This window comes from Paenibacillus paludis, assembly GCF_042610515.1.
Taxonomy (GTDB): Bacteria; Bacillota; Bacilli; order Paenibacillales; family Paenibacillaceae; genus Paenibacillus_AQ.
On sequence record NZ_JBGJZP010000005.1, the window covers coordinates 230,687 to 442,863 of the forward strand.

The following is a 212,177-nucleotide window of genomic DNA, read 5'->3' on the forward strand; positions in this document are numbered from 1 at the left end:
CCGGGGTGCAGTAACCTGGAGCATTGTAGCGCTGTCCGCGGCCGGGGCGGTTCTCGGCATCGGCTGCGGGGTATTCCTCCTCCCCGGCATATTAAGAGGGCTGCTCTCCTCCTATGGTATTGTCAAGCTGCCGCTCCTAATGCAGTGGGCTGGCATCTCCTTCCTCGCTTTGCTTAGTATAACCGTGGCCGGTCTCGGCTGCTGGATCGCCTCCAGCGTTATCCGCAGCACTTCACCACGGGTTCTGGTCACGGAATAACAGCAGCTATTTGAATAACCCATTGAACCGCCCTTTTGCGGACCGCTGGGTTTAGTAGATAAACAGCAAACAGACAGCAAGCCAGCTCAGATGTCGAGCTGGCTTGCTGTCTGAAAGGAGGTATTCGGGTGCATCAGAAGGAGATACTGTCCCCGGGAAGCAGAGAATACAGTCCCGTAAACCCTTCTTCCTCCAGGATGGAAAGCACCTGATCCGTCTGCTTCTTAGGGGCATGAACCAGCACTGTGCGGTGGCTTGGAACAGCCCGCAGCATCCGGCGGATGTCAGGAAGGCCTTGATGCACCTTGTAGCGGATCAGTGAAACCATGCAGCTGCCGCTGCCTTGCTGCCCAAGCAGGTTGCGGCCAAAGCTGCCTTCAGGCAAATGGCCTGTAAAAATCACATGGCTGCCGGGAACATCAAGCAGCTGCCGGTAATACCACTGGGCTGTAGGCGACTGGAGCAGTGCGTCGTTCGTGAAGATTATCTTATTCTTCCGCTGCCGCAGTGCCTCCTTCCGCTCGGAAGGACTGGAGACTGCTTCCAAGTTCCTGCTGTTCAGGAGCTGTTCAATGCAGCCGGAAGCCTCATCTCTCAGCCAAGCTGAACGGGTTCGCAACGCTCGGAGCGGAGCCAGCAGAGCTTCTTCCACCACAAGCTGCGCTTGTGGAAACCGCTCAGCAGCCCAGATGAGCAGCTCCTGGCCCCGGCCTTGCAGCGGCATCGGCAGCAGCACACAGCCGCCGCCTTCTAAAGTATCCCGGATCGCAGTCTCCAGCTGCAGCAATTTCACATGCTGCTCTTCGGGATCCGCTCCGTAGGCGGCGTCGATGATGGCCAGATCGGCGTCTCCTTGCTCCCTGCCTGCCTCAGGCCCGGACAAGAACAGCGCCTGTGGCCGGTCCACTGCCAGCAGCTGCGACTCCTCGGTGTAATCACCGGAGAAGTAGACCGTCTTCCCCTCCCACTCCAGGGCAAGCCATACCGCACCAGCCAGATGTCCGGTTCGTCCCCACTGCACACGCAGGCCGGGTGCAACGTTGAGCCAGCTGCGGGGTCCGGCCTGCTCGTCCAGAAACATAAATTCCATCGCCTGCTTGTCTTCATCTCCATAAGGCAGCCTGGCTGACTCAGCGGCCGCATACCGGCTCCACGCCTCGAAATAGCCGGGCAGCTGCCTGACGGTATCGCGTGTTGTCCATACTTTCCCCTTATAGCCATATTTATAAAGCAGCGGAAGGGCCATCGAATGGTCCTCATGGGCATGGGATAGAAAGACCGCTTGAAGCTGCGGAATAACCGCGGCATCCAGCAGCGGATACTCTCCTTTCCCTTCCTTCTTCACACCACAATCGAGCAAAATACAGGCTTCCTTACCCTGTAAAAGGTAGGAGGAGCGCCCATGCTCCCCGGCGCCCCCCCATATGGTCAGCTTGGTCATAGTTGTCTCCGCTTTCTGTCTGGACTTAAGTATTGAATTACAAGCAGCAATGCAGTTGTAACGCCTACGGAGATTACGGCCATTGCCATGCCCATCGCCACTGCACCTTGTTCAAACTGGGCAAAGATATAAGTCGCCGACGTCTGCATCGACGGCGGCAGAATCAGCAGCGAGGCCACCAATTCACGGCCGGAGATGGTGAAGGTCATCATCCAGCCAGCCGCCATTCCGGGAAGAATGAGCGGCAGCAGGATACGGCGGAACACGTAAGTCTTGCTTCCGCCAAATACCTGCCCCGCCTGCATCAGGGAGGAATCAATCTGCCCGTAGCTGGCTTTGACATACTGCACGGTGTAGGGAAGGAACAGCACGACATAGGTCAGCACGACCATCCCATAGGTGTTATAGAGCGGGACCGGCATCCAGCGGGCATTCCACAGGAGGATCAGCCCAACGACAAGGACAATGCCCGGAACGGTGTTCGGCAGCAGGCTGAACAGATCGGTCCATTTTTGCCGCCATGCTGTGCCCTTGCCAATGATCAGCGCGAGCCATGTACCAAGAATTACTGCGATGCTCGAAGCAACAATCGCCAGGCTGAAGCTGTTGATCAGTGCCTGCAGGCCTGGTGAGCCTGGAGAGAGCAGCTCAGCATAATGACTTAACGTCAGGTTCCCCCACGACAGCCCCTCTCCGCGCAGCTTCAATAATGATGCGGTAATAATGGAGAAATACGGGACTCCGACGGAAGCGAGCAGCAGCAGCACAATATACCCCCAGCTGAAGAAGCCCAAGGCTCCCTTTGCGGCGTAATGCTTGCTGCGTATCCCTTTCCCGCCCACCAGGCGGTAAGAATAGCGGCTGCTGATGATCGTCTGGATATACCAGAGGATCAGGCAGACTCCGAGCAGCAGGCTGGCCAGTGAAGTCGCTTTGCCGAAATCAATCGGCCAGCTGGAAATATATTTGTGAATTTCCGAGGTCAGAACATAAAACCCGATTTTGCGCCCGAAGGTCGCAGGTGTCCCAAATTCAGCAATCGTCTTAACAAAGATCAGCAGCACACCAAGCCCGTAACTCGATAACAGCAAGGGCACAATAACTCTTCTAACCTTGTAAAAGAATGGAGCGCCGTGAACCGAAGCCGCTTCCTCCAAACCGCCCCCGATCTGCAGCAGTGCATTGCGCAGCAGCAGATAGAGGAAAGGAAACAGATGCAGGCTCATAATCAGCACCATCCCCCCATAGCTGAAGAAATAAGGGGTCAGCGCTGCAGAAGACGGAAGAACCTGCTCCATATAGCCACCAGTTTGCATAAATAACATCCACCCCATGGAACCGATGTAAGGCGGCGTCATGAACGGAATCAGCAGGACAACATCCAGCCAGGCGTGGCGCCCGATGTCACTCTTGGCCATAATCCAGGCCAGCGGCAAGGCGAACACTGTAGTCAAGGCGACTACGCTTGCTCCAAGACCCAGAGAATTCAGCAGCACCTTCATTAGCCCGCTGTTTCCGGTAATGGTCCTGAGCGGCGCGGTGATATCGAGTTTTTGACCAGAATAAATGCTGGTCCAGAAGATCAGAAGCAGCGGCAGCAGCACCAGAATGGTCAGTATACACAAAGCAAGGCTGCTGCTCACCCACTTAAATGAGCGTAAAGCGTTAATTTTCATTCCGCTTATTTGAACAAATCCGTAAATGTTGTGGACACTTCATCGCCATGTTCGTTCATCCAATCCCAATTCACGTCAAAGGTTTTGATTTCATCCAGATTGGCGCGGTTCTCCGCCTTCACATCGCTTCTTCCCGGCAGCAGGTACGCCTTGGCTACGAGTGCCTGGGCTTCATCAGAAAGCAGATAATCAATAAATGCTTTGGCGTTGTCCACATTTGCACTCGTCTTAATAATGGCCGCCGGACGCGGGCTGATCACTGTGCCTTCAGCCGGATACACGATATCCACCGGCTCTCCATCCGCTTTGGCTTTGTAGGCCATATAATCTACCCCTGCGGCAACCACGGATTTGGCACCGGTAATTACCGGATCCAGTGCTTCCTGATTCGCCCCTGCCATCGCCACCCCATTTGCTTTATATTGCTTGAACAGATCCCAGCCGCTGTCTCCCTGAGCACTCAGGTAACCGGTCATGAAATCCAGTGCCGAGCCGGAGAGCGAAGGATCGGGGATGTTGACCACGCCCTTCCATTCCGGCTGGCCCAGGTCAGCCCAGGAAGCCGGCGGTGTGGTTACTTTCTTGGTGTTATAGACAATTCCCAGTGCGGACGCACTGTAGCTGAAGTAATTCCCTTCCGCATCCGACCAGTCACTGACAAGTTTGCCGGCATTCACCGCTTCTTGATAAGGAAGCAATAATCCGTCGTTTTTCATGCCCTGCATGGAAGGCAGGGAGGCAAGAACCACCACATCGACCACCGGGTTGGATTTCTCCGCCTCCATCCGAGCAAGAATCTTGCCTGTGGTGCCCTGGAACATTTCCACTTTGACTCCGGTCTTCGCTTCGAACCCTTCTTTGATTTTATTCGCCAGTCCCTCAGGTCCAGCGCTGTATACCACAAGACTGCCGCTAAGCGTATTCTCTGCCGGTGGTGAGGCTTGTTCAGTAGCAGAAGGAGTATTATTGTTTTTGGTCTTGCTGTCGTTCGCTTTAGCGTTAGCCTCAGGTGTATTGGAGGAACCGCAGCCAGCCAGGCTGATGCTTAGTACGGCAGTCAAAAGAACGGAACCTAGTTTGCTTTTTTTAATGAAATTCAAGGGAAGACCTCCTAATAATAATTGTGATTAGTTCAGATGGTGAATGTGCTCCTGTGAGGCGTAGACCTGAATGCTCTCACCCACCGTTAAGCGGTGTGAATGATAGGCCGTCCAGGTGCCCATTCCCTGCATCTCCAGAATGACCTCATAGCGGTCACCCATATAGCTGACATGCCGGATAATTCCGGTAAATGCCTGAGAGGTTCCCTCCCTGTCGATCCAGCGTAGTTGCTCCGGACGAAGCATTTGCTTCCCGGGGACAATCCAGTTTGACCTGCCGATAAAGCGGGCAACAAAAGGCTCTGCCGGCTTCTTGTAAATTTCCTCGGGGGCACCGGTCTGTAGGATGCTTCCGCCATGCATGACAACCACCTCATCCGACATGGACATCGCTTCGGTCTGGTCATGTGTCACGTACAATGCCGTGATGCCCATGTCCTTCACCAGGGAGAGCAGCTCCAGCCGCATCTCATCCCGGAGGACGGCATCCAGCGCACTGAGTGGTTCATCGAACAGCACCAGCCGGGGCCGGGTCACCACCGCTCTGGCAAAAGCGACCCGCTGCTGCTGCCCGCCGGACAGCTGATGGGGAAACCGCAGCTCCAGTCCTTCCAGCCTTACGCTGCGCAGCGCTTCCTGCACCCGGCTGCGCAGCTCCTTCTTCTGCCGCGATGCCCGCAGCCCAAACGCTACATTCTCAAAGACACTCAGATGCGGCCAAAGCGCAAAATCCTGAAAGACCATTCCGAAATTCCGGCGGTGAATCGGCTGGCTGATCTTCCGGCTGCTGGAGAAAATAAGTTCCCCGTCAGCCACAATTTCTCCGGCATCCGGTGTTTCCAGTCCTGCTAGCAGACGAAGCAGGGTGGTTTTACCGCAGCCCGAAGGCCCAAGCAACGTGGTAAAGCTTCCTGCCGCAATGGTCAGATCGGCAGGCTTCAGGGCATGCACGTCACCGAATTTCTTTTCCAGTCCGCTAATGATAAGCTGCTTCATTCTCATGTACCTGCCTGTTCTTAACTTATAAAGAGATAATGACTGCACTAAAGTAGGATTGCTATGAACATGTCCTTAGTTTATAGGCAAACAATTCCCGCAATATTTGCCGGGTGTAACGCCGATATTAACTTTTTCACCGATTTATTTTAACATTCATAGAATTTTTCTATGTTATCGTTTAGCTAGCAGACGAGGGAGTGAATAGAAATGAACCTGAATTTGATTAAGCTGCAGATCGTAGAACTGCTCCATAAACACAGGAAAATCACGACAGTAGCCGAAGAACTGGGACTGAAGCAGCCTACAGTGACTTATCATTTGAAGAATTTGGAGCAGCAGCTCGGGGAGAAGCTTTTTGAGTCGAGAATGGATAAAATGATCCTGACGGAAAGCGGCAAGGCGTTTCTTCATTATGCCGTCAAAATCAATGCCCTGGCCGCAGAGGCCGAGCGGGTAGTGAAGGAGTTCAGTAATGCAGGCCGCGGCACGCTCAAAATCGGCGCAAGTTATGTGCCGGCCACGTATATTCTCCCCCAAATCCTGGGCCAGTTCGGAGAGCAGCATCCGGGAACAACGATTTCGTTATCGGTTAAGCCCTCCCCTGTAATTAAAGAGATGCTGGTGAACCATGAAATTGATCTGGGCATATTGTCCACGGAATCCTTTTATGTGCCGACTCTGCACAGCCAGTCCTTATGCGAAGATGAGCTTGTACTGGTGTTCGCCCCCACGCATGAATTTGCGGCTCAGACCAGGCTTAGTCCGTCCGAGATCGCGTCGGCCCATTTTATTCTGCATGATATGGAATCGAGCACACGCCAGTTGACCAACAAATGGTTTGAACGATCCGGCGTAACGCCAAGAGCCCATATCCTGCTCGATTCACTGGAGGCGATCAAGCAATCGCTTATGGGCGGCAGACATGTGTCTTTTATTTCGCGGCTTGCCGTGGAGGATGAGGTGGCGAGGGGAAAATTAATGATGCGGACTATTCCGGATTACAATTTTCAGCGGCATATCTTCTATTCCTATAATCGCGACCGCCACTATTCCCCGCTGATCGGCTTGTTCATCGACCTGATCCGCACGATCCGCATCTGAAGGCGAGACAAGCACATAGCGCCACGAACATCGTAATTGGAGATAGAGTTATTGAGGGCAGAGTGATTGGGGGCAGAGTGATTGGGGCAGAGTGTTGGGGGCAGAGTGTTGGGGGCAGAGTGTTGGGGGCAGAGGTTGAGTGCGGAGGAAATGTTGCGGACCGAGGCGCCCTTATTCACATGAATCCGCCTCATTAAGCCACCTTGCGGACTGGAATGCAGCTATTTGCACAAATCACCTCTATAAACATGATGCTGAAGCATAATAACGGCTATACGGTCCGCGAACCCGCTGAAATGAACAGATACGCATAAATAAGAGCTATACAGTCCGCAGCCTACGCGGGGGATTGCCTTGAGCGGGATTGGCCTGTGCTGGATTGGCTTGGGCGGAGCTTATCCTGCTATGCCAGTTGGTTTACGCTGGGGATTGGCTTGCTCGCGGCTTGACCTGCTCAGAGGCTTGGTTTGGGCGGGATTGGCCTGCCCAGGGGTTGGTTTACGCAGGGGATTTAACTTGCGCGCGGCTTGACCTGCTCAGGGGCTTGGCCTGCTCAGAAATCCCACTGCACAAAGGATTGCCCCCTCCCGCGCCACGGCCTTCACCAGCTGGAAAATGCGTGCTTATCCGGGGACGCGGGCAACAAAAAAACGGCATTTCTGCCGTTTTGGAATAACTGTTCAAGGTTCAGCTTACTTACGAAGCTTTCTTGCCGTATGCATACACCTTATTCCCCCATACATATATCGTTCCGTCCTTGCCAATGATGATTGGAGACCGTGCGTCTGTGTTAATGGGCAAACTCCAGTTGATCTTTTTAGTCTTCATATTGATGGAGCTAATGTAAGCGCCACCGTATAGACTATCATAGCCGCTAAATACAATATTCTGGCTGCTGTCAAGGGTGAGGCCAGGTACGGAATAAGGATAAAAGCGGTAAACCTTGCCTTTGACAGTCGGCTGAAAACTCCAGAGCAGCTTGCCGGCAGGACTGTACACATGCTGTGCAAAAACAATATGCCCATCCGTGCTGATGGAAGCCGGAATCTGGTTGCCGATATGGCCCGCTTCTACGCTGATGGTCTTGGTGATCTTCCCGGCGGTATTGATAATATACAAGTTGTTGTCCCCGCCATAGGGTTCACCGCTCACATAGAAATTGTTGTTGTAATAGACAGGAGCATACGGACTAATGCCTTTATACTTTGTGCTGGACAACAATTCCCCCTGCTTGCTGATCTTTAAAAATTGGGCATCCGTGAATTCGGCGATCATCGCTCTTGAACTATAAGGTCTCATGAATCCCTTGGATATCGACAAGTATACGTTGTCCTTCACAATTAGAGGAGCAGAGAAATTTACAGGGACCGTCTCCGTGTCCGAAACCATTGTGTTGTTGAACTTGGTTTCACCACTCGCATTCATGCCGATCAGCTTCACATGTTCCGTATATCTCTTCGATCCGCTTGCTTGAGTAAAGTACGATAGCGCAAGCGCCACATAGCCGTCATCGCCTACGGTGATATTGCCGAGTCTCATTACATATTCGTATGTATTTTCCCAAAGCAGCTCTCCGGCGATAGTGTATTTGGATACAATCGCCGTTCTGTCGTTCAGCCTAGAAGAATCCGTCAGCTCCCGGCCGTCGAGCGAGCTTGATACGATCAGAAACTTATCGTTGGACAGGTTGAGTGCATTCGCCTCTACGCCCTTTATTTCCTTGGACCAGAGGATCTCGCCGCTTGCCCGGAGTGACGTTAATTTCACTACCCGCACTCCTTCGGACAGAACATACAAAATACCTGCTGAATCAATAACCACCTGCTTAATTTCTCCTGTGAACGGAACCGCCCACTTCAACTCCGGCTTGGCTAACGGTGCAGCATAACTGGATTGCCGGGGCCCATTATCACTCGGATAGACGGAATTCGCAGCTGCCCCCACCCCGGGAATCAAGCTACCCATTATAAACATGAACAATATTGAACACAAAACAGCCTTCTTCAATCCCATTTCCCCCATAACACATTAGATCTCTATGCGAAACATACTTCATCTGCCAAACTCTGGTTGCATAGGAAGTTGTAATAATAGGCTCAGTATACCAAATTGTAACAGGGTTGCCAGCCTTCCTGCAGAAATCCCCCCGGAGTACATCGTCACAGCCATGCGCTCCGGAAGCTGGTTAGAAAGTTTCCTGTCAGTGATCAGCGGCTGGATACTACACTAGCTTCTATTCGAATATAGCTATGATCCCTTCTGCCACTGGCTTCCACAGGCGCGGGTACTCCTGATTAATCAGTCCCCTCACTTGCTCAGCCTGAATGCTGCTGAAATGATCCTGTTCGACCAAGATCGTATACGCCCCCTTGGCCACGTCGCCGATCGCAATATGCCCGCTTGCATAACCCCCGATGGCGATCCGCGAGGCAACCGCACAGCCGCCGAGCGAGAACATTCCGATGGACAGCCCGCCGATGGCGAAGATTCCAGCGGCAAGCCCTCCTATAGCGATAATTCCTGCGGCCAGTCCGCCTATGGCCAACAACAAGCCAAGAGCCAGCCCGGCAATACTGATCATCCCCCCTGCAAGTGCGCCGAAGCATAGGCCGCCAAGCGAGAGGATTCCGACTGACAAACCGCCAACGGCAATATTCCCAATAGCCAGAACTCCCTTGGCGACATAAATTCCGCGTCCGACATTAATATGCACCAGCGGAATCCCTAACAACGTTCGTTTGCTCTTGTATTCATAATGATACTTTGCAGTTACATCAGCGTGGAAGTTCCCAGCATCGAGTGGCGGGACTGTTTCCTGATTACCTGAAACTTCCTTAACCATATGGTCCATACTTACACCAAAGAACTCGCTTAAGGCAATCATCTTATCCATTTCCGGATACGACTGACCCGATTCCCACTTAGATACGGCTTGCCGCGACACACCGATGACCTCCGCCAAATTTTCTTGGGACATCCCCCTTTGTTTTCTGTAGCCTTGTAATTTATCCGCAAAATCCATCATCATCACCTCAAGCTTATCGTATTAAACCGGCATGTTCCTGACTACCAAGCGACGTTAACAATCTGTCAACCACAGGTTGCATATGTTCGGAAACACGGTTTTTAAAGCATTTGACGGATTCCTTGAGCTACGGCATCGGGTCGTTCGATATGAATATTATGTCCGCTGTCTTCCACAACGACCAGTTCGCCCTGGTCAGACAACTGGGACATTTCTTCAGCTACATCCAATAAACAACTTGTTATTTTATCGGCTATCCCTGACGGAAGTTTCTCTAAATGCTCCACTTTGCCACTTTTCAGCACAAGTAAGGGCAATCCTGCAGGAAGACTTTTATTCCGGACGGCATCATAGCCAAGCTGTAAATTTTTGAATTCCTGATATACTGCCAACCCTGTCGCTCTCTGCGGCGTCATTAGTCTCATCCGTTCCGCTATAGGCTCAGGGAAATGCTTCAACAGAGCTTCAAAATCCTTCAGCTTGTTCCGCTGCAGTAGCCATTTCAGAATACCTGCTCTAGTCAACCAATACAGCATCCGAAACATCAAAATTCCCGACTTTTGGCCCTTCACATGTTCTCTTGGGAACCGGTCTGTCAGCTCATCTTCGTGACTCGCATCAGCAAGCACGATGCCAGCCAGATTTTCCTGATAGCGCTCCGCATAAAGACGCGCATTTACACCACCATAGGAATGGCCCACATAGATAAAAGGTTGTCGAACGCCTGCTGCCTGAAGCAGCTCGTGCAAGTCTTCAACAGCTTCCTCATTGTTTCTAGGAACGGATCCCTTCTCACTCCAACCATACCCCGCCCGATCGTAAACAACAGTCTGTGCAAATGGCGCTACTTTCTCCTCAACTAGTGACCATGTATCCGAATAAGATCCGTAGCCGCAGCCATGATCGAAAACAACGGTCTTACCTCCTGGTAACCCACTTATTCTGATATGCATCTGTTTGCCTTTAACCCGAATTAACTTTCCTGGTGGTGGGATCAACTTCGTCTTCAACATCAGCACTCCTTTGCTGAACCGATGATAACATGGATGCATATGGATTTCCGTGACAAAAAAATAGATTTGCACCTTATCACCAAAAACCGCCAAACACTTAAACGTGCTTGGCGGAATATCGGTGTGTACAGCTCTGCTGTCCGTTTGGAAATCACTCTACTGCGCTTGTGCTGGAAAATAATCTGTTGCAGCCGTTCCAGCTCCTCCGTCCCATACAAACGGTACCCCGCTTTACTGATCTCACACGGCATCAGCAAGCCGATTTTGTGATAGTGATGCAGAGTTTTGACGGTTACCTTGGATAGTGCGGCTGTCTCCTTTACGCTATAAAGCAACTGAACCCGCTCCTTTCAAAACTTAGTTTAGGGCCTCCTCTAAGAGGAGAGTCAATACCACCCGTCCAAATTAATTCAAGGTCTCCGAACATTATTTTTTTTGTTTTTCTGAGGCTCCAGCGTATATAATATAGTGCATATGGTAGAGAAAGGATGTTGATGATTTCATGAAATTTACAGAATACCCTTATGAACGCCCCGACGCAAACAAGTTCAAACTGGAGTTCACAGCGCTGTTAAAAGGTCTCGAAGCGGATAACTGGGAGGAACAAAAGGCCGCAATCCTTGCGCTGAACAAACTCCGCAGTTCTTTTGAAACCATGACAAGCCTCGTCTACATCCGGCATTCCATCAACACTGAGGATGAATTCTACAAGGCAGAACAGGATTACGTAGATGAGATCAGCCCCATTGTCCAGGAATACATAACTGAATACTACAAAGCGCTCGTAAACTCCAAATTCAGAGCTGAAATTGAGAAGGAATGGAGCCCGCAGCTGCTCCAGCTGGCTGAAATTTCGCTCCGGATTTTCAGTCCGGAAATTATTGAGGATCTGCAGCTGGAGAACAAGCTCTCCACCGAATACTCTCAGGTGATCGCTTCCGCCAAGATCCAGTTCGATGGGGAAGAACGCACCTTGTCCCAATTGACACCGTTTGAAACGGCAACAGACCGCGATACGCGCAAACGTGCTTATCTGGCCAAAAATGAATTTATGGCCGCACATGAGGCCGAATTCGACCGTATTTACGACGAGCTCGTTAAGGTTCGTACCCGCATAGCCAAGAAGCTGGGTTACGCCAGCTTTGTAGAACTCGGTTATGACCGGATGATGCGTACCGACTATAACGCCGGGATGGTCGCCAATTTCCGTAAGCAGGTGCTGGAGCATATCGTTCCCGTCTCCCTGAAGCTGAAGCAGCGCCAATCCGAACGTCTGGGTCTGGATGCCCTGAAGTATTACGATGAAGGCTTTAACTTCAATACAGGCAATGCTGAACCCAAAGGCGATCCCGAGTGGATTGTGGCCAACGGTGCAAAGATGTACAAAGAGCTTTCTCCGGAAACGGATGAATTTTTCACTTTTATGAAGAACAACGAGCTCATGGATCTGACAAGCAAAAAAGGCAAACAATTCGGCGGATACTGTACCTATCTGAGCCAGTATCAGGCCCCGTTCATTTTCTCCAATTTCAACGGAACGGCAGGAGATATTGATGTGCTGACCCATGAAGTGGGCCATGCCTTCCAGGTCTATTCAAGCCGTAATATGCTGTTGCCTGAATATGAGTTCCCGACTTCGGAAGCGGCGGAAATTCACTCAATGAGCATGGAGTTTTTTGCCTGGCCGTGGATGGACCTGTTCTTTGAGCAGGATGCCGACAAATACCGCTTCAACCATCTGGCATCCGGATTGGAGTTCATTCCCTATGGTGTTTCTGTGGATGAATTCCAGCATTTTGTCTATGAGAATCCAGAGGCCACACCGCTTGAGCGCAAGCAGGCTTGGCGGGCAATTGAGAAGAAATATTTGCCGCACCGCGATTATGACGGCAACGCTTATCTGGAACAAGGCGGGTTCTGGCATAAGCAAGGGCATATCTTCCGCTCACCGTTCTATTATATCGACTATACGCTGGCCCAGCTCTGCGCTTTCCAGTTCTGGAAACGTTCAAATGAAGATTTCAAATCTGCCTGGAGCGATTATTTGCGCCTCTGTGAGGCCGGGGGAAGCCAATCTTTTGTCCAGCTGGCCCAGCTTGCCGGTCTGATCTCACCATTCGAGGATGGTTGTGTCAGCTCCGTCATCGGAGAGATTGAAGGCTGGTTAAATTCCATCGACGATAAAGCACTGTAACCGATAAGCTGCAACACAAAAAGCAATTCCTGCCGGGTTGGAGGAGTTGCTTTTTTCGTATAAGCCTCTCCAACTTGACGGACTGCCATAAAATAGTAAGAATAGAATGACTGCGGAGTTTCGCTTCCCCCTGCTTCAATATTCCATAAATATAACTCGCGAGGTGAAAGCCATGATGGTCGGGCCGGATAAAAACAAGCTGTACCCCAATGAGAATATTAAAACTGTATGCTATATCCGCAATCTGCCAGCCAGGGCAAATGTGGAAATCGGTGACTATACCTACTACAGTGACAATAACGACAGCCCGGAGCATTTCTATGAACACATTCTGCACCATTATGAATTTTTGGGCGACAAACTGATCATTGGCAAATTCTGCGCCATTGCAGAAGGTGTTACGTTCATTATGAACGGTGCCAATCACCGCATGGATGGATTAACAAGCTATCCCTTTAATATTTTTGGCGGCGGCTGGGAAAAGGTGACACCTACGCTGGACCAGCTGCCTTTTAAAGGAAATACCGTAATTGGCAATGATGTCTGGATTGGCCAGCAGGTTACAATTATGCCGGGGATCACGATTGGGGACGGCGCCATCATCGCTTCCAATTCAACCGTAACAAAAAATGTAGAACCTTATTCCATTGTCGGCGGTAATCCCGCCCGTTTAATTCGAAAACGCTTCAGTGATAAGCTGATCGGGCTGCTGTCCAAAGTGCAGTGGTGGAACTGGGATGAGCACAAGCTGTTTCAACATCTAGAGCTGCTGGTATCGGGCTGTGACGAAGAAGAACTTCAAAGGTTGCTACAGGAAGGTTAAATGGGAAAAGGGGGATCAGCATGCACAAGGAGTCGGTTTCGCTGGATTCTTATGAAGAAATGGCAGAATACTATCTCAACTTTGTGGACAAAAAACCTTATAATGCTTACTATGAACGGCCAGCTACCTTATCCCTGCTGCCGGATGTGGAGGGCAAATGCGTAGTGGATGCAGGATGCGCGGCTGGCTGGTATAGTGATTGGCTGCTTGGCAAAGGTGCTTCCGTTACCGCGCTCGATTTCAGCCCCAAAATGATCGAAATGACCCGGAGAAGAGTTGGCGACCGGGCCAAACTTGTCTGTGCGGACCTGAATGAGCCCCTTGATTTTATCGGGGATGACTCCACTGACCTGGTGATTTCCTCGTTGGCATTGCATTATCTGAAAGACTGGACACTCGTTATGCGTGAATTCCATAGAATCCTGAAACCGGGCGGGTTCCTCGTTTTTTCCGTTCATCATCCGTTTATGGATTTTACCGTATTTCAACGGGAGAATTACTTCCTGACTGAATTGCTGGAAGATGATTGGGATGTCAATCACGTCAAAGTGAAGGTTCAGTTCTACAGACGGCCTCTTAATGCGATTATGTCCGCTGTACTTCACGCTGGCTTTATACTCGAAGAGCTGCTGGAGCCTATGCCGGCGGAAGAATTCAAACAAGCGCTGCCTCAGTCATATGAGAAGCTGCTGCGCAAACCGCAATTTTTATTTATCCGGGCAAGAAAAGCCTCCGAACACTGATGCCATTATTGTTTGTGAAAGGTTGGGGATTAACCACCTGTGGTTGTCCCCCCCTCAACTCCACTTCTACACTTTCCGTTTTGCGATTGCCCGGTAATTGTCGGTCACGGCGACAGGTATACTTCCTTTAAGATAAAAGCGGTCTCCCACTTTCCACGTGTGGCTGCCCTTGTTTTCTCTGCGCATATAAACATAGTTATACGGGGATGTGGCATAGGTACGATACCCTTTGGCGCTGCATCTGCGTAAAAAAGCAACATCTTCCCCCAGCGAACGATCCGAAAAACGCACCTGCCTCGTCACTTGTCTGCTGAACAGCAGCGTTCCCCCCTGCACAAAATCCGCAGCTTTATTCTTTTCTCTGGGCGATCTGATGATGAGCCGTTTGGTGCCTGACAGATACACAAGACAAGCATGTTTTCCTACGATATCACTTTTGGTACGCTTGAGCGCATTCATCTGTTCCTTCAAATAGTACTGGGAGTAGTAATCATCATCATCAAACTTGGCGATAAACGGGAAACGGGCTTTGGCAATCCCACAGTTTAGACATTGTCCGAGCGAAGTTTTTTCGGGTACCTTATACACCGAGATATTGGGATAGGCGCGTATTTTACTTTGATACTGCTTCAGATTCATGCTGTTTCTGTTAAGTATAATGATTAATTCTTTCGTTTTGTATTGCTGACTTCTAAAGCTGCCTAACAGATTATCAAAAAATTGCGGGCGGTTGGTGCACACGATGATTGAAACGCCGTATGGATCAGCTGCTTTTCCCAAGGCCGTTCTCCCCTCTCCTGTCGTCCATTCAACATATGAGCAGGAACAAGCTGCGGTTCGGGCTTATGGTTTGTGATTTTATTCGCTACACTAAAATGATTATAATGATATACCAATATATGTAATATGAATTCATTGATTCACAACATATATTAAACAAATGGATGGGAGACTCTGGATAATGTTACCTATGGCAGAGTTAGAAGATAAACGGCCTTACCCGATCAATCTGTTGATTGCTCTGCTCACAGTCGCTTACCTTGCTTATGCGTTTCTTACTTCCAATAATTACGGTAATCTCACCGTCTCGCTGGAACATGATTTCTCCAATATCCTCTATCATAATAAAGATACGACAACGCTCTATTTATATTATTATGACGATGGACTGGAAAAGCCGGTGATCGTGTATTCCCTATTCATTATCGTGACATCGCTCTTATTGCTAGTCAGTTTCCTGATCCGCAGAACGCTCAGCACCTTTCTGCTCTTATGCTTTTATGTATTCAGCTTCTTCCTGATGGCCTATCCTTATTACCATCTAAGAATGACTGGAGATTATATGTTCTTAACAAGCCTGCACTTTTTATTCCTGACCAGCTACGTGAATGAATACAGCTTGTATTACTTCATACCGTACTATGCAGTCTTAATTGGACTGACCTTATATTTTATAGTCAGCCAATTGCCTCTGCGGCAACTACGCTCTTCTCGGTCCCGCTAAAGGCTCTGAAGTATGTACTGTAAAATACAAAAGCAACCCCGCCTGGTGGCAGGGTTGCTTTTGTATGGTTTCATGCTTTTCACATTTTAGTCCAATCCATGCTCTTTACGGATATTGTACATGCCTGTAATCAGCAGCTCGGACGGATCACGGTTCAGCTGCAAATGGGTTAGCAAGAAATGTAGCGGAATCGCGCAAACGTTAGGGCCATCAGTAATGGCCGGGAATCCGGCTTCCAGGACCGGGCCATGCTCCGGGTTCAAGGCAAGCCCCGCGTGAATTTGCTCAGGAGCAAATTCTTCACGAATAGCTTCGATGCATTGCGGAACCAACACGTTGTCGATGACTGCTTTTGCTTCTTCCTCGTTTGCAGGCGGTTTGGGAAGATCCTTGCCTCCTGGAGTCTTCATCAGCTCGTGGAAGAAAGAAGCCATCCAGATCGCAGGATCATTACCCGACTGAAATCTTGCGATCAGCTCGCGAAGGAAAAACCCGCAGAAATAGTCATTGTTCGACGCATCCTTAACACGGTATACAAACACCGCACCGTAAGCCTCTAGCTGCGACACTTGTCCTTCCACTTCATTAAAGCTCATTTTCAAAGCTACGAGGCCGTTATGATGAACAGCGTTCAGAAGCTCGGACCAATTCTCGGCAGACATATTCTCCTGATTGCCTTCTACTTCCTCGTTTGTTGGTTCATTCGTTGTCTCATTATTCATTGTCCAATTCACCCCACTTCCTATCATACCATTCAGCAGCTTGGGAGACTATCTGTACCGATTAAGAGCAGGCGTGTTTTCAAAATTGTCACTTATAAGCGTCCCAGTCCTCCTGCTGCTAAAGGTCCTGTTTATTCTGTTATTTTCTTCAGTTTCGAAGGGTTGTTGATCTTATACTTTACAGGATGCTGGGTGAGCTTCTTGGCAACCACCTTTGCTTCAAAAGAAACTTTATCCCCGACCGCAAGTTCAAGTTTCTTCAATGTGGCGCTGTGGCTGGACCAAACTTCCCCGAGCTCCAGCTCGTGGCCTTCTATAGCTACCTCATCATAAATAATGACTTCATCATCATTATCTGAAAAGTGGTTGGGCACGGTGGTAAACTCTTTGACTGTAGCGGACATTTGCAATTTCTCTTCAGGCAGTTCAAGCGCTGCTTTCTTTTTCGTTTTCTCCTGTTTCTTCAAGGGTTCTTGTGGCTTTTCCTCAGTCTTCACACCGGCAGCCGGCGGAAGTGGTGTTGGTTCGATTGCCGCTGGTTCAATTACGGTTTCTTCACTTACCGCTTCATTGCCAGCTTCACCCGCTCCCTCTGTCACCTCGACTTCAGCACCTGCTGCTGATTTTTGTCCAAAACCGGAGGTCTGCATCTCCTTTAAATAAGCAGGGTGAATGCAGTGCTGCTGCTTATTCTCAAACTGTATCACTACAGTCATACTATCGACGTACCCCACAATCTCACAAGGCAGCGTGATGCCGTTTCTCTTGTACTGATAGGTCTTCACCCGTGTTGCTGTACTCGACAAGAGATTCCATTCCTTGCATTTGTTTATCAATTCATCTTCACTGTCAAATTCCTGCAGCTCTATAGGTCCAATTGCGAACGAATAGGTCATCTAAATTCTCACCTCTCCAATCATTGTAACTTATTATCCCACATTTCCAGGGTCAGCTCAAAACGGATGGCTCGGCGATAGCCGATTCCCCCGCAACACAGGTATCAGAAAACGATAATTAGTTCATTGACGGGTGGTAAAATATAACTTATTATCACCGGGTAAACTGGCATCAGCTTTCTTCAAACTGTTACCCGTTTAATATAAATCCCTTAAAGGAGAGAATGTATGCTAAATCCACAATTATATCTGAATGGTGATTGCTGCAAAGCTATCGAACTTTATCAAAAGGCTTTTAACGCCACTACAGATTCCATCATGTATGATCCCGACAAGGAGCCCCAGAAATTTGTCATTCACGCGGAAATGCATATTCTCGGCCAACGGGTTATGTTCAGCGACTACGGCGGCAACAAAGAACATTCATCCGATTCTATCTTAGAGCTGGTCGCTACCTTTGATAACGAAACAGTTCTGCGGGAGGCCTATCAGATCATGAAGGATGAAAGTACCACAATTACGCCCATAGGTCCGGTATTTTTTAGTCCATGTATGGTCCAATTTGTGGACAAATTTGGCGTTCGATGGTGTTTTATGGTGTAAGCTCCAAAACTCTCTCTATTCTTCCTTGATAATAACATTAAAGTTGACGATAAGAATAAGGTACTATAAATTAAAAAGAGAGGAAAATTAACCCTCATTTAAAGTACATAGTTAAAATAAACCAAGCAATGAATTAGGAGGATTTAATATTTATGCACATTTCAAAAAAAGCATTCGTTTCTACTATTCTGGCAAGCGGATTGTTGTTCGGGGCTGTCGGTGCCTACGCTGCTGACGGGATTTCTTTAGTCAAAGCTTACCTGAACAGCACAATTAAGTTTACTGTAGATGGAGCTTCCTGGACTCCTAAAGATGCCAGTGGAAACAAAATCTCTCCTCTGGTCTACAACGGATCTACTTATCTTCCCGCCAAAGCCGTCGGTGAAGCGCTGAATGCGGAAGTCCTCTGGAACAGCGGCAGCAACACCGTTGTCATTTCAACTACTGGTGGCGCCAATGCCGGTATCCCTTATAATGATGCTGCTCCTAGCACACCATCAGCGAGTGCTCCAGCAGCCAGTGCTCCGGCAGCTAGCGCCCCGGCAGCCAGTGCACCTGCAACTCAGACGGCCAGCACACCGGCTGGTTTGATTACACTGCCTGCGAATCATGATCTCAATGCCTCAGGTGACAAATACAAATCCGTAGGATTGGCATTTATCCAATCCTACGGCAAGGCCGTTAGCTCAGGTTCAACTGCCGATTACGATGCCCTGGTGGATAAATATGTGATTGATGATTTAAATGACTATGACATGGGCTACAAAAAAAGAGCGAAGGAAAACTTCGCCAAAACTGTCCAAGCCTTTGTTAAAGTCAATGAAAAAGATATTCTTACGAAATATGCGGCTATTCTAAAAAATGCAACTGTCGACGGTGTAACGTTAGATAAGACATACTCTGATAAAGGGGCTACTTATACTACTTTGGTCTATGAAGTTGACTTGCCCGGATTCTTCATCTCTAGTTTCAGTGTCTATATGGAATTTGAACTAGACAAGAAGACCAACACGTTGTACCTCAAAGCCGTCAATATGTAATTTGCATTATAATCCATTGAGCGGGGACACCCTCTAGCAAATAATTGGAGACACTATGGTTGATCCGATTTATTTCTAGAGGGGGTTCCCGCCTTTTTATTGGGTTCTGGCAACACGAAACCCGAGATCGTCAATGGAAAATGTAGGGTGACTGCGGCGGCGGCAGGTTGCTCCACAACCTCTGGCTTCTTCCGCCCAGCTCCCACCACGGAACACCCTGTAGGAACCGTATATTTTCGCATCATATTGATCCCAGCACCACTCCCACACATTTCCCAACATATCATGGAGCCCCCATGCATTCGGCTTTTTCCCGCCTACCTCACGGACCCTCCCTTCTGAATTCCCTTCATACCAGGCAACCTCATCAAGCTCACCGTATTGATACCCGGAAGTTCCTGCTTTACACGCATACTGCCATTCCGCTTCTGTAGGCAGACGGTACCCATTTACTCCCCAGTTACAGACAACACTCTCGCCGTCATTACTAACTGAGTAACATTCTTTTAGACCTGCTTGCTGAGACAGCAAATTACAAAAGAGGATCGCATCATGCCAGGAGACATTCACTACCGGAGTCTGAAGATCGTCAATAGGTCCAGATGCACCCGGCAATATCGAAACATATAGCTCTTTCGTAACAGGAACCGGCGCAAGCCAAAATGATTTCAGCTCTACAGCCCATGAGGTCTTTATCCGATCATCCCTTAATGTAATTTCTCCTGCAGGAATTTCCACCATAGGAAAACCGGTATGACTGTGCTGCGCTTTTGACAACTGAGTCCCTCTCCCTCCCGGTCTATTTTTACTTCAGCATGCTTAACTTTACAATCGCTTGTTGTTCGGTTGGCATGAATAAGAAGTCATTCCCACGGTTACATTCATAGATGAAATCTTTAAGGCTTTGACTGGTATATATAGAAAAATCACCAACCAGCGCAAGCTTCACTTGATAATTAATGAACTTCTGCAGGACCTCGCCAGCCAGGCGTGTTTTCAAGTCGAAAAAGCTGTCGCTTACATTGGATTGGTTCAGAACAATACGGTCACAGTCCGTTTCATATCGTATGGTAGCTATAAAATCCAGCGCTGACTGTACATCCCCAATTAATACCTCGCTGCTGCTCACAACAGCAATATCTACGCCACCTGCTTCTACCTTCGCTACATTCATAATTGTCCTCCTAATATTGCATATTCAATGCTTGGTGAACCTTCTGACATAATCCTCGCAAATGTACCGGTTGTCTTCGCTGCGGCTTGGCGGTATGTCCGCTACTCTGAAGAAGCTTAGTCCTACTACCATAGCCAGCAGCCCATAGGCAGCGCTTTGCGCATCCTCTACAGTCATTTGTCCCGCCTTGTTGCCGTAATCAAAGATCTTAGCGATGCCATGGACATCAGCCAGATAACTGCTGGACACAACTTCCTGTAAATTACGGTCCAAGACAGCTTTCGAAAAAAACTGAATAAACAGCCTGCCTTGAGCTGAATACGGAATATGCATCTTTTCAATTCCATCCAGCTGCGATACATTAATCTGCTCTCCCGTGTCATTACGGGCTGGCGGTAAGATATGCTTCAGTGTAACGTCGAGCATATCCCCGGCTGTCATGGTGTTTGCAATTTCCGCTTCAATCTTTAGGCCATAATAGGCCAAAAACGACTTAAACGCTTCGATCGTCAGGTTATCCTTGTTCTTAAAATAATAGGTGACCACTCCCTTTGAGCAGTTTGCAAGCTCGGCAACCTTATCCAGAGTCATGCCATCCATTCCGTAAATGCTGATACAGGTTAACGTGGCGTTGATAACCTCAGCCCGGCGAGTGGGTTCCATTCCTAGTTTGGGCATATGTTCTCCTTGCTCGTTTTATTTATACTGAACAGTCGGAATAAAAAAATTGTACTTAATAATTTAGTATTTTGTCAAACCCTGGGGTATCAAGAGTAAAATATTCAGCTGGACAAATAGAAAGAGACCGCAATCTCAAGGAATGCGGTCTCTTTCCTAAGCCTGCGGTCATTGATCGATTATTTTTTTATCGCATGGAGATAATGAAATGTCTCAAAAGCAGACAAATAGTCTGTCCTGTGACTGAAGAAACGGTCATTGATCTCAGGCGGTGATAGATGCTCGTAGATTAGTAAGCCTGCGCTCTCCAGCAGCTTCTCGATTTCCGAATACGTGAAGCCTGATTTCATCGGTTCTCCACCGGCTGAAGCCATTTTCACCATATTATCAACTCTATTAGACATCCCTTTTTCCTCAAACAGTCTGTCGTCTGCATAATCAAGGACTATTGAGCTGCCTGACGGGATGTTAGCAAATAAATGATGGATCAAGGTCGAAATTTCCTCTTTAGTCAAATAATAAGAAACTCCCAAGAGGCTAAAGAACGTTTTTGTGCTGTCAAACCCCGCCTCTATCAGATGCTGATAAGAAAACTGTTTGGTAAAGTCCATAGGAACAAAATGAAGATTTCTCGGGATTGTTAAATTAGCCTCATCCAACCTGTTCTTCTTCAATTCCTGTGTAGCCGGATGATCAACCTCGAAAATTTCCACGCTGTTCTCCAGTTCCGGATGCCTGAAACAAAAAGTATCTAGCCCGGCTCCAAGGATAACATACTGCTTTAGTCCGAGCATCGCTTCATTCAGGAATACTTGTTCACAATACGCAGCCCGTGCCAAGGGTGTTGGAGAAAGCTGGACTTGTGTAATCCACTTTAAAATTTCATCCGGGTCCTCTTGATATTTTTGAGCAATTTCTTGGTTAAAAAAGGATATGCCTTGGATCATATTCTCGCTGATGTCTGTAAATTCTTTTGCCGTAATTAAATCTTTGGCAATAAAATCATCGAAAATTTTGGGTGTGTCATATTTACTATGATAGGCTCGACCAAATGCTGAGATTAAGGAAGTTAAACTGGACTCATTTGTCTTCATACAATCATCCTCCGCATAAACAAAAATAAGACTCCCCCTGGCCAGGAGAATCTTATTATAAACGTTAAATTCATATATGTAAATTATAGCATAAATAAAATATTTTGTCAATGATAAATCTGATCAACATCACTTCAGCCGATGGTATTGTGCAATTAATTTCTCATCAGACTCTACCGTTGCTCATTTCCCTTCTCTCAAGTTTTAAGTTCAATCTATCTAGCAAATTTGATTATTGATAAAGATCATCACTAAATACGGCAACAATGCCCATGTATAACTCCGTAAGTATAGTACTATCTGGATCCTTGTTATGAGCAGCTTGACTTACACCTGTTGTGTAAAGGTAGAACAATTGATACGCCAAAGGTTTAGATATTTCATGTCTTCCTTTAGTGAATTTTCTTAGTGCCTCTAAAAAACCCAGTAGTTCTCTTATACTTTCTTCCGGAAATTCCCTATTCGTTCTTATATACAGAAGAATATTTAATATGAGAGTTGATATTTCCTTTTCTAATTGAATTTCATCACTCATAGAATCCACCCCACTTTCCAGTCATTTCAGCTGAGCACTCTTCCTTCATTGGTTCATACATATTATCTAGCATAGAATATATTAATAATCCCTTATTCGATTATGTGCTTATGTTTATACTGATTACTTGCCCTATATCTCCAATAATACCCTTTTCAAAACACTTTGCAGGAACTGGAATCAGGTCACCTTCGTTCAACGCGGATTTGATCATTCTTTGGTTTGCCAAGTCATAAACAGTCACAAGAACACCGTTCAGGAAAACCGCGGATCTCATGCCGTCATCACTCCAATGAATTTCAATATCCTTACTATCTAATTGGAGATGGCCAGAATAACTGAATAAAACATCATTACACTGCTGTACCAAAGTAATCTCATTCTCAATTGAAGACAATACAGTTCTCACTTCGGAGCGGGTGTCTTCGACCTCGATAGCCCATTTCTCACCAGGAGACATCTCCATCTTAAGTATTCGTCCAGGTAAAACCGATGTATTCAAATCCATCCTCATATTTGACATCATAATGTTCATCAAAGTTTCCATGACGTTTATAGCTCTGTCGTTTACAAATATCTCATTGTTCTCTATCCTGATCCTTTTAGAACCGGTTACTTGTACATCTCCACTCAAGCAGTAACCTTTTGGCCCAAAGACCTTTTGAACCAAATAAACCAGCCATTCCACAATATTAACCGTTTGTTTACTGGAGTTCCACATGATTTGCTTACGATCTTTGGTTGGTATCCAATGCAACCAGAGGTCCGGTTGGCAACTGGGCGGAGTGTTATAATCAACAATGGATGGATCTACGCTCTGTCCAGACTCTGGAAAATCTAAGGGATTATAATAAAATTCACCGTCAACCCCCATATCTTTATCTGGAACCATACTAGAAAGTATCTTGACATCTCTTTTCATTCTTCTTGTTTTCGCAAGGCCTTCCACTAAATGATAGGTCTCTTCATCCAGTTGTCGGTCAAAGTTTATAGCTATCTTCACCATACTTCCCCTCCCAATCAAACAGAACAGCACCCTGAATTCATTTGTGGCTATAAAAAAAATTCAATGTACTGAAACATTTCGTCCTACGCCTACTGCTTTGTTTTGAATTTGGTGCAATAGACTGCTAAGGCTCTATTCACAGTCAAGGGATTCTGACTAAAGATTCATTGGATAAATTCTTGTTCTCACTTAATATAATTCGACACATGATCAATTTTCCCATTTTTCTAATAAAAACCAGTCTCCATCTTGGTCCAATATAAGTTCTCCCTTATCAGTGTAATAAGTAATATTGCCATCACCATAATAAAAGTTCTCATATTGATTATCTTCATATAGGCTTATTTCCTTAAGGGTTTTAGGGTTTAAATCTGTGCTCATGGTACTTTCTTCTATCCAATCAATATCAGATAAAAAGCTTTCATCAGAACTTTTGCTCAGCTTGTAGAAAATAGGCTTTTCTTCAGCTTCATCACCAAATTTAATTGAAATTGAAGTGAAAATAATCTCTGTTCCGATTAACTTTTTGATATCTTGCGCATCATTTTTCGAACCACCCACTCCATATGCATAAATACGGTCAATTTTCCACTTTCCCATTAATTTTTCTATTAGTTCAGAATTGGATTTATCGGGAATAACAGAAGAAGAACTAGCGATATTTGTAGCTGGAGTTGCTATACGTGAAATATTGCCTTTCTCTGTTCCGCATGCTGTGATAAAAACTAAAATTAAAAAAGAATCCGTGTGGGCAGGGTCTCCCCAGTTCACTGCATTATCTTTCAACCCATGCCGTTCCCTCTACGACGGAGGATTCTTCGCTGTTGTTCCAAGTTCTGCACAGTTTCCTTGGCCTTCGTCTATATATGCAAGACTCGGCACCCTCTTTTCCCCTTCGCAGGGCTTTGACGACGCGGCAGGATTCACTTGATGTTGCGGCCTGGGTTGCCGCTCGCCCGGTCTCTGACCGGTATTTTTGTCGATGCGCTTTTACACACAGATCTCGCCATGTGCAAGCATCCTAGCTACAAAGGTGGCTTGGCCCCTCCTTTGGTTGGACTTTCACCAACTAGATAATGCGTGCCTCTGGGCATGCCATAAATAAAAAAAGCTTATTCAACTCATAATTCACGTTGAATAAGCTTTTAAAGGTCTAACAAGTGTTAAATAATTTATTTTGTATTGATTATGGACAAATTGGTACTAGAGTTGGAGTTTATTTCACACTAATTATCCTATAAAAACTTTAAATCTTAACATGGATTATACCTTCAATCAACTCCCTCTCTATTCCAATATTCAATCATAACACTCTAATATTTTCTTTGATTTCATCAGCAACATCGAGGATTTTTCTCCATTCAATTGAGTTTCTTACTGAATTAATATTCCATTTGTCCCCTTTTTGTAATTCTAGAACCAAACTTCTTAATGCAGCGCTCTTTTCCATTATTTCTTCTGTGATAAGTCCAGCATCGTTAAGTTTTTGCAAGCTAGCAGTGTGGAAAAATGAAATAACACCTGTATCAAATTCTTCAAAAATATTGTACCCGATTATCGTATCATCTGCACTTAGTAGATATGTCCCACACTTACTAAGTGTATCCACATACATTTCCATGAGTTCCTCTAAAGAAATGTTTTTCATAAAACACCGCCCCTCTACTTTTGAATAATTATAGCTTTATCTCCTGGTAACGGTTTATAATCAGACCCTACCACCTTGACTTTACCAGTTTGTCCACTCGAGAATCCAACGTATGACCCTCCATGTATTCCTCCTCCTGGATGATAGAAGACTGATTTATCACCGCTCGTGAACTTCCATCCAGTTCCAGCAGAACCATACGTACCTCTCGTCCATCCATTTCCTAAAGCCTTTCCTACTTCATCGGCTGATTTTCCCCATAAAGCTTTGGGATTATTTAGAATATCATTATAAGATTTCAACTCACTTACCCATACGACATTCTTGTTTCCATATTTGCTCTTATAATATTCATTCCATTCTGCTCCAGACCTTGGTATTTTTCCAGAGTCAGCTATCTCTTTGGCAGCACTATTTGCTCCCTTAACAATTATTTTAGTTCCTTCTTTAACCCCATACTTCTCCATAATTTCTTTCGCTAGGCCATGTTGCCCGTTACCTTCCATCATCAAGACTAGTGTTCCATCGTCAACATATGTGATGAATGAAAGAGTAAACCGCATGACCATCATCTGGTCTCTAGAAATACCTTTTCCTGAATTGGCAAGTTTATCAAATGCAAGTCTGTCACTATTTCGCCATGCCAGATAATAATCCCATGCTACACTGCCATTGGTGTAATACAGGACACCGTTTGACCCTATCATTCTAGTCTCAAACGCAGAGCCTCCGATTTCTTCCATGTGCCCCGTTGGATCTATAAATTTCAACGGATTATTCTTTACATACGTATACAAATTCAACGTCTGCGGATCATTAATATCCCCTTCATAAGTATCCTCACTCATAAACCGGCCAATACTAGAGTCAAAATCCCGCGCCTGCGCATGGGAGTAGCCACTGTAGTAATCATAGCCCAGGCTGGTGTAGCCGAACAAGTTGTCTGGACCGGACCAGTTCAGGTCGAATTTCTCCGGGTTTTCGGCTACGCCGAATTCGTCGTAACGGTACCGTGCTGACATGCTGCCGTCTTGGCCTTCCAGGCCAATCACGCTGCCCTGTGCATCACTCAGATAATAGAGTGTCTTCGGCGCTGCAGCCGCCGCTCCTGCACCACTGGCTCCATCAGCCGGTTCCCAATCATTACTCTCATCTCCGCTGACCAGATAACTCATGCTGATCCGTTCTTCACCGGCTCCGTAGACGTAGGACTGCTTCCAGTTCTGGCCGTCAGCTCCGGTTGCCATAAGAGGCTGTGGAATGCTCATGGTGATGTCATTGGTAAAATAAATATCAATCTGCCGCTTCTTATATTGCGGCTCCCAGCCATCCCGGTTCCAAGCAGGATTGCTTGAGAGATAGGCATCCTGAATTGCACCGTCACCGATGGTAGTCCGCATGGAGACCCGGTTCCCGTCACCGTCATACTTGTATGTGGTGATATCGCCGTATGCGTTGGTGTTCCCGATCAGCCGGTTCAATGCATCCCAGCGGTTGCTCTCCAGCACATGAGGGCCTGCAGCCTGCGCAACCTTCAGCAGCGCGTCAGGATTCAAGACTTCGTCTGCCCCGTACACCTCTTCCGTGACGCCAGATTCAAGATCTGGCACAGGGCGGTAAAAGGAAAGGCCTTGGGAGTTAATATCCTCAAGGCCTTCAAAAATTAAAGATTATTTAGGTTAAAAAAACTTAATTTCTTGTGTATGATAGATTTCCGACGACTGGTTGCTTAAACTTAGTAGGTGTTTTAATCTCTGTTTCACAAACAGGGCGCAGTCCAGTTTCCTCTCATGTGGTCTTTTATTGATAAAGGCCATCATTGAAAACTGAAGTAATCTTCATATATAATTCTGTAACAATGCTGATGTCTACATCTTTATTGTAAGATATTTGGCTAATAACAGTTGTATATAGATAAAATAATTCATATACTAGTTTTTTAGATATATCATCTCTTCCTTTAGTGAATATTTTTAAATCATCTAAATAATCAATCAACATTGAAATTTCTCCAGTTGGTATAATTCTGTCTTTCCTAATCAAAATAAGAATTTTATGAACAATCGATGATATGTCCTTCCTTAATTCAGCTTCATTTGTCATGGAATCCACCCCACAATCGCACTTATTGGAATGTATTTATAAACTGATACTTCACTATCATTCTCTGCCATTTCAGCTGCATATTCAACACCAAATGGTTCATACAGTCCCATAAATTCATATTGTGCGGACTTTTTAATTGAACTAACTTTATTTAAGTCAATCACAACAATTCCATGCTTGCCTCTATATCGCTCATTAGCTATTCTCAACTCTCTAGTTGTAGCTATCCAAGGATCAGAACCCATAGATATATCTTTTCCATCTTCTTTCTTATTTCCATCTAGTATGTGCTCAAGTAAAGACCATTCTCGATGGGGAGGGGTGTGTTTGGAAAGAATACCTCTCCCAGCTACTAGGTTACCGACATCATAGGAACTAAGCGATCTATACACTATATTTTTTGATGTATTTTTTTTTATATCCTCTGCTTCTTCTAAACTTAGAATAGAGATATTTAAACTTTCTGCAACCTTTGTATTTATATATTCTTGATCTTCACCTACTGGAGTTGCAGCAAAAAGCGCGCTTATAAAAGCACTAACAACTGAGCCAATCAGCCCTGTTTTTGAACCTTTCTTAGCCCCTTTAGCTGCCCCGCCTGTTATAACCTTAAAATCTCTAATTACTTCATCTACAGTTTTTGGTAGTGCCTCATGTCCGCTAGGATCTGTATACCTCAACGGATTATTCTCCACATACGTATATAAGTTCAACGTCTGTGGATCATTAATATCCCCTTCATACGTATCCTCATTTATAAACCGGCCAATACTAGAGTCAAAATCCCGCGCCTGCGCATGGGAGTAGCCGCTGTAGTAATCATAGCCCAGGCTGGTGTAGCCGAACAAGTTGTCTGGACCGGACCAGTTCAGGTCGAATTTCTCCGGGTTTTCGGCTACGCCGAATTCGTCGTAGCGGTAGCGTGCCGAGATGCTGCCGTCCTGGCCTTCCAGTCCGATCACGCTTCCCTGTGCATCACTCAGATAATAGAGTGTCTTCGGCGCTGCAGCCGCCGCTCCTGCACCACTGACTCCATCAGCCGGTTCCCAATCGTTGCTCTCGTCTCCGCTGACCAGATAACTCATGCTGATCCGCTCTTCACCGGCTCCGTAGACGTAGGATTGCTTCCAGTTCTGGCCGTCAGCTCCGGTTGCCATAAGAGGCTGTGGAATGCTCATGGTGATGTCATTGGTAAAATAAATGTCAATCTGCCGCTTCTTATATTGCGGCTCCCAGCCATCCCGGTTCCCGGCAGGATTGCTTGAGAGATAAGCATCCTGAATAGCACCGTCACCAATGGTGGTCCGCATGGAGACCCGGTTCCCGTCACCGTCATACTTGTATGTGGTGATATCGCCGTATGCGTTGGTGTTCCCGATCAGCCGGTTCGATGCATCCCAGCGGTTGCTCTCCAGCACCTGAGGGCCTGCTGCCTGCGCAACCTTCAGCAGTGCGTCAGGATTCAGGACTTCGTCTGCCCCGTAAACCTCTTCCGTGACGCCAGATTCAGGATCTGCTTCCGGCAGGCCGGATAATGAAGCTCCTCCATCATCGGTTGGAATCGTTCCTGCTGGACTTAAGGATGGATTTGCAATCGATGACAGCGGATCTAACAGCTCCGACAATGCATCTGTATTGGTAACTGCATCTGCATTTGCGTCTGCGGCCCCGCCTGCTTCCAGTCCTTTTACTTTCTTATCCGAATAGACACTTTCCGGCACTGTAACCTTCTGCGCATTGCCCTTCGCCGTGAACAAGCTCAAAGCCGTTTCGCTGTCGATCCCGCTCACTTCCAGCAAATTGCCGCGCTTATCGTAGGCGTAGTCCTTGTAGTCGCTGCCTTTTTCGTAATGGGTCAGCTTGTTGGCCGCATCGTAGGTGTAGCTCTCCAAGGTGGTAATTCCGGCTTCAGTTGTTTCTTTGCCCAGACGATTGCCTACGGTGTCGTAGGAGTAAACGACCTTAGAGCCATTCTGCTTCTGCACTTCAACCAGTTGGTTCAGCGCATCGTACGCATAATCCGAGATGTCTGCCGGACGCTGTGTGCCGGCCGGATTATCCTCATCGCTGCCGCCTTCCTGGCGTTCCGTGCGTATTTTGTTCCCTGCCGGATCGTAGACATAGGTCAGCTGCTCCAGAAGCGCGCCGCCCGGTGCCTGATGCTTCATCTCCAGCAGTTGTCCAACCCCGTCATAGGTATAAGTGCTTTGACCGTTGTTTGGCAGCAGCTTCTCCGTCAGGCGGCCGCCCGCATCGTACTGATAGCTGGTCGTCTGGTTCTGCGCATCCGTCACCTGCTTGATGCGGCCCAGCTTATCGTACGCATAGTTAACCACCGAGTTATCCGGATAGATCACTCTGCTGCGCTGTCCGGTTGCGGTCCATTCATAACGCAAGTTATTGCCGTCCGGATCAATGACGGACGTTGGCCGGTTAAGTGCGTCATAGGTATATCTTGTGTTTCCGGTACTGTCCGTCATCAACTCACGGCGTCCCGCGAGGTCATATTTGTAATTTACAGTAAGATCGTTACCGTACTTAATCTGCTCCACTTGATTGCCTTTATTATAGGCATATACGGTTGTATTACTGTCCGGTTCAGTAACCTTCTGCAGGTTGCCGTTCTTATCGTAAGCAAGGCTGGTCTTCTCCTGCAGCGGATTCACTGATTCAATCACCCGGTTCAGTGCATCGTAGTGATAGGAAGTCACTGCTCCCAGGGCATTGGTTTTGTCCAGCAAGTTGCCGGAGGCGTCATAGGTGTAATGGGTGGTGCTGCCCTCCGCATTCTTCACATCTGTTAACCGGCCCAGCGGATCATACGTAAAGGCAGTTTCACGCTGATTCGCATCCACGATCTTCTCTACATTGCCTTGAGCATCATAAGCATATGAGGTTTCGTACCCGAGCGCGTTGCGTACCCGTGTACTGCGTCCCAAATCATCGTATTCGTAGGTGGTCTTCTGGCCTGCCGCATCGGTGAACCCGGTCATTAGTCCGCGTGCATTGCGGGTTACGACCGTTTCCTCATTCAGCGGATTGATTGTCCCTGCATCCAGACCTCTGCTGTCGTATTTGGTCTTCCAGATGGAATGATTAGGGTCGATGACGGCGATCTGATTGCCGTTCTTGTCGTACTGGTATTCCGTTACCCCGCGTAGCGCATCTGTTACCTTCACCAGTTGTCCCAGTGCATTGTAGTCATAATAGGTGCTATTGCCCAGCGCATCCGTCTCTTTGATGGTATTGCCAGCAGCATCATAACGGTAACTCGTCTTGGCATCGAGTGGATCGGTCACACTCAGCAGTTCATTGCGTTTACTGTAGGTGTAGGAGGTGAGGTTACCCTTGGCATCCTTCCGGGTGAGCATATTTCCGTTATCGTCGTAGGTATAAGTGCTCTTCCCGCCTTCAGCATCGGTAACTTCCTTTACTTGTCCGACACTGTCGTAGCTGTAAGCCGTTGTCTCACCCGCCTTATCTTTTTGCTCTATCACGCGGCCAAGCGCATCATACGTATTGCTGGTACTATGCTCAAGTCCGTCCTTCGTGCCGTTTAACCGGTATACCTGGTAAGAGCTGACGGTCTTTGTTCCGGCTTCATCCGTTTGTTCTTCCACATTGCCATTTGCGTCAAAAGTGACCGTGCTCGTCTGGCCAAGTGCGTTGGTTATGGAAACGGCACGGTCCTTCTTGTCATATTCGACACCTTGCAGCTTGCCATCGGCATCTGCCACTTGGGTGGTGCGGTGCAGGGTATCACGTTCAATCACTGTCGTATATCCGCTCGGGTCCTTAATTTCCTGTGCGAACCCGGCAGCATCATTGATATATGCTGTGGTATGCCCTTCAGCATCGGTTACGGAGACCGGAACCCCTGCACTGTCTCTGACAATGGTGACAGTGCTGCCGAGGGCATCCGTACTTGTGACAAGATTGCCTGCGGTATCATAATCGTAGGTGGAAGGGTTGCCGAGGGCATCGATCTTCTCAACCGGACGGTTCAAGGCGTTATAACGTGTGAGGGTGGAAGTACCATTCTCATCTGTCAGCTGAGTAACATTGCCGCGCTCGTCATATGCCAATTTTTCTTTATTGCCGTTAGCGTCTGTGATCGCGGTTACCCGGTCACTGCTGTCATAGCTGTATTTAACGATCGAGCCATTCGCCGCTTGCCGCTGAACGACTTGGAAATTATTATTCCATACATAAGCAGTATCTTGATGAAGCGCATTGGTCCACGTTGTTTTATTCGCAGTAGTGGCGATGGAAGAGGCCAATCCGGCAGCACTCACCGTTCTGGCATTCCCGGAAACCACATCGCTTGCTCCGCTCTCCGAGTAGGTCAAAATGGTCTTGCCTGCTCCCACTCCCGTATGAACAACAGGAGTCTGGTTCGGAGTCATGTCTCCGCCAAGGACGAATAGACCGCCCGTCTGCACATTCAAATTATTGTTAACACTGACGTTGTCACGAACGAACAGATCGCCGCCGGACACGGTTAGATTCGCCGTCTGGTTGTTGGATACGATCCCGCCAACGACCATCTCCTGGGCGATGTTCATTTCCACCCTAGTGTTAATGGACAAGTCTCCGGCAATCAATATCCGCTGCGCATCAATGGTCAGCCCGCCGCTGTTATAGGTCAAACTGCCCGTTTGCAGGGTATCCCCCACAGTTACGGAAGAATCATTGTTGAGATGAATCGTTCCGCCGGACCACAGATTGCCGTACAAGCCTTGAACCTTCTGCACATCCAGTGCAAGCTTGGTATTGGCATTAAGTCCCTGCTTCAGAATCAGCGTACCGTACACACGCACGGTAATATCCCGGTTCGTATTCATACCATCCACGATCAGCACCACAGGCTTGTTCGGCGACCCGAATGTTACGCTTTCTTCAAGATTTAAATGACCCGAACTGACAACTGCCGGGGATGTACTGCTGGCCGCAATTGCACTTTGGATGGCAGCAATCCCGCCTGGAGCGGCAACCGCAGAAGTAATGAAGGCATCCCGTTTGTTCTCGATGGCTCCGATGCTGCCCGCCAAATAGTCAGCAATGAGCGGCTTCAGCCCGGCAACCTGCCGGTATGCAGGTGCATGAGCAAGATTATGCATCGTACCGGACAAAATCACTTCATCCGAGTCCGGAATATCCCGTCCGTTCGCAGGATTTATCCCAGTCTCGCCGCCTTCCGACACCTCTCCCCGAACTACTGGAGCTACACGCCCTTCATAGCTGGATGAACTCGTCTGCCCGTAAAAATCGGTAAAGCCAGTCACGCGTTGATGGTCATCATAGGTCACACTCATCGTTGCGGTCCCTTTGGCATCCGTAACACTAAGCACATGATGTTTGTTATCATAGGTAAGCTTAGTTGTGGCCCCATCCACATCAGTAATCGACATCAGGTCTCCAGTGGCCGGGTGATAATGAAATGACATTTGGCGGCCGGTTGGATCACTTGCAGTCATCAGTTTCCCTGCTCCGTCGTAGCTTAAGCTTAGAGAAGCCCCGGCTGTACTGACCGTTGCCAGCTTCGTACCCTGGTAAGCAAATGTGATCTTATTCCCGTTCAAATCCGTAATGGACTGTAGCAGCCCCTCTGCATTGAACCGGTAGAGATCGCCTTGAGGTGATGATAGAGTATACGCCCCTGCTGACGGAGCACTCAGCGTCCAGTCCGTGCCGCGCGGTGTCAGATACTCTCCTCCCGACAAAGGTACGTACTCAAAACGTGAGCCATCCGGGCTCATCACTTCTACCTTGCCGTCTTCTACCGCAGTCAGCTTCCATTCATAGCTGTGATGCCACCCTAATCCACTTACACCTGTATAAGGGTCACGGCTTAAATAGTTCACGCCGAATTGCAGCGGCATCAACGCCTGCAGCGAGATTGAATCACTGGAGTAGACAAAATCTCCCCGGGCCGGATCAACCGGTGCCTGTCCGGACGGGTTCACAATCCGCAGCCGATCCTGAAGTGCCGCTTCTGTAAACTGCGGCAGATCCCCGCTGTTTATAGCCCGGCTGGTTTGCGGATTGGTCAGCAGAATGGAGGTCAGGCCGCTGATTGTTCCCGCAGAGGTTGCAGACTGGTTCAATACTGCAATGTCCTGAGCCTTCTCCTGCATGGCCTGAACAGTATCCAGCTTATAATAATAGGCTGCCAGCGCCTCCCAGCTGAGTGAAAATGCAGGCATAGGCGCACGCAGCACTGCGAGCGGCTCCGAAACCCCCGAGTACTTACCTTCCTCTTTCGCTCTTGCCGTGATATGCACGGCTTTGCCCAGCGTTATCCCGATCTGTTCACTCCATTGGCCTGCGCTGTTGACAGCAATATTAGAGTACAGCCGTTTTTCCCCATTGGACGGATAATAAAGTTCCACTTCCAGCTGGGCCCCTGGTTCAGCAGTTCCTGAAACCACAGATTGTCCTGCAGCAGCAGGTTTGATCTGCAAAGCTGCCGGAGGAGGCAATTCATCGCCTCCAAGGATTTCAAAGCTGGCGATCTGCCCGTAGTACACGCCAACACCGTTATACTCGGCAGGGGAGATACAGATGTTATAGCGCCCTTCATCCAGCGGTACACCGCCGATTTTCCCGTCCCATTCATACTCATGAACGATATATTGGCCGTTCAGCTTCGTTGGATATTCACCGCTCTTAATCAGATCCCCGAGGAGCGGGGACGATCCGTCCCGCTGCGGAGTACAGAGGCTGATATTCGTTTTATGATACTCCTGACCGTTGTCGGCCGCGTTGAAGCTGAAGGAGATTTTAACCGATTTTCCCGATTCCGGGTTAAGTTCACTGGGTTCAATCCGCATATTGGTAGCTGCATAAGCCGGAGAGATGAACTTATCCAGACCTGGAAGGATGGGAATATAAGAAATGACCAACAGCAAAGCAAGCATGAGGTTAAAACGTGCCTTCATGCTGCCGCCGCGCCACTTCCTTTTGAGCGCTCCGAATTTCATGATTTGATCTCCTATCCGTTGTAAGTTAGAGTAAATTCAGCTCAGCCAGCAGCTTGTACATCACGACCGCTGCTTCTGCTCTTGTTGATGAATCTTTAGGCTTCAAAAGCTGTCCGTTACCCTGCACCAGCTTCTTGCCCACCGCCGCAGCTACAGAATCCCTTGCCCAACTGCTAACGCTGCCGTTGTCCTTATATCCGCCCAATTCGGCTTGAAGCTTGGCAGATTCAGCAGCAGAAGCCCGGCTGCCGATAGTGCTGTCTATTGCCCGCATCAGCATCACCATCATCTGTTCACGGGTCAGCGGATCATTGCCGTGAAAAAGTCCACCTTCTCCCGTTACGATTCCTGCCGCTGCAGCTGCTTCCACATAAGGGTAGGACCAGTTCGCAGCTGAAACATCACGGAAAGCCGGTGTCTCCGGCCGCTGCGGCTGCAATCCAAGAGTTGCTGCCAGCAACTTGGTGAATTCAGCCCGGGTCAGGATCCCTTTTGGCGCATAAGCGGTTCCGTTCATCCCGTTCACAATCCCCCTAGCCCCCAGCACCTCTACAGCTTGCTGCGCCCAGTGGCCTGACATATCTGTGAATTCAGCTCCGCGCAGCATTACCGCATATAGTCCGGAAGCTATAATTCTGGATTGAACAACGGCGTCTTCCGCCGCAGTCACTCCGCCAATATAGTTCCATATGCCTTTTGCCGGATCGTTGCTATAGATTCCAAGCTTCTCACGACCTGTCGTCCAAGGCGCTTCCTTCGGGTACCCTACCGTCAGCTTGGCCGGCATCAGGAACGGAGCACTCGCTTGCACCTGCCACGCAGAACCTGCCTTCAGCAGTTTTTTGCCTGTTGCGTCGAGCAGTACTTCTTTCTCCAGCTCAGCTTGGGCCAAGCTTACAGTGGTATTGTCAGGGAAGGTTCCTGCTGCAATCTCCAGCCGTGCCCAGCCATTCAGTACAGACAAAGTACCTCCCGCACTTCCGATAACCTGACTGTCCTTGGCTCCGGTCACTACAGTGGTCTTCACTTCCGGGGTTGCACCCGGACTCGGATCTGCGCCTGGATTTGGAACTGCACCTGGAGTTGAGGTTGTCCCTGGAGTTGGAGTCGTTCCTGGCGTTGGGGTTACCCCTGGACTTGGAGTGGCTCCCGGACTCGGAGGGGTTGATCCTTCTTTCAGGTCTATCGACTCTATGTAATCATCCTTCTTGCTGTAAAGCAGTTTATCCCCGGTAATGCCGATCAGCTTCGTTCCGGGCTCTATTGCTGGCAGTGATTTCACTGCATATGTAGTAAGGTTCACTTGCTGCAATGTGGCAGCACCGTCCCTTTCCTCTTGAAAAACTGCCTGTCCTTCACCTATCGACATGAAGGCATACTGGGTTCCTCCAGGCTTCATCTCGGTGAGATCCACAGGCAGAGCAGTTAGGTCCTTGATATTCAAAATCACATATTTGCTCTCGGAAGACCCATTTTTTTGCTTAAACAGCACATCGCTGCCGTTAAAAACAAACCAGTCCACATAGCTTGCTCCGCCCAAACTAACAAGTGCACGCGTAGCCCCGCTTTTCAAATGGAGCAGACTGAGCCCCCCGTCACGGGCATTCTTATACACCACATTGCCGCCGGCCAGCACCGGGAAACGTCCTTCGCCGAGGTCGGCTTCAACACCCGTAGCCAGATCATGATAGATCATGCTGCCGTAATTTTTGCGCTCGTACCAGACTACACCGACTCCATCTGTAGTCGGATTGCCATATGTGCCAGACTGTTTGTTAAGCTTTCTTCGGGTACCCGTCTCAAGATCGGCAGTGTAAATATCCCAGTTCAGTGAAGACTCCTGCTCTGTTCCTTTGTCGGCCCACACTGCAACGTTGCCGCTCACATAAGGCGCATCCTTGGCGGATGAACCCGATGTAAGAACAGTGCTGGCACCACTGGCCTGATTCATCGCGTGAACCTGCTTCACCCCGTCGGCCTCTGCTTCCAGCCATACAATCTGGTCGCCGGATACGTTATAGTCCGTTCTACCCGGATCGGTCCCGGCAGCCAAAACCTGCTTCATGCTAAGGCCTCCGCTAAACAGGCCCACAAGCATACTCACCGCCACTGCGGACACAACCGTCCGCGAAAACTTCCCTTTCCTTCTAAACCTCATTTACTTCTCTCCCCCAGCGCTATTTGTAGGCACGCCAAAAAACCAAGTGCCTTGAGCGGCCCGGCTGTCTTAACATCCTCCTTTGGATGAAGTAGACCCGTGGCTTTGCGTCTCCGACTTTCGTACGGATTTGCCTTTGTTTCAAACTCGGTTTTTCTGTCCCGTTATGGGTATGCAGGTGTGACTTTAGTTGTACAGGACTCTTTCTTTATCGGAATTTATCCCTATAAAATTAATAAGTCCTAGTTCTCCCTTACTTATATACCTTTTCCTTTTTTAGGAAATAGTCCTCGTTCTTCGGCATTTGTAAAGATTTAAAACAAATTTAGAAACAAAAAAACGGCATCTCTGCCGTTTTTTTGTGTTATAGACTCTCAGGATTCGAACCCAGGCCCTATATAAAGGATTTCACTAACTACTCCTGCTTTAAATGCTTGGCTGCGGCTGCAGGTGCAAACAGCGAGCTTGCAAGCAGAGCTACCGTTCCTTTATACACTGCGTGCGACGCTGCGACACTTCCTAAATGTCCTCCTATGTGCAGGTGAATCACTCCGTGAAGAGAGGACCAAATCGTACCTACAATAAATTCCGCATTTGAATCACCAGCAATTAGGCCTTGCTCTTGAGCGCTGACAATCACGGACAACAAGCGCCGCATAGCAGTAACAGTGCCTTTCATGCTCTGCTCATCCGGTTTGAAATCTGCAAATGCTCCCCCAAACATCAATTTATAGTAGCTGGTATAGCGCTGGCCAAATTCCCAATACACTTCTGCCAGATTAATTAAATACTGCTGCAGATCCTCTGACTGTGAAGCACTCTCAAATTCGCTCGAGAGTATTTTGCAGCCCTCCAGATATAATTGCTGGGCTAAACCTTCTTTATTAGCAAACAGACTGTAGATGATCTTGGTCGAGCAACCCATCTTCTGAGCTACTTTTCGCACGGTGACAGCTTCCGGCCCTTCTTCCTGAAGAATAAAGGCTGCTGCATCAACTACGAGTTGACGAAGACTAGCTGTGTTCTGTAAGCGGGCTTCCTGGTAGGTTGTCAGCTTTCTATTGCTTGCGTCAGCAAAATTATTAGGTTCATTCAACTTAATCGCCTTCTTTAGTTATGTTGTTATTCTCGGGAAACGCAGTTTCCAATCATATACCACGCATTCTATACAGTCGATTCCACAAAGTCAATCATACATGCACATATCTTCTTGCAAATTTTAAAAAAGAAGGTTTGACTTTCTCCAGCCAGCAGGTTACTATGATTTCAACAGGAAACACTGTTACCAACTAACAAGCTAATATTGCTTTGGGCACTACGTTTAAAGTAATTTTTTTCGCACAATCGGTAACATCGTTTCCTAACGAATACATCGTTTTAATAGGAGGAGTAATTTTATGAATATTCAAGGAAAATGGTCGCTAGTCACAGGTGCCTCTTCCGGCATTGGCGAACAATTTGCAATACAGCTGGCTAAACAAGGAAGCCATCTGGTTCTCGTAGCCAGATCTAAGAACAAACTCGATGACTTGGCAGCGGAACTCGAAAGAAGCTATAACATCAAAGTCAAAGTCATAGCTATGGATCTTACGGAAGCAAGTGCACCAAGCGAATTGTTCCAGCAATGCCAGCTGTTGAAACTTGAGATTGAGCTGCTGGTCAATAATGCCGGATTTGCCACTCATGGGAGGTTCGAGCAAATCTCAGGCCAGCGGCAGCATGAGGAGATTATGTTGAATGTTGCTGCCGTCGTAAATATGACTCATTTATTCTTGCCGGATATGCTGCGCAGAAGCTCTGGTACTGTGATCAATGTATCGTCCACCGCAGGATTTCAGCCGCTCCCCTATATGGCTGTGTATGGGGCAACCAAAGCTTTTGTCTTGTCCTTTACAGACGCATTATGGTGGGAGAATCGTGACCGTGGAGTCCAGTTCTTTGCACTTTGCCCCGGTTCTACAGATACAGCTTTCTTCACCGTCGTGGGGACAGAGGATGCTTCAGTCGGGAAGAAAGCAACTCCACAGCAGGTAGTTGAGACTGCGCTGCGCTCACTCGCGAAAAAGAAGATATACACAGTTCCAGGCTCGCAAAATTACCTCGGAGCACAGTTGTCCAGATTCGTTACCCGAAAGCAGAGTCTGCGGATTGTTGGAAACATGCTTGCCCCAAAATAGCGTATAATGAACAAAATAGAAAATCCACAAAAAGGGGATAGGATACATGATATTGAGCATGAATTGGATTACGCTCAGGGTGCGGGATCTGGAGGCATCCCTTAATTTTTATCACAGCATTCTGGGACTTCCGATTGACCGCAGATTTGAGAGCAGAGGAAGACAGATTGTTATGTTAGGCACGGAGGGGCAGCCCAAGATCGAGCTTATTCAGGGAAGCGACCCGGCTCTGAAGCCGGAATGCGGTGTGTCCATTGGGTTCGAGGTGGCGTCACTGGATGAGGCAATAGAGAGTTTCAAAAGCCAGGGTATCCCGGTAGCGCGTGGTCCGATCACGCCGAATCCACGCATATCGTTCTTTTATGTACTGGATCCGGACGGTTTCGAGGTACAGATTGCAGAGCACAGCTAAGCCTGTGTTTTCGTCTTTCCCCTATGGAGCAGAAGCAATAAAGCTGCACCCCGTCACAAGATTCATAAATTACCCGAAACGGGGCACGGCATTCGACAAATTTGCTTCAGTGTCCTGCTAGGGTGTTAGTTAACTTTGGTAAACAACCACTTCTGAGCATCAGTTCCATTGTCGGTCCATTGCTGGACCACTGCCCCATCTGCCGTAGAAGATCCGGATACGTCTATGGCCAATCCGCTCACTTTGGAAACAAGTTTGAAGTACCCGCCTCCCGCATCCACGATTCTCCACCGCTGGGCATTGGAACCATTATCGTCCCATTGCTGAAGCTGTACACCGGTGGAAGTACTTGAGTTTGGGACATCCAATACTTTTCCGCTATGCACTGCTGTAAGCTTGTAGTATCCGTCACCCGTACTCTCTACCTTGAATTTCTGGTTATTGGCAGTGTAATTGGTCCATTGCTGCATTTTAGCTCCACTTGCTGTGGAAACGTCCACTACATCCAGCGCCTTGCCGCTCGCCTTGTTTGTTAAGGTATAAATACTGCCGCTTTCGATGTTTGGCGAAGTGGACGCCTGATACACGCGTACATAATCAACCAGCATTTGTGCCGGGAATGGAGTTGAATTGTCGGGACTGCCCGGCCAATTTCCGCCCACGGCAAGATTGAGCAGTATAAAGAATGGCTTCTGGTATTCTTCCGTATTTCCAGTTCCGTTCTCAATATAGAAGGCATTATATTGGTTGCCGTCTACAAACCACTTAATATAATTTGCATCCCACTCAATGCTGTAGACATGGTACTGGGAAAAATCCAGATTGCCGGATACCTGTCCATACTCAGCATGTCCATTGGCATCCCAATGCACTGTGCCATTAACAAAGGCATTATTGTTTACACGTTCCATAATGTCGATTTCCCCGCACTGAGGCCAATGCGCCGAATCGATGTTCGTTCCAAGCATCCAAAATGCCGGCCATATCCCCTGCCCTGAGGGCAACTTGATTCTCGCTTCGATTTTTCCATAGGTAAAACTTTTTAATCCTTGTGTCTTTATCCTTGCAGAGGTGTAATTCTTTCCGCCATAGGATTCTTTTAGTGCAGTAATGACGAGATTCCCCCCGGTAACTTTCAAGTTCTGCGCACGGTTGGTGTAGTACTGCAGTTCATTGTTTCCCCCGCCATCGCCGTTAACTTCGGCAGACCAATTGCCAGTATTCAGAGAATTCCCGTCGAATTCGTCGCTCCATACCTGATTCCAGTTAGAAGCTGCATTTGAATGCCCAGCGGGTACTAAAGAAATCAAGAGTGTGAACAGAAGTAATAGAACCAGAACTTTTCCCCTTCTCAACATCATCTTTCCCTCCTCTTAAAATGAAAGTTTTAATAGGACGCAGGAAAACAGACGGTAACAGTCTACCCTTGATCAGCCCAGTAATATCACCTCACTTATTTTCTCTTATTTCAATGCACGGCGCGCGCTCCGCACATTTGAAACCCGGAATAGCCAGAGCATAAATAAGCGTTTTCCACACTGTATAGGTGCTGACACCTTTGGAGGGGGGGAGTCGAATCGGCTCAGACTATTGTTATTCCAACCGGTTTCGTATAATCGTATATAAACGCCTGTTGTCTTCGTTACAGGGGTAGTTTCACAGGAAAATATGTAAGCGCAAACATTTTGTATAAACCCATTATAAACCGGTTTCGGTTCATTAATCTACCTAAATTTTGTCCAATTTTCAAAAAAATAGTGGATATAATGTAGGAGCTCGCACAACTTAGCAGTCTTGATGCTGAGACATCTTCACAATCCGGCGATAATAAACAATAGTGAGCACAGCGAACAGAAAATAGATGAGCGTATATACCGACATGGCAATAGCTGCCGGGAAGGTGAGGTTAGATAAAGACAGCGCAGAAGCCGCTTTTACGGCGAAGATGGAATGCAAAAGCCCGATCGCAAGCGGGATCGCGAATACAAACATCTGCTTGCGGATAATGCCGCCCATGATCTCACGCTCTCCGAATCCGAGCTGCCACAGAATCGTATAGCTATCCCTCTCCTGCTCCGCCTCTGTCATCTGCTTGAAATACAGAATACTGCCCGTGGAGATCAGGAAGATCAGGCCAAGAAAACCTGCTATGAAAATGATCAGCCCGAATTTTCGGAGCGACCCTTTATAAAAGCTATCGAAATCGGGATTGCCACCCTCTTCCTTGACATATTTCGCATAGATGCCAGCTGCCGCTGCACGCTCATTCTTATCCGCAATCTGGTAGGTGTCGATGACAATGGCTTCATATGCAGGCGAAGATGGTATTTGCTCACGAATAGCCCTTATCGAGTCCAGCGGCATCACAAGCTGATGACCGTGTAAGCTGAAATTCATGGCATAGCGATCATTTCCCCGTGTTAATTGTATGTTGGCGTGAACCCCACTTGCCCCGAAATCAACAGCTTGTGGAAAAGTAACCGGAAACGGCTGCTTGCTTAGCGCCTTCTTGAGACCAGTGTACCAGACGGCCTCCCCCTGTCCTGGGACAATAATGTCTGCACCGCTTGCCTGCAATTGTTCTGCCGCGAGCAACAACAGGCTGCGTCCGTCCCCTTGCCCTTTACCGATCGTCCCAGGCAGCCGGACAGCCTCAACCGGTCGATGAGCAAACGCAATTCCGTCCTTCTCCAGCTCAACACGAAATGACTTCGCAGCCCGCTCATTATTGGCAAAGATAAAGTCGTAAGGCAGCATTGCTCTAGACTCACTCTCCGCCGAATAGTACAGCGAATAAGAGATGGCTACCATCGTCAGCGTCATCGCAGATAGAATGGTAATCAGAGTGAGCGAGTTCGCATTCCCCTTCATGCGATGCATGATCGGGGCTAGCGACAAACTGTTTTTTAGCCCAAGCTGTCCATCCTTCCCCTTTCGTATCCGGAAGAACAGCCAGCCTATCGTCACACGAAACAGCAAATAGGTCCCAAGTATGGTCGAGGCAAGAATCACAAGCACCTGCTGGAACAGATTCTGGCCGAGGGTTTGGCTGGAGAGCAGATAGCCTGTAACGATCAGTCCAATACCAAGCAGCCCCATCAAAGCGGACAGAACAGTCTTCGGCTCTCGCGGATAATCGCCCTGCTTGTCCGCCTTGAATAGATCGAGCAGCGTTGAGCGGTAAACCTTGAACAGCATTTGTACCATGGTAAGGCCGATAAGCACAGTAAATACGATGACGGTCTGCAAGGCGGCTCCACTCGAGAAAGAGAGGGTTACAACGCTTTCTATACCGATCAGTTTCATCAGAATAAGCATAAAAATCCGCGCCACAAGCGCTCCCCCAACTATTCCGATCAGGAGCGCCCCCATCCCCAGCAGCGCACTCTCCGTGATGAGCAACCTTGCTACCGCGCTGTGCGTCAGCCCCACCAGCTGATACAGCCCGATTTCCTTGCTGCGGCGTTTCAGAAAAATGCTGTTCGCGTAGATCATGAATACATCCACAATCGTGAGCACCAAAATTCCGGCCACATCAAACACCAAAGTAAATGAAATATCGCCGAATGATGCTGCCATTACCGATGAGTCATTCTGCAATGTGGCAAACACGAAATAAAGGGCTGTACTGAAAATTAGTGCAAAATAATATAAGTAGTAATTATTAATATTTTTCCGCACACCACGGATAATCAACTCAAACAGTGTCAATATGATCACCCCCGAGCACGGCCTGCACATTCAATATATCTTTGAAGAAAGCTTGCCGTGTCTTGCTGCCACGGTACAATTCGGAATACAGCATTCCGTCCTTCAAAAACACTACGCGGCTGCAATAGCTCGAGGCCACAGGATCATGAGTCACCATCATAATGGTAATATTGTGCTGCCCGTTAAGCTCCTCCAGCATTCCCAATAGAGAGGAGGCCGCCTTCGAATCCAAAGCACCAGTCGGCTCATCCGCAAATACGATGGAGGGCCGGTGGATTAATGCGCGTGCAGCTGACGTCCGTTGCCGCTGCCCCCCGGAAATTTCATTCGGATATTTATGGGCAATCTCCCCGATGCCAAGATCTGCAGCCATGGCCTGAAAATCAGCCTCCACCGCTGCTTTCTTCATCTTATCGAGGGAAAGGGGCAGCAGGATATTCTCTTTTACCGTCAACGTATCAAGTAAGTTGTAATCCTGAAAGATGAAGCCCAGCTTCCTGCGCCGAAAAGCAGACAATTCGGTGTTTTTCATAATCGAGACATCCGTATCTTCGACGAGAATTTTGCCTTCCGTCGCTTTATCAATGGTCGCCAACACTTTGATCAAAGTCGACTTCCCCGACCCGGACGGCCCCATGATTCCGACAAACTCACCTTCCACTACACGCAGGTTGATGCCCTTCAGCACCTGCTGAACATTTCCCCTGACACCAAATGATTTACGGACTTCCTGCGCATGCAGTACGGTTCTCAGCCCATTGTTTTGATTCATCTCCATAGCCTCCACTCTGATATAACCTTCATTTTAGAGAAACAGGCCATGCCCGTCGCCCGTATCAGATGACAAGCAGGAGGTTCTACGTGACAATATTATCATATTGAAGTCCGGACAGATTCGAACGCATTGATCGCGGTGAAGGTCATCTGCATGGCCGTTCCTGATTGGGGCTCCGACTCTACCGTTAACCTAATCCCGATTTTGTCGGCAACAGTTTGAGCTAAATAGAGCCCCAGTCCAGTTGCCGCATTTTGCAGTCTGCCGTTCCCTCCGGTGAAGCCTTTATCGAAAATACGCGGCAAGTCATGTGCGGCGATGCCCGGTCCTTCATCTCTAATCGTCAGTCTGACAGGCCCATCCTCAGTGGCTGTAGTAGACAGCACAATCATTCCGCCGTCCGGGCTATATTTAACCGCATTCGTCAATATTTGCCTAATAATAAAACGGCACCATTTGCGGTCCGTTCTAACTAAAGTCTCTTCGCCTTCAAACTCAACAGCTATATTTTTCTCCATACACCAGGAGCTAAGCTCACGTACTTCCAGTGCAGCAAGCCGCTGAATTCCCGTCTGTTCCAACACATAATCAGCTTCAAGTGTCGGCAAACGCGAAATGTATAATTGCTGGTCGATGAGTAAATGAATCCGCAGCCATTCCGATTCGATTTTACGCATCGCCGGATGGTCTCTGTTGGTATCGATGGTTAATTTCACTGCAGTCAGCGGCGTCTTTACCTCATGCACCCAGGCAGCGATATAATCCTGCTCCATAGATCGGGCAGAATGGCTCTTCGATATTTTATGCCAGTACCAGTGGTCCACTGCCCGTAAGAGCTGGTTCGTCGCTTCCTCCTGATACAAATAAGTTGACGGCAAGGTTTCAACCCAATCCTCATGGATCCCTTCAGCCAGTTCAACCAGCGCTCGCGGATACCTCGTTTCTTTGCGAAAACGCCACCCAAGGAAAACGATCATCGCCAGAATTAGCAGCAGGTTTAAATAGAGCATCGAATTGCCCCGGATGGAAATACCATTATCGATCCAGATCAGCAAATCTACAAATAACAATGAGAGCAGGAAGAACACAATCCAGCTTTTCCTGTCATACAGATAGCGGAGGAATAAACGTTTCCCGCTCATAACGTACACGCCATATATCCAAGCCCTTTTTTTGTTACAATTGCTTCTTCCAGTTGGAAAAGCGCCAGCTTTTGACGCAGCCGCGTTATGTTCGCTGTCAGCGTATTGTCGTTGACGAAGGTCTCATCATCCCACAGCTTGCGGATCAGATCCTGGCGTAAAATCACTTTATCCTTCTCCTTGACGAGCACCACCAGAATAAAAAATTCGTTCTTGGTCAATAACACGTCCTGCCCATCCTTGCGGATCAGGCCACGCTTCATATCAATAATGGTGCCGTTCCATTCGATAAGGTCATCAGCTTCCTCTCTGTAAGCATAGGTCCGGCGGAGAATCGCTTGTATTTGCGCGAGCAGCACGTCTATATGAAACGGCTTTTGAATATAATCGTCCGCCCCCATATTCATCGCCATCACCATATCCAGCGGATGATCGCGCGAAGATAGAAAGAGAATCGGCACTTTTGACACTGCCCGAATCTCCCGGCACCAGTGAAAACCATCATACATTGGAAGTTGTATATCTATGATGACCAGCTGGGGCTGCACTTTAATGTAGGTGCTCATCACATCATCAAATCGCTCCGGTCCCGTGACATGAAACGACCACTGCTCCAATCGTTCCTTTAAGGAAGCAAAAATGGCCTCATCATCTTCGATAATAAATATATTAAAATCCATATCGGCGAACTCCCTTCCGGCTGTTGCTCCTTCATCATACCATTCCGTGCTTCCATACAAAAAGGGGAGGCAAATGAATCGCCCCCCCACTGTAATGAACTTATTGCGGAAGCAGCATCGTGAACAGCAAAGCCGCCAGTTCCTGCTTGTTCAACGCCCGCTGAGAGCCGTAATCGAACATGCCGTTCGACTCGGTCACCTCCGGTCCATGCAGCTTCCAGATGACCGCAGAGCTGACAGCATCGGCAGCCCATTTCGACGTGCCCGGTGCAAGGACAGCCGTGGAATCCGGCACCCTAATTCCCGTAAGTAAGCGGTAGACGATAGCCGCAGCTTCTTCGCGAAGAATCGGACGGTCCGGTTCGAACAATCCGTTCCCCGTTCCATTCAGCATACCAGCCTCGACAGCGGCTTGAATATCCTTTCGGTAGGGAGAATTTTCAGTATCCTTGAATGCGGACGGGTTTGAAGATTCAGGGATACTCCATATCGCGTTAAATGTATGGATGAACGCTCCACGGGTGACCGTTTGCGTAGGCTCAAATGGCTGTGACAAATCTTCCGTTAAGAAGCCCAGTGACTTTAAGCTAAGAATGTAGCTGGCATACGGATGATCGGCCGATACATCCGGGAATTCGGCTGGATCCTCCGGTATTTTGGCCGCATAGCTGAATAAATTAGAGTATTTCATATAGAGGATACGGCCCTCGGCATCCGCCTTGAAGGCTAGAGGATTCCCCTCCTCATCAACGAACAGCAGCTCGCCGGTCTGCTTCAACTGGTGACGGCTGAACATATCGCTCACCATTAGAGTGCCATCTCCTGCCACTTCGACTTTGGTCAACAGTTTAATCCGCAAATCGGAGTACAGGCCTTCAAACTTGGCAAGGTCTTCCGCGGACTGTACCTTGAAACCCTTCGCTTCATACGGCGATTTGCCACTCGCATAATAATGATTCATAAAAGCGGTAAACAGATCATTACGCAAATCCTGATTCGTATTGTAAGAAACGAAAACACCCGTTTTACGGTCAGGCAGAATCCATAGCAGCGAACTATAGCCCAGAATGTCGCCACCTTTGGAGATCACTGTTTCACCCTTCGTTTTGGCCGGAAGCACGGGTGACTCAAAGCCATATGTCATATCCGGCAAATCCGGATGGATGGCTATCTGATAAGCCGACATCGCCTTCACCGATTCAGGTGACAGGATAACCGTGCCGTCCGCCGCACGGCCATCATTCAGAAAAGCTTTCATAAACAATGCCATATCGGAGGCGGTCGATAACATGCTGCCCTCCGGCCATTCACCCGGCGAAAAACCATACACCGGAATAGCATTGCCCTCCGCATCATAAGAAGTTACAAGCCGGCGGGTCAAATCTTTGGTCATGCTAAAGCTGCTTGAAGTCATACCGAGCGGCTTAAACAGATGTTTTTGCACATAACTCCCGAAGGATTCTCCACTTACCTTCTGCACAATGTATCCTTGCAGCCTGGAAGCAAAATTATCGTACATATAGGACGTTCCCGGCTTGCGAACAACAGGTGGGAACACATCGTAGATGCTTTCTTTTAATGAAATAGGTTTCTGGGAAGGGTCAAATAAATAGCTGGCATCCGTAGGTTCGCGTACTTCAAAACCGGTCGTATGCGTCAACAGATGCTCTATCGTTACCGGTGTATCGAAGGGATTTGTTACTTTGTAACCATCCAGGTACTTTTCAATGTTGTCCTGAAGCGAAATTTTCCCTTGATCGACAAGTTGCATAATAGCTGCGGCTGTAAATACTTTAGAAACGGAGCCGATCCGGAAGGTACCCAGGTTAGCATCAACCCGTGCCTTCGACGTTTTGTCAGCTACGCCGTAACCTTTGGAGACGAGCACCTTCCCGTCTTGAACAACAGAGACCGCAGCCGATCCGGCTTTTTGCTTGATGGCATCCTGGGCAAAAAATGCGTCAAGAAACGCCTCAACTTCCTTCGCATCACGGGGCCCGTTTTTTAAATCTCCCGGGGCAGCGCTGCTGAGTGCGGCAACTTGTTGGACCGAGGCTAAATGATCTGATGGCTCAGACGGCTGAGCATACGCGCTTGCTTCACCGGCAAGAGTCAGCATTAGTAGAGCGGCCAGCATGCCGGACGTGCGGCGGGTTTTGTTATTCTTATTCTTACTCAACGAAAATCCTCTCCTTGCTTCCCTTAAATTTGGGCTTAACCCAAGTCAGATCGAACAGGCAGTTCCAACCAACACATTAATTGTATGGTTAAGCGCAAACCCTGTCGTTCGATCCAGGTGATAAGCAGGAGGGGGTTTGTTACATTGTTGTCACTTTGGGAATCACTTTCTAGTTTTCTTGGAAAATATCCTTAGCCACCTGTATCGCAGATGCGGCGCGCGGCCACCCCGCGTAAAAAGCGAGATGAGTTATCGCTTCGATCAATTCTTCCTCGGATAGACCGTTCTCCCGGGCCAGACGGATATGAAAGGGCAACTGCTCGGTAAGTCCACCAGCGACTAACGCCGATACCGTAAGGAGACTGCGTTCCCGCAGCGATAATTGCTCTCTCCGCCATACCTCCTCGAAGAGCACTTCTTCCGAATAGCGGGCAAACGCTGGGGCAATCTCCCCAAAGGTTTCAAGGGCTTTCGATGCAATTTTACGATGCTTCATTCCAATCCCCTCCTTTCCTTCTATGGACGTTCAATCATTTGTGCGATGCCACTACCAAACGTCCAGTCCTCAAATTCCGTATCGACCAGCATGACGAAGACGTCTTCTTTCCTGATGTGGAGGGTGTTCGACAACAGTTGAGCCAACTTGCTGTAAAAACTCTTTTTTTGCTCCGTGCTTCTTCCGGATTTGAGCGTGATTTGAATAAAGAGCAGTCCATCCGTTCGCTCTATGTTCAAGTAATTCGGACTATAGTAAAACTCACTTGCTTTGTGTGCATGAAATACTTGAAAAAAATCATCCTCAGGTACGTTAAAATGCTCAACTAGAGCACTCATGATATCACGGCTAATAATGGGTAATTGCTCCGCATCGTATTTATTTTCCATGTAACTTACCCTGACGAATGGCATGTTCACTTCACTCCTTTAGCGATTTATCCTTATTGTACTCCCCATCACTTATTCTGTATAATTGAATTAAATGATATAAAAATTCAATTTTTCCGATGGAGATATAGACTATGGACTTAAAGGAACTCACTACATTTCAGACTATCCTTCAAGAAGGAAACTTCTCCAAAGCCGCTGCAAAACTGAACTACGCACAATCTACGATTACGAACCAGGTTCAGCGGCTGGAGAAGGAACTGGGCATCAAGCTTTTCAAACGAGGCTGGGATTCAGAGCTTACCGCTGCCGGGCAAATAGTTGCAACAGAGATCGACAAGCTGATTCAACATTGGAACTATGTAGCAGAACAGGCCAAAGCTTTGCAAAAAGAGGAGATCGGCACTCTAAGTATCGGAGGACTGGAATCATTAACAGAACAGGTACTGCCAAACTCGCTGAAGCGGTTCCGAGACTATAAGCCCAATGTATCCTGCCACTTCGTAATCGGGAACACAGCCTCTCTGTCCCGTTCACTGCTTCAGAATGTATTGGACTTTGCCATATGCGGAGAACCTGCCGAAGCGGTTTCGTTTCACTTTGAGCCATTGTACAACGAGCGTATCTCGTTCATCGCAGTGCACAACCATCCTCTGGTGGGGAGAGACAGAGTCCCTTTTGAAGAATTACTGGGTTATCCAATCATATCCGGGGGAACTACCTGTTTATATTATTCGCGGTTATCGAAGCAATTTTCCCGTTACACTGAAACTCCTTTTCTGTATACAGTAAGTCAAATCTCAGCCATTGCAGGGTTCGTCCGGCAAATCCCTTCCTCCATAGGAGCCGTTCTCGATTCTACGCCATTACCGCCAAATGTTGTGAGAATCCAAGTTGAACTGAAGGATTCCGCCATTCCGGTCGGCCTGCTGCAAGCACGCAATGATGAGTATATCTCCTCTTCCAAGAAGCTTTTGATGCAATATATAAAAGAAGAACTGGAGCATGATCGACGCCGAAATTAAACGCAAAAAAACACGTCAATATTTGACGTGTTTGGTGCGCTTGTCCGATAAGAGCAAGAGCTTTGGAGTCGCTTTGTATGTGCCGACCGCCCTGGTCCAAAGGATGCGGTCTATCTCTGCCCGTAATACCTTAAAGCCGCCGCCCTTAAAAGCGGCTATTGCCTAGAGAGTCGTGTTGACGCACGGCTCTCTCTGCATTGTACGTCTTTTCTATCCAAACTATACCACGATTCAAACCAAATAAAAGCCACTCCGCTACCCGAACAGCAGAAAAAACGGCATCTCTGCCGTTTCTTCTGTGATGGACTCTCAGGGACTCGAACCCTGGACCAATTGATTAAGAGTCAACTGCTCTACCAACTGAGCTAAGAGTCCAAATAGATGTCTAATTATTCGAATTCCACTAGACTGGTATCTTTCAAAAAAAGAAATCATCTTCAAAAGACGCTTTAATATCATATAACTTTATATTGCTTATGTCAAGAAAATAATTACTCGAGTTCTTTCATTATTTTAAAACTACCGGTTTTTGCGGGACAGCACATAGTAGACCGGGAGTCCGGCCAGCGTAATGCCGATACCCACAAGGGAACGCAGCGGATCACTGACAATCGTACTGGCCAGAATATAGATCCCGCCTGCCACCCCTAGGATAGGGGTAACCGGGTAGAGTGGCACACGGTAACGTCCTTTCTCCTGCGGCAGTTTTTTACGCAAGATGAACACACCAAACACACCCATTGTAAAGAAAATCCACAACACAAACACCAGCAAATCCGTCAGCGTATTAAAGGTGCCCGAGAAAATATAGATGACCGCCAGCACACTTTGAAAAATGAGCGCATTGGCTGGAGTCTGGAACTTGGGATGGATACTTCGGAGTACCCGGGAAAAAGGAATCTGATTCTTCTCCCCCATTGCCTGAGGCACCCGCGCCGCGGTCATTAAATACCCGTTCAGCGCACCAAGTACAGACACGATAATCCCCGCAGTAATGAAAGCCCCGCCGCCGCTGCCAAACAAAGCCTCGGCTGCATCAGCCCCAGGAGTCTGAGAAGAAATGATCTGATCGTAAGGCAGCGCCTTGAAAATTGCAATATTGAACAACACATAAACGGCGATCACGAACATCACACCAATGGAGATGACCTTCGGCAGGGTCTTGGCCGGATCTTTGATTTCTCCTGCCATATTGGTCACGCTGATCCAACCGTCATAGGCCCATAATGTGCCCAGAACCGCCGCCCCAAAGCCTGCACCGGTCGCAGTAGCTCCAATCCCTCCAAAGCCGGGAGCCAAATCCGAGAATAAACCTACTCCTACGATACCTGCAACCGGAATCAGCTTCCCAACAGTCGCAACCGTCTGAATAATACCGCCGAATTTGGTGGCAATGACGTTCATGAGGAGAATGAATGCCAGAATGGACACCGCCAGCAGCTTCTGCTGCCATTGATTGAGCGGCAAAAAGTAGCCGGAGTATGTGGCAAACGCTATCGCCAGCGCCGCAACAGAGGCCGGATAGGAGATTACAGCCTGCACCCAACCCAGCAAATAGCCGAATACCCCGCCGTACAGTTCACCTAGATAAGTATAGAGTCCTCCTGACTTAGGAATGGCGGCTGCGATTTCCGCCACGCTCAGCGCCGAAGCCAGCGTAATGATTCCTCCAATCCCCCAGGCCAAAATACTCATCCATGGCGTACCGGCATGATTCAGCACAATACCCGGCTTCAGAAAAATCCCCGATCCGATGATCATCCCCACCACAATGGCCAGAGCTTCAATGAATGTTACAGTTTTTGTTAGCGGCTTCGTATTCATAGTGAAATTAAAAGTCCTTCCTGTCACGAAATTATAGATCTCCCGGTTGTATTATATGTATTGGGGAACCGCAGCAGCTTCACCGGTTCATCCGGGTTTACGCGAAAATCACATATATATAGTTTACGATATAACAGCAAAAAACACATCACGAAACCGCAAGGTGTATAAGGAATTTATCGGGAATTACGTATGCTGATTCTTCTAATAACGGATACGCTAAAGGGTCTAAATATTTGCTTATTTTTTAAGTAATTCTGTGCTAATATATTCTGATGAAACGTCACCAGTCTCCACACCTATTCTGCAGAATCTGAGGGGGCTTCCTAACAATGCATGAGAAAAAGGTTTCTTGGCTAGAGCTTTTTTACGATTTGTTATTTGTAGCTGCTGTTTCCAAAGCTACCCATGTATTACTGCATGTCGAGCATAACAGTATTTCCGTTGAGCATCTGGTGAAATTCATCCTGATTTTCGTTCCGATTTGGTGGGCTTGGGTAGGGCAATCCGTATACATCAACCGATTCGGCCGTGACAGCAATGCGCAACGGCTCTTTATGATCGTGCAGCTGTTTTTTGTTTTGATCATGACCGCTAGTCTTGATGTGGACTTTGATGCGAATTATTTGCCGTTTTTTGTCGGATATATCGGTTTAAGGAGCTTAACCGCCGTCCAGTATGTGCTCTCTTCGCGGACAGAGGCTGCACATAAGCAGAAAACAGCCCGATTCTTAGGAGCCTCCTTTGGGCTGGGGATCGTTATCTCCTGCGTTTCCCTCTTTTTTGACTCCTCAGTACGGTATTTGTTTCTATATGCAGGCATTGCTGTGGACATTATTGTACCTCTGCTCGGACGAAAGATTTTGGTCAAGACGCCTATTCATACTGCGCATTTATTAGAACGATTTGCGTTGTTCACCCTGATTCTGCTTGGTGAGTCGGTAGTCAGCATGCTGTCTGTCCTGCAATCCTATAAATTCACAGGATCTTCTGTTTTATTTGCAGCCCTGGCTTTTTTATTAGTGATAGCCATCTGGTGGCAATACTTCGAGAATGTGGAGAAGCACGTAGACAAATCGAAACAAACAGCAGGACAGAGCCTCATATATGGGCATTTGTTTATTTATTTTTCACTCAGTATGATTGCCGCTTCCATACAACTTCTCTTTATAGATCAATTGGAGTACGTCTTTATGCTTTGTTTTGCCTTTGGCTCTGTGCTGATCTATTATATTTCCGTGATGTTCATACTCTATCAGTACAAATTCAATCATCTTAGACCCAGCTTCACCGTTGTTACTCTGTTAACCGGCATTCTTTGTGCCCTGTTTACCCTGGACCTATTTATAGCGGCCTCTCCACATCTTATATTAGGCGAGTTGATGTTGTTCTTCATCATATTTGCCAAAGCAACGGCTTGAAGTAGGTTATCACTAAACGGCGGTTGAGCGAAAACACAAAGCAGCGAATCTCCAATAACCGGGAGACCCGCTGCTTAGTTCGCCTTCGGATTCTCGGGACGATTTCCGCCAGCCGCTATTTATTTATGTGTCCCTTATACAGATTATCAAATAGGGACTCGGAGCAAATCTCCTCCAGTGAAAAACCGTTTTTCCCTTGCTCTCGCATGTTCTCTGCAAATTTGGCTACCGTATTCAGGGCTCTTGTGCTCTGCACAGGATAATGACCAACCGAGCTCTCAGCTGACAGCATCACGGCATCGCTCCCGTCCATTACGGCCTGAGAGACATCTGTTACCTCTGCGCGCGTCGGAACCGGATGATCGACCATGGATTGCAGCATTTGGGTGGCCGTAATTACATAGGTCTTCGACAGGCTGCACTCGCGAAGAATCGCTTTCTGAATAAAGGGGATACGTTCAAAAGGCAGCTCCACGCCAAGATCTCCGCGCGCAATCATGATTCCCTCGGAGGCCTCCATGATGGATGGAAAGTTACGCACGGCATGAATAGTTTCGATTTTAGAAATAAGGCCAGGTTGACTATATTTCCCCAGTGAAGCTACATACTCTCGAATTTCCTCCAAATGCGACGCCTCACGGATGAAGGAACACGCAATCCAATCCACATGATGCTCCAGCAGAAACTGAAGATCCCGTTTGTCTTTTTCCGTAATGGCCGGCAAGTGAAGTACCGTTCCTGGAAGATTAACGCCTTTTCGGCTGCCGATCATTCCACCGACTATAACCCTTGTAGTGATCCTAGACGGATGCTTGTCCGTCACCTCAAGCTTGACTTCCCCGTCATTGATTAAAATAGTCGCTCCTTGTAAAATATCTTCCATTACACCAGGATTATCGAGCGCTGCGCGTTCCCGGCTCCCCGGTTCATCAGACTGGTCAAGGATAAACGTTTGGCCCTCATCTAAGCGAATCGCGTCCCCTTTTACGTTCTTCAGACGGATTTTCGGTCCCTGCAAGTCACCCATTATCCGTACGGGCTGTCCCGATTCGGCAGCTGCTGCACGCAAAGCTTCGATTACCCGCTCATGCTCTTCATGGCTCCCGTGCGACATATTGAGCCGGGCAGTCGTCATCCCGCTCAGCAGCAATTCCTTGAGAACAGCAGGAGAAGAACTAGCCGGACCTATCGTGCAGATCAAATCAATACTCATGTGAACTCACCTCTCATACTTGATTGGCTTCCCTGTCTTTTCCTTTAGTTTGCATTGTTCGTTTAATCTAACTAAACTATACATGATTGAAACAGTTACCATTCACTTTATGGAAGGGAAGGGGAGACGACCATGAATACGAAACAATTGGACCGGATTCACACAGGAAAGGGCTTCATTGCAGCTTTGGATCAAAGCGGTGGAAGCACGCCTAAAGCACTGCTGCAATACGGTATTCAGGAAGACCGCTATTCCAATGAAGAAGAGATGTTTGAACGGGTTCACGAAATGAGAACACGTATTATCAAGAGCTCAGCGTTTGATTCCAAGCACATTTTGGGTGCTATTCTTTTTGAGAACACGATGGATCGCTTCATTGACGGGCAATTAACCGCCGATTATCTCTGGGAAGAGAAGGGCGTTGTGCCTTTTTTGAAAATCGATCAAGGCCTGGACGAACTTGAAAATGGGGTTCAGCTCATGAAGCCTATTCCCGGATTGGATGACCTCCTGAAGCGCGCAGTGCAGAAAAACATCTTCGGGACCAAGATGCGCTCGCTGATTAAGGAAGCAAATCCCGAAGGCATTCAAAAAGTTGTCGAACAGCAGTTCACCATCGCTAAGCAAATTGCAGGTTATGGTCTGGTGCCGATTATCGAACCGGAAGTGGATATCCACAGCGCAGATAAGGGACAAGCTGAGAAGCTTTTAAAACATGAGCTCTCCACTCAATTATCCGCCCTTGGCAAAGATGTAAAAGTCATGCTAAAACTGTCCATACCAACTGAGGACAATTTCTACAGCGATTTGATTGAAGATCCGCATGTGGTACGGGTCGTGGCTTTGTCTGGAGGCTATTCCCAAGCTGAAGCCAATGACAAGCTGGCACATAACCATGGACTGATCGCCAGCTTCTCCCGCGCTTTATCGCAAGGGCTCAGTGATCAGCTATCGGACGATGAATTCAATGCTATGCTCGCAAAATCTACAAAGGATATCTACGAAGCCTCCATTACCTGAGGGTGGCTATCGGACACAAAATAAACCCCGGGCCTTTATGCAGCCCGGGGTTCATTTATATGGCAGGGCCGTGATTTACATAGTTTGTTTCGTCGGAACTTTGGCTCGATTATGGTATGGTAGTACCAATTACATACCAAGGAGGATCCATGGATAGCATCCAGTATTTATCCCAGTTTAATCTTCTGAATAATCTGTCCACTGAGGACTTAATGGAGATGGAGGAGATGACTTCCATTACAGCAGTCCCGGCGAATACGTTGATCCAGACACCGTCGACATTTACAGAAGGGTTGTTTTTTGTCAAAAAGGGCAAGGTTCGTCTTTACCAGCTGAGCAGCACCGGCAAGCAATTTACGCTCGATATTCTGAGTGAAGGAAATGTTTTTGGCGAAATGGCCGGCATCTCGCTGGGGACAAGAGAGCTCTTTATAGACACGCTGGATGATTGCGATATTTGTCTGATGAATAAAGACCGCTTCGAAGGGTTCCTGCTGAGCCGGCCCCGTTTCATGTTGAACCTGATACAGACGTTAAGCAGCCAATTTAATGAAATGGGCAGTCTGATGTTGCAGTTGGCACTTGGGGATTTGCGGTTTAGGCTTGCGCATATTCTGCTGCGTTTGTCCCGCAGATTCGGCTGTGAAGAGCAGGACGGATTATCGAGGATCAACCTGTCCTTATCTCACCAGGAACTCGCCAATATGGTTGGAGCCACCCGTGAGGCAGTAAGCGGCGTCCTGCGGCAATGGAACAGGGACGGCCTGGTCCAGACAGGCTTTAAAACGGTCCGCATCCATCCGGAGCGACTTGAGAAGTTGATATCAGATCGTCTTTAAGCTGTAATCTGCATTACATCCTCCATGCGCTTGCTCAGGGTATTTTAAGGAAAGCAACCCATGAGGAGGTTTTTTTTGATGAACGAAACGGCTTCACTTCCCGCAGATATCCTAAATCGCAAAGGCGCCAAGAAGGCGGCGGATATTCCGCAAAATGTGCTGGAACTCTTAAATCAAGGTTTTATTGAGAGCGTTAATCTGACAGAATGGCTGGCAGTGGATCACCGGGCGTTATTGTCCATTGTGCTGAACACTTCCGGTCTTTCACATGAAGCAGAGGTAATGCTGCCAGCTTTAAATAAGCTTAAAGAAGACAAGCCGATGAAGATGATTCCGGCCATTGCAGCGCAGTGGCATCGCCTGCTGAGCGAGTTGCCTGAGACCGGGCGAGGCCAATTGTTCGCCATGCTGGCGTCACACCGCTCCGACAGCGTCCGTTGTTGGGCGGCTTATGTCGTCGGAGTCACTCCAGATATGGATATTGCCGGTATACTGCAGCATATCCGCCCGTTTGCTGCCGATTCCCATTTTGGAGTGCGTGAGATTGCCTGGATGGCCGTAAGAGCCCACATCTCAGTCAATCTGGAGGCAGCCATCACCCTCTTGGCGAAATGGGTCCGGGACGAGGACGCAAATATCCGCAGATTTGCCGTGGAGTCGACACGTCCCCAAGGCGTCTGGGCAAAACATATACAAGCCTTGAAAGAAAACCCGGCACAGGGGCTTCCGCTCCTTGAACCCCTTCGTTCCGATCCGGTCAAATATGTGCAGGACTCGGTGGCCAATTGGCTGAATGACGCCAGCAAAAGCCAGCCGGATTGGGTGCTGCAGCTATGCTCCGACTGGCTGGAGGGCTCTGACACAAAGGAAACGAAACGTATTACTGAGCGGGCGAAACGGACCCTTACGCGTAAGTAAAGCAGTGACGCAGTTTGCATTTTCTAAAAACAAATCTCTGTATATTCTAATGTTCGAAAATGAGGGATACAACATGGAACCAATATTAAATCATTCATGGATTCTAACCGAAACGGAAGCAATAATATTACAGCAAAAGTTATCCTTAAAAGTTATAAAAGAAGATCAATTTGCTGAAATTCGTTATATCGCTGGAGTAGACGTCGCATATAGTGAACAACGTGACTTGCTGATCGCCGCAGTAGTCATTTTAGAAGCAAACTCATTAAACATAGTAGAATCAGTGGTAGTTGAAGATTCTGTTCAGTTCCCTTATATCCCAGGGCTGTTCTCGTTCAGGGAACTTCCCCCTTTAGTTAAAGCATTTAAGCAGATCAAGACCTCTCCTCAGTTAGTTGTCTGTGATGGTCAGGGGATTGCCCATCCGAGGCGATTTGGTCTGGCCAGTCATTTAGGTGTTCTATTTGATATTCCTACAATTGGTTGTGGAAAAACCAGGTTATTAGGAGAGTATGATGAACCCAATTTAACAAGAGGATCTATTTCACCACTGCAAGATCAAGGTGAGGTTATCGGAAATGTTCTTAGAACACAGAATAATGTTAAGCCTATCTTCGTCTCCACTGGTCATCGTATTTCATTAGATACCGCATGTGAATGGGTTCTACATCTATCACCCGATTATCGTTTGCCAGAGACAACACGTCAGTCAGACCAACTTGTTAAAAAGGCTTTAGCAAGTATCGAATAAACTTTATTCAGGGCGGATTACCGCCCTAGATATGTTATCCTATCTTCATTTTCTAGGCCCCGGTTAACATCAACAAGTTGCTGATTCGGATAGACAGATCTACCTTCTCAGCTTCTGTTAACTGTGCACCTACATCATTTATATCGAACTGTTCCAGCTCCTTTGTGATTTCTACAAATTGTTCATTTCCCTTAATATCATATCTAATTAGCAACTCTACAAGCGTAGTTTTAACAACAATATTTTCGCTAATCGTATTCTTACATTCACGTTCAAAACGCTCCAATACTTTCTCTATCATTTCATTTTCATTTTTATTCTTTACTTCATTAACAATGATCACAAAGTAGTTCTTAACTTCTTTCTCCATTTCATGGTAGTACCATCTTGTGTAGGGGCTATAATCTACTGGAATATTATCAATTTCATCTAATACCATATCTCTGCGCTCTAATATGTCCTTATACTCATCTGGAGTTGTTTCAATTTGAAGCTTATGTAAATCTAAAGAATTTAACGCCTCAACTATTCTTTCTTTTGCTTTAATGAATATTTTTGAATGCGTTAAGCAGATTCTTCCTTCTGAAATATATACAACAGCCTTCTCCATTTCCCCTCTACTCTGTACACCAAAATATGCATCAGCTGTACAGGCAATGGCTTCAGCATCGCTCATCTTCTCGCTTTTATAATCAAAATATATTTCATAAAACGCACCAAATAATGCTTCATAATTTCGTCTCACCTATCTGTCTCCTTTATTCTCACCGTACGGATGATTAATTCGCAAGGTGTAATATCCCCCATTTTGGCAAGGATGTAACTACGGTGAATATTTGGACTTCCGGCCGCTGTTGTCCCCAAATTTCTTGATTCAACCCGCTTTATGCGGTGGAAATCCGGTGACAAAGGCGGTCGCTATCGCTCCTACAGTTCCAAAATTCCCCTCCGTTACTTTTGCCCTTTTGTGTAGTCTTTAAGTTCATTCTATAGAAGGTTAATCTAATACATACAAATTATGATTGATGCATTTTTTATGCTTTCTTTTTTACTGTATTAATAACCTCTAGTATATTAGATCTCAAATCATCAAGCATATTTTTCTCATACTGATAGTGGCCATCTATTCCTCTATGAATTATTGCATTCATTACAGGATGATATTCTTTATGTGTTGCATGAATTAAATCCTCAGCAAAATCAACTGCTTGTTTTTCACTGTATTTAAACTCGTTAATTAGTAATGCTACTATAAGAGCATGAGCCTGTGGTTGGTTTAACTCGTCCCTTTGAACAATGGCATTTAGTGCACCAAAACAAAATACTGCAATAACCTGCCTCTCAAGCTCAGATGTATCTTCAAATCTAATTCCGATGAGTTCAAATAGTTCATTTGAAAAAAGTCTTAGTTCACGTGATACGTGATTTACTTTTAATCCTTCAAATTTATGCTCACTTAAAAAGTCAGTCATTCTCTATCTCCTATCATAAAATATATTAATAAGGGTTTAGTATATGTATAACGTACCTTTGGGCCATCTTCCCGTCCATCCACATGGACAGTGCCCGAGTTTGAGAACTTCTAGCATTTCGCTAAAAAACTTTGGACAGCCTTTAAACCCGGCAAACGCACGTTCAATTCCTGCATTAAGCAATAACCAACTTAATGTATCACCGAACTCTTCTTTTATATTCCGCTCTTCAACACTATCATAAAGTTTAGCTATGGCTGTTTTATACTGTTGTGACTCTCTTACTGCAGCAACAATTGAATTGAAATTCCTAACACTATATCCTAATTTCCTCATAATAAAATCTGCAAGATTATCCCTACTCTTTGATATTACCTCCTCCCATTCATCTTTTTCGTCAAATTCCTCTGCTTTCTCCCACCCATCAACTTGTTGTACCGAACATAGTAAATCTATTTCTGCTTGTTTACCGCAATTTGTAAACCACTGAATATTCTCAAACTCGTTTAATAACTCTTGACTAACTATTATCTCTTTCATTTAGGATTAAACCCGCTTTCCATCAATATTATTAATAGTTTTCTGTCTGTGAAAGTGGTCCGCTTGGTACGCTTTGCAAAAAAAGACTTACCTCAACTCAAATTCCGAGCGGAGTAAGTCTGCCAGACTAAAATACACTTCTAACGTCCAAATTCCTTCAATAGATTTAGTGCTAAAGGATCGAAGTAATTTTTAATCTTTTCGCTCTTGAACATGTTACCTCCATAAATGCTGTGTTGTGACTGTTATCGAACGAAGCGGATCTTTGGAATCATTCTGGCTGGTAGAGAGAATTTACAAACTCACCAAAACTTGAAGATACTAGTTTAATGAATTCTGGTCTCAACTCATTGTCCTCTTCGAAATAATCCATATCACAGAAATAAACTTTCCCTTGATCCTCCTCATTAACAGAAAGACATATTAGACTATCTGCAGGGTCTATTCCAATAGGAATAAAGTTAGGAGGGATTATTGCTCCACCATTATATTTTTTATAATAGTCTTCTAGATTACACTCCGTTTCATTGCTAAGTGGCAGAAATAACATAATAGACGATGTTATTTTTTGATCTCTTGTTTCAAATCTTCTTCGAACTGTCTTACCTCCGTTACGATACATTAAAAAATTCTTATAATCATCTGGCAAGATAAGACTATACGTTTCTTCAAAAGTTATAAGTTCTTGATGTTGAATTGGTTTAAACGTTGACTCAAATTCTATGTTCACAAAACTCCACCCACTATTCTCATTCTTCACTAATTACCTTTAACTCTTTACTCTCACATAAATTATGTATAGCTTCATATATATTATCGCCGAATTTCCAAATATAATAATCATCCATAATGCCATATACTATCCCTGTTTTAGACATAAACATAGTTGCATTCTCGTCATATGCCAATCCGATTACAACTAGCTCTTCTCCTATTATTGTTTCATACCTGCTATAGTGTTTCCTTTCGATGCCTTCCCTTAAAAATTCAGGACCTACCTGAAAGCCATCTGATTCGTCACTAGGCACTGAATACTCTAGTCCACCGAAGTGTTCAAATGCCTCTTTAGCAAGATCAAATACTTCAAACCCTTTTTCTGCTAAAAAGTTTATTGTTGAGCTAATCGCTACTTTCCTTTCAGGATACCAGCCAGCATCCTTTAAAATATCAATAGTTCTTTGTGAAAAGGTCATATGTTAACCTCACTCATTTTGTTGTTTAAGCAAAGTAAGCAATAAGTCTGCCTTCGTCTGGATAATCACCATCCCACCCGCATGGAAAACCACCAGCCTTATAGATTCTAAAAACTTGTTCATAAAAATTTTCAACCTCACCGTTTATTGCACGATTGATTGCACAATTTCTCAAGTCCACTACAACAGTTTCAAAAAAATCGTGATAGGGGTGAATTATTTGACTTCTAAGACCATCCGCTATTAATCCAGTTAATTCATCCAAACCCCTAGGTTTTTGGGAAGAATCTAATTTATATAACTTCCCCTTGACTTTTCCCATTTCAAGTTGTCTTATATCAGACCAAGTATACTCATCTTCACCAAAAACTTCAGTACCGGCTAGCCTTTTCGCCTCTTCATATTGATTAATTATAACGATATTTTGGGCTCTCGCTGTTTTCGGGAAATCCATAATAGAACTAGAGAATTGAATAACTTCCTCAACTAAATTGCTGTATATTCCGTTCTTCATAACTTATCAAACCACCTTTGCCACAAGTCTATCTGTTCCCGGGTTATACCTCTTCTGGTTTTCTAAATAAACATAAAGTATCTAGGGCTTCGAAAATGTTATCTCCGAACTTGAATAAAGAATATCCATTTTTCCCGTATACCTTCCCGGATTTCGAAATAAACATTATTAAATTTCCGCGATATGCTTCTCCAACTACAACAAGCGGCTCTTTTACTCGCGCCTCGAATTCCTCAAAGTCTTCTTTTTCATAATAATCCCCAACAGCTTCTTCAGGACTAAATATAAAGGTTTCCAAACTTCCATCGGGATGCTTAAATTTATATTCGATTCCACCAAATACTCTTAGTGCAGCAATCACTGAATCGAATACTTGATACCCCATTGCTTCTAAAAACTTTACTGTCTCGCTTAAATCAACCTTATTATTTGGGTTCCAGCCTGCTTGTACCAGTATTTCTTTCACATCATATGATAAGTTATTCAAATCGCAACATCCTGATAGCCTACTTCAGTTACTTTTTCATTCAATAAACGAATTCCCACTCCATTCTCTATATCCCATGTACAATCAAAAAGTATTCCGATATCTCGGCCTTCATAAATCCCTGCATATGAAACAACAATTCCAACCAAAGTAATCATCTCAAGAAGTTGGCTGGTTGTTTCAACTAAGGGATAATACTCATTAAATTCAATATCATAACCCAGTTCATATCGTTTTTGTTGGTAATAGTCTAAAATGGGTTGCAAGAAGCTTTGCTGTAATTGCTGCCAGTTTTGCATTAATGATTGATACGCCGTATATTGATCTTCATCAAACTTGCCATCTTCTTCACCATCGATCATCAATGCAATCTCAGTTTCTTTTCCAAAAAAATGAATCGTAGTATCCTTAGCCCAAGTATAGTTATACTCAATTTCACCAAAAATCGGATCGTTTATTTTCATTTTAAAATCTCCTCTTTTTATTTGCCGCCGATGATGATTCTGTAATCCTTACCTGTAATAATAAACTCGCTATTTAATTCAATGGATACGCCCTCATATTTTTCGTTAAGTATTTCTTTAAGTTTTAACTTATCTAACCCTTCCTGAACATATAAAAATAGGTCTTTAATATTTCGATTTATAGGGTCTAGGTACATCTCGACTCTTATAATATCATTTGAATTTCTTTCAATATTGCTTATTTTGTATACTACTTTCTCAACATCCCCCTCCACCTTTGTATCATTACCGAACATTTCACCCAGTGTTGAGTAGTTTGGTTGTCCATCTATAAATATTTCCACCAACCCTACAACTAACTCCTGAAAAGAACTTTCTGAAAATTTCACTTTTAACAATTCCCACGAGTTATCCACCATCCAGCTCATATCATTGAAATCATTATCACTATCGTCCAATACCCCAATAACTACAGGCTTTCTATAAAGAAACTTCGCATTAATGCTTTCGTCATTTTTTATAAACATTAAACTCCCTCCAATTTTCTGTGCTAGTTGAACTCGCTAAGACTTTTTATGATCCCATAAATACCGATACATATAAATAGGCTCACTCCTAACTCATGATTTCAAGTTGGAATAAGCCATATCTTAATCGTCATCTGAATGAGGGGCAATCGGGTAGCCTGACGGATCAAACATATATTCAACACACGCTTTTTCATCAGAAAAAACCAGACTTACCATATCACCCCCGCCATAAGGTGAAGGGGGTACGTTCATATTAATAATCCATGAGTACCCTTCAACATGTTCAAATTTCTCATAAAAAAATATTGACTCACCTTGATTAGGATAGATTACTCCCTCTAAATCATACTCGTCATTATAGCTTTGAGCAATTTGGAGCAATTGGTCAGTGGTTAACTTAGTGTATATTTCAGGTATTTTATTTCTATCGATTCCTAATATCCAAAAAGAAATAACTTTTTGTTCATCAGAAACAACCAAAAGCTCTTCAAAATCCCTAAAGTCTAACTCAACAATCCAAGCGCCGCCCGTCAATGCAAAAAAATCTTCATAATACTGAACAGATTTATCTATGTCACTGTCAATGGTCGATGGAATATAGTGTTTGTTAAACCTCATGATGTGCTTGTTACGTTCATTGACGTACTCTTGTGCAATTTTCAACGCTTGTGATGCAGAAAGTTTTGGTCTAGACATCTATATCCCCCCTTTCAAAATTATCCTATAAATTAATGGATTACTTATTTTCACAAAATCACTCTTTAAGCATTAATTTATAATCTCTATCAATAATTACAAGCTCATTGCTAACATTAACAAGTAAATCGGAATAGTTCTCCTCGATCCTGCATTTAAGTTCATTCATATGAGGCAGTACTTGCATATGTAAATAAATCTCGGTAATTTTATGACTATCAGAATCAAGAAACATTGTCACATTAGTAATGTCGTTTTCCTTCCGGTTCACCTGATTAACAGTGTAGATAATCTTATTTTTGTCATCTACCCTCTTTTTTTCAATGCCGAACAGGCTACCTAAATTGATGTAATTGGGATTCCCTTTTCTAAATATCGAGACTAAATCAACCAACAAGCCGTCAAGAGGCTTTTCAAAGAAATCCTTTTGTAATGCTTCCCATTCATGATCCGTAAAAGTGAACCAATTAGGGCTTACCGCTGAAGTATCAATCATCCCAGGTTTTGATCGTTCGTATAAATCTCTTTTTAAACCAACTTCGTCATTATTTGAATACACCATACTTTCCTCCAACTTTATTAGCTAAGGCATCATTAACGTATTATCTTTAGCAACCCTTACAAAAATCTTTTAATAAGTATTGGTTATTTCTTTATTCAAGATCTTTTCTTATTCTTTTTTTTGAAATATATACCTATCTTTAATATACCTGCGTTGCAAGAATTCTGTGAAAGTATCTGTAATCTTATAAAAACCATCCTTCTTTTTACCTTCTGAGTAAAAGTAGACAGGTGGATTTTCCCCTTCATCTAATTTAAAGAAGCAAAACATACAACCTTGACTCATCCAAAATACAAAATCGTTTGAAGTAAGCTTTAGTGGTACATTGTTTTCTTCTAACAATTCTGCTCCCCCTTCATTTAATTCTAACAATTCATCCATAAAACATGATTCACCACGCAAAAAGGTATGATCAGTGCCGTTTCCCATTGTTTCAAGAAATTCAATATAAGCCATTGGTAATGTTTGATCGCTAATCATTTTTCTCACATTAATTAAATCTTCGTTTGTACAAGGACTCATAGGAATTTTATCAATTCTAAATTGTGAGACTAACTCATTTAAATATTTCAAAATGTTTCACCCTCATTAGAGTCATTTACTTTTTAGCTAAAATATTCTTTTACTACTGCAGTTAATCGGTCGTTTCCTAACTCAATGTTAGTCAAATAATAAAGGAAATAATCTTCCACTTCACTTTGATTGAATAAACTCAGATATTGAAATGCAAGTAGTGTAGTATTATCTATTCCATAATTTTTTACCACTTTTGTTTTTACATATTGAATCGCTTGATTAATGAATCTATTGTCTTTTGTCTTAAAGAGAACATTAAGAACGAATGTAATCTCATCCTCATTCTCTATTTCGAAAATCTCACGCACCTCAATCTCTTCTAATTCTTCTTGAAATAGCTGCTCCTTAACCAAGTTAAATATACTCAAAGCCTCTAATTCATCATTATAATAATCCTCCCAAAAAATTAGATAAGCAAATTGCTTCGGCAATAGAGCTGAGCTATTATTGGGCTTGTTCCACAATATCCAATCAGAGTTCACTTTATCGGATACAACTTCAAATAAAGAGATTGAATAAGGCACAACTTGATTCACATCATTTTCCACTCTGAAAAATTTCTCACCATTTTTACTGGTTTCCACAGAAAAAACTATATATATTTTATTCATTGATAGATTCTCTTTTTTCGCTAAATCCTCTTTAAGGCATACTCTCATTTATCTTACTCCTATAATATTCAAATCGACATCCAATTCTATTATCCGGAATAGGTCGTTTTCATTTGCTCTGAGATTTAACTTTTAAAAAACTTGAGATATTTAATATTCTTTGGACTTCCAAAACATCTACCTTCTGATTTCCTATTGGCAATGCTGAAAAATTCCTTCGCTGTTTCTAAATCACCTAGTTCGAAAGCAACTTTTCCAGAAATAAATTCCTTATCACCCGAATCTATGCGATCAAATCCAGTTAAAAATATTTTATCTGCCCACAGTTTTGCTTTCTTAAGATCATTAATAATTAAACAAGTAGCAATAACATCCTTCACCAAATGATAGCTTTCTTCACAATATATCCCCTTTGGGTCGGGTATTAAATTCCAAGCCTCTTCTAACAAAGAAATAGAATCTTCATGATTTCCATTATTAAATTGTTCATTACTTTCACTCACAAGACTTTCAAACTTTTCATTGATTGGTGATTGCAAAGTAGCCATATTAACCTCCTCAAATCATATCTTTAATCAATTCAAAATACTTATCATCTTCACTAAAATAAATTTTGTATCCTTCTAACATGTAAGCTCTTAACAGATAGTCCTTAGCTTTAGCAAGCTCCCCACACTCGAACAAACTCTCTCCTAGTCTCAGTAAAATAAATGGATTTGAAATCTCATCTGGACAGTTTAAAGCATTATAAAAATTACTTTTGGCCATTTCATAGCTATTGTTATGAAAATAAGCGTCGCCTAATGCTGTATAAATCCATGTACTTGTTTCCCAGTTGTTCTTCGGTAACGGAACCAGTTCCAGAGCGGCAGTATAACTCTCAATAGCTTTAATAATTTGTCCTTTTTCAGTTAAAGCATCTCCCTCTTTACACAATTGTAAAATTTGTATATATACTTGATCATCTAGTTCCATTAGCAGTCCCTCCAATGATTATTTATCTGTAGCAAATAATTTCTGCTTGATCTAGAGGACAATATTTTCCATTAATTGCTCGAATTCCTATAAAACAACAAAAAAACAGGTCAATCATGGTGGTATCTTACCATAATCGACCTGATCATCGTAACGCTATTGTTAAGTTATATGTGTTGTTAGTTGAATGATGAGTTCATTTGGAACTGGGCAGCCCTCATTTTATCACGGGTTATTTCACATCATGTTATCACAGAGGGTGTCTTATAACCGTACATTATACTTTAAGTCCGTAAAAATACTTATGTCCCTTCTCCCAGTTTTTCTTTGAAAGTCCTTCGACATAATTAATAAAACCTTTATAGTTGTCTGCATTTATTACTGTGTAGTAATCGCCTGGCACTTTCTCCCCAGACCAAATCGATAGTAAGGATGGAACTAACTCCATTTCAAGACGCTGTCCGGTATTAGCGGCAATCATAACTCTTTCAATTAATTTTTTTGTTAAATTACCAATAAATGCAATTTCTTGATTATAGTAATACTTTTCCGAGTTACACCTGTTAATGTACTCCAAATAATATTGACCAATCTCTTCCACGGTTGCACCATCACCTAAATGCTCTTCAAATTCAATAAAAGCATCTATCGAATCCCTTATAATGATCGACGTATCATTAATTTCATCCCAATCTTCAAGCAATGCTAATAGGTATGGAACAACTTCGAGAGAAAGCGTTGTAACTGCCGCTGACGCAAATGTATGAACCACATCTTCTGTAGCATTTTCTAAAAACAGAAGATTGTTCGAGTCTCTTAAATCTTCATGCGTACAAATTGAGCAAAAAATCCGAATGCAAAGATTTAATGCTGCTTCATCTTCAGAATGATTTAACAAGTGAATTAAGAGTGTTTTTTGCGTAAAATCTCCTAACTTGAAAAGCTCCACGAGTTGGAGTATAATACCTCGTTCCGTCTTTGAACGTAAAATGCTTTCTTTAATATCCGAAATATTGGAATTTGATATTTCACCGTACCAACTGCTATTCATAAGGTGCGTATAGTTTGCCATTTTCCACCACCCTTTTATTTTTTCCTTCATCCAGTATCCATCTGCCATTTTAACACTTTATTTTTTTTGAAAACAGCAACTTCAGTATATCTGAGAATTTACCAAAGTGTATGATTCCATTTTCATCCGAGTCAATACTTCGACATTTTTTTACCATCACCATTTTCATGGTGAAAAAACAATTAAAGCTAGGGCACTACATACTTCTCCCCTTTTTTTCAGCAGCATTTCCCCCCGATTATACTGCATAAGCCTACACTAACCTTCAGTCCGTCCAGAACGATGTAACCCTGCTACTCACGTACTCCCGGGCTTGCTGACAGTTATCATGAATTCCAACAATTAGCTCGTATAATGCGCGGGCCTGTGCTATAGACCGTACCTTCTTTTCTGCTTTCTGCACTGGTTGCTGTTTTTTCAATTCTGCTGTCACAACCTGTACACGTTTTGCCATTTGTTTCATCCTTCTTTGATTTTGGGTATGTAAAAAAGCTCATTCCTACTCATGGTTCAAGTGGGAAAGAGCTTTGGAGTGTTATTGCGGCTGTAAATAGGTCAATATAACATTCTTAGTAGCCCCTTTTCCAAGCAGTCAGGCTAACACCCGAAATGTCGTGGAAACAATCCTTTATATTTTAGGCAAAAATAAATTAGAACTTATAATACTCTACCAGATACTCACACGCTGCTCTGGCGCTACATACATCGTATCTTTTTCTGTAATTCCATAGGTATCATAAAATTCTTTAAAGCTGGCAACTGTGCGATTCACACGAATTTTGTTAGCGGAATGTGTGTCATTGCTAGAAAGATAGGCAACCACTTCCTTACTCATTGTTGTACGCCAAATCGTTGCATAGCCTTCAAAGTAAGCTTTGTAATCAGCATTTTTCGTTTGAGACAATACTTGCAAGGAGGCGGCCATACCACCAAGATCAGCAATATTTTCGCTCACAGTCAAGCTACCATTATTATATACACCAGGAATGACTTCCAGTCCGTTATAATAAGAAATCACTCGCTCCGTTTTTTCTTGGAACTTCTTATAGTCTTCAGGTGTCCACCAGTTTACAGCATTTCCATTTTCATCATAGGAAGAGCCGAGATTATCAAATGCATGGCTGATTTCATGGGCTATCACCATACCAATTGCACCTAAATTTGTTTCGTGCTTCGCATTAATATCATAAAATGGTGCTTGAAGAATACCTGCTGGGAATACAATTTCATTATTGAGTGCGTTGTAATAGGCGTTAACATTGTAAACACTCATTTGCCATTTACTTTTATCCACAGGTTGACCCAATGTTGCTACTTCTGTTTTCCATGATGCTTTGCGAATAGCTACAAAGTTATCAAATAATGTTCCACCCTCTTTAATGGATACGATGGATACGTCTTTAAATCTGTCATCCCATTTATCAGGATAACCGATCTTGTAGGTCATTTTATCTAGCTTCAGCATAGCTTTAGCTTTAGTGGTTTCAGACATCCAATCGAGCGCCTTAATACGCTCCTTGTACACCGCAATAAATTCCTTCACCATTTTTTCCACGTCTTGCTTCGCTTCAGCTGTAAAATGGCGTTTTGCAAACATTTGACCTAAGTAATCACTCATTACACTTTGTGTTAATTGAATTGCAATTTCATCTTGTGTTTTTTGACCTTGAATACCAAATAGATTAGCTTGGAAATCCAACGATGCTTGTTGCAACTCTTCACTTAATACGCTACTGGTATTAATAAGCCAAATCGCTTGCATATAGTTTTTAAAATCTTGCACATGCTCATCAGTCATTAATTGTGAAAGCTTATTGGCTTGCCCCTTGTCCATTACAATTATTTTATCCACGGAACCAAGCTGTAGCTGCTTCAAATAATTAGCCATATCCAGTGAAGGGAACAACGCATCAAAGTCTTGGATCGTATATGGATTATAATATTTATTTACATCATTCTGGTCTTGAATGTCCATCGTTGCTGCTGCTATTTGCTTCTCAAACTCATACAATGAGTTTGCCTTTTTCTCGGCAACTTCCTTGCTGTCACCAACAAGTTGGTATAACTTGCTCAAATACGAGACATACACTTTTTTTGCTTGAGCATTGTTAGAAACATAACTCGTCTTGTCTAAAATCAAGCCTACACCTGCATAATATAATGCATTAATGTCACTTTTTTTAGCATCTGCCATGATACCAAATGATAAAATAGATCCAAAGCCGAGCTCTTTCTCCATCTTCAAGCCTACATTCATTACCTCCTGGATTGTAGAAGCTTGATTCAAGGATGCAATATAAGGTGCAATTGGCTTAATTCCCAAAGCATTACGATGCTTCAAATCTTGTGCATTCGTATAAAAGTCTGCAATTTTCTGTTCTACTGATCCTTTAGCATGTGTGTCCTTCACAACTTCTTGCAGCATATCTTTAATTCGTTCTTGATTTTGTTTATCCAATTCGTTAAATGCACCGTTGGTCATTTCTCCAGCATCAATGGTAGATGCATTCAGCCACTTTTTATTTACAAACTCATAATAATCATCACGAGGGTTTGTCCCCTTTAGCGCTACCATTCTTTTAACTAGTGCAGTTAATTGTTCAAGTGTAACTTGATCCTTAGCTCCAAGTTTGCCATCCGTATAACCGTTAACGATACCTGTCGCAGCAATTTTAGTCATCTCAGCTTGTGCCCACACCGGGATGTCACTAAAGGAAGACGCTGTATTTAAGCTACGCAAATCGTTTCCTTGCGGCTTCGGTAGGTCTGAGAATGCTCTACTTAGCATAATTAATGCTTCGGTACGTGAGACATACTCACCACCTTTGGTTTTTCCTTGAGCATCCCCCTTCAAAATGTCTTCTTTCTTCAAGCCAGGGTTATAATCATCTGCAACATTTAATAAATAAGTAACAACCTCTTCTCGTGTCATTGCTGCTTTCTCATCCTTAGCCAGTGCATGTGGCGCTAGTGAAGTAAGTATCAAGGATGAAGACAACAAAAATGCTAATAATTTCTTCAAAGCTTCCCCTCCTCGGATAAAATAAAATCTAATTGGTATTATTTTCATATATCATTTTGTTATTACGTGGTGTTCGTTCTGAAGTTTCACTTTGCTATATGTCAGCATTTTGCATATATTGAGAACGCTCACAAGTACATTTACGCTTTGCCCTTAATTACGGTTCGGATTACGTATCGTTTGCACTGCATTCTTCTTCAAGGATGATATGTACATACAAAGAAAATCAAGGAATTATTGTAGAGGTATAACATGGGTTTAGTGTGTTTATGGTTGAACAAAGGATACATTCGTCACTGGGTAGCTGTAGTAACAGTTCACCTCTCCCAATATATCCCGATCTCCTCAAATGAAGTTATACTTTCACTCAATCCTTCAGTATTTTCTGCTCCAATTATTTTGATCTCATTTTTTGTCAAAGTGATGTTCTCCTGAGGATTATTTACTTTCCTTGCATATATGGACTTTAACAACTCTACTTGTTCAGAAGTCATCTCATAATAATCTCGCCAAGATTCAATTGCAGCGTCTTTCTCCATAAACTGCCTCTCTAATAAATATCCACCACATTGCACTATTCTTACGATATTATCAACTGAAGTAATGGTATCATTATCACCCCAAAATGCAGTAGTGATAGATGGTGAAGACGTACCATCTTCATCTTCTTCAAGAAGATATTCTAAAGTTTCATTCTTAGCCAACTCAAGGATATCCTTTGGTGCACCCATAAAAAAATCTAAAGCTGTAAGGATATCGGTTCGAGTATAGTTTTCATTTCGAAGTGCCCCAACAAAGTAATTAACTTTGAAAGTAATAGTTCCTCTTCCTCCCGAACCATCGACAACATTATAGTTATTATCATCCCATGAATGTTCGTATGATAATCCAGGATAGTGAGACCGATGCAAGTATACAACCGCTCCATAAATTATTTTTATTTAATTGACTATTCAATATCACAGGTTTCATTTTTTTCTCCTTCTCGGTTTAGTTGGTGGTGTTTTCTTGCTTGATTTATCAATGTCCGAAGGTAACTTATTTGATTTGTCTCGATTTTGGATCGGGTGTAACACACGGTATGGTGCGCATTGTTGTATTGTTGATTTTATCGTACAACTTGCTTTTGGGGCTGTTATTTGGTTTACACAAAATCATTATCGTTTTCTAATTGATGAAATAGTTAATAATTTATGATTATATTTTCAAATGATTTGATCGTTTTGTCGGATTTTTTGTTTTTTACATTAATTTCATAAATATGCGGTTTATAATACTTGTATTGCTTATTTTCTTTATCGTAAGGAACCTCTTTCTCAATGATTTCGACTTCTATTGCACCAATAAAGCACGAAACAACTTCAGCAAATAAAGATAATATCTCAACATGTGTGAAATTGCGTAAATTCCCCTCATATAATCTTGTTTCTCTCCATCAAAACATATAAATTGAATTGGTGTCCTTGAGGTTATTTCAACCTCTCTATCATCATCAGACAATATTTTAATAGTTACATCTGGATTTTTTTCAAATTTAGTTATAAGGTATTCCCAAAGTTCTTCATTAGAAAATTTCATGCACACTTCTGAACCATAATTCACTTTTCCTTCTTGCATTAATCAATCACCGTCTCTTTATAAATTGATTTACTGGAGGCTTTATAATGCTCCCATAGGTTTGATACAGGAACGTGATAAATAAGTTAAACATACCCTTTATGACGAATAAAGGGCTTTACATTGAACCAGTCCCGAAAGGACAGGACGAGTTGATTGAAGAAGTTCACTGTCACTCCATGATATTCAATAGCAACTTTGTCTATTGAAAGCTGAACGTTAGTCATGCGTTCCCCTACGGGAGAAACTTTTGACGGATTTGCTGCTTGTATCATAGAAATGAGGGAGTCGGTGGCTATTCTTACCACATGACCTACTTTTTAAGTAAACCGGTCATCACCATATAGGATTCTTTGTCGTAATAATTGCTATAATGTCCGTTCTGTTGCGGACTAAAATCCAAATTATTTGATTTAGCACCCCTACTAGTAATGGTCGTGGCCATCTTAGAAGATGCATTACCTTTTTATCCTCCCTATCGTGGCAGAGTGTTCTACAGTTGCGAAAGATTCTGAAAAAAACGCAAGAAAGCACAGATAACAAAAAACAGGTAAATCATGGTGGTATCTAACCATAATTGGCCTGATTATATATTGCTATTACATACATAGATTATAGATTAAAGCATTTGATGTGCGTACAACCGAAATAGTGAAATCTTTATACGGGTATTACATGAGTTATGTCTAATTGGAATCAGCCGCCGACTCATTCGCACTGAGAGCTATTTATCAAAACGGGCAATATGGGAGCGTGTAAACGAGTTCTACCCAATCCTATAGCATCACTTAATCTCGGTAAACCCATTCAACTTATGACTATTATTAAATTTAACCATCAGTCGTATAGAGATATAAAAAAATCTGAAAGAGTATCGCTGATTTTATTAAATTCATCTAACTCTAAACTTTCATCATAACAATATACTGCCGGATCGTCTTTATCATCTAAATTAAAAAACCAAAACATGTATCCTTGATGCATCATAAATACAAACTGAATATCAGTGAGCTTTTTTTTAAATTTATTTCCCTCTAAAAGTTCAATTGCCCCTTCTTTTAAATCAGAAATATACTTCATGGTAAAATCTGAACCAGCTATAAATTCAATACCATTTCCAGCTTTATTCATAAAATCCAAATAAGTTTGAGGCAGTGTCTTAGTTGGTGACAAATTTATTAATTTGGATAAATCCTCCTTAGTACAAGGTTTCATAGGATAAGAACCTTTCTCTAAGGACGTCAAGAATTTATTTATACGACTCTCTTTGAAATAAACCATATTAAATTCCTCCATTATATTTTATTCATCTAGTGTTTGCACTCGCGTAATTCTAATATTCGGAAAATCTTTTTGAAATTGATCAATAATATCATTACAACTTCGACAAATTGTTTTGTAAGAGATATTTTCAATATCACCTCTAACATTTGGAGTATCTTTATACTTTTCTCTTAGATGTTCAATACTTTTCTGCTCTGTATCATTTATCCTACCATTTTTATCAGAACCACTATATATATGTTTGTTTTGAATAATCCGCAAGAAAACGAAGATAACAAAAAAACAGGTTTATCATGGAGGTATCTGACCATAATCAACCTGTTCAATGTAGCGGAATAGCGTTATTTAGGTTATAAGATCAAGCGTTTATCTGCGTATAATCGAATTAGAGAGAGAAACCTTTATACGGTTATTACATGAATTATACGTGATATTGGTTTAATGATGGCTTTTATCTGCACTGGGTAGCCCCCATGATTATCCCTCAGAATCACTCAATGGAACAAAGGCAATAATTTTGCCATCGGGATACTTACCTTCCCACCCACATGGCCATCCACCTGATTGATATATGCGGAACATTTTTTCATAAAAATTATCGTTTTTTCCGTTTACAAGACGATTAATTGCGCACATATAGAGGTCGCCTTGTACCTCCTCGAAAATATCTAAATAACCACTAGGAAAGAAATTTTCAGAGTAGTTTTCACTTGAATCAAATAAACCCTTCAATTCACGGTCAAGTGGTCGCAAGTTTTTTTCATATACTTCACCTATAATTTCACTGTCCTCTGAGGATTTAACATACTCCCACAGTGTATCTACAATATCCAAGTCCTGGGTCCAAGCTGTTTCTTGTGCTTTTTCGAAGTCATCAATAATTGTAATATTACTATCGAATTCTTTACTTGTTTGGAATAATCGATGTGTTTGAATATAGTTAATAACTTCCTCAACTAATGATGAATACTCCCCATACTTCATCTATTTAACCACCTTTCCCATAGTTCTTCGGTTGCTCCGCCGCCTCTATTCCAAATTGGCAACCTTTTATTTTCACCAGATCTATAAAATTTGCTTAGCCCCATTGCCTTTACTTTAGATTTATAAAGCGGCAACCCTTTTTCTACAGCTTTCTTTAGTTTTTGCTGTAAATTAAATACTTGTTTCTCAAGAATCTCAACACTTTGATTTACGTCCATCTTATCTAGCTGATTTCTTACGACATCATTATATACCTTATGATAACCCTTATGTCTAGATAAGCCACTAATAAACTCACTTGGTTCTGGAAGGAATATTCCATTAGAAGCATGGTTCATATCCATTCCGACTTTCTTAATAACCGGATGGTTGTTTACTTGAGAAGGTATAATATGCTGTGCCTGATATCCAGACCACGAAGTTGAACGTGGTAAACCCATAGATTCCAACATGTTCTGGCCTAATTCGGTCGGGTCTCCTTTTGTAGTATACCCTGGCGTACCCGGTATTCTTCTACTATCACCCGTCCCCCCAGGCATTTTCTTCGCTAAATCATCTTTGCCTGCCTCCATCTCACTCCAGAACTTCTTCTGCTGGCTATTTTGTGGTAGAGGATTATCCGGTTTGCTGAATGAAACATTAGAGGGACCATCCAGTGCTTTTTGTGGACCGGACAGACGGTTTTTCAGCCGGGTCATCGTATCGGATACCTGATCCATTACTTGATCTGCGGTTTTCTTAACTTCATGTTTGACCTGCTGCTTCCATCCCGTCCACATTTCATCCAGCGCGGACACGTTCTTGTGCAACGCTTTTTTCAGCTTGGCCGAATTCGTCAGGATGGTATTCATGCCGCTCTTCAGCTTCCCGGCCAGATCGAACGTACTTACATTGCTTGCCAGCTTCTTCGCTTTAGTCAGCACTTTCCCTAGACCGGCATTCAGCGCCTCCCCCGCATTATCCGCTATTTTTCCGATCGCCCTTGCGACATCGGCTCCTTTGTCCGCCACTTTGTTTACGGCTTTGGTCGCCTTCCCCACCACGTTCGCAACCTTCATGAATTTCTCGCTCTTCATGAGTAGCTTCGCTCCGGTCGCTCCCCAGCCTGCAAAGGGAACTGAAGCACCTACCGAAAGGAGGGCACTCGTATAATCCCCGCGCAGCGCATAGATCCCCGCATTCGCCAAATCCGCGATTTCCCCAACACCCGGGATCAGGCCCGCCACATCCAGCACCGTCTGGCTTACATCCAGCACCTTACTCCAGAAGCCTTTTTTCTTCTTCTTCGGTTGCTCTTCGGGGGCGGCCTCTTCCGGCACTGCCACTTCGCTCACGAACGGGGCTTCGTATTGCGGCTCCAGGTCTTCGACCTGCACGGGCAGCTTTATGATGCCATTCATCGTCAGGCTGCTTCCCCGCAGGTCCGACATCCCGTCCAGCACCAGACTGCTGTCCCCGCTTTGCAGGAACAGAATTTCCTTCGCTTCGATCTCTATACTCTTCTCGCTGTCCAGTACCAAATCCTGCACAGTCTTTATCTGGATGCCGCTGTTACTCGTGATCGAGATGCCTCCGTCGTCCAGCGTGATGAACAGGCTACCTTCGGTCGCGATCAGCGACATCTCCGCATCAGTCATCCGCATCTCTTTCCCGAAGTTCGTTCCCCAGCTCTTGGTCGCCGGATCCGCGGTCTTCGGTGACGGACTGCTGCCCCGTCTCACCGATCCCATCGCGAACGCATCTTGTTCACGCCCGCTTCCGAAATACACCTGCACTGAATCTCCCGCTTGCGGCATGCAGTAGAACCCTCCACCGTCACTCGCGTAGACCGCTGAGTACGGCATCCAGCTCGCTTCGTGTTCCGCTTGGGTCGCATCCACGTCCAGATGCACTTTTACGGTATCCTTCGTGACCGCCAATATCTTGCCTTCCAGCGAGGCTCCTGCCAGTTCATCGTTGCGGATTTCATTCTCCCGGATCCCGCTGTGGGGACTGAGGGTATACGTATGTATGAGCATGCCCTGCATAAGCCTGCTCTCTGCCGCTGCTACCCGCAGCTCCTGTCCTTGAAATTGTACGGTATCTCCGAGTCCGAACCAGCGCCGCGTCTCTACCCGGTAAGAAGTAAAGTCTGCTTCTCTTACGTCTGCGGCTCCCACCGACCAGGACATCTTCAGCGCGTGCAGATCTCTTGTTACTGTATAATTCTGATCCTTAAGCTCATGATATCCGCCATCCGGGACACCAAAATACAGCTTCGGCGCATCCGCCGTCACCTCCGGGATCACCACCGCTCCGAACCGGGAAGCGATTCGCCGCAGGAACTGCCAATCCGTCTCGCGGTATTGTACCGTCAGCCCTCCCAGCTTCGTGCCGCTGCTTACGTAGTCGATGAGGTCAGACTTTGGGTAGGCTGATAATACCTGACGGATCACGTCCTCACATTCCATCTCGCTATGCTGAAACGAACGAATTCGCGGCTCGATGTCCAGCAGATACGAATAGGAAACGGCCTCCAGTTCCAGGATGTATACCCCCTGAACATCCCGGACACCCACCTCCTGGATGATCCCCTGAAACAGCTTGCGTATTTCTTGGCCCCGTTCACCAGTCTCGATGAGGGAGATATTCTCTCCGTTTGCGGTCATATCGATTTCCCGGTCCTGTTGTTCTTCGGGAAGAACAGCGGTCAGGAACAAGCGTGCATGTCCGCCTGCCTTCCGCTCCATATGTATGTTCTGGATGCTGTGCACGGGATAGGGCGAATGGCACTTGAGGTTCCATGTGCCTGTTGCGGCTTCCACAATGCCCATTGTCTCACTCCTCTCCTTTACATTACCGGATGGCCCCGCCGAACCCGCTCGTCGTCCCCTCCAGGCTCGATCCCCCAAGCTCCTGACCGTCATTCTCGATCACAATTCGTCCCCCATAAACACACTGGTTCACACATGTGCTGAGCAGCGCGGGGTGTCCATCCACAAGCACATCTGTTTTTCCGTCCATCCACGAAGTCGAAATCCCCGGAACACACGGCGCCTTCTTCCGCCCTTCAATATCAAGTTTCCCGATCTGGACAGCCGGGTTCAATAAGCTGGTACAATTCCCGAATGGCATAATGTGGATCATCGGGTTCTTGTCCTCCACATTCAGCTGTGCTTTTTCTTTCAGGTGTACGCCGTGGCTATAAGGGATTTTCAAGCGATTCAGCTGAGTTCCGCATGTACAGCTTAAGATTGCCCCGGCAACCACGTAGCTCGGCTCTGCCCCTCCTCCGTCCTGTTCCACAACATCCGGTCTCGTTATTCCTTTGATTTCTGCCATAGAGCTTCCCTCCTAAATTCAACTGCCTATGTTAGTTGAAGTGCCTACAATAAACGATTTCCATTTGCCTCACACCATCGGCTCCGCTGTTGTCATCTCTACCCGCTGCATACATAACCCGGTAAAGTCTCTGCGCAAAATGGCTTCCGCGAGAGCGAGGTTGATCAGGAACACATTCTCGTGCAGACGATTATCCACGGCCTGGACAATCGGCCAGACGCAGGTCTGCAAGCAGTCGGCATCCGCCTTCAGCCGGGTGAGGCGGCCGCTGCTGTCGAACTGGCTGCCTTCGTTCAGACAGGCAAGCTGCGGTGGAACCATGAACCAATAAGGGTACAGCTGCTCTCGTTCTGCATCCATTAGTCCGGCCAGCCGGAAGATCAGGCGCGGGGCAAAGGTCTGAAGCAGCTGCTTCAGAGGATCAGACCACAGCGGATAGGGCCGCTCAATGAGGTCCACAGCCACCGGCTGGTGACTGGGCTGCAGCGCAAAATGCAAATTGGCCCGCTCCAGTTCCCGTAAATCCTCCCCCTTCAGCCATTCCGGACGGATGGCTTCTTTTACACCACGCGGTTCAAGTGCCCCCCGCACACGCATGTCCTGTGAGAGCTGGAACCAGTCGTTTCTCATTGATGTTCCTCCTTCAGCCAATCCGTAATGGCTTCTTCAGTGAACGGAAGTTCCGGCATTTCCGGACGTTCGCTGAGCAAGCTGCACGCACCCGTGTCCATCTGCACTCCCATTAAGCAGGAGCCTGAGAAGTTCGTTCCACGCAGATCAGCTCCCCGGAAATCCGCATCGGTCAGATCGCACCATCCAAGGATCGCTCCGGTCAGCTTCGCCCCCGTGAATCTTGCCCCCCGCAGCTTGGCCAGAACAAATTCAGCCTCGCTTAAGTCTGCTCCGGCAAAGGATACTTCTTGGAAGCCCGGAATCTCCCAATTCCCTGGATCAGGAAGCCCGCAATCCGCCTCCACCCGATGAAATAATGCCCCCACCAGACGACAATTCTCGAAGCTTGCACCGTGCAGCCACCCCTGATTCCATTCCGTATCCGTCAAATCACAGCCTTCCCAGACTGTACCCACCAGATTGCTCTCTGCGAAGCTGCTACCGCCAAAAGCGCTCTCGCGAAAGGCAGAATAACGAAAATCCATTTCACTGTAATCTCCGCCTGCCAGATCCAGCCGCTCCAGCGCGCCGTATCCGTAAGCACCTTCGATCCGCTCAGCCAGCCATTTCCGAATCTCGGTCTCATCCGTAGGGTCGCTATCCTTGCGGTAGACAGACTCGCTGATATCGAGATACTCGCCCACACGCACTTCAACAATTCCGCATTGCTCCAGCTCACGAAATCCCTCGGTAAGCATCGCCTCCGGCATCGCCGAGCGGAGCAGTGCAATGACATATTGATGCCCATGCTGCGATTCACGCAACAGCAGCTTCTCCAGGTCGGGACGGCTGATACCTCCGGTATACGGGGAACCCGGGCGTTGTCTTTCCTCCTCCAGCAGCAGCAGGAGCTCATCCAGATAGCCGAATGCCCAAGAAGCATCATACTCACCCGCCACAGAAGCGGGATCAAACAGCCACGTCTCATCCGAAGCCTCCACCAGATAGACTCCGTGTCCTTCCTGCAGCCGGGTCCGAAGCATCGAATAGGTGAAATGCCCGATGGCTCCTTTCTCTCCTATGCTCTGCAGCTCCGCCACCTCCCGGCACAGCTTGTCAAAGTGGCGGATGAACGCCTCCTGTAGCGGCTTGCGGTTGGCCTGATACAGCTGCTCCCAATGCAGCAGCACCCGGTTACGGACCGGCCCCACAACTTCTTCCATAAACATCTCCATCACGGCAGTCTGAGCCAACAGCTTCCCCTCCTGTTATCGCTTGCTCCAGTTTCGGCTTTCCTTCATAGTGGAACTAAACCGTTGTTTATAGGATGTTATCCGCACATATTTGCTTAGTTCGTACGTACTTCAGTTCCGCTTAAAGCAGTCGTGCCGTCCATCTTCAGGCTGCTGTCCTTACAGATCAGGCTGAGCTGATCCTTGGCGGAAATGACAATGCTTTTATCCGCGCTCATCATGATATCTTCCTTAGCATTGAGCTTGATCAGCTTGCTGCTGATAATCTCGATCCCGCCGCCCTCACTAAGCCGGATGTAGATCTCTCCGTCCTTGCCGGTCACAATTACCTCATCCGGCGTCATCTTCAGCTCCTTGCCGGCCGGTGTGCGGAAGAACTTGTGGTCAGGGTTGCTCAGCTTGTTGCTCTCGCCTTCTTCGGCATTCTGCCGCACCGAGCTGGTTGCTACCCCTTCTTCCTCCTTGTTCCCCGGAAAATACACCCGAACATGATCGCCCTTCTCCGGCATGACGTACCAGCCGCTGTTGCCTTCTGCCGTGTACACAGATGAATACGGAAAGTCATGCGCTTCTCCTGCCTGCTGCTCCGAATCAATGTAGAGGTGGATTTTGAGCTTGTCCTTGTTGATCCCGATTACCTGGCCTTGCAGCGAAACTCCGATAATTTTGTCATTATAAAAAGTATTCTGGCGAAGTCCATGACGCGAGCTTAAAATATAGCGGTGACGAAGCAGGCCCTTCTTCATTTCAGTGTAAGCTTCGTATACATACAGCAGCTTGCCTTTGAATTCGATCGCATTGCCCAGATCCAGTACCCGGCCCGTCTCGACCTCATAATATATGAAATCATCCTCGCCTACCTTGGCTGACGTATTCTGCGTAGTGTAACGGAATTTGTCCATTCTTTTGCGAACCCGGTAGTTAAAATCCTGCAGCTTGCCTTTCGAGGAGGTATCGAACACGCCAAAATAGAACTTCGGCGTATCAAAGACCGATGCAGGCATCAGACCGGTACGCAGACGTGAAGCGATCCGCTTCAGAAACTGCCAGTCTGTCTCTTCATACTGGAGCGTGAACTTACCGATAGCCGCTCCATCCGTTGCCGCGTCCATAATATCAATATTGGAATAACCCTCCGCGATCTGATCCAGAAGCTGCGGGTAAGTCATGCTGTGGTTCTGGAAGGAGCGGCTTTTCTTGCGAATGTCCAGCTCATGGGTATGGGAGACCCCCTCCACTTCAAGGATGTGGACACCGCGGTTCACCGACACACTCAAATTCAGAATGAGTCCACTGAACAGCACCCATTTGCCGCCTTCTTCATTCACCTGGGTAATCTCCACCACTGTATTCGATGAGCTCAACCGGACATAGCTGTCCTTCTTCTCTTCATCCACAATCCCGGTGAATTTCACATAGGTGTGCTCATTCATTTGCTTCGTAATGGTTAACTCCTGCAGACTGACCAGTTCAAACGGGCTAACCCGCAGATTATCGTAAGATAAGGCTGGTTCACTCATGAGACTCGTCTCCTTCCTTCTGTGGAATGAACTGAATGGATTTCATCATGGCCAGTGCGACCGGCTTCCAGTCATCAAGCTCCTCGTCCGTACAGTTAAAGGTACACATCAGTGCCCGATCCTCAAGTGAAGCGAACAGAATCAGATTATACAGATTGGCATTAACCGCCGGGGTCAAAAATTCACAAGTGGCGACCGGCTTGCCGTCAATGCTGAACTCATGGTCTCCATACCATTTCGTCAGCTTCTGCGTCCGGCGCAGCATCTGGATCATGGCCTTCTTGAAATCGGACAGCTCGTCCTCCGGCAGCGGGTTCATGGTGTGATTGATGGCAATGTTAATTCTGGCATTGGAAGTCGTATATATAACACTGGGTCGATGCTCAGAAGGATATTTCCGCTTTGCCATCTCCTTACTCATGAGCTTAAATGTCTGCGGGAGCAGCATGCGCATCGCACCGTCCAGCAGCTCCGTTTCCACAAAGGTGTGCGGCTCGTCTCCAATCTGCACCACGGGTGCGGTTAAATCCGGTCCAGCCTCTTCCGGAATCACTCCGTAATTATCCGCAGGCTGTCCGCCTGTATTGCCGTTAAGCATGGACACAATCTTCTCATCCCAATGCTCCATCTTCACCCCATCCTTCCAATAGTCGATTGATGCGCAGCCGCTCTACTCCACCAGCATCCGCTGCATACCCCCGTGGGCTTGCCCCTTATGTCCCTGTCCTCCGCGCGCATTTGTGAGAATCCGGTCCAGATAGCGGTGAATCTGCAGGCTCGGATAATCCCGGTATTCCTGTCCCAGCCGGCTCGCAATATAATGCAGGATAACGCTCCGGGCGATGACACCTTCATTCATACACAGCATGCCGAACATCACATCATGCGGATCCGGCGTACCGGTACGCATAAGGCGCTGAGCATAGTCTTGAAGCACAGCCGGAGGAAGGGTGCTGGCACCGGGAGCCGCATAGGGAACCTGCAGCACCTGGAGCGTATTGTATTCGGTGGCCAGATCCGCGAAGCTCTGGTAATCCTTGCGCAATCTGGCCCCTTCCTTCAGCTTGAAGCGGGCGAGCTCCATCTCATGGGAAGCGCTCCCGGACGCCGCATCTTCCAGTGCAAGCGAGGTCTGCCCCAGAGACAGGTCATGACCTGTCTCCAGCTCTGTGAAGCGGAGCTTCAAAACAGTCTCTTGACCTGTGGCCTTATAAGCAATTTCCGCCGGCTCCGTCATCATATAGAGCCGCCTCTCATGCAGAAGTATGCCGGGGCTTACCGATAACCGTTCGGCGTGTACCTCCACCTCTGCCCCAGACACAATTCCATCTGCATAATCCCTGTAGTACAGCTCCCAAAACTGCCGGGGGAAATCACGCAGATCCTCAAGCATCCGGGTCTTTAGAATCCGTCCCTTATGAAACTCAGGGTAAGTATAGGTGAACATTTGCGGCGCTCCTTTCCCAGACTTGCCTTTTTACTTCAGTCCATCAAAAAAGTCCAGTTCCGATGATTCATTCTCATAGGCGAACAGTCTTTTGTGACCCAGCAGCAACTGCTCATCACGGCGGGCGACAGGCAGGACATGGAAACCCCAATGCGAATGATCCGCGAACACGAAGAACTTCGTCTCCCCGTTCATAATGGAATCCGTATCGTCCTGCGGAATCTTCGTACCAAATCGGGACTGGATGTCCTCATAGACCACCTGCTCGTAATTCTCCTTACGATTGACGTATACACATTTCTGCCGCAGGGTTCCGTCGCTGCCGCTCACATACAGCTCGACCTCGGCCGTCTCGAACGGCCGGGAAATGCTGCCCGGCAGACCGTCACTCCGCTCCAGACTGTTAATCAATACCTTCTGCCGGAGGTTATGGGTATACGCGCTGACCGTATAAGGAATGACCGCCGCCTCATGGGTGATTTCCGCTTGAATTGCCCCCGTCTTTCTGGCACTGAGATAGCGGATCGCTCCCCGCAGGCAAGCCAGCTTCAGATCAGGAACACGGCCTTCCGCCGGTTTCTGGCGGAATTCTATACTGCGCCCCGGCACGAACTCCTTCAGCGCTTCCCGGAAAACATCGATCCGGCAGGACTGGCCCGTCAGCTTAATCATCGAATACTGGCCGAGCCTCCCCTCCCGGTAGAACTCCTCCAGGAACTTGCGGACTACATCATAAATATCCGCCTTGATGAGCTGGGTTATCTCCTTGATGTTAAAGACCACATCCGGAAATTCAAATTCATCACGGAGTTCGCCGTTCCGCACTACGGACAGAAACCAGCGCTCCATCGTGGTAATCTGCAAATCGCTGTCCTGTCCGTCCTCAATGGCGGAGTGGAATCGGTTGCGGAGCATGCCGGTCTTGCGGAAGAATTGCTGCTTCATCTCTTCAGCAATCTCCCAGAGGAAATGAAAATTCCCGCGAACCCGCAAATATTCGTCCCGTGAACGATGCTCCCGGTGGGCGTAGGCTGTAGGAATAATCTGCTCCGCCTCCAAATACCGGCGATCGAGTTCCGCATATACACTCTGGACTCCCGCTTCATCGACCTGGCGGAACACATCGGCCCCCGGTGCTGCAATCAGGCTGTCAATATCGGTTGCGGCCCGCCGTCCGGAGTAATAATCCGCGAAGACAATCTTCATGAACTGCATAATTCTGTAAGTGATATTATTGCCGCCGAAATTGGTATCCCCATTCTCGTAGGTGGTGTGGATGTCCAGCTTGTAAGCAATCTGTCCGTCTTCCACAGTAAAGCGGCAGGAGGAAAGGTCGGTTGTGCCCCCGCCGCAATCAATTACCAGAGCTTGATACGGCACGCCCTCCATAAAGGCATTGCGTTCGATACCGTCGGCAATCGTGTTGTAGAGCACTGACATTCCTTCATCGAGGGCATGCTCGCTCTCGATTTCGTATTCGGGCAGAATCTCGCTGAACATCTCAAGGAACTGGGCCTTCATCTTCACAGGAGCGGACAGATGCAGCCGTTTGAACCTGCATTTGAACTGGTGCTCCGCCGTCAGAATTACATGTTCAAGGTAGGCACGCACAATATCCAGACGCGTCACTACAGCTGCATTGCCCTGGGCATCCACTACTTCCTCCTGTTTACTGTAATCGCTGATCCAACGCTTGATACCGCGGAAGACACTGGCCCGGCTGCTGTAGCCCCCCCTGCGCATGCTCTTCAGTGCTTCATATCCGAATTCGTACAGGATATTGCCGGGTTCTGAGCAATCTGCGATGCTGACTGCTGTCGGGAGCACTTCAATCCAGTCCGTATTCTTAAAGGTTGTATCCGGAAAGGTCACATAATTAATCTCCTCCAGGCGGACACGTCCGTTCAGCAGGTCCTGGCTGCTGGGTTCCTGAATATAACCTCTATGCAAATAAGCACCCGCCGTCGTATTGGAGGTGCCAAAATCGATGGCAAGCACGGCTTGCGTCTGTTCCAGCTCACGGATGTCGAGATGGGCTAGCGGAATTTTGGTATATTGAATGTTAACAGGCGGCAGCGGCTTGTCCGAATAATAAATCTTGTACAAATACTCCGAGTCACGCTTGCGGAAAAACAATAGACTGTACTGGCGGTTCCTGCTTCTCTCCCATCTCGCTCCACTGTCGGCGGTTAAGTAGAAGGTGCCCGGCACGGCTCCATCCTGCTCCAGATTGAAAATCCCGCACAGCTCCATACTTTCGTTCACCAGCAGCACATTGGAGTCCGTAAGCCCTCCCGCTGCAGTAACGATGTAGCGGTCCAGCCTGTCCACCTTAAGCCCTTCGTACAGAATCAGACGTGCGGGAACACTAATCCCGCCATCACTGCTTAGCGGCGAGGTCATATGGCGGTTGATCGCCTGCTGAATCCGTTCGAACCCGCCCTTATGCACACGGCCGATACACAGTACATCATCCGCTCCCAGAAATTTCAGGATAATCCGGATCAACTCTTCGCGGTCCGTCTGCGGACCCAGCCCTTCTACCATCCGTTCTTTGTAGCAAATGTTGCGAAGCTGAAAGGTCGTCATGTCCATAAGCTCTGCCCGCGTATATCGGGTGGTTCCCCGAATGCGTTCACGGCTCGCAGCGTCAGGATGCAACCTGTATGTATAACCGTTCATGTTCGTAACCTCCTAGGCGGCTGCTCCCGCAGCATCTGAATCTGCCCTCTCTTCGTGCTCCTTTAATACAAGGCAATGCAATCCTGAACCATCGTGTGATCCACGTCGATAATGCCGAAATGGCGTTTCCAGTAAATCTCCGTTTCGAAGCGTACCGGTAAAAAAAGCTCCAAAATCAGTTCCAGCTTCTCCCTTGTCTCCGGGCGCTCTTCCTCACCGATGTAGAGCAGCAATTCATCCTTATCCTCACAATTCGCATACAATGTGGAACGCGGGAACATCCGGACCAGCAGTTCCCGCAGAAGATGCACCGCTTCGCCGGTATCGAACAGCCGCAGAACATGCCCGGCGATGACTTCCTGCTCTTCCCGTCCAAACAGCTTCAGCCGCTGCCGGATCCGTTCTCCGAAGACTCCCTCCTGCATTTCCCGCAGTGTGAAGCGGATTTGATATTCCCGTTTGTTCATCCCCTGCATCAGGTCCAATTCAGCCAGGAAATGAATGATCAGATCGAATAAAGACTCACGCAGTTCGGAATCCTCAGCGTTGTTAGGATCGAACAAGTCTCTGAAAATATCGTAAAAACGATAGTACGGGTTCACCTCAACCTCCTGCTCCACAGCAACCGCATTGAGATCGGCATGGCTCAGCTCCATATAAGGTGAATACACCTTCGCCGGAACAAAGTGAATGTCGCTCCGCTTCATTCCCGCCCGCCCCGACCGAACCAGCAGATCCCAAATATAGTTCATACCCAGGCTCCTTCACAGCGGTACTCCGGAAAGACCAGTTGAACTTCAGAGACGAGGAAACTGAGCACATCGTCACTTAGATAGGATCCGGCAAGTGATCGGTCCCTGGCCACAGCGCCGAACAGAAGGCGCATCCGGTACTTATCCGTCTGTACGCGGACCTGGTCGCTGACGAAGCTGTTCAGTTCATAAGTCAGCGGAATCTCTTGTCCCGGCGGCAGAATCTTGACATCCTCCAGTTCTACCTCTCGCGAAACTTCAAATGCCCCGGTCAAACGGGCAATGCCCCCCTTGGATCGAACCGGACTGCCGGCCTGACGGACATATCTGCCGATATACCCTTCCTGTCTGCGGTTCGACAAAAGTGGATAATGCATCCGGCCAATTCCAGAATTCATCGGCCTCGTCACCTTCAGCATGGTCCAGGAATCCGATTTATCCAGCGGAGATACAACTGTAATCTCTTCCTCCGAGCGTTTAATATAACGGATATTTGCTTCCTCGCCATCTACAAGATATCCGTGTTCTGTGCCTGTTCTTCTTAGCGGCAGCACATGCTCGTAATTCACCCGGTCAGCCGCCGGAACGGGAAAGCCGCCGATCTTCATCTCCATTCTCTGAATATTCCAGATCGGCACCAGATTCATATGTTTATACGGTTCCAATTCCTCCAACTGTATGGAAATCTGCTTCACCGTCTCCTGGTTGTCCCACTCCGCACCGCAGGATATCAGGATGCAGTCCATAAATTTGTAGGCATAAGGGATGTGGACTGTTTTCCACGGCAGGCTGTTTTTACGGAATATCCGGTACAGTTCTTCAATGCGTTCGGTGTACATTGAGCTCTGCTTCAGCCGGACTGTTATCTCATACCGGCCTCCGCTGGTAATCATCTCACCCTTGAACTGGCGCTTGCTCCGGGCAAGCGAGCGAATCTGTGAGGTATCACACTGGAGGAACAGCGTACATAACTTCATTTCCTCCTGCTTCGATAGGGCAGCCGCTACTTCCGCCAGATTGATAAACTGCGGCTCTGAATCGCCAGGGACCATGGGGTACAGGAATTCATGCAGTGGATCAAGCTCTTCGCGGGGACAGAGTGACGCATACACATCATGCCGCACCTCCTCCGGCTCCAGTTCATTGAAGACGCGCTCCTCAATTTGCCGGTTCAGCGTCTCCTGATATTCCACCAGATTCAGAAATAAACCGGTCATTACATCCTTCAGCATCCGGCGCTGCTCCAGATCCTCCATCTTGTTCAGACGGTCACGAATGATATCTTTCATGGCTGCACCTCCTCTTCAGCGGATTTCTGGACCGTTTCCTCTTTCGGCAGCGCGGCATCCACGCCGCTGCCCGGTTCTGTGCTCGCTGCACCTTTTGCGGCACTTTCCTCTAAACCCTTACCAGCTTCATTATTACTTGAATTATCTGTTATACTTCCGTTGTTATCCGTACTTTCATCTGGAGTCACCAGAGGCAAATCCATACTTCCCGTAAGGTCTGCAGCTCCGGCAGCATTCGGGTCTACAGCAGGTACAGGCGGGTTCAATTTCTCTTCCAGCTTGGAGATCTTGCGCTCCATTGCCAGTACCCGTTCCAGCATATCAATACTCTGATAGACCTCTTGTGCTGCTGCGTAAGCATCCAGCGCCCCGCTGTAATCAGCGGCTTCATTGTAACGGTCGCCCTTGGCTTCCAGCTTATCGGCCTGGAGCTGACTTACTTGCCGCTCCACATCCGATTTTTTGGCTTCCGCCGTTTCCAGCTTGGTTGTAATTTCGGCAAGAGCCTCTTTATAAGCGTTCTCCGTGGCGGAGGACCGCGCCCGCAGGTACAGCGTAATGGCGCCGCTGGAGTCACCGTTCTGGAATTTGAGATCTGCTTCCCGAAGCCAGTCCTGTACCTTCTGGAAGGCGGTCATCTGTCCCAGTCTGTCTTCAATCGCCTGCCGCTTGAAGATACTGTACGGTTCCGAAAGTTCCAGCGCTTTGGTATAGCTCGCTTTGGCTTTTACAATATCCCCCTCCTTGAGGTGGGCTTCGCCGTCAACCAGCTTTTGCGCAGCCGCCATTTTGTCTGTCAGCAGCTTTTTATGAATCCGGTCCTTGAGCTTGATCGAGTTGTTGCGGCCCAAACTATAGTCGGATACTGCCTTGCCATACTCCTGCTCTGTAACATACACGTCAGCACTCTGTTCGTACTGGAGCATATCGGCAGCTAATTCGGCCTTCTTAGCCGCACTTTTGACCTTATAGAAGATCCCGGCGCCACCTACCAGAAGCACCGTTAATAGAATAATAAGAATGCGTTTGATCCACTTCTTGCGGTTCTTCGGCTCTTCCTGATAGGTCTTATTAGCGTAGATACATGCTGCCGTATAATTATCTATCCGCATCCGCTGTTTGCTGAGCATGACTTCCTCAAGCGTATCCGCCAGCATAACCGGATCATTCGCCGCCTGAACAGAATCAATCATCTCTGCGTCCTCGACAGCCTGCCACAAACCGGAGGTGCACATCACCAGCACATCGCCATCTGCCAGCGGAATCTTCCCGGAGACATAAGGCTTCAGCTTGCCCGGCATCCCGGCATATTGCAGCAGATTGCCACGCTCATCATTCGTATCGATCTTGTCCTCGGCAATTTGTCCTTCGTCTGCCATCTGCTGGGCAAGGCTGTGGTCCCGGCTTTTCAAGATCAGGCGCTCCCCGCGAAAATGATAAAGTCTCGCATTCCCGGCCGATGCCCATACCATCTTCGTATAATCCGTCACCACAATTAGTATACTGGCCTTCAGACGGACTCTTCGGCTCTCATAATGCAGCCACTCATGGGCAATCCGGATGTAATCGGTCAAACGCCGCCGGGAGAGGGTGGGTTTCTCCAAAAAGCTCTCCAGAATCGTCTGCACAATCATTTCGGCACTGTGAGCCTCTTCATCTGAATCCAATCCATCGGCAATGATATAACAGGCCTTATCCTCCAGCTCAACGCACCCGAAAAAATCCCGGTTAGTCATAAAAGAACCCGATTCGGAGACGAAACTCATTAAAAAATCGCTGTTCTCCTTCCTCATGCGTATCCCCATTTCCCGTATTGATGATTTATGCTATGTACCCGGCGGGACATCTCCTGTTCTACCAACGCCTCTCCACAATAATGACTGTAGCGTTATCCTGATGTACAAGCCTTTTCTCCTCTATCAAATCAATCATGGCCTGAGCAGCATCATAGGGTGACAGCGGCCGGGACAGTATCGTCTCCATTTCCATTTCCGTGAGCGTGTTGTATACCCCGTCGCTGCACAGCATAATCTTGTCCCCCTTATACAGCTGAAAAGGTTCTTCTGCCAGCTCCATGCTCCTGAAATTCTCGGACCCCAAATAATTGACCAGAGTCTTGCGCTGCGGATTGCCTAGCGCCTCCGACTCGGTAATCTCACCGGACAGATACTGTTCCTGCAGTGTGTTCTCCAGCGTATGCTTATGGTTAACCGGAATCAGAATACCGCCGCGGTATACGAACAACAGGCTGTCCCCTACCGCCCCCCAGTAGAGCATACTACTGCGGATCAGCGCCGCTACCAGCGTGGTCCCCCCCTGCACTCCGTGCAACTGGTTCATGATCTCTCCATTGGCGTTCATCGCCGCATCACCGAAGAATTCCGGCGGATCGGGGAAGCGCTCCAGTTCCCGAAATTCTTTAACAAAAGTATGAACGGCCGCCGTACTGGCCACCCTTCCCCCGCTTAAACCGCTGATTCCATCCGCAAGCACAGCTAGCAATCCGAAAGGCATATTGACCGTCGCAAAATAGTCATCCTGCTCTTCACGCGCACCGATCGTCTGGCCGTTCCCGATTCCGTCCCCGGAACCGGTGCCAGCCTTCGGCATCTTTTGAATACGATGCCTGAACATAATCAGTGGCCAGATCAGCAATATCCAGACAACAATCATCCAGTATGGGGTCAATGCACTATCATCCAGCAGTTGCTTCAGCGTATTCATTGCTGCTGCTCCCATTCAAAGTGAACACCGCACAGGGGAACAAAAATAAACTTGCTGCGTCCCAGCTGAATGACATCATAAGCAGCCAGCTCTACCGGGGAATATACCGCCTCGTTATTGTGATAGGCAAGTCCGGAAGCATCACCGGGCAGCAAGTAGAAATTGCGTTTCTTCGGATCATAGACAATCACCGCATGATTGCGTCTGGAGATCGTATTGTCACCCAGAATGCGCACATGCATCTCTTCCGAGCGGCCGATAAAATTCTTCTCCGCCATAATCCGGTAGTCCTGTCCCATTTGTGCCCCTTCAATACAAACCAGCCAACCCGTCACTGGTTCAATTCCGGTAGCCTCTCCCAAATACGGCATCGTTCTGTCATCTTCGGAGGGACGGGATGCCATAGCAATGGCTGCTCCCTTGCTGCCGGACGGAGCCGGGCTCTCCACGGTAAGATTACAGTAAGGACACGTGTTGCCGTGTCTTCTTGTGCTGAACATATGTCCGTTAGCGCATCTTGTCAGACTCATTCGCTCTCATACCCCCGCATGTGTTGTTCATTTCACCAGAATCCTCGTGTTGGCAATATAAATTAAGTCCCCCGCCTCAAGCAGGCTGGGTTCCTCGATTTCCAATTTAACTGCTTTGCTCTGATTGCTTTTCCGTATACCCACACCGCTGGAGGATTCAATATCCTCTATGTACCATTTGCCGGATGCTTTGTTCAGCACTGCATGCTGGGCGCTGATCAGAGAAGCATAAGGTGTATCTGACAGATCTATATCCGCTTCGCCTTGCCTTGAGCTTTTGCCGATCAGAACACTTGTCTCGCCTTCTATGTACCATTCCTTTACACTTTCACCGTCTTCACTCAGCAGCACCAGCTTTACAACCTTGCTGCCGGGTTTGACCTTGTTCTGCGCCTTGATCTTCTTGGGTCTTGTTCTGACTGCAATTATGACTGCTGACAACAAAAGGATTGCTGCCGCAACCACCTGTGCCCCCCTAACCTTTGCAACCACAAATATGTAATAGAATATTACAGCCGAGATGGCTGTTATCAATAGATCCAGCACCAGGGTCCAGATCGACCTTCCTTGTTTCACTCCCATAACCTCCGCCTTACCGGGCTACGCCCCAGAATGACTGCCGGATCACTTCTTTCGGATTCCAAAATAGCGCTCGAACAGCTCCGATGCTTCCATACTTTTTGCTGGTTCAGAGTGTTTGGGAATATTCCGGTCACTCTGCTTTTTCTGCTGGAAACCAAAAAAACGTTCGAACTGCTCTTCCATATTTCCCGGATCAAAACTGACCCGCTCCTTGCCTGCGGATGGCTTCTCCGGCGGCTCTCCGGATGCTCGGGTTGTACGCGACTGCGACTGCGACTGATAAGCCGTCCTTGACTCTTCATTACCTAGTACCTTATAGGCCTCATGAACCTGCTTAAACCGCTCGGCGGCCTGCGGATCTCCTCCGTTCGTATCGGGATGATACTTTTTGGCCAGCTTCCGGTAAGCTTGCTTCACTTCGGCGGATGATGCATTTGGGGCAATACCAAGCACTTCATAATAATCTGTCAATCGCCTCACCGCTTCCCCTTACGATTTAGAGATAAATAAACATTAAGAGGCGCATAAAGGCCCCTTAATGTTCTGAACATCAGGCAGACACAGCCAGCCCGATGTCCCAGTCCGATTACCTGATATTAGGCCGAAAATCCGCCATCGATTTTGGTAAGTTCGGTTTTGTCTTTCTTTTGTTTGATGTACAGTGTGAACTCACCTACACCTTCGGTGTCCCCGTAACGTTCTGTGTAATCCACAACGAATGCGTTAGGGAAATGGATCTTGCGCACTACTTGGTCTGCTGCAATAACTTCGAGCGTTACCTTGCGGTAGCAGTCCGCTTTTTCAGCAGGAACAATAGACCAGAGCGCCAGCTTGATGGTGTCATCTGCATTATCGCCGTCAGTAGCCGTGATAATTTTACCAGTGATGCGCAGGGTTGCTCCAACATCGGTCGATCTTGCGTTTGAATCATCCGGAGTGTCCGTGTCGTACACAACAGAACGAATATTGTCCATTCCCAGTTCGATTGTTTCTGCACCTTCAACTTTTAAAATAAAACCCATAAATAAAAAACCTCCTCTATAAATAGTGTTGAAATATGTATAAAGGCTAGCTCGGATGAACAAGCCTCTGATACCTTAATAAGTTCTTTAATATAATCTTTTATCGTTGTTATATGAATTATCAAGCCTTAACAGCGCTGGTTCCCTTGGTTATCATGACCTCAAGATTCTTCACATTGCCGTTGAAGACCAGATCTATATGGCACAGGTTGCTCTTCTCGTCGATAATATAGCTCATATCATCGCCTTCTTGAATGATCGAGTTAACCGATCCGCGTTTGCCCAACCAGCGGCTCTTCTGACTGCTCGGATTGTTGCTGAAGAACTTCACTATGTTCTCATGCTTGAAATCTCCGGTCTGGAAGCGCAGGAAACGTTCGATATAGGTACTCACCTGTGTTTTGTAAATGGAATCATATCCGTCCTCTGACATAGCCATACTTCTCGATTTATATACGGTAATCCGTTTAATATCCGTATCCTGAAGCTGTGCGTTCTCAGAGGAGAAAATAAATCCGAAGTTCTTGCGGTTAATGGAATCCTTAATTGTATTCGTGAACCCCGAGATTTCCTTGGTCATCGTTGTTACGGAGCGCAGACTGTTGTCTCCCGCTTCGATATCGAAGCGTACCCCCGGAAATTCCCGGTTTACATTCTTAAAGTTGCTTCTCAGATATTCAGGACATTGATAAGCAGCTACAATACCAGCGGCAACGTAAGCGGCTCCAATATATACGCCTTCGATCCATAACTTCAGAATGTCTTCTTTATCCTTGGACAATTCCACACCGTTCTCGGTCTGCAGCATTCTGCTGTCAATGATAACTCCGGACTTCTCCTTAGGAATCACCGTGAAATTCGGTGCACTCGGGATCGCAAATTCACTGTATTCCTTCCGTGTCAATCCTGCACATTTGTCAATGTACTTGTCGATTCCGGCAGTAGCCATACTGCTGAACGTAGTGTCCTCGCCGGACTCGAAACTGAAGAACAACTGCACCTTGTAGTCCTTGATCACTTGCAGCAGCATTGTAAGTGATTCCATGCTGTTGCCATCCTGCTTGACCACTTTGTCGTTTCCGCGAAAACGTTCTCGGCTAACTTTGACCTTGCCGGTTGTCTCTAACTCAACGGAAGGAACAATCCCGAACCAGATCGTATCGGAGAATTCATTTTTCGAGTTCACTGTATTCAAATATGTCTCCAGCCGCGGGATATTGCTGCTCTTCACGAGCATATCCAGCTTGCTGTTGGCGATCAGCATCGAAGGCTGCATGCCTTTGTTTTTAACCGCATACTGGTCGAAGAACATCTTAACACCCAGTATTTTTTCCACTAGCGGCTTAACCGTCTTAACGAAATCATCTTTGGCATTCTTGTAGAATTCCAGGTATGTATTGTAATTCTGTACTTCCAGTGCGGCATTGACTTCAGCCCGGACCGCCGGAAGCGGACAGAATGTGCGTACTACCAGGTCCTGCACATAAGTAGACGGAGATTCGGACAAAGAGCCGTAATCTTCAGCAAATACCTGTGTGAGGTCTGTATTTGTGCTTTCATCCAGAAGCATCAGGTCGGTACTGTCACTCTTGGGAGCCTCGATGATCTTCAGTTCACCGCTCTCACCGATGGTAAGCTGGCCTACTTGAATCAATTCGGAAGATGTATCTTCCTGGGCCCGGCCGAGCAGCAGCCGAGTCTTGATATCCTCGATGGCCAGTGGCAGCATAGCCATGACATTGTTATAGTTGCGGCTGGCTTCCTCAAACATAATATTCAGTTTATCGCCGACATCCAGTTTTTTTGGATCTCCGTCATCCAGCTTGTCATACTGGCCGTACATGTAGTGAATCTCTTTGCGGACCTGGCGGATATCATCCATAACCTTCTTTGGAGAGATCATGTCCAGCAAATTTTCAAATTTGAAATCAACATTCGTAATCCCTTGGCTTCTTTTCGTATCGATCAGCGTGAACAACATTCGCAGGAAGTCATTGCTCTGATCAATCTTAATCTCCGAAATGGTATCATCCGGAATGCCTTCAGGCTTCTTCAGCGTGTACATTACTTTCTGGTTCGCCGCATTAAAAAAGGAGTAAATGCTCGGTGAAAACTTGTCGAGGAACTCATCAAAATTGTGCACAAGAAGATGCTCATTAATCTCTTTGATCTTATCGTCACTCAAGCTGTCGATACCTTTTACATCCCCGACGATGGTGATCAAATCGAGCTTTTCCGGGTTGATTTCCTCAAAAAGCAAGGTTCGGTTCGTTTGATTGATAATGTCCATTCAGGCAGCATCCCATGTTAAAAAAGGCTCATGAGGATGCCTTCCCCCCTCCATTATTTTCTGTTACCCGGCATGCATTCGTGAGTCTTTGGTTACACCATTCGACTAAATACTGCCATTTGATGCGATAATTTTTGGATTCATGGGACCCATCTTAACCAGTAAAGATAATTTTTGTCAATATAAAGGCATATAGTTCCATTTAATCATTTTTATTACTAACTAGACTAAAAGGACTATTTTGTATTTTTTCCTTATTTTCCCTCAAAAGGCTACCGATGATAACCTTATCCCAGCATTATATGGAGCTGCATCAATAACTTTAGGCCTAAACAGATACAAGGGGGGATTCCGCAGCTTATGTACTTTAGATCACTCAGGAAAATTGTAGTAGTGATGATACTTATTTCAGGTTGCTTGGCAGGGAACGGCGGGACTTCCAGCTACGCATCATCCGGCAAGAACTCTACCGCTTCCGCTTCGGCAGGAGGTCTGGATGCCATGTTTGTACTGGATGTCAGCTACTCCATGAATCAGACGGACAAGGACCGGATAGCCGATGAAGTTATCCGCATGTTCATGGATATGAGCGGGGGGCAAAAAACCAGGCTGGGCTTCGTGGCCTACAACGACCGGATCACCTCTTCTGTCCCGCTCACGGATATTACGTCTTCCGGCGCACGACAGCAATTACGGAGCAAGATCGACAGCTTGAAGCGGACCGGCTACACGGATCTTGGCCTTGGACTGCGGCGCGGCGCGGAACTGCTGGAGAAATCCCGGGCAAATGGTAGACAACCCTTCCTCATCCTTCTCTCCGACGGAGAGACCGATATTGGAAACAGCTCCGGTAGACGGACTTTTGCTGATTCTGCAAATGATGTGGACAAAGTCATTAACATGGCCCAAAAATCAGGATACCCGATTTACACCGTTGGCCTTAATTATGGAGGTAAGGTTAATTCAAGTGAATTGGAGCGGATCTCAAGTGAGACGGGCGGTACCTCTTTTATTACCGGAAGTGCAGACGATTTGCCTGAAATATTTAACCAGATCTTTGCCAGTCAGATTCAATCCGTACTTACATCCGTAGCAGCCGTTACAGCAAATGGCTCCCTTCAGGAAATCACCGTGGAGATTCCCAATTCCAGCATGGCTGACGCCAATATTATCATGCTGTCGGAGCATCCGGTAACGGAGGCCCAGCTCTATTACAAATCAAGCAATGTAAGCTTCATTCAATCGGATAAATACTCGCTGATGAAAATCGTCAAGCCGGTTAAAGGCAATTTCGTGCTGAAATTCCGCGGACATGCCGGTGATCTTGTCAAAGTCAATCTGCTTGGCAATTACAATATGCGTGCCGAAGCCGCTATATCCGGCGGACAAAAGGCGCTCAAAGGACAAGCTACCGCCTTCGAGGCTGCACTATACGGAATAAACGACGGTTCTAAAGTACAGGATTCCGATATTTACAATCGGCTGAAAGCAGAACTGATCGTAACACCCAAAGAAGGCAAAGTTGAACGGATTCCACTAACCAATACGGGAAGCGGCTTTCAGGGCACCTACATATTTCCTAAATCAAATACATACCAATACCATATCCGTGTAGACGGTTCGGATTTCTACAGAGAAGGCAAAACTGCAGTTATCGAGATTAACAATCTGCCGCCGGTCGCTTTGAATAAATCCATTGATTTGTCCAAGGATGACGGAGCTGTTAAGCTTGACTTAACCAGCTACTTCGAAGATCCCAATAAGGATTCGCTTACTTATACCGTGGATACAGAACAAGGAGATCGGAGCCTGGCTCAAGCAGACATCAAAGATGGACAACTCTTATTGTCTTCGCTGCATTCAGGAAAGTCCTATCTCTCAATAACAGCCACAGATGATGAAGGCGCCAAAGTAACCGCCCGAATCCCTGTACATATCACTTCCATGGTGGAAAAGATGCTGCGTATTGGCGTACTTTCCGTACTGTTACTGATCGCTATTGGACTGCTGTACTGGTTCGTGCTGCGACCAAAGCCAGTATTTCGCGGCAGACTGGAGGGTTATTTCCTAAGTACTGCAAGCGGTACGGATATTCCTGTGACCCACTGGCCGATGACCTCGTTTCAACAGCGCAGGATGAATCTGGCTGAATTACTTAACATGATGGAGATCCGGGAACATGTTCCGGAAGCGGGAAATATCTGGTTCAAGGCCGGCAAGAATGAAACCTTGATCGTCCGGCATGATTCCCGCTGCACCGTCGTACATGGGCGAACCCCTGTGGAGCGTGGCAAGCAGGAAGTGCTTGAATACAATGATCGGCTCTATATTACGTTCGAAGATGGTCTGACGGAGATTGAGATGCGTTATAAGGCCATTAAGCCAAAAACTAATATTTATGTAGGCCAGCAGAGGGATTCGGAAGCTATATAAGCTGTGGAGAATTACCGGGGGACTTGCGAGTGCTGCTTCCAGGCAAAAGAAAAGTGACCCTCAAGTCAGGATCACTACCGGTTACCGTATGGGACAACCTTTAGAGGTTGTCCTATTTCTTTCCGGACGACAGATCCATCGCCGCCTTCCCAAGTACTGCTGTACCTTTCCACTTCCATAGAAAAGACTGAACTTGCAGTGCCCTCCTGAACTTGGCGAGTGACGGGCAACGTTGTTCCTGCCGCATAGCCAGTCCCCAATGAACGGTTCGCGACAGCCAGCGGCTGACTTCCGGATTCTTGGTCCTAACTGCAGGAATTTGTTCATCGAACAAGCGCAGCTTCACATCGGCAGGTGCTTCACCGCAGAAGCAGTAATGTAATAGCGCAGCCAGACTGAATATATCAGACATCTCATTATGAGGTGACAATTCAGAGTAAAGCTCCAAGGGAGAGTAACATGCTGATGTAAAGATTGTCTGCTTCTCCCCTTCCTTAAGCGGAAGACGGACAGCAGACCCAAAATCAATAAGCTTCGGAGTGCCATCCTCCATAATCATAATATTGGAGGGCTTGATATCCCGGTGAATAATGCCTTGAGTATGTATGTATTCCAGCGTCTCCACCAACGGCAGCAGGGTATGATTGATGAATAATGCGCGGTCAACCGCTCCACGTGCACTCAGCCACTTATCCAGAGATGTTCCCTGGCAGTATTCCATAATAATATATCCTGTCCCGTTAGCTTCCAGATGAGCAAGATACTTCAGAAGATGAGGATGCTTCAATTCAGAAAGAAGCTCCGCCTCCTGCATAAACGAATGCAGAAGCTCATCATATTTGTCCAGGCTATTCCCCAATCTAATTTCAACCGTTCGCTTATCAGCTTTTCGCCGGGCCAGCACCGCCGGATAAAACTCCTTAATTGCGACAGGTTTCCCCGTCTCCTTTTCCCTTCCCAAATAGACGAGTCCAAGCTCACTGCGAGATATTACTTTTTTGATCTGATAGACGCCATTCAGCAATGTGTTACGCGGCAAGGCAGAAGCATTTGATTTTCCGTCCACAGCCAGCCCTCTCTTTTGTTAGAATTCTATTATACTGCATTCAAATCGAGTGAATATGAATATACATTATTCGTATATGATGTTTATCGACCGCTGTTGCTCAATTTTTTAATCAGTCAGCAAAAAATCTAGAAATGTTGTCAAAAAGCTTTCTTGCAAAGCCAATCCGCTTTCGATTCAGCAATGAAACGGCTTTTCTACCGGACAAGTCACATATATATTTATACCTTTTTATACGTCATTTTTGCAATCTTTTTCTTCTTTGTAAATTTCATCCTCTATTAAGATTCTTACACAACACATCACCCGGGCAAGTTTGGTTATATACAAAATTGCCGTTGTAACATCCATACTCTGGAAATATACTTAAGTGGTATCGTGCTGAAAGCTATTACCATGCAGAGCGGCACGAATAGGCGAGTTCTTGTGAAAGCGCTTAGATAGATTAGGTATCCTTGCATGGTGCTAATAATTTCAAGGAGGCATATATGTATGCTGTTTACGCCAGGCATTACCGACTGTTCACCGGCAGAGGTAGGTTATGATACTTCGAGAATCGGGGTTTTGCACAACCACTTCCAGAACCTGATTGATCAAAATAAGATCCAGGCCGCAGCTTACTGCGTCTCAAGGTATGGGAAGACATTTATGCACGGTGCTATGGGACCGCTTTCGTTCCGGGAAGACAGGGCCGAGCCGCTTTTACCCACAACCGTTCATAATATCGCATCCATTACCAAAGCCGTTACCTCAGTAGCAATGGCCAAACTTGTTGAGGACGGTATTCTCCGGTTTGACCTTCCTGTCAGCACGTTCCTGGAGCAGTTTAACGTGGACCCTTTTAACAAAATCGATATTTACAGCCTTCTGACCCATACCTCGGGCCTGTTTCCCGACTGTGCGGGCAGCTTAGTTCCCTATCATAAATCCTATTGGCAATTAATCGGTGAATATTTCGAAAAGTATAACCCTGAGAATGGGGATCCGGACTGGATCACAGCTGCGTTGAGCTGCGGGGTCAATAAAAAAGTCGGCGAGGAATGGCAGTACTGCTCATTTGGCTTCTGCCTGCTCGGAGAAATCATCAAAAAAGTGACTGGCGTAACCGCTGAACAGTACATAGAAGAGCAAATCCTGAAGCCTCTTGGCATGAAGGATACTGTTTGGGAACTGACTCCGGAGCTAGCCGGACGCGCCATTATAAGAAACGAGAGACATGAGAAGCGGCTGAACGATCTAATTAACGGTAATCAGCCTGAAGTCTCTCCAGAGGAAAAACTGTGGGATACAGTCTCCAGCACCGGCGGAGGCCTGGCCTCTACGCCAGCCGACCTCATCCGGTTCGCCAACATGCTTCTAGGCATGGGAACACTGGGCGATACCCGTATCGTCGGCCGCAAAGCGGTTGAGAAGATCACGACCCGCACCCTGTACGGAGTTCCTGATTACTGCTGGGGTGCCGATAACAAGGACCGGAGCTATGGCATTGGACTGGATATGAGGAGAGGGCCCGCCTTCCTCTACTCTCCAACCAGCTATTTTCACGAAGGCGCTGGAGCCTGCTGCATGGCCATCGACCCTACAGAGCAGCTTGCCGCTGTATGGTTTGTGCCTTTTACCGGTGATAATTGGTACGCAGAGGGTCTATTTAATGTAACTAATATCATTTGGTCTGGACTCACCTGATGAATAGCCTGCAACGCAAATGGCTTATTTGCCGGACGGTGGCGGAGGTAACCTACAAAGAATGGAGTGCCTACCGCACTCATTCCATGGTGTCTATTATCGTCGGTCCTGTATATTTTATGGTGCAATATTATATCTGGACGGCGGTATATGGAGATCATGCTTCGCTCGGCGGTATCGGACTCCCCCAAATGATCCGCTATTTCGGCGCTACTGCGCTTATCGGTTACCTGGTCATGGATTTTGCCGATTGGAACTTATCCATGCTTGTGCGCACCGGTAAATTCCTTACCTTTCATTTGCGCCCGATTCATCACCGTTCTTTCGCTTTGTTTCAGAAGATCGGGCATCGGTCTCTCGGTTTCCTGTTTGAATTTTTACCCTGCCTTTTGATCTTCATTTTTATTTTTGGAGTTGATATGCGGCCGGCAAGCTTTCCATGGATGCTTCTGTCGGTGCTGCTTGCCTTTCTAATGATTTTTTATGTGAACTACATGATCGGCCTGACTTCATTTTGGCTTGTCCAGTCAGCTGGAATACGAAGCGCTTTTATGTTGGTGTCGGGTATTTTTTCGGGTGCGCTTATTCCGCTTGATTTTTTTCCGCACTGGCTTCAGGTGATCCAGTTCTTCCTGCCGTTTCAGTACATGGCCTACCTGCCTGCAATGGTTTTTACCGGCCATTACTCCCTTGGAGGCGTTGAGCTTTCCATTGAGCAAGCCGTGGGCATACAGGCGGCGGCCTTGTTAGTTACGTTCGGATTAAACGAGCTTGTTCGCCGTCTGGCCATGAAGCAGTTTACTGCTGTCGGCGCATGAATGCCCCCATGAAAGGACAGTTCTTTACATGAAACGGTATCTGGATATTTACAGGCAGTGCATGTATTCTGCTTTGCAGTCGGCTGTGGCCTATCGTATGAATTTTATTATCAGCAGTCTGATCACCCTGGTCGGCAACATTCTGTTTCCGCTGGTGACCCTGCTTATTTACCGGGCGGGCACCAGCTTTCCCGGTTGGAGCTTGTTTGAGGTGTTGTTGATCCAGTCTGTATTCACCATGTCCAGCGGCCTTTCGAGCCTTATTTTCGGGGGCGTTCTCTGGACCACAATGTCGCATGTCCGTGAGGGAAGCTTCGAGGTTATTCTTATGAAACCGCTGAATCCGCTGTTTTTTATTATTGCCACAACATTTTCTACCGAAAGTGTTGGCCTGTTTCTGGGCGGGGTTTCGCTATTCATATTCTCCGCTATGCATGTCGGCGCCATTCCGGTCCTTTTCTGGCTCCAATTTGCCGGGATGTTTATCGCAGGGACGGCGGTCCTGGCAGGATTATCTCTAATGATGGCCGCTATGTCCTTCAAATGGGTGGGCAACTCGAGAATTTCCGAACTTGCTGACAGTGTGCTGCACATTGGAAAATATCCGCTGCCCATATTTCCGAAGGCTGTACAAGCATTGGCCACGATGATAATTCCTGTGGGAATGGTAGGCTTCTTCCCTGCTTCCGCTCTTCTAGGACAGGTGCATGCCAGCGATTTCGCTGCTGTTCTGCCCTGCTTTTTATTTCTGGCGGCAGGAGTATGGGTTTACCGGCATATGATCAGATTGTACGAGGGGGTAGGCGGATGATGCCGGTTATTGATGTGAAGCATTTGACTAAAACGTATAAAACCTATAAGCGGGGCGCAGGTATGGGCCAGACCTTTAAGAGCTTCTTCCAGCGCGAAGAGGTCGTGGTCAACGCCGTCAACGATATCAGCTTTGCCATTGGGCAGGGGGAAATCTGCGGTATTCTGGGTCCCAATGGGGCGGGAAAATCAACGGCGATCAAAATGCTCTGCGGCGCGCTGTTTCCCACAAGCGGTGAAATTCAAGTTCTTGGTTATTCGCCTGCCCGGGACAGAAAGCGTTATGTCGGCAAAATCGGAGCCGTATTCGGTCAGAAATCTCAATTGATCTGGGATATTCCGCCTATCGACAGCTTCAATATGAACAAAGCAATCTACGGAATCGCCAATCAGGACTTTAAACACCGTCTGGAAGAGCTGACGGGGATGCTGGATATTGCGCATGTGATCGAAAAACCCACACGAGTGCTGTCCCTTGGCGAACGCATGAAATGCGAATTCGTCATGGCTATGCTGCACCGGCCGGAGGTTTTGTTTCTGGATGAGCCGACCATCGGGCTTGATGTGATCGCCAAGGTCAAAATCCGCGAATTCATTCACCAGATGAACAAGAAGCATAATATGACCTGTATTCTGACCACCCATGATCTTGAGGATGTGGAGGAGCTTGCCCACCGGGTCATTGTCATTAACCACGGGGAAAAGGTTTTTGATGAATCGCTTCAGCAGCTGAAGCTTTTTCTGGGGGATAAGAAACGGGTCAGTTTTACTTTTGCGGAGTCCGTGCACAAAACCATCTTCGACAATGCCTACACCAAAGTGGTCGAGCGCCCGTCAGACTTTCAAATTACGCTTGAAGTGGATACGGCACTTATTTCAATCAGCGATTTTATCGAAGAAATCTCCAGGAAGCGCCGGTTCTCCGACATTTCGGTCAAGGAACTGCCGATCCAGCAGGTTGTCATGAATATTTATGAGAATGCGGAAGGTGTGCCCGGCTAGCGGTTTGACTCCTACTGGATCATATTACTGTAAGGCTAGGGCGTGTATGCAAACCCAAACGAGCCATATCATAATCGAAGCCAACGTCAAAAAAGTCATAAAGGTACTGGCCAATTTGTCATAGCGAGTGGCCAATCGATGTTTTACTTTGTTGGAAAAACATTCGATCATGTGGCGTTCTTTGTAGAGATCTTTGTCCCATCTACGTTGTTTCCATCGATTCTTCTTACCCGGAATCACCGAAGTTGCAGCTTGCTTTTGCAAGAGGCGAAGAATCCGGTTTGTATACGCTCGATCGGCGAGTATCTGTTTCTTCGTTAAGTCCATCTGCCCCAGCATCTCGTAGCCGGTTACTGCGTCATGGCACTGACCTCCGGTCAACACAAAGCGCAACGGGTTGCCTAGGGCATCGACAATGGTATGGATTTTGGTCGTTAACCTTCCTCGGGATCGGCCTATGGCTTGTTGAGGCCCATCCCTTTTGCACCTGCCCAATGTTGATGAACACGCACAATTGTTACATCAATCATGATGCTTTCTAGGTCGGGTTCGGTCGAGACATGATCTAAAATTTGGTTCCAGATACCGGCGATTTGCCAGCGCCGAAACCGACTGTAGACAGTGGACCATGAGCCGTAGTGTTCCGGTAAACCTCGCCAAGGTGCACCTCCCACAGCATGGCACTCAGCATCTGACGATGATCTTTCGGGGTTCTCCCTCCTTCTGGTTTTCGTTCCGGCGGAAGTAGGCCTTTGATCTTTTCCCATTGGTCATCACGAATTTCGTTTCGTCTTATCCCATCTATTATTCACCCAATTTTTATAAAATCATAGTTTGCATACACGACCTAGAATCACATTGAATGAATAAACAGACTAAAATTAATGCTATAGCGAAAAACATAAGTTTTACATTCTTGACAACCATTCCCCTTAAATAGCTCATATCTAAGAGGAAAGGTTATAGCTACCTGATTCTTCTTTCTCGAAATTTTCGCAGGTAGTACGAGGGCCGCATGGTCCATAGCGCGATATTGTGTTATCTGATGTATCAGCCCTCTTCGATTTTCTTTCATATTATTATTTTTATTCACTTAATATCCTCGCCAACAATAATCTTCCAACCGTCATCCTTTTTAATAACAGGTAATGTGATCTCAGTAGAATCCCGATTATTTTGTTTGTATTTAATTATCGCATGATATTCTGTTTTCGTGATTTTAACCAGTTTTTCAAGACTAGTTTCTGAAATGTCATCTTGAATATTTTCATATTCATTTTTCTGATCTTGTTTACTTGGAAATCTTACATCATCAGCATATTTTATCATTTCAGAAATGGTTCCCGATTCAATAGCAGCCAAGTAACTTGTTATATTCTTTTTTATTATTTCTTCTTCATTTGGTTGGTTGGTGCATGCGATAACTATACACATCATAAATAATACTGTTAAAGATTTTAATAAATTCATCGTAAACTCCTCCTAATCATCATAATCACTTCAATTTATTTAACCATATAATAAATAATATGGATATTATCGCAAAACAAACTACCTATGCAAAAATAAAGCTCGAAAAAATAAAAGAACCAAAAATAAAAGGACCAAGAATAAGTAGTGCTAATACACCTCCCCTTTTAGAGTTTAAATTTCTAAAAAGAAGAGAAAGTCTCACAATTATATTTCGGATAAATTATTCATTGTTGCGAAGTGGGATAAAAAGCTCTATCTGGACAAAATGAGGCCGCTGAAAAACTACCATTTTTTCGAAAACACCAAAACATTAGGGGGTCAAATATGATTCCCGAAACGCGAAACTAGCCTTAGAAACGATTTTAGAGGTTCGTTTTTTTGATGATTTTTTTAAAAGAGACTTTTTCAGCGGCCTCGGACAAAATACGTTTAGCTTTCTCTCCTATACTGCTCATTCCAATGATTGTCTCTTGAATAGAGACTCCACTACATAAGTCAGGTGCGCACCTCACGTATTACAAAGCATATTTCCTTTCATTCTAAAAACGATTGAGATATGCGACACTGTTATGTATTGGTTACACACTAGTGGATCCATCCAGATCGTATACCTTTTCTCCATTAATTTCATACAGATTTTACACACACATACTCAGCATAATAAGCACCTACAAGAGAAGATGGCACCCTTACTAATTTGCAAAATGCTATTCGACTTAGTGTTGCTATAGTTGCAATATAATATTTCCGCGGAGTGTCAAGTACTATTGCAGCTTGGGTAACGATACCGTTTATCAATGTAACTATAGCTTAAATACCTAGTCTGCGTGGCTATCAAAAACAAAAAGGCCTAAAGAAATAAAAAACAGTAGAACGAAACTATAATGAATAAGTTCATTCTACTGTTTTTTATTGATTTCGCATTATAAAGAGATAAAATCATTTGAAAGGTAATAGTTCTGTAATTGCCTCACAAGATTACTCGTTCCAGGATCGGCAACCTCAGTTTCCCAGCCTTTGTCAGTGACAAAAACGTATTTCTATCTTCACAAACGGCTCTACATACAAAAAATCCTTTGTTTCACTTATGTCTGCTTGTTTAAAGAAAAGGAGTTTATTAATTCGTTGAAAGTCACTTCTTTTTTAATTAACAATATAGACATATTATAGCATGATTTTCATTTACATTATTTTATATAAAATGTAATAATATAATAGTATTTAAAATTATTGAGAGGGTGAACTTATTAATGAAAAAAATGAGTTTGTTCGGTAAAGTTACAAAGACTCTGATTGTCATTCCACTAATTGTAATTTCTGCTTTTTCAGCTACTACAAATGCATCTCAAATTAGTGATCAGGATCTAGCAAAACAATCAGTAAGTAATTACTTTAATGCCATTCAAGATGGAGATATTTCTGAAGCTGTAAAATGGGTAATTGATACTAGATTTAACTCCCCTGAGGAGCAAGCAACTCAATATCAAGAACTACTAATTACAGATCCTTTTTCAAATCCTACTATTGAGAGCATTAATTCTAATTCAGATGGTTCGTATACTGCAACAATTGAACTAACTCGTAAAGATGATGGAAGTTTGAACGAAATTACTCTACCAATAGTACAGAAAGATGGAAGTTGGAAACTATTAATTGAGGGAACAGAAATAAGAGATAAAAATGTTATAACGACTTATTTAAATGAAAATAAAAGTGAATCTACTATCACGCCAATGGCTTCAGTGAATATTGGAAATTACGAAGACTGGTTAAGCAAATCCGATGAAACGTATAGTAATGGATTTAACATGCATTCATCAAGTATTGGTGTAACTGTATGGCAATATAACCCTGGATCTACGGATCCAGTATATGTTACATATTTAATTGTTATAAAAGGGTATTTAGCCGATTTAGTCCTTGGAGAAACGATTCATGGTCCTGTTTACAGACCAACAACCGGATCGGCCGATTATATAGTAATTAATAACTCAAAAACAGGTAATGCACAAAACGGAGTAAACTTAAAGATTATAAATCCTAGTGCAGCTTCAGGAGTATATGTCAAAGGTTATATATATGAAAACCAGTAATTACTAATAAAAAAGCAGAGAAAGTTTTATAAAGCAATTTGTTATAATCCCCTCTTGGTAGACAGTAAAAAAAAGGGTTCCTGTAAAATGAACTCATTACTGTTGACCGGAGGCTTTTTTATGTCACCTAAGAAAGGACAAGCCTTTACACGGTATAGCGCGAAGAAAAAAGGCGGATCGTCTACGATTGGAGGTGAACTGGAGCTATCCCGTGATTATGAGGTCGGAATATAAAACGATACCAAAATCTTAAATTGGGTGCATAAATTCCAGAAGGGAGAGGTTTCGAAGTCTACAGAGGAAAATGGAATAAGAAACACTACAGTATAGAAGAAGAAGTAGCCTATTTGAAAAGCGCGCTGGTTGAATACCTAAAAAACTCAATCCTAATTTGCACCAGATGGGAATTTGGATACAAATACTCAGTGCTAATCCATTCAAGAAATGAGTGGTCAGTATCTGGCGGTTTTACTGTGACGTATCGAAAAGCTTCAACGAACAATCTACTATAAATGGAGAAAACCGGCTTGTTACGGGAAATGCGTCGGCTTGCCTTTGGTTATAAAGGGAATGTGAACGGCTCTGCGCAAAGAAGAGCTTGCAATGAACAATAAAAAGGTAGGGATTAAATCGGTCATCTGAAAGAAGCGTACTTCGCCGGGAGCAAACCTTCCGCGGTCTTTAGCGAAACTTAACGGGTAGCCATTCTCGGCGGAAAAACTGTTACAACAATACTTGTATTGAATCGTATTTTCCTCTCAGTTGAAGACAGAGAAACTGTATTTGGAGAATCCTAAAGATCTAAGGTATATTAAATAAAGGTAAATGAAAGCATGGTCTACTACAATCAAGAACATTTCAAAAGCAAACTCGGCGACCTGTCTCCGGTTTAATACCAAAAGCAAGTCGCCGCTTAGATGGCTTTTTTTTCTGCCTACTTGACGGGGTTATGACCAATTCATATTAACTTTTTTATTAATTATTACAGGTTTTCATATATATAACCTTTTACAAATACCCCCTGTGTATAACTGGGATTAATAACCTTTAAGTATACCCCATTTTCTGCTTTACCTGAATTTGCGTTATGAACTACTATATAATCGGCAGATCCGGTTGTTGGTTTATAAGTAGGACCATGAATCGTTTCGCCAAGGACATCGTAACTAATCCACCCATTTTTCACAATTTGGTATGTAACGATTACTTCCTCCGAAAACCCAGGGTCTTGCCATACAGTTACACCAATATTTAATGAATGCATGTCAAATTTATTACTTAACGTAGAACCAGCTCCATTTAGCCATACACCCCCATAATTTCCAATATTCACTGAAGCCATTGGCATGATAGTAGATTCACTTTTATTTCCATTTAAGTAAGTAGTTATAACATTTTCATTTCTTGTTTCTGTTCCTTCAATTAATAGTTTCCAACTTCCATCTTTCTGTACTATTGGTAGAGTAATTTCATTCAAACTTCCATCTTCTTTACGAGTTAGTTCAATTGTTGCAGTAAACGTACCGTCTGAATTAGAATTGATGCTCTCAATAGTACGAACTGAAAAAGGATCTGAAGTTAAAAATTCTTGATATTCAGTTGCTTGTTCTTCAGGGGAACTAAATCTAGTATCAATTACCCATTTTACAGCTTCAGAAATATCTCCATCTTGAATGGCATTAAAGTAATTACTTACTGATTGTTTTGCTAGATCCTGATCACTAATTTGAGATGCATTTGTAGTAGCTGAAAAAGCGGAAATTACAATTAGTGGAATGACAATTAGAGTCTTTGTAACTTTACCAAACAAACTCATTTTTTTCATAAATAAGCTCACCCTCTCAATAATTTTAAATACTATTATATTATTACATTTTCTATAAAATAATGTAAATGAAAATCATCTTATAATATGTTTATATTGTTAAATAAAAAATTCTATTGGCGGAATTACTCTTTTTGGATCTTGAAAGATTGTCAATCTAAGTGTGCAGGAAATTAACAAAGATATATAAGTAGTCTCCCCCCATAGCCCACCATGTAGTATGGATACTACTCCAAATGATCTAGCCAATCGTGCGACATGAAGTATCTAACGACTGTTAGCGTAGTTCTACTAAATCTTACGTTCTCCGTAGTTATTTGGACTGCTTGAAAGCTGGTTCTAGCTAATAGTAGTAGGCATACACGTAAGACGAATTCTACACGAATTGGTTCAACTACAGTTACTGGATATAGCAAGCGGCGGAAAGCAGCGCAATCGTACGTTCCTACTGAGATTGTAACTAGGTAACTGCTGGGTGGCTGACTAATTAGGGAGTTGGGTAAGGGAGTCGAGTGAATCTCTGCGGACCGGGGAGCCTTTATTTCCACCAAAAACACTGTTTTGTCTACCTTCCGGACTCAGATGCAGCTAATTGCTGACCTTCCGCGTAAAACATGCCTGATGGAGGGGAATAAGTGCAGCACGGTCCGCTAGCATTGCTAAATGTGCCAATTAGAGAAAATAAGGGCTGTGGGGTCCGAAGTTCATCAGAAGGAATTCAGGGACTCGATAGCCTATCGCAGAAGCTGGTGTTTGGTGTTTAGCGTTGGATCAGGCGGGTGCGAAGGGTGAACTTCGTAGGTGGTAAATCATATCTGGCCTTCCTTTAGCAAATACTGCACAGCACTTTGGAGTTCTGCCTGCACCTTCTTATATTCTATGGCTTGCCAGGTTCTAAGCAGTGGCACAAAACGGGCATTGCCTGTCCCTTTGATCTTCTCAATCAATAAAAGGATCATTCCGCGATTGCGATCCTTAAGCGTTTCTACATAAGAATAGTCATGCCCGTCCAGCAACGAGCCAAGCTTGAGCAGCAACTCCTCAGCATATGTTTCACGTTCTATAGCCCACCCTTTTTCCGAAAAAACTATCAACGGCAATCTGTCGCTATATTCGATTTCCAGATACCCTTTGCGTTGTAAATAATAAAGGGGGAAATCCGCTCTCCCAAGATTCCCCATATTCTGCTATGCTAATATAATTACAAAGAACGAAGAAGCAGGAGGCGCAAGTAGAATAATGGATGCATTTCAATATGAGCTTACTTCAGAGACTGCTATCAATCTGAAATATGAATATGGAGGCGAATACTTCACGTTCAGCCTGTACCGGGATGACAGGGGATGGGTTCTTCACCCTTTTGATGGTATGCTGCTGGGGAATCAGGCGATGTGCGCTCTTGTCGTACAAGAGTTGTTCAAGCACAAGCCTTTTCAGGTAATGCTGGCGAAAGAAAGTATTCTCTTTTCTGATATACGTTCTACCGTTAACCTCGAGAATGTTAACACTCCGATTGCCGCACGCAATGAGCGGGAGTCACACGATAGCCCGGCCGATGACATGATGGAATTTGTTGAGCAGCACACGGTTGAAGAGGTCATTGATTACGAGTGTGGGCTTATCGGGAGCCGCATTTCGTTTTATAAGGAAATCCTGCAGCGTATGTTCATGGACAATCTGGGTCCTTCGGATCCGGAGTTCCAAAAGGTACAGGATATTGTACGTATTTACGAACATTCCTTGGAGAAGCTATCCAGTCTGAACGGTCCGAATCTCGACGCTGGAAGACGTGGCAGATTCTAACCTGTTTCAGGTATTGATCCAGCTCTACTAATCTTTTGAAAGGCTGATTCTAATGACATTTGATCTGATTAAGGGACAAAAATGCAATTTAACGAAAGACAAGCCTCTACTTACCCGTATTATAGTAGGAATGGGCTGGAATAATACCAGATCTGAGGTTGAGGTTGAGGTTGAGGTTGATTTTTCTGCTTTTTTACTTACGCCGGCCCAGACTGTCTCTAAAAATGAGGATCTTATTTTTTATGGCAACCCTTCTACTTCGAACCAATCTGTAGCTGTATTGATGTCCGATAAAAGAGCCTACGCGGGCTTAACCGACAACACCCAAATCGCTGTTGAGCTCCGGCAAATTCCTACGGACTACGAACGGATTGCATTTGCGCTAACGATTTATGAGGGTGAAAAGCGGCAGCAAAACTTCTCGCTACTGGACGATGCATATTTACGGATTATCAACGCCGCTGATGGAACGGAGCTTATCCGCTACAGGCTAGGTAAAGCTTTTTCTGTAGAGACCGCCATTGTCGCCGGAGAAATCTATAGATACAATAATGAATGGAAATTCAGCGCTGTGGGTTCCGGATATGCAGGAGGTTTAGCTGCCTTATGCGAAAGTTATGGAATACAGGTTAATAACATAGTGCCGTCAGTTCTACCCTCTAGCCCAGTAATTCAATCGCAGCAGTCACCCTTTTCTCTCCCAGAGCTGCGGTCACGGCCTAAGGCGGGCAATTTGCCTCCCTCTTCACCAGCATCCCCTCCAGCCCCTCCTTTAGATCTCAATACTATCTTGCTTAAGAAACGCGGTGAGATGATCAATCTCCAGAAAGGGACTGAATCCCTGGGCGAGATACTGATCAATCTCAACTGGTATCAAAAAAAAGCATCGGGCTGGTTCGGAAGTAAAGGCATCGATCTTGACCTTGGTTGTCTGTTTGAATTAAAAAATGGCATTAAAGGCTCTGTCCAAGCACTTGGTGAATCCTTCGGAAGCTTGAACAGACCGCCTTATATCTCCCTAGACGGGGATGACCGCACCGGATCCATTGCCACGGGCGAGAATCTGCGGATTAATGGCCATTATCTTTCCGAAATCAACAGAATTGTTATCTTTGCTTTCATCTATGAGGGAATCACGAACTGGTCGGAGGCTGACGCTGTTGTAACCATCAAGCAGCAGAGCGGACCGGAGATCGAGGTCCGGCTGGATGAGCATAACAACAATAAGGGTATGTGTGCCATCGCCATGATTCGTAATCAGAATGATGATACATTCAGTGTGGAGAGACTCATAGAATATTTCGGCGGGCACCAGGAATTGGATCAGCATTATAACTGGAATCTGAGATGGGAAGCCGGTAGCAAATAGCGCTCTCCCCAGATGTAATGAGTAAGAGACTTTTTCCTGAAACGCACCCATTTAGCTTAATGGATAATAGCCAGTTCTGTATTTTGTTCATATGAGACAACTTGCTTGTCTGTTCCTCTTGCGTAAATCATTCCTTCCGTTTATCGGAAGGAATGAACGTTAACGGACGACTATGATTGGAGTCTAGTAAGAAATACGAGTACTACTTGTTGATGCTTCACTCGTCTATTCCCTTCATAAGTTCAATGAAGATCAATTCCTTTTCCTCTTAAAAGCTATACAGCCCTTTATCCTCCGCTTTCCGTATCCAAACCTGCATGTATCCTGATTCCCTGTTGTCCCAGGCATAATAAGGGATGAATTGACAAGGTCTACCTTCCCCATCCTTGCCTTTCAGAACGGTAACGCCGCCGAGCAGTTCCGGTTGATGATCCACCAGCAACGTCTCATGGGCAGAAAATGAATACTCATCATAGGAAAGCCGGGAGTTATCCAACTGCTCCAGGCAATACACGATAGGACCTCGCTGAATGGCAATCCGGCCTTGATTCTCCAGCACCTCCGGTCTCGCCTGAATAATTTCTACTGGCATATCCAGTTCAAGTTCAATCGTATCGTTCTGTGACCAAGCTCGATGAATAGCGATATAACCCTGCTCAGTCAATGCCTCGACTCCCGGCAAGGATTTACCTCCAACCTTAACCTTATAACCCCTGCACCAGCCAGGTATCCGCAAATAAATGCTGAAAAAATCACTTTTATCCGCTTCCACCGCAAGCTCAATTTTACCGTTCCAAGGATATTGAGTGGTTTGCTTGAGCTTAACGCCCAGCCCGCTCTTCATTACGATCTCTGCTTCACCATTCATATATTGATTGACTGCAATGCCCTGACCGGTCTGAGCATATGAATATTGACCAATGGACGGGAGGAACCGTGCCAAATTCGTCGGACAGCATGAGGTGTCAAACCAAGGCACCCGGTGGTGATCGCCCTTCGAAGCCAGTGGATTAACATAGAAAAACTTGTCTCCGGTCAACGATATTCCTGCCAAAGCGCCATTGTACATTTCCCGCTCCACCACATCCGCATATTTGGCATCTCCAAACAACAGATTCATGCGATGGTTCCAGAAAACCATGGCGATAGCAGCACAAGTCTCACAATAAGCGGATTCATTCGGCAAATCATAATCATGTGTAAATCCTTCATTATGGCGAGATGGACCGATCCCCCCAGTCACATACATATTGCGCTCTACCGTATGTGACCATACCCTATGCAGGGCATCAACAAAATCAGGATCCCCCGACACGTGAACCACGTCCGCCATAGCGGTATATAAATACATCGCCCGAACAGCATGACCAGTCACCCGCCGGGTGTCTCTGACCGGAACATCGTCTTGGCAATACGCAGGTCCCCACTCCTTGGTGTCCCATATTTCCCCAACTCCATGTCCATGTCCACGTTCCTCAAGCAACCATAAGGAGAGCTTCCAATATCGTTGTTCCTGGGTAACACGGTAGAGCTTCACAAGAGCAAGCTCAATTTCCTCATGGCCTTCCACCCAATGGCGTTTACCTGGACCAAACAGATCGTCATAATGATCCGCCAATTTGCAAGCGACATCAAGAAGCTTACGCTTGCCGGTTGCCTCAAAATAAGCAACCGCTGCCTCGATTAAATGCCCTCCATTGTACATCTCATGCTTCTCCATATCCGTCCATTTGGACTCGGGTGCTTCAAGCGTATAATAAGTGCTCAAATAACCGTCCGATTCCTGGGCTGAGGCTATAAGGTCAATAATCCGGTCCGCTTGCGCTTCCAGCTCCGGGTCCAGCTCCGACATAAGCGAATAGGCAATGCCTTCGATGACCTTATAGACATCGGAATCATTGAAATAAATGCCTTCAAAAGTCCCTTCTATTAATCCTCCTGCTTTGGCAAAATTCGATATACGCCCTGTCTCCTCACATTTCGTGAGGCAGGCAGGCAGCGTAACCTTTTTCAACACCTCCAGACGCGGACGCCAGAAAACATCCTCAATGATTACATTCGTGAACGGTACACCCTGCCAATTACTTAGCTGTGTTTTAATTTTTGTCATTATGAGGTATCCTCACTTTCCTGTCATTACCCCTTCAGCCCTGATAATGTAATCCCCTCAAGGAAATATCGTTGTCCGATTAGAAATACGATTACACAAGGTAAGACAACTGCTGCTGAAGCCGCCATAAGCAAATCCCACTGCGCAGTGTACGAACCTTGAAACATTTGCAGCCCAAGCGCCAAGGTAAAGAGACGATCACTTTTTAAATAAATCAGGGGGCCCATGAAATCATTCCAGGAAGCCAGGAAGCTGAACAGTGCAACTACGATAACCGCCGAACGGCTTAGTGGAAGTATAATTCTCATGTATATTTGTAAATAGGTAGCTCCATCCACGAATGCCGCTTCATCAAAGTCCCGTGGAATCGTCAAGTAAAACTGGCGCAATAAAAAAATGTTGAAAATTCCCCCACCGAAATAAGCAGGCACGATTAATGGATAATACGTATCGTAGAAACCAAACATTTTCCAGCCTAGAAAGCTTGGAATGATTGTTACGGCAGCAGGCAGCATCATACTGGTCATTAGAATAGCGAATACTGTGTCCCTGCCCTTCCACACGATCCGTGAAAATCCGAATGCTGCAATGCTGCTCGTTAAGACTGTACCTACAAGAACACTAGCTACAATAATAAGCGTGTTGGTGAAAAAAGTATCGAACGGCAGCACAGTAAGGGCTTTATGGAAATTCTCCCAGTGAAACGGCCTCGGAATCCATTCCGGCGGCATCGTAAAAATTTGCGATAAATCCATGAGCGAGCTGCGGATTAACCAGACGAACGGTACGATAAACAAAAGGGAGATGACTATAAGCGCTGCATAACCAGATCCAAGGGAAAGCTTTGATTGTCTCAAGTACGCTCTCCTCCTTCGTAATGCACCCATGATTTCGAGGTTTTGAATACAATAAACGTAAAGAACATGATGACGATGAACAGGATCCAGGCCAGAGCGGAGGCATACCCCATTTCGGTATCTCTAAAGCCTGTACGCCAGAGGTAAAATACATAGAACAAGCTTTGGTTATTCGGTCCACCTTCAGTTAAAATATAAGCTTCATTAAACACCTGGAAGGATCCGATAATGGTCATGATGGTATTAAAAAATATCGTCGGTGTAACCATTGGAATCGTAATATGGCGCAGCTTGCTGTACCAGCCTCCACCATCCACATCAATCGCTTCGTAATACTGTTTGGAAATACCTGATAGGCCTGCCAGAAAAATAATCACCGTACTTCCAATCCCCCATAATGTTGTAAGTACAACAGACGGGATAACACTATTCTCCGCATATAACCAGTTACTGGTTGGTAAATGAAGCCAACTGAGCACGGAATTGATCAGTCCCAGGTCGGGATTCAGCAGCCACATCCAGATCATCGCCGATGCCACAGCTGGCACAATACTCGGAAGATAGATAATCGTCCGAAATATGGCTCTGCCTCGAACGTTCATATTCAGCAGCAAGGCAATACAGAAAGAAAGAATAATAACGGCTGGCACCCGAAGAATAACGAAATAGAAAGTAACCCCTAACGATTTGAAGAACAGCTCATCTTCACCTGAGAACATTCTCGAATAATTCTGAAAGCCAATAAAGGAAGTTTGCTCCTTAAATACGTTATAGTCCGTCAAACTAAGCACCAGACTTGCAATCATGGGACCAAGTGTAAAAATAATAAACCCGAGTATAGCCGGAGACGTAAATAATAGTCCGTAAAACAGTCCCTTTCGCATAGCTGCCTCCAATCTTCTATAATCAGAACGCCGTCCCTTCGATTATTGTGCGATATCCCGGCGCCCTTGAACTTGTTCTTGTGCTTTCGGCGCTATGGAATCCATAGCTTCTTGCGCGGTCTGTTGACCAAGCCATACTTTATCCAAGGCCGGATTCACGATATCCATTATTTTATTGAAATTTTTCACATAACCCGTTGGTGTCTGATGACTTTTCGTCAAAAGCACATCTATAATAGCTTCTTTATAAGCAGAAGGTCTTGCATCCAGGTTCTCCGTCCATTTAGCCAACAATGCCGGGTCCGTATACCAATCCTTGTAGGATGGCATCCATGTGCCTGCAGTGATCATATCAATAGAAGACTCTGGATCAAGCAACGCCTTCAACAACTCCCAAGCTTCCTGCGGATGTTTGGTTGACTTAAAGATAGAGAACATTCCCGCAACAACGGTAGTTACTGGCTCTTTCAGGACTGGCAATACCCCTACATTAAAGTTAAACTTCGATTGCGCCAAGGCTGCGCTTGCCCATTGCCCATCTATAGCCATCGCTACCTTTTTGGTTTGAAGCGCTACATTCGTCGCCGGTATATTTTTGGCTTGCACGGGTGATGGCGAAACATGGTGTACATTCATTAAATCAGACACCTTCTGCAACGCCTCGACAGCTTCCGGCTGGTTAAGCGCAAACGTCTTCCCATCCTCCGAGATAAAATCTCCGCCGTTGGAGTATATAAAATTGCTGTAGACTCCCCACCAAGTGGAAGCATTAACGCCATATTGCTTTATATTTTTCGGATCAAAATCAGCATCCTTTGCCGTTCTGCCCTTCGAATCAACAGTCAGTTGTTTAGCAACATCTACAAATTCATCCCATGTCCATGCTTCCGAGGCTTTAGCAGGCGGAGGTGAAATCCCCGCTTCCTTAAAGATATCTTCGTTATAAAAAAGACCAAAGGATTCCGGACCTGGGCCTATGCCGATCACATTACCAGGCTCAAGAGAATACATAATATTGGGTACCAGTTTGTCTATGCTGATATCCGGGTCTGAGTCCATAAATTCCTGAAGGTTATAGAATTTACCCTGTTCTGCTAATGGAAAGGCAATGGTACCAGACTCCATCATGGCAATATCAGGCACATCATTCCCTGCTACCATTGTTGTCAGCTTCGTATCATAATCTGTCGCAATATGCTGAAGATCAACTTTGACATTTGGAAATTTCGCTTCAAATTTCTTAATCGCTACCTTGTAAGCAGCTACTTCATCGGGCGAACCCCATTCCGAAATGCGCAGCGTAACGGGATCTTTTGATGCGGCATCGCTGGATGCTCCATCACCGGATGCTGAGGGTGACGTGTTATTTTTGCTGCCGGTACCGGATTTCGAGCAGGCAGATAAAATGGTAACCAGCATCAACAACAGAGCCATCAGCACAAATAGCGGTTTCTTTTGTCGTGTCATATCTTGAACCCCTCTCAATTTCAATCCCACTTGGTTCATAGCTGCAGTCTATGATGCTTAAATTATAAGGTCTATAATAGCGCTTACATAACCCGAACCTTTTTGGATTGGTGGATTATTATTAGGTATTCAGTGGTAAGGTGATCACTATCATGGTGCCTCTCCCCGGCAAGGAGTTAATGGCCACACCATAGCTGTCACCATAAGTCATTTGAATACGTGCAATGGTATTCTTAATGCCTATCGAAGTGGATTCCTTGTATAAAATCTCATCGATAGTGTCATTACTCATGCCTCTACCATTATCTTCAATGGCATAATAGCGTTTTCCGCTGTCGATCCAGCCACGAATGCAGATCATTCCACCTGCTTCTATCTGATCGAAGCCATGCATGACAGCGTTTTCAACAAAAGGTTGAAATAGAAGTCTGGGCATTTTGTACTCGTAAAGCTTCGGTTCAATCTCATAATGTACAGTGAACTTGTCCTCGAAGCGAACGGACATAATATAGAAGTAGTTGTTCATCCACTTGATTTCCTCCGACAAATGAACAGCTCTCCAGTCTTTCCGTGAAGTATAATGCAGCATATTGGATAAATTGACCAGCATTTTGCTTAATTCCTTCTGATTGTTTTCAATAGCCGTCCAGTTCATTACGTTGAGCGTATTATACAGAAAGTGAGGATTCATTTGCATACTCAGCGCTAGAATCTCGGCTTCCTGTTCTTTTAATTTAATTTCGTAATTTTCTATAACCAATAGCCGAATCCGGTCGTTCATCTTATTAAAGCGCTGAAGAAGTATGCCAAACTCATCATTTGTTCCAACATCAACTTGCTTTTGAAAATCCCCTCCACCTACGGATCTCATGGCAGCCAGCAGCTTCTTAATGGGCTTGGTAATCCTGCCTGCGATAAAAAAAGCACAAATGAGCGCCACAAGCCCCATAATAGCGGCGAGGAGGATAATAGATGTCTCGATGCTTTGCAACAAACTGCCAACCAGTGAGGACTCCGGCATCCATACAATGGATATCCATCCCGTGACTTCCGAACGATCGAAGCAGACGATTACGGCTTTGCCCTCCAGTGTCATACTTCGCGCACCGCTGCTTTCCTGCTGCAGTTCCTCTACCCATGAGTCCGAGAAGGTTTGTGTGATTTTCCCTGGTTCACTGCTTGCAACGACTTTTTGATCCTCATCCAGCACCAGAAAATCCGAGCCTTCGGGGATACTTTCGTCATATAGAGATTTCAAAGCTTCCGCTTTAAAGCTTATTGCTAAAATGGGTCGTTCCACCTGAGCATCCATCTTCTCGAGTGTCGTATTGTTCAGCAGAGAGAAATCAAGCAGTCTGGTCGCAGAAAATAAATGGCGGAAATCCAGATTGCCGGACTCTAAGTAGGGCTGATTAAACATATCAACAAAATCATATGTAGGGTACCATACCAATTTCCCGCCTGCCTGCTGTGCCTTGCGGTATATATCCGATTGTGTAGGATCTCCTTGCGGCAGCAACTGGCCGAAAGTAAAATAGGAAGTCCACAACTGGTAAGCATACACATCCTCATTGTTGGAAAAATATTTACTTAGTACGGCGGTTAACTGACGGTCTGCTTCAAACAGCTCTACTTCGTTCTGGGGATCCATTTGGTTAAAAATTTTGAATAAATCCTTATCTATGAACATTGCTTGGCTATTCTGATCAATGATCTGCAGCTTAGTGTCCATAATCTCATTATTTTTTCTGACAATCTCATATACATTTTTTTGCGCTTGCTCCGTCACGACCTGCAGGCTGGTTCGATAGAAAAGAGACCCCAAAATGAGGAGTGGAATTCCGATCAGAAAGATATAGCTGACAAACAATCGGGATCGAAATGTCATCTTCATTCCTCATTTCTCCTCTGTAGAAGTGAAGTGTGTTTAAACGCTTCGGGTGAGATTCCATTGTATTTCTTAAACACCCTGCAGAAATATTTGGTATCCTGATAACCACACTCTGCGGAGATTTCATATATTCTGAGCTTGTTCGCGGACAGCAGCAATCTAGCCCGCCTCATTCTGGCTTCCGCCACATGATCGGAGAATGTTTTTCCCGTACGGTTTTTAATCAATGTACTAAAATAGGAAGTATTAAAAGAAAAGTGTGCGGCTGCTCGTTCAAGAGACAAATCTTCCTTCAGATTTTCCTGAATCCAACTCAAGCAGCTCGTAACGATAATTTCGTTTTTATCCAGCCGTACCTGTTGTAATGCATAATGAACCTTCTGTAGAGTAGCCTCTACAAGCGCAATCAATTCTGTATAAGATCCACAAGCTTGAATTTCTATAATCATCGTTTTTGCTAGAAAATCCCCAAGCTGGCGGTCAACGATATTCCCCATCCTGCTTTTAACCTTCATAAGCAGAAGCGAGGCATTTTCTTTTAAAATAATCGGCTCCGTATGCCCATCATCTGATAGCGCTCTGAGCGCTCCAATGCACATTTCTATAGCTATGTCCGCATCATTTCCCTGGAGAGCTTCAAAGAGTTTCTCCACGTCAAGTATCATTAGATACTGAGACAGACGCAGCTCATCCTGAAACAGAATCCCTTTCCAGCAGTCATGAAAGTTAAACTTATTTACGGTTTGGGCTGCCCTGTAAGCTTGCGGTGCTTGTTCCAATAATGATTTACATTCCAGCCCTATTCCGTGGGTAAGCTGACCCGAATTCTCCCATTCTGAGGATAGAGCGGAAGCGATGGCACGAATCTCATTTCTTTTCTCCGGGGTAAGGGTGGCTTTACGGATAATTGTGACGGCTTGGAATCCATCCTCCAGAAGTACATTCAAAGGAATCGTAACAGCTTCCCCCATTGCCATCCATCCTTGCTCCAGGCTTCGCAGGAAGTTGGCGCTTTCAATATTGTCATGGCGGCCCGGGCGGATTCTGAGCTCTGAGAAAATAACCACGCCGCCACCCTGCAGCCAATCATACGTATCCAGTTCATCCCGCTCGAGAGTCGTTAAGCTACCGTTTAGCCAGGTTAAATATAAGCGGTTTCTATAAGCTGAGGAAGTATGGTGAAGGCGTAACTTCAACGCCTCTGCTTCCAGGTTCAACATCGATTCTGTGAGCAGCTCCTGCTCTATACGCCGCAATACATCTTCTACCTTCTCTGCCTCTACAGGTTTTAATAGATAGTCATATGCACCAAGGCGAACGGCATTCTGGGCATACTCAAACAGATTATAAGCTGACACCATCACAACCTTCGTTTGAAGTTCTTCTTCTTTGAGCTGCTGCAAAAATGTAAGCCCGTCCATATTGGGCATACGGATATCCGTCAGCACAACATCCGGACGCTCCAATCTGACAAGTTCTAACGCGCTGGACCCGTCTTTTGCAACCAGGACTCGAACGTTAGGACGCAGATTGTTGATTAAATTCGCCATTCCTCGAAGGTGTCTGGGTTCATCATCAGCCACCACTATTTTCATCCCATTCAGCCCCCTGTTCAATTTGGTGAAAGTTTCATTTATTGTAACGGAAAAAAGCGCCTTCATGTAATAAGGCGCCAAAATTCCGTTCAGGCTTATTGCAAGCCATTCCCATATTTAAAACTTAAGGTTTTTAGAGTACAAGATCAGTCGCAACTACGGTGAATATTTGGACTTCCGGCCGCTGTTGTCGTAAGAATTTCTTGATCTTAACCGCTATTGGCGGTAGAAATCCGAAGACAAAGGCGGACACTACCGCTCCTCCAGTTCCAAAATCCCCTCCGTTGCTCCTTGCTTTTATCTCAAGTTTTTAAGTTCAATCTATTTAATTGCCTTCATTGATCGCCCTGATGACTTCCAACTATAACGTTCTGTCAACACCTCTTGACGCCAACTTCTCCTTTAATCGAAGTAAACGGCTTTCCCTGTGCGCGCGGATTCATAAAGTGCCTCCAAAATCAAGGAAACTACATATGCCTGCTCAGGTCTTACGACCGGTTCCTTATCCTGATCAACCGCTTCAATCCACTTTCTCATCTCCAGGTCAGGCGCACTTTCCTGTGTGCCATCATAGAATGCTACTCCACCTGCGTTCAGCTCAATCTCATTTTTATATAAGCGGCCATGCTGTTCTCCGTTAATCCGCAGGCCTTCTTTCATATCCGCGCCGGCTTCCGTTCCGCTCAAGCTGCATTTTGCCTCATCAACCTCCAGCGAGTTCAGGGCCCAGCTGGATTCCAGCATGATCGTTGCACCATTCTCCATAACAATCATTCCAAACGCCGAATCCTCCACTTTAAATTTGGCGGGATCCCAGGGTCCCCAGGCATTTGCAGCATTCTCCCGCTGGGACAGCTCATGATATTTGGTTCCCAAGACGACCTTGGGCTGGTAATTGTCCATCATCCATAAGGTCAGATCAAGTGCATGCGTTCCTATATCGATGAGCGGTCCTCCACCCTGCTTCTCCTCATCAAGAAAAACGCCCCAGGTAGGTACTGCTCTTCTTCTGATGGCATGCGCCTTGGCGTAATAAATATGGCCTAATTCTCCTGCTTCGCAGAGCTTTTTCAGAAATAGACTATCCTCTCTAAAGCGGTTGTTATACCCAACCGTTAGTTTTTTTCCTGTTCGCTTGGCTGCATCGACCATTCTTTTGGCCTCTGCTGCAGTCTTGGCCATCGGCTTCTCACACATGACATGCTTGCCGGCTTCCAGCGCAGCGACAGAGATTTCCGCATGAGACTCATTGGGAGTAAGCACATGAATAATATCAAGTGTGCCATCTTTAAGTAATGTTTGATAATTAGTGTAGACTTTTGCGTCTTTGCTTCCATATTGTTGTGCTGCTGCTTCAGCCCGCTCCTGAACGATATCGCAAAACGCAACCATTTCAATATTGTTCAGCTTGCTTAAACTTGGCAGGTGCTTCCCGTTCGCGATTCCACCACACCCGATTATGCCTAACCGATACACTTTACTCATATCTATCATCCTCACTTTATCGTATGTTTCCCGTTTCTATAGGTCGCGGGAGTTATTCCTAACCGCTTGCGAAAAACATTATGCAAATAGTTGGCATTCGTAAAACCTTCAGACTGAGCAATCTGTTCAATCGGCTGGTTGCCCTCCGACAGCTTGCGGCAGACACCTTCCAAACGGATATTCTCAAGAATCTGGGAGAAGGATTGATCAGGATTGACCTTATTAAAAATCCGCTGCAGCTGTCTGGAGCTGATTTTTAGCTTTTCTGCAACATTGTCCAGCGTGACAGCCCCGGAATAATTAGCCCTGATATACTGAATGGCGTATTCATATCTGTAAGTCAGCATATCCCGCACCGGCGCTTCCGCTCTAATCCCTTCCGGATCATATGCTCTTGCTGTTTTTAACAAAATACTGATTACAAACTGTTTGATGGCTGTATAATATCCGGTGAACTTATCCTCACAAGCTTCATAGGCTTCCAGAAAGCAATTCATGGCATGATGCCGGTCATGAATTGGAATGAGGGGGAGTTTCCGCAGTTTGTCGATACATTCTTCCGCTTCTGCTACCTCCCACGGATCCACTTCTGCTCTGCTTTTCTGTCTAATATCAATATGGAGGCAAAGTTCGTCCATGGCTTCTTCCTGGTCAGCCTCCTGGTAATGCATCACACCCGGACCCGTTAAATAAAGCATACCCTGCGATAATGGGTACTCCTGTTCAGCGAGAATTACTTTCCCTTTACCTTTAGGAATAAAGTGAAACTCAAACTCTGCATGATTATGGAAATCTATGATTTTTCCGGCCGGGAATGAGGTTAAATGGAACCTGAGTACAACAATCTCATAATGTCCCCATTGAACTGTAATATCGAGTCTCTCCAGCAAATCTGACTTTTGAGACATCGTATGGTAGATCATGACCTTGCGTCTGCTAACGGGATGACCCGTCCTTCTTTTGCCGAGCGATTTGCAGCTTCCATTAATCTGGTCAGTTCTATGGCAGTCTGAACATTATTATCAGCAAAAGTATCACTCTGTATATGATTGACCCATTGATGAAAGGCACTGTCGTGATTATCTTTTATTGGAATCTCCGTCCAGCTATTCGCGGTACCCTCAGGTTTATTTGTCTTAAGAAGTAATTTATCCTCCGGCGTTCCGAAGAGCAGAGTTCCTTCTGTTCCGTGAACCTCGATGGTAAACGGCGAATGGCTGTTCACAAATCCGGCCTCTACCACACCGATCGCCCCCGAAGTAGTAAACAGGGTTGCTACTGCATTGTCCTCCACGTCTTTCCCTGTGATATATCCAAAATTGGCACTTACACCGGTCACATCCCGACCTAAAAATAGGCGGGTTAAATACATAGGATGGCATCCCAAGTCGATCAAAGCACCCCCTGAGCATTGTTCCTTACTATAAAAGTGCTCAGGCAGCCAGCCGGCAATGGCCCCATTGTGGGATAAGCGAACTCTGACATACGTTATCTCCCCCAGTAGCCCCCCGCTAATCAACTCCAAAATGGACAAAGTGTATCCGTCGTTCAATCGCGGCAAGGATACGGTAATTTTCACTTGATTCCGATTCACCTCGGTAATAATATCATCAACTTCCTGCACTGTTGGAGCGATAACCTTCTCGGTAAAGATATGTTTGCCTGCTTTGGCGGCGGCCACTATTACATCCTTATGAATGTTTGTCGGCGCATCCACGATGACAGCGTTAACATCTTCCTGAGCCAACATATCATCGAGAGACTCGAAGTAAGGAACCTTCAACGTTGCAGCCGCTTCTTGTCCTCTTATCGCGTCTTCGTCCCATACTGCAGCGATAAACGTATCCTCATGCGCCTGCGCTTGCTTAACATAGTCCCAAGCATGTACATGCCAAAAGCTGACTAGACCAATGCCAATGCTCATTTGCTATAACCTCCAACATATAGTATTCTGACATCCCACTATAAGGTAACATATCTGAGTCGCTTTTTTTAATAGGAAAACACGACAAATTATATATAATATTACGACATACGTTCACTAACTTAAACACAGCAAGCGCACAAAAACGCCCCCAGACATTTCTGCCTAGGAACGGTTTTTGTATCTTTGCCAGACTTTCCAATTTAATGATTTGTTAGATCGGTCCCTCTGGAGGCGATGACTTTCTTGTACCAATAGAAGCTTTTTTTGCGTATGCGTTCCAGGGAGCCGTTACCTTCATCGTCCTGATCGACGTAGATATAGCCGTAGCGTTTTCGCATCTCTGACGTGGAAGCTGAAATCAGATCAATGCAGCCCCAGCTCGTGTAGCCCAATAGTTCTACACCGTCGGCAATGGCCTCGGCCATCTGCTCGATATGCTGAGCCAGATATTCGATGCGGTAATCGTCCTTGATTGTACCGTCCGCTTCAATAACATCTGCAGCACCGAGACCGTTCTCGACAACAAAAAGCGGGATCTGGTAACGGTCATGCATCTCTTTAAGGACAACCCGCAGACCGGTCGGATCAATCTGCCAGCCCCAATCTGAGGTCTTCAGGAACGGATTCACCAGACCCGACGACAGATTACCCTCTGTCCGCTCTGTGATACTCTCGTCCGTACTGACCGTTGAGGACATGTAGTAGCTAAAAGACAGGAAATCAACCAGGTTCTCCTTCAGAACAGCTTCGTCCCCCGGCTCCATCTCAATGCTTACTTTATAATCAGCCAGATGCCGTTTGATGTATGACGGATAATATCCCCTGACCTGAACGTCGGAACAGAACTGGGCCATTTGGTTCTCTCCCTGTGCCTTCAGCACATCCCCGGGATGGCAGGAATACGGATAGATCAGTTTGCGGGCCAGCATGCAGCCTACCTGCAACTCCGGATTAATCTCCCTTGCACGCTTGATAGACAGAGCACTGGCAATGAACTGGTGATGCAGCGCCTGAAACGCAGCCTGCTTCTCATTCTCTTTACCTTCGGTCAGCACACCTCCCCCCAGAAACGGAAAGCGGATTACTGCGTTGATTTCGTTAAAGGTCAGCCAGTACTTCACCTTGTTTTTATAGCGCAGGAAGACCGTGTCCGCATAACGGACGAACAGTTCGACCAGTTCGCGTGACTCCCACCCGTTGTAACGGGTAACAAGCTCCACTGGCATCTCGTAGTGCGAGAGCGTAACCAGTGGCTCAATGCCATATCTGTTCAACTCATCAAAAACATCATCATAGAAGCGTAATCCAGCTTCATTCGGCTCTTTCTCATCCCCGTTTGGAAATATACGGGGCCAGGAGATCGACATCCGGAACACTTTAAAACCCATTTCTGCGAATAAGGCAATGTCTTCTTTGTAACGGTGATAGAAATCGATCCCTCTGCGTTTGGGGTAATTCCCCTCCTGCGTATCCGAGATGGCGGCAGCAAGCTCCGCTCTGGAGATGCTGAGAGCATGCTCAAGAGCTTTGCGCTGTCCCGGCGGAACATATTTGACCACATCTGCAGTAGACAGCCCTTTGCCGTCCTCGCAATACGCACCTTCAACCTGGTTGGCTGCAACCGCTCCGCCCCACAGGAAATTCTCCGGAAACTGGTTAGGCATCGGATAAGCCTCCCTTATTCATTTAGTTTACTGCGGCCGCCGTCTTAGACTCAGCCTGCTGCTCCAGCTCGTAGGCTTCGAAATCGGCTTTTTTGAAGAATGGATAATAAATTGCAAAGCTTACCCCGATCATTACCAGTTGGAACGCGGATACGCGCCAGCCTCCGTTCATCCAGCCATTAACCAGCACCGGAATACCAAGCGGCACTTGAATACCGTGCAGAACCGGCAGAATTCCGATCGAAGTCAGAAGAATAGCCAATCCGCTGCTCACCAGTGGTGTTAGAATAAACGGAATCATGAAACGCACGTTAAGCACCAGCGGCATCCCGAAGATGACCGGCTCGTTAACTCCAATAATACTTGGAATAATTGCAAGCTTGCCCAGCGTTCTATACCGGGTAGACTTGGCGAACAGCATGGCAATAATCAGGCCAAGCGTTGCACCCGCACCACCAATCAGCACATAGACCGGGAAGAACGGGGAACCGATAATATGAGTGCCTTCTACACCTCTTTGGTAAGCATCCAGATTTTCAAGTCCAAGCGCTACCCAGATCGGTCCTACTACGGAGTAAACCACCAATGTGCCGTGAACACCGAAGAACCACAGCAAATGGATTAAGAAAATACAGATCAGCATCGCCCACCACGTACCACCGAGACTCGTTAGCGGCAATTGGATAATGGAAAAGACAAATTCATGCATATTTCCATATTTCGTCGCTCCGAAAATCGCTGTCAGGATCAGCATCACGAAAACAATAATGAAACCCGGAGTCAATGCGGCAAAGGATTTCTCAACAGTAGGCGGAACACCCTTTGGCATCTTGATATAGATTTTTTTCTCCAGCAGGTAAGTATACAGTTTGCCGACAATGAGGGCTACGATAATGGCTACGAACAGCCCCTTGGCTCCCAGCCAGGAGTAGCCGAAGGCTTTGGTGGCGCCATCGTCCAGGAGCCCCTTTGGAGTAACCAGCAGAAAGCTCATCAGCGCGAGAATTCCTGCCGAGAATCCCTGTTGTTTAAGCTGTACCGCAAAATTGTAAGCGATGGAGAACACCGCATACAAAGCGATTAAATCGGTTGTTATCGTAGCCGGAATCGCAGTGTACGTCTTCAGGCCGGAACTTTCCAGGAAGTTCTGGTAAGGCTCCAGCTTCAAAGCATTAATCAGGGAAAATATCGCACCCAGGATCAATATCGGCATCAAAGCCATCAGCCCGTTGGAAATAGCACTGATATAATTATTTTTCTGAATCTTGGTACTGACTTTCTGGATTTTGACCCTCCATTCTGCCCCGCTTGACATGAACTAAGCCCCCTTCTCCATAAGTTCAATTGCTGTTTCCAGTACTTTATCCCCATCCATCATGCCATAAGCCATCATCTCAATTGTCGTTACCGGGATACTAGGATATTCGGCAGCCAAATCCCCTTCGGCATGGCCCATTTGCGGCCCAAGCATAATAATGTCAAACGGTGCCTGATCAGCAATATCGCTCTCCGCCACAGCATCAATGATAACCTCTATTCCCTTGGCGCGTGCTGCATCCTTCATGCGCTCCACCAGCATACTTGTCGAGAAGCCTCCTGCACAGGCGAGAAGAATCTTTTTCATCTTCAGTTCACCAAACCTTTCAATTGTTGTTCCAGCGCTTTGCGCTCCTTAACTTCTTCAATCAGTTCCACGGCCAGCTCACGAACCGTAAGAGCATTCATCAAGTGGTCCTGTGCATGAATCATCAGCAGCGTGATTTCTGTTTTTTCGCCCCGGCCTTCCGCTTGGATCAGACCCGTTTGGACTTTATGCGCTTTGGTAAGACTCAGTTTCGCGTTCTTGATCATTTCTTCTGCTTCGTCAAGGTTCCCTGCGCGTGCTGTGCGAACCGCTTTGAGGCTGAGGCTCCGGGCTTCCCCGCTGCTCGCTATAATCTGCATAATTGTTTGTTCGTAATCCATGGTTTCTTCACTCCTGATATTTATAGTAGGTTCTCTATCTCCATCATAAATTGCTCATAGCTATTAACGGCCAGCAGCCGGTTCCTGCTATCTTCTTTCTCCATCAGTACCAGCAGCAGCTTGCTGATTTCTTTGTGCAGGAACAACTGCCCCGGGCGCAAATTAATCAAAAAGATTAGCTGTACCGGCTTTCCGTCATGCAAGAGCTGTTTTTTCAGCACAGTTACATTGATGCAGTCGCGGATGGCGCTCATCCGCATTGGATGTGGACCGGCAATGCCGTTTTTATAAATGGTTGTAAATTTATTCTCCCGAAACAGTACCTGCTCAGGGAAATCCTCAGCGGCATAATGAAAGTCTGTAATCTCACGGCAGCGCTGCTGCAGCAGTTCTTTGTAATCATCCGGCCCGTCCGTATGGAAAAGCTCCTTGCGGAATAAGTCCTTGAAATCCATCAGCTTATGGGACGGCTGTGTATGGCCCATCTGCAGCGACAAAATCTCCTTGATCCTCTGAATCTCCTGGTCATCCAGCAGCTGTTTAATATGAATGACCAGTTTCTCATTCATTTCTGTATCAATCGGCACCGTGGTCAGAATCAGATCAACCGGTCTGCTGCTGATTTCCTTAAGCTCGGTAATGGAAGCTGTGATAACGGACGCCTTGGGAAATACTGCCTCAAGCTTCAGGCGAATGAGTTGTGCGCTGCCTCCACCCGTCGAACAAATAACAGCAATACGTTTGAACTGCTCCAGATTGCGCTGCTGCATCCGTTCAAGATGTGCAGCGAAATGAAGGGCGACATACCCTGCTTCGTCCCGGGACATCTTGAACCCGTATTGCTCTTCAATAATCTCAGCGAACCGGAAAGAGATCACGAACACATTGGCATACTGGCTGTAAACATCCTCTACGAGCGGATTTCCCAACTGAAGATTATAGTAAAGACGGTTCAGTAGCGGGAACATATGCAGAAGCAGCGCTTCCTGCAGGGAATGGTCTTTATTGAAGCCGGTGAGGAACTCCCCATCCAGCCGCTGCAAAATCTCGTTAATACCTTGACGCAGCTGCGATTTGGTCTCGTCTGACATTCGCTCCATAATCGTTTTGCCCGAAATATGCAGCGCCAGATAATCCACTTCAACCAGAGGTAGCATTATCTCATAGTTGGACTCGATCCATTTGGCAATTCTCTCTGCTATATCGTGATACAGCGGCTCCGGCTTGCCCAGCATCGCTTGTCCGGGTACGATATAATTATGCTTTGAGACCCGGTATAGGAGAATAAACAGATGGGTGACAATATTATTCAGGAATACATCCGAAATTTTCAGTTCCTTATCCTTCAGCACCTGCAGAAGATAGGCCGTGAGCCTCTCCCTATCAAATTCCCGCCCATAAGCATGGAAATCCTCGGTTTGCTGGAGGGTCTGGCTGGATTGCAGGATAAAATAGGAGAACGCCTTGCGGAAATCCTTCTCGTCTCCCTCAATTTTCATTCCGTAATGGGCACGGCGGGCCAGGCTTAAACGAAACGCGCCCAATCTCTGCTCCACTTCCTTCAAATCAGAAATAATGGTGGAGCGGCTGACACCTATCTCCTCTGCCATCTTATCAATTGACCGATAGCTGTCGCTCTGCAGGAGGTAGAACAGCAGGTATTGCTGCCGTGACTGCTTATTGTCCAGATCCACCTGATCGCTCTGGAGCAGTCCCTTCTCCCGGTAAATCTGGAATAATTCCGGCTCCTTGATCTCAAGCTGATAGCCTTGACCACGAATCATTCGGATCTGAAACCCGTGCGCTTCTCCGGTCTTGTCGAGCGAACGGATAATATCACGGACCGTCCGTTCGGACAACCCGACCTCCGCAATTAATTCGCCCATCTTAACCGGAACCTTTCTGCTTAATAAAATATTGACGATCGTATATTCCCTCATCGGTCTCCCTCGTTTGTGATACTAGTATCGGTGTGAAGCAACTCAGCTGGTTATGGCTCCATCTTACTTGAAAACGTTATCTTAAGAACAGTTTGTATTCTGCAATTTGGAACGGCAGAATTTAAAGGGTATCCCTTCAAGAGATTATAGAGTGTATTTATCCCTCTACTGTATTACTCTCACTTGCTTATAAGATGCCCCTGAGAAGTGCTTTTATAAACCGCCTTTTTTTTCGAGAGACAGCCTCATATTGTCCAATGGGGTCTGTTGTAATAAGTTCGGGTGGGGGTGATTGTTCGGGTTAAGGTGCCTGGCGCTGCCAGCGATACGCTCTGGCGTAATGGTCAGGGGCACTACCCAGATCTGCTTCATATTTACCGGAATAGTAAACCAGCTCACTCTAATCCTCTCTGCAAATACTATAGTCAGCATGTTCGTAATGAAAATGCTTGTTCGGATTGATCGTTTTTCCCTTTAGCAAAAAATCTAATGACAATAAATATCTAGATAATTCATACCCGATGGAAGGAGCGCTTCGCTCTATTTTATTAATCTTATCTAAAAAAACAAAAGATCCGTTGCCAAATTTGGTACGGATCTTTTATTACTATTTGGACATCCTTTTATTTGAACCGCTGGGCTTGCCTTGAAGGCATAATGGTTAGTTCCGGAATGCTGACGTGCTCAGGCTGCTCCAATGCATAAAGCGCCGCCTCTGCAACATCATCGGGATGTAACGGCAGAACTTTCGAAGCAAACGCGCGTATTTCATCCTCGGAATATCCGGCCACTTGAGAAAATTCCGTTGCCACCGCCCCGGGCTGAATCGTCGTAACGCGAATCCCCTGATCGATTGTCTCCAAACGTAATGCAGACGCTATGGCGTTAACGCCATATTTGGTAGCGCTGTATGGACCTCCTCCGGCAATCACTTCCTTGCCGGCAATGGAGGAGATGATGATGACATCTCCCTTACCCTGACCCAGCATTGGCGGAAGCCCGTAGTGCAGCGTCAACATTAGACCGTGTACATTCGTCTTGTACAGCTCCTCCCATCTTTCCAGATCCACTTCTACCAATGGACTTCGATACCCGAATCCGGCATTGGCAACTATAATATCGAGACGGCCCCAGCGGTTAATCGTTTCATTGACCACATGCTGTACTTCTTCAGCCTTTTGAATATCAGCAGGTACCGCCATAACCTCGTACAATCCCTCTTTATGCAATTCCTGAACCAGCTCATCCAATCGATCCTGCCGACGTGCCACTACAGTCACATGGGCGCCGCGTTTTACCAGTTTCCTGGCGATCGATGCCCCGATTCCGCTGCTGGCGCCTGTCACCAAGGCCACTTTACCGGTCAGACTCTCCTTCTCATTCCAAGATAGCTCCAAATCATCCAGATTCATTTTGCACCCTCCCAGACTCCAACCTTATTTTGTTAAAAGCACGCGATGAACGCCCTTGCTGCCTCCAGGTGCCGTTCCTATATATAAATATCCGTTATGGCTTGCAGCCGTAGTTACGCCATACACTTTGCCTTCCGGATCATGCCAGCTTCCGATAAGTTCTCCCTGCGGACTGAACTCCGCAGCAAGCCCATGCTTCACCGGTGCGCTTGCGCCGTTAAGCAGCGACTGCGGCACTTTGGCCATGGTACTGGCCAACCAAGGTTTGCTATGCATCTGATCTACAAAAGAAAGGCGAGTCGTGAAGATACCGACCCAGAAATGACCTTGGTCATCACGCGTAATGTTGTCTGGAAAGCCTGCGAGATTGTCTGCGAAAATATCAGATGTACCCTCCTTCGGTCCTTTGAGCCAGTATCTGGTCAACTGATAATGATACGATTCTGCCACAAGCACAAAATCTTCATCCGCAGACAAGGCAACCCCGTTTGCAAAATAGAGGCCTTCTAACAGAACGGTCGTCTTCTTGGTCATTGGATCGTACTTCAGCAAACGTCCATGCGGCTTGTTCTCGGCCATTTCCTTGAAGGTCACTCTACCATAATTAGAAGTATCGGAGAAATAAATGGAGCCGTCCTTGGCAATATCAAGCTCATTAGCTAAATAGATCGGCTTGCCGTCCACTTGATCGGCCAATACCTCTATGCTCCCGGATGGGTTTATAGACAGCAGTCCCCTCTGGACATCCGTAACGATCAAATCGCCTTTGGCATCGAATATAAGTCCATTAGGCGTTCCTTGGGTGTCTGCAAACAGTTGTGCTTTTTGCGGATTGCCCTCTGCATCGAAAGGAACCCTGTAAATTTTCCCGTCTGAATCTCCTGTATATAGCTGGCCTTCTTTATCGAATGTAATGAATTCCGGGAATTGAGGGGCATCAGTAACTAGCTGAGCCGAGCTGAGTTTGTTGTTCTGTTGCCACGGACCCGCTTCCTCAAAAGAGGGAGCCGTCGGTGCGGACCATTTTGCCGGTTTGACCGGTGAAGGATAAAGTAAGAAAACGAGTAATCCTACAACGAGCACCGCAAGCAGTGATAGAACCCATCTAGATATCCTAGCACGCAGTGAGCGTTTAGGACGATTCACGCTTTCAGTAGATTTAACGGAGTTAACTGGTTTATTGGGCATTAGAGCGCCTCCTGTATCATTTTTGAGAGATTTTAGATTTGGACTACGATTTTACCAAAATATTGCTTTCCTTCAGCCAAGAGCGCGATAGCTTCTCCAATTCGTTCTAGAGGGAATACGCGGTCGATGACGGGATGTAAACGATGATGGGCAATCGCCCGATTCATCTTTTCAAAGTGATCCCGGTTGCCGACTTGACTGCCGCGAACCGTTGCGGCTTTGTGCAAGATGCTGGAGACATCGTATTCCGGAATGGTCAAGCCCGATAAGAACCCGACCATACTCACGGTCCCTCCAGTGCGAAGTGCATTTATGGATTTCCCCATCGTTGCCGCTCCTCCAACATCCAGAACATGGTCGACGCCGCCAGTCAGCTCTAACGCTGCCTTATCCCAATCAGGAACCTCCGAATAGTTGATCGTTTGCCATGCGCCAAGAGCTTTTGCTCGTTCCAGCTTGTCGTTGCTGCTCGACGTGATGATGACTCGTGCTCCGGCCATAAGCGAGAATTGAAGCCCGAAGATGGAGACACCGCCTGTTCCTTGCAGCAGCACAGTATCACCCGCTTGCAAACCACCGTATTCGATTAGCATGCTCCATGCGGTTAATGCCGCGATCGGCAGGGTGGAGGCCTCCTCATAAGTGAGGTGATCGGGAATAGGGACGACTCCGTCTTCATGCAGAACGACATACTCGGCCGCTACTCCGTTCAACGGACCTCCCAGACTTTCTTCTAACACCCCTGGTCTTGGGTTGCCGCCAATGAAGCGCTGTTGAAAATTACCTGCTACTCGTTGTCCGACCTGAAATCTAGTTACGCCTTGTCCAATGGCTACAATTTCTCCCGCTCCGTCTGATAATGGAATGAAGGGGAATTTAACTTCGATCGGCATTAATCCGCCGAGGACCACTAGATCCCGATAATTGAGAGAAGCTGCCCTCATGCGGATCAGCACCTCCTTAGGGCCTGGCGTTGGTTTGTCGATTTCCGTCATGGTTAATTCCTCAAAGCCGAAGCCGTTTGTCAGTTGTATAGCTTTCATCGTATTGTCCTCCCTGGAAGATCAGATTGATTACCCGGATTCTTAATTCTTATCCCCTTATTTGTCATAGTGGTGCTCTCCTTTTTGATACTATGTTATACTATGGAAACACTGTTACCAAAACTCAGAACTATTTTTCGATTTTTTTGAAAGTTAAGTAAAGCGCATTTATGGTAACAGTGTTTCCTGTAGGTATCATTGTATCCACTCAATTTCAGAAAGTCAATATGATTTTTGAGCCTCCATCGTTTATTGACAAGTGAAGGAAGGACAACTGTAAACAATTCCTGGTAACGAAAGTTGAAAACCTACCGAGAAGCTCGCATGCAAAATACTGAAAATCTCCGTAGGAGGACACTGGGAGATGTGCAAGCAGCCTATGTGATGGAGGAGTCGAGTGAATCGTTACGGACCGGGGAGCCTTTATTTCTCCAAGAAACGCTGTTTCGTCTATCTTACGGACTCAGATGCAGTTATTAGCTGATGTTCATATGAAATATTGCCTGATGGAGGGGGATAAGCGCAGTATGGTCCGTTAGCTCTGCAATATATGCTGATTAGCGAAAATAAAGTCTGTGGAGTCCGCAAGGAATTCAGGGTAGCAGTGGTTAGTCTGAAGTTGGATTTCGGAGTTAGCGGGCAGCCAGCCAATCGTAACTGGTGGTCGACCTTGGCATACAGTGTTGGGAGTGGCAGTCAGCATTAGCATTTGACGTTTGGGGATTTGGACTAGGCAGTTGGCGTTTACCTTTAACAACTGGGGTTCACAGGTTGAGCTCCGGATTGGATGCACGAGCGGGCTGTTGCCGTTGGCATTTGCAGCTCAGAAACCCCCACTCTCTCTTATTCCTCCAACTCCCATAAACAGCAAAAAAACGGCATTTCTGCCGTTTCTTCTGTGATGGACTCTCAGGGGCTCGAACCCTGGACAAATAGATTAAGAGTCTACTGCTCTACCAACTGAGCTAAGAGTCCATATGAAATTTGGTGGAGCCAAGGGGGATCGAACCCCTGACCTCATCGCTGCCAGCGATGCGCTCTCCCAGCTGAGCTATGGCCCCATGTGGCTGATTTAGAACTACAACTATGTATTCTAAAATCCGGACTGAGCTGTTAGCTCCCATCGCTTCGTCATGTTTAAGTTCCGTAGGCGACTTCTATATAATATAAAAAATCGCCTTCGGTGTCAACACTTTTTCAAAAAAAGTTTTTCGGGGTGTGCAAATTGCTTCTACAACCCCTCAAACTCCTCGGTGTTTTTAGAGAGCAGTCCCTTTAGTTCCTTCATAAACATGTTGATATCCTTGAACTGGCGGTACACGGAGGCGAAGCGGACGTAAGCGACCTCATCGACAGGGTAGAGCTGCTCCATGACCAGCTCGCCGATCTGACGGCTCTCCACTTCGGCTAAGGCGATGCCGCGCAGCGACTTCTCCACCTCGGAGACAATGGACTCCAGGCGCTCTACGGAGACGGGACGTTTCTCGCAGGCACGGATAAGGCCGCGCAGGATTTTGTCGCGGCTGAATTCTTCGCGGCTGCCGTCTTTTTTGATCACTATCAGCGGAGTTTCTTCAATCATCTCAAAGGTGGTAAACCGCTTGCTGCAGCGCTCACATTCCCGCCTGCGCCGGATGGACTTATTCTCGTTGGCCGGACGCGAGTCAAGCACTTTCGTATTCGTGTGATCGCAGTAAGGGCATTTCATAAGCCTTAAGTCACTTCCTTTTGCTTTAATGGTCGCTTTCCGGTCCGGCAATACGCCGGCTGCCGGTAAGCTGATTTTATTTCCAGAAAACACCGTTTATTTGATGTTATGAATATGCCATGTCCGGCACATAATACAGTTACCAACCGATAGGAGGTGAACAGCAATGAGCCAAAACAACAGCTCCAATAACCTGGTAGCTCCAAATTCACGCGGTGCCTTGGAACAACTGAAATATGAAGTTGCCCAAGAACTAGGTATCACGCTCTCCCCAGATGGATACCAAGGCAATAAAACTTCTTACGAAAACGGTTCGATCGGTGGTTACATCACTAAACGTCTTGTAACCCTGGCTGAGCAATCACTGGCAGGTCAATACAAATAACCTGTCCCCATAAGCTTGCCTAAAGAAGTATTAAACGGCCCACAAGGCTGTTTAATGCTTCTTTTTTCGTATAAATACAGTCTTCTCCCTTAGAACTCGCTGTAAATCTCCGTGTACTGGTCGTAGTAATAAATGACTCGCTGCACATAATGCCGGGTCTCGCCAAACGGGATATCCTTCACGGATGCCGCTGTACCGTCCCAATCGCCCTTTTCCAGCCAGCTCTTCACTTTCCCGGGGCCTGCGTTATAGGCCGCGATCACAGCCGTGCGGTTGCCATCAAACTGGCGGGAAAGCGATGACAAATACCAGGTTCCAAGCTCAATGTTAGCCGATGGCTCCCTCTTCAATTGCTGCAGCGAGACATCCGGAAGCTTGGCCTTTTCAAGCGCCCACTTCGCCGTATCCGGCATCAGCTGCATGAGTCCCAGTGCGCCTTTTTTGGACTCCCGGCCGGTCTTATAGTTCGTTTCCACCCGGATGATGGCTGCCACAAGGAACGGGTCCATATCGTAGGTAATACTGTGCTCACGAATTTCTGCTTTATAATAAATCGGATAAAACCAGGACATCCAGTTGGTACTCAAGAACAGGATTGCAGTGAATCCAACGAATAACAGGAGCAGCACTCTTTTTTTACGCAGCCATTTCATCATAGACCCAGCCTGTCCCACAATACGGCAACCTGCTGCTCAGTTTGGGCATGAGTACCGCTGTTGTCGATGATGTAGTCCGCTCTGCTGCGCTTCAGTTCAATATCCAGCTGGGCATCCAGTCTTCTTTGGGCCTGCTCCAGAGACAGCCCGTTGCGCTCCATCAGCCGGTCCAACTGGACCTCCCGTGGAACATAGACGACCACAATTTGCCCGAAAAGGTTGTCCAGCTCCGATTCATACAGCAGAGGGATATCTACAATAATCAACCGCTGCGGGTCTTCTTGTTCCATTGTGTTCATACGGTCTTTGATTTCCTGGCGAATCGCCGGATGCGTCAACTGATTCAGCGCCTGCCGGGCTTCCGGATCATGAAAAACGATCTCCCCCAGCTTGGTGCGGTTCAGTGTTCCATCCGGCAGCAGGATTCCTTCTCCAAAATGCAGCACAGCTGCAGCCAGCACCGGATGTCCCGGGAGCATGACTTCTCTGGCGATGGCATCAGCGTCCACGAGTCTTGCTCCCTTTTCCACAAACAGTGCGGACACGGTGCTTTTTCCGGAAGCAATACCTCCGGTTAAGCCCATAATCATGTACTCACCTCATAATAGCTTCATTATTCCCATTGCAATTAACATTAACGCAGGCAGTACGGCAGCATGCTTCATCCAGTAACGTCCAGACAGCTTAAGACCTGTTCTCATGCCCAGCAGCAGAAAGGTTCCGCTGAACAGGGCGATCATAAGTGAGGTGGATACCGGACTGAATCCCAGCAGTGCAGCCCCAAGACCCGCTCCGAAAGCATCCAGCGACAGTGCTATTCCGAGCAGCATCGCTTCCATGGAGGAAATGCTCCCGGAGGCGTCCATATCGGCCGAAGACGGCGTACGGAGAATCTGGATGACCACCCCGAGATGGCGGAGCTCCAGTGAAAAGACTGCCGCCTTCTGCGCGTCTTTTTCGATCTCACTCACAGAATCCGCAGTCGTATCTGCAAGGTCAGCAGTTGCAGCCTCCCCCTTGGAAGCCACTCCCGACAGCAGTACGGTTCCTGTCTCCCGTCCTCCCGGACTGTGCTCCTTCTCCTTCTGAATCAGCATCTGGACGAGGGACCAGCAGCCCATCAAGACCAGAATAATCGCGCCGATGCTTGAAGCGGCCTGCGGTGAAATCACCTTCGCCAGCAGTACACCGACCTGCATAGAGACACAAATGACTATCCCCGAGCAAAGCGAGATAATCATAATGGAGAGCAGCGGTATTTTCATTTTGCGGAGTCCATATGTAATGCCTACACCAAAACCGTCCAAGCTCAGGGCAAAAGCCAGCAGCAGCAATGAAAACAAGGGGCTGAGCACCCGCAATCCCTCCCGTGAAGAACCGGCAGCCCGTGCGGAACGTTCCGCGGGCTCCGTTCGCTTTATTGAGCATTCTTCACACAGTATATGGGCGGGACAAACTGTCGGTGCCTTACTTTTGCAGCAGCATGAACAGCAGAGGTGTATAATGCCTGTAAATCATCTCTTACTCTAGTGCGATGCCCTACTTAACTGCCGCAGCCAAAGGCTGGCAGCTTGGGCAAATATGAGTGCCCCGGCCGCCTACAACACTCTTCTCGATGAGAGTACCGCAGGTGGCGCAGGGCTGGTCCTTACGTCCGTAAATGAGCAATTGCTGCTGGTAGCTGCCGCTTTCTCCCTGGCCGTTGACATACGACTTCACAGAGGAGCCTCCGGCATTCACCGCCTCAGTCAGCGTTGCCACAATCGCATGATGCAGCTTGTTCAACTGCTCTTCCGTAAGCGCCTTCGCGCTCACCTCAGGGTGAATTCCGGCGCGATGCAACGCCTCATCTACATAAATATTGCCGATGCCGACCACATATTCCTGATTCAGCAGCAGCGGTTTGATTTTGGTGTTTTTACCGGAGACAATTTCCTTGAATCTCTCCACTGTAAAGGAAGGATCAAGCGGTTCCTGCCCCAGCTTGCTCAGCGGCTTAAGGAGAAGATCCTCGCCCGGCTGGAACAAATGCATGGTACCAAACTGACGCACATCCGTATACCGCAGCTCGGTGCCGTCGGTGAAATGGAAGATGACATGCGTATGCTTGTCCAGCGGCTCATCTCCCTGGAAAAGACCGTACCGGCCCTCCATCCGCAGATGGGAGACCATTACCAAACCGTCAAATACAAAACGCAGAAATTTGCCTCTGCGCTCCACATGAACCACGCTATGGCCTGCCAGCATATGGGCAAAAGCCTGAGTATCGTCCGGACGCTGGATAATCCGCGGCAGCCGGACGGTGACATTCTCTATCTGCTTGCCTTTAATTAATTCATTAAGTGTTCTCTTGACTGTTTCTACTTCCGGCAATTCCGGCATAATGGCTCACCTCTCCTCCATTATACCGGAATTGCCGGGCCTGCGGGGAGTCTATTTCGCCTCATACCAGTTACTTCCATAACTTACCTCTGCCTTCAGCGGCACAGAGAGCTTGAGCGCGCCGGCCATAACCTTGGGCAGCAGTTCCTTTATCAGCTCAAGCTCATCTTCCGGCACCTCGAAAACAAGCTCATCGTGCACCTGCAGCAGCATGCGGCTCTTCAGCCCGCGCTCATACAGCGCCTTGTCCATATGGACCATAGCCAGCTTGATAATGTCTGCAGCCGTCCCTTGAATTGGGGTATTCATCGCCGTACGTTCGGCAAATGAGCGCAGATTAAAGTTCTTCGCATTGATCTCCGGCAGATAGCGGCGGCGTTCCAGCAGCGTGGTTACATAACCTTGCTTGCGGGCATCAAGCACGATATCGTCCATGTAGCGGCGTACACCCTCATATACTTCAAAGTACTGCTCAATAAAATGTGATGCTTCCTTGCGGGAAATCCCCAGGTTCTGCGACAGTCCGTAATCACTGATGCCGTACACAATGCCGAAGTTAACCGCCTTGGCGGACCGGCGCATGTTGCTGTCGACCTGGTCGGCCGTGACTCCGAACACATCCATCGCTGTCTTGGTATGAATATCCATATCATGCAGAAAAGCTTCCTTCATCCGCTCATCACCGGAAATATGTGCCAGCACGCGGAGTTCGATCTGCGAGTAATCAGCCGCCAGAATTGACCAGCCCGGTTCGGACGGTACAAAGACCTTGCGGATCTTGCGGCCTTCCTCCAGCCGGATCGGAATGTTCTGCAGGTTCGGAAATTGGCTGCTAAGCCTTCCTGTTGCGGCAATGGTCTGCCGGTAGAAGGTATGCACCTTACCGGTCACCTCGGAGACTTCCTTGAGCAGCCCCTCTACATAGGTGGACTGGAGCTTGGCGATCGAGCGGTATTGCAGGATCAGACGCACCACATCATGATAAGGGGCCAGTTTCTCCAGCACCTCGGCATCGGTGGAATAGCCTGTTTTGGTCTTCTTGACGACAGGCAGACCCAGCTTCACAAACAGGATTTCCCCGAGCTGCTTAGGCGAATTCAGGTTGAACTCGGTTCCGCATATCTCGTAGATTTCAGCAACCAGCTTGGAAATCTGGGCTTCGAATTCTTTCCCCAGCTCTTTAAGATCTTCTTTATTGACGGCAATCCCCTGTTTTTCCATATCGGCAAGAATGCGCGACAGCGGCATTTCGAGATCTTCGAACAGTCCGGTCATTGCCGTCTCGGTCAGCTCCTGCTGCTGCTTCTCGACGATACCAAGCACGGTAGCGCTTTTGCGCGCCACATGATTGCCGAGGATTTCAAGCTCCGGTATTTTATATTTGGCGCCTTTGCCGAACACCTCTTCATCCGGAGATAAGCGGGGCAGGCCATATTTGGCGGTAAGATCATTCAAGTTCTGATTCGCTTCTGTCGGATCCAGCAGATAAGCAGCAAGCTGCACATCATTGGCTGCTCCGGCAAAAGGAATCCCCTGCCAATGCAGCGCCAGATCGGCGCGGTGCAGATCATAACCGCTCTTCGGTGCCTTGCTGTCTCCCAGCCAGGCCCGCAGCGGAGCTGCGGCATGGCTCTGCAGCAGTGCAAACGGCACGAAGTAATGCCGCTCCGGCGAAGACAAGCCAAGGCCAATCACTTCTGCACGGTGCGGGTTCTCACCGTTTGATTCCACATGCAGCGCGGAAATGCCCGGGAGAGCGGAGATCAAGTCCTCCAGCTCACTTTCACCGACGATGGTAATATCCAGGACGGCAGCTTCAACCGCTTCTACAGCTCCATCACTGCTGGGCGAATAAGCGCTCAGCGACAGGCGCTCAAGCAGGGATTTGAATTCCAGCTTGGCGAGTGCCGGGCCGGCAGTATCCCCCTTAATTCCGGTGAATTCCATATCCTCCCAGGCATGCTCCAGCGGAACCTCGCGGTAAATCGTCGCCAGCTTCTTGCTCATCACGGCACTGTCCGCATGTTCCTCTAGCTTCTCTTTCATCTTGCCCTTCAGCTCGCCGGTTCCGGCCAGCACGCCTTCGACCGAACCGAACTGGTGCAGCAGCTTAAGTGCGGTCTTCTCGCCTACGCCAGGCACTCCGGGAATGTTATCACTGGCATCACCCATCAGCCCCTTAAGGTCGATGATCTGCTCTGGCGTCAGATCGTATTTCTCGCGAATTTGCTGCGGTCCGTACAGCTCGACTTCTGTAACGCCCTTACGGACCAGTGCCACCGTTGTATACTCCGAGGCCAGCTGCAGCATGTCCTTGTCCCCGGACACGATCATTACCTGGCGTCCGGCTTCATCAGCCTCACGCGAGATGCTGCCGATAATATCGTCAGCTTCGTAACCGGAAATCTCAAACTGCGGCACCCCCATATCACGCAGCAGGTCCTTCAGCATCGGAAACTGCTCGGAGAGCTCTGGCGGTGTCTTTTGACGGCCGCCCTTATAATCCTCATACCCTTCATGCCGGAATGTAATCTTCCCGGCATCGAATGCAACGATCAGATGACTCGGCTTATGCTCCTCTATTAAACGCAGCAGCATCGTCGTAAATCCGTATACCGCATTTGTCTGCTGCCCCGCCGTATTCGTCAGCGGCGGCATGGCGAAAAATGCGCGATAAATGATGTTATTTCCATCGATTAGTATCAACTTGTCCACTATAGCACCTCGCCTTTATCTTGCTTACTCCCTACATAGTAACATATGCCCCGCTCAAAAAAGAACCAAGACATCCGAAATGAACTGCGGATTCTACCGGTAAAGCAAGTTCCCGCCCGCTAAATAGAGAAAGCGCCCGAAGTTTATGTATTTAATGTAGGATTTCCATTATTACCCTTGCAAAAACCTCTTAACTTCCAAATAAAAATGAAAAAAAGCAGCAAGCCTCCAGTACAGGAGTTTGCTGCTTAGTAGGTACACGCGAAATTCATCCGGGGCTGCTGCACAAGGTCAGCCAGCACCGGCTCAATCGTGCCTTCGTTATTGATTCAGATCCGGGCGTTTGCCTGTTACGAGATAAACCACACTTTCGCCGATGTTGGTCGCGTGATCGGCAATCCGCTCGATATAGCGGCCAACCAGCGTCAACAGCATCGCCTGATTCAGCGATTCCGGCTTTTCGACCATATAAGTGTACAGTTCATTAATCGTTGCACTGTACAAATGATCGACCTGGTCGTCATCCTCGGCCATCTTGTACGCCAGATCGGTGTTCTCATCCAGATAGGATTGAATCGCCTCGTCGATCATGACGGCCACAATTTCAGCCATCCGCGGAATATCCACCAGCGGTTTGATCAATTGCTGGCCCTGAATGCGCAGCGTAACCTTCGCAACATCCAGTGCCAAATCGCCCATACGCTCCAGATCGCTGGATATTTTGAACGCAACAATAATTCGGCGCAGGTCCTTGGCTACGGGCTGCTGGGTGATAATCAGCCGCGAACCGATTTCCATTATTCTGTCTTCCATGGCATTCAGCCGTAAATCGGCTTTGACGATTTCTTGTGCACGTACGGTGTCAAGAGTCTGCAAAGCTACGATTGCACCTTCCAGAGCATCCGTTACATGCTCGCCCATCTGCTGCAGCAGGCTGCGTAGTTCTTCCAGATCTTTATCGAATTCTTTTCTGCGAATCATAATAAAAGCGATCCTCCTCAAAAACGTATGGTCAGCTTGTCATTTCCAGTAACGGGTCCCTGCGGGGGGTTAGCCGAAGCGGCCGGATATATAGTCTTCTGTGCGGGAGTCCTTTGGATTGGAGAACAACAGTTCCGTATCCGCAGCCTCTACAATTACACCGTTCAGGAAAAACACGGTTTTGCCCGATACCCGGGCCGCCTGATGCATATTATGTGTGACCATAACAATGGTGTACTTATCGCGCAGCTCCTGTACCAGTTCCTCAATCTTTAGTGTGGATACCGGGTCAAGCGCGGAGGTTGCCTCATCCATCAGCAGAATATCCGGTTGTACCGCAAGCGCTCTGGCAATGCAAAGACGCTGCTGCTGTCCACCGGACAGGCTAAGTGCAGATTTTTTCAGAAAATCCTTAACTTCCTCCCAAAGCGCGGATTGCCGCAGACTTTGTTCTACGAGTTCATCCAGCTCCGCTTTGGCGCGGACGCCATGCAGACGGGGGCCGTAGGCCACGTTGTCGTAGATCGACTTGGGAAATGGATTGGGCTGCTGGAATACCATGCCGACCTGCTTGCGCAGGCTCTCCACCTCAACCTCGTCGCTGTAAATATTTTTGCCGCTGATGTTCACTTTACCTTCAATACGTGTTCCGGGAATCATGTCGTTCATACGGTTTAGTGTGCGCAGTAATGTGGATTTACCACAGCCGGAGGGACCGATAAAAGCTGTCACCTGTTTCTCCGGAATCTGCAGATCCACAGCCTTCAGTGCATGAAAAGACTCATAGTAGAGATCAAGTTTCTCTATGTCAATGATGGATTTCATTAGTTTTTGCGTCTCCTTCTCATCATCTTCGTTCCCCATGATAAGCTTTCAGTGTAAATAGAGTTGAAGAGAATTGTTAACGCAGTGTAAAATCGGTAACAATCGTCCCGTTTTCACGAAATGCCGATGATCTTATTATTTCATTTCTTTGTATATTTTAAAAAAAGAACACCGTCATTTCAAATGACAGGCGCTCTTTTCTTGCTAACTACCAGTTTGTAACCTACACCGCGAATCGAATCAATATGGACTGATTCCGGATCAAGCTCCAGTTTCTTGCGCAGTGAGCTGACGTGGACATCCACCGTCCGCTGTCCGCCGATATAATCAAAGCCCCATACGGCATTCATCAAATCGTCGCGCGTCAGCACCACACCCGGCTTGCGCGCCAGATACAGCAGCACTTCAAATTCCTTCGGCCGCAGATTAATGCTGACTCCGCCCAGAGAAACCTCATACCGTTCAGGGTAAATTTCCAGCTGTCCCAGAATAATCGTCGATGCCGATACTACAGCTTCCGGCTGGACTTCTTCGGCAAGTCCGGAGATCCGCCGGAGTACTGCGCTGACCCGGGCAAGCAATTCCGATACACCAAAAGGTTTGGTTATATAATCATCAGCACCGGATTTCAGGCCGCGAACTACATCCTCTTCGGCATTTTTGGCAGTCAGCACGATAACAGGCGTACGGATGCCTTGTCCGCGTAGTTTATCAAGAATATCAATCCCGTTCATTCCCGGAAGCATGAGGTCCAGTACGATCAGGTCAAAAGGTTCTCTAGTCGCACGGTCATATCCTGCCGTTCCATGATCCTCCACCGTCACTTCATAACCTTCCTGCGTCAAATTATAGGACAGCAGCCGTGCCAGCGTCGGTTCGTCTTCAATGACAAGCAATCGTTGTGCCATAGGTTCCCCCGTCTTCATATGTTTTTAAATTTACAAATCACTTCGCAAGCCCATCATATCACCGGAATGTTAACCCGGTGTAAAATCTCAAAGACTTCTGAATTTTTAAAAAGAATTCAATTCCATAGTAAACCTTGAAGGGCCCACTGGCAAATTTGAAAACGCACTGCCGGGAGCATGTCCAGCTGTAAACGGGCCTCCTCCTATTCTGCCTGCTCCTGCAGCAGCGGCAATTCCAGAATAAACGAGCTGCCGATGCCGAGATCACTCTCCACCGTAATCGAACCGCGATGCAGCTCCACCAGATGCTTCACGATTGACAATCCGAGGCCGGTTCCGCCGGAGCTTCTCGATCTTGCCTTATCCACCCGGTAAAAGCGTTCAAAAATCCGCGGCAAATCCTTGCGGGGAATGCCCATGCCGGTATCGCTGACGGTAAAGACAACCGTTTCCGTGCCGTCCGCCTTATGGCCGTTGACGACGGTTACTTTCACACTTCCCCCATCATGCGTGTAATTGATTGCATTGGAGAGCAGATTCATAAAGATCTGGCGCAGCTTATCTTCATCACCCTCCACGAACAGCTCGTTCGGCACATTTGCACTGAGGCTGATTTTTTTCTTTTCTGCCACTTTGCTGAGCGTCCCCAGTACGGAATCAAAAAATTCAATTAAATGGACAGGAGAGCATTCGAGCTGTACGCGCTTTGATTCGATTTTGGACAATTCCAGAATATCTCCGATCAACCGGTTCAACCGTTCATTCTCATCATAAATAATCTGCAGGAAAGAACGTGCCGTCTTCTCATCCGTAACGCCGCCTCCAAGCAGGGTCTCGGCAAACCCTTTTACCGCAGCCACCGGTGTCTTCAGCTCATGTGAGACGTTGGCCACGAACTCACTGCGCATTTTCTCCAGACGGCGAATTTCCGTCACCTCCTGCAGCAGGAACAGCATGCCCCGGTAAGAGCCATCCTGCATCATCGGCACACCGTCAAGCCGGACGATCCGCTCGGCCGGGTTATAAATGCTCCGTTCCTCGTGGATTGCCTCCTTACGGGTAACTCCCTCGTCAATCAATCGGGTAAGCTCATAATGATGCTTAATTTCCTTGTAGGAATAGCCGGCCATTTCACTGTTCTTCACGTCCAGCAGACGTTCCGATGCCCGGTTCAGCAGCGCAATCTCGCCCTCCGCATTGATCATCACAATGCCGCCGGTCATATTGTCCAGCACGCTCTGCAGCAAATCCTCGTTATCACGGATCGTCTTCAGCTGGGTCTGCAGGCTGTCGGCCATGGCATTGATTGCTGTAGCAAGCTGACCGATCTCATCCTTGCGCTTCATCGGCACTCGGGCATCATAATCCAGGTCGGTTATACGCCGGGCCACTCGCGTAATCTGCTCCAGCGGAGAGGTCATGCTTGAAGCCACCTTGTAGCTCACCAGGGTTGCCGCAATAAACAGCAGAACCAGCCCCCCGGCCATAATCAGCCAAGCCCGGCTGAGTCCTTCCGTCACCGCGTTTAGCTCCATGGAGAGCCGGATATAACCGTCGAACCCCCGATCCGAGACTACAGCTCCGGCTACATACAGCATTTGCCGGTCGAGGGTATCACTGTAACGGATCGCCCGTCCGATTCCTTCCTTGGCGGCCAGCACTTCCTCCTCACGGGTGGAGTGATTGTCCATTTGCAGCGGATCCTTCTCCGAATCGCCGATGACCTTGCCGTCCTTGGTAATGAAGGTGATCCGGGAATTGGTCAGCTTAGAGATATGCTTGGCCTGCTCCGTATAGAAATTCAATGCGCCGGAGCTGTTCATATCGGCAAACTGAAGTGTTCCGGAGAGCAGCTTTATTTCCCGGGACATGTTTTCCTCCAGGGCCGCAATATGGGAGTCCTTAAACAATTGGGCCATGGTAAGTCCGGCGCCGATCATGGAAATCCCGATCATAGTCATCAGTATAAAAGTAAGCCGGATACGAAACGGTTTCATCTAAAAATCCTCTTCCTTGTCATTATGTCATTGAGAACATCCTACCTCCATTTTGGCTAAAATACCAGTTCTCCAGGCAATTATCAACACAGTGTAAAAATAGGACAGCATGTGCTGCCAGCAGAGACGTAAAACATTAAGGCTCCACCCGATTTATGGTATTATCATTACAAAACCTGTTAAATTCGAGAGGGAAATCTAATGAAAGTAACGATTTCAGATGTTGCAAAAGCCGCCAATGTCGCCAAGTCGACTGTCTCCAAGGTACTGAACGATTCTCCGAAAATTTCGCAGGACACCAAACGCAGAGTCCGTGAAATTATGAAGCAAATGAACTATACCCCGAGCAGCATCGCCACCGGACTTGCCAGGCAGAGCAGTAATACCGTGGGGCTGCTGGTTGACATGTCCAAAGGAAGCGAATTTCTGAATCAATTCTTCTATAACATTATAGGTGGAATAGAGAGCGTGATCGGTCCGCTGAAATATGAGCTGACCCTCTGCAATGTGCAGCATAATGATGAAGAGGGAGATTTCCTGAACAGACTGGTCTACAATCAGCGCGTCGACGGAATTATCGCCAACAATTCAGTGCTGACGGAAGAACTGTCCGCGCAGCTCGATCAGCTTGGATTTCCCTACATCTCCATTGGCGAAAGTAACGATCCGGCCAGCTGGGTCGATTTCGATAATGAAGCCGGCGGCAGAATGCTGACACGCCACCTGCTGGAGCAGGGTTACTCCCTGCCCGCTTTCATTGGCGGAGAGCCGCATGAGCGAATCTTCACTTCCCGCTTAAACGGCTATCTTAAGGCTTTGAACCAGGCAGGCAGGTCCGCCCCGGAAAGATTCATTGTGAATGGGCAAGCCGACGAGCATGAAGGCTACCGTGCCGCCATGCAGCTTCTGCAGGGTAGTGACCGGCCCGACTGCATCGTATGTATGACTAATTATGTTGCCTTCGGCGTGCTAAGAGCCGCCCGCGAGCTGGACATTGAAATCCCCGCACAGCTCGGTGTGGCTGCTTTTGATGAATACCCTTTCTCCCGATATACCACACCTCCCCTGACCTCATTGAATATAGATACCTTCAAGCTTGGGGTAACCTCCGGCCAATGGCTGATGGATCTTATCCAGAGCAAAAATACGGGATCACGGCAGCTTCTGCTGGAACCGGAGCTTATTGCCCGGGAATCCACGTTAAGACATATTGTCCGGAATTAGCTTAGCCATAATCTGTTCTTCGCTAAAGTTTGTGGAACTTAAAACAAGGAGCGGCCTCCCGGGGAGCCGCTCCTTGTTTATAAACATCCATTTGGAAACCGATTAGTGTGGCAGAGATTTAATTGCAGCTGTTATTGATCCTTCCAGCGCTGCACGGTCAGCGTGACTGTCTGTGCTCCGCCTGCCGGTGTCAGTGTCCGGTTGGCGATGTCCGTACCGCCTGAGGCGGTTTCTACGGCCGCCCAGCTTCCACGGGTCAGCTTATACTGCACAGCAGTTCCTGCAGGCAGGCTGAGTGTAATCGAATATACGCCGTCGCTTCCCTTGGTCAGCTGGTAAGCAGGGTCCGCTGCGTTCCAGCTGTTAAAGGAGCCGGTCAGATACACCGGTCCGCTTGCAGGCGTAGTACCCGGAACACTGACCCGGAACGTCACGCTGTCGGCCTGCGGTTCTCCAGCCGACAGGCTGCCGTTCACCAGACTCGAGCTCCCCGCGCCAAAGTGATAATTGTTGCCGCCGTTGCTGTCCCATGTGCCGCTGCCATTATTAAAGGCAGCGGTCAGACCGGCCGCATTGCCCAGCGGAATCTCTAGTACTTTATAACCCGCATAGGAGGAAGACTCCATCTGCACGCCTGGCGTAGTCGTCCAGGTCGTTGAACCGTCCAGCTTGTAATGGATATAGGAATTGCTGAAAGCTGCATTCTTGTAATAGATCGTCGCCGTATTGCCCACAGGTGTCGCTGTTGGCGTCACCGTTGCTGTTGGCGTTGCTGTAGCAGTCGGCGTTGGTGTTGGCGTCACCGTCGGTGTGGCTGTCGGTGTTGGAGTCGGTGTCACCGTCGGTGTGGCTGTCGGTGTTGGAGTCGGTGTCACCGTCGGTGTAGCTGTCGGCGTCACGGGTCCGCCGGATTGGATATTTCCGGTCGGTGTATAGGTCCAGGTGCCGGTGCCGAAGAAATAATTGCTGCCGCCGTTGCTGTCCCATGTGCCGCTTCCGTTGTTGAAGACGGCCTCAAGCTGGGTGGCAGCACCGATATTGACCGTTATTTTATTGTAGCCTGCCACTTCTGCTGCCGGTATGGCTACGCCAGGTGCCGTCGTCCAGGTCCCTCCGGCCGGACGGTAATGGATATACGGTGTGGTATAGCCCTGCTTATAGTAGATCGTCACATTGTTCCCCGCAGGTGTAACAACTAGAGCGGCTAAGCTGAATCCCGACAGATTGGATGCGGCATCAAAAGCTTTTATTGTATAAGAATAGCTGGTATTACCCGCTAACCCGTTATCCGTATAAGATGGGGTAGAAGTAGTCCCAACCTTGACGCCATTGCGGTAAACCTCATATCCGGTTACACCAACGTTGTCCGTGGACGCTGTCCAGCTTACCAGTACACTGGATGCATTTTGCACAGTCGCTGTCACATTGGTTGGCACAGACGGAGGTTCGTTTTCTGAAACAGGCTGTGTTTTGGAGTAGACTTTGGCTGTATTTGCGCCCACAGTTACTGTGATTTGCTTGCCCGTTACTCCTCCCGCTTGCACTGTCACTTTGTCAGACGTATTGAACTGGTTCAGCAGAACCGTTCCAGCAGTCAGTGTGCTTTCAGCGCGCAGCGGGATAGTGATGGTCTGCGAACCGTTCGAGGCATTGCTGAATACAGAGATGACCTCCTGGCCGACATTGGCTCCAGTGTCAATGCGGCGCGAGAACGCATACAGGTTCTGGGCAGACCACATTTCACGCTGGGTGCCGGTGCGCAGGGCCGGGTTATTTTTGCGGATTTCATTCAGCTTGGCGATATGCTTGAAGGTGCTCGCGTCTTCATTAAAATAGTTCTGAATCACATTGCCGCTTGCATCCCGTTTCACCATCGACCAGCGGTTCCAGGTATCGGCGATTCCGCCGGTCATAATCTGGCCGTTGCCGTTGCCCTTATTCTGCTCTGTACCCTGGAAGACCACCGGGGTTCCGCGAACAGTGAAAATAAAGGACAATGCATTTTGCAGCTTCTCGACGTTTCCTCCGGCTTCCGTCAGGAAACGGTTGCGGTCATGATTATCTATAAAGGTGACCATATGGTTAGCATTTCCATTGTAAAGGGAATCGAGCGCCAGCGTACTTTTGATATTAGACTCGAAAGACTGACCGTAGGCGAAGCTGTTCAGCACGGAGAAAAATAACGGGAAGTCGAGCATTCCCCATTCCTTGTTATTACCCACCCAGCGGGAGACAAATTCGGCATTGCCGTCAAAGTTCTCGCCGAAGGTATTGACGTTCAGCAGATTCTGCAGCTCTCCAATGTCCGTAGGTTTCATCAGCTTGGCTGCATCGACACGGGCGCCGTCTGCCCCTGTATAATCAAACCAGCCCTTGATGGAATTGAACACAGCCTGCTTGGCAGCCGGAACATCGAAATCAATATCATCCAGCCCGCCGAGATCATGATTCTCCAGGTAGTCCTGAGCCCACTGATCATATCTTCCGTCGGCCAGCGACCAGTTGATATCCCCGTTATGATGATACCAGGACGTATTATTAAAAGGGGCTGCTGGCTGCAATGCCGGGATATCGTAATAGGCCTGACTGCCGAGCATATAGTCCCCAATATGATTCGGCACAACATCAATAATCACTTTTATTCCCAGAGCATGGGCGCTGTCCACCAGCTCCTTAAGTTTTTCTTTTGTCCCGAAATACGGGTTGGCAGCATTGGGGTTTTTCACGTTGTATCCATGGTAGGCCGTGTTTTTCCCTGTGCCGTTGTTCTCGCGGTTCGTCATTTGTGGTTCAGCGACCGGAGAAATCCAGATTGCCGTATACCCCATGTTATGAATATAGGGAAGCTTGTCGATAACCCCCTGCCAGTCGCCGCCCTTCATGTAACGGAAATCTTCTTCTGAGTTCTCCCCGTAACGGATTGCTGCGCCGGTGGCATTATTGGATGTATCCCCATCATTAAAGCGGTCAACCATAATCTGATAAATCGTATCATTTTCGGTAACGGTGCCTATGCTGGCGGCTTCAACCTGCGACGGCGGGACCACAAATAAATTCATCGTGATCGAAAGAACAATGGACGTGATTAGAACGGGAATAAGCCATGGTTTACGTTTCATTCTCATCTCCCTCTCATAAAAGCGTTTACAAAACCTGTGTTAGACTGTAAATGCAATTCCATCACTTGCCTCACTGCATTGCAATTCGGGAAACCGGTTTCCTCCTAGAAGAAATTACCATGCAAACGTATGCGTTGTCAAGAAATTTAAATTTCTTCGTTTTTTCTCCTTAATTCTTCTGAACATCGGCAAAAAAAGAAGCCTCGCTCCAGAGTGAAAATGAAGGTTGGCTTCTGTTATTTGGTCTTTATCTTCCTGATGACTTATTTGAACACAGGTTCGCGGAACTGGGCCAGCTTGGCTGCAGAATCCTTCTCCACATCAGCATGCAGGCTGTTGCCGTGCGAATCCATCGTTACGATTGCCGCAAAGCCGTCTACCTGCAAATGCCACATCGCCTCAGGGATTCCGAATTCCATAAAGTCGACTGCATTGACCTTCTTGATACATTCGGCATAATATTGCGCGGCTCCGCCGATAGCGTTGAGATATACGCCGCCATGCTCCTGCAGAGCCTTCAACGTTTTGGGGCCCATTCCGCCTTTGCCGATCACGGCGCGGATGCCGAATTTCTTAATAATATCCCCTTGGTACGGTTCTTCGCGAATGCTTGTAGTCGGCCCTGCCGCTTTTACATGCCAGCCTTCCTCATCCTTCAGCATGACCGGACCGCAGTGATAAATGACTGCACCGTTCAGATCAACCGGCGTTTCGTGGTCCATCAGGTATTTATGCAGCGCATCGCGGCCGGTGTGCATTTCCCCGGACAGGATTACCACATCGCCCACCCGCAGGCTGCGGATGTCCTCCTCGCTGATCGGCGTCGTCAGCCGGACCTCGCGCGATCCGCCTGCCGTTGCAGGTTGCCCTGCTCCTTCAGCAGCTTCAGCGGCCGACAAAACAGCCGGAGCCCCTGGAATCGTGGCATCCTCGGGAACCACACCGGAACCGGCAGCACCTGCGGCATGCACAGCTACCGGCTCGGGCGAAGGTACTCCAGCATCATCAACGGAAATCCCCGTGCCGCTCTCATACAGCCATTCCCTGATCTTGCCGGTCGCAGGATCAACCAACACGCCCTGGCGGCGGAAGGCCCAGCAATTATAGGCCACCGAGACGAAGAAGCTGGCCGGAAGCCGGTTCATCACTCCCACCTTGCAGCCCAGCAGCGTGACTTCGCCGCCGAAACCCATCGTGCCGATGCCCAGCTTGTTGGCATTCTCCATAATATAATCTTCCAGCTTGCCCAGATCCTCTACCGGGTTGATATCCTCCACCTTACGGAACAGCTGCTTCTTGGCCAGCTCATAGCCTGTCGTGCGGTCTCCGCCGATGCCCACACCGATGAAGCCCGCGCTGCAGCCCTGTCCCTGTGCCTGATAGACGGCATGGAGAATACATTTGCGGATGCCGTCGAGGTCACGGCCAGCTTTGCCCAGTCCTTCCAGCTCTGCCGGAAGGCTGTATTGGATATTTTTGTTCTCGCAGCCGCCGCCCTTCAGGATGAGCCGGACATCTACGCCCTCTTCATCCCATTGTTCGAAATGGATTACCGGTGTCCCGGCGCCCAGATTGTCTCCGCTGTTTTCGCCGGTAAGCGAATCTACCGAATTGGGACGCAGCTTGCCGTTTTGGGTCGCCCGGACTATGGCGCTGTGTATATCTTTTTTCATTTCTATCTGATTAACGCCTACAGGTGTATGAATAATAAACGTCGGCATCCCCGTATCCTGACAGATCGGCGATACCTGAAGCTCAGCCATTCCGATATTCTGTGCAATCGTGGTCAAAGCAAGTCCCGAGCGGGTCGCCCTGTCTTCCAGCGCGCGCCCCTTCGCTACCGCCCTGCGCACATCGCCCGGTAAATTTGTGGAGGTCTCTACGATCAGATTATAAATGCTGTCTTCAAAATGCTGCATCTTCATTCAGGACTCCTCTCCATCAGTTCCAGGTTGTCTAAACTCTGTTACAATTAGTTATTATAATATCATATTAATCGGCTCATGAAAGGGGTTACTTAAAAATTGAACTACCATTTTTCAGCCTATTTGTATCGCCTTCAATATATTCAGCGCTGGAGCCTGATGCGCAGCACCGCCCCGGAGAACGTGGCGCAGCATTCATTCCAGGTAGCTTTGCTGGCCCATATGCTGTGCTCGGTCGGCAACGCTCATTTCGGGCGGTCGCTAAATGCCGACCGGGCTGCGGTGATGGCGTTGTTCCACGACGCCTCCGAGGTATTCACCGGCGATATCGCTACGCCGGTGAAACATAACAACCCGCGGCTGCTGTCCAGCTTCCGCGACATGGAGCGGGCCGCCGCCGAACGTCTGGCGGCGATGATTCCGCCGGAGCTAAGCGCGGTCTACACGCCGCTCCTGCAGCCGCAGGACAGCCCGCCCGGCTCAGAGGATGCCGGGCTGCTGCGCTATGTCAAAGCAGCGGATGTGCTGGACGCCTACCTGAAATGCGTCTGGGAGGTCGCTGCAGGCAACCGCGAGTTCGCCGCTGCCAAAGAGCAGACCGCGACAAAGCTGCGCATACTGGAACTGCCGGAGATGGATTATTTCCTGGCCCATATGGCTCCAGGGTTTGAAATGTCGCTGGACGAGCTGTCCGCTGGCATGAGCAGTGAGCCCGGGGCAGATTCGGCAGATTGAATGCAGCAATTTGATCGCTTCGAATTTATTAACGCAGGGAGTCCACCTGATGGTGTGGTGTAATCTTTGGTGAATGGAGCGGCTCTGTCAGGATATCCCAGTCCTTGAATACCGGCTGCAGCCCCTTGGCATACAACATTTCTGTAATTTCATGCACTTTGCGGCCATCCGATATTTCAAACTGCGGGGTTCCGCCTTCAAGGGTATGCCCGCCTACCTCGGTGGATACTCCTGCGGACATTTTAGTGATGCCGAGATGGACCAGATGATCGCGCAAAGCTGCCGGTTCCCGCGTGGACAATGAAATGCCCGCACGGGGCAGAAACAGGCGGTAAGCCAGTATGATCTGCACCAGCGCACGGTCGGTTACATCACTTGCCGGATTGAATTCTCCGAGATAAGGGCGAAAACGGGGAATCGACAAGCCGATCTCGCACTCCGGGTACTTGTCCTGCAAGTATCTCGCATGCAGGGCCGTTGCCAGAGCCTCCTGGCGCCAATCATACATCCCCAGCAGGGCACCAATATTCACGGATCGAAACCCGGCGCGGCAGCCGCGTTCGGGCGCATCCAGACGGTTGCGGTAGACTCTCTTCGGACCCTTCACATGCAGCTTTCGATAGGTCTCCTGATGGTACACCTCCTGATACAAGGTAAGACCGTCTACCCCTGCCACCCTCAGATCATTGTATTCTTCCGTAGAGAGCGGATTAACCTCAATGCTGACTGAAGAAAAATAGTCACGGAGCACCTTCACGCACTCCCTCACATAAGCGGCCGGACTTTCACTCCGGGATTCGCCGGTCAAAATCAGAATGTGGCGCAGGCCTGTGGCGGCGATGGTTTCTGCTTCTTGCCTGACCTCCTCCAGTGTCAGTTTTTTGCGCGTAAAGTCATAAATCGAGCTAAAGCTGCAATAAGTGCAATGATTCACGCAAAAATCGGCCAAATACATCGGCGTAAACAGCTGCATCACATGCCCGAAGTGCGTACGTGTCAATCTTTGCGCTTTCTGCGCCATTTCCTCCAGGTAAGGCTCCGCCGCCGGAGACAGCAGTGCCATCAGCCCGTCTTCGTCCAGATGTTCCAATCGTAGCGCCCGCTTCACATCCACCGCAGTATACTGCTTCCATAAAGTCTCGTAAGGAAGCTGCTCTAACCGAATCACCGTATCAAAAAAGCTCATGCTCTTCCTCCCTTCCTTCTCTCCATTGGCTAGAACAAAAAGCCGGTCAGCGGCGAAGTGGCCGTTGCCGCCTCCTCCACCGGCCCCAGTCCGGCCAGATAAGCCTTGCGCCCTGCGGTTACCGCCTCACGGAATGCCTCCGCCATCAGAAGCGGATCACGCGCAGTAGCAATTGCCGTGTTCAGCAGCACGGCGGATGCGCCCATTTCCATTGCCTCAGCAGCCTCGGATGGTCTGCCAATACCGGCGTCAACAATCACCGGAAGATCCACTTCTGCGATCAGAATCCGCAGCAGCTCCTTGGTCTGCAGGCCGCGGTTCGAGCCGATGGGCGCACCCAGCGGCATAACAGCGGCAGCTCCGGCTGCCTTGAGCCGGATAGCTGCGGAAAGATCGGGACTCATATACGGAAGTACAACGAAACCCTCTGCAGCCAATATTTCCGTGGCTTTAACTGTCTCCATATTATCAGGCAGCAAATATTTCTGATCATTAATGACCTCGATCTTCACCCAATTGCCCAGCCCTGCCGCCCTGGCCAGTCTGGCAATACGCACCGCTTCTTCGGCTGTACGCGCGCCGGAGGTATTGGGCAGCAGCGTCATATGGGAGGGGATATGCGCAACAATGTTGTCGTTGCTCTCCGGATCAACCCGGCGCAGAGCCACCGTAATGACCTGAGAACCCGAACGTGCAATCACTTCGGGAATGAGGGTATTGCGGCTGTATTTCCCGGTTCCGATAAACAGCCTGCTGGATAAAGGGATTCCGCCGATAACGAAAGGATCTTGCATAAAATCGCCTCCTGAGATAGTGGCCCGCTAAAATGCGGAGCCTCTGTTGCTGATACGCCGAGTTTTGATCATACCTGTTATGTCTTACGTCTTATGTCTTACGTCTTACCTTTAACTCTTGCTTCTTACGTCTTACCTCTTACCTCTTACGTCTTACGTCTTGCCTTTAACTCTTGCTTCTTACGTCTTACGTCTTACGTCTTACGTCTTACTTCCTACCACTTGCCACTTACCTCATACCACTTACCTCTTGCTTCTTGCATCCGGCAACACGCACTGGCTCTTTAGCCACCGCCGACAAAGTGGACCAGCTCTACGCGGTCACCTTCGCTCAGCAGCGTATTTCCGTAAACGTCCTTGCCGACGATCTCACCGTTCAGCTCCACGATAACCAGTCTCCCGGTCCACTCGGACCGGCATAGCAGATCAGCTACAGTCCGGCAGCCCTCTTCATAGGCCCCGCCTTTTCCATTCACGATCAAATTCATGCTTGCTCACCTCCTTTAACTGGTGCAGGAGCATTATTCATGGCTTCAGACTTAAGGTACGGCCTGAACTGCTGATCTGTAGGCTGTAGCGGCGGCCACAGGATCTCCTGCACTGCATATTCCGGACATTACGGCAATTCCGGCAGCACCCGTTGCCAGAACCTTTCCGGCATTGCCCGGCTCAATTCCGCCTATGGCGATCAGCGGAATGCTGCTGCAGCGGACAGCCTCAGCCAGCTGCTGCAATCCGCGTTCCCGCTGCCCCGGCTTGCAGGCCGAGGGAAACACATGCCCGAACAGGCAGAAGTCCGCTCCCTGCCGGCCGGATTCAGCCGCCTCCTCCGGGGAATGCACCGACCTTCCCAATCGCAGGTCCGGTGCTACGCTGCGCGCTACGGCAGGCGGCAGGCTGTGCCAAGCCAACTGGACCCCGCCCGCCCCTGCGGCCAGAGCAACGTCTATCCGGTCGTTGATCACCAGCTTGGCAGGCGGAACCCCCGCTATGATCAGCTGCTCCGTCAGAGCTATGAGCTCCCGCGCAGACATTGCCTTTTCCCGGAGATGGATATAATCCACTATGAATTGCACAGCCGCAGCCAGCTGAACAAACTGCGCCGGATTCTGCCTTCCATCCGAGATCAAATGTATCTCTTTCAACACGTTCACCTTCTCCTGTTCTTTTGCATTACCGGCAAACACAAAAAAGACCGCCCCCGTAAAGGAGGCAGTCTGGAATATATACAGGAATACCGGGCCATTCAGCCCCACTGCAGTTATTCGTTCTCCACTTCCCTACGCTGGTATAAACCAGATCAGGTTCAAAGGGTCCGAACGGGTATGTTCGTCTCAGCCTTGCGGCACCCCTAGTGACAAATTCATATTCAATTACGCTTAACGTTTCATATACTAACATATTATTCCTTGAAGAGCCATCCTTTAAAAGAGGCCTGCATCAAAAAGAGCGGAACCCAAGGGTCCGCTCCAGACTCTAATTATTCATAGCAGTGAAATCAGCAACCGCGTTTAGCCGTTTACGACCTCGCCGCCATTCACATGCATTACCTGTCCGCTTACATAAGATGAATCATCGGAAGCCAGATACACATAGGCCGGAGCGAGTTCCTCCGGTTGTCCCGGGCGTTTCATTGGCTGCGTGCCGCCGAATTCACTGACTTTCTTCGCGTCAAAGGTCGACGGAATAAGCGGTGTCCAAATCGGTCCCGGCGCTACGGCATTTACCCGGATGCCTTTGTCCGCCAGATTCATCGACAGCGAACGGGTAAAGCTGAGAATCGCACCTTTGGTGGACGAATAGTCCAGCAGCTGCGGGCTGCCCCGGTATGCTGTGATCGAAGTTGTGTTGATAATCGTGGACCCTTTTTTCAGGTGGGGCATGGCTGCCTTGGTCAAATAGAACATCGAAAAAATATTCGTGCGGAACGTCCGCTCCAGCTGCTCAGAGGTAATATCCTCAATCTTCTCCTGCGGATGCTGCTCGGCCGCATTATTAATCAGGATATCCAGCTTGCCGAGTCCTTCCACCGTCTTATTGATCAGATCCTGGCAGAACGCCTCCACGCCGATATCGCCGGCAATCAGAACGCACTTCCGCCCCTCTTGCTCCACCTGACGTTTAGTCTCTTCGGCATCGGAATGCTCATTGAGGTAGGAAATAACGACATCCGCACCCTCCTTGGCAAAATGAACGGCAACCGCCCGGCCAATACCGCTGTCTCCTCCTGTAATCAGAGCCGCCTTGCCCAGCAGCTTGCCCGCCGCCTTATAGGCTGAGGTCTCGAATTCCGGCAGCGGATTCATTTCACTTTCAATTCCGGGCTGGCGGTCCTGCACCTGCGGAGGTAATGTTTTTTTGGTTTGCGTGTTGTCTGGCATGATCCATTCTCCTTTCGCTGTGTACCTGTTGGTTACTCATCGTTTTAGGGTTGGCTCAGGGTGCCTGGTTTATGCACCTGCAGATCATCTCTTCATTTGCTTTACGTTATGTTACTTACCACACCTTGGGCGCGGTCAAACTAAAATGTCAGTCGTTTTTGCCGGGGAAGACGATATACTTTAGAGAGAAAGCACTAATCCAGCAATGGAGTTGCAGATTTATGCAGACTCTGCGCAGAGGGGAGAGCACGCAATATGGTCAAACACACACGCAGCATCATCGTTGCTGTCAAAGGAGTTATTGTACATGGAGGCCGGATTCTGCTTGTTCGGCGTGCGGCAAGAGATTCTGTCGGAGCGGGCACCTGGGAATGTGCGGGCGGAAAAATAGAATTCGGAGAAGACCTGGAGGCGGCTCTGGAAAGGGAGATTTATGAGGAGACCGGACTTGCGGTTACTGTCGGCAATCTGCTGTATGCAACCTCGTTTCTAACCGATCCGGCAAGGCAGCTTGTCATTATCACCTATTTGTGCCGGAGCACAGACCATGCGGTACATCTGTCCGTAGAGCATTCGGATTATAAATGGTGTACCCGGCTCGAGCTTCAACGCCTGCTTCCGGCGGGAATCCTTGCTGAATTTGAGAAAAGCCATGTTTTCTCCCTGAACGAACTGCTGTAAAGCGTTGTCTGCTACAATCTGTGGCGGCGGCATGGCGGGGTGGTACCCGATAGACTTGTCCCGAAGTAATGTCTGCACCCAAAAGCCCGCTCTCCATGCCATTCCGGAGGCGGGCTTTCTGTAGTCTTTCTATGAAGGAAGTCTTAAATAATACTGTTGTACACCATGAAAAACACCATCAGCACCAGCGCCACCATGAGCAGCAGGCTTAAGGTACGGATTTTGCCTGTCTCTGCGGATACGTCACGGTTCTCGCGCATGCCGGCTGCGGCAAGACGCAATGGTTTGCTGATGATGCCGCCGAGTGCAAACATCGCAAGCAGCAGAACAACAACCACGATCATCCATGGCACCGAATATTCACCTTTCGTCATCATATAGCCGCCAGTCAGCAGTTGGATGACCAGACCGTACTGGGCGAAGCGGTTGAAGCCGCCGATTGCACTAAGCGTTCCTTCTCTCGCAGGGACGCTCAGCTTCTGGACACGCCCGAGAACAAACGGCAGCACCAGATAAAAGCCCAGCGCCAATGTACCGATCATATGTAGAAAAAACAAAAAGTGACCCATAACATACCTCCTCTAATGTTTTCAGTGATTTTAGTTACACTTCAATTATACCTAACCAACAAATAGAAGAAAAGAAAACCCCCATTTTAATTTCTAAAATGAGGGCTCCCGCAGGCTGATGCTCAGATCGTAACTAACGAAGTAACGGCACGTACCGAATCTGCCGACCTATCCAAAGCCGTTTTCTCCTCTGCCGTAAGCTCCAGTTCATATACCTTCTCAATACCGTCCGCACCCAGCAGCGCCGGAATGCCCATGAACAGCCCATCATAGCCGTATTCACCTTCAAGCAGAGCGATTACCGGGATAATCCGCTTCTTGTCCTTCAGGATCGCTTCAGTCATCTGGACCAAGGAAGCCGCTGGCGCATAATAAGCGCTGCCGTTGCCGAGCAGGCTGACAATCTCGCCGCCGCCGACTCGTGTACGCTGTACAATCTCGGCAATACGCTCTGCGGAAATCAGCGTATCAATCGGAATGCCGCCCACGCTGGAGTAGCGTACGAGCGGTACCATATCATCGCCATGTCCACCCAGCACAAAGCCGCGTACATCTTCAACCGAAACGTTAAGCTCTTGGGCGATAAAAGTACAGTAGCGGGCCGTATCCAGCACGCCGGATTGTCCGATTACCCGGTTTTTGGGGAAGCCCAGTGCATTGTAAGCCACATAAGTCATCGCATCTACCGGATTGCTCAATATAATTACGATGGATTCCGGAGCGACACGTTTCACATTTTCGCAGACCGATTTCACAATTCCTGCATTGGTATTCACCAGATCATCGCGGCTCATGCCCGGCTTGCGGGCGATGCCTGCCGTAATAATCACGATATCCGAATCCGCTGCATCCTCATAGCTTGAGGTTCCCGTAATCTGGCTGTCGAACTTCTGCACAGGGCCGGCTTCCAGCATGTCCAGCGCCTTGCCTTTGGTCGGGTTCTCGAGCTGCGGAATATCCAGCAGCACCACGTTGCCGAGTTCCTTCTGGGCAAGCATAAGCGCCGTGGTAGCGCCGGTGAAGCCGGCACCCACGACTGTAATTTTATAACGTTTGATGGCCAAGAGATATCCTCCTACAAGACTACAGATTATTGATAATTTCGTCAGCAAACGCGGAGCATTTCAGCTCTGTTGCGCCTTCCATTTGACGGGCAAAATCATAAGTCACCGTTTTGTTGTTGATCGCGGTACTCATTCCTTTGTAGATAAGGTCAGCCGCTTCCTGCCAGCCCAAATGCTCCAGCAGCATTACTCCGGAAAGAATGACCGAACCCGGGTTCACAACGTCCTTATCAGCATATTTCGGAGCCGTACCATGTGTTGCTTCAAAGATAGCATGCCCTGTTAAATAGTTGATGTTCGCTCCCGGAGCGATGCCGATGCCGCCGATTTGAGCAGCAAGCGCGTCGGACAAGTAGTCGCCGTTCAAGTTCAGCGTAGCAATCACATCGAAATCGGTCGGACGGGTCAATACCTGCTGCAGAGCGATGTCGGCAATGGCATCCTTGATGATGATTTTGCCGGCAGCTTCCGCTTCCTTCTGGGCAGCGTTGGCCGCAGCTTCACCATCACGTTCCTTGATGACATCATATTGGTTCCAGGTAAATACTTGGTCGCCGAACTCCTGCTCAGCCACTTCGTAACCCCAGTTCTTAAACGCACCTTCGGTAAATTTCATGATATTGCCCTTATGCACAAGCGTTACGCTCTTCCGTCCATGCTTGATCGCATATTCAACTGCAGCGCGCACGAGGCGCTTCGAGCCTTCGGAAGACACTGGCTTGATGCCGATACCGGATGTTTCCGGGAAGCGGATTTTGTTCACACCCATTTCCTTCTGCAGGAATTCAATCACTTTCTTGACAGCCTCGGAGCCTTCCTGGTACTCGATACCCGCATAAATGTCTTCTGTATTCTCACGGAAAATAACCATGTCCACCAGCTCCGGATGTTTCACCGGTGAAGGCACGCCATCGAAATAACGCACTGGACGCAAACATACATACAGGTCCAGTTCCTGGCGCAACGCCACATTCAAAGAACGGATTCCGCCGCCGATTGGAGTGGTAAGCGGGCCTTTAATAGCTACAATATATTCACGAATGGCTTCCAGCGTATCATTAGGCAGCCATTCACCATATGTATTGAAGGCCTTTTCGCCGGCAAATACTTCATACCAGGCAATTTTTTTTGTACCGCCGTAAGCTTTGGCAACAGCCTCATCAAGCACCCGTTTGGAAGCTTTCCAAATGTCGCGGCCAGTGCCGTCACCCTCAATAAAAGGAATAATCGGATGATTCGGAACCACCAGTTTGCCGTCTTCAATCGTGATTTGTTCGCCTTCTGTCGGCAGATCGTATTTTTCTAGTTTCAACATTTGTGGGGAATCCTCCTAAAAAGTTTAGTTTAGTTTGGTTAGTCACTTGCGTACATTCATTCTACTAGAGGGGTGGAGCGGCCCGCAAGGGCCGCCTTTATCTCTCGTCAACGGGAACGTATTTCTGTTCGGACATCCCAGTGTATTCAGCACGCGGGCGGATGATGCGGTTGTCTACATATTGCTCCAGAATATGCGCTGTCCATCCCGAAGCGCGGCTGATGGCAAAAATCGGCGTGAACAACTCCCGCTCAATGCCAAGCTGTGTGTATACCGAAGCCGAGTAGAAATCCACGTTTGGCTTCAGTCCCTTCTGCCCGGTGATCAGCTCCTCAATCTTGACGGACATATCGTAGAGTGTAGTGTCATTCTTCATGGTGCCCAGCTCGTGGGACATCTTCATCAGATGTTTGGCACGCGGATCCCCATTCTTATAGACACGGTGTCCGAAGCCCATAATTTTCTCACGGCGCTCCAGCTTCCCGCGAATATAGGGCTCCACTGCATCCAGACTGCCGATCTCCTCCAGCATCTTCATTACGGCCTCATTCGCTCCGCCATGCAGCGGACCCTTAAGGGCACCAATCGCAGACGTCACACCGGAATATATATCGGAGAGAGTAGCCACAGTCACACGGCCGGCAAATGTGGAGGCATTCAGCTCATGGTCTGCATGCAGCACCAGTGCAGCATCCAGCGCCTTGACGGATACGACATCCGGCTGTTTGCCCCATAGCATATAGAGAAAATTCTCTGCGATGGACAAGCCTTCTTTGGGTGCAATGGGCTCCAGACCTTTGCGGATACGTGCCAGCGCAGCCACTATGGTCGGAATCTGCGCCTGAAGCTTCACTGCTTTGATTTCATTCGCTTCACGGCTCATGTCATCCGCCGCTTCATCATAGAGCGCGAGACTTGATACGGCGGAGCGCAGGGCAGCCATCGTGTTCGCTTCTTTGGGATACAGCTTCATTTGTGCAATGACCTGCTCCGGAATCGGTGCAAATGCGCTGAGATCACGTCGCAGAGCCTGCAGCTCAGGCGTAGTAGGCAGATTGCCAAACCACAGCAAATAAGCGGTTTCTTCAAAGGTGGCATTCTCCGCAAGATCGTCAATATCAAATCCGCGGTAAGTGAGGACGCCATCCACAATCGAGCTGATTGAGGAAGTCGTGGCGACGATGCCTTCCAGGCCTTTAGTAGCTGTCATAGTATATCTCTCCTTTGCGAACAAGGGTATAAAAGCCATTTCTAACATCGTGAAAACATTTACATTTTAAAGGTTTAAAAACATAAAAAGAAGGCGATAAGACATCCTTAAAGATTGCAACCAACTTTCAGTGTAGAACCTTTAATAATCATACCGGATTTTGACGGTTATGTGAACAACGTGGAAGCTTTGACACGCATCAAATGATTTTATCGGAGAGATAGAAAAAAACTTCCGATCTTCCTGTTTCATGATTGCGCTTTCAGGTTATAGAGTCTGCCCTGTTTTTGTGCTTTATGACTTTTGATAGTCTGTAAAATCAATCTATGAATATACATAAGACGAGCAGTTATTTTCTTGCGGGAGCAGCAATAGTGGAGGGATGAACGATGGACACGCTTGTGTTAAAAAGAGTGCTGCGCGGCCTTTGGGTCGTTCTCGCCGCTGCAGGGCTGCTGTTCGCCATCTATGTATTGCTTCCGCTGCTCTATCCGCTCCTCTTGGCCTGGCTGCTCGCCTATATCATTCATCCGCTGGTGGTGATCCTTAAAGGCTTTAAGCTTCCGGGCTGGCTCGCCGTCTCGCTCTCGCTGCTGTTCTATATCGGAGGTACGGCCCTTGTACTGACTGCGCTGATTACCCGGCTGGTGAAAGAGCTGATTGTGCTGCTGCAGACCTTAGATCTCCATACCGACCAATGGCGCGAGCTGCTGCTGTCACTGGGCCGCAATGCCAGCATTCAGAATATTATTAACCAAATCAACCAGTTTTACCACGACAACCCGGACTATCATGCCACTATCGACAGCAACATCAGCCGGACTACCGAAACCGTGGGCCACGCCATGACCCAGTTGATCACCGGTTTTTTCAATATGATTCTGAAGCTGATTTCCGCGCTGCCAAGCATGGGAACCATCCTGATTGTGATCGTGCTAGCCGCCTTTTTCCTCAGCACCGGCTGGGATCGCCATAATGCAAAATTGACTTCATTGCTGCCGGCGCCTCTGCTTAGACCGGTCTCTGAGATTTGGAGTGATTTGCGCAAAGCGCTGTCCGGCTATCTGCGGGCCCAGTTAGTGCTGATTTCCGTTACCGGGGTTATCGTCATTATCGGGCTCCTGCTGCTGGGTGTAGACTCCGCCTTTGCCATCGGTCTGACGGTCGGCATCGTTGATTTGGTCCCTTACCTTGGCGTCGGTGTTGTATTGCTCCCTTGGGCGCTGTACTCCTACATGACCGGCAACCTGGCTCTGGCCATCGGATTGCTGGTACTCTACGGGATCATTCTTGTGACCCGCCAGGTGCTTGAGCCCAAGGTGCTCGCCAGCAGCATCGGGCTGGACCCGCTTACCCTGCTTGTTGGCATGTTCGCCGGCCTGCAGCTGTTCGGCATGCTCGGTCTTCTACTGGGTCCTGTTATTCTGGTCATCCTTGACGCCTTCCACCGTGCCGGTGTGTTCCGGGCGCTGCACAGCTATATTGTGAGCGGACGTCTGCATTAGTCCAACTAGGTGTATGGAATACAGCAGGAACCGTAAAACAGTCCCTTATAACGAAACAGAGCGGAAGCCATCCAAGTAGACGGCTTCCGCTCTGTTTCGTTTCCTAGGTTCATGCTATTCGTCTGGTACACAAAGCAGCGCATAGACAGGTTTCTGTTACCTGCGGTAAAAGGTGAAGCTGCCATTTTTCATTTTCTTCTCAATCCATCTAAGCAGAAAAACCCGGTACAGCGGCCGGGTCAGCGGAAACACCAAAGAAAAGCCGATTATATCCGTTACAAAGCCCGGCAGAATCAGCAGCAGACCGCCGAAAAAAATACACAAGCCGTCCAGCATCGTCCGTCCGGGCACTTTGCCTTCCTGCATTTGTATTTTGCTGTCCTGCAGTACCTTTTTGCCTTCGAACCGCATCATGAGCAGTCCTATCACTGAAGTAGCCAGAATGAGCAGCAGCGTTTTGGGCGCTCCAAGATAACCAGCGACATAGATGAACCCGAATAATTCCACGGCCGGGATAATAAACAAGGCAGCCCACAGCCATTTGTTCCCGATCATACTGCTCCTCCTTCTTCTTCCCTGAGCGCCCCGGTTATCGCTTGATACAGCTCCGGCAGCGCCCGATCCAGTCTTACCGGCTTCCAGTCCTTGTTCAGCCAGACATGACTGGTAGAACCGCTAACCAGAAGTTCTCCCGGAAGAGTCTGGGCTGTAGTCAGCGCTGAAAGCTCTCCGTGTTCCGCAGAACCTTCGCCGCCACTTTCCCCATCTTCCTCAATCCGGCGCACCTCATATTCATACACAACTCTCAAAGCTGAAAAAACCTTAAGCCGCGCATAGACGGCGATAAGATCATCATATCGCGCCGGACTTTTAAATTGCAAATCTGCCGCAGTCACAGGAAGAAGCACTCCCATGTTCTCCAGTGAACGGTAGGCGAAGCCGAGCTCGCGGAACATCTCGGTGCGCCCGCTCTCGAACCAGCTTAAATAATTGGCGTGGTACACCACACCCATTTGATCGGTTTCCTGGTAACGCACGCGGAAAGCAGTGCTGTGCCAGCGGCTGGAAAGCACCCGATTACGTGATTCCATAACATATGCTCCTTTCTGTATTAACTTGCGGAAGCGGCAGCTAGACGCCAACTCCGCCCGAGGACATCGTCTTCGGAACGCTGCTCCTTGAGCTTCTGGCTACATAGAAGAGCAGTACCGCCCCGACGGCAGAACTTATCATGCAAGACACATTCATCAGCCCGACACCGCCCTGACTAAGCAGAAATCCATTCAGCAAATTGCCCAGAATTCCCGCAAAACCGGAAAATACGATATTGAAGACACTTTGGCCTGTTGCCTGCATTTCGGATGAGGTAATCTGCGACACATATTCAACAGCAGCAATATAAAAGAGCCCGAATGACAGACCGTGCAGCACCTGCACGCCGATCATCACCGAAGGATGGGGAAAGGCTACCTGAATCCCCCAGCGCAGCACATAGATCAGTGCACCCAGCAGCAGCGTACGCTCGCGTCCCAGCTTACGGATGACTTTCGAGGCATACAGCATGGAGGGCACGTTGGTCACAGAGGCTAGGAAAAGCGCAATTCCGGCATACCCGGTGGAGCCGCCGACAGATTGGAAGGCCACTACAAAATAAGTGCCGAAAGCCGTCATCGTCTGGTTCACCAAAAAGCTGCCGCCCAGAAAAGCCAGGAAGATGCGGTTGCCGAGCAGTTTTTTGACCCCTTGAGCCAGCGATTGGCTCATCATATGATTCTCTTCCGCCTGTCTGGGCAGGGTCAGGGCAAAAATGACGGCAACTGAATTTAAGAGCAGGAACGGGAGCCATATCGTAGAGACTGAAAATCTCTCAACATACTGGCCACCGGCATAGGCCCCTACAGCCGCTCCTATGCTCATCATCAGCCGGATGCTGCCGTAGGTGGATCCGGCTCTGTTCGCCGCTGCAATGGCGTAAGAATCGGCGATAGGGGCCTGTGTGGACGAGAAGATCGTGGACACCGTGTATACCAGCAGAAGAACAATGAAATATTCCGAACGGTAGAATACGGCCAGCACCGCCGGCACAGCCACACTTAGAATAAGTACAAGACGCGCCTGGTTATACCTATCGGAGATAAGACCCCATACAGGCTGAATACATATGGCAATAAGTGTTCCTACCGCCATCATCATACCAATTTGGCTGACATCCATTCCGTTATACTTCAGCAACAGCGTCAGATAGGAACCAAACGAGCCGCCGGCAAGTCCCAGGAAGAGATAAAAGCCGCGCAGCTTCAGTAGTTTTTCCATTTGTGCTATATTTCCTCTCCAATCCTTTTTAACAGAATACCCAACCTTTGCAAGACTTCGCCGCATTAGATAGAGCAGAACCTAATAGAGGCGGTGAACAAGTGAGCACAGTTTATAAATTAAAGCGCGGTCGGCCTTGTCTCACGGACAAAACCAACAAGGGAAGAGCTCAAAGCACGGGCTTCGGCTGGACCTCCAGCAACTGGAGCGGATATGCCATCACAGGCAAAAAAGGAGCCTTCCGGAGGATCTCCGGCGAGTGGGTTGTCCCCTATGTCAAGCCCACTTCCAAAGCCAGCTATTCCTCGGCCTGGATTGGAATCGACGGCTTCAAAAACAGCAATCTGATTCAGACCGGCACCGCACATGAATCTATAAATGGAGTCGTCCGCTACTATCCCTGGTGGGAAATACTGCCGGCAATGGAGACGGTTATTCCTCTCCCGGTCTCTCCCGGAGACCGCATGCGGGCAACCATCGCAAAGATCAGCCGCGGCAAATGGCGCATAACCCTGCGGAATCTCAGCAAGAACTGGATTTTCCGCACTATACAGCATTACACAGGCCCGCAGTCCTCCGCTGAATGGATCATGGAAGCCCCCCAAGTCGGCGGAACTATAGGCGCGCTTGCCCGGGTAACACCCACAAGGTTCAGCCGCTGCACGATCAACGGCAAAAGCCCTAAGCTCACTCCAGCCGATGGAGGTATTATGGTACAGAACAAAACCGCAGTTGCCGTCCCTTCAAGCCCCAACTCCGCCGGAGATACTTTTGTAGTTAAACGTGTTTATCATAAGGGCTCGCCTCTCGTTAACACAAGAAACCCCATTCTCATACGTTCCTAGTGTTTATTTTGCCCGAAACTCTCAATCCAATATATACATTTGACCCTCGTATATCAAGCAAAAAAAGCAATGGTGGAATTCACCATTGCTTTTTATGAATAGAACAATCTGCGTTATAGAAGACTCCTAAGCTTAGTCAGCTGGAATGGTGTCTACTTTCACCAGGTTTGTGGAACCGGAACGTCCCAGTGGGATACCCGCTGTAATTACAACAAGATCGCCTGCTTTAACCAGACCGGAATCTTTACCGCCTTTAAGGGCAGTTTGCAGCAATTCGTCTGTCGACGTAGCTTCTTTACCGAATACAGGAGTTACGCCCCATACGAGAGCCAATTGACGCATAGTTCTTTCTTGAGTAGTCACGGCAATAATTTGCGATTTAGGACGGTATTTGGAAACCACGCGTGCAGTGTGGCCAGTTACAGTCGAAGAAATGATAGCTTTAGCGTTCAGGTCCAGAGCGGAAATCGCTACGGATTGGCTGATGGCTTCAGTAACCGTTGTTTCTTGAGCAATTTGTTGCTTCATGAAGATTTCACGGTGGTTCAGGGCAGACTCAGCTTTCTCAGCAATGCGGGACATTGTGAGAACGGACTCTACCGGATATTTCCCGGCAGCAGTTTCACCGGACAGCATGATTGCATCTGTTCCGTCGAAGATAGCGTTCGCTACGTCACTTGCTTCAGCGCGGGTAGGACGCGGGTTGCGCTGCATGGAATCCAGCATTTGGGTAGCTGTGATTACCGGTTTGCCGGCGATGTTACATTTTTCGATCATCAGCTTTTGAGCCAAAGGCACATCTTCAGCAGGGATTTCCACACCAAGGTCGCCGCGGGCAACCATCAGGCCGTCGGAAGCTGCCAAAATTTCATCAAGGTTGTCAACACCTTGTTGGTTTTCGATTTTGGAGATGATTTGAATATGGGAAGCATTGTGCTTCTCAAGCAGTGCACGGATTTCCAGAACGTCGCTAGCTTTGCGAACGAAGGAAGCGGCGATAAAATCGATGTCCTGTCCGATCCCAAAAACGATATCGTTGGTGTCTTTTTCCGTAATACCCGGCAGGGAGATGGCAACTCCTGGTACGTTAACGCCCTTCTTGCTCTTGATCGTACCGCCGTTAACAATACGGGTCTTGATTTCTGTGCCTTGAATGTCGACAACGGTAAGTCCGATAAGGCCGTCATCGATCAGGATGGTCGAGCCTACTTGAACATCATTAGGCAGGTCGCTGTAAGTGATGGAGATACGGTTTTGGTCGCCAAGGATCTCTTCCGTAGTCAATGTCAGATACTCGTCCTGAACCAGTTCAATCGGTTCTACTTCCAGCTTGCCTGTGCGAATCTCCGGTCCTTTGGTGTCGAGCAGGATGGCAACAGTTTTGCCCAGTTCTTTAGATGCCTGACGGATCGTCTTGATCCGGTTGCCGTGCTCTTCAAAATCGCCGTGGGAGAAGTTCAGACGGGCCACATTCATACCAGCCAAGATCAATTTTTTGATATTCTCCAACGATTCACTAGCAGGACCGATCGTACATACAATTTTACTTTTCCGCATTAGGTTTTCCTCCGTTTTTTCGTTCTCTCTGTCTCACTTTTTCCAACTACAAAATCTACTATAAGGCTTTCTGTTTGTATAGGAACTTTATCACATGTACCTTTTACTGCGCCCTAATGAATATTACTGCAACTTGGACACAAAATCAATGTTATAGCCTTCTTTTACTGTAAATTTAAGTCGAATACATGAAGTTTCAGGGCAAAATAAAAATAACCCTGCGAATGCCGCAGGATTATTTCAATGGTAATAAATGTTTATTCAGGCCAGTCCATATTTTGGACCTGCTGATAGGACTATATGTCTGAAAGTGCAAATGAAACAGGGAGTATTACTCCACGTTCTGCACTTCTTCTTCCGGGTTAACGGCTTCCTGCTGAGCTTCGGAAAACTCGCCGATTTTGCGGAATTTGCGGTAGCGGTCTTCTTTAAGTTCCGCAAAATCCAGGTTCGACAGCTCCTGCAAATGGCGCCATATGGCATCCTTGAGCGCAGCGGCAGTAGACTCGTAATCACGGTGTGCGCCACCCCGCGGTTCAGGAACAATTTCCTCAATCACTTCCATCTCCAGCAGATCGGCGGCGGTGATCTTCATCGCTTCTGCGGCTTGTTCCGCCTTCGAGGCATCCTTCCAGAGAATGGACGCCGCACCGTTCGGGGAGATCGCTGAATAGATGGCATGCTCCAGCATCAGAACACGGTTGCCTACAGCCATCGCCAACGCTCCGCCGCTTCCGCCTTCACCAATGATGATGCAGATGACCGGCACGCCAAGCTGAGACATCTCATACAGGCTGCTGGCAATCGCTTCGGACTGGCCTCTCTCCTCCGCCGTATTACCGGGGTAAGCCCCTTTGGTATCGACAAAGGTAACGATCGGACGGCCAAACTTCTCCGCCTGCTTCATCAGGCGTATCGCCTTGCGGAAGCCTTCGGGATGCGCGCTGCCGAAGAAACGCAGAATGTTCTCCTTCGTATCCTTGCCGCGCTGCTGGCCGATTACGGTAACCGGGACGCCGTTGAGCTTGCCGATTCCGCCTACTACAGCCAGATCGTCGCCGTACAGACGGTCGCCGTGCAGCTCAATAAAATCAGTAAAGATCAGCCCTATAAGATCAAGCGAAGTCGGACGTCCGTGATGCCGGGCCAGATGCATCTTCTGTGAAGCAGAAATATCGGTATAAATCTCTTCCTCAAGTACGCGGTAACGTTCCTCAAGCCGGGCGATCTCATCGCTGAAATCAATGCCCTTCTCTTCACCGAACTGCTTCAGTTCGGCAATCTTCTTGCGCATTTCTACCAGAGGCATTTCAAAAGGCAACTCTCCCGCCAACCTAAAAGCCCCCTTTCACGTCGTGCAAATCCAAAAGCTTGGTTAGCGTGGACCGTAATTCCTTGCGGTGTACGACCAGATCAAGCTGACCATGCTGAAGGTTGAATTCAGCAGTCTGGAAATCATCCGGAAGCTTCTGCCGAATGGTCTGCTCAATGACGATTCTTCCGGCAAAACCGAATACTGCTCCAGGCTCGGCAATAATAATATCGCCAAGACTGGCAAAGCTGGCGGATACTCCGCCCGTTGTCGGGTCCGTAATGACAGAGATATAGAGTCCCCCCGCTTCGCCAAACCGGGCCAGCGCTGCGCTTGTCTTCGCCATCTGCATCAGACTGAGGATACTCTCCTGCATCCGGGCTCCGCCCGAAGTCGAAAAGATCAGCATCGGGAGCTTCTTCTCTGTAGCTTCTTCTACAGCCCGGGTAATCTTCTCTCCTACAACCGAGCCCATACTGCCGGTGAAGAACTCAAAATTCATCACGGCAACAATCACCGGATGACCGCCAATGGTTCCCTGGCCTGTAAGCACGGCTTCAACCTGTCCAGTTTTGGACTGCTGTTGTTCCAGCTTGGAGGCATAGCCCGGAAACTGCAGCGGGTCTACGGATGCCATTTCACTGTCGAACTCGATAAAGCCTTCCGGATCAAGGATCATTGCGATCCGTTCCGACGCGTTTAGCCGCATATGATAACCGCACGAAGGGCATACTTTCAGATTCTTCTCCAGCTCCTTGCTGTACTGGATCGTTCCGCATTTGCTGCATTTGCTCATTAAGCCCTCGGGAATCTCCCGTTTGGGGCGTTCGCCTTCTACCGGTCCGCCGCTCCGCTCCAGACGTTCTGAAGGAATAGTCGCGTACTTCCGTTTTTTCTGAAATAAATCTTTGAACAAGGGTCGCACCTCTTCAGCCGTTTATTTGCGCATATAGCAGCTTGCCGCTGTCATGAATGCCATCTTGATGTCTATTCAGGGATGTAAAATTAGATTAAGGACTTCCTGCACTTCCTCCAGTTCTCCCGAAGGAACCAGAATCTCGAACTGCTGCTTGGACATATTGACCGGACGGCACTTTACCATAAATCCTTCTTCCGTAAGCTTGCTCTGAATCATATCCGCCACTCTGGCGGTTGGCGCAATATAAATTACCGTCCACATGCCCTGCAAAGCCTCCCTAATCTCAATTCCCAGCCGTATCCCGTATAATGGAATCATGATAACACAGTTTTCTTTTTTCCCGCAACAGGAGTAAGGCGCAGAAAGCAAGACCAGGGAGCATTATCCACCAAATAATGGGGGTTAATTATTCCGTACCGCTGACATGGGGATACACCTTGGCCCCTTCATGCCGGTGCGCAATTCTGGCGGATGCCGCCGCCGCAATTCCCGCGACAAGATCGTCCAGAAATACATGAATCCCCTGCTCATCATCATTCAGCTTGCCGATAATGCCGAGCTTTATTTTATCCAGATAACCGAAGCCTGTCAGCCCGATCATTCCGTATACGCCGGTGATGCCAAGCGCCAGAGTCTCGTCCGCTCCGTAGAGCGATTCATCCGCCTCCATCACCGCCTGCAGCGGCTGCGGCAGCAGGCCTTTTTCAGCCAATTCATCCAGCGCAACGCCTGTCATCAGCGTGTACTGCACCTCTCTTTTGCCCAGCACCGATTTAACGCTCGATAAACACTCTTCTTCGGTTAAATCCGGATAATACGCCGACTGCAAAATATATACGATCTCAGCGATGGACGTTAGCGTGACTCCCCTGCGCTCCAGCAGCTCTTTTGCCATTTGATAGGACATGATGTGATTCCCCTTTCCGCACGGGACAGTTCCCTGTGGTTTCCTAATGTATGCGGAAAAAGGCGGAAATGTTCTTATTTTATTCGGACTGTACCTGCTCCAAGCATCCCCTCGATCACTGCGAACAGCTCCTGGGAAGGCTCGATCCGGTAGCCGTCGCTGAGCTCGAGCAGCTTCTGGTCACGCTCGTAGAACAGCAGGGTGGCTGCAGGGCCGGGATGGGTCTGCAGCAGCGCCTGCAGGCGCGAGAGCAGCGCCGGGTTCTCGGAGTCCGGCGTGATCTTGATAAAGACACGCTGGCCGCTCCCCGCTGCGCCGGGACTCCGGCCAGCGGACTCCACAGCGTCTGCGGCTGCAGGACGCTGTCCTGCCGGTCCCGGCGCTGCGGAGCGCGGGGCTTCCTGCGGTGCCGCTGCTTGCGCGGCAGCGGGCCTTGCGGGCGCAGGCGCGGTAACGCCGCCTGCGTTGCTGCGGGCGGCGCCAGGGCCGCCTGCGCCCGCCCGGGAAGCAGACGCACCTCCGGGTGCGCCTGCCGTCTGGGTGCGGCCCGCGGCGGACGCGCGGGCGGCAGCTGCGCTGCGGCGCTGCAGCAGGCTGCGAATCGTGTCGGCGCCAAGCGGCGCGACCTCTTCGGCCAGCAGCTTGAAGCCCTCGTCCTCCTGCTGCACCTTGGCGCGCAGGGCCAAGAGCGCACCCTTCTCGATCAGGCTGCGGCTCCGCTTCCACACCTCAGGGAACAGCACGACCTCGCAGCGCTCGATCTGGTCCTCCCATTCGACAAAAGCCATCGCTTTGCCGGATTTTGTCGTAATTTCCTTGAGCGACACAACCATGCCTGCCGTTACGATCTGGCTCTCATCCTCGGCCTCGCCGAGATCCATCAGCCGCTGCATGCCCGGCTCCTCCAGCAGCTCGGCGCTGTCGTCCAGCGGATGGCCGGACAGATACAGCCCGAGCAGCTCGCGCTCCAGCTCCAGCTGCTGGCCGATGGTGAATTTCGGGATATCCGGATAGCGGATTTCCCAGTTCGGCATTTCAATCAGATCGTCGAACAGCTGGATCTGCAGCTCGTCGCGCTCCTTGCGCCATTTCAGCGCGGCATCGACTGTCTCATCCAGCATCGCAAGCAGCTGTGCCCGGTGGCCTTGCAGACGGTCGAAAGCGCCGGCCTGCAGCAGCGATTCTATCACGCGCTTGTTGCAGACCCGGAGATCAACGCGGCGGCAGAAATCCAGCAGGCTGTCGAACGGCCGCTCCTTGCGGACGGCGATGATGTTCTCCACAGCCAGCGTGCCGACATTCTTGACCGCAGCCAGACCAAAACGGATATGGCCGCTGCCTTCTCCCGGCACAGGCGTAAACAACACGCCGCTCTCGTTGACATCCGGCGGTAATACGCCGATGCCCGTGCGGCGGCATTCCAGCACATATTCGGCCACCTTGCGGTGTGTGCCCATTACTGCTGTCAGCATCGCCGACATAAACTGCACAGGATAATGTGCCTTCAGATAAGCCGTCTGGAAGGCCAGCACGCCGTAAGCTGCAGCATGGGCGCGCGGGAAGCCGTAATCGGCAAACCGCACAATCATATCATAGACAGCGTTGGCATCGGTCTCCAGATAGCCGAGCCTCAAGCTGCCCTCCACGAAGTGACTTCGCTCTTTATCCAGTGTCTCGCGTTTCTTCTTCGACACCGCGCGGCGCAGCAGATCGGCTTCACCGAGCGAGAACCCGGCCATCCGCGAGGCGATTTGCATAATCTGTTCCTGATATACGATGATCCCGTAAGTATCGGCAAGGATCGGCGTCAGGTCAGCATGCGGATACTCCACTTCGATTTCGCCGTGCTTTCCGGCAATAAACTTAGGAATAAATTCCATCGGACCCGGGCGGTACAGCGCCAGCACGGAGACTATGTCCTCGAACCCTGAAGGCTTCAGATCCTTCAGCACGCGTCTTACCCCCGCCGACTCCAATTGAAAGACGCCGGTCGTTTCACCCGCACCAAGCATCTCATAGGTTAGCGGATCGTCATCGGGAATGCTGCGGAAATCGGGTGTACTGCCGCTCATTTCCTTGATCCAGTTCGTGCAGCGTTCAATAATCGACAAAGTCCGCAGCCCCAGAAAGTCCATCTTGAGCAGTCCGACACTCTCCAGATGCTCCATGGAGTACTGGGTGAGCGCGGTGCTCTCGTTGCCGGCCTGAAGCGGCACAGCATCGGTCAGCGGACCTTTGGAGATGACGACCCCTGCGGCATGCGTGGAAGCATGGCGGGGCATGCCCTCGACCTTCATCGCCATGTCCAGCAGGCCTCTGGTCTTCGGATTGCCTTCATACAGCGCCTTAAGATCAGGGCTGCTCTCCAGCGCCCGGGCAATGCTGATGCCGAGCTGGCCGGGAATCAGCTTCGCAGCCTTGTCCACCTCGTTATAGGGCAGGTTCAGTGCCCGGCCCACGTCACGCACCGCCGCCCGCGCCGCCATCGTTCCGAAGGTGATGATCTGCGCCACATGCTCCTGGCCGTATTTATCAACGACATAAGCGATGACCTCATCGCGCCGTTCGTCGCTGAAGTCGATATCAATATCCGGCATCGTGATCCGCTCGGGATTCAGGAAACGCTCGAAGAGCAGATTGTACTTCAGCGGATCGACATCAGTAATCCGCAGACTGTACGCGGTCAGGCTGCCTGCGGAAGATCCGCGGCCCGGTCCGGTAGCGATGCCCTGCCGGTGGCAATAAGCGATGAAGTCCCAGACGATCAGAAAGTAATCGCTGAAGCCCATGCTCTCAATGACACCCAGCTCATAGTCGAGCCGGTTCTCAGCTGTTGCCTTTTGCTCCGGCGAGGCCCACAGCGGTGTATCCGCATAACGCTCCTCCAGCCCGCTGCGGCACAGCTCACGCAAGTAAGCTGCCGCATCCAGCCCTTCCGGCAGCGGGGAATATTCCGGCAGAATATGGCCCCCGAACGTCAGCTCCAGATTGCATTTCCCGGCAATGGCCTCGGTGTTGAGAATGGCTTCCGGCACATGCGGGAACAGTGCCGCCATTTGCTCGCCGCTTTTGAAAAAGAGCTGGTCTGTCCCGATCTTCAGCCGTTCCTCATCATCCACCGTCTTACCGGTGCCGATGCAGATCAGCACATCCTGTACCTCGGCATCCTCCTTGGCCAGATAGTGCACATCGTTCGTGGCGGCCAGCGGAATATCACATTCGGCGGCAAGGGCGATCAGCTTCGGGTTCACCCGCTTTTGCTCCGGAATGCCATGATCCTGCAGCTCCAGATAGAAGTCCCCGCCAAAAATCTCTTTATATCTCAGCGCCGCCCGGCGCGCTTCGTCATCCCGCCCATGCAGCAAATGCTGCGGCACCTCGCCCCCCAGGCAGGCGCTGAGGCAGATGATGCCTTCAGCATGCGCGGCCAGGGATTCCATATCGATGCGGGGCTTGTAATGCTGGCCTTCCAGATGGCCGATCGAGATCAGCTTCATCAAATTTTTGTAGCCGGTTTCATCCTTGGCGAGCAGGATCAGGTGGTAGATCGGCTGATCCTTGCGGCTGCCCCGCTCACGCCGCGAGCCGGCAGTCAAATAAGCTTCACAGCCGATGATCGGCTTGATGCCATTAGCCTTGCAAGCTTTATAGAAGGGGATTGCCCCGTACATCACGCCATGATCGGTCAGCGCCAGCGACTTCATGCCATATTCGCCGGCCCGGCGCACGAGATCGGTAATGCGCGCCGCCCCGTCCAGTAAACTGTATTCGCTGTGCACATGCAAATGCACGTAAGGGCTCATATCCCCACTTCCCTTCAGTCAATAATCAAAACATAAGATGAAACTATTTTATCATATTAAAGGGGGAACCGCCCATAGAATGGAGTAAGAGCACAAGGACAGGCTGAGCTGACGAACAGGCCTGGTCCGGAAAGGGGCCTTGTATGAACGTGTTTTTGAGCAAAGCCGTCCTAGACTTCTTTATTGCCTGCGGCATCGTACTGGGTGGAGCCATGCTGGGCGGAATCGGTGCGGTTGTCTCCCTGCAGCCGCCTACACAGACTATGCTGGATATCGCGGACCGGATTAAAATCTGGGCGCTTGCCGCCGCTGTCGGCGGAACAATCGACCCGATGCGGGTCATTGAGAGCAACATGCTGGGAGGCAACCTCTCCCCCGCCATCAAGCAAATTCTCTATCTAGTATTTGCCTTCCTGGGCGCTCATATGGGCAGCGAGCTGGTCAAATGGGTGTGCGGCAAGGGGTGATGCCGGAATGAGAATCCCCCCGTTCCACCGCTACCGCCGCTTCTCGCAGATTTCCGCCGTGTTTGTACTCGGCATGGTCGCAGGAGCTGTCGCATACAATGCTATTTTTCATATGGGGTATAATGTGCTCTGGCTGAACAATCAGGATCTTCGTGTGCAGATCGAGCAATACCGGAAGGATATCCAGACACTCAAAAAATACAACAACACCTCTACCGTCATCCGGGAGATCAAGCTGCGCACAGAGGACAGCAAGGTCAAGGACGGCGCTGAGGCTCTGGATCCCGTTACGACCAAAGAGATTATCAGCAAAATGGTCTCCGACCTTGAACCGATGCGCGGACGCAGTATGTTCGAAATCGACACGGACGGCAAGCTGGCCCGGCTGCTTCTGGACGGTAAAATATACATCGTGCGCGAAAAGGAATACGCGGTCAAAATCCGCACCATGCTCGTCATGGAGGGGGTACTGCAAATCTGGGTGGAAATTAATCCATATAAGCGCAGCTGAGGCCAATCATGCTACAATAGTGGACAGGTGATATACGGATACATCATAGGGCAAAACTATCATTTTCCACTACGTTGATAAAGGAGCTGCCTGTCCATGATTCTGCTCATCAAGTACGTGCTGTTTGTCCTGCTGGTGATTTGTATGATCGGTGCCGCCGTGTACAGCTTATCCTCGCGCAGAGCGCCAGATCCTATGGAAAAAGGCCGCAAGCGCGCTATTATGAATGTGCTGCTCGGCGCCATGCTGGTGACGCTGTCGCTGATGTCGATGTTTCTCTTCCGCGGTTCCACGGTCAATGTCATTGTGGAGGCGGTTTTCCTTGTGATCGGTGCCTTCAACATTTTCTCCGGACTGCGCAGCCACGGATACTACAGCCGGAACAGGAATGAAAATCATTTTACCCGCCATTAGTCTGGCTGCATTGCCGGCATCTTCAGCATCCTTAAGTGAACCGGTTCAATTAGAAGACAACCGCTGTATTGTATATGCGTAAAAGACTATCCCGGCGGGATAGTCTTTTTGGTAGAATATGAAGGTTCAGCCGTGGTCGATCGACTGCAGCATCAGCACCGCTTTGGCAACTATTGTGTCATTGTGGGAGATCTCAATTTCCAGCTTGCAGGTCCGGCGGCTGATCTCCAGCAGCCTCGGCAAGACGATAACCGAATGCTCAATCTGTACCGGGCGGATAAAATATGTTGACATATTGTCCAGCACGTAGTCGTTCCCGGTGATGTCCTTAGCCGCCTTGAATGCGGAAAGCGTCATCAGCGTGGATAACACACCTTCGGAGATTGTACCCAGATCCGTCGCCATTTGCGGTGTGATGAAGCCGTGGAAGAACAGCTTTCCTTCCTCGTCCCGCTCCTCGGCAAAGCCGTTCCAAATCAGGTGGTCGAAAGTCTCCCCGAGCTGCGGCTGATTGCTGACGTCACGCAGGCTCTGCAGTACCTCCCTGCGGGTCAGCGAGCCTACAAGCTTGCGGTTGCGGTCCACGATGGGCAGGAAGTCAATGCCCTCCCACATCATGATCTGCGCCGCCGAGGCCAGCGACGTCTGCAGGGCAGCTGTGACAGGGCTGCGGATCATCGCCTTCTCAATGCTGTGCTCCTCACTGAACTCCTCCACATCCCTGCGGCCGACGATGCCGATAACCCGGTTCCATTCATCTGTAACCGGGAAACGCAGTTCGCCGCTGGTCTGTGACAGCATCCGCAATTCCCCGACGGTGCTTGTAACTTTCAGGGTGTTCAGCCGCGGCTTGTTATCCACGATATCTTCAACCAGCATGATCTTTTTCTTAATCAGCCTGTCAAATATGGCCCGGTTAATCATGGAGGCCACAGTAAACGTATCATGCCTTGAAGAGATCACCGGCAGGTCCAGCTCGTCAGCAAGCGCTTTGACCTCACGGCTTGTCCCGAAGCCCCCCGTCACAAGCACGCCTGCACCCTGCTCCAGCGCAAGCGAATGCACATCATCACGGTTACCCACAATCAGCAGGCTGTCAGCGTCGATATAACGGATCATAGCATCAACCTTCATCGCGCCGATGACATATTTATGGAGATGCTTATTCAGGCCGTTCACTCCGCCGAGTACATGCCCTTCCACAATATCCACTACATCCCCGAAGGTAAGCTGATCGGAAATATTCCGCGGCTTCTTCTCAACGCGGACAGTACCGATGCGCTCCTTCGTAATGACAATGCCGAGATTCTCGGCCTCTTTCACTGCACGGTAAGCGGTACCTTCGCTGACCGCCATTTCCTTAGCCAGCTTACGGACGGAAATTTTGGTGCCAACCTTAAGGCCTTCAATGTGCTGGAGCAGCTGTTCATGTTTTGTAATGTTATCGCCTTGACCCTCCAACTGTTACACCCCCATAGCCCGATCTGTACTATTCTGTACCTATTATACACGGAGGCAACAGTGGAGTACAACAGCAACGGAAGCTTAGATTTGGCTATATCTGTGAACATAAACAACCCCTGCCCCCGCCAAAGCGGCGGATGCAGGGGTTGTCCTGACTGCGGAAGAAATTCGGGAACGGGACTACTTTTGGTGGAATTACATCATCTTTCCGCCACACGGGACTCCTCGTTCCATTTGCCCTGCCACTGCTCCAGCTTATGCTTGCGGACAGACTCCAGGCGCTTCTGTTTCTCTTCATCCACACCGATTATAAAATGCAAATGTGACGCTATCACCAGAAAGGCAAAAATGCACCAGACCACGCCGAACCCCAGCACCCAGCCAGGCCCGTTCTGAAAGGACAGCTTCGGCAGTGCATAGAGCAGCATGGCCAGTGCCGCCAGCATATACACACCATGCTTGAACTTGTTTCTTTTCTTCATTACAGACAGCTCCTTCTCTCTTAAAAGGTTGTTCCATGGAATCTATATCTCTACTCTATGAACATGCAGCCGGAATTATGAGACAAGTTGCAAAAAACTTCCGGGAAGTAATCTACACCATAGCCTGCACTGTTCTGATATGAGATGATGTTAGCATTACGGGGAGGCGATTCTACATTGAATAACGCATTTAATCATACTGAGTACATAATCCGCAAAAAAGTTTTTTCCATTATGGGCGCTAAGCTGCACATCTACAACAGTTCGGAAGAGCTTGTGCTTTATTCGCAAATGAAAGCCTTCAAACTTAAAGAGGACATCGCACTGTTTACGGACGAAAGTATGGAAAAGGAGCTGCTGCGCATTAAAGCCCGCAATGTAATCGACTTCAGCGCGACCTACGATGTGCATGACTCGGAGACCGGTGAACATATCGGGGCGCTCCGCCGCAAGGGGCTCAAATCGATCCTGAAGGATGAATGGACCATCCTGGATCAGCGGGATACCGAAATCGGGCTAATCAAAGAAAACAGCACACTTATGGCTCTCCTGCGGCGCTTCATCACCCTCATTCCGCAAAAATATAATATTGAGCTTGGGAACACTGTCATTCCCGCCTTCCGGCAAAATTTCAATCCCTTCGTCACCAAAATCATCGCCGACTTCTCCGAGGACCGCAGCGGCCAGCTGGACCGCCGTCTCGGCCTGGCTGCCGGGATTCTGCTCTGTGCGGTGGAAGGCAAGCAGGAGTAATCTTCATCGCTATAAACAACAAACAGGAGGGTGTCCTCTAGCCATCAGGCTAGGAGGCACCCTCCTGTTGTTCATACATTGCAGCCACCCCAGGCAGCAGTGTGACCGGATACAGAATTATTGACCGCCGTACATTTGCGACAGGCTGTCAGTGATGATTTTGTTCACGTCCTCGATAACGACACTTAGGCGGCGTTCCGCATCAAACAGGCGACGGATGCCCAGATTCAGGTTCAGCACCTCGAACAGCTTCTCCATCTTCTCCATTTCTTCCTGTGGAGGCATCTCCCCGCTCATCATGCGCTGCTGCAGCTCAATCTGGCTCTGCCGGAAGCTGTCGAGCATCCGTTTGCTTTCCGGATCGGCCTCAATTACCTTCATAGCGCTGGAAATATCCGAAAACTCTGTACTTTCCTTAATGGCTCTCGCCAGTTCATGCGCCTTGTCAATTACGTTCATTATAATTCCTCCTAAAAGTTTTGTGAGCATCGCTTCCTGATTCAGCTTCGTTCAAAACTCGCTTCGGAAGCATCTGCTTAAGTTTTGTAAGCATCGCTTCCTGATTCAGCTTCGTTCAAAACTCGCTTCGGTAGCATCTGCTTAAGTTTTGTAAGCATTGCTTCCTGATTCGCTTCGTTCAAACCCGGCACGGCTTTTTAAAGAATAGGTCAATCACCAAGGGTCAGATGTCTCCATATGATGAATGATATGTAACCCTTAAGATTCATATTGCCGGCATCATGCTGCCTACTGGAAGGAGATCCACGATGTCCAAATTCAAGATCCCGGTCCACACGGTCCACTCGGGCATCCTGCAGGAAAACGCTGTAATGCTTGGCGAAAAATCCATGAAAAAGCTCAAAATACCCGCACACGGAACGATCCGGCTCACGTTCGGCTCTTTCCGGCAGGAGGTCACCGTCATTCCGGTTCCCAAAGCCGACAGTCTGCGCGTAAACGAAGCGCTGGCACGGAAACTCGGACTGCGGCAACGGCTTTCACTGAACGCTTCATACAGCTCCGGCAGCCGCACCTTGCGGCTCGGACCGCTGATTGGAGTTCTGGTGAGCCGGGACCATCCGGACCGGCCCGAAAGGGTATTCGGCCCGATCACCCTGTTCTGCCGGGAGCTTACTAATGCCTGCCATGCACAAGGCGCCTATGTATATTTCTTTACCCCGGAAGGGCTGGAAACACACAGCTCCTCCATTGAGGGCTGGGTATACGACGAGGGATGGCGGAAGCTGAGTCTGCCTATTGCCGATGTGATTAACAATCGGCTTACGACTCGAAAGGTGGAGAATAAACCTAGCGTACAGCATTTTTTGGCGGATGTAAAATCCCGCTACGGAACTCATTTCTTCAATGAAAAGTTCCTTGACAAGACTGAGGTGTTCGAAGCACTGGCACAGGATGCCGCCCTGCAGCGGTATTTGCCGGAATCGCATGCCTTAACCGGCTTCGCCGTATTAAAAAAAATGTGCAGCAGCTATCCCAGTGTCTTCCTGAAGCCGGTACGCGGCAGCCTTGGAAAAGGCATTCTCCGCATTTCCAAAGATGAGGGAGGCGGCTACCGGCTGCTGTCCACGACACCGCTTGGCACGCGTAAACAAGTCTATCCGACCTTGGCGAAGTTATTTCAATCCATTGCGCCCAAGATGAAAACCACCCGCTACCAGATTCAGCAGGGGCTCCCTCTACTAGAGCTTGGACGGCGTCCGGTAGATTTCCGGGCACTCGTGCAGAAGAACGGCACCGGCAAGTGGGGTGTCACCTCAATCGTTGCCCGTACCGCCGGAAGCAACCATTTTGTCTCCAATCTGGCGCGGGGCGGCACGCTCAGCACCGTCCGCGAGGCCATCGGCAAGAGCAGCCTCTCGACCGGGACCAAAGAAAGCACACAGCTGCAGCTTCCACGGGCGGCTCTGGCGATAGCCAGGGGTGTGGAAACCTATATCCCCGCGCATTTCGGGGAGCTCGGCATTGACCTTGCCTTGGATCAGTCGGGAAAAATCTGGCTCCTGGAGGTCAACTCCAAACCGTCCAAAAACGACAACACGCCCCTCAGTGATGTGAAAATCAGACCGTCCGTCAAACAGATGATTCTATATTGCCGCTACTTGGCCGGGTTATAAGGAGGGCATTATGACAGAGACAGCAATGGGGTTCCTTGGCATCATGACGGGCCGCCGCCGCGGGAATCCTCCCATCGCGGAACCGGAGTTCTGCAGTCAGTTATGCCGGGTAGCCCCGCTGTATGATCTGCAGGTGCTTATCTTTCACCCGGAGGGAGTTGCAAGAGACGGCCAATCCATACGCGGCTATATCTGGAATGACGGACAGTGGCAGCCTACCCTGGCAGCTCCGCCCGACATTCTGTATAACCGTTGTCTATACTCAAGCCTGCAGGAAAAAAGATCCGCCGCTTCCGCCCTGGCTGCCTTATCCCGGTCACTTCCCTGGTCGCGTGGATTGCCAGATAAATGGAGCGTCTATGAAATTTTGCGGCGCAGCCGCAGAGCTTCCGCATGGCTGCCCGAGACCAGACTTTACACCGGCACCGGTGATTTGGGCACGATGCTCGCAGAAAGAGAGGATGGCGTTTTTCTGAAGCCAAGGTCCGGCACCCATGGCAAACGCACAATCCATGCGAAGCGCCTAAGCAATAACGAGGGCGGGCGCATAAGCTTAAGAGGTCGTGATGAGGCAAATGCCCCCTTTGAGAAAGGTTTCCGCACGCTGGACGAAGGTCTGAGCTGGATCCATGACTTTATCGGCCCGCGCCGCTATATTATACAACCTTACCTTCATCTGACCGGCAGCGGAGGACAGCCGTTCGACGTGCGTGTACTAATGCAGAAGAACGGCAGAGGCGTCTGGACGCTTACCGGCATGGCCGTCCGGTTGGGCAGCCGCGGTTCGCTGACCTCGAACCTCCATGGCGGGGGAACAGCGGTTCCCGCCCAGCCCTTCCTGCTTGCAGAATACGGCAAGATGGGAATCGAGCTTATGGAGGAACTTGCAGCAGCCTCGGCTTTGCTGCCGCCGCTGTTGGAGGAATCATGCGGCAGGCTGGGAGAACTCGGCCTGGACTTCGGTATCGATGAAGGCGGCAGGATCTATCTGCTTGAAGCCAATTCCAAACCAGGGCGCACGGTGTTCCGGTTGACGGGCGACCGCCGGGCTGCTAAGCTCGCCGCCGAGAACCCCCTGCGCTATGCGCGTCATCTGCTGCTGAATTCAGCAGCAAACCGCAAGCCATCTACGCGGCAGTTCCGTTACAAACGGGAGAATGATATCAATGGTTCCTAAGGAGGATTCATAAATGGGTCTCACTTTTTGCAATGTGCATTTCACCAAGCAGCCCCAAAGAGTTGTCTACGTCTCGGGTGAACTGATGAAAAGCCTGAAACTAACCGGCAAGAAAAATATCCGCCTGCGGCTCGGAAAAGATGCCATTCCGGCAACGATCAAGCCGATCAAACGTGCCGGCAAGCATCTGTTCCTCGCCACTGGAGTAAAGAGTGCAATCAAGGTCCCCAAATCAGGCGGCGTCTATCTGCGCAACCTGCAGGATGAAGTACAGCTTGGACCGCTGGTCGGTGTATTGTCCGACGGCCCCGGGTCCTCGGCGAGCCCCTTCGGGTCCCGCACCGGCTTTATTAAGCAGCTCCTGCGGGAAGGCAGCAACAGATGTTATATTTTCGCCTTCATGCCGCGTGACATCGACTGGCAGCAGGAGCAGGTGAACGGCTTCTTCCTGAATGCAAGCGGCAAATTCGAACGCAAAGTAGTACCGCTGCCGGATGTCGTATATAACCGTCTGCCCAGCCGCAGAGCTGAGGTGTCCCCCTATATCAACCAGTTGCGTGAACGGTTTGCGCGCAAGAGAATTCCGTATTTCAACTGGAGCTTCTTCAATAAATCAGATATCTACCGGCTGCTGGAAAATGACGGGGCAGCAAACCGTTATGTACCGGAAACGCACAGCAACCCAAATCCGGATAAAATGCGGGAGATGCTCGAACGGCATCACTTTGTCTACTACAAACCTTCCGCAGGCAGTCTGGGCCACGGAATCTACCGGCTCACCTACCTGCCGAAGAAAGGCTACTTCGCCCGGTACCGCAAGAGCGGTAAAAATGTGCTGCTGCGGTTTACCAACTTCGACAGCCTCATGCGCATGCTGCGCGCCCGCCATGGCCAAAGCCTGAGTAATTATGTGGTGCAGCAGGGTATCCGCCTGATCGAAATTGACTCCTGCCCCATTGACTTCCGCTTCCATATGCATAAGAACGGCAGCAATCAATGGGTGGTTGTAGGTATCGGAGCCAAAAAAGCCGGCAGAGGCAGTGTGACCACCCACTTGAAGAACGGGGGCGCCCTGCTCACACCGCAACAGGCCCTGGGCCGCGTATTCGGCGCCAGAGCGGATGAAGTGCTGCAACGGGCGAAAACAACCGCCGTTAAGCTGGCCGAGTCGCTGGAGACCCAGCACCACCATCTGCTTGGCGAAATCGGCTTTGACCTTGGAATTGACCAGGATGAAGATATCTGGATGTTCGAGGCTAACGCCAAACCGGGACGCTCGATCTTCCGCCATCCTTCCCTGCGCGCTGAGGGCAAAGCTTCCATTGAGCACATCCTGGAGCATTGCCTCTATCTCAGCAAATTCCGCAGGAGGGATGATCTGTGAACAGCCGAATCCCTGACCCGAGCAAACCCGTAATAGCTATACTAACGACCAGTGACAGAGTAAAGCAATTTCGCGGCAACCGCAATAACTTCCGCGACATCATCCGCACCGGCAGAGAAATGGGCTTTCTTGTGTACGTTGTGACTACGCGTGATTTAAAGCTGGAGGAGCGGACGGTGAACGGCTACGTCCCTTCCCCCAGCGGCAAGCTGTGGTACAGCATTCCTGTCCCGCTGCCGCAGGTCATTTATAACCGGATTTCCAATCGTGAAGAAGAAGAAAAAGCACCAGTCGCCCGCAAAATTGCCGAGTGCCTGGAGCATGATCATATCAAGCTCTACAACCCGAGGTTTTTTAATAAATGGGATTTGTTTGAATGGCTGAAGGCATCGCGCGCAACCTCGAAGCATGTGCCCAAAACTAGACGGCTGCGCAGCGCAAACACCCTTATCGCTATGCTGAGTACTCATGACAGCCTCTACCTGAAGCCGGAAAGCGGCAAAGCCGGCAAGGGGATTATGCGGCTTAAATACCGCGAGGATGTAAGCCTGCCCTATCGGCTGCAGATACAGAGCGGCAAAAAGAACGCGACCTACAAAGCGGCCTCCATGGACCGCTTGTGGGCACGGATCAGCAAGGAAAAAAAACAATCCCGTTATATTGTGCAGCAAGCCATTCAGCTCGCAACACACCACGGGCGGCCTTTCGATCTGCGGGTCCTCCTGCAGAAGAATAGCCGGGGAGGCTGGGCAGTGACCGGAATCGGTGCAAGGCTGGCCGGCGCCCGGAGCATTACAACCCATGTGCCGCGCGGGGGCAGCATTGAAGAGCCGGCAACCATGCTGGAAGGAACCTTCGGTCCAGAAAGGGCCGCAGCTATTCTCAAGAATGTCCCCACCACTGCGCTGCTGATTGCCCGCCAGATTGAACGGGCCTCCGAAATGATGCTGGGTGAGATGTCCATGGATCTTGGTGTCGATGAGGCCGGTGACCTGTGGTTCTTCGAGGCCAACTCACGGCCGATGAAATTCGACGAACCTGCCATCCGCAAGCTGTCCCTGGAGCGGATTTTTCAGTACAGCCAGCATTTGGCCCGCATGAACAAGTAGAAACCTGTAAAGGAAGTGACACGCCATGCAGATATCCTCTATCTATGACAGCAGTCCGGGCCAGTGGAATTCCAGATTGGCCGGGCTGCTGGAATTTTTGAGGGAGTACGGGGAGCAGCGGATTACGCTTCGTGCATGCAGGATGCTGGCCCGTCTGACTCCGGAGCAGCTTGCCGAGCCGGGCGTCTCCCTGCTTGTCGCCACCGTACGCGGTCAAAGCGGCCGTCAGCTGGCAGGCGTGAGCTTCGTATCCGGCTACGGCAAAGAAGCTTGTCTTGTTGCCGTCCATCCTCTATACCGGAACAGACATACCGGTACAGCCCTGCTGTCCGGGCAGCTGGAGCGGCTCGGCCGTTTGGAATGCAACGTCGCTACCGACAATACGGCAAGCCTGAAGATGTGCTTTAACAGCGGGCTTGCCGCTGTGGCATTGAAGAGCGGACCTACCGGCAAGCCCACGCTGCTGCTGCGGTCGCCCCAGAGCAGAGGCAGCGTGGAAATTTACCCACAAGAAGGTGAGCTCCTGTGCCAGAACCCGTCTTAGGCATCCTTACACTGTACCTGAACGACGCCAAACAGCTTGAAGAGAAGAGTGTATACAGGAGGATGATTATTGAAGGCAGCCGCATCGGATTGGATGTCTTTGTATTCACCCCCGCAGATGTGAATCCCGGTAAAGAGTTGATCCATGCAATGGTCTACGATCCGGGGAGCGGCAAATGGTCGCGCAAATGGCGGCCATTCCCGAATATGATCTATGACCGCTGCCGGATCCAGCGCAACGCCCGCTTTCAGCAGCTGCTCAAATTCCGCTCCCGCTATAATCATCTTACCTTTCTGAACCGGCCGCTGCGCAATAAATGGACCGTTCACCAGACCTTTTCGCAGAAAAGCCGCTTCCGCCAGCATATGCCGGAAACTTTGCTATATCAGTCTTCCGCTGATCTGCACCGGATGCTGAAATTCAGCCCTGTCGTCTACGTCAAACCGATTAACGGCACCGGTGGACGCGGCATCCTGCGGATTGAACGGCAGCGGGACGGCAAGCAACTCTACGATATCCAGGGACGCCGCCAGAACCGGCAGATTATTGCCCCCCGCAAGGTGTCGCTCACCCGTCTGGAGTCCATCGTGCGCCAATGGTGCCTCGGCGGACGCTTTCTGGTCCAGCAGGGTATCCCGCTGCGCCTGCCCAGCGGGCGCTACCACGACTACCGCATGCTAGTGCAAAAGAACGGCCAAGGCGTGTGGGAGCTGACCGGCATGGCCGGCCGGGTGGGAGCAGCCCGCAGTGTAACGTCTAACCTTCATGGCGGGGGACATGCGGTACGTGCGGAAGTCCTGCTGAAGAAATGGCTCGGCAGCGAAGAAAAAGCGTCCAAAGCCATGAAAACGGCTGAAAAACTAGGGCTTGAAGCGGCAGCCTTCCTTGAGGACAGCTTCGGCGCCCTATGCGAGCTGGCGCTGGACCTCGCTATCGACCGCGAGGGAAAGATTTACGTGCTGGAGGTCAATCCCAAGCCGGCCCGCGAAGTGTTCGCCCGCTCCGGCGACAGCGGCACCTACCGCAAAGCGCTGGTCCGCCCGCTGGAGTATGCGATGTGGGTGTATAAGAACAAGAACACGCCGAGTCCGGTGAAGACAACTGATGAGTAAATCTGTTACTCAAAACCAAACAACCGCCTCTCTGAGTGATTCAGAAGGGGCGGTTATACATTAATTTAACTGTAGTAGGCTACTGGGGGTGTTCTGTCATCAAAACTCCAATTGAACTACCAGTAGACCACTAGTTGTTTTTTGGAAATTTCAATATCCATAACGCTATAACTAGAACTAATTGTATTAGCAAGTACGAAAGAGGAAACAAAATCACCAGTTCAACAAAGCCCTCGTCAAATTTAAAATTAATGAAACCAGATCCAGTGGCCTTATTCCCTTGAATTTTATTTAGGAAAAACAGAATACTAATACTAGGAATAGTACTTATGCAAAACCAAATTAAATGATATCTAAACTTTCTTGTTACTAATGACATCATGCAAGTTACGTATAGTAGAATTATTAGAACAGAATAAACTATTAATATTTGCCTTATCCCTTCTTCCTCCCACTTTTCTACTTTTAAATCCATAATATGAATAACAAATATATGCAAAATCACAATAAATACCACCTGTGAAATTGCTCTTATCCTAGTAATAAATTTGTTTTTCAATTATCTACACCTCACAGTTATGCAGTAAGAATCTGATAGATACTCCTGCTGACGCAACCATACATAAAACACTATGATGCTTGAATTATGATTTAACTTCTTTTCTTATTTTTATGAGATAATATAAAGCCAAAATAAATTGGATTACTAAAATACTCCCAGGAAGCAGAATGAGCATTTCCACCTGATATTTTGGGAATAATTCAATAGAAACGACAACTGCATCCTCACTATCTCCATTAGTTTGTATTGCTTTGAAAAATAACAAAAGTAATATATTTGGGAGCGTAGTTAACAGAAACCATCTGACATGGTACTTTATCCTCTGAGTCCTTATAAACAAAAAGGAATTAATAAAACATAAAAATAGCGGCACAAAGTATACCTTAAATGAGAATTTTAATAATTCTGTCCCCCAGCCCTCTATCCTTATCTCAAGAAAATAAATCAAAATTAGATGTAATCCAACAACTATCAGTACATAAAGAATGGCTTGGAGTAAGGTCTTTATCAATTTCTCCATTTGTCTCCCCTTTTAGGATAAAATTACATACAGATCATCCTTTTAAAGTAATTATCGGAACAATTATCACAATCTTCAATAGACTAACAGACTTTGTAACCTTCAAATAATCCTTAAAGTTGTTGACGGGTTCATTATGTTTTTCATTGAAAAATGAGGAGATATTCGAATAAACCTTATCATTTGCACGAATGTTGTACTATTAGAGGGTAAGCTGATTTCTTGAAATACAGTAAACTCTCGGGAGGTTCGAAACTTGTCAACAATCAGTAACGGCGGGACAACAATCCCTATATTTCCTTGCAGCTCCATAGACGAACAGTTGAATTTCTACCAAGCATTAGGTTTTGAAATAACTTATCGGCAAGCCAAACCAAACCTTTACGCTTGTGTCCGTCACCGGATTGCAGAATTACATTTTTTTGTACTCAAAAAACTGGAACCCGCAAACTCTTACAGTATGTGCTATGTAAATGTTCCAGACGTGGAAGCTGTGTACAACGAATTTTGCGGGAATCTAAAAAAAGCCTATCACAAGGTCTCTTCCAAAGGTTTGCCTAGGATCACCAAGGTCAATAATCTTACAGAGGATCGGAGATTCAACCTCATCGACCCTGCCGGCAATCGATTAATAATTGGACAAAAGCATGCCTCATCCATGCCAACTGAACAAGAACCTCCGTCAAGATTTGCCACTGCCTTCGAAACCGCATACCAATTGGCCTATGCCAAAGATAAACCCGCTGACGCAGCAAAAGTGCTTGACCTTGTGTTCTCGAAAGTTGAAGAAGCAACATTAACATTACAGTACAAAGCTTTTATATTACGAGCCGATATTGCTGCCTCCATGGATGAAATCGAACTTATGAGTAGTTATATTGAAAAAGTCGACAGTTTATCTTTGACAGGTGCAGAGCTTGAAGAAGTGATGGAGGCAACCGAAAGATTAGATGAACTCAAAGCCAAACAACCGCCTATCTGAATGAGTCAGAAGGGGCAGCTGTTTTAGAAATAATAACAGGGTATTTATTCATTCTCTGTTATTTCCATTTCATCACACTCATCATTTGGATAGCAGTATGTAATACCTTTCTTATATTTCATATATATTTCTATAGCATTCGCTTTAGATCTATCATAAAATAATAAACTCACTTTTTTAAATTTTTTGCTTTTAGCCACATCCACAAAAAATCTGACCTCATCTTTTGTAATGGCTCCCTCACTTTGTTTCACTAGTACTACAACATAATATGTTTTTAATTCCTTTACTCTTTTCTCACTTGTTGTCGAATCGAATAGATATGGAATATATTTATTGTTAATATCCGCTTGGATTTTGTTTATGAATTTATCATTATTTTCTATACTCACTTTATGGAAAAAAGCTTCCACTCTTTTGAACCGAATTCCCGTATACAAGTTACATTCAATCTTAGTATAATTTAACAGGTGATTATTTCATTTACCATTGTTGAAAAATACTATGTGACATGAGAAAGGTGCTAAAAGAATGAAGCTTTTAAAAAAAGTATGCTTGATATCGTCTATACTTGTACTTCTTTGTAACTTGAGCCAAGTGTACGCTGAACCAGCCGATGTAGAGTCATTGAAAAATAACGCCAGCTATTATCAATACTCCAATGGGAGCAGCAGATTGAATTATAAAATATCCCCCTCTGAAACAACTTATTACCTATACGACTCCAACGGCAATACGACTAAAAAAATCAGTTCAAAAAAACCTCCCATGTTTACCTCTTCTGAATATAGTGGTTTTGAAGCTTATAGATTAGGTGACAGCAGCTCTAGCACCTTTTGGTCAAGTAATGGTCACCCTGTAGAAACTGGACAGGAATGGGTTGCTACGGATTTAGGTGAAAATCATATTATTAGTGGAATCAGTTTAACTCCCAGAAGCACATTAGGCTTTCCAAAAGATTTCAAAATCCAATTCAGTGATAACGCTGTAACATGGTCTGACGTCCCCCATCAGTCTTATACAAACTATGTTAATAACGGTTCTGTGCAATCGTTTAAATTTGATAGTTCAGTGGTAGCCAGATATGTTCGGGTGTATGCAACAAAGTTGGGGAAAGATGATATGGGCAACTATTACTTTCAATTATCCGAGTTCAATGCTGATCTTAGCAATATTGCAGCCTCATCTAGCTTGCAAGGTTGGTCTGTTAACAGATTAACTGATAATAATACCTCCACCCTTTGGTCTACTCCGGCGCATGGGAGTGAATCAGCTACAGAGTGGATTGCCTTCGATTTAGGCAACATGGAGACCGTAGGCAGTATTAGCTTAACTCCCCGAGGAACCTATAGTTTTCCTAAAGATTTCAAGATCCAGACCAGCAATGATGCTTTAACTTGGTCTGATGTTCCAAACCAAAGCTACACCAATTATGTAAATAACGGGAGTGTGCAAACCTTTACTTTTGAGAGCTCAGTACTGGCTAAGTATATCCGGGTCCACGCCACTAAATTAAGTAAGGATGACATGGGCTCGTACTATTTCCAGCTTGCCGAATTCAAGGCTAACATCACCAATGTGGCTGCATCATCAAGCTTAATTGACTGGCCTGCCAGCAGATTATCAGATAATAATACTGCGACTTCGTGGTCAAGTGTGGCACATAGCAATGAGTCAAACACAGAATGGGTTATTTTGAATTTAGGAAGTACAAAATCGCTTAGCGGAATTACGCTATCCCCGCGGGCAACCTTAAGCTTCCCAAAGGATTTCAGTATTCAAGCTAGCAATAACGCTATAGTGTGGACAGATATTCCAAATCAATCATATGCCAATTATGTTAATAACGGATCTGCGAAGAATTTCAATTTCACTACTCCCGTTTCAGCAAAGTTTATAAGGATTTATGCGACCAAACTTAATGTTGATGATAGGGGGAGTTATTATTTTCAACTGAATGAAATAAAGGCTACTCTCAGTAGCCTAAAACTCTAATCATAGCAAAAACCCACCTGAATCAGGTGGGTTTTTATCAAGGAGACTTTATTTAATGAAAAAGAAATGGGTTTTTTCTTCTTTCCTCATATTTAATCTCTTGTTGTTTAACTTCAATAACTTCATCTTTGCTGATTCTTACGAGCCGGCTCCGAATGAACAGATTAAAACAACTATACAAACTGAATTCAAATTAAAGTATCTTAATTCGTTGAATTCAGTGAAATCAGAATACGGCCTCGAAGGAAAAGAAAATTTTGAAAATGCACAATTGAGTTCAGGAACTGCTTACTACAAAATATCTGATGATGCAAATAGTAGTGAGTTAGTTTTTGCAGGTTATATCTTTTCAATAAAGTTGAATAATATAGATGTTGGAACAATTTATTCAAACAATGACTCAGGTTCGTGGGAGATATTCAACATTACTAGTAATATAAATAATGAGCAATCATTTTCAGCAACACAATCATCCCTTAAAGAAGGAGAAGACGTAAAACTTGTTAGTGACGTTAGATAAGGTATAGATGCTTTATACATCCATGGGCTAGCAGGGGAACGAGTAATAGATCTGAACAGCAACAACGCTACATCAGGTAGCCTCCACGCAGAGAATACAATATCCAAATCCGTTTTTGATGAAAAAATAAAAAACATTAAGGAAAAACGGGCTGCTTCTCCTACTAAAAACGGAGTCCTTGAAATGGGGGCAGGACAAGTTAATTTCACTGAACCTGAGGCTACCTCTAATAACCTTCCAGTAATTTTATTTCTTTTTGGCGTTATCTTAGTTATTCCTGTCTTATTTGTCTTAACACTTATTCTAAGGTTACATTAGGACTCAAGGTAATCTCAAAAGCACGGCCCCAAATAAAATCGGGATCATCATGAAGGAGTTCTGCACTGACATATTCCGAAAATGACCAAGTGGTTCCACAAATCTGGCGGACGTTATAAGCCGTTCCAGAACCGCCGTTAAGGAATGCACTTTTCCCGGAAAGCGAAGCCGCATGCGTCTGCATCCGCTCCCTCAGCACGTCTTGTAAATGCAAATAGTCCGCTGGACTATTGAACAAAAGCATATTTTGATCTGCAATCGTAGCGATATTTGTATACAAAGAATTGGCTCTCGAGTACTCCCGGATTTCACCAATGGCCAACGTTTTGTAATAATAGTCTTTCAAGAATCGCTTAAACAAAAGCGTACCGTGAGCGTTGACTGCTGAACTGAGTGCCTCGGCATCTTTTTCCGTAACCAAGTACGTATACCGCGCCTGGCCCATACCCAGTGCAATTCCGATCTTGTTACCTGGCGTGTTCCAGCCACTGTATCCTAAAATACTCCCGGTATGCTCGCTACCCAGCAATGCTTCGGTTACAGTGGCATTCGCTGCGCCGCCACCCACGAAATCAATGACTACAGTCGGAACGTGCTGGGTACTATTGGCAGCAATCCGGCTGACCGCAGCCGTTACCTGATTCGCAGCAGTTATCGCGATAATTTCCACGGTAGGTGAAGTACTCACAGACTTTCCGCCAACAATATCCACATGACGCAAAATATTTTGATGCACATCCATATATTCATATGGACTGGTGATGGTGGAGCCATGTGGTCCAAAGTATTGTACGGCATACCTTGGCTTTGCTCCGCTACGGTAGAGCTGATTCGCCATACGTGCCACTAGCGCCTGCCCCAATCCGTCTGCATCCGGAAGAATAATAGCCCGCTTTGGGTTTTGACCATTCGTTCCGCCAAGACAAGCATTGATGCGCCCTTCCAGAAAGTTAATCTCATTGATTTGTACCCCCTGCGTATTGGCATCATCGACACCCACCGCGAGAAAATCAATGTATCCCGCTTGGACCAGCTTCTCTAGAATGTAACGATTACTCTTGAACTTGTGCTGTCTGGTATTGTAATACTGGTCTTTATTAAAATGGGCCGTACTGCCATAAGAACCGGTTGGTGACAAGTTATATCCGGTGAGAATATCAGCAAACTGTGAAAAACTTTTCCGTGGCTGTAACATGAAATTGCGTGATTCTGTATAGGCTTCAAAGGTTAAACCTTCTGCATAAATCGTTGTGGCTAGCCTCAAAATGGTATCCAGTACATAGACCGGCTTCTTAGGATAAGATTGTTTAACTAAACGAATCACGTCGAGCAGATTCGTGACAGTCGCATCATAATCCGGGTAAGCTCCGCCTGCACTCGTCCGAAGACGGCGACTTCCGATCAAGCCCCCATAAGCTAGCATATCAGTTGAGATGATAAAGCCATCTACAGAGGCTGCATTATTAAGGATAAACTGCCGGATGTTTGCGGTATTTCCATAGGTGGGTGAAGAGGTCGCCAGTAATGTTGTTCCCGATGCTGTCTTTTGTGAATCCAGCCGGTTTCTAAGATCGCCCACACTTGGCGTGATCACATTGATCCCCGCCGATCTCCCTTGGACAATGACATCATCCAGGTTAACCGGTCTATCATCCAACGGCACATACAGTACATTTTTCATTTTTATCAAGCTCCCTCCCAAACCCATTTCGTTCTCCTTTATTTGTGCCTTACTTATAGGGTAATTTAAGCGGACGAAATACAACCAAAAAAAATATTTTGTTTGTTGTGCGTCCAGCGAGGTACTGGGGGCACCGGGGGGCAAAAAAAAGACCTTGAGGACTATTATATCCTCAAGGTCTTACACCGAAAACCTTGTACTGCAAGATATTTAAAGTCCCCATACCGCTCTCGCATCCGCTTCACCCAGTTTTCAAAATCTTTACTGGCTTCGGCCAGCGAAACGTTCTCTTTTCCATACGTAAGGGTGATGTACTTATGTCCCTTGGCAAAGTTCAGATTCATCAGGTTTTCGAATCGTTCTCGTTCTGCCAACGACAATCGTCTTGGCTGTGAGATGCTATTACATCGTGAGGAGTCGTCCAGATCCAGCAACTCAGGTTTCAAGGTCATGTTAGAATTAATTCCTTCTACTTTTACTTGGCGCGTAGTCATCGTTCGGTAGGGCTTCATGCGGCTAGGGTATATAAATTCCCCATACAGCTTTACTTTCAAGTAGTTACCTATCCATGTTGCCTGACAGTTATAAGCACACATACGCTTCTTCCTCCTTTGGTAGGGCCCCTTTTGGGGTAGCCTTTGCCATAAATAAAGCAGGGAGAGAAGAGTGTACTCCGTGTGTTTGCCATGAAGAGAGGATTAACTTATGACGGATTTGTTACGGTTAATTATGGAAATGCTTGGGGGTAGGGCATTTGTAGGAGAGTTAAATGAAATGAATACAGCGGATTGTAGTATGGCAAATACAAGCGTTAATGAAAGTACGGACGTTTTCCTTACTTACGAATGCAAACACCTCCTGCAGCGCCTTAGAGAGGGATAGTGTCCATCTAATCGCAAACGGAGGAACTTTGGTATTGCTACCCCTCGCTGCGCTCGGAGACTCCGCTTCGCTTCGTCCTTAGTTCGGTTTAAGAATCTGAAATGGATACAGACGATTTAAACCAGGGGATTTACGATTATAATGCTCATACATTCGGAAGTTCACGTTTAGAAAGGTTCGCCCATCTAGAGTGACTTCTGAGTCCGTAGCAGTCGTTCTATCGCTTAGGGACTGGGTATTTCTATACGGCTAATCTATTCTGTTAATCAAAATCCTTCATGCAGGTGTTTTTCCGAAGACTGTTTATTTAAACTCATCTGGAAGTGTTCGGAGGTGAATGAGTGAGTGATGTGGAGGTGGTCAATTAGCCGAGGGAAGTAAGTATATATTAATTAAAATAAAGATAAGACCTTAGAGCTATATTCTCTTATTCACTGCTCCCAGTCAATTAAGTAATTACTCGCGGTTTCAAAATAAAAATAAAAGACCACATGGAGTGTTCCTCACATGTGGTCTTTGAAATTATTGAATATACAAAAAATCAATTACTTTCCCTTTACCCACTTCCTTATCTGCTACTTTCATTATAAAGCCACACCCTTTCTTCACCAAATCACAAATCGAATCAAATACCATTTCGTCAACAGTAACCATGCTGATATCCACTGTATACCATTCATTCATAGTAAACATTTCTATTTTATCTGTTGGAGTTATTATACCTGAGTAACTAAATCCATTTCCAAAATCTATACTCGGCCTCATCCTCACACTAATATTAAACGGTACGTTCTCATATGAAATTGTTGCTGAAAGTAAGAGCATACTCCCCCCTTCCCTTAAAGTGCCTGGAGTACACTCCATGTGGTCAATAAATGATTAATAAAGTTGTATACAATATATAATATACTAGGTAATTCAAACAAACCAAAAGTGATCTTTTATCCTAACCATCCAAGTAACTTTATCCCAAATATTTGCTGACACCTGCCCGTACCCCTTAAGACTAAGATTAGTTCTTGGCTTCTGAATTCCAAAAACCCATCTTACCACATTATGACTATTTAGATTCATCTCATGGATATCGTCGTAATAGTCCACAATTACTTCTACACCTAATGCAGAAACAAGTAATTCATTAACCATCTTAGGAGATAATAATATCTTCGAGACTTCATCATAAATTGGCTGGGTAAGTTCATCAAGCAAATCACTGTCTAAGTAAATAATGTTCTTTGTGTCCAGGGAAAATCTTGTCTCATAGGTGTTATCTAACTTACTTAACATTACTACAAATTTAATAGAGTTAACTTCCCCGCTTATTGATATAATTCTTCCTGCCTCAAGTAGTCCTATAATTTCCACTGTGTCAGTTTCACACGCATGAATTTGCAAATCTTCGAAGTCCCAATTTTCCACAGACTCAATCTCATTAATAGTAGGATTAAGCCCTCTTCCTTGCACGACACCAAGTAGCCAATTTAAATTGATTACATTTTTGGTAAATACAATTATATTGAACTTAGCACTCACTTATATCACCTTCCACCATTAGCTTCATTAATCGCCCTAATCACTCTTGTGGAATGTGCACCCGGATAAAGACTGACAAAATCACCGTTTTCTTTGACTCTCAACAAATCGTTTCCTCTAATATAATAAAACTCATTATAATTTGCGTCAAAAACAACTCTATCGGGATTCTCGAATATGTTATTAGCATAGTCTTTGTATTGTTGATGAGTCATTCCCGGATAATCAAGCTTATGCTCTCCATATCCCCCCCCAAACTGCTTATTGTCAAAGTTAATGGATTTAAAATTCGCAATTTTGGCTGTGCTCTTAAGAATGATTTTTTCTCCCGTTTTAACTCCGTACTTCTCCATAATTCCTTTAGCCAATCCGCCCTGCCCGTTACTTTCCATCATAAGAATTATTGAGCCATCTTCTACATAAGCAAAAAATGATAAGGTCATTCTCATAACCATCATCTGGTCATTAGAAATACCTTTCCCGGAGTTAGCAAGTTTATCAAATGCTAATCTGTCACTATTCCGCCACGCAAGATAATAATCCCATGCTACAGTACCATTGTTGTTATATAGAACCCCATTTGATCCTATTGTCCGAGTTTCTAAGGCTGAACCTCCAATTTCTTGCATATGTCCCGTCGGATCAGTATAAATCAACGGATTATTACTCACATACGTATACAAATTCAAACTCAGCGGATTATCAATCTGCCCTTCAACCGTATCCTCATTTAAAAACCGCCCGATACTCGGATCATAATACCGTGCACGCAGATAGTAAAGTCCCGTTTCTGCGTCGTAAATCTCACCAGCATATTTAAAGGAGTTTTGTATCCCTTCCGTCTGGCTCGTGATATTCCCCCATTCGTCATAGCTGTAGGTGTTAACCGGTGTTCCGCTGGTATTGACGATTTGCACCACATCGCCATGACCGTTGTACAAATAGTAGTAATCCTTTGCTGCTGTCTTGTCCTTTTTCACCAATACCCGGTCTCCACGGACAAAAGAGGACTTTTGTATTACAGTGCTGCCGCTTAGTTTCTCCTCTGTGATAACTTGGCCACTAAAATCATAGTTGACCTGAGTATGGGTCGTTCCAGTGCTCTTCAAATATCGAAGGCCGTCTGCATAGTAGGTAAAGCTGGTCGTATTCCCATTTTTGGTCAATCCGGTCAAGGTGCGGATTCAGCGGATACCTGCACGTGGACGGGTATGCAGGCTACCACAAAGTGGCCAAAGTTACCTTGGTCGGGTGCTGGGCTCATGCGCGACGCAAGTTTGACGAAGCCCTGAAGGCCTTACCGATTGGAACGGCCGCGCAGCAGGGGCTCACGTTTTGCAATCAGTTGTTCGCGATTGAACGGGAATTGAAGGAAGTGACGCCGGAAGAACGAGAGAACGTCCGAATGGAGCGCATTCGCCTGATTTTGGATGCTTTTTCGACATGGCTTCGTCCGCAAAAGTCTCGTATCCTGCCGAAGAGCGCACTGGGCCAAGCGATTACCTACGGCCTGAATCAGTGGGAGAAGTTGACCGCTTTCCTGAAGGACGGACGCCTGGAAATCGACAATAACCGCAGCGAACTGGGGAGCCATTTGTGATTAGACGAAAGAACTGGCTATTTGCAAACACCCCGCGCGGAGCCAAGGCCAGTCCAGTGATCTACAGCGTGATGGAAATGGTAAAAGAGTACGGACTTACTCCGTTCCAATACTTGAAGTTTCTGTTTGAACAGCTTCCACCAGCTCCCTGATCTTAAAGATGCGGAAGTGCTAGACCCGTTCATGCCTTGGTCATCCACCTTGCCGCCGATCTGTCGGGTATTAAAGTCCTAACCTCATCCTAAAATTACAGCCCTCATCTTGATGTCAAGGTGTGGGCTATTTGACGCTTACGTTTTACCTTGCAAGAATTACATCTGCAACTTTCTGTATTCGTTTTGGTACTATTTCACTTCTCTGGGTATATCTTTAAAGAGCAACTCATTCTGATGGCCTTATTATATTGGGTTAAGTTCTAACTTTTTAATAAATCGATACTTGATGTTGATTCAATAAAAAGACAAAAAGAAACCACATGGAGTAAGACTCACATGTGAAAAAAATGAATTGTCTATTGATTTTAAGTTTCGTGTTTGTGATGATGATCATTCTTATTCATTCAAATAAGGTCTTAGCCAAATTGACTTTAATTCACCACTATTAACAATGGCAACAGTATTATTAGCAAATTCAACACCAATGTCATTTTGTGAAGTCTCTTCATTACCAATGCATATCCAACCTGTCTTTGGATCATAACTGGTGCTCCATCCTTCTTTTAGTCGTTTCGAAGTTCCAGGTTCAATTAATTCTTGAAGCCGAAGTTCACCCACAAAGTAACAGGGCTGAATTAAATCCCTTTCATTCCAAGTTGTATAAGAATTATATCCCCAAACTTGTTGGGCTAACATTGTTTCCGAATCAACCCCAAGATACAAGAAGTTCAACATTAAAGTAATATCTGCATTCCTACTCGGTTTAAAATCAAATGAATATTCCGATTTAATATAAAACAATTGTCCTGGTAGCTTTCTTCCATTGTCCGATGCTATAAACATGAATATCAAATCCTTTATTATTTAGTAGTGAAATTAAAATGAACTACTGTGTTTGTATCTAGATCAACAACTAGCTCCCATTTCCCAGTACTTCCTCGGAAAGTCCCATTAACACCCCATTTTAGTCCATTCTTTAATGATTCATCTGCTATAGGAGTTCCACCATTCATAATTTCCTGCATCAACAGTGTTGTTCCATTTGATTCAATATAAGGTCTAGATTTCTCTCCTTTCAGAGCTCCCTTTTTAATTATGTCATCAATATGTTTTTTTACAGTGTTAGTCATTTTTAAAGTTTCTGCTTTTGGTATGGATACTTTTTCCTCGACTTTAAAAACAACCTTAATCCACTGCCCAGCTTTTTGTAGTAGACTTACTCCGGCTTTTTCAGCAGCCTTTCCAACTTTCAGAGCAGCCGCTTCAGCTGCGGATATCGGAATAAAGTTTATTGCCAGATTGGCGGCATACAAGAAATGCTCGGCACTCAACGGCTGGTCATTGCTATTGATATAGTTAGTAAGCGCTCCTCCTGTATACCAGTCAACGGCTGAATAAACGCCTTCTCCTGCCTTTACCCAGGTCGACTTTGGAGGGCTATCCCCGCCGACTCCTGCTCCCCATTCTTGTCTATGTCCCGTCGGATCAGTATAAATCAACGGATTATTACTCACATACGTATACAGATTCTGACTCAGCGGATTATCAATCTGCCCCTCAACCGTATCCTCATTTAAAAACCGCCCGATACTCGGATCATAATACCGTGCACGCAGATAGTAAAGTCCCGTTTCTTCGTCGTAAATCTCACCTGCATATTTAAAGGAGTTTGGTATCCCTTCCGTCTGGCTGGTGATATTACCCCATTCGTCATAGCTGTAGGTGTTAACCGGTGTTCCGCTGGTATTGACGATTTGCACCACATCACCATGACCATTGTACAAATAGTAGTAATCCTTTGCTGCCGTCTTGTCCTTTTTCACCAATACCCGGTCTCCACGGACAAAGGAGGATTTTTGTATTACAGTGCTGCCGCTTAATTTCTCCTCTGCGATAACTTGGCCACTAAAATCATAGTTGACCTGAGTATGGGTCGTTCCAGTGCTCTTCAAATACCGAAGGCCGTCTGCATAGTAGGTAAAGCTGGTCGTATTCCCATTTTTGGTCAATCCGGTCAAGGTGTTTTGTAAATCATAGGTGTAGCTTGTATCGCTCAGATCCAGACTGGAGCTGACGCTCTCGCTTGAGGTTAGACGATTGCCACGCACATCATACGTGTACTGTGTGCTTTGACCATTCGGCCGTTTGATTGACAGTAGACGATTCAAAGCATCGTATCCGTAGCTTGTCGTTTTTGCTGCTCCATTATTGAGGACTTCAGTTACCGCTGTAATATTCCCATTATTATCATAGCTGTAGTTGTATCCCGAAAGCACGGAGCTACCCTTTGTATTCTTCATGCTCTCTACCCAACCGAGTGCTTTGTTGTACGTGTACTCTGTTTTTAAGATACTTCCATCCGTCAACGGCGGGTACGTAATTGTCTTGACTCGGCCATTTGCATAGTAGCTATACTGTACATTGTCGGATGCGGCTTTGCTTAGGGACGCGCTGCCATTGGTTTGGACGTTGACCAGGCGCTGACTGTCAAACTGGTAGTTTACATCTCATTGCCATCCGTCGGATGGCTTGTTCACGTTTTAATATATTGACTAAAGCAGGATGCCACCGACTCCATTTCTAAATAAATCATTACAAATTATACATATAATATAATATATAGGAACAAAAGTTTTTTGATGGTATACTGGATTGATAATTGTAAATTAATGTATATTTCAGCATCTTTTCACAATTTCAAAACGGAGGGCTGCTTTGCTTCAACGTTTTCATAACATACAAATTCTCAGGAAGGTTCTATCAAACAGTTAAGGCGGTGATGAGATGGGGCTTGACGATGACCAGCGCCATGCTATTGAAGAATTATTTCGAGATATGCTATATTCCTTATCGGCTTATGCAAATAATGCACTTCATAACTACTCACTAGCTGAAGATGCTGTTCAGGAGACATTCAGGATTGCCTGCACAAAAGCCTATATATTATTGTCTAGTCCAAATAGGAAGGGATGGCTATTAATTACCCTAAAGAATGTCATTAAGAACATAATTCGCAGCCGAACATATCTTAATAGCATTGTAGTTTCTTCCGTCGATTTTAATGAGAATATCATATCCGTGGGTGAAGATAGACTTGATGTTGATTTTTTGTACTCCGACTTAATCGACGTTAAAGAATATAAATTGCTTAAAAGAATTGCCTTGGACAAGTATTCAGTGCTGGAGGCGGCGCAAGAACTTGGAATATCAGTGGAGGCGTGTAAAAAACGAATTCAACGAGCAAAAAAAAGTTTAAAAAATCAGCTTAAAGATAAACTTGAATAATGCAACCTGACATAAACAAATAAACAGAGGCCAGCACTAATTGTCTGGAGAAGTGCTGACCACTGCTAAGTTTGTTTGTGGGGCAAGAAACAACTATTACATATACGGGCTATCTCGATTTTTCAAATAAGATTACCCACAAATAACTCAAATGCTTCGACTTCTTGCATAGAAGAAAAACATTATCGCGACTGCTTTAACAACTCTAGAAGGTGGGTCACTGCATTATCACTATTGTTATCGCTGTTAGGAGAAGCGGCAACTACTTCAGGACGAGTCGGTCCTTGTGAGTTAATTGCGTTCGTCTTGTCGTCGTAAGGGCGGCGTAACAACTTTAGGAGTTGGGTTACTTCATTATCCGTATCTTTATTACTATTAAGAGATGCGACAACTACTTCAGGACGAATGGATTCTTGCGAGTCAGTTGCCGCAGCCATAGCTGCACCAGTCATTAGAACACCTAACATCGTCATACAAAGAATAATAATGCCTGTCTTCTTCTGCTTTGTGTCCATAATTGAAAGAATGCGACTTTTCATATTTCTTCCTCCATAAAAATTTGTTGAAAATGCTGTTTGGAGCTTTGCCCCGTTCTTTACAACATTAATAATTGCTTCAGCATATTGCTTTCGCCGCTGTAAATCCGCTCCCTGGATAACTATTGCGTCACAGGAGATTTCACACTGTGCTGCTACGGATCTTGACATTAGATAAACTATCGGATTGAACCAATGAAGCACGGTTGCCATTAAAATCAATGCCTTATACCAAAGATCATGCCTTTTTAAATGAACCAACTCATGCTTCAGTATCATTGATAATTCATCATCAGAAAATTGTTCAGATGGCAGCAAAATCACTGGACGAAAAAAACCGACCAGCATGGGGCTTGTAATAATCTGACACTCACGTAACTCTACATTTTTTTTAATATTCATCTCTAACTTTAATCCATCTAAAATTTTTAAGCATTTGAAATGAGCTATAGGAATGCTCCAACGGCTTACCAACTTTAAAAAATATCTATATCGCCAAATATGATAAGCCGCGATACTTATAGAACCTAGAACCCAAATTACCAGAAATATCCACCATAATAAAATAGAAGCTGGAGTGTTTATAACATCTTGCACGGGCATAGTTGGATTGGCACTAATAATTGTGTGTACAGACGTTAGCGGTATATCTGAAAATTGCATAGGTTTCAACAAGAAGTCAAATTGAGGGCCAAGCGGAAACACCCACCCGACTGCAATTATAATCCAACCTATGTAACACCACTTTGCTGCATACCGTTTCGATAAAACGGGTAGTATTGCCGCATAAATAAGTGTCACTAACGACATAGTAACTGAATTCAGAAATAAAGTACTAAAAAACTCCTGCATATTATTCCTTCTTTTCTTTCAGCCACGTTGTCAGTTGGTCAAGGTCAATGTCTTTTATCTTGTTTCCGTCATATAACCTTGCTACCAGACTTGTAAAAGAATTTCCATGAAAGCGTTCGATAAAGTCGCTAGTTTCAAAATTCAGGTAGTCATTTTTTTCAATAAGCGGAAAGTAGAGGTTTTCCTTGCCGTTCTTCTCCGATCTGATAAAACCTCGTTTAGCCAACCTCAACATAAGTGAGACGACTGTCTGAGCCTTCCAACTTCTTTCACTTCCCAGTTGTTGCATAATGATACTGGTTGTTACTGGCGCCTTATTTGCCCATATCACTTTCATAATGTCAAACTCTGCATCTGGCAGTTTTTTAATTGTGCCCAACGTATCACCCTCCCAAGACATTTGTCTTACTACTTTATTTTACATTTGTCTTGAATGAACATCAATCATTTTTAGAAATTTTACAATTGATTCGTCAAACAGATTATAATGGGATGTCAAATGCTTTTCTACATGAAAAAAAACCACATGAAGCATTCGCTCACATGTGGTAAGTAGGATATCAGTATTAGAACTGTAAGAGTTGGTTTATGCCTTTTCTTAATTTGTATAATTTCGTAATCTTAGAATATATTAATTTTTTTTAAATACCCATTGATTTCTGGAAAACTGTTCTTCAATCATGTCATTATATTGTTCCTCTGTTAAAACTTTAACTCCCTGTTCCAGGAATTTTTTTAATCTGTTATCAAGTAATTCCTGAAAATCTCCTAGTCTGATTTCTGTAACCATCAATTCAATAGACTCTGGAGCTTCAACAATGCTAAGTTTGAATTTACATGAATCCATCTCTTTGTCCTTTGTCAATACAACACAATTTATAACAAAATCCATGTCCATTTTTCTCGCTTCATTTTGATCTCTTGGACGATACCATAAGCTATTAGTATGATCTTTAAATGTTTCAACTCCTTCTTTAAAGGGTTCTGTATAATAATACCCATGTTCAAAATATAAGAACTCACCGCTTTGTGGAAAACTAAAAACAAGATCCAACAAAAAATCCAACTGATCACCATCGTCTTGAAAGATATTTTCCAAATAATATACTGTCATTTTCATTCTCCTCACCAAGGGTACTCTTCATCATCACCAAATAGGTGCATTCGATTGTTTGTTACAGGATGGAAATGGTCCCGATAATAATAGTTTCCTTTTATATTTTTAAATGGTTGTCCTATGTGGAGGTTTCCAACCACATTGCCACTTCGATTATAAACCTTAACCTTGAACATATCTGTTGTCTGAGGAACTCCAAATGTATAACCATTTTGAGTCATATACGCCCTTAGATCACCCACATTTTGCCACATAGTGTTATTATTAGTCGTATCTATATATTTCAGCGATGCAGTAAAATTAGGACTATCAAATATTAGTCTTAATAATGCGTCTCTCTCACTTAATATACCCTTTTGTTGATCCAAAACTAAAGTAGAACTTAAGCCTTCCTCAGAGGTATAGTCAATAGCTAAATATCCATTACCACTATATGCAAACTCCGCAGTTCCTCCCATACAACCGTTGGAAAGATAGTTACATGCATTATTCCGTATCTCACTTGCACCAGCCGCCATTGAAGCTTTGGATTTTCCAGTATCCTTAACATATTTATTATACTGTTTAGAACTCATTTGGTCTAAGAGTTGCCAACCTCTTTGATAATCTTCGACGTCTTTCCTAGCAACAGGATTTAAAAATTTATCGTACCCATAAGATTGTTCAATCTTATGACCGCTTGGATCAGCATACCTCAACGGATTATTGTGCACATACGTATACAGATTCTGACTCAGCGGATTATCAATCTGCCCTTCAACCGTATCCTCATTTAAAAACCGTCCGATGCTCGGATCATAATACCGTGCACGCAAATAGTAAAGGCCGGTTTCAGTATCGTACACTTCTCCAGTGTACTTGAAAGAATTAGAGATTCCTTCCACTTGGCTGATAGTATTGCCCCACTCATCATAGGTGTAGTTGTTGACGACCTCTCCACTCGTATTGACAATCTGCACCACGTCACCATGACCATTATACAGGTAATAATAATCCTTCGAGGCCTTCTTATCCTTCTTCACCAATACCCGGTCGCCTCGCACAAAGTTCGCTTGTTCCACAAAGACACCGCTGACAATCTTCTCTTCCGAAACCAGACGATTCAGCGGGTCGTAACCATAGTCGGTCGTTTGCGCCGCTCCGTCTTTACGAGACTCCCTTGCGCCAGAAGGCGCTGTGTCCGGACCTCATAGGAATAGCCGATCTCCTTGGTCTTTTGACAAGCTAGTGAGATTACCTATACCTTTCCACTGGAGTGACTTCAGCCGGACGTCCAGAACGTTGTTCCTGTTTTAATGCAGCTTCGGAACCCAAGTCACAATTAAATCCAATCGGCACTGGGTAGAGCTTTAGAAAGACAAAAAACCACATGGAGTAATGACTCACATGTTGCAAAAAAGTACCTATCTAGCTGATTCAAAAGCGTTTATAACCGCTTCTCCTAATGATTCATAACTAGAATCAGTTGGTAATGTAATGTAGTTCTTTCCTTCGCTTACATAACCATTGTTTTTTCGAAGTGTTGGTTTTAATGTATATAAACTTTTATCTTGATCCATGGTAATAATCACATTCAGATGCAGTTTTCTAAATTTACTATATGGTTTTATTCCAAGTACCTCATCTACACTTCCATCAATATCTTCCGACCAATGGGGATTTCTAATACAATCCTGAAACATTTTGGCCAAAGCTTCTCCTAACTTGCCGTAATTTATTGGCGCAGTAAGTATTTCAATACGGTTTGTAGAAGAATTAAGACCTATATCGTTTGTCGCAGTTGCATTTAAAAATATATCTCCGTGTTTATTCTGATAGCTCGAAATAATGTAATAGACCAAATGAATCTTCTCCTTAATTAATAATTTTAGTAATAATTGATATACCGAGGTTCTTAGCATATTCAGTAGCATCAATTAAAGCTTGAACCTGCGATGAGTTCATTTGTACGTTAGGTATAGCTATTTGAAACATCTTGCTATCGTACATTGATTGATCCAAGACCATTTTCTTACCGTTTGGTCCTATTCCTTCAACAGAAGTTAGATCGTTCAAAGTTCGTATATCTTTTTTTAACTGACTTAGCCACGACCCTGCCTTTTGATAGCTTTTACCTATATCATAACTCTTTATACTTGTGACAATTCGATCACCAAGTTTATCCACAGCTAGCTTGTCAGCACTGGTAAATCGGGTAATGTCTCCGACTTCCGCCACGATTGCCGAAGCGGTAACATTATCAATGCCCGTAAATGTGTTCAGCTTGAAGTCTAGCTTCTGTATGATGTCCCGTATATGATTCTACACATCGCGTTGCCCTTGTTGAAAAAGAAGACCCTGGAATGTTATCCAGGGCCAAATGAATTCTAGGACTTCTTATCCCATACAAAAGGATTACTCTCTATATAATCATATTCTTTAAGCACACTAACCATCTCCTCATTGGAAACGATCCACCTCAATATATTGTGGCTATTTTCAAAGATATTTCTAAATACATTTTCATATTCAATAACTGATTCTACTCCCATTGTTGCAAGTAAGAGATTCTTTGATATTTTTTCAGAAAGCACGATTTTTGAAATGGCGTCATAAAAACTTTGATTATAACTATAAATAATTTCATTATCTAAACTTTTCATCAATTTTGTGTCTATAGATATCCTTATATCAAAAATACCATTTTCAAGTTTGTTAATCATAATTCCAAAAAAGTACGTTGCAACTATCAACCCACTTATTAAAACAATATCACCAGAATCAACTAAATCCTCAAGTGATTTAGCGCTTAGTTTTAAGGTGTGTTCTTTTAAATTTTCGAATTCCCAATTCTTTATAGTTTCAACTTTTTGAATTATGACTGATAACCCTAAAACATTCAAAGATTCAATTATATGTTCAATGTCTATAAAATCTATAGAAAATAAAACAATATTTATGTTTGCGCTCAATCTTTATCATCCCCCATTAGATATTGCTGTTTTAACTATTGTAGAGTCCGCCCCTGGGTACAAACTGACAAAATCTCCGTTTTCCTTTACTCTCAGCAAATCTTTTCCCTTAATATAATAATATTCTCCATTTTTGGCATCATGAACAACTCGATCAGCATTCCTGTAAATATTTCCCGTCATAATTTTATAGAGTCACTTTTTATCTTTTCATTCGCCCAACCATGGGTACTGACACTTTGAAATAGGGCAACAGAGAGTACCGTTGATAACACTACCACAAGACAGATTCCAACGTAATCTACTCGGCTCGTTGGAGTCCATCCTTTTATAAGTATTACGATAAATAATACAGCGAACAATAAAACTGGAATACCTCCACCCCATAAATAAGTAGTTCCTATAATATCCATACCTCGTTGAAAATACGCTGTTGAACCTAGAAGAAACCAAACAAATGACGAGGCACTAAATATTATAGAGAGTATCAGTAAAATTCGTAACCAGACTTTCATATTCTCCCGCCTTTGGGTTGTATATATCAGCTGTGGATTGCCGAATGAGCTTGGATTTAATTTCCTTTCTTCTCCGCATACCCGTGTAGTAGGGAAAAGAATCAACCCTTTTCCTTTGTTTCGAGTTAATATTCCCTCACAGGACTTGTGATAGTAATCAAAGTTTTCATTTCATTAAGCTATTAAATTTCGAAGTGATTGGATATAGCTGTTTGAGGATTTTACCAATAGCTTTTCATAATCTTGGAATTGCGTATTTTTCCACTCTTGAAAATCACTTTCGTTATTAACACCTTGTTGTCTTAAATAATATTTAATGCCCATGATAGATAAATTACAAAAAGAGATGTAATCGTTAAAACTCACTTCGCTATTCACTATTGAACTAAATCTCTTTTGTGCTTTATCAACAGCTTGATTAAGAATCCCCTTCCAAAGGTCTTTACTAAAGATCCCTCTTTCAAAGAAATGTTGTAATATCTCATAATTAAGAACTTCATACTTAGCAGTGACATTAAGTAAGGTCTTCTCAAAATCCAACAAGTCATTATTAGCAAAACCATTAAATAAATAATCAAAATGACCATATGAATCATCTATTGAAAACCACTCAACTATCTTTTCTGCGATAACAGGAATCAATTCATTAATGTGTCCTAATAAGAATGAACCTACAATTTCATGTTCATCATCATGATTTTTATACAATTGTTGAAATAAGTTTAGTAAAATCTTATAAGAACCTGGCTCGTGTTTTAGCGCATTCTGTTGAAGTGATTCTATAACATTGTTAATATCCATTTAACACCCCTCACCAGTTTTTCCTACGATAGATTTGAGTATAGTAGTGTCAACACTATCACATTTATCCGTATTGAATTCATCCACACTCACACCGAGTCTAGTAGTAGCTCATTCACCTTTTTATTACCCAATATCAGGATGGTTAGAGAAGTAATCAACCGTAGAAAAAAAACCACATGGAGCATAAGACTCACATGTGGTTATATAGAGAATTATTCTTCATATAATGTAACACTTAATCCAAGCTCACCCATAATTTCATTGCCTACTTCTACAATTATGTTTTTCTCCGGAAAAATCTCTTTAGCTCTTCTGCTCCAATAATATACAATTATTTCTCCGAACTGTTCTAATATTTTGCTGTTATCCAGTCCTTCTGTGACATTCCCGATAAAGAAGTCAGCGAAACTCCAACTATTAACCCATTGTTGTATGTCTATCTTATTATTATTAAATTGCATTTCTAGGCGTTTTACTTTTTCAATGGCGGCATCACCCTCTTCAATGAAAAAATCAGCAATAAATATATACCCATTGATTTCAATTAGGTCAGGGCATAAAACATAAGAAACAGCAAGAAAGTCTTCTATCGAACAACTATTAGCAGAGTGGTTGAAAAGACTGATTCTATTGCGAGTCTGAAACTCTTCAAAAATCTTATTATTAACAATGCTCTCGTGAATTGTAACTCTATTCATTTCCTCACCATCCGAATAAGTCTTTAATAAAATCAGGAATAGAACCATCCAATTTATATGGTTGGTAGTGTTGACCACGCTGTTATTCGATAACTGAGTGACAGTTCGGATAGAGTCCACTTTTAAGACCGGCATTCCCGTATTGACAGCATCAAAGTTTGCGGAACTTGTATTATAGTAGTTGTAATCTACTACCTTCAAAGACACTTCCTACCGCAATCACCGTTCGTTCCCCAGCTCTATTCATTTCGCTGTGTTCATGAATCGTCGTCCCGGCAGCGTTGATCTTCTGCACATCCATGGAATCCCGGAGCCGCGCTGGCCATTCCCGGTTAGACCACACATCAGCCGCTCCGAGTGCAGTCCAGCTCCGTACCGCTGTCAGTGACAACGGATAAGCCTCACTAATCACCACCATCTTCACAGCTATACTTAGGGCGAACGGTAGGAATTCCTGGGCCAAATCTTCATACACCAGGATTATTTTGGGCTTAATAATAGATGATACTTCTTGTGCTTCCTCGCACGTTCCGCACTCATGAAATCTGAAACGCGGATCACTAAGTTCAGGTTTGATGCCTAAAAGTACAATATGCAATGATGCCCTACCTCCCTATCCAATTTTCTCACAATATAATCCTACACTCTTTAGGCACGTAAACCGTTCGATGAACGTGCTAAAAATGTATGTAATTCTTCAAAACCTCTATAAAGAANGCCTAAAAGTACAATATGCAATGATGCCCTACCTCCCTATCCAATTTTCTCACAATATAATCCTACACTCTTTAGGCACGTAAACCGTTCGATGAACGTGCTAAAAATGTATGTAATTCTTCAAAACCTCTATAAAGAAAGTAAACGACTCAATCCTGGAACACCTCATGAACAACAAAAGAGCTGCGCAAATGCAGCTCTTTTGAATTTACTATAACTTTGTTAGATGTTGCTCTTATTTCCAAGATATACACCAAGTCAACATGGTCTGGTAATTCAAAAAGATTTTTAAAGTTAGCGTTTAGATTTTTGAAGTGTATTTTTAATTTTCAATAATAATTGATAGTATTCTTCTCTTTCTTGATCAGAATATACCTCTTTATCTTCCGGAAAATTCAGTTCATTATTTTTTATTAAACATAAAAATTCCTCCACAAAAGAACTAAGCATACTTGTAATAATCCAATTTTCATTCCATTCGTTCTCGTTAACTTGCGCAATTGCTTCCATTATTTCTCCATCCCCTAAATAACCAACAAGAGGGTTTATTCTTAGTCTATTCAATGCTTCTGGAATAATGTATTGAAGATGCATCGTTTGTCTAATCAACTTCGCTATGTCTCCATGATTTAAATTTTTTATTTTTTTCTTCTGAATACTGTTATACCAAACCGAAAGCGGTACATCTTCGTCAACCTCAAAATTCTCAGTAAAACCTTCTAATTTTGATATTTCATTAATTGTAAGTTCACTTATGTTTTCATTCATAATCTCTCTCTCCTATGGATTAACCGAATCCCTAATTTTCTTTACTTCATTTAGAAATTTTTGTCCTTTTTTAATTGCATCTTGAACTGCCTTTTTTGTTACTTCTGAAGTATTCTCGATAAATAGTTTGCTTCTTTGAGCATTTTTCAGTTTTTCTATCAATTTTTCAATCTTGGCTTCTGATTGCTCAACTTCCCTTATATGATTCCATGATTTACCATTTCTAGGATTTAATTTCACTTTACCATCTTCATCATATAAGAAACCATCTTTTAACTCTTTTTCGTATGCTTCAAGATGCTTTTTATTATTTACAGCTTTTAAGTTTTTTTCAATTTTGTCGATTTGATCTTTTTGTGTTTTTGATAGTTGGTTATCAATAATCTCTTTATCACTAAGCGGCTTATCACTTGTAGCCCATCGATATAGTTTATAGATACCACAAGCTGCCGCTACAACACCCGTAGCTGGACTATTCTTTCTCCTGCTACGAGAGGACTTAAGAGTGTCCCCACTCCTCCACTCATGCCTGAAACCGCACCAACAACTGCATCGTTTATTGATATTTTTCAACACATTACATGTACGTACAGGCATATTTAGAGAAATATCATACGGAAGTGATGAGCGTTAAGTTCTTTCAAGGTGTGCCGCCCGATTCATTCAGTACTGGGTGGGGATAAAAGAAAGATCTTGAGGATTGCCGCCCTCAAGGTCTTTGAAGTAACATTAGGTCATTTAAAATTAATAGTCGTTGATTTTGATTTATATCCTTCTAGTTGACTATTCTTCCATAACTCCTCTACGCCGGAACCTCCAATGTTTATACCGAAAAATTGAGGGTCTAGAAATAACTCCTGTTTATTAGTGCTACTAGTTAAAGATAACCTAAGTGCATCGCAAATAATTTCTTCATTTGTTATTTGTATATTAAACATTTCCATTTGACTAACTTTGTTATCAATCAAACTATTATCAAAAATAATGTCACTAATATTTGATTTTGTTGGTATAGCATTTTCAACCTCTACCCTAACTTTGAATGTTGGAGTTATTGAAATAGAAAGTTTGGAGTACTGCTCAATCGCTTCAATTTTTATGAGGTTAACACCAAATTCTAGAAACAAGTAACTCCTATAAGGCACAAACTCCGCAAGTTCACTTTCTGTTTCCGGGGGTAGAACTACACCGGTTACATAAAAGCTACTCAAAAAATTATTCTGGACTATACTTTTTATTTCTTCCAAATACATTGCGTTCTCCACCTTCTATTATTGAAAAATGAATTTTTTATCCAATCCTTCTCCCGACTCCAAAAGTGTGTGCCATTCACCATTTAGTTTTGTGGTCAAAGTCAAACCATTCCCACGGTAAACTTTGTAAACCTCCCCATTTGGTAGTAACGTGGCATTCCCAATGAATTTAACTTTACCATCATTAATTAAACTCCCAAGATCACTTAAAAATCTTGTAGTTGTCTCGTCATCATAGTTCTTGTATTTGGTGCCAAGGGAGTTTTCAAGGAGTTTTTTATGATCAAGATAATAACTTTTAAAATTCTTACCTGAGGTAAGAATAGTACAATAATGCACCCAAATCCCAAGATTGGATACAAAGTAAGAATGATAATCAACAACCATGAAATTGTAAACAGTTGTTTGTCGCGGCGCTATTTCAATCTTACCAATTGCTAGTTTAGTACCATCACTTGAAACAAGCAAATCTCCAACCTTTAGGTTTTGTACCCGTAAAGATTTCCTGCAAGTTCCATCCTTGCTCCTGACAATAAGAGCGGACTTCATCCTGTTGATACTTCAAGTTTGCCGCCTTACTAGGAATTGTCGTGCTATCCATCCAAGAAGTTACGACTTCTGACCTTCTCACCCTTTCTATCGAGTTAGGGTATTCTACAGTTGCAGACATATCGAAAAAAACGTGAGAAAGCGAAGATAACAAAATACAGGTCAATCATGGTGGTATCTGACCATAATGAACCTGTTCAATGTATCGCCAAAGCGTTATTTAGGTGATAAAATTCAAGCATTTCTTTGCGTACAAACAAAATAGCGAAATTTTCATACGAGCATTACATGGGTTAGATCTGTTATTGGTTGAATGATGAGTACATTCGGCACTGGCCCCCCCTCTGCCTCGGAATAAAGAAAAACGGTTATCCATTATGGATAACCGTCAATATCTTATGAGTCTATGCTGACTAGTTTCTACCTAATGCTCTATCAGCTTCTATTTGAAGTTGTATCGTTTTAGTTCCCATGTATTTCTGTGCAGTCCCTAGAATCGATCTGTCATTTCCAAGTATTTCCAACACCGTAACTGAAAAAACGTTTTTTAATTGAGTATCTTCGCAATTAGATACTTCTTCAAAATAATTAAAAATACTTTCTAATAGATTGATGTTTCTTTCCCCACTTAATAGTTTAATTATTTCAGGCATGAAGATGTCCTCAATTATGACAGTTTCTAGCACCTCACCGTGAAACGCGATTGATTTTCTATACGCATCATCAGTTGACGGTAAGAAGTCTAACATTTTTCTCAAGAATTCTTCCGTTTTTTTATTCATAACCACCAACTCCTCTATTTAAACAGTCTTATTGCTTTCTCTAAATCATCTGTTAAAGCATCAACTATATCTAAATCATTAAGACCAAGTTTCCCGAATTTCGCTAGATCATTTAACTGTTTTAACCGTTGCTGTGCTTTTAGTAGATGCGTTGAAGTACCATCGTAAAACTCTTGTGTTAGTATAGCAGCAGTTCCGCCATCTCCAACCTTTCCTCCTGGTCTATACAGTTCATTTACTATACTTCTTAAATCTCCATTTTGAACAGCAGATAACAATTTTTCTCTAGTTGAACCAGTAAATTCGGACATTTTGCCTAAAAGATTAGTAACACTATTTACACTACAATTTGTATTATGCACCCAAATCCCTAGGTCACTGACGAAATACGTATGGAACTCATCAACCGTCATGTTGTAAACCGTGACGTGCTTGTGCAACAGTTCGATGCTATCTATCTTGAGTGTATTCCCATCGCTCTGTACAAGCAAGTCTCCAACCTTGAGGTCTTTGACGAATGTCCACCCTTTGCCTTCCACATAGAATGGGTGGTTAAAGGTCGATTCAATCACTTGGTCGCCCACATGGATTTGATAAATCTCATCAGTCTCGTGGTTGAACGTAGCCGTAGCCTCTTTATAAGCTACCTCGCCTGTCTCATCATCCTTGGAAAGTACCTTATCCCCTACCTCGATTTCCTCGATAGGTTTCTCCCCTTCGTCTGTTTGGACCTTCGTTCCAGCAGTGAAGCAATTGCAAGTCTTTAGTGCACCTCTTATAAAATCGGTTCCCTTATTCGTTAATTTTGCTGTTTTACCTTGAGGAGTTAACTCTATAAATATCATTCCAGCCGATAGAAAATGCTCTAAAGACCACGGATTCTCCTGAGATATTTTATAATAGTCATTTAATTGAGACATAGTCCCCATTGACCAAAAGTCTATTGCCGAATACCACGTTGAATTTGCCTCTTTAAAAGAATTCCACTCTTTTTGCCAGAATCCAAAATCTTTACCTCCTGCTCCACCTGTGCCCCATTCTTGTCTATGTCCCGTCGGATCAGTATAAATCAACGGATTATTACTCACATACGTATACAGATTCTGACTCAGCGGATTATCAATCTGCCCTTCAACCGTATCCTCATTTAAAAACCGCCCGATACTCGGATCATAATACCGTGCACGCAGATAGTAAAGTCCCGTTT

196 protein-coding genes, 3 tRNA genes, 4 pseudogenes and 2 riboswitches (1 of these 205 cut by a window edge) are annotated in these 212,177 nt (G+C 46.8%); of the genes and pseudogenes, 45 read left to right on the plus strand and 158 right to left on the minus strand.

The window, feature by feature from the left end:
- On the plus strand, positions 1-259 hold the 3' portion of the coding sequence (locus tag ACAN56_RS11870; RefSeq protein ID WP_379142949.1) for an ABC transporter permease. It extends 2,144 nt beyond the left edge of the window; 259 of the gene's 2,403 nt are visible here — the last part of the coding sequence; its start codon lies off the left edge, out of view; it ends in the stop codon at positions 257-259.
- A 133-nt stretch (positions 260-392) separates the two neighbouring features.
- On the opposite strand, the gene ACAN56_RS11875 is transcribed toward ACAN56_RS11870, so the two are convergent.
- From ACAN56_RS11875 to ACAN56_RS11890, 4 genes are read right to left on the minus strand one after another with little or no spacing between them, the layout of a single operon-like run.
- The gene (locus ACAN56_RS11875; protein ID WP_379142951.1) at positions 393-1,700 is read right to left on the minus strand and encodes an MBL fold metallo-hydrolase; all 1,308 of its coding nucleotides are present in this window, start codon (positions 1,698-1,700) and stop codon (positions 393-395) included.
- Positions 1,697-3,376 (minus strand): ABC transporter permease, encoded by a 1,680-nt coding sequence (locus tag ACAN56_RS11880; RefSeq protein ID WP_379142953.1) that lies wholly within the window; start codon positions 3,374-3,376, stop codon positions 1,697-1,699. Before ACAN56_RS11880 ends, ACAN56_RS11875 begins: the two co-directional genes overlap by 4 nt.
- A 5-nt stretch (positions 3,377-3,381) precedes the next feature.
- On the minus strand, positions 3,382-4,476 hold the full coding sequence (locus tag ACAN56_RS11885) for an ABC transporter substrate-binding protein (protein WP_379142955.1): 1,095 nt from the start codon (positions 4,474-4,476) through the stop codon (positions 3,382-3,384).
- A 27-nt stretch (positions 4,477-4,503) separates the two neighbouring features.
- Positions 4,504-5,472 (minus strand): ABC transporter ATP-binding protein, encoded by a 969-nt coding sequence (locus ACAN56_RS11890; RefSeq protein ID WP_038589253.1) that lies wholly within the window; start codon positions 5,470-5,472, stop codon positions 4,504-4,506.
- A gap of 210 nt (positions 5,473-5,682) precedes the next feature.
- Between ACAN56_RS11890 and ACAN56_RS11895 the strand changes: the two genes are divergently transcribed.
- Positions 5,683-6,576 (plus strand): LysR family transcriptional regulator, encoded by an 894-nt coding sequence (locus ACAN56_RS11895; RefSeq protein ID WP_038589250.1) that lies wholly within the window; start codon positions 5,683-5,685, stop codon positions 6,574-6,576.
- Positions 6,577-7,272: 696 nt separating this feature from the next.
- Here the strand turns inward: ACAN56_RS11895 and ACAN56_RS11900 are convergent.
- The 4 genes and pseudogenes from ACAN56_RS11900 to ACAN56_RS11915 form a co-directional block, all read right to left on the minus strand.
- Positions 7,273-8,583, minus strand: a complete 1,311-nt coding sequence (locus ACAN56_RS11900) for a hypothetical protein (RefSeq protein ID WP_379142958.1) — start codon at positions 8,581-8,583, stop codon at positions 7,273-7,275.
- 226 nt (positions 8,584-8,809) lie between these two features.
- Positions 8,810-9,604 (minus strand): helix-turn-helix transcriptional regulator, encoded by a 795-nt coding sequence (locus tag ACAN56_RS11905; RefSeq protein WP_379142960.1) that lies wholly within the window; start codon positions 9,602-9,604, stop codon positions 8,810-8,812.
- A gap of 98 nt (positions 9,605-9,702) precedes the next feature.
- Positions 9,703-10,614, minus strand: a complete 912-nt coding sequence (locus ACAN56_RS11910; protein ID WP_379142962.1) for an alpha/beta fold hydrolase — start codon at positions 10,612-10,614, stop codon at positions 9,703-9,705.
- A gap of 173 nt (positions 10,615-10,787) precedes the next feature.
- Positions 10,788-10,949, minus strand: a pseudogene (locus tag ACAN56_RS11915) (MerR family DNA-binding transcriptional regulator); the annotation flags it as partial.
- A gap of 167 nt (positions 10,950-11,116) precedes the next feature.
- Here ACAN56_RS11915 and ACAN56_RS11920 point away from each other — a divergent pair.
- The 3 genes from ACAN56_RS11920 to ACAN56_RS11930 all read left to right on the plus strand — a co-directional run bounded on the left by ACAN56_RS11920 (position 11,117) and on the right by ACAN56_RS11930 (position 14,374).
- Positions 11,117-12,808 (plus strand): M3 family oligoendopeptidase, encoded by a 1,692-nt coding sequence (locus ACAN56_RS11920; RefSeq protein ID WP_038589234.1) that lies wholly within the window; start codon positions 11,117-11,119, stop codon positions 12,806-12,808.
- A gap of 172 nt (positions 12,809-12,980) precedes the next feature.
- Positions 12,981-13,631, plus strand: coding sequence for a Vat family streptogramin A O-acetyltransferase (locus tag ACAN56_RS11925; protein WP_379142965.1), 651 nt, complete (start codon positions 12,981-12,983; stop codon positions 13,629-13,631).
- A gap of 20 nt (positions 13,632-13,651) precedes the next feature.
- Positions 13,652-14,374: a class I SAM-dependent methyltransferase gene (locus ACAN56_RS11930; RefSeq protein WP_379142967.1), complete on the plus strand. Its 723-nt coding sequence runs from the start codon at positions 13,652-13,654 to the stop codon at positions 14,372-14,374.
- 66 nt (positions 14,375-14,440) lie between these two features.
- Here the strand turns inward: ACAN56_RS11930 and ACAN56_RS11935 are convergent, their stop codons facing one another.
- Positions 14,441-15,154 (minus strand): glycosyltransferase family 2 protein, encoded by a 714-nt coding sequence (locus tag ACAN56_RS11935; RefSeq protein WP_379142969.1) that lies wholly within the window; start codon positions 15,152-15,154, stop codon positions 14,441-14,443.
- 181 nt (positions 15,155-15,335) lie between these two features.
- Here ACAN56_RS11935 and ACAN56_RS11940 point away from each other — a divergent pair, with 181 nt between their 5' ends.
- On the plus strand, positions 15,336-15,878 hold the full coding sequence (locus tag ACAN56_RS11940) for a hypothetical protein (protein ID WP_038589224.1): 543 nt from the start codon (positions 15,336-15,338) through the stop codon (positions 15,876-15,878).
- Between the two features lie 86 nt (positions 15,879-15,964).
- On the opposite strand, the gene ACAN56_RS11945 is transcribed toward ACAN56_RS11940, so the two are convergent.
- Both ACAN56_RS11945 and ACAN56_RS11950 read right to left on the minus strand, forming a co-directional pair.
- Complete coding sequence (locus ACAN56_RS11945) at positions 15,965-16,600, minus strand: hypothetical protein (RefSeq protein WP_038589222.1); 636 nt, start codon at positions 16,598-16,600, stop codon at positions 15,965-15,967.
- 131 nt (positions 16,601-16,731) lie between these two features.
- Complete coding sequence (locus ACAN56_RS11950; RefSeq protein WP_379142972.1) at positions 16,732-17,496, minus strand: hypothetical protein; 765 nt, start codon at positions 17,494-17,496, stop codon at positions 16,732-16,734.
- A gap of 228 nt (positions 17,497-17,724) precedes the next feature.
- Between ACAN56_RS11950 and ACAN56_RS11955 the strand changes: the two genes are divergently transcribed.
- Both ACAN56_RS11955 and ACAN56_RS11960 read left to right on the plus strand, forming a co-directional pair.
- Entirely contained in the window at positions 17,725-18,099 is a 375-nt protein-coding gene (locus tag ACAN56_RS11955; protein ID WP_038589217.1) for a VOC family protein, read from the plus strand.
- A 152-nt stretch (positions 18,100-18,251) separates the two neighbouring features.
- Positions 18,252-19,139 carry a stalk domain-containing protein gene (locus tag ACAN56_RS11960; RefSeq protein ID WP_379142975.1) on the plus strand — a complete coding sequence of 296 codons (888 nt, stop codon included), beginning with the start codon at positions 18,252-18,254 and terminating at the stop codon, positions 19,137-19,139.
- Between the two features lie 96 nt (positions 19,140-19,235).
- On the opposite strand, the gene ACAN56_RS11965 is transcribed toward ACAN56_RS11960, so the two are convergent.
- From ACAN56_RS11965 to ACAN56_RS12025, 13 genes are all read right to left on the minus strand, one after another.
- A complete protein-coding gene (locus tag ACAN56_RS11965) occupies positions 19,236-19,916 on the minus strand; it encodes a formylglycine-generating enzyme family protein (RefSeq protein ID WP_489685696.1) in 681 nt (226 codons plus the stop codon).
- Between the two features lie 28 nt (positions 19,917-19,944).
- Positions 19,945-20,313, minus strand: a complete 369-nt coding sequence (locus tag ACAN56_RS11970; RefSeq protein WP_379142977.1) for a DUF4180 domain-containing protein — start codon at positions 20,311-20,313, stop codon at positions 19,945-19,947.
- Between the two features lie 24 nt (positions 20,314-20,337).
- Positions 20,338-20,991, minus strand: coding sequence for a TetR/AcrR family transcriptional regulator (locus ACAN56_RS11975; protein WP_379142979.1), 654 nt, complete (start codon positions 20,989-20,991; stop codon positions 20,338-20,340).
- A 179-nt stretch (positions 20,992-21,170) separates the two neighbouring features.
- Entirely contained in the window at positions 21,171-22,085 is a 915-nt protein-coding gene (locus ACAN56_RS11980; protein ID WP_379142981.1) for a class I SAM-dependent methyltransferase, read from the minus strand.
- A 232-nt stretch (positions 22,086-22,317) separates the two neighbouring features.
- Positions 22,318-22,620, minus strand: a complete 303-nt coding sequence (locus tag ACAN56_RS11985) for a hypothetical protein (protein ID WP_038589201.1) — start codon at positions 22,618-22,620, stop codon at positions 22,318-22,320.
- Positions 22,621-22,720: 100 nt separating this feature from the next.
- Positions 22,721-23,626, minus strand: a complete 906-nt coding sequence (locus ACAN56_RS11990) for a hypothetical protein (RefSeq protein WP_379142984.1) — start codon at positions 23,624-23,626, stop codon at positions 22,721-22,723.
- Between the two features lie 210 nt (positions 23,627-23,836).
- The gene (locus tag ACAN56_RS11995) at positions 23,837-24,412 is read right to left on the minus strand and encodes a hypothetical protein (protein WP_379142986.1); all 576 of its coding nucleotides are present in this window, start codon (positions 24,410-24,412) and stop codon (positions 23,837-23,839) included.
- A 517-nt stretch (positions 24,413-24,929) separates the two neighbouring features.
- Positions 24,930-25,274, minus strand: coding sequence for a hypothetical protein (locus ACAN56_RS12000; RefSeq protein WP_379142988.1), 345 nt, complete (start codon positions 25,272-25,274; stop codon positions 24,930-24,932).
- 14 nt (positions 25,275-25,288) lie between these two features.
- Positions 25,289-26,830, minus strand: a complete 1,542-nt coding sequence (locus ACAN56_RS12005; protein ID WP_379142990.1) for an RHS repeat domain-containing protein — start codon at positions 26,828-26,830, stop codon at positions 25,289-25,291.
- Positions 26,831-27,074: 244 nt separating this feature from the next.
- Positions 27,075-27,377: a hypothetical protein gene (locus ACAN56_RS12010; protein WP_379142992.1), complete on the minus strand. Its 303-nt coding sequence runs from the start codon at positions 27,375-27,377 to the stop codon at positions 27,075-27,077.
- Positions 27,374-34,363 carry a DUF6531 domain-containing protein gene (locus ACAN56_RS12015; RefSeq protein WP_379142994.1) on the minus strand — a complete coding sequence of 2,330 codons (6,990 nt, stop codon included), beginning with the start codon at positions 34,361-34,363 and terminating at the stop codon, positions 27,374-27,376. Before ACAN56_RS12015 ends, ACAN56_RS12010 begins: the two co-directional genes overlap by 4 nt.
- 25 nt (positions 34,364-34,388) lie before the next feature.
- Complete coding sequence (locus ACAN56_RS12020; protein WP_379142996.1) at positions 34,389-36,521, minus strand: S-layer homology domain-containing protein; 2,133 nt, start codon at positions 36,519-36,521, stop codon at positions 34,389-34,391.
- Between the two features lie 51 nt (positions 36,522-36,572).
- Positions 36,573-36,666: riboswitch (cyclic di-GMP riboswitch) on the minus strand.
- A 270-nt stretch (positions 36,667-36,936) separates the two neighbouring features.
- A complete protein-coding gene (locus ACAN56_RS12025) occupies positions 36,937-37,617 on the minus strand; it encodes a TetR/AcrR family transcriptional regulator (RefSeq protein WP_076110572.1) in 681 nt (226 codons plus the stop codon).
- Positions 37,618-37,918: 301 nt separating this feature from the next.
- Here ACAN56_RS12025 and ACAN56_RS12030 point away from each other — a divergent pair, with 301 nt between their 5' ends.
- Both ACAN56_RS12030 and ACAN56_RS12035 read left to right on the plus strand, forming a co-directional pair.
- Positions 37,919-38,698, plus strand: a complete 780-nt coding sequence (locus tag ACAN56_RS12030) for an SDR family NAD(P)-dependent oxidoreductase (protein WP_038589173.1) — start codon at positions 37,919-37,921, stop codon at positions 38,696-38,698.
- Positions 38,699-38,744: 46 nt separating this feature from the next.
- Positions 38,745-39,110, plus strand: coding sequence for a VOC family protein (locus tag ACAN56_RS12035; RefSeq protein ID WP_052091978.1), 366 nt, complete (start codon positions 38,745-38,747; stop codon positions 39,108-39,110).
- Between the two features lie 125 nt (positions 39,111-39,235).
- Here the strand turns inward: ACAN56_RS12035 and ACAN56_RS12040 are convergent, their stop codons facing one another.
- The 8 genes from ACAN56_RS12040 to ACAN56_RS12075 form a co-directional block, all read right to left on the minus strand.
- Positions 39,236-40,468, minus strand: a complete 1,233-nt coding sequence (locus ACAN56_RS12040; protein WP_379143241.1) for an RICIN domain-containing protein — start codon at positions 40,466-40,468, stop codon at positions 39,236-39,238.
- A gap of 427 nt (positions 40,469-40,895) precedes the next feature.
- Entirely contained in the window at positions 40,896-42,821 is a 1,926-nt protein-coding gene (locus ACAN56_RS12045) for an FtsX-like permease family protein (protein WP_379143000.1), read from the minus strand.
- Positions 42,808-43,593, minus strand: coding sequence for an ABC transporter ATP-binding protein (locus ACAN56_RS12050; RefSeq protein WP_038589163.1), 786 nt, complete (start codon positions 43,591-43,593; stop codon positions 42,808-42,810). Before ACAN56_RS12050 ends, ACAN56_RS12045 begins: the two co-directional genes overlap by 14 nt.
- 101 nt (positions 43,594-43,694) lie before the next feature.
- Positions 43,695-44,738, minus strand: a complete 1,044-nt coding sequence (locus ACAN56_RS12055) for a sensor histidine kinase (RefSeq protein WP_038589159.1) — start codon at positions 44,736-44,738, stop codon at positions 43,695-43,697.
- A complete protein-coding gene (locus ACAN56_RS12060) occupies positions 44,735-45,418 on the minus strand; it encodes a response regulator transcription factor (protein WP_038599269.1) in 684 nt (227 codons plus the stop codon). Before ACAN56_RS12060 ends, ACAN56_RS12055 begins: the two co-directional genes overlap by 4 nt.
- A 100-nt stretch (positions 45,419-45,518) precedes the next feature.
- The gene (locus ACAN56_RS12065) at positions 45,519-47,597 is read right to left on the minus strand and encodes a serine hydrolase domain-containing protein (RefSeq protein ID WP_379143004.1); all 2,079 of its coding nucleotides are present in this window, start codon (positions 47,595-47,597) and stop codon (positions 45,519-45,521) included.
- 169 nt (positions 47,598-47,766) lie between these two features.
- A complete protein-coding gene (locus ACAN56_RS12070) occupies positions 47,767-48,093 on the minus strand; it encodes a carboxymuconolactone decarboxylase family protein (RefSeq protein WP_379143006.1) in 327 nt (108 codons plus the stop codon).
- Between the two features lie 20 nt (positions 48,094-48,113).
- On the minus strand, positions 48,114-48,506 hold the full coding sequence (locus tag ACAN56_RS12075; protein WP_379143008.1) for a tautomerase family protein: 393 nt from the start codon (positions 48,504-48,506) through the stop codon (positions 48,114-48,116).
- A gap of 110 nt (positions 48,507-48,616) precedes the next feature.
- Between ACAN56_RS12075 and ACAN56_RS12080 the strand changes: the two genes are divergently transcribed.
- On the plus strand, positions 48,617-49,507 hold the full coding sequence (locus tag ACAN56_RS12080) for a LysR family transcriptional regulator (protein ID WP_379143010.1): 891 nt from the start codon (positions 48,617-48,619) through the stop codon (positions 49,505-49,507).
- Positions 49,508-49,809: 302 nt separating this feature from the next.
- Here the strand turns inward: ACAN56_RS12080 and ACAN56_RS12085 are convergent.
- Together ACAN56_RS12085 and ACAN56_RS12090 are read right to left on the minus strand one after the other, a co-directional pair.
- A tRNA-Lys gene (locus ACAN56_RS12085) sits at positions 49,810-49,882 on the minus strand.
- Between the two features lie 144 nt (positions 49,883-50,026).
- Entirely contained in the window at positions 50,027-51,358 is a 1,332-nt protein-coding gene (locus ACAN56_RS12090) for an APC family permease (protein WP_256718097.1), read from the minus strand.
- A 305-nt stretch (positions 51,359-51,663) separates the two neighbouring features.
- On the opposite strand from ACAN56_RS12090, the gene ACAN56_RS12095 reads away from it, so the two are divergent.
- Positions 51,664-52,752, plus strand: coding sequence for a low temperature requirement protein A (locus ACAN56_RS12095; protein ID WP_038589141.1), 1,089 nt, complete (start codon positions 51,664-51,666; stop codon positions 52,750-52,752).
- Between the two features lie 115 nt (positions 52,753-52,867).
- Here ACAN56_RS12095 and pyk (ACAN56_RS12100) read toward each other — a convergent pair whose 3' ends face one another.
- The gene (gene pyk, locus ACAN56_RS12100; RefSeq protein ID WP_379143012.1) at positions 52,868-53,965 is read right to left on the minus strand and encodes a pyruvate kinase; all 1,098 of its coding nucleotides are present in this window, start codon (positions 53,963-53,965) and stop codon (positions 52,868-52,870) included.
- A gap of 132 nt (positions 53,966-54,097) precedes the next feature.
- On the opposite strand from pyk (ACAN56_RS12100), the gene ACAN56_RS12105 reads away from it, so the two are divergent.
- From ACAN56_RS12105 to nfi, 4 genes are all read left to right on the plus strand, one after another.
- Positions 54,098-54,985 (plus strand): fructose bisphosphate aldolase, encoded by an 888-nt coding sequence (locus tag ACAN56_RS12105; RefSeq protein WP_379143014.1) that lies wholly within the window; start codon positions 54,098-54,100, stop codon positions 54,983-54,985.
- A gap of 149 nt (positions 54,986-55,134) precedes the next feature.
- Positions 55,135-55,824, plus strand: a complete 690-nt coding sequence (locus ACAN56_RS12110; RefSeq protein ID WP_379143016.1) for a Crp/Fnr family transcriptional regulator — start codon at positions 55,135-55,137, stop codon at positions 55,822-55,824.
- A 78-nt stretch (positions 55,825-55,902) separates the two neighbouring features.
- Positions 55,903-56,742 carry a DNA alkylation repair protein gene (locus ACAN56_RS12115; RefSeq protein ID WP_038589130.1) on the plus strand — a complete coding sequence of 280 codons (840 nt, stop codon included), beginning with the start codon at positions 55,903-55,905 and terminating at the stop codon, positions 56,740-56,742.
- 73 nt (positions 56,743-56,815) lie between these two features.
- Positions 56,816-57,493, plus strand: a complete 678-nt coding sequence (gene nfi / locus ACAN56_RS12120) for a deoxyribonuclease V (protein WP_379143019.1) — start codon at positions 56,816-56,818, stop codon at positions 57,491-57,493.
- A 52-nt stretch (positions 57,494-57,545) separates the two neighbouring features.
- Here nfi and ACAN56_RS12125 read toward each other — a convergent pair whose 3' ends face one another.
- The 39 genes from ACAN56_RS12125 to ACAN56_RS12315 form a co-directional block, all read right to left on the minus strand.
- Positions 57,546-58,238, minus strand: a complete 693-nt coding sequence (locus ACAN56_RS12125) for an Imm3 family immunity protein (protein ID WP_379143021.1) — start codon at positions 58,236-58,238, stop codon at positions 57,546-57,548.
- A 289-nt stretch (positions 58,239-58,527) separates the two neighbouring features.
- Positions 58,528-58,965: an Imm48 family immunity protein gene (gene imm48 / locus ACAN56_RS12130; protein ID WP_379143023.1), complete on the minus strand. Its 438-nt coding sequence runs from the start codon at positions 58,963-58,965 to the stop codon at positions 58,528-58,530.
- Positions 58,966-59,001: 36 nt separating this feature from the next.
- Positions 59,002-59,505 (minus strand): hypothetical protein, encoded by a 504-nt coding sequence (locus ACAN56_RS12135; RefSeq protein WP_341118489.1) that lies wholly within the window; start codon positions 59,503-59,505, stop codon positions 59,002-59,004.
- A 271-nt stretch (positions 59,506-59,776) separates the two neighbouring features.
- Positions 59,777-60,235 (minus strand): SMI1/KNR4 family protein, encoded by a 459-nt coding sequence (locus ACAN56_RS12140; protein WP_379143026.1) that lies wholly within the window; start codon positions 60,233-60,235, stop codon positions 59,777-59,779.
- 19 nt (positions 60,236-60,254) lie between these two features.
- On the minus strand, positions 60,255-60,698 hold the full coding sequence (locus ACAN56_RS12145; protein WP_379143028.1) for an SUKH-3 domain-containing protein: 444 nt from the start codon (positions 60,696-60,698) through the stop codon (positions 60,255-60,257).
- 25 nt (positions 60,699-60,723) lie between these two features.
- Positions 60,724-61,212 carry a hypothetical protein gene (locus ACAN56_RS12150; RefSeq protein ID WP_379143030.1) on the minus strand — a complete coding sequence of 163 codons (489 nt, stop codon included), beginning with the start codon at positions 61,210-61,212 and terminating at the stop codon, positions 60,724-60,726.
- A gap of 43 nt (positions 61,213-61,255) precedes the next feature.
- Complete coding sequence (locus ACAN56_RS12155; RefSeq protein WP_038589112.1) at positions 61,256-61,699, minus strand: SUKH-3 domain-containing protein; 444 nt, start codon at positions 61,697-61,699, stop codon at positions 61,256-61,258.
- The gene (locus ACAN56_RS12160) at positions 61,696-62,163 is read right to left on the minus strand and encodes a DUF6985 domain-containing protein (RefSeq protein WP_379143033.1); all 468 of its coding nucleotides are present in this window, start codon (positions 62,161-62,163) and stop codon (positions 61,696-61,698) included. The genes ACAN56_RS12155 and ACAN56_RS12160 overlap by 4 nt, the downstream gene beginning before the upstream one ends.
- A 17-nt stretch (positions 62,164-62,180) precedes the next feature.
- Positions 62,181-62,690: a hypothetical protein gene (locus ACAN56_RS12165; RefSeq protein ID WP_379143035.1), complete on the minus strand. Its 510-nt coding sequence runs from the start codon at positions 62,688-62,690 to the stop codon at positions 62,181-62,183.
- A gap of 123 nt (positions 62,691-62,813) precedes the next feature.
- A complete protein-coding gene (locus tag ACAN56_RS12170; RefSeq protein WP_379143037.1) occupies positions 62,814-63,389 on the minus strand; it encodes a hypothetical protein in 576 nt (191 codons plus the stop codon).
- Positions 63,390-63,447: 58 nt separating this feature from the next.
- The gene (locus ACAN56_RS12175) at positions 63,448-63,951 is read right to left on the minus strand and encodes a hypothetical protein (RefSeq protein ID WP_379143039.1); all 504 of its coding nucleotides are present in this window, start codon (positions 63,949-63,951) and stop codon (positions 63,448-63,450) included.
- A gap of 108 nt (positions 63,952-64,059) precedes the next feature.
- On the minus strand, positions 64,060-64,524 hold the full coding sequence (locus tag ACAN56_RS12180) for an SMI1/KNR4 family protein (protein ID WP_038589102.1): 465 nt from the start codon (positions 64,522-64,524) through the stop codon (positions 64,060-64,062).
- 32 nt (positions 64,525-64,556) lie between these two features.
- Positions 64,557-65,186: a hypothetical protein gene (locus ACAN56_RS12185; protein ID WP_379143041.1), complete on the minus strand. Its 630-nt coding sequence runs from the start codon at positions 65,184-65,186 to the stop codon at positions 64,557-64,559.
- Between the two features lie 77 nt (positions 65,187-65,263).
- A complete protein-coding gene (locus tag ACAN56_RS12190; RefSeq protein ID WP_038589098.1) occupies positions 65,264-65,686 on the minus strand; it encodes a hypothetical protein in 423 nt (140 codons plus the stop codon).
- A 10-nt stretch (positions 65,687-65,696) separates the two neighbouring features.
- Complete coding sequence (locus ACAN56_RS12195; protein ID WP_379143044.1) at positions 65,697-66,113, minus strand: hypothetical protein; 417 nt, start codon at positions 66,111-66,113, stop codon at positions 65,697-65,699.
- 277 nt (positions 66,114-66,390) lie between these two features.
- Positions 66,391-67,185 carry an Imm47 family immunity protein gene (gene imm47 / locus ACAN56_RS12200; RefSeq protein ID WP_038599259.1) on the minus strand — a complete coding sequence of 265 codons (795 nt, stop codon included), beginning with the start codon at positions 67,183-67,185 and terminating at the stop codon, positions 66,391-66,393.
- Between the two features lie 667 nt (positions 67,186-67,852).
- On the minus strand, positions 67,853-70,207 hold the full coding sequence (locus tag ACAN56_RS12205) for a M13-type metalloendopeptidase (protein ID WP_379143046.1): 2,355 nt from the start codon (positions 70,205-70,207) through the stop codon (positions 67,853-67,855).
- Positions 70,208-70,524: 317 nt separating this feature from the next.
- Positions 70,525-71,118 (minus strand): hypothetical protein, encoded by a 594-nt coding sequence (locus tag ACAN56_RS12210; protein WP_197073682.1) that lies wholly within the window; start codon positions 71,116-71,118, stop codon positions 70,525-70,527.
- A 421-nt stretch (positions 71,119-71,539) separates the two neighbouring features.
- Positions 71,540-71,824, minus strand: coding sequence for a hypothetical protein (locus ACAN56_RS12215; protein ID WP_038589088.1), 285 nt, complete (start codon positions 71,822-71,824; stop codon positions 71,540-71,542).
- An 837-nt stretch (positions 71,825-72,661) separates the two neighbouring features.
- A complete protein-coding gene (locus tag ACAN56_RS12220; RefSeq protein WP_038589086.1) occupies positions 72,662-73,105 on the minus strand; it encodes an SMI1/KNR4 family protein in 444 nt (147 codons plus the stop codon).
- Positions 73,106-73,126: 21 nt separating this feature from the next.
- The gene (locus tag ACAN56_RS12225) at positions 73,127-73,369 is read right to left on the minus strand and encodes a deaminase domain-containing protein (RefSeq protein ID WP_231578409.1); all 243 of its coding nucleotides are present in this window, start codon (positions 73,367-73,369) and stop codon (positions 73,127-73,129) included.
- Positions 73,370-73,585: 216 nt separating this feature from the next.
- Positions 73,586-74,092, minus strand: coding sequence for a hypothetical protein (locus ACAN56_RS12230; RefSeq protein ID WP_038589083.1), 507 nt, complete (start codon positions 74,090-74,092; stop codon positions 73,586-73,588).
- Positions 74,089-76,905 (minus strand): AHH domain-containing protein, encoded by a 2,817-nt coding sequence (locus ACAN56_RS12235; protein ID WP_379143050.1) that lies wholly within the window; start codon positions 76,903-76,905, stop codon positions 74,089-74,091. Before ACAN56_RS12235 ends, ACAN56_RS12230 begins: the two co-directional genes overlap by 4 nt.
- Positions 76,906-76,927: 22 nt before the next feature.
- Complete coding sequence (locus ACAN56_RS12240; RefSeq protein ID WP_379143052.1) at positions 76,928-77,413, minus strand: DUF4280 domain-containing protein; 486 nt, start codon at positions 77,411-77,413, stop codon at positions 76,928-76,930.
- 69 nt (positions 77,414-77,482) lie between these two features.
- Positions 77,483-78,043 (minus strand): hypothetical protein, encoded by a 561-nt coding sequence (locus ACAN56_RS12245; protein WP_379143054.1) that lies wholly within the window; start codon positions 78,041-78,043, stop codon positions 77,483-77,485.
- Positions 78,040-79,278, minus strand: a complete 1,239-nt coding sequence (locus ACAN56_RS12250; RefSeq protein ID WP_379143056.1) for a pentapeptide repeat-containing protein — start codon at positions 79,276-79,278, stop codon at positions 78,040-78,042. The genes ACAN56_RS12245 and ACAN56_RS12250 overlap by 4 nt, the downstream gene beginning before the upstream one ends.
- A gap of 95 nt (positions 79,279-79,373) precedes the next feature.
- On the minus strand, positions 79,374-80,798 hold the full coding sequence (locus tag ACAN56_RS12255; protein WP_076110610.1) for a contractile injection system protein, VgrG/Pvc8 family: 1,425 nt from the start codon (positions 80,796-80,798) through the stop codon (positions 79,374-79,376).
- A complete protein-coding gene (locus ACAN56_RS12260; protein ID WP_379143058.1) occupies positions 80,791-81,426 on the minus strand; it encodes a hypothetical protein in 636 nt (211 codons plus the stop codon). The genes ACAN56_RS12255 and ACAN56_RS12260 overlap by 8 nt, the downstream gene beginning before the upstream one ends.
- A 42-nt stretch (positions 81,427-81,468) precedes the next feature.
- Entirely contained in the window at positions 81,469-82,245 is a 777-nt protein-coding gene (locus ACAN56_RS12265) for a DNA and RNA helicase (RefSeq protein ID WP_340899413.1), read from the minus strand.
- Positions 82,246-82,275: 30 nt separating this feature from the next.
- Entirely contained in the window at positions 82,276-84,927 is a 2,652-nt protein-coding gene (locus tag ACAN56_RS12270; protein ID WP_379143061.1) for an Hsp70 family protein, read from the minus strand.
- A gap of 62 nt (positions 84,928-84,989) precedes the next feature.
- Positions 84,990-85,679, minus strand: a complete 690-nt coding sequence (locus ACAN56_RS12275) for an iron-dependent peroxidase (protein ID WP_379143063.1) — start codon at positions 85,677-85,679, stop codon at positions 84,990-84,992.
- A complete protein-coding gene (locus ACAN56_RS12280) occupies positions 85,676-86,968 on the minus strand; it encodes a normocyte-binding protein (RefSeq protein ID WP_379143065.1) in 1,293 nt (430 codons plus the stop codon). Before ACAN56_RS12280 ends, ACAN56_RS12275 begins: the two co-directional genes overlap by 4 nt.
- The gene (locus tag ACAN56_RS12285; RefSeq protein WP_156130853.1) at positions 86,965-88,761 is read right to left on the minus strand and encodes a PP2C family protein-serine/threonine phosphatase; all 1,797 of its coding nucleotides are present in this window, start codon (positions 88,759-88,761) and stop codon (positions 86,965-86,967) included. The genes ACAN56_RS12280 and ACAN56_RS12285 overlap by 4 nt, the downstream gene beginning before the upstream one ends.
- Positions 88,762-88,822: 61 nt before the next feature.
- Entirely contained in the window at positions 88,823-89,692 is an 870-nt protein-coding gene (locus ACAN56_RS12290) for a PP2C family protein-serine/threonine phosphatase (RefSeq protein WP_076110616.1), read from the minus strand.
- Positions 89,689-90,222, minus strand: coding sequence for an FHA domain-containing protein (locus ACAN56_RS12295; RefSeq protein ID WP_038589064.1), 534 nt, complete (start codon positions 90,220-90,222; stop codon positions 89,689-89,691). Before ACAN56_RS12295 ends, ACAN56_RS12290 begins: the two co-directional genes overlap by 4 nt.
- Positions 90,223-90,249: 27 nt before the next feature.
- Positions 90,250-90,804, minus strand: a complete 555-nt coding sequence (locus tag ACAN56_RS12300) for an FHA domain-containing protein (protein ID WP_379143069.1) — start codon at positions 90,802-90,804, stop codon at positions 90,250-90,252.
- A 42-nt stretch (positions 90,805-90,846) separates the two neighbouring features.
- Positions 90,847-91,284, minus strand: coding sequence for a J domain-containing protein (locus ACAN56_RS12305; protein WP_379143071.1), 438 nt, complete (start codon positions 91,282-91,284; stop codon positions 90,847-90,849).
- 116 nt (positions 91,285-91,400) lie between these two features.
- Positions 91,401-91,826: a hypothetical protein gene (locus ACAN56_RS12310; RefSeq protein WP_038589056.1), complete on the minus strand. Its 426-nt coding sequence runs from the start codon at positions 91,824-91,826 to the stop codon at positions 91,401-91,403.
- A 121-nt stretch (positions 91,827-91,947) separates the two neighbouring features.
- Positions 91,948-94,116 carry a transcriptional regulator gene (locus ACAN56_RS12315; RefSeq protein WP_076110619.1) on the minus strand — a complete coding sequence of 723 codons (2,169 nt, stop codon included), beginning with the start codon at positions 94,114-94,116 and terminating at the stop codon, positions 91,948-91,950.
- Between the two features lie 396 nt (positions 94,117-94,512).
- Between ACAN56_RS12315 and ACAN56_RS12320 the strand changes: the two genes are divergently transcribed.
- Positions 94,513-96,549, plus strand: coding sequence for a vWA domain-containing protein (locus tag ACAN56_RS12320; protein ID WP_231578474.1), 2,037 nt, complete (start codon positions 94,513-94,515; stop codon positions 96,547-96,549).
- 112 nt (positions 96,550-96,661) lie between these two features.
- On the opposite strand, the gene ACAN56_RS12325 is transcribed toward ACAN56_RS12320, so the two are convergent.
- Positions 96,662-97,615: a serine/threonine protein kinase gene (locus ACAN56_RS12325; protein WP_052091971.1), complete on the minus strand. Its 954-nt coding sequence runs from the start codon at positions 97,613-97,615 to the stop codon at positions 96,662-96,664.
- A 492-nt stretch (positions 97,616-98,107) separates the two neighbouring features.
- On the opposite strand from ACAN56_RS12325, the gene ACAN56_RS12330 reads away from it, so the two are divergent.
- Genes ACAN56_RS12330 through ACAN56_RS12345 form a run of 4 tightly spaced genes read left to right on the plus strand, consistent with a single transcriptional unit; the run spans position 98,108 to position 101,931 of the window.
- Positions 98,108-99,301 (plus strand): serine hydrolase domain-containing protein, encoded by a 1,194-nt coding sequence (locus tag ACAN56_RS12330; protein ID WP_379143074.1) that lies wholly within the window; start codon positions 98,108-98,110, stop codon positions 99,299-99,301.
- Positions 99,301-100,119: an ABC transporter permease gene (locus ACAN56_RS12335; protein ID WP_379143076.1), complete on the plus strand. Its 819-nt coding sequence runs from the start codon at positions 99,301-99,303 to the stop codon at positions 100,117-100,119. Before ACAN56_RS12330 ends, ACAN56_RS12335 begins: the two co-directional genes overlap by 1 nt.
- A 28-nt stretch (positions 100,120-100,147) precedes the next feature.
- Complete coding sequence (locus tag ACAN56_RS12340) at positions 100,148-100,930, plus strand: ABC transporter permease (protein ID WP_379143078.1); 783 nt, start codon at positions 100,148-100,150, stop codon at positions 100,928-100,930.
- Positions 100,927-101,931: an ABC transporter ATP-binding protein gene (locus tag ACAN56_RS12345; protein ID WP_038589038.1), complete on the plus strand. Its 1,005-nt coding sequence runs from the start codon at positions 100,927-100,929 to the stop codon at positions 101,929-101,931. The genes ACAN56_RS12340 and ACAN56_RS12345 overlap by 4 nt, the downstream gene beginning before the upstream one ends.
- A gap of 24 nt (positions 101,932-101,955) precedes the next feature.
- Here ACAN56_RS12345 and ACAN56_RS12350 read toward each other — a convergent pair whose 3' ends face one another.
- The 3 genes and pseudogenes from ACAN56_RS12350 to ACAN56_RS12360 all read right to left on the minus strand — a co-directional run bounded on the left by ACAN56_RS12350 (position 101,956) and on the right by ACAN56_RS12360 (position 103,401).
- Positions 101,956-102,426, minus strand: coding sequence for an IS5 family transposase (locus ACAN56_RS12350; RefSeq protein ID WP_197073680.1), 471 nt, complete (start codon positions 102,424-102,426; stop codon positions 101,956-101,958).
- Positions 102,387-102,739: pseudogene (locus tag ACAN56_RS12355) on the minus strand (transposase). The gene ACAN56_RS12350 and the pseudogene ACAN56_RS12355 overlap by 40 nt, the downstream one beginning before the upstream one ends.
- A gap of 281 nt (positions 102,740-103,020) precedes the next feature.
- The gene (locus tag ACAN56_RS12360; RefSeq protein ID WP_379143081.1) at positions 103,021-103,401 is read right to left on the minus strand and encodes a hypothetical protein; all 381 of its coding nucleotides are present in this window, start codon (positions 103,399-103,401) and stop codon (positions 103,021-103,023) included.
- A 1,253-nt stretch (positions 103,402-104,654) separates the two neighbouring features.
- Here ACAN56_RS12360 and ACAN56_RS12365 point away from each other — a divergent pair.
- Positions 104,655-105,497, plus strand: coding sequence for a hypothetical protein (locus ACAN56_RS12365; protein WP_038589032.1), 843 nt, complete (start codon positions 104,655-104,657; stop codon positions 105,495-105,497).
- A gap of 982 nt (positions 105,498-106,479) precedes the next feature.
- Here the strand turns inward: ACAN56_RS12365 and ACAN56_RS12370 are convergent.
- Both ACAN56_RS12370 and ACAN56_RS12375 read right to left on the minus strand, forming a co-directional pair.
- Entirely contained in the window at positions 106,480-107,322 is an 843-nt protein-coding gene (locus ACAN56_RS12370) for a hypothetical protein (protein ID WP_379143083.1), read from the minus strand.
- Between the two features lie 809 nt (positions 107,323-108,131).
- Positions 108,132-108,503, minus strand: coding sequence for an RQC-minor-1 family DNA-binding protein (locus ACAN56_RS12375; RefSeq protein ID WP_379143085.1), 372 nt, complete (start codon positions 108,501-108,503; stop codon positions 108,132-108,134).
- A 58-nt stretch (positions 108,504-108,561) separates the two neighbouring features.
- Between ACAN56_RS12375 and ACAN56_RS12380 the strand changes: the two genes are divergently transcribed.
- On the plus strand, positions 108,562-109,125 hold the full coding sequence (locus ACAN56_RS12380) for a hypothetical protein (RefSeq protein WP_379143087.1): 564 nt from the start codon (positions 108,562-108,564) through the stop codon (positions 109,123-109,125).
- A 52-nt stretch (positions 109,126-109,177) separates the two neighbouring features.
- On the plus strand, positions 109,178-110,494 hold the full coding sequence (locus tag ACAN56_RS12385; protein ID WP_379143089.1) for a TerD family protein: 1,317 nt from the start codon (positions 109,178-109,180) through the stop codon (positions 110,492-110,494).
- 268 nt (positions 110,495-110,762) lie between these two features.
- Here the strand turns inward: ACAN56_RS12385 and ACAN56_RS12390 are convergent, their stop codons facing one another.
- The 20 genes from ACAN56_RS12390 to nrdR all read right to left on the minus strand — a co-directional run bounded on the left by ACAN56_RS12390 (position 110,763) and on the right by nrdR (position 133,630).
- A complete protein-coding gene (locus tag ACAN56_RS12390) occupies positions 110,763-112,604 on the minus strand; it encodes a glycoside hydrolase family 127 protein (protein ID WP_379143090.1) in 1,842 nt (613 codons plus the stop codon).
- A gap of 26 nt (positions 112,605-112,630) precedes the next feature.
- The gene (locus ACAN56_RS12395; protein ID WP_231578406.1) at positions 112,631-113,461 is read right to left on the minus strand and encodes a carbohydrate ABC transporter permease; all 831 of its coding nucleotides are present in this window, start codon (positions 113,459-113,461) and stop codon (positions 112,631-112,633) included.
- Positions 113,458-114,345, minus strand: a complete 888-nt coding sequence (locus tag ACAN56_RS12400) for a carbohydrate ABC transporter permease (RefSeq protein WP_379143091.1) — start codon at positions 114,343-114,345, stop codon at positions 113,458-113,460. The genes ACAN56_RS12395 and ACAN56_RS12400 overlap by 4 nt, the downstream gene beginning before the upstream one ends.
- Before the next feature lie 42 nt (positions 114,346-114,387).
- A complete protein-coding gene (locus tag ACAN56_RS12405; RefSeq protein WP_379143093.1) occupies positions 114,388-115,842 on the minus strand; it encodes an ABC transporter substrate-binding protein in 1,455 nt (484 codons plus the stop codon).
- Between the two features lie 91 nt (positions 115,843-115,933).
- Entirely contained in the window at positions 115,934-117,706 is a 1,773-nt protein-coding gene (locus tag ACAN56_RS12410; RefSeq protein ID WP_379143095.1) for a cache domain-containing sensor histidine kinase, read from the minus strand.
- Entirely contained in the window at positions 117,703-119,298 is a 1,596-nt protein-coding gene (locus ACAN56_RS12415; RefSeq protein ID WP_379143097.1) for a response regulator transcription factor, read from the minus strand. The genes ACAN56_RS12410 and ACAN56_RS12415 overlap by 4 nt, the downstream gene beginning before the upstream one ends.
- A gap of 402 nt (positions 119,299-119,700) precedes the next feature.
- Complete coding sequence (locus ACAN56_RS12420) at positions 119,701-120,783, minus strand: Gfo/Idh/MocA family protein (protein WP_076110634.1); 1,083 nt, start codon at positions 120,781-120,783, stop codon at positions 119,701-119,703.
- Positions 120,784-120,794: 11 nt separating this feature from the next.
- Positions 120,795-121,706: an AraC family transcriptional regulator gene (locus ACAN56_RS12425; protein ID WP_379143100.1), complete on the minus strand. Its 912-nt coding sequence runs from the start codon at positions 121,704-121,706 to the stop codon at positions 120,795-120,797.
- Positions 121,703-122,707, minus strand: coding sequence for a Gfo/Idh/MocA family protein (locus ACAN56_RS12430; RefSeq protein ID WP_379143102.1), 1,005 nt, complete (start codon positions 122,705-122,707; stop codon positions 121,703-121,705). The genes ACAN56_RS12425 and ACAN56_RS12430 overlap by 4 nt, the downstream gene beginning before the upstream one ends.
- Positions 122,708-122,910: 203 nt before the next feature.
- On the minus strand, positions 122,911-124,374 hold the full coding sequence (locus tag ACAN56_RS12435) for a glycoside hydrolase family 1 protein (RefSeq protein ID WP_038589001.1): 1,464 nt from the start codon (positions 124,372-124,374) through the stop codon (positions 122,911-122,913).
- 22 nt (positions 124,375-124,396) lie between these two features.
- A complete protein-coding gene (locus ACAN56_RS12440; RefSeq protein ID WP_038588999.1) occupies positions 124,397-125,689 on the minus strand; it encodes a PTS sugar transporter subunit IIC in 1,293 nt (430 codons plus the stop codon).
- Positions 125,690-125,692: 3 nt separating this feature from the next.
- On the minus strand, positions 125,693-125,998 hold the full coding sequence (locus tag ACAN56_RS12445; RefSeq protein ID WP_038588997.1) for a PTS sugar transporter subunit IIB: 306 nt from the start codon (positions 125,996-125,998) through the stop codon (positions 125,693-125,695).
- Positions 125,999-126,000: 2 nt separating this feature from the next.
- The gene (locus ACAN56_RS12450) at positions 126,001-126,339 is read right to left on the minus strand and encodes a PTS lactose/cellobiose transporter subunit IIA (protein ID WP_038588994.1); all 339 of its coding nucleotides are present in this window, start codon (positions 126,337-126,339) and stop codon (positions 126,001-126,003) included.
- A gap of 20 nt (positions 126,340-126,359) precedes the next feature.
- Positions 126,360-128,279, minus strand: coding sequence for a BglG family transcription antiterminator (locus ACAN56_RS12455; RefSeq protein ID WP_038588992.1), 1,920 nt, complete (start codon positions 128,277-128,279; stop codon positions 126,360-126,362).
- Between the two features lie 623 nt (positions 128,280-128,902).
- The gene (locus tag ACAN56_RS12460) at positions 128,903-129,691 is read right to left on the minus strand and encodes an SDR family oxidoreductase (protein ID WP_052091968.1); all 789 of its coding nucleotides are present in this window, start codon (positions 129,689-129,691) and stop codon (positions 128,903-128,905) included.
- A 24-nt stretch (positions 129,692-129,715) separates the two neighbouring features.
- Positions 129,716-130,879: an SMP-30/gluconolactonase/LRE family protein gene (locus tag ACAN56_RS12465; RefSeq protein WP_038588989.1), complete on the minus strand. Its 1,164-nt coding sequence runs from the start codon at positions 130,877-130,879 to the stop codon at positions 129,716-129,718.
- 32 nt (positions 130,880-130,911) lie between these two features.
- Positions 130,912-131,922 (minus strand): zinc-dependent alcohol dehydrogenase family protein, encoded by a 1,011-nt coding sequence (locus ACAN56_RS12470; protein WP_038588986.1) that lies wholly within the window; start codon positions 131,920-131,922, stop codon positions 130,912-130,914.
- A gap of 902 nt (positions 131,923-132,824) precedes the next feature.
- Positions 132,825-132,897, minus strand: a tRNA-Lys gene (locus ACAN56_RS12475).
- Positions 132,898-132,907: 10 nt separating this feature from the next.
- Positions 132,908-132,983, minus strand: a tRNA-Ala gene (locus tag ACAN56_RS12480).
- A 170-nt stretch (positions 132,984-133,153) separates the two neighbouring features.
- Positions 133,154-133,630, minus strand: coding sequence for a transcriptional regulator NrdR (gene nrdR, locus ACAN56_RS12485; RefSeq protein WP_038599232.1), 477 nt, complete (start codon positions 133,628-133,630; stop codon positions 133,154-133,156).
- A 166-nt stretch (positions 133,631-133,796) separates the two neighbouring features.
- On the opposite strand from nrdR, the gene ACAN56_RS12490 reads away from it, so the two are divergent.
- Positions 133,797-134,015 carry an alpha/beta-type small acid-soluble spore protein gene (locus ACAN56_RS12490; protein WP_038588982.1) on the plus strand — a complete coding sequence of 73 codons (219 nt, stop codon included), beginning with the start codon at positions 133,797-133,799 and terminating at the stop codon, positions 134,013-134,015.
- An 89-nt stretch (positions 134,016-134,104) separates the two neighbouring features.
- Here ACAN56_RS12490 and ACAN56_RS12495 read toward each other — a convergent pair whose 3' ends face one another.
- The 9 genes from ACAN56_RS12495 to pnpS all read right to left on the minus strand — a co-directional run bounded on the left by ACAN56_RS12495 (position 134,105) and on the right by pnpS (position 144,479).
- Positions 134,105-134,668 (minus strand): lytic transglycosylase domain-containing protein, encoded by a 564-nt coding sequence (locus tag ACAN56_RS12495; protein WP_379143244.1) that lies wholly within the window; start codon positions 134,666-134,668, stop codon positions 134,105-134,107.
- A complete protein-coding gene (gene coaE / locus ACAN56_RS12500) occupies positions 134,668-135,261 on the minus strand; it encodes a dephospho-CoA kinase (RefSeq protein WP_379143109.1) in 594 nt (197 codons plus the stop codon). Before coaE ends, ACAN56_RS12495 begins: the two co-directional genes overlap by 1 nt.
- A 9-nt stretch (positions 135,262-135,270) precedes the next feature.
- Positions 135,271-136,026: a manganese efflux pump gene (locus ACAN56_RS12505; RefSeq protein ID WP_340899457.1), complete on the minus strand. Its 756-nt coding sequence runs from the start codon at positions 136,024-136,026 to the stop codon at positions 135,271-135,273.
- A 184-nt stretch (positions 136,027-136,210) separates the two neighbouring features.
- A complete protein-coding gene (mutM, locus tag ACAN56_RS12510) occupies positions 136,211-137,053 on the minus strand; it encodes a DNA-formamidopyrimidine glycosylase (protein ID WP_038588975.1) in 843 nt (280 codons plus the stop codon).
- 51 nt (positions 137,054-137,104) lie between these two features.
- Positions 137,105-139,768: a DNA polymerase I gene (gene polA / locus ACAN56_RS12515; RefSeq protein ID WP_379143112.1), complete on the minus strand. Its 2,664-nt coding sequence runs from the start codon at positions 139,766-139,768 to the stop codon at positions 137,105-137,107.
- A gap of 321 nt (positions 139,769-140,089) precedes the next feature.
- Complete coding sequence (gene phoU / locus ACAN56_RS12520) at positions 140,090-140,749, minus strand: phosphate signaling complex protein PhoU (protein WP_038588969.1); 660 nt, start codon at positions 140,747-140,749, stop codon at positions 140,090-140,092.
- Between the two features lie 69 nt (positions 140,750-140,818).
- On the minus strand, positions 140,819-141,574 hold the full coding sequence (gene pstB / locus ACAN56_RS12525; protein WP_038588967.1) for a phosphate ABC transporter ATP-binding protein PstB: 756 nt from the start codon (positions 141,572-141,574) through the stop codon (positions 140,819-140,821).
- A 179-nt stretch (positions 141,575-141,753) separates the two neighbouring features.
- On the minus strand, positions 141,754-142,482 hold the full coding sequence (locus ACAN56_RS12530) for a response regulator transcription factor (protein ID WP_038588964.1): 729 nt from the start codon (positions 142,480-142,482) through the stop codon (positions 141,754-141,756).
- Positions 142,483-142,685: 203 nt separating this feature from the next.
- Positions 142,686-144,479 (minus strand): two-component system histidine kinase PnpS, encoded by a 1,794-nt coding sequence (gene pnpS, locus ACAN56_RS12535; protein ID WP_379143115.1) that lies wholly within the window; start codon positions 144,477-144,479, stop codon positions 142,686-142,688.
- A gap of 201 nt (positions 144,480-144,680) precedes the next feature.
- Between pnpS and ACAN56_RS12540 the strand changes: the two genes are divergently transcribed.
- Positions 144,681-145,703: a LacI family DNA-binding transcriptional regulator gene (locus tag ACAN56_RS12540; RefSeq protein WP_038588960.1), complete on the plus strand. Its 1,023-nt coding sequence runs from the start codon at positions 144,681-144,683 to the stop codon at positions 145,701-145,703.
- A 131-nt stretch (positions 145,704-145,834) separates the two neighbouring features.
- Here the strand turns inward: ACAN56_RS12540 and ACAN56_RS12545 are convergent, their stop codons facing one another.
- Entirely contained in the window at positions 145,835-148,822 is a 2,988-nt protein-coding gene (locus ACAN56_RS12545; protein ID WP_379143118.1) for an alpha-amylase family glycosyl hydrolase, read from the minus strand.
- A 263-nt stretch (positions 148,823-149,085) separates the two neighbouring features.
- Entirely contained in the window at positions 149,086-150,741 is a 1,656-nt protein-coding gene (locus ACAN56_RS12550; RefSeq protein WP_379143246.1) for a fumarate hydratase, read from the minus strand.
- A gap of 105 nt (positions 150,742-150,846) precedes the next feature.
- On the opposite strand from ACAN56_RS12550, the gene yfbR reads away from it, so the two are divergent.
- The gene (yfbR, locus tag ACAN56_RS12555) at positions 150,847-151,482 is read left to right on the plus strand and encodes a 5'-deoxynucleotidase (RefSeq protein ID WP_379143120.1); all 636 of its coding nucleotides are present in this window, start codon (positions 150,847-150,849) and stop codon (positions 151,480-151,482) included.
- 28 nt (positions 151,483-151,510) lie between these two features.
- Here the strand turns inward: yfbR and thiH are convergent, their stop codons facing one another.
- The 5 genes from thiH to ACAN56_RS12580 all read right to left on the minus strand — a co-directional run bounded on the left by thiH (position 151,511) and on the right by ACAN56_RS12580 (position 155,843).
- The gene (gene thiH / locus ACAN56_RS12560; protein ID WP_379143122.1) at positions 151,511-152,668 is read right to left on the minus strand and encodes a 2-iminoacetate synthase ThiH; all 1,158 of its coding nucleotides are present in this window, start codon (positions 152,666-152,668) and stop codon (positions 151,511-151,513) included.
- 29 nt (positions 152,669-152,697) lie between these two features.
- The gene (locus tag ACAN56_RS12565; RefSeq protein ID WP_379143124.1) at positions 152,698-153,462 is read right to left on the minus strand and encodes a thiazole synthase; all 765 of its coding nucleotides are present in this window, start codon (positions 153,460-153,462) and stop codon (positions 152,698-152,700) included.
- A gap of 284 nt (positions 153,463-153,746) precedes the next feature.
- Positions 153,747-153,950, minus strand: coding sequence for a sulfur carrier protein ThiS (thiS, locus tag ACAN56_RS12570; protein WP_379143126.1), 204 nt, complete (start codon positions 153,948-153,950; stop codon positions 153,747-153,749).
- Between the two features lie 51 nt (positions 153,951-154,001).
- Complete coding sequence (locus ACAN56_RS12575) at positions 154,002-154,610, minus strand: thiamine phosphate synthase (RefSeq protein ID WP_081966130.1); 609 nt, start codon at positions 154,608-154,610, stop codon at positions 154,002-154,004.
- Between the two features lie 112 nt (positions 154,611-154,722).
- Positions 154,723-154,825: riboswitch (TPP riboswitch) on the minus strand.
- Between the two features lie 148 nt (positions 154,826-154,973).
- Complete coding sequence (locus tag ACAN56_RS12580) at positions 154,974-155,843, minus strand: SDR family oxidoreductase (RefSeq protein WP_038588950.1); 870 nt, start codon at positions 155,841-155,843, stop codon at positions 154,974-154,976.
- Between the two features lie 255 nt (positions 155,844-156,098).
- Between ACAN56_RS12580 and ACAN56_RS12585 the strand changes: the two genes are divergently transcribed.
- Positions 156,099-156,524 carry an NUDIX hydrolase gene (locus ACAN56_RS12585; protein ID WP_038588947.1) on the plus strand — a complete coding sequence of 142 codons (426 nt, stop codon included), beginning with the start codon at positions 156,099-156,101 and terminating at the stop codon, positions 156,522-156,524.
- A gap of 143 nt (positions 156,525-156,667) precedes the next feature.
- Here the strand turns inward: ACAN56_RS12585 and ACAN56_RS12590 are convergent, their stop codons facing one another.
- The 4 genes from ACAN56_RS12590 to ACAN56_RS12605 all read right to left on the minus strand — a co-directional run bounded on the left by ACAN56_RS12590 (position 156,668) and on the right by ACAN56_RS12605 (position 160,682).
- Positions 156,668-157,093: a hypothetical protein gene (locus ACAN56_RS12590; RefSeq protein WP_038588945.1), complete on the minus strand. Its 426-nt coding sequence runs from the start codon at positions 157,091-157,093 to the stop codon at positions 156,668-156,670.
- 122 nt (positions 157,094-157,215) lie between these two features.
- Positions 157,216-158,157 carry a malate dehydrogenase gene (gene mdh / locus ACAN56_RS12595; protein WP_379143130.1) on the minus strand — a complete coding sequence of 314 codons (942 nt, stop codon included), beginning with the start codon at positions 158,155-158,157 and terminating at the stop codon, positions 157,216-157,218.
- A gap of 19 nt (positions 158,158-158,176) precedes the next feature.
- Positions 158,177-159,472 carry an NADP-dependent isocitrate dehydrogenase gene (gene icd, locus ACAN56_RS12600; protein WP_038588941.1) on the minus strand — a complete coding sequence of 432 codons (1,296 nt, stop codon included), beginning with the start codon at positions 159,470-159,472 and terminating at the stop codon, positions 158,177-158,179.
- Between the two features lie 97 nt (positions 159,473-159,569).
- Complete coding sequence (locus ACAN56_RS12605) at positions 159,570-160,682, minus strand: citrate/2-methylcitrate synthase (RefSeq protein WP_038588938.1); 1,113 nt, start codon at positions 160,680-160,682, stop codon at positions 159,570-159,572.
- Between the two features lie 389 nt (positions 160,683-161,071).
- Here ACAN56_RS12605 and ytvI point away from each other — a divergent pair, with 389 nt between their 5' ends.
- Positions 161,072-162,187 carry a sporulation integral membrane protein YtvI gene (gene ytvI / locus ACAN56_RS12610; RefSeq protein ID WP_379143133.1) on the plus strand — a complete coding sequence of 372 codons (1,116 nt, stop codon included), beginning with the start codon at positions 161,072-161,074 and terminating at the stop codon, positions 162,185-162,187.
- Positions 162,188-162,343: 156 nt separating this feature from the next.
- Here ytvI and ACAN56_RS12615 read toward each other — a convergent pair whose 3' ends face one another.
- The 3 genes from ACAN56_RS12615 to ACAN56_RS12625 are packed head-to-tail and all read right to left on the minus strand — an operon-like array spanning position 162,344 to position 164,500.
- Positions 162,344-162,742 (minus strand): FxsA family protein, encoded by a 399-nt coding sequence (locus ACAN56_RS12615; protein WP_379143135.1) that lies wholly within the window; start codon positions 162,740-162,742, stop codon positions 162,344-162,346.
- Entirely contained in the window at positions 162,739-163,278 is a 540-nt protein-coding gene (locus tag ACAN56_RS12620; RefSeq protein WP_379143137.1) for an acyl-CoA thioesterase, read from the minus strand. Before ACAN56_RS12620 ends, ACAN56_RS12615 begins: the two co-directional genes overlap by 4 nt.
- 40 nt (positions 163,279-163,318) lie before the next feature.
- Positions 163,319-164,500 carry an MFS transporter gene (locus tag ACAN56_RS12625; RefSeq protein WP_038588927.1) on the minus strand — a complete coding sequence of 394 codons (1,182 nt, stop codon included), beginning with the start codon at positions 164,498-164,500 and terminating at the stop codon, positions 163,319-163,321.
- Positions 164,501-164,601: 101 nt separating this feature from the next.
- On the opposite strand from ACAN56_RS12625, the gene ACAN56_RS12630 reads away from it, so the two are divergent.
- Positions 164,602-165,345, plus strand: coding sequence for a G1 family glutamic endopeptidase (locus tag ACAN56_RS12630; RefSeq protein WP_379143140.1), 744 nt, complete (start codon positions 164,602-164,604; stop codon positions 165,343-165,345).
- Positions 165,346-165,477: 132 nt separating this feature from the next.
- Here the strand turns inward: ACAN56_RS12630 and pyk (ACAN56_RS12635) are convergent, their stop codons facing one another.
- The 6 genes from pyk (ACAN56_RS12635) to ACAN56_RS12660 all read right to left on the minus strand — a co-directional run bounded on the left by pyk (ACAN56_RS12635) (position 165,478) and on the right by ACAN56_RS12660 (position 173,843).
- A complete protein-coding gene (pyk, locus tag ACAN56_RS12635) occupies positions 165,478-166,902 on the minus strand; it encodes a pyruvate kinase (protein WP_038588922.1) in 1,425 nt (474 codons plus the stop codon).
- Positions 166,903-167,233: 331 nt separating this feature from the next.
- Entirely contained in the window at positions 167,234-168,235 is a 1,002-nt protein-coding gene (locus ACAN56_RS12640; protein ID WP_379143142.1) for an acetyl-CoA carboxylase carboxyltransferase subunit alpha, read from the minus strand.
- Between the two features lies 1 nt (position 168,236).
- Complete coding sequence (gene accD, locus ACAN56_RS12645; protein WP_339225824.1) at positions 168,237-169,130, minus strand: acetyl-CoA carboxylase, carboxyltransferase subunit beta; 894 nt, start codon at positions 169,128-169,130, stop codon at positions 168,237-168,239.
- A 75-nt stretch (positions 169,131-169,205) separates the two neighbouring features.
- On the minus strand, positions 169,206-169,394 hold the full coding sequence (locus ACAN56_RS12650; RefSeq protein WP_038588919.1) for a hypothetical protein: 189 nt from the start codon (positions 169,392-169,394) through the stop codon (positions 169,206-169,208).
- A 145-nt stretch (positions 169,395-169,539) separates the two neighbouring features.
- Positions 169,540-170,040, minus strand: a complete 501-nt coding sequence (locus tag ACAN56_RS12655) for a phosphatidylglycerophosphatase A family protein (protein ID WP_038588916.1) — start codon at positions 170,038-170,040, stop codon at positions 169,540-169,542.
- Between the two features lie 74 nt (positions 170,041-170,114).
- Entirely contained in the window at positions 170,115-173,843 is a 3,729-nt protein-coding gene (locus ACAN56_RS12660; RefSeq protein ID WP_379143146.1) for a DNA polymerase III subunit alpha, read from the minus strand.
- Positions 173,844-173,986: 143 nt separating this feature from the next.
- Between ACAN56_RS12660 and ACAN56_RS12665 the strand changes: the two genes are divergently transcribed.
- From ACAN56_RS12665 to ACAN56_RS12675, 3 genes are all read left to right on the plus strand, one after another.
- Positions 173,987-174,310, plus strand: a complete 324-nt coding sequence (locus ACAN56_RS12665; RefSeq protein ID WP_038588909.1) for a YtrH family sporulation protein — start codon at positions 173,987-173,989, stop codon at positions 174,308-174,310.
- Between the two features lie 7 nt (positions 174,311-174,317).
- Complete coding sequence (locus tag ACAN56_RS12670) at positions 174,318-174,821, plus strand: sporulation membrane protein YtrI (protein ID WP_379143148.1); 504 nt, start codon at positions 174,318-174,320, stop codon at positions 174,819-174,821.
- Between the two features lie 96 nt (positions 174,822-174,917).
- Positions 174,918-175,235 (plus strand): YtpI family protein, encoded by a 318-nt coding sequence (locus ACAN56_RS12675; RefSeq protein WP_038588902.1) that lies wholly within the window; start codon positions 174,918-174,920, stop codon positions 175,233-175,235.
- A 126-nt stretch (positions 175,236-175,361) separates the two neighbouring features.
- Here ACAN56_RS12675 and ACAN56_RS12680 read toward each other — a convergent pair whose 3' ends face one another.
- Together ACAN56_RS12680 and ACAN56_RS12685 are read right to left on the minus strand one after the other, a co-directional pair.
- Positions 175,362-176,696: a DRTGG domain-containing protein gene (locus tag ACAN56_RS12680; RefSeq protein ID WP_038588899.1), complete on the minus strand. Its 1,335-nt coding sequence runs from the start codon at positions 176,694-176,696 to the stop codon at positions 175,362-175,364.
- A 203-nt stretch (positions 176,697-176,899) separates the two neighbouring features.
- Complete coding sequence (locus tag ACAN56_RS12685; protein WP_038588896.1) at positions 176,900-177,181, minus strand: hypothetical protein; 282 nt, start codon at positions 177,179-177,181, stop codon at positions 176,900-176,902.
- A gap of 177 nt (positions 177,182-177,358) precedes the next feature.
- Between ACAN56_RS12685 and ACAN56_RS12690 the strand changes: the two genes are divergently transcribed.
- Complete coding sequence (locus ACAN56_RS12690; RefSeq protein WP_038588894.1) at positions 177,359-177,934, plus strand: LURP-one-related family protein; 576 nt, start codon at positions 177,359-177,361, stop codon at positions 177,932-177,934.
- Between the two features lie 117 nt (positions 177,935-178,051).
- Here ACAN56_RS12690 and ACAN56_RS12695 read toward each other — a convergent pair whose 3' ends face one another.
- Positions 178,052-178,393, minus strand: coding sequence for a YlbF/YmcA family competence regulator (locus ACAN56_RS12695; RefSeq protein ID WP_038588891.1), 342 nt, complete (start codon positions 178,391-178,393; stop codon positions 178,052-178,054).
- Between the two features lie 308 nt (positions 178,394-178,701).
- Here ACAN56_RS12695 and ACAN56_RS12700 point away from each other — a divergent pair, with 308 nt between their 5' ends.
- Genes ACAN56_RS12700 through ACAN56_RS12725 form a run of 6 tightly spaced genes read left to right on the plus strand, consistent with a single transcriptional unit; the run spans position 178,702 to position 185,395 of the window.
- Positions 178,702-180,069, plus strand: a complete 1,368-nt coding sequence (locus ACAN56_RS12700; protein WP_038588888.1) for a YheC/YheD family endospore coat-associated protein — start codon at positions 178,702-178,704, stop codon at positions 180,067-180,069.
- Positions 180,070-180,079: 10 nt separating this feature from the next.
- Entirely contained in the window at positions 180,080-181,246 is a 1,167-nt protein-coding gene (locus tag ACAN56_RS12705; RefSeq protein WP_052091965.1) for a YheC/YheD family endospore coat-associated protein, read from the plus strand.
- Positions 181,247-181,259: 13 nt separating this feature from the next.
- Positions 181,260-182,630: a YheC/YheD family endospore coat-associated protein gene (locus ACAN56_RS12710; RefSeq protein WP_379143152.1), complete on the plus strand. Its 1,371-nt coding sequence runs from the start codon at positions 181,260-181,262 to the stop codon at positions 182,628-182,630.
- Positions 182,627-183,739, plus strand: a complete 1,113-nt coding sequence (locus ACAN56_RS12715; protein WP_379143154.1) for a YheC/YheD family endospore coat-associated protein — start codon at positions 182,627-182,629, stop codon at positions 183,737-183,739. Before ACAN56_RS12710 ends, ACAN56_RS12715 begins: the two co-directional genes overlap by 4 nt.
- A gap of 25 nt (positions 183,740-183,764) precedes the next feature.
- Positions 183,765-184,283: a GNAT family N-acetyltransferase gene (locus ACAN56_RS12720; RefSeq protein WP_038588879.1), complete on the plus strand. Its 519-nt coding sequence runs from the start codon at positions 183,765-183,767 to the stop codon at positions 184,281-184,283.
- Positions 184,265-185,395, plus strand: coding sequence for a YheC/YheD family endospore coat-associated protein (locus tag ACAN56_RS12725; RefSeq protein WP_379143157.1), 1,131 nt, complete (start codon positions 184,265-184,267; stop codon positions 185,393-185,395). The genes ACAN56_RS12720 and ACAN56_RS12725 overlap by 19 nt, the downstream gene beginning before the upstream one ends.
- Positions 185,396-186,039: 644 nt before the next feature.
- Here the strand turns inward: ACAN56_RS12725 and ACAN56_RS12730 are convergent.
- Positions 186,040-186,477 (minus strand): hypothetical protein, encoded by a 438-nt coding sequence (locus ACAN56_RS12730; protein ID WP_379143159.1) that lies wholly within the window; start codon positions 186,475-186,477, stop codon positions 186,040-186,042.
- Between the two features lie 256 nt (positions 186,478-186,733).
- Here ACAN56_RS12730 and ACAN56_RS12735 point away from each other — a divergent pair, with 256 nt between their 5' ends.
- Positions 186,734-187,459, plus strand: a complete 726-nt coding sequence (locus ACAN56_RS12735) for a bleomycin resistance protein (RefSeq protein WP_379143161.1) — start codon at positions 186,734-186,736, stop codon at positions 187,457-187,459.
- A 44-nt stretch (positions 187,460-187,503) separates the two neighbouring features.
- On the opposite strand, the gene ACAN56_RS12740 is transcribed toward ACAN56_RS12735, so the two are convergent.
- Positions 187,504-187,872 (minus strand): hypothetical protein, encoded by a 369-nt coding sequence (locus ACAN56_RS12740; protein ID WP_379143163.1) that lies wholly within the window; start codon positions 187,870-187,872, stop codon positions 187,504-187,506.
- A 118-nt stretch (positions 187,873-187,990) separates the two neighbouring features.
- Between ACAN56_RS12740 and ACAN56_RS12745 the strand changes: the two genes are divergently transcribed.
- A complete protein-coding gene (locus ACAN56_RS12745) occupies positions 187,991-189,454 on the plus strand; it encodes a discoidin domain-containing protein (RefSeq protein WP_379143165.1) in 1,464 nt (487 codons plus the stop codon).
- A gap of 55 nt (positions 189,455-189,509) precedes the next feature.
- Positions 189,510-189,974: a hypothetical protein gene (locus tag ACAN56_RS12750; RefSeq protein WP_379143167.1), complete on the plus strand. Its 465-nt coding sequence runs from the start codon at positions 189,510-189,512 to the stop codon at positions 189,972-189,974.
- Between the two features lie 298 nt (positions 189,975-190,272).
- Here the strand turns inward: ACAN56_RS12750 and ACAN56_RS12755 are convergent, their stop codons facing one another.
- The 5 genes from ACAN56_RS12755 to ACAN56_RS12775 form a co-directional block, all read right to left on the minus strand.
- Complete coding sequence (locus ACAN56_RS12755; protein ID WP_379143169.1) at positions 190,273-191,973, minus strand: DUF4127 family protein; 1,701 nt, start codon at positions 191,971-191,973, stop codon at positions 190,273-190,275.
- 164 nt (positions 191,974-192,137) lie between these two features.
- Entirely contained in the window at positions 192,138-192,569 is a 432-nt protein-coding gene (locus ACAN56_RS12760; protein WP_379143171.1) for a hypothetical protein, read from the minus strand.
- A gap of 808 nt (positions 192,570-193,377) precedes the next feature.
- The gene (locus tag ACAN56_RS12765) at positions 193,378-193,680 is read right to left on the minus strand and encodes a hypothetical protein (RefSeq protein ID WP_379143173.1); all 303 of its coding nucleotides are present in this window, start codon (positions 193,678-193,680) and stop codon (positions 193,378-193,380) included.
- Between the two features lie 93 nt (positions 193,681-193,773).
- Positions 193,774-194,388 (minus strand): hypothetical protein, encoded by a 615-nt coding sequence (locus ACAN56_RS12770; protein ID WP_379143175.1) that lies wholly within the window; start codon positions 194,386-194,388, stop codon positions 193,774-193,776.
- Between the two features lie 5 nt (positions 194,389-194,393).
- Complete coding sequence (locus ACAN56_RS12775) at positions 194,394-195,563, minus strand: RHS repeat-associated core domain-containing protein (RefSeq protein ID WP_489685697.1); 1,170 nt, start codon at positions 195,561-195,563, stop codon at positions 194,394-194,396.
- A gap of 5 nt (positions 195,564-195,568) precedes the next feature.
- Between ACAN56_RS12775 and tnpC the strand changes: the two are divergent.
- Positions 195,569-196,222 (plus strand): annotated as a pseudogene (gene tnpC / locus ACAN56_RS12780) (IS66 family transposase); the annotation flags it as partial.
- Between the two features lie 317 nt (positions 196,223-196,539).
- Here tnpC and ACAN56_RS12785 read toward each other — a convergent pair.
- The 3 genes and pseudogenes from ACAN56_RS12785 to ACAN56_RS35495 all read right to left on the minus strand — a co-directional run.
- A complete protein-coding gene (locus ACAN56_RS12785) occupies positions 196,540-196,986 on the minus strand; it encodes a hypothetical protein (RefSeq protein WP_379143179.1) in 447 nt (148 codons plus the stop codon).
- 17 nt (positions 196,987-197,003) lie between these two features.
- A complete protein-coding gene (locus ACAN56_RS12790; RefSeq protein WP_489685699.1) occupies positions 197,004-198,251 on the minus strand; it encodes an RHS repeat-associated core domain-containing protein in 1,248 nt (415 codons plus the stop codon).
- Positions 198,231-198,632 (minus strand): annotated as a pseudogene (locus ACAN56_RS35495) (hypothetical protein); the annotation flags it as partial. The pseudogene ACAN56_RS35495 and the gene ACAN56_RS12790, both read right to left, overlap by 21 nt.
- A 295-nt stretch (positions 198,633-198,927) precedes the next feature.
- Here ACAN56_RS35495 and ACAN56_RS12795 point away from each other — a divergent pair.
- Positions 198,928-199,428 carry an RNA polymerase sigma factor gene (locus tag ACAN56_RS12795; RefSeq protein ID WP_379143183.1) on the plus strand — a complete coding sequence of 167 codons (501 nt, stop codon included), beginning with the start codon at positions 198,928-198,930 and terminating at the stop codon, positions 199,426-199,428.
- Between the two features lie 182 nt (positions 199,429-199,610).
- Here the strand turns inward: ACAN56_RS12795 and ACAN56_RS12800 are convergent, their stop codons facing one another.
- The 16 genes from ACAN56_RS12800 to ACAN56_RS12875 all read right to left on the minus strand — a co-directional run.
- Positions 199,611-200,816, minus strand: a complete 1,206-nt coding sequence (locus ACAN56_RS12800; protein ID WP_379143185.1) for a M56 family metallopeptidase — start codon at positions 200,814-200,816, stop codon at positions 199,611-199,613.
- 1 nt (position 200,817) lies between these two features.
- Entirely contained in the window at positions 200,818-201,195 is a 378-nt protein-coding gene (locus ACAN56_RS12805; protein ID WP_379143187.1) for a BlaI/MecI/CopY family transcriptional regulator, read from the minus strand.
- Between the two features lie 252 nt (positions 201,196-201,447).
- A complete protein-coding gene (locus ACAN56_RS12810; protein ID WP_379143189.1) occupies positions 201,448-201,930 on the minus strand; it encodes a hypothetical protein in 483 nt (160 codons plus the stop codon).
- Positions 201,931-201,941: 11 nt separating this feature from the next.
- On the minus strand, positions 201,942-202,994 hold the full coding sequence (locus ACAN56_RS12815; protein ID WP_379143191.1) for an RHS repeat-associated core domain-containing protein: 1,053 nt from the start codon (positions 202,992-202,994) through the stop codon (positions 201,942-201,944).
- Between the two features lie 342 nt (positions 202,995-203,336).
- Complete coding sequence (locus ACAN56_RS12820) at positions 203,337-203,774, minus strand: hypothetical protein (RefSeq protein WP_379143193.1); 438 nt, start codon at positions 203,772-203,774, stop codon at positions 203,337-203,339.
- 13 nt (positions 203,775-203,787) lie between these two features.
- Positions 203,788-204,228 carry an endonuclease toxin domain-containing protein gene (locus ACAN56_RS12825; RefSeq protein ID WP_379143248.1) on the minus strand — a complete coding sequence of 147 codons (441 nt, stop codon included), beginning with the start codon at positions 204,226-204,228 and terminating at the stop codon, positions 203,788-203,790.
- Positions 204,229-204,299: 71 nt separating this feature from the next.
- Entirely contained in the window at positions 204,300-204,884 is a 585-nt protein-coding gene (locus tag ACAN56_RS12830; protein WP_379143195.1) for a hypothetical protein, read from the minus strand.
- 689 nt (positions 204,885-205,573) lie between these two features.
- Positions 205,574-206,200, minus strand: coding sequence for a hypothetical protein (locus ACAN56_RS12835; protein ID WP_379143197.1), 627 nt, complete (start codon positions 206,198-206,200; stop codon positions 205,574-205,576).
- Positions 206,201-206,415: 215 nt separating this feature from the next.
- Positions 206,416-207,102 carry a hypothetical protein gene (locus ACAN56_RS12840; protein WP_379143199.1) on the minus strand — a complete coding sequence of 229 codons (687 nt, stop codon included), beginning with the start codon at positions 207,100-207,102 and terminating at the stop codon, positions 206,416-206,418.
- Positions 207,074-207,499: a hypothetical protein gene (locus ACAN56_RS12845; RefSeq protein ID WP_379143201.1), complete on the minus strand. Its 426-nt coding sequence runs from the start codon at positions 207,497-207,499 to the stop codon at positions 207,074-207,076. The genes ACAN56_RS12840 and ACAN56_RS12845 overlap by 29 nt, the downstream gene beginning before the upstream one ends.
- A gap of 413 nt (positions 207,500-207,912) precedes the next feature.
- Entirely contained in the window at positions 207,913-208,386 is a 474-nt protein-coding gene (locus ACAN56_RS12850; protein WP_379143203.1) for a contact-dependent growth inhibition system immunity protein, read from the minus strand.
- Between the two features lie 12 nt (positions 208,387-208,398).
- The gene (locus ACAN56_RS12855) at positions 208,399-208,983 is read right to left on the minus strand and encodes a polymorphic toxin type 28 domain-containing protein (protein ID WP_379143205.1); all 585 of its coding nucleotides are present in this window, start codon (positions 208,981-208,983) and stop codon (positions 208,399-208,401) included.
- Positions 208,984-209,120: 137 nt separating this feature from the next.
- Positions 209,121-209,639, minus strand: coding sequence for a hypothetical protein (locus tag ACAN56_RS12860; protein WP_379143207.1), 519 nt, complete (start codon positions 209,637-209,639; stop codon positions 209,121-209,123).
- Positions 209,640-209,657: 18 nt separating this feature from the next.
- Positions 209,658-210,188 (minus strand): polymorphic toxin-type HINT domain-containing protein, encoded by a 531-nt coding sequence (locus tag ACAN56_RS12865; protein WP_379143209.1) that lies wholly within the window; start codon positions 210,186-210,188, stop codon positions 209,658-209,660.
- A 413-nt stretch (positions 210,189-210,601) separates the two neighbouring features.
- Positions 210,602-210,970: a DUF7674 family protein gene (locus ACAN56_RS12870; protein WP_379143211.1), complete on the minus strand. Its 369-nt coding sequence runs from the start codon at positions 210,968-210,970 to the stop codon at positions 210,602-210,604.
- Between the two features lie 14 nt (positions 210,971-210,984).
- Positions 210,985-212,177 (minus strand): polymorphic toxin-type HINT domain-containing protein (locus ACAN56_RS12875; RefSeq protein WP_379143213.1); only part of this gene is annotated, 1,193 nt, incomplete at its 5' end.

Excerpts from the sequence above, each read along its gene's own strand:
- ACAN56_RS11875 (WP_379142951.1), bottom strand. The coding sequence starts at position 1,700 with ATGACCAAGCTGACCATATGGGGGGGCGCCGGGGAGCATGGGCGCTCC.
- ACAN56_RS11880 (WP_379142953.1), bottom strand. The coding sequence starts at position 3,376 with ATGAAAATTAACGCTTTACGCTCATTTAAGTGGGTGAGCAGCAGCCTT.
- ACAN56_RS11890 (WP_038589253.1), bottom strand. The coding sequence starts at position 5,472 with ATGAAGCAGCTTATCATTAGCGGACTGGAAAAGAAATTCGGTGACGTG.
- ACAN56_RS11895 (WP_038589250.1), top strand. The coding sequence starts at position 5,683 with ATGAACCTGAATTTGATTAAGCTGCAGATCGTAGAACTGCTCCATAAA.
- ACAN56_RS11905 (WP_379142960.1), bottom strand. The coding sequence starts at position 9,604 with ATGATGATGGATTTTGCGGATAAATTACAAGGCTACAGAAAACAAAGG.
- ACAN56_RS11910 (WP_379142962.1), bottom strand. The coding sequence starts at position 10,614 with ATGTTGAAGACGAAGTTGATCCCACCACCAGGAAAGTTAATTCGGGTT.
- ACAN56_RS11920 (WP_038589234.1), top strand. The coding sequence starts at position 11,117 with ATGAAATTTACAGAATACCCTTATGAACGCCCCGACGCAAACAAGTTC.
- ACAN56_RS11925 (WP_379142965.1), top strand. The coding sequence starts at position 12,981 with ATGATGGTCGGGCCGGATAAAAACAAGCTGTACCCCAATGAGAATATT.
- ACAN56_RS11930 (WP_379142967.1), top strand. The coding sequence starts at position 13,652 with ATGCACAAGGAGTCGGTTTCGCTGGATTCTTATGAAGAAATGGCAGAA.
- ACAN56_RS11940 (WP_038589224.1), top strand. The coding sequence starts at position 15,336 with ATGTTACCTATGGCAGAGTTAGAAGATAAACGGCCTTACCCGATCAAT.
- ACAN56_RS11945 (WP_038589222.1), bottom strand. The coding sequence starts at position 16,600 with ATGAATAATGAGACAACGAATGAACCAACAAACGAGGAAGTAGAAGGC.
- ACAN56_RS11950 (WP_379142972.1), bottom strand. The coding sequence starts at position 17,496 with ATGACCTATTCGTTCGCAATTGGACCTATAGAGCTGCAGGAATTTGAC.
- ACAN56_RS11955 (WP_038589217.1), top strand. The coding sequence starts at position 17,725 with ATGCTAAATCCACAATTATATCTGAATGGTGATTGCTGCAAAGCTATC.
- ACAN56_RS11960 (WP_379142975.1), top strand. The coding sequence starts at position 18,252 with ATGCACATTTCAAAAAAAGCATTCGTTTCTACTATTCTGGCAAGCGGA.
- ACAN56_RS11970 (WP_379142977.1), bottom strand. The coding sequence starts at position 20,313 with ATGAATGTAGCGAAGGTAGAAGCAGGTGGCGTAGATATTGCTGTTGTG.
- ACAN56_RS11975 (WP_379142979.1), bottom strand. The coding sequence starts at position 20,991 with ATGCCCAAACTAGGAATGGAACCCACTCGCCGGGCTGAGGTTATCAAC.
- ACAN56_RS11980 (WP_379142981.1), bottom strand. The coding sequence starts at position 22,085 with ATGAAGACAAATGAGTCCAGTTTAACTTCCTTAATCTCAGCATTTGGT.
- ACAN56_RS11985 (WP_038589201.1), bottom strand. The coding sequence starts at position 22,620 with ATGAGTGATGAAATTCAATTAGAAAAGGAAATATCAACTCTCATATTA.
- ACAN56_RS11990 (WP_379142984.1), bottom strand. The coding sequence starts at position 23,626 with ATGGTGAAGATAGCTATAAACTTTGACCGACAACTGGATGAAGAGACC.
- ACAN56_RS12000 (WP_379142988.1), bottom strand. The coding sequence starts at position 25,274 with ATGAAAAACATTTCTTTAGAGGAACTCATGGAAATGTATGTGGATACA.
- ACAN56_RS12010 (WP_379142992.1), bottom strand. The coding sequence starts at position 27,377 with ATGACAAATGAAGCTGAATTAAGGAAGGACATATCATCGATTGTTCAT.
- ACAN56_RS12015 (WP_379142994.1), bottom strand. The coding sequence starts at position 34,363 with ATGAAATTCGGAGCGCTCAAAAGGAAGTGGCGCGGCGGCAGCATGAAG.
- ACAN56_RS12020 (WP_379142996.1), bottom strand. The coding sequence starts at position 36,521 with ATGAGGTTTAGAAGGAAAGGGAAGTTTTCGCGGACGGTTGTGTCCGCA.
- ACAN56_RS12030 (WP_038589173.1), top strand. The coding sequence starts at position 37,919 with ATGAATATTCAAGGAAAATGGTCGCTAGTCACAGGTGCCTCTTCCGGC.
- ACAN56_RS12035 (WP_052091978.1), top strand. The coding sequence starts at position 38,745 with ATGATATTGAGCATGAATTGGATTACGCTCAGGGTGCGGGATCTGGAG.
- ACAN56_RS12040 (WP_379143241.1), bottom strand. The coding sequence starts at position 40,468 with ATGTTGAGAAGGGGAAAAGTTCTGGTTCTATTACTTCTGTTCACACTC.
- ACAN56_RS12050 (WP_038589163.1), bottom strand. The coding sequence starts at position 43,593 with ATGAATCAAAACAATGGGCTGAGAACCGTACTGCATGCGCAGGAAGTC.
- ACAN56_RS12055 (WP_038589159.1), bottom strand. The coding sequence starts at position 44,738 with ATGAGCGGGAAACGTTTATTCCTCCGCTATCTGTATGACAGGAAAAGC.
- ACAN56_RS12060 (WP_038599269.1), bottom strand. The coding sequence starts at position 45,418 with ATGGATTTTAATATATTTATTATCGAAGATGATGAGGCCATTTTTGCT.
- ACAN56_RS12070 (WP_379143006.1), bottom strand. The coding sequence starts at position 48,093 with ATGAAGCATCGTAAAATTGCATCGAAAGCCCTTGAAACCTTTGGGGAG.
- ACAN56_RS12075 (WP_379143008.1), bottom strand. The coding sequence starts at position 48,506 with ATGCCATTCGTCAGGGTAAGTTACATGGAAAATAAATACGATGCGGAG.
- ACAN56_RS12080 (WP_379143010.1), top strand. The coding sequence starts at position 48,617 with ATGGACTTAAAGGAACTCACTACATTTCAGACTATCCTTCAAGAAGGA.
- ACAN56_RS12095 (WP_038589141.1), top strand. The coding sequence starts at position 51,664 with ATGCATGAGAAAAAGGTTTCTTGGCTAGAGCTTTTTTACGATTTGTTA.
- pyk (WP_379143012.1), bottom strand. The coding sequence starts at position 53,965 with ATGAGTATTGATTTGATCTGCACGATAGGTCCGGCTAGTTCTTCTCCT.
- ACAN56_RS12105 (WP_379143014.1), top strand. The coding sequence starts at position 54,098 with ATGAATACGAAACAATTGGACCGGATTCACACAGGAAAGGGCTTCATT.
- ACAN56_RS12110 (WP_379143016.1), top strand. The coding sequence starts at position 55,135 with ATGGATAGCATCCAGTATTTATCCCAGTTTAATCTTCTGAATAATCTG.
- ACAN56_RS12115 (WP_038589130.1), top strand. The coding sequence starts at position 55,903 with ATGAACGAAACGGCTTCACTTCCCGCAGATATCCTAAATCGCAAAGGC.
- nfi (WP_379143019.1), top strand. The coding sequence starts at position 56,816 with ATGGAACCAATATTAAATCATTCATGGATTCTAACCGAAACGGAAGCA.
- imm48 (WP_379143023.1), bottom strand. The coding sequence starts at position 58,965 with ATGACTGACTTTTTAAGTGAGCATAAATTTGAAGGATTAAAAGTAAAT.
- ACAN56_RS12135 (WP_341118489.1), bottom strand. The coding sequence starts at position 59,505 with ATGAAAGAGATAATAGTTAGTCAAGAGTTATTAAACGAGTTTGAGAAT.
- ACAN56_RS12145 (WP_379143028.1), bottom strand. The coding sequence starts at position 60,698 with ATGACCTTTTCACAAAGAACTATTGATATTTTAAAGGATGCTGGCTGG.
- ACAN56_RS12150 (WP_379143030.1), bottom strand. The coding sequence starts at position 61,212 with ATGAAGAACGGAATATACAGCAATTTAGTTGAGGAAGTTATTCAATTC.
- ACAN56_RS12160 (WP_379143033.1), bottom strand. The coding sequence starts at position 62,163 with ATGAAAATAAACGATCCGATTTTTGGTGAAATTGAGTATAACTATACT.
- ACAN56_RS12165 (WP_379143035.1), bottom strand. The coding sequence starts at position 62,690 with ATGTTTATAAAAAATGACGAAAGCATTAATGCGAAGTTTCTTTATAGA.
- ACAN56_RS12170 (WP_379143037.1), bottom strand. The coding sequence starts at position 63,389 with ATGTCTAGACCAAAACTTTCTGCATCACAAGCGTTGAAAATTGCACAA.
- ACAN56_RS12175 (WP_379143039.1), bottom strand. The coding sequence starts at position 63,951 with ATGGTGTATTCAAATAATGACGAAGTTGGTTTAAAAAGAGATTTATAC.
- ACAN56_RS12185 (WP_379143041.1), bottom strand. The coding sequence starts at position 65,186 with ATGAGAGTATGCCTTAAAGAGGATTTAGCGAAAAAAGAGAATCTATCA.
- ACAN56_RS12190 (WP_038589098.1), bottom strand. The coding sequence starts at position 65,686 with ATGGCTACTTTGCAATCACCAATCAATGAAAAGTTTGAAAGTCTTGTG.
- ACAN56_RS12195 (WP_379143044.1), bottom strand. The coding sequence starts at position 66,113 with ATGGAACTAGATGATCAAGTATATATACAAATTTTACAATTGTGTAAA.
- imm47 (WP_038599259.1), bottom strand. The coding sequence starts at position 67,185 with ATGGCAAACTATACGCACCTTATGAATAGCAGTTGGTACGGTGAAATA.
- ACAN56_RS12215 (WP_038589088.1), bottom strand. The coding sequence starts at position 71,824 with ATGCAAGAAGGAAAAGTGAATTATGGTTCAGAAGTGTGCATGAAATTT.
- ACAN56_RS12220 (WP_038589086.1), bottom strand. The coding sequence starts at position 73,105 with ATGGTTTATTTCAAAGAGAGTCGTATAAATAAATTCTTGACGTCCTTA.
- ACAN56_RS12230 (WP_038589083.1), bottom strand. The coding sequence starts at position 74,092 with ATGAAGTATGGGGAGTATTCATCATTAGTTGAGGAAGTTATTAACTAT.
- ACAN56_RS12235 (WP_379143050.1), bottom strand. The coding sequence starts at position 76,905 with ATGGGCATTGTGGAAGCCGCAACAGGCACATGGAACCTCAAGTGCCAT.
- ACAN56_RS12240 (WP_379143052.1), bottom strand. The coding sequence starts at position 77,413 with ATGGCAGAAATCAAAGGAATAACGAGACCGGATGTTGTGGAACAGGAC.
- ACAN56_RS12245 (WP_379143054.1), bottom strand. The coding sequence starts at position 78,043 with ATGAGAAACGACTGGTTCCAGCTCTCACAGGACATGCGTGTGCGGGGG.
- ACAN56_RS12255 (WP_076110610.1), bottom strand. The coding sequence starts at position 80,798 with ATGAGTGAACCAGCCTTATCTTACGATAATCTGCGGGTTAGCCCGTTT.
- ACAN56_RS12260 (WP_379143058.1), bottom strand. The coding sequence starts at position 81,426 with ATGGAGCATTGGGATGAGAAGATTGTGTCCATGCTTAACGGCAATACA.
- ACAN56_RS12265 (WP_340899413.1), bottom strand. The coding sequence starts at position 82,245 with ATGTTCACCTATACTTACCCTGAGTTTCATAAGGGACGGATTCTAAAG.
- ACAN56_RS12270 (WP_379143061.1), bottom strand. The coding sequence starts at position 84,927 with ATGAACGGTTATACATACAGGTTGCATCCTGACGCTGCGAGCCGTGAA.
- ACAN56_RS12275 (WP_379143063.1), bottom strand. The coding sequence starts at position 85,679 with ATGAACTATATTTGGGATCTGCTGGTTCGGTCGGGGCGGGCGGGAATG.
- ACAN56_RS12280 (WP_379143065.1), bottom strand. The coding sequence starts at position 86,968 with ATGAAAGATATCATTCGTGACCGTCTGAACAAGATGGAGGATCTGGAG.
- ACAN56_RS12285 (WP_156130853.1), bottom strand. The coding sequence starts at position 88,761 with ATGAGGAAGGAGAACAGCGATTTTTTAATGAGTTTCGTCTCCGAATCG.
- ACAN56_RS12290 (WP_076110616.1), bottom strand. The coding sequence starts at position 89,692 with ATGAATACGCTGAAGCAACTGCTGGATGATAGTGCATTGACCCCATAC.
- ACAN56_RS12295 (WP_038589064.1), bottom strand. The coding sequence starts at position 90,222 with ATGAGTCTGACAAGATGCGCTAACGGACATATGTTCAGCACAAGAAGA.
- ACAN56_RS12300 (WP_379143069.1), bottom strand. The coding sequence starts at position 90,804 with ATGGGAGTGAAACAAGGAAGGTCGATCTGGACCCTGGTGCTGGATCTA.
- ACAN56_RS12310 (WP_038589056.1), bottom strand. The coding sequence starts at position 91,826 with ATGGGTTTTATTTTAAAAGTTGAAGGTGCAGAAACAATCGAACTGGGA.
- ACAN56_RS12315 (WP_076110619.1), bottom strand. The coding sequence starts at position 94,116 with ATGGACATTATCAATCAAACGAACCGAACCTTGCTTTTTGAGGAAATC.
- ACAN56_RS12320 (WP_231578474.1), top strand. The coding sequence starts at position 94,513 with ATGATACTTATTTCAGGTTGCTTGGCAGGGAACGGCGGGACTTCCAGC.
- ACAN56_RS12330 (WP_379143074.1), top strand. The coding sequence starts at position 98,108 with ATGCTGTTTACGCCAGGCATTACCGACTGTTCACCGGCAGAGGTAGGT.
- ACAN56_RS12335 (WP_379143076.1), top strand. The coding sequence starts at position 99,301 with ATGAATAGCCTGCAACGCAAATGGCTTATTTGCCGGACGGTGGCGGAG.
- ACAN56_RS12340 (WP_379143078.1), top strand. The coding sequence starts at position 100,148 with ATGAAACGGTATCTGGATATTTACAGGCAGTGCATGTATTCTGCTTTG.
- ACAN56_RS12345 (WP_038589038.1), top strand. The coding sequence starts at position 100,927 with ATGATGCCGGTTATTGATGTGAAGCATTTGACTAAAACGTATAAAACC.
- ACAN56_RS12360 (WP_379143081.1), bottom strand. The coding sequence starts at position 103,401 with ATGAATTTATTAAAATCTTTAACAGTATTATTTATGATGTGTATAGTT.
- ACAN56_RS12365 (WP_038589032.1), top strand. The coding sequence starts at position 104,655 with ATGAAAAAAATGAGTTTGTTCGGTAAAGTTACAAAGACTCTGATTGTC.
- ACAN56_RS12370 (WP_379143083.1), bottom strand. The coding sequence starts at position 107,322 with ATGAAAAAAATGAGTTTGTTTGGTAAAGTTACAAAGACTCTAATTGTC.
- ACAN56_RS12375 (WP_379143085.1), bottom strand. The coding sequence starts at position 108,503 with ATGGGGAATCTTGGGAGAGCGGATTTCCCCCTTTATTATTTACAACGC.
- ACAN56_RS12380 (WP_379143087.1), top strand. The coding sequence starts at position 108,562 with ATGGATGCATTTCAATATGAGCTTACTTCAGAGACTGCTATCAATCTG.
- ACAN56_RS12385 (WP_379143089.1), top strand. The coding sequence starts at position 109,178 with ATGACATTTGATCTGATTAAGGGACAAAAATGCAATTTAACGAAAGAC.
- ACAN56_RS12390 (WP_379143090.1), bottom strand. The coding sequence starts at position 112,604 with ATGACAAAAATTAAAACACAGCTAAGTAATTGGCAGGGTGTACCGTTC.
- ACAN56_RS12400 (WP_379143091.1), bottom strand. The coding sequence starts at position 114,345 with ATGCGAAAGGGACTGTTTTACGGACTATTATTTACGTCTCCGGCTATA.
- ACAN56_RS12410 (WP_379143095.1), bottom strand. The coding sequence starts at position 117,706 with ATGAAGATGACATTTCGATCCCGATTGTTTGTCAGCTATATCTTTCTG.
- ACAN56_RS12415 (WP_379143097.1), bottom strand. The coding sequence starts at position 119,298 with ATGAAAATAGTGGTGGCTGATGATGAACCCAGACACCTTCGAGGAATG.
- ACAN56_RS12420 (WP_076110634.1), bottom strand. The coding sequence starts at position 120,783 with ATGAGTAAAGTGTATCGGTTAGGCATAATCGGGTGTGGTGGAATCGCG.
- ACAN56_RS12425 (WP_379143100.1), bottom strand. The coding sequence starts at position 121,706 with ATGATCTACCATACGATGTCTCAAAAGTCAGATTTGCTGGAGAGACTC.
- ACAN56_RS12430 (WP_379143102.1), bottom strand. The coding sequence starts at position 122,707 with ATGAGCATTGGCATTGGTCTAGTCAGCTTTTGGCATGTACATGCTTGG.
- ACAN56_RS12435 (WP_038589001.1), bottom strand. The coding sequence starts at position 124,374 with ATGCCTAACCAGTTTCCGGAGAATTTCCTGTGGGGCGGAGCGGTTGCA.
- ACAN56_RS12440 (WP_038588999.1), bottom strand. The coding sequence starts at position 125,689 with ATGTCAAGCGGGGCAGAATGGAGGGTCAAAATCCAGAAAGTCAGTACC.
- ACAN56_RS12445 (WP_038588997.1), bottom strand. The coding sequence starts at position 125,998 with ATGAAAAAGATTCTTCTCGCCTGTGCAGGAGGCTTCTCGACAAGTATG.
- ACAN56_RS12450 (WP_038588994.1), bottom strand. The coding sequence starts at position 126,339 with ATGGATTACGAACAAACAATTATGCAGATTATAGCGAGCAGCGGGGAA.
- ACAN56_RS12455 (WP_038588992.1), bottom strand. The coding sequence starts at position 128,279 with ATGAGGGAATATACGATCGTCAATATTTTATTAAGCAGAAAGGTTCCG.
- ACAN56_RS12460 (WP_052091968.1), bottom strand. The coding sequence starts at position 129,691 with ATGAATCTGGATGATTTGGAGCTATCTTGGAATGAGAAGGAGAGTCTG.
- ACAN56_RS12465 (WP_038588989.1), bottom strand. The coding sequence starts at position 130,879 with ATGCCCAATAAACCAGTTAACTCCGTTAAATCTACTGAAAGCGTGAAT.
- ACAN56_RS12470 (WP_038588986.1), bottom strand. The coding sequence starts at position 131,922 with ATGAAAGCTATACAACTGACAAACGGCTTCGGCTTTGAGGAATTAACC.
- nrdR (WP_038599232.1), bottom strand. The coding sequence starts at position 133,630 with ATGAAATGCCCTTACTGCGATCACACGAATACGAAAGTGCTTGACTCG.
- ACAN56_RS12490 (WP_038588982.1), top strand. The coding sequence starts at position 133,797 with ATGAGCCAAAACAACAGCTCCAATAACCTGGTAGCTCCAAATTCACGC.
- ACAN56_RS12495 (WP_379143244.1), bottom strand. The coding sequence starts at position 134,668 with ATGAAATGGCTGCGTAAAAAAAGAGTGCTGCTCCTGTTATTCGTTGGA.
- coaE (WP_379143109.1), bottom strand. The coding sequence starts at position 135,261 with ATGATTATGGGCTTAACCGGAGGTATTGCTTCCGGAAAAAGCACCGTG.
- mutM (WP_038588975.1), bottom strand. The coding sequence starts at position 137,053 with ATGCCGGAATTGCCGGAAGTAGAAACAGTCAAGAGAACACTTAATGAA.
- phoU (WP_038588969.1), bottom strand. The coding sequence starts at position 140,749 with ATGATTCGCAGAAAAGAATTCGATAAAGATCTGGAAGAACTACGCAGC.
- pstB (WP_038588967.1), bottom strand. The coding sequence starts at position 141,574 with ATGAAATCCATCATTGACATAGAGAAACTTGATCTCTACTATGAGTCT.
- ACAN56_RS12530 (WP_038588964.1), bottom strand. The coding sequence starts at position 142,482 with ATGGCACAACGATTGCTTGTCATTGAAGACGAACCGACGCTGGCACGG.
- pnpS (WP_379143115.1), bottom strand. The coding sequence starts at position 144,479 with ATGAAACCGTTTCGTATCCGGCTTACTTTTATACTGATGACTATGATC.
- ACAN56_RS12540 (WP_038588960.1), top strand. The coding sequence starts at position 144,681 with ATGAAAGTAACGATTTCAGATGTTGCAAAAGCCGCCAATGTCGCCAAG.
- ACAN56_RS12545 (WP_379143118.1), bottom strand. The coding sequence starts at position 148,822 with ATGAAACGTAAACCATGGCTTATTCCCGTTCTAATCACGTCCATTGTT.
- ACAN56_RS12550 (WP_379143246.1), bottom strand. The coding sequence starts at position 150,741 with ATGCAGCATTTTGAAGACAGCATTTATAATCTGATCGTAGAGACCTCC.
- thiH (WP_379143122.1), bottom strand. The coding sequence starts at position 152,668 with ATGAGCTTTTTTGATACGGTGATTCGGTTAGAGCAGCTTCCTTACGAG.
- ACAN56_RS12565 (WP_379143124.1), bottom strand. The coding sequence starts at position 153,462 with ATGCAAGATCCTTTCGTTATCGGCGGAATCCCTTTATCCAGCAGGCTG.
- thiS (WP_379143126.1), bottom strand. The coding sequence starts at position 153,950 with ATGAATTTGATCGTGAATGGAAAAGGCGGGGCCTATGAAGAGGGCTGC.
- ACAN56_RS12580 (WP_038588950.1), bottom strand. The coding sequence starts at position 155,843 with ATGCCAGACAACACGCAAACCAAAAAAACATTACCTCCGCAGGTGCAG.
- ACAN56_RS12585 (WP_038588947.1), top strand. The coding sequence starts at position 156,099 with ATGGTCAAACACACACGCAGCATCATCGTTGCTGTCAAAGGAGTTATT.
- ACAN56_RS12590 (WP_038588945.1), bottom strand. The coding sequence starts at position 157,093 with ATGGGTCACTTTTTGTTTTTTCTACATATGATCGGTACATTGGCGCTG.
- icd (WP_038588941.1), bottom strand. The coding sequence starts at position 159,472 with ATGTTGAAACTAGAAAAATACGATCTGCCGACAGAAGGCGAACAAATC.
- ACAN56_RS12605 (WP_038588938.1), bottom strand. The coding sequence starts at position 160,682 with ATGACAGCTACTAAAGGCCTGGAAGGCATCGTCGCCACGACTTCCTCA.
- ytvI (WP_379143133.1), top strand. The coding sequence starts at position 161,072 with ATGGACACGCTTGTGTTAAAAAGAGTGCTGCGCGGCCTTTGGGTCGTT.
- ACAN56_RS12615 (WP_379143135.1), bottom strand. The coding sequence starts at position 162,742 with ATGATCGGGAACAAATGGCTGTGGGCTGCCTTGTTTATTATCCCGGCC.
- ACAN56_RS12620 (WP_379143137.1), bottom strand. The coding sequence starts at position 163,278 with ATGGAATCACGTAATCGGGTGCTTTCCAGCCGCTGGCACAGCACTGCT.
- ACAN56_RS12625 (WP_038588927.1), bottom strand. The coding sequence starts at position 164,500 with ATGGAAAAACTACTGAAGCTGCGCGGCTTTTATCTCTTCCTGGGACTT.
- pyk (WP_038588922.1), bottom strand. The coding sequence starts at position 166,902 with ATGCGGAAAAGTAAAATTGTATGTACGATCGGTCCTGCTAGTGAATCG.
- ACAN56_RS12650 (WP_038588919.1), bottom strand. The coding sequence starts at position 169,394 with ATGTGGACGGTAATTTATATTGCGCCAACCGCCAGAGTGGCGGATATG.
- ACAN56_RS12655 (WP_038588916.1), bottom strand. The coding sequence starts at position 170,040 with ATGTCCTATCAAATGGCAAAAGAGCTGCTGGAGCGCAGGGGAGTCACG.
- ACAN56_RS12660 (WP_379143146.1), bottom strand. The coding sequence starts at position 173,843 with ATGAGCCCTTACGTGCATTTGCATGTGCACAGCGAATACAGTTTACTG.
- ACAN56_RS12665 (WP_038588909.1), top strand. The coding sequence starts at position 173,987 with ATGAACGTGTTTTTGAGCAAAGCCGTCCTAGACTTCTTTATTGCCTGC.
- ACAN56_RS12670 (WP_379143148.1), top strand. The coding sequence starts at position 174,318 with ATGAGAATCCCCCCGTTCCACCGCTACCGCCGCTTCTCGCAGATTTCC.
- ACAN56_RS12675 (WP_038588902.1), top strand. The coding sequence starts at position 174,918 with ATGATTCTGCTCATCAAGTACGTGCTGTTTGTCCTGCTGGTGATTTGT.
- ACAN56_RS12685 (WP_038588896.1), bottom strand. The coding sequence starts at position 177,181 with ATGAAGAAAAGAAACAAGTTCAAGCATGGTGTGTATATGCTGGCGGCA.
- ACAN56_RS12695 (WP_038588891.1), bottom strand. The coding sequence starts at position 178,393 with ATGAACGTAATTGACAAGGCGCATGAACTGGCGAGAGCCATTAAGGAA.
- ACAN56_RS12700 (WP_038588888.1), top strand. The coding sequence starts at position 178,702 with ATGTCCAAATTCAAGATCCCGGTCCACACGGTCCACTCGGGCATCCTG.
- ACAN56_RS12705 (WP_052091965.1), top strand. The coding sequence starts at position 180,080 with ATGACAGAGACAGCAATGGGGTTCCTTGGCATCATGACGGGCCGCCGC.
- ACAN56_RS12710 (WP_379143152.1), top strand. The coding sequence starts at position 181,260 with ATGGGTCTCACTTTTTGCAATGTGCATTTCACCAAGCAGCCCCAAAGA.
- ACAN56_RS12720 (WP_038588879.1), top strand. The coding sequence starts at position 183,765 with ATGCAGATATCCTCTATCTATGACAGCAGTCCGGGCCAGTGGAATTCC.
- ACAN56_RS12730 (WP_379143159.1), bottom strand. The coding sequence starts at position 186,477 with ATGGAGAAATTGATAAAGACCTTACTCCAAGCCATTCTTTATGTACTG.
- ACAN56_RS12745 (WP_379143165.1), top strand. The coding sequence starts at position 187,991 with ATGAAGCTTTTAAAAAAAGTATGCTTGATATCGTCTATACTTGTACTT.
- ACAN56_RS12750 (WP_379143167.1), top strand. The coding sequence starts at position 189,510 with ATGAAAAAGAAATGGGTTTTTTCTTCTTTCCTCATATTTAATCTCTTG.
- ACAN56_RS12755 (WP_379143169.1), bottom strand. The coding sequence starts at position 191,973 with ATGAAAAATGTACTGTATGTGCCGTTGGATGATAGACCGGTTAACCTG.
- ACAN56_RS12760 (WP_379143171.1), bottom strand. The coding sequence starts at position 192,569 with ATGTGTGCTTATAACTGTCAGGCAACATGGATAGGTAACTACTTGAAA.
- ACAN56_RS12765 (WP_379143173.1), bottom strand. The coding sequence starts at position 193,680 with ATGCTCTTACTTTCAGCAACAATTTCATATGAGAACGTACCGTTTAAT.
- ACAN56_RS12785 (WP_379143179.1), bottom strand. The coding sequence starts at position 196,986 with ATGTTTATAGCATCGGACAATGGAAGAAAGCTACCAGGACAATTGTTT.
- ACAN56_RS12795 (WP_379143183.1), top strand. The coding sequence starts at position 198,928 with ATGGGGCTTGACGATGACCAGCGCCATGCTATTGAAGAATTATTTCGA.
- ACAN56_RS12800 (WP_379143185.1), bottom strand. The coding sequence starts at position 200,816 with ATGCAGGAGTTTTTTAGTACTTTATTTCTGAATTCAGTTACTATGTCG.
- ACAN56_RS12810 (WP_379143189.1), bottom strand. The coding sequence starts at position 201,930 with ATGACAGTATATTATTTGGAAAATATCTTTCAAGACGATGGTGATCAG.
- ACAN56_RS12835 (WP_379143197.1), bottom strand. The coding sequence starts at position 206,200 with ATGGATATTAACAATGTTATAGAATCACTTCAACAGAATGCGCTAAAA.
- ACAN56_RS12850 (WP_379143203.1), bottom strand. The coding sequence starts at position 208,386 with ATGAATGAAAACATAAGTGAACTTACAATTAATGAAATATCAAAATTA.
- ACAN56_RS12855 (WP_379143205.1), bottom strand. The coding sequence starts at position 208,983 with ATGCCTGTACGTACATGTAATGTGTTGAAAAATATCAATAAACGATGC.
- ACAN56_RS12860 (WP_379143207.1), bottom strand. The coding sequence starts at position 209,639 with ATGTATTTGGAAGAAATAAAAAGTATAGTCCAGAATAATTTTTTGAGT.
- ACAN56_RS12865 (WP_379143209.1), bottom strand. The coding sequence starts at position 210,188 with ATGAAGTCCGCTCTTATTGTCAGGAGCAAGGATGGAACTTGCAGGAAA.
- ACAN56_RS12870 (WP_379143211.1), bottom strand. The coding sequence starts at position 210,970 with ATGAATAAAAAAACGGAAGAATTCTTGAGAAAAATGTTAGACTTCTTA.